Origin of the sequence: Pseudomonas fluorescens, from assembly GCF_001307275.1 — a bacterium.
GTDB lineage: Bacteria > Pseudomonadota > Gammaproteobacteria > Pseudomonadales > Pseudomonadaceae > Aquipseudomonas > Aquipseudomonas fluorescens_AA.
Map to the genome: position 1 here is coordinate 2,072,654 of NZ_CP012831.1, position 230,686 is coordinate 2,303,339.

The 230,686-nt window shown below is 61.6% G+C and carries 208 protein-coding genes, 2 tRNA genes and 4 pseudogenes (2 of these 214 cut by a window edge); 103 read left to right on the forward strand and 111 right to left on the reverse strand.

Features of this window, described 5'->3' with window-relative positions:
* The 15 genes from AO356_RS09175 to AO356_RS09245 all read left to right on the forward strand — a co-directional run.
* Positions 1-88, forward strand: partial view of an AMP-binding protein gene (locus AO356_RS09175; RefSeq protein WP_060739513.1) — the final stretch only. The gene continues 1,592 nt to the left of window position 1, outside the view; the window shows 88 of its 1,680 coding nt (coding positions 1,593-1,680); its start codon lies off the left edge, out of view; its stop codon occupies positions 86-88.
* A gap of 170 nt (positions 89-258) precedes the next feature.
* Positions 259-993 (forward strand): glycosyltransferase family 2 protein, encoded by a 735-nt coding sequence (locus AO356_RS09180; protein WP_060739514.1) that lies wholly within the window; start codon positions 259-261, stop codon positions 991-993.
* Positions 990-1,934: a glycosyl transferase gene (locus tag AO356_RS09185; RefSeq protein WP_060739515.1), complete on the forward strand. Its 945-nt coding sequence runs from the start codon at positions 990-992 to the stop codon at positions 1,932-1,934. Before AO356_RS09180 ends, AO356_RS09185 begins: the two co-directional genes overlap by 4 nt.
* Positions 1,915-3,459 (forward strand): HAL/PAL/TAL family ammonia-lyase, encoded by a 1,545-nt coding sequence (locus AO356_RS09190; RefSeq protein WP_060739516.1) that lies wholly within the window; start codon positions 1,915-1,917, stop codon positions 3,457-3,459. The genes AO356_RS09185 and AO356_RS09190 overlap by 20 nt, the downstream gene beginning before the upstream one ends.
* Positions 3,452-3,877 (forward strand): acyl-CoA thioesterase, encoded by a 426-nt coding sequence (locus tag AO356_RS09195; RefSeq protein ID WP_060739517.1) that lies wholly within the window; start codon positions 3,452-3,454, stop codon positions 3,875-3,877. Before AO356_RS09190 ends, AO356_RS09195 begins: the two co-directional genes overlap by 8 nt.
* Entirely contained in the window at positions 3,874-4,467 is a 594-nt protein-coding gene (locus AO356_RS09200) for an outer membrane lipoprotein carrier protein LolA (RefSeq protein WP_060739518.1), read from the forward strand. Before AO356_RS09195 ends, AO356_RS09200 begins: the two co-directional genes overlap by 4 nt.
* Positions 4,451-6,790, forward strand: a complete 2,340-nt coding sequence (locus tag AO356_RS09205) for an MMPL family transporter (protein ID WP_060739519.1) — start codon at positions 4,451-4,453, stop codon at positions 6,788-6,790. Before AO356_RS09200 ends, AO356_RS09205 begins: the two co-directional genes overlap by 17 nt.
* Before the next feature lie 23 nt (positions 6,791-6,813).
* Positions 6,814-8,073, forward strand: a complete 1,260-nt coding sequence (locus tag AO356_RS09210) for an NAD(P)/FAD-dependent oxidoreductase (RefSeq protein WP_060739520.1) — start codon at positions 6,814-6,816, stop codon at positions 8,071-8,073.
* Positions 8,070-8,798 (forward strand): class I SAM-dependent methyltransferase, encoded by a 729-nt coding sequence (locus AO356_RS09215; RefSeq protein ID WP_060739521.1) that lies wholly within the window; start codon positions 8,070-8,072, stop codon positions 8,796-8,798. Before AO356_RS09210 ends, AO356_RS09215 begins: the two co-directional genes overlap by 4 nt.
* A complete protein-coding gene (locus AO356_RS09220; protein ID WP_060739522.1) occupies positions 8,795-9,277 on the forward strand; it encodes a DUF3261 domain-containing protein in 483 nt (160 codons plus the stop codon). Before AO356_RS09215 ends, AO356_RS09220 begins: the two co-directional genes overlap by 4 nt.
* Positions 9,274-10,470, forward strand: coding sequence for a beta-ketoacyl-[acyl-carrier-protein] synthase family protein (locus tag AO356_RS09225; RefSeq protein WP_060739523.1), 1,197 nt, complete (start codon positions 9,274-9,276; stop codon positions 10,468-10,470). Before AO356_RS09220 ends, AO356_RS09225 begins: the two co-directional genes overlap by 4 nt.
* The gene (locus tag AO356_RS09230) at positions 10,467-10,934 is read left to right on the forward strand and encodes a hotdog family protein (protein WP_060739524.1); all 468 of its coding nucleotides are present in this window, start codon (positions 10,467-10,469) and stop codon (positions 10,932-10,934) included. Before AO356_RS09225 ends, AO356_RS09230 begins: the two co-directional genes overlap by 4 nt.
* A complete protein-coding gene (fabG, locus tag AO356_RS09235; protein WP_060739525.1) occupies positions 10,931-11,659 on the forward strand; it encodes a 3-oxoacyl-ACP reductase FabG in 729 nt (242 codons plus the stop codon). Before AO356_RS09230 ends, fabG begins: the two co-directional genes overlap by 4 nt.
* Positions 11,659-12,885, forward strand: a complete 1,227-nt coding sequence (locus AO356_RS09240) for a beta-ketoacyl-ACP synthase (protein ID WP_060739526.1) — start codon at positions 11,659-11,661, stop codon at positions 12,883-12,885. Before fabG ends, AO356_RS09240 begins: the two co-directional genes overlap by 1 nt.
* A 42-nt stretch (positions 12,886-12,927) precedes the next feature.
* On the forward strand, positions 12,928-13,374 hold the full coding sequence (locus AO356_RS09245; protein WP_003197008.1) for a hypothetical protein: 447 nt from the start codon (positions 12,928-12,930) through the stop codon (positions 13,372-13,374).
* An 804-nt stretch (positions 13,375-14,178) separates the two neighbouring features.
* On the opposite strand, the gene AO356_RS09250 is transcribed toward AO356_RS09245, so the two are convergent.
* The 10 genes from AO356_RS09250 to AO356_RS09295 all read right to left on the reverse strand — a co-directional run bounded on the left by AO356_RS09250 (position 14,179) and on the right by AO356_RS09295 (position 25,127).
* Positions 14,179-14,700, reverse strand: a complete 522-nt coding sequence (locus tag AO356_RS09250; RefSeq protein ID WP_237140807.1) for a hypothetical protein — start codon at positions 14,698-14,700, stop codon at positions 14,179-14,181.
* Between the two features lie 263 nt (positions 14,701-14,963).
* A complete protein-coding gene (locus tag AO356_RS09255) occupies positions 14,964-15,962 on the reverse strand; it encodes a 4-hydroxyproline epimerase (RefSeq protein WP_060739528.1) in 999 nt (332 codons plus the stop codon).
* A 12-nt stretch (positions 15,963-15,974) separates the two neighbouring features.
* Positions 15,975-16,826, reverse strand: a complete 852-nt coding sequence (locus AO356_RS09260) for an ABC transporter permease (RefSeq protein ID WP_060739529.1) — start codon at positions 16,824-16,826, stop codon at positions 15,975-15,977.
* On the reverse strand, positions 16,823-17,671 hold the full coding sequence (locus tag AO356_RS09265) for an ABC transporter permease (RefSeq protein ID WP_060739530.1): 849 nt from the start codon (positions 17,669-17,671) through the stop codon (positions 16,823-16,825). Before AO356_RS09265 ends, AO356_RS09260 begins: the two co-directional genes overlap by 4 nt.
* On the reverse strand, positions 17,668-18,786 hold the full coding sequence (locus tag AO356_RS09270; RefSeq protein WP_060739531.1) for a quaternary amine ABC transporter ATP-binding protein: 1,119 nt from the start codon (positions 18,784-18,786) through the stop codon (positions 17,668-17,670). The genes AO356_RS09265 and AO356_RS09270 overlap by 4 nt, the downstream gene beginning before the upstream one ends.
* 78 nt (positions 18,787-18,864) lie before the next feature.
* A complete protein-coding gene (locus AO356_RS09275) occupies positions 18,865-19,713 on the reverse strand; it encodes a glycine betaine ABC transporter substrate-binding protein (RefSeq protein ID WP_060739532.1) in 849 nt (282 codons plus the stop codon).
* Positions 19,714-19,783: 70 nt separating this feature from the next.
* Positions 19,784-21,130: an NAD(P)/FAD-dependent oxidoreductase gene (locus AO356_RS09280; protein ID WP_060739533.1), complete on the reverse strand. Its 1,347-nt coding sequence runs from the start codon at positions 21,128-21,130 to the stop codon at positions 19,784-19,786.
* Complete coding sequence (locus AO356_RS09285) at positions 21,127-22,644, reverse strand: aldehyde dehydrogenase (RefSeq protein WP_060739534.1); 1,518 nt, start codon at positions 22,642-22,644, stop codon at positions 21,127-21,129. The genes AO356_RS09280 and AO356_RS09285 overlap by 4 nt, the downstream gene beginning before the upstream one ends.
* Positions 22,637-23,548 carry a dihydrodipicolinate synthase family protein gene (locus AO356_RS09290; RefSeq protein ID WP_060739535.1) on the reverse strand — a complete coding sequence of 304 codons (912 nt, stop codon included), beginning with the start codon at positions 23,546-23,548 and terminating at the stop codon, positions 22,637-22,639. The genes AO356_RS09285 and AO356_RS09290 overlap by 8 nt, the downstream gene beginning before the upstream one ends.
* A 625-nt stretch (positions 23,549-24,173) precedes the next feature.
* A complete protein-coding gene (locus AO356_RS09295) occupies positions 24,174-25,127 on the reverse strand; it encodes a LysR family transcriptional regulator (protein WP_060739536.1) in 954 nt (317 codons plus the stop codon).
* 268 nt (positions 25,128-25,395) lie between these two features.
* Between AO356_RS09295 and AO356_RS09300 the strand changes: the two genes are divergently transcribed.
* The gene (locus AO356_RS09300; protein ID WP_237140808.1) at positions 25,396-29,379 is read left to right on the forward strand and encodes a dermonecrotic toxin domain-containing protein; all 3,984 of its coding nucleotides are present in this window, start codon (positions 25,396-25,398) and stop codon (positions 29,377-29,379) included.
* Between the two features lie 31 nt (positions 29,380-29,410).
* Here AO356_RS09300 and AO356_RS09305 read toward each other — a convergent pair whose 3' ends face one another.
* Positions 29,411-30,304 (reverse strand): LysR family transcriptional regulator, encoded by an 894-nt coding sequence (locus AO356_RS09305; RefSeq protein ID WP_060739538.1) that lies wholly within the window; start codon positions 30,302-30,304, stop codon positions 29,411-29,413.
* Positions 30,305-30,444: 140 nt separating this feature from the next.
* Here AO356_RS09305 and AO356_RS09310 point away from each other — a divergent pair, with 140 nt between their 5' ends.
* Positions 30,445-31,701 (forward strand): MFS transporter, encoded by a 1,257-nt coding sequence (locus tag AO356_RS09310; RefSeq protein WP_420480620.1) that lies wholly within the window; start codon positions 30,445-30,447, stop codon positions 31,699-31,701.
* A gap of 203 nt (positions 31,702-31,904) precedes the next feature.
* Here the strand turns inward: AO356_RS09310 and gspM are convergent, their stop codons facing one another.
* The 24 genes from gspM to AO356_RS09430 all read right to left on the reverse strand — a co-directional run bounded on the left by gspM (position 31,905) and on the right by AO356_RS09430 (position 59,543).
* The gene (gene gspM, locus AO356_RS09315) at positions 31,905-32,360 is read right to left on the reverse strand and encodes a type II secretion system protein GspM (RefSeq protein ID WP_060739540.1); all 456 of its coding nucleotides are present in this window, start codon (positions 32,358-32,360) and stop codon (positions 31,905-31,907) included.
* On the reverse strand, positions 32,360-33,463 hold the full coding sequence (gspL, locus tag AO356_RS09320; protein ID WP_060739541.1) for a type II secretion system protein GspL: 1,104 nt from the start codon (positions 33,461-33,463) through the stop codon (positions 32,360-32,362). The genes gspM and gspL overlap by 1 nt, the downstream gene beginning before the upstream one ends.
* Entirely contained in the window at positions 33,463-34,308 is an 846-nt protein-coding gene (locus AO356_RS09325; RefSeq protein WP_060739542.1) for a type II secretion system protein GspK, read from the reverse strand. Before AO356_RS09325 ends, gspL begins: the two co-directional genes overlap by 1 nt.
* Positions 34,305-34,838, reverse strand: coding sequence for a type II secretion system protein GspJ (locus tag AO356_RS09330; protein WP_060739543.1), 534 nt, complete (start codon positions 34,836-34,838; stop codon positions 34,305-34,307). Before AO356_RS09330 ends, AO356_RS09325 begins: the two co-directional genes overlap by 4 nt.
* The gene (gene gspI / locus AO356_RS09335) at positions 34,831-35,217 is read right to left on the reverse strand and encodes a type II secretion system minor pseudopilin GspI (protein ID WP_060739544.1); all 387 of its coding nucleotides are present in this window, start codon (positions 35,215-35,217) and stop codon (positions 34,831-34,833) included. The genes AO356_RS09330 and gspI overlap by 8 nt, the downstream gene beginning before the upstream one ends.
* Positions 35,210-35,677 (reverse strand): type II secretion system minor pseudopilin GspH, encoded by a 468-nt coding sequence (gspH, locus tag AO356_RS09340; RefSeq protein WP_060739545.1) that lies wholly within the window; start codon positions 35,675-35,677, stop codon positions 35,210-35,212. The genes gspI and gspH overlap by 8 nt, the downstream gene beginning before the upstream one ends.
* A gap of 2 nt (positions 35,678-35,679) precedes the next feature.
* Complete coding sequence (gene gspG / locus AO356_RS09345) at positions 35,680-36,138, reverse strand: type II secretion system major pseudopilin GspG (protein ID WP_060739546.1); 459 nt, start codon at positions 36,136-36,138, stop codon at positions 35,680-35,682.
* A 3-nt stretch (positions 36,139-36,141) separates the two neighbouring features.
* Positions 36,142-37,350, reverse strand: a complete 1,209-nt coding sequence (gspF, locus tag AO356_RS09350; protein ID WP_060739547.1) for a type II secretion system inner membrane protein GspF — start codon at positions 37,348-37,350, stop codon at positions 36,142-36,144.
* A 4-nt stretch (positions 37,351-37,354) separates the two neighbouring features.
* A complete protein-coding gene (gspE, locus tag AO356_RS09355; protein ID WP_060739548.1) occupies positions 37,355-38,818 on the reverse strand; it encodes a type II secretion system ATPase GspE in 1,464 nt (487 codons plus the stop codon).
* On the reverse strand, positions 38,815-40,740 hold the full coding sequence (gspD, locus tag AO356_RS09360; RefSeq protein WP_060743088.1) for a type II secretion system secretin GspD: 1,926 nt from the start codon (positions 40,738-40,740) through the stop codon (positions 38,815-38,817). Before gspD ends, gspE begins: the two co-directional genes overlap by 4 nt.
* An 8-nt stretch (positions 40,741-40,748) precedes the next feature.
* Positions 40,749-41,276 carry a type II secretion system protein N gene (locus AO356_RS09365; RefSeq protein ID WP_060739549.1) on the reverse strand — a complete coding sequence of 176 codons (528 nt, stop codon included), beginning with the start codon at positions 41,274-41,276 and terminating at the stop codon, positions 40,749-40,751.
* Positions 41,273-41,815 carry a cytochrome b gene (locus AO356_RS09370; protein WP_060739550.1) on the reverse strand — a complete coding sequence of 181 codons (543 nt, stop codon included), beginning with the start codon at positions 41,813-41,815 and terminating at the stop codon, positions 41,273-41,275. The genes AO356_RS09365 and AO356_RS09370 overlap by 4 nt, the downstream gene beginning before the upstream one ends.
* A 66-nt stretch (positions 41,816-41,881) precedes the next feature.
* Positions 41,882-43,348: an N-acetylglucosamine-binding protein GbpA gene (gene gbpA / locus AO356_RS09375; protein ID WP_060739551.1), complete on the reverse strand. Its 1,467-nt coding sequence runs from the start codon at positions 43,346-43,348 to the stop codon at positions 41,882-41,884.
* Positions 43,349-43,703: 355 nt separating this feature from the next.
* Positions 43,704-44,771: a uroporphyrinogen decarboxylase gene (hemE, locus tag AO356_RS09380; RefSeq protein WP_060739552.1), complete on the reverse strand. Its 1,068-nt coding sequence runs from the start codon at positions 44,769-44,771 to the stop codon at positions 43,704-43,706.
* Between the two features lie 253 nt (positions 44,772-45,024).
* On the reverse strand, positions 45,025-46,443 hold the full coding sequence (locus AO356_RS09385; protein WP_039592434.1) for an FAD-dependent oxidoreductase: 1,419 nt from the start codon (positions 46,441-46,443) through the stop codon (positions 45,025-45,027).
* 33 nt (positions 46,444-46,476) lie between these two features.
* Positions 46,477-50,925, reverse strand: a complete 4,449-nt coding sequence (gltB, locus tag AO356_RS09390; protein WP_060739553.1) for a glutamate synthase large subunit — start codon at positions 50,923-50,925, stop codon at positions 46,477-46,479.
* A 350-nt stretch (positions 50,926-51,275) separates the two neighbouring features.
* Positions 51,276-52,850: an AAA family ATPase gene (locus AO356_RS09395; protein ID WP_060739554.1), complete on the reverse strand. Its 1,575-nt coding sequence runs from the start codon at positions 52,848-52,850 to the stop codon at positions 51,276-51,278.
* Positions 52,851-52,860: 10 nt separating this feature from the next.
* Positions 52,861-53,961, reverse strand: a complete 1,101-nt coding sequence (gene aroB, locus AO356_RS09400; RefSeq protein ID WP_060739555.1) for a 3-dehydroquinate synthase — start codon at positions 53,959-53,961, stop codon at positions 52,861-52,863.
* 179 nt (positions 53,962-54,140) lie between these two features.
* Complete coding sequence (gene aroK, locus AO356_RS09405; RefSeq protein WP_060739556.1) at positions 54,141-54,659, reverse strand: shikimate kinase AroK; 519 nt, start codon at positions 54,657-54,659, stop codon at positions 54,141-54,143.
* Positions 54,660-54,663: 4 nt separating this feature from the next.
* Positions 54,664-56,751, reverse strand: a complete 2,088-nt coding sequence (gene pilQ / locus AO356_RS09410; RefSeq protein WP_060739557.1) for a type IV pilus secretin PilQ — start codon at positions 56,749-56,751, stop codon at positions 54,664-54,666.
* The gene (locus tag AO356_RS09415) at positions 56,748-57,296 is read right to left on the reverse strand and encodes a pilus assembly protein PilP (RefSeq protein WP_060739558.1); all 549 of its coding nucleotides are present in this window, start codon (positions 57,294-57,296) and stop codon (positions 56,748-56,750) included. The genes pilQ and AO356_RS09415 overlap by 4 nt, the downstream gene beginning before the upstream one ends.
* Positions 57,293-57,916, reverse strand: a complete 624-nt coding sequence (pilO, locus tag AO356_RS09420; protein WP_060739559.1) for a type 4a pilus biogenesis protein PilO — start codon at positions 57,914-57,916, stop codon at positions 57,293-57,295. Before pilO ends, AO356_RS09415 begins: the two co-directional genes overlap by 4 nt.
* Positions 57,913-58,479 carry a PilN domain-containing protein gene (locus tag AO356_RS09425; RefSeq protein WP_060739560.1) on the reverse strand — a complete coding sequence of 189 codons (567 nt, stop codon included), beginning with the start codon at positions 58,477-58,479 and terminating at the stop codon, positions 57,913-57,915. The genes pilO and AO356_RS09425 overlap by 4 nt, the downstream gene beginning before the upstream one ends.
* The gene (locus AO356_RS09430; protein WP_060739561.1) at positions 58,479-59,543 is read right to left on the reverse strand and encodes a pilus assembly protein PilM; all 1,065 of its coding nucleotides are present in this window, start codon (positions 59,541-59,543) and stop codon (positions 58,479-58,481) included. The genes AO356_RS09425 and AO356_RS09430 overlap by 1 nt, the downstream gene beginning before the upstream one ends.
* A gap of 208 nt (positions 59,544-59,751) precedes the next feature.
* Here AO356_RS09430 and AO356_RS09435 point away from each other — a divergent pair, with 208 nt between their 5' ends.
* Positions 59,752-62,196: a penicillin-binding protein 1A gene (locus AO356_RS09435; RefSeq protein ID WP_203225789.1), complete on the forward strand. Its 2,445-nt coding sequence runs from the start codon at positions 59,752-59,754 to the stop codon at positions 62,194-62,196.
* A gap of 247 nt (positions 62,197-62,443) precedes the next feature.
* Here AO356_RS09435 and AO356_RS09440 read toward each other — a convergent pair whose 3' ends face one another.
* The 3 genes from AO356_RS09440 to rpmE form a co-directional block, all read right to left on the reverse strand.
* Positions 62,444-63,712 (reverse strand): malic enzyme-like NAD(P)-binding protein, encoded by a 1,269-nt coding sequence (locus AO356_RS09440; protein WP_053117649.1) that lies wholly within the window; start codon positions 63,710-63,712, stop codon positions 62,444-62,446.
* Positions 63,713-63,897: 185 nt separating this feature from the next.
* Positions 63,898-64,680, reverse strand: a complete 783-nt coding sequence (locus AO356_RS09445) for a thermonuclease family protein (RefSeq protein WP_060739563.1) — start codon at positions 64,678-64,680, stop codon at positions 63,898-63,900.
* Positions 64,681-64,721: 41 nt separating this feature from the next.
* Positions 64,722-64,946 carry a 50S ribosomal protein L31 gene (gene rpmE / locus AO356_RS09450; protein ID WP_014336159.1) on the reverse strand — a complete coding sequence of 75 codons (225 nt, stop codon included), beginning with the start codon at positions 64,944-64,946 and terminating at the stop codon, positions 64,722-64,724.
* Positions 64,947-65,235: 289 nt separating this feature from the next.
* On the opposite strand from rpmE, the gene AO356_RS09455 reads away from it, so the two are divergent.
* The 10 genes from AO356_RS09455 to AO356_RS09500 all read left to right on the forward strand — a co-directional run bounded on the left by AO356_RS09455 (position 65,236) and on the right by AO356_RS09500 (position 78,422).
* On the forward strand, positions 65,236-67,455 hold the full coding sequence (locus AO356_RS09455) for a primosomal protein N' (RefSeq protein WP_060739564.1): 2,220 nt from the start codon (positions 65,236-65,238) through the stop codon (positions 67,453-67,455).
* Positions 67,456-67,717: 262 nt separating this feature from the next.
* Positions 67,718-69,454 (forward strand): arginine--tRNA ligase, encoded by a 1,737-nt coding sequence (gene argS, locus AO356_RS09460; protein WP_060739565.1) that lies wholly within the window; start codon positions 67,718-67,720, stop codon positions 69,452-69,454.
* Between the two features lies 1 nt (position 69,455).
* Positions 69,456-70,151 (forward strand): SPOR domain-containing protein, encoded by a 696-nt coding sequence (locus tag AO356_RS09465; RefSeq protein WP_003196959.1) that lies wholly within the window; start codon positions 69,456-69,458, stop codon positions 70,149-70,151.
* 256 nt (positions 70,152-70,407) lie between these two features.
* Positions 70,408-70,938: an ATP-dependent protease subunit HslV gene (gene hslV / locus AO356_RS09470; protein WP_003196958.1), complete on the forward strand. Its 531-nt coding sequence runs from the start codon at positions 70,408-70,410 to the stop codon at positions 70,936-70,938.
* A 50-nt stretch (positions 70,939-70,988) separates the two neighbouring features.
* Complete coding sequence (gene hslU, locus AO356_RS09475) at positions 70,989-72,326, forward strand: ATP-dependent protease ATPase subunit HslU (RefSeq protein ID WP_060739566.1); 1,338 nt, start codon at positions 70,989-70,991, stop codon at positions 72,324-72,326.
* Between the two features lie 165 nt (positions 72,327-72,491).
* Positions 72,492-72,869 carry a gamma-butyrobetaine hydroxylase-like domain-containing protein gene (locus tag AO356_RS09480; protein WP_060739567.1) on the forward strand — a complete coding sequence of 126 codons (378 nt, stop codon included), beginning with the start codon at positions 72,492-72,494 and terminating at the stop codon, positions 72,867-72,869.
* Between the two features lie 278 nt (positions 72,870-73,147).
* Positions 73,148-74,827 (forward strand): class II poly(R)-hydroxyalkanoic acid synthase, encoded by a 1,680-nt coding sequence (phaC, locus tag AO356_RS09485; RefSeq protein WP_060739568.1) that lies wholly within the window; start codon positions 73,148-73,150, stop codon positions 74,825-74,827.
* A gap of 261 nt (positions 74,828-75,088) precedes the next feature.
* A complete protein-coding gene (gene phaZ, locus AO356_RS09490; RefSeq protein WP_003186648.1) occupies positions 75,089-75,946 on the forward strand; it encodes a poly(3-hydroxyalkanoate) depolymerase in 858 nt (285 codons plus the stop codon).
* Between the two features lie 112 nt (positions 75,947-76,058).
* Complete coding sequence (phaC, locus tag AO356_RS09495) at positions 76,059-77,741, forward strand: class II poly(R)-hydroxyalkanoic acid synthase (RefSeq protein ID WP_060739569.1); 1,683 nt, start codon at positions 76,059-76,061, stop codon at positions 77,739-77,741.
* A gap of 60 nt (positions 77,742-77,801) precedes the next feature.
* On the forward strand, positions 77,802-78,422 hold the full coding sequence (locus tag AO356_RS09500) for a TetR/AcrR family transcriptional regulator (protein ID WP_060739570.1): 621 nt from the start codon (positions 77,802-77,804) through the stop codon (positions 78,420-78,422).
* A 207-nt stretch (positions 78,423-78,629) separates the two neighbouring features.
* On the opposite strand, the gene AO356_RS09505 is transcribed toward AO356_RS09500, so the two are convergent.
* The 3 genes from AO356_RS09505 to AO356_RS09515 form a co-directional block, all read right to left on the reverse strand.
* Positions 78,630-79,541: a phasin family protein gene (locus AO356_RS09505; protein ID WP_060739571.1), complete on the reverse strand. Its 912-nt coding sequence runs from the start codon at positions 79,539-79,541 to the stop codon at positions 78,630-78,632.
* 10 nt (positions 79,542-79,551) lie between these two features.
* The gene (locus AO356_RS09510) at positions 79,552-79,974 is read right to left on the reverse strand and encodes a phasin family protein (protein WP_060739572.1); all 423 of its coding nucleotides are present in this window, start codon (positions 79,972-79,974) and stop codon (positions 79,552-79,554) included.
* A gap of 266 nt (positions 79,975-80,240) precedes the next feature.
* Positions 80,241-80,516, reverse strand: coding sequence for a polyhydroxyalkanoic acid system family protein (locus tag AO356_RS09515; RefSeq protein WP_060739573.1), 276 nt, complete (start codon positions 80,514-80,516; stop codon positions 80,241-80,243).
* A gap of 155 nt (positions 80,517-80,671) precedes the next feature.
* Between AO356_RS09515 and ubiE the strand changes: the two genes are divergently transcribed.
* From ubiE to AO356_RS09570, 11 genes and pseudogenes are all read left to right on the forward strand, one after another.
* The gene (gene ubiE, locus AO356_RS09520; RefSeq protein ID WP_003196937.1) at positions 80,672-81,442 is read left to right on the forward strand and encodes a bifunctional demethylmenaquinone methyltransferase/2-methoxy-6-polyprenyl-1,4-benzoquinol methylase UbiE; all 771 of its coding nucleotides are present in this window, start codon (positions 80,672-80,674) and stop codon (positions 81,440-81,442) included.
* A pseudogene (locus AO356_RS09525) lies at positions 81,442-82,066 on the forward strand (ubiquinone biosynthesis accessory factor UbiJ). The gene ubiE and the pseudogene AO356_RS09525 overlap by 1 nt, the downstream one beginning before the upstream one ends.
* Positions 82,063-83,667, forward strand: a complete 1,605-nt coding sequence (gene ubiB / locus AO356_RS09530; RefSeq protein ID WP_060739574.1) for a ubiquinone biosynthesis regulatory protein kinase UbiB — start codon at positions 82,063-82,065, stop codon at positions 83,665-83,667. The pseudogene AO356_RS09525 and the gene ubiB overlap by 4 nt, the downstream one beginning before the upstream one ends.
* 81 nt (positions 83,668-83,748) lie before the next feature.
* The gene (gene hisI / locus AO356_RS09535; RefSeq protein ID WP_003196931.1) at positions 83,749-84,147 is read left to right on the forward strand and encodes a phosphoribosyl-AMP cyclohydrolase; all 399 of its coding nucleotides are present in this window, start codon (positions 83,749-83,751) and stop codon (positions 84,145-84,147) included.
* Entirely contained in the window at positions 84,140-84,472 is a 333-nt protein-coding gene (locus AO356_RS09540; protein WP_003186671.1) for a phosphoribosyl-ATP diphosphatase, read from the forward strand. The genes hisI and AO356_RS09540 overlap by 8 nt, the downstream gene beginning before the upstream one ends.
* Positions 84,473-84,496: 24 nt before the next feature.
* Complete coding sequence (locus AO356_RS09545; protein ID WP_060739575.1) at positions 84,497-84,784, forward strand: twin-arginine translocase TatA/TatE family subunit; 288 nt, start codon at positions 84,497-84,499, stop codon at positions 84,782-84,784.
* Between the two features lie 10 nt (positions 84,785-84,794).
* Entirely contained in the window at positions 84,795-85,214 is a 420-nt protein-coding gene (gene tatB / locus AO356_RS09550; RefSeq protein WP_060739576.1) for a Sec-independent protein translocase protein TatB, read from the forward strand.
* Positions 85,211-86,008: a twin-arginine translocase subunit TatC gene (tatC, locus tag AO356_RS09555; protein WP_060739577.1), complete on the forward strand. Its 798-nt coding sequence runs from the start codon at positions 85,211-85,213 to the stop codon at positions 86,006-86,008. The genes tatB and tatC overlap by 4 nt, the downstream gene beginning before the upstream one ends.
* The gene (locus AO356_RS09560) at positions 86,005-86,712 is read left to right on the forward strand and encodes a 16S rRNA (uracil(1498)-N(3))-methyltransferase (protein ID WP_060739578.1); all 708 of its coding nucleotides are present in this window, start codon (positions 86,005-86,007) and stop codon (positions 86,710-86,712) included. The genes tatC and AO356_RS09560 overlap by 4 nt, the downstream gene beginning before the upstream one ends.
* Positions 86,713-86,842: 130 nt before the next feature.
* Positions 86,843-88,759 carry a methyl-accepting chemotaxis protein gene (locus AO356_RS09565; protein ID WP_060739579.1) on the forward strand — a complete coding sequence of 639 codons (1,917 nt, stop codon included), beginning with the start codon at positions 86,843-86,845 and terminating at the stop codon, positions 88,757-88,759.
* Positions 88,760-89,841: 1,082 nt separating this feature from the next.
* Positions 89,842-90,150, forward strand: coding sequence for a DUF6124 family protein (locus tag AO356_RS09570; RefSeq protein WP_060739580.1), 309 nt, complete (start codon positions 89,842-89,844; stop codon positions 90,148-90,150).
* Between the two features lie 83 nt (positions 90,151-90,233).
* On the opposite strand, the gene mdoH is transcribed toward AO356_RS09570, so the two are convergent.
* From mdoH to hutC, 17 genes are all read right to left on the reverse strand, one after another.
* A complete protein-coding gene (gene mdoH, locus AO356_RS09575) occupies positions 90,234-92,804 on the reverse strand; it encodes a glucans biosynthesis glucosyltransferase MdoH (protein WP_060739581.1) in 2,571 nt (856 codons plus the stop codon).
* Positions 92,797-94,569: a glucan biosynthesis protein G gene (locus AO356_RS09580; protein WP_060743089.1), complete on the reverse strand. Its 1,773-nt coding sequence runs from the start codon at positions 94,567-94,569 to the stop codon at positions 92,797-92,799. The genes mdoH and AO356_RS09580 overlap by 8 nt, the downstream gene beginning before the upstream one ends.
* Before the next feature lie 320 nt (positions 94,570-94,889).
* Complete coding sequence (gene dtd, locus AO356_RS09585; protein ID WP_060739582.1) at positions 94,890-95,327, reverse strand: D-aminoacyl-tRNA deacylase; 438 nt, start codon at positions 95,325-95,327, stop codon at positions 94,890-94,892.
* Positions 95,324-96,295, reverse strand: coding sequence for a prolyl aminopeptidase (gene pip, locus AO356_RS09590; RefSeq protein WP_003196909.1), 972 nt, complete (start codon positions 96,293-96,295; stop codon positions 95,324-95,326). The genes dtd and pip overlap by 4 nt, the downstream gene beginning before the upstream one ends.
* Positions 96,296-96,400: 105 nt before the next feature.
* Entirely contained in the window at positions 96,401-97,312 is a 912-nt protein-coding gene (locus tag AO356_RS09595) for an alpha/beta hydrolase (RefSeq protein WP_237140809.1), read from the reverse strand.
* Positions 97,313-97,466: 154 nt separating this feature from the next.
* A complete protein-coding gene (locus tag AO356_RS09600) occupies positions 97,467-98,414 on the reverse strand; it encodes a choline ABC transporter substrate-binding protein (protein WP_060739583.1) in 948 nt (315 codons plus the stop codon).
* Between the two features lie 261 nt (positions 98,415-98,675).
* Positions 98,676-99,479: an N-formylglutamate deformylase gene (gene hutG, locus AO356_RS09605; protein ID WP_060739584.1), complete on the reverse strand. Its 804-nt coding sequence runs from the start codon at positions 99,477-99,479 to the stop codon at positions 98,676-98,678.
* Between the two features lie 11 nt (positions 99,480-99,490).
* Positions 99,491-100,693 carry an imidazolonepropionase gene (gene hutI / locus AO356_RS09610; RefSeq protein WP_060739585.1) on the reverse strand — a complete coding sequence of 401 codons (1,203 nt, stop codon included), beginning with the start codon at positions 100,691-100,693 and terminating at the stop codon, positions 99,491-99,493.
* A 110-nt stretch (positions 100,694-100,803) separates the two neighbouring features.
* Positions 100,804-102,336 carry a histidine ammonia-lyase gene (gene hutH, locus AO356_RS09615; protein WP_060739586.1) on the reverse strand — a complete coding sequence of 511 codons (1,533 nt, stop codon included), beginning with the start codon at positions 102,334-102,336 and terminating at the stop codon, positions 100,804-100,806.
* A 129-nt stretch (positions 102,337-102,465) separates the two neighbouring features.
* Positions 102,466-103,989: a histidine ammonia-lyase gene (gene hutH, locus AO356_RS09620; protein ID WP_060739587.1), complete on the reverse strand. Its 1,524-nt coding sequence runs from the start codon at positions 103,987-103,989 to the stop codon at positions 102,466-102,468.
* 171 nt (positions 103,990-104,160) lie between these two features.
* Complete coding sequence (locus tag AO356_RS09625; protein WP_050586211.1) at positions 104,161-104,991, reverse strand: quaternary amine ABC transporter ATP-binding protein; 831 nt, start codon at positions 104,989-104,991, stop codon at positions 104,161-104,163.
* A complete protein-coding gene (locus AO356_RS09630; RefSeq protein WP_060739588.1) occupies positions 104,988-105,839 on the reverse strand; it encodes an ABC transporter permease in 852 nt (283 codons plus the stop codon). The genes AO356_RS09625 and AO356_RS09630 overlap by 4 nt, the downstream gene beginning before the upstream one ends.
* A gap of 71 nt (positions 105,840-105,910) precedes the next feature.
* Positions 105,911-106,879, reverse strand: coding sequence for an ABC transporter substrate-binding protein (locus tag AO356_RS09635; RefSeq protein ID WP_014336129.1), 969 nt, complete (start codon positions 106,877-106,879; stop codon positions 105,911-105,913).
* 69 nt (positions 106,880-106,948) lie between these two features.
* On the reverse strand, positions 106,949-108,415 hold the full coding sequence (locus AO356_RS09640) for a purine-cytosine permease family protein (RefSeq protein WP_060739589.1): 1,467 nt from the start codon (positions 108,413-108,415) through the stop codon (positions 106,949-106,951).
* Positions 108,416-108,565: 150 nt separating this feature from the next.
* Complete coding sequence (gene hutU / locus AO356_RS09645; protein WP_039592729.1) at positions 108,566-110,254, reverse strand: urocanate hydratase; 1,689 nt, start codon at positions 110,252-110,254, stop codon at positions 108,566-108,568.
* Between the two features lie 459 nt (positions 110,255-110,713).
* The gene (locus AO356_RS09650) at positions 110,714-111,283 is read right to left on the reverse strand and encodes a HutD family protein (protein WP_060739590.1); all 570 of its coding nucleotides are present in this window, start codon (positions 111,281-111,283) and stop codon (positions 110,714-110,716) included.
* On the reverse strand, positions 111,280-111,990 hold the full coding sequence (gene hutC, locus AO356_RS09655; RefSeq protein WP_170842365.1) for a histidine utilization repressor: 711 nt from the start codon (positions 111,988-111,990) through the stop codon (positions 111,280-111,282). Before hutC ends, AO356_RS09650 begins: the two co-directional genes overlap by 4 nt.
* Positions 111,991-112,133: 143 nt before the next feature.
* Here hutC and AO356_RS09660 point away from each other — a divergent pair, with 143 nt between their 5' ends.
* Positions 112,134-113,498, forward strand: coding sequence for a formimidoylglutamate deiminase (locus AO356_RS09660; RefSeq protein WP_060739592.1), 1,365 nt, complete (start codon positions 112,134-112,136; stop codon positions 113,496-113,498).
* Positions 113,499-113,620: 122 nt separating this feature from the next.
* Here the strand turns inward: AO356_RS09660 and AO356_RS09665 are convergent, their stop codons facing one another.
* Together AO356_RS09665 and AO356_RS09670 are read right to left on the reverse strand one after the other, a co-directional pair.
* Positions 113,621-114,190, reverse strand: a complete 570-nt coding sequence (locus AO356_RS09665; protein WP_060739593.1) for a lipocalin family protein — start codon at positions 114,188-114,190, stop codon at positions 113,621-113,623.
* 31 nt (positions 114,191-114,221) lie between these two features.
* The gene (locus tag AO356_RS09670; protein WP_003186715.1) at positions 114,222-114,476 is read right to left on the reverse strand and encodes a hypothetical protein; all 255 of its coding nucleotides are present in this window, start codon (positions 114,474-114,476) and stop codon (positions 114,222-114,224) included.
* A gap of 284 nt (positions 114,477-114,760) precedes the next feature.
* On the opposite strand from AO356_RS09670, the gene AO356_RS09675 reads away from it, so the two are divergent.
* Positions 114,761-116,653: a methyl-accepting chemotaxis protein gene (locus tag AO356_RS09675; protein ID WP_203225778.1), complete on the forward strand. Its 1,893-nt coding sequence runs from the start codon at positions 114,761-114,763 to the stop codon at positions 116,651-116,653.
* 113 nt (positions 116,654-116,766) lie between these two features.
* Here the strand turns inward: AO356_RS09675 and AO356_RS09680 are convergent, their stop codons facing one another.
* From AO356_RS09680 to AO356_RS09700, 5 genes are all read right to left on the reverse strand, one after another.
* A complete protein-coding gene (locus AO356_RS09680; RefSeq protein WP_060739595.1) occupies positions 116,767-117,363 on the reverse strand; it encodes a DUF924 family protein in 597 nt (198 codons plus the stop codon).
* Positions 117,364-117,366: 3 nt separating this feature from the next.
* Positions 117,367-118,377, reverse strand: coding sequence for a class 1 fructose-bisphosphatase (locus AO356_RS09685; RefSeq protein WP_018607993.1), 1,011 nt, complete (start codon positions 118,375-118,377; stop codon positions 117,367-117,369).
* 235 nt (positions 118,378-118,612) lie between these two features.
* Complete coding sequence (locus tag AO356_RS09690; RefSeq protein WP_060739596.1) at positions 118,613-119,995, reverse strand: DUF3999 domain-containing protein; 1,383 nt, start codon at positions 119,993-119,995, stop codon at positions 118,613-118,615.
* Positions 119,992-123,615, reverse strand: a complete 3,624-nt coding sequence (locus AO356_RS09695; RefSeq protein ID WP_060739597.1) for a DUF2339 domain-containing protein — start codon at positions 123,613-123,615, stop codon at positions 119,992-119,994. The genes AO356_RS09690 and AO356_RS09695 overlap by 4 nt, the downstream gene beginning before the upstream one ends.
* 289 nt (positions 123,616-123,904) lie before the next feature.
* Positions 123,905-126,355: a glycogen/starch/alpha-glucan phosphorylase gene (locus AO356_RS09700; RefSeq protein WP_060739598.1), complete on the reverse strand. Its 2,451-nt coding sequence runs from the start codon at positions 126,353-126,355 to the stop codon at positions 123,905-123,907.
* A gap of 252 nt (positions 126,356-126,607) precedes the next feature.
* Between AO356_RS09700 and AO356_RS09705 the strand changes: the two genes are divergently transcribed.
* A complete protein-coding gene (locus tag AO356_RS09705; protein WP_025211360.1) occupies positions 126,608-127,045 on the forward strand; it encodes a YkgJ family cysteine cluster protein in 438 nt (145 codons plus the stop codon).
* Between the two features lie 226 nt (positions 127,046-127,271).
* Here AO356_RS09705 and typA read toward each other — a convergent pair whose 3' ends face one another.
* Positions 127,272-129,092 carry a translational GTPase TypA gene (gene typA, locus AO356_RS09710; RefSeq protein WP_003186725.1) on the reverse strand — a complete coding sequence of 607 codons (1,821 nt, stop codon included), beginning with the start codon at positions 129,090-129,092 and terminating at the stop codon, positions 127,272-127,274.
* A gap of 138 nt (positions 129,093-129,230) precedes the next feature.
* Complete coding sequence (gene thiI / locus AO356_RS09715) at positions 129,231-130,685, reverse strand: tRNA uracil 4-sulfurtransferase ThiI (RefSeq protein ID WP_060739599.1); 1,455 nt, start codon at positions 130,683-130,685, stop codon at positions 129,231-129,233.
* Between the two features lie 328 nt (positions 130,686-131,013).
* On the opposite strand from thiI, the gene glnA reads away from it, so the two are divergent.
* The 6 genes from glnA (at position 131,014) to ntrC (ending at position 137,205) form a co-directional block, all read left to right on the forward strand.
* Positions 131,014-132,420 carry a type I glutamate--ammonia ligase gene (glnA, locus tag AO356_RS09720; RefSeq protein ID WP_014336114.1) on the forward strand — a complete coding sequence of 469 codons (1,407 nt, stop codon included), beginning with the start codon at positions 131,014-131,016 and terminating at the stop codon, positions 132,418-132,420.
* 120 nt (positions 132,421-132,540) lie between these two features.
* Entirely contained in the window at positions 132,541-133,104 is a 564-nt protein-coding gene (locus tag AO356_RS09725) for a chorismate mutase (protein WP_060739600.1), read from the forward strand.
* Positions 133,105-133,294: 190 nt separating this feature from the next.
* Positions 133,295-133,813, forward strand: coding sequence for a DUF4124 domain-containing protein (locus AO356_RS09730; RefSeq protein ID WP_060739601.1), 519 nt, complete (start codon positions 133,295-133,297; stop codon positions 133,811-133,813).
* On the forward strand, positions 133,810-134,433 hold the full coding sequence (locus AO356_RS09735) for a DUF4124 domain-containing protein (RefSeq protein WP_060739602.1): 624 nt from the start codon (positions 133,810-133,812) through the stop codon (positions 134,431-134,433). The genes AO356_RS09730 and AO356_RS09735 overlap by 4 nt, the downstream gene beginning before the upstream one ends.
* 253 nt (positions 134,434-134,686) lie before the next feature.
* Positions 134,687-135,772, forward strand: coding sequence for a nitrogen regulation protein NR(II) (gene glnL, locus AO356_RS09740; RefSeq protein ID WP_053117539.1), 1,086 nt, complete (start codon positions 134,687-134,689; stop codon positions 135,770-135,772).
* A complete protein-coding gene (gene ntrC, locus AO356_RS09745; protein ID WP_060739603.1) occupies positions 135,769-137,205 on the forward strand; it encodes a nitrogen regulation protein NR(I) in 1,437 nt (478 codons plus the stop codon). Before glnL ends, ntrC begins: the two co-directional genes overlap by 4 nt.
* Positions 137,206-137,290: 85 nt before the next feature.
* Here the strand turns inward: ntrC and AO356_RS09750 are convergent, their stop codons facing one another.
* The 3 genes from AO356_RS09750 to AO356_RS09760 form a co-directional block, all read right to left on the reverse strand.
* On the reverse strand, positions 137,291-138,127 hold the full coding sequence (locus tag AO356_RS09750) for an IS3 family transposase (protein WP_060739330.1): 837 nt from the start codon (positions 138,125-138,127) through the stop codon (positions 137,291-137,293).
* On the reverse strand, positions 138,124-138,381 hold the full coding sequence (locus AO356_RS33015; protein ID WP_237140769.1) for a transposase: 258 nt from the start codon (positions 138,379-138,381) through the stop codon (positions 138,124-138,126). The genes AO356_RS09750 and AO356_RS33015 overlap by 4 nt, the downstream gene beginning before the upstream one ends.
* 622 nt (positions 138,382-139,003) lie before the next feature.
* A complete protein-coding gene (locus AO356_RS09760) occupies positions 139,004-139,444 on the reverse strand; it encodes a hypothetical protein (protein WP_081015338.1) in 441 nt (146 codons plus the stop codon).
* Between AO356_RS09760 and trmL the strand changes: the two genes are divergently transcribed.
* On the forward strand, positions 139,443-139,898 hold the full coding sequence (gene trmL / locus AO356_RS09765) for a tRNA (uridine(34)/cytosine(34)/5-carboxymethylaminomethyluridine(34)-2'-O)-methyltransferase TrmL (protein ID WP_053117534.1): 456 nt from the start codon (positions 139,443-139,445) through the stop codon (positions 139,896-139,898). The two genes, AO356_RS09760 and trmL, sit on opposite strands and share 2 nt — an antisense overlap.
* Positions 139,899-140,101: 203 nt before the next feature.
* On the opposite strand, the gene secB is transcribed toward trmL, so the two are convergent.
* The 3 genes from secB to AO356_RS09780 are packed head-to-tail and all read right to left on the reverse strand — an operon-like array spanning position 140,102 to position 141,293.
* On the reverse strand, positions 140,102-140,584 hold the full coding sequence (gene secB / locus AO356_RS09770; protein WP_060739605.1) for a protein-export chaperone SecB: 483 nt from the start codon (positions 140,582-140,584) through the stop codon (positions 140,102-140,104).
* A 39-nt stretch (positions 140,585-140,623) separates the two neighbouring features.
* Positions 140,624-140,878, reverse strand: a complete 255-nt coding sequence (gene grxC / locus AO356_RS09775; RefSeq protein WP_060739606.1) for a glutaredoxin 3 — start codon at positions 140,876-140,878, stop codon at positions 140,624-140,626.
* A 1-nt stretch (position 140,879) separates the two neighbouring features.
* Positions 140,880-141,293 (reverse strand): rhodanese-like domain-containing protein, encoded by a 414-nt coding sequence (locus AO356_RS09780; RefSeq protein WP_060739607.1) that lies wholly within the window; start codon positions 141,291-141,293, stop codon positions 140,880-140,882.
* Positions 141,294-141,445: 152 nt separating this feature from the next.
* On the opposite strand from AO356_RS09780, the gene gpmI reads away from it, so the two are divergent.
* The 4 genes from gpmI (at position 141,446) to AO356_RS09800 (ending at position 146,612) form a co-directional block, all read left to right on the forward strand.
* A complete protein-coding gene (gpmI, locus tag AO356_RS09785; protein WP_060739608.1) occupies positions 141,446-142,975 on the forward strand; it encodes a 2,3-bisphosphoglycerate-independent phosphoglycerate mutase in 1,530 nt (509 codons plus the stop codon).
* A 214-nt stretch (positions 142,976-143,189) separates the two neighbouring features.
* Complete coding sequence (locus AO356_RS09790) at positions 143,190-144,482, forward strand: murein hydrolase activator EnvC family protein (RefSeq protein WP_060739609.1); 1,293 nt, start codon at positions 143,190-143,192, stop codon at positions 144,480-144,482.
* 32 nt (positions 144,483-144,514) lie between these two features.
* Positions 144,515-145,831, forward strand: a complete 1,317-nt coding sequence (locus AO356_RS09795) for a S41 family peptidase (protein WP_060739610.1) — start codon at positions 144,515-144,517, stop codon at positions 145,829-145,831.
* Position 145,832: 1 nt separating this feature from the next.
* The gene (locus tag AO356_RS09800; RefSeq protein ID WP_060739611.1) at positions 145,833-146,612 is read left to right on the forward strand and encodes a divergent polysaccharide deacetylase family protein; all 780 of its coding nucleotides are present in this window, start codon (positions 145,833-145,835) and stop codon (positions 146,610-146,612) included.
* 735 nt (positions 146,613-147,347) lie between these two features.
* Here the strand turns inward: AO356_RS09800 and AO356_RS09805 are convergent.
* The 7 genes from AO356_RS09805 to AO356_RS09835 form a co-directional block, all read right to left on the reverse strand.
* Complete coding sequence (locus AO356_RS09805; protein ID WP_060739612.1) at positions 147,348-148,094, reverse strand: substrate-binding periplasmic protein; 747 nt, start codon at positions 148,092-148,094, stop codon at positions 147,348-147,350.
* Between the two features lie 63 nt (positions 148,095-148,157).
* Entirely contained in the window at positions 148,158-148,928 is a 771-nt protein-coding gene (gene hisF, locus AO356_RS09810; protein ID WP_003196830.1) for an imidazole glycerol phosphate synthase subunit HisF, read from the reverse strand.
* A gap of 9 nt (positions 148,929-148,937) precedes the next feature.
* Positions 148,938-149,675, reverse strand: coding sequence for a 1-(5-phosphoribosyl)-5-[(5-phosphoribosylamino)methylideneamino]imidazole-4-carboxamide isomerase (gene hisA, locus AO356_RS09815; RefSeq protein WP_060739613.1), 738 nt, complete (start codon positions 149,673-149,675; stop codon positions 148,938-148,940).
* A gap of 42 nt (positions 149,676-149,717) precedes the next feature.
* Positions 149,718-149,972, reverse strand: coding sequence for a DUF2164 domain-containing protein (locus AO356_RS09820; RefSeq protein ID WP_003186749.1), 255 nt, complete (start codon positions 149,970-149,972; stop codon positions 149,718-149,720).
* On the reverse strand, positions 149,972-150,610 hold the full coding sequence (gene hisH / locus AO356_RS09825; RefSeq protein ID WP_024619262.1) for an imidazole glycerol phosphate synthase subunit HisH: 639 nt from the start codon (positions 150,608-150,610) through the stop codon (positions 149,972-149,974). Before hisH ends, AO356_RS09820 begins: the two co-directional genes overlap by 1 nt.
* The gene (gene hisB / locus AO356_RS09830) at positions 150,610-151,203 is read right to left on the reverse strand and encodes an imidazoleglycerol-phosphate dehydratase HisB (protein WP_003186751.1); all 594 of its coding nucleotides are present in this window, start codon (positions 151,201-151,203) and stop codon (positions 150,610-150,612) included. The genes hisH and hisB overlap by 1 nt, the downstream gene beginning before the upstream one ends.
* 280 nt (positions 151,204-151,483) lie before the next feature.
* Positions 151,484-153,145 carry an OFA family MFS transporter gene (locus tag AO356_RS09835; RefSeq protein ID WP_060739614.1) on the reverse strand — a complete coding sequence of 554 codons (1,662 nt, stop codon included), beginning with the start codon at positions 153,143-153,145 and terminating at the stop codon, positions 151,484-151,486.
* 506 nt (positions 153,146-153,651) lie between these two features.
* On the opposite strand from AO356_RS09835, the gene AO356_RS09840 reads away from it, so the two are divergent.
* From AO356_RS09840 to AO356_RS09885, 10 genes and pseudogenes are all read left to right on the forward strand, one after another.
* Positions 153,652-155,877, forward strand: a complete 2,226-nt coding sequence (locus AO356_RS09840; protein ID WP_060739615.1) for an AsmA family protein — start codon at positions 153,652-153,654, stop codon at positions 155,875-155,877.
* Positions 155,874-156,941: an A/G-specific adenine glycosylase gene (gene mutY / locus AO356_RS09845; RefSeq protein ID WP_060739616.1), complete on the forward strand. Its 1,068-nt coding sequence runs from the start codon at positions 155,874-155,876 to the stop codon at positions 156,939-156,941. Before AO356_RS09840 ends, mutY begins: the two co-directional genes overlap by 4 nt.
* Positions 156,938-157,210 (forward strand): oxidative damage protection protein, encoded by a 273-nt coding sequence (locus tag AO356_RS09850; protein WP_060739617.1) that lies wholly within the window; start codon positions 156,938-156,940, stop codon positions 157,208-157,210. The genes mutY and AO356_RS09850 overlap by 4 nt, the downstream gene beginning before the upstream one ends.
* A 102-nt stretch (positions 157,211-157,312) precedes the next feature.
* Positions 157,313-157,388: transfer RNA gene (locus AO356_RS09855), tRNA-Phe, on the forward strand.
* Positions 157,389-157,504: 116 nt separating this feature from the next.
* Entirely contained in the window at positions 157,505-157,834 is a 330-nt protein-coding gene (locus tag AO356_RS09860; RefSeq protein WP_060739618.1) for a DHCW motif cupin fold protein, read from the forward strand.
* A 61-nt stretch (positions 157,835-157,895) separates the two neighbouring features.
* On the forward strand, positions 157,896-158,303 hold the full coding sequence (locus AO356_RS09865) for a hypothetical protein (RefSeq protein ID WP_060739619.1): 408 nt from the start codon (positions 157,896-157,898) through the stop codon (positions 158,301-158,303).
* Between the two features lie 257 nt (positions 158,304-158,560).
* Positions 158,561-158,833: pseudogene (locus AO356_RS09870) on the forward strand (PDDEXK nuclease domain-containing protein); the annotation flags it as partial.
* A gap of 99 nt (positions 158,834-158,932) precedes the next feature.
* Positions 158,933-159,538, forward strand: coding sequence for a biliverdin-producing heme oxygenase (locus tag AO356_RS09875; protein ID WP_060739621.1), 606 nt, complete (start codon positions 158,933-158,935; stop codon positions 159,536-159,538).
* A complete protein-coding gene (locus AO356_RS09880; RefSeq protein WP_060739622.1) occupies positions 159,535-161,769 on the forward strand; it encodes an ATP-binding protein in 2,235 nt (744 codons plus the stop codon). Before AO356_RS09875 ends, AO356_RS09880 begins: the two co-directional genes overlap by 4 nt.
* A 40-nt stretch (positions 161,770-161,809) precedes the next feature.
* Complete coding sequence (locus tag AO356_RS09885; RefSeq protein WP_060739623.1) at positions 161,810-162,256, forward strand: hypothetical protein; 447 nt, start codon at positions 161,810-161,812, stop codon at positions 162,254-162,256.
* A gap of 9 nt (positions 162,257-162,265) precedes the next feature.
* Here the strand turns inward: AO356_RS09885 and AO356_RS09890 are convergent, their stop codons facing one another.
* Positions 162,266-162,715, reverse strand: coding sequence for a hypothetical protein (locus tag AO356_RS09890; protein ID WP_060739624.1), 450 nt, complete (start codon positions 162,713-162,715; stop codon positions 162,266-162,268).
* Between the two features lie 182 nt (positions 162,716-162,897).
* On the opposite strand from AO356_RS09890, the gene vapB reads away from it, so the two are divergent.
* The 10 genes from vapB to AO356_RS09940 all read left to right on the forward strand — a co-directional run bounded on the left by vapB (position 162,898) and on the right by AO356_RS09940 (position 170,039).
* Complete coding sequence (gene vapB, locus AO356_RS09895) at positions 162,898-163,128, forward strand: type II toxin-antitoxin system VapB family antitoxin (protein ID WP_060743091.1); 231 nt, start codon at positions 162,898-162,900, stop codon at positions 163,126-163,128.
* Positions 163,128-163,547 carry a type II toxin-antitoxin system tRNA(fMet)-specific endonuclease VapC gene (vapC, locus tag AO356_RS09900; RefSeq protein ID WP_060739625.1) on the forward strand — a complete coding sequence of 140 codons (420 nt, stop codon included), beginning with the start codon at positions 163,128-163,130 and terminating at the stop codon, positions 163,545-163,547. The genes vapB and vapC overlap by 1 nt, the downstream gene beginning before the upstream one ends.
* Before the next feature lie 168 nt (positions 163,548-163,715).
* A complete protein-coding gene (locus AO356_RS09905; RefSeq protein ID WP_060739626.1) occupies positions 163,716-164,216 on the forward strand; it encodes a hypothetical protein in 501 nt (166 codons plus the stop codon).
* A 300-nt stretch (positions 164,217-164,516) separates the two neighbouring features.
* On the forward strand, positions 164,517-165,290 hold the full coding sequence (locus AO356_RS09910; RefSeq protein ID WP_014336086.1) for an ABC transporter ATP-binding protein: 774 nt from the start codon (positions 164,517-164,519) through the stop codon (positions 165,288-165,290).
* A gap of 13 nt (positions 165,291-165,303) precedes the next feature.
* Positions 165,304-166,059, forward strand: coding sequence for an ABC transporter substrate-binding protein (locus tag AO356_RS09915; protein ID WP_060739627.1), 756 nt, complete (start codon positions 165,304-165,306; stop codon positions 166,057-166,059).
* A 78-nt stretch (positions 166,060-166,137) separates the two neighbouring features.
* The gene (locus tag AO356_RS09920; protein ID WP_060739628.1) at positions 166,138-166,833 is read left to right on the forward strand and encodes an ABC transporter permease; all 696 of its coding nucleotides are present in this window, start codon (positions 166,138-166,140) and stop codon (positions 166,831-166,833) included.
* The gene (locus AO356_RS09925; protein WP_060739629.1) at positions 166,830-167,519 is read left to right on the forward strand and encodes an ABC transporter permease; all 690 of its coding nucleotides are present in this window, start codon (positions 166,830-166,832) and stop codon (positions 167,517-167,519) included. The genes AO356_RS09920 and AO356_RS09925 overlap by 4 nt, the downstream gene beginning before the upstream one ends.
* Positions 167,500-168,732 (forward strand): methyltransferase, encoded by a 1,233-nt coding sequence (locus AO356_RS09930; protein WP_060739630.1) that lies wholly within the window; start codon positions 167,500-167,502, stop codon positions 168,730-168,732. The genes AO356_RS09925 and AO356_RS09930 overlap by 20 nt, the downstream gene beginning before the upstream one ends.
* A 331-nt stretch (positions 168,733-169,063) precedes the next feature.
* Positions 169,064-169,888, forward strand: a complete 825-nt coding sequence (locus AO356_RS09935) for an FkbM family methyltransferase (RefSeq protein ID WP_060739631.1) — start codon at positions 169,064-169,066, stop codon at positions 169,886-169,888.
* Between the two features lie 75 nt (positions 169,889-169,963).
* Positions 169,964-170,039: transfer RNA gene (locus AO356_RS09940), tRNA-Thr, on the forward strand.
* Positions 170,040-170,196: 157 nt separating this feature from the next.
* On the opposite strand, the gene AO356_RS09945 is transcribed toward AO356_RS09940, so the two are convergent.
* Entirely contained in the window at positions 170,197-170,838 is a 642-nt protein-coding gene (locus AO356_RS09945; protein WP_060739632.1) for a BRCT domain-containing protein, read from the reverse strand.
* A 139-nt stretch (positions 170,839-170,977) separates the two neighbouring features.
* Between AO356_RS09945 and AO356_RS33020 the strand changes: the two are divergent.
* Both AO356_RS33020 and AO356_RS30790 read left to right on the forward strand, forming a co-directional pair.
* Positions 170,978-171,229, forward strand: a pseudogene (locus AO356_RS33020) (integrase); the annotation flags it as partial.
* Positions 171,226-171,501 carry a hypothetical protein gene (locus tag AO356_RS30790; protein ID WP_081015339.1) on the forward strand — a complete coding sequence of 92 codons (276 nt, stop codon included), beginning with the start codon at positions 171,226-171,228 and terminating at the stop codon, positions 171,499-171,501. The pseudogene AO356_RS33020 and the gene AO356_RS30790, both read left to right, overlap by 4 nt.
* A gap of 281 nt (positions 171,502-171,782) precedes the next feature.
* On the opposite strand, the gene AO356_RS30795 is transcribed toward AO356_RS30790, so the two are convergent.
* The 6 genes from AO356_RS30795 to AO356_RS09970 form a co-directional block, all read right to left on the reverse strand.
* Positions 171,783-172,283: a histidine phosphatase family protein gene (locus AO356_RS30795; protein WP_081015340.1), complete on the reverse strand. Its 501-nt coding sequence runs from the start codon at positions 172,281-172,283 to the stop codon at positions 171,783-171,785.
* A gap of 18 nt (positions 172,284-172,301) precedes the next feature.
* The gene (locus AO356_RS09950) at positions 172,302-173,297 is read right to left on the reverse strand and encodes a nucleotidyltransferase domain-containing protein (RefSeq protein WP_060739633.1); all 996 of its coding nucleotides are present in this window, start codon (positions 173,295-173,297) and stop codon (positions 172,302-172,304) included.
* Positions 173,287-174,258, reverse strand: a complete 972-nt coding sequence (locus AO356_RS30800; protein ID WP_160320214.1) for an HD domain-containing protein — start codon at positions 174,256-174,258, stop codon at positions 173,287-173,289. Before AO356_RS30800 ends, AO356_RS09950 begins: the two co-directional genes overlap by 11 nt.
* A gap of 927 nt (positions 174,259-175,185) precedes the next feature.
* Positions 175,186-175,659 (reverse strand): MaoC family dehydratase, encoded by a 474-nt coding sequence (locus tag AO356_RS09960; RefSeq protein ID WP_060739635.1) that lies wholly within the window; start codon positions 175,657-175,659, stop codon positions 175,186-175,188.
* 30 nt (positions 175,660-175,689) lie between these two features.
* A complete protein-coding gene (gene panB / locus AO356_RS09965) occupies positions 175,690-176,532 on the reverse strand; it encodes a 3-methyl-2-oxobutanoate hydroxymethyltransferase (protein WP_060739636.1) in 843 nt (280 codons plus the stop codon).
* 25 nt (positions 176,533-176,557) lie between these two features.
* Positions 176,558-177,175, reverse strand: a complete 618-nt coding sequence (locus AO356_RS09970; RefSeq protein WP_060743092.1) for a LysE family translocator — start codon at positions 177,173-177,175, stop codon at positions 176,558-176,560.
* Between the two features lie 181 nt (positions 177,176-177,356).
* On the opposite strand from AO356_RS09970, the gene AO356_RS09975 reads away from it, so the two are divergent.
* On the forward strand, positions 177,357-177,809 hold the full coding sequence (locus AO356_RS09975; RefSeq protein ID WP_060739637.1) for an Lrp/AsnC family transcriptional regulator: 453 nt from the start codon (positions 177,357-177,359) through the stop codon (positions 177,807-177,809).
* A gap of 277 nt (positions 177,810-178,086) precedes the next feature.
* On the opposite strand, the pseudogene AO356_RS09980 reads toward AO356_RS09975, so the two are convergent.
* Together AO356_RS09980 and AO356_RS09985 are read right to left on the reverse strand one after the other, a co-directional pair.
* Positions 178,087-178,364, reverse strand: a pseudogene (locus AO356_RS09980) (type II toxin-antitoxin system RelE family toxin).
* 37 nt (positions 178,365-178,401) lie between these two features.
* Complete coding sequence (locus AO356_RS09985) at positions 178,402-179,403, reverse strand: alpha/beta fold hydrolase (protein ID WP_237140810.1); 1,002 nt, start codon at positions 179,401-179,403, stop codon at positions 178,402-178,404.
* 578 nt (positions 179,404-179,981) lie between these two features.
* Between AO356_RS09985 and AO356_RS09990 the strand changes: the two genes are divergently transcribed.
* Complete coding sequence (locus tag AO356_RS09990) at positions 179,982-180,260, forward strand: DUF3077 domain-containing protein (RefSeq protein ID WP_060739638.1); 279 nt, start codon at positions 179,982-179,984, stop codon at positions 180,258-180,260.
* 336 nt (positions 180,261-180,596) lie between these two features.
* The gene (locus AO356_RS09995) at positions 180,597-182,204 is read left to right on the forward strand and encodes a methyl-accepting chemotaxis protein (protein WP_060739639.1); all 1,608 of its coding nucleotides are present in this window, start codon (positions 180,597-180,599) and stop codon (positions 182,202-182,204) included.
* A 54-nt stretch (positions 182,205-182,258) separates the two neighbouring features.
* On the opposite strand, the gene AO356_RS10000 is transcribed toward AO356_RS09995, so the two are convergent.
* Both AO356_RS10000 and AO356_RS10005 read right to left on the reverse strand, forming a co-directional pair.
* On the reverse strand, positions 182,259-182,936 hold the full coding sequence (locus tag AO356_RS10000) for an RES family NAD+ phosphorylase (RefSeq protein WP_060739640.1): 678 nt from the start codon (positions 182,934-182,936) through the stop codon (positions 182,259-182,261).
* Positions 182,936-183,346, reverse strand: coding sequence for an MbcA/ParS/Xre antitoxin family protein (locus AO356_RS10005; RefSeq protein WP_060739641.1), 411 nt, complete (start codon positions 183,344-183,346; stop codon positions 182,936-182,938). The genes AO356_RS10000 and AO356_RS10005 overlap by 1 nt, the downstream gene beginning before the upstream one ends.
* Positions 183,347-183,690: 344 nt before the next feature.
* Here AO356_RS10005 and AO356_RS10010 point away from each other — a divergent pair, with 344 nt between their 5' ends.
* On the forward strand, positions 183,691-184,617 hold the full coding sequence (locus AO356_RS10010) for a LysR family transcriptional regulator (RefSeq protein WP_060739642.1): 927 nt from the start codon (positions 183,691-183,693) through the stop codon (positions 184,615-184,617).
* Here AO356_RS10010 and AO356_RS10015 read toward each other — a convergent pair.
* The 8 genes from AO356_RS10015 to AO356_RS10050 all read right to left on the reverse strand — a co-directional run bounded on the left by AO356_RS10015 (position 184,534) and on the right by AO356_RS10050 (position 193,567).
* Complete coding sequence (locus AO356_RS10015) at positions 184,534-184,851, reverse strand: AzlD domain-containing protein (RefSeq protein WP_060739643.1); 318 nt, start codon at positions 184,849-184,851, stop codon at positions 184,534-184,536. The genes AO356_RS10010 and AO356_RS10015 overlap by 84 nt on opposite strands.
* Complete coding sequence (locus AO356_RS10020; RefSeq protein WP_053117411.1) at positions 184,830-185,543, reverse strand: AzlC family ABC transporter permease; 714 nt, start codon at positions 185,541-185,543, stop codon at positions 184,830-184,832. Before AO356_RS10020 ends, AO356_RS10015 begins: the two co-directional genes overlap by 22 nt.
* The gene (locus tag AO356_RS10025) at positions 185,540-185,977 is read right to left on the reverse strand and encodes a GNAT family N-acetyltransferase (protein ID WP_170842317.1); all 438 of its coding nucleotides are present in this window, start codon (positions 185,975-185,977) and stop codon (positions 185,540-185,542) included. Before AO356_RS10025 ends, AO356_RS10020 begins: the two co-directional genes overlap by 4 nt.
* 13 nt (positions 185,978-185,990) lie before the next feature.
* Positions 185,991-186,737: a 2OG-Fe dioxygenase family protein gene (locus tag AO356_RS10030; RefSeq protein WP_060739644.1), complete on the reverse strand. Its 747-nt coding sequence runs from the start codon at positions 186,735-186,737 to the stop codon at positions 185,991-185,993.
* A 292-nt stretch (positions 186,738-187,029) separates the two neighbouring features.
* On the reverse strand, positions 187,030-188,316 hold the full coding sequence (locus tag AO356_RS10035; protein WP_060739645.1) for an OprD family porin: 1,287 nt from the start codon (positions 188,314-188,316) through the stop codon (positions 187,030-187,032).
* A 533-nt stretch (positions 188,317-188,849) separates the two neighbouring features.
* On the reverse strand, positions 188,850-189,050 hold the full coding sequence (locus AO356_RS10040) for a hypothetical protein (protein ID WP_057449186.1): 201 nt from the start codon (positions 189,048-189,050) through the stop codon (positions 188,850-188,852).
* Between the two features lie 244 nt (positions 189,051-189,294).
* A complete protein-coding gene (gene aguA, locus AO356_RS10045) occupies positions 189,295-190,401 on the reverse strand; it encodes an agmatine deiminase (RefSeq protein WP_060739646.1) in 1,107 nt (368 codons plus the stop codon).
* Between the two features lie 253 nt (positions 190,402-190,654).
* The gene (locus AO356_RS10050) at positions 190,655-193,567 is read right to left on the reverse strand and encodes an aminotransferase (RefSeq protein WP_060739647.1); all 2,913 of its coding nucleotides are present in this window, start codon (positions 193,565-193,567) and stop codon (positions 190,655-190,657) included.
* A 209-nt stretch (positions 193,568-193,776) separates the two neighbouring features.
* Here AO356_RS10050 and rfbB point away from each other — a divergent pair, with 209 nt between their 5' ends.
* The 7 genes from rfbB (at position 193,777) to AO356_RS10085 (ending at position 200,912) form a co-directional block, all read left to right on the forward strand.
* Positions 193,777-194,859 carry a dTDP-glucose 4,6-dehydratase gene (rfbB, locus tag AO356_RS10055; RefSeq protein WP_060739648.1) on the forward strand — a complete coding sequence of 361 codons (1,083 nt, stop codon included), beginning with the start codon at positions 193,777-193,779 and terminating at the stop codon, positions 194,857-194,859.
* Entirely contained in the window at positions 194,856-195,731 is an 876-nt protein-coding gene (rfbA, locus tag AO356_RS10060; RefSeq protein ID WP_060739649.1) for a glucose-1-phosphate thymidylyltransferase RfbA, read from the forward strand. The genes rfbB and rfbA overlap by 4 nt, the downstream gene beginning before the upstream one ends.
* The gene (gene rfbC, locus AO356_RS10065) at positions 195,728-196,273 is read left to right on the forward strand and encodes a dTDP-4-dehydrorhamnose 3,5-epimerase (protein WP_060739650.1); all 546 of its coding nucleotides are present in this window, start codon (positions 195,728-195,730) and stop codon (positions 196,271-196,273) included. The genes rfbA and rfbC overlap by 4 nt, the downstream gene beginning before the upstream one ends.
* On the forward strand, positions 196,270-197,154 hold the full coding sequence (rfbD, locus tag AO356_RS10070; protein ID WP_060739651.1) for a dTDP-4-dehydrorhamnose reductase: 885 nt from the start codon (positions 196,270-196,272) through the stop codon (positions 197,152-197,154). The genes rfbC and rfbD overlap by 4 nt, the downstream gene beginning before the upstream one ends.
* Positions 197,155-197,222: 68 nt before the next feature.
* Positions 197,223-199,031 carry a sensor histidine kinase gene (locus AO356_RS10075; RefSeq protein WP_060739652.1) on the forward strand — a complete coding sequence of 603 codons (1,809 nt, stop codon included), beginning with the start codon at positions 197,223-197,225 and terminating at the stop codon, positions 199,029-199,031.
* Positions 199,028-200,419, forward strand: a complete 1,392-nt coding sequence (locus AO356_RS10080; RefSeq protein ID WP_060739653.1) for a sigma-54-dependent transcriptional regulator — start codon at positions 199,028-199,030, stop codon at positions 200,417-200,419. The genes AO356_RS10075 and AO356_RS10080 overlap by 4 nt, the downstream gene beginning before the upstream one ends.
* A gap of 37 nt (positions 200,420-200,456) precedes the next feature.
* Positions 200,457-200,912: a YiiD C-terminal domain-containing protein gene (locus tag AO356_RS10085; RefSeq protein WP_060739654.1), complete on the forward strand. Its 456-nt coding sequence runs from the start codon at positions 200,457-200,459 to the stop codon at positions 200,910-200,912.
* A 150-nt stretch (positions 200,913-201,062) separates the two neighbouring features.
* Here AO356_RS10085 and cysQ read toward each other — a convergent pair whose 3' ends face one another.
* Positions 201,063-201,890 (reverse strand): 3'(2'),5'-bisphosphate nucleotidase CysQ, encoded by an 828-nt coding sequence (gene cysQ, locus AO356_RS10090; protein ID WP_060739655.1) that lies wholly within the window; start codon positions 201,888-201,890, stop codon positions 201,063-201,065.
* Positions 201,887-202,453, reverse strand: a complete 567-nt coding sequence (gene nudE / locus AO356_RS10095; RefSeq protein ID WP_060739656.1) for an ADP compounds hydrolase NudE — start codon at positions 202,451-202,453, stop codon at positions 201,887-201,889. Before nudE ends, cysQ begins: the two co-directional genes overlap by 4 nt.
* Positions 202,454-202,541: 88 nt before the next feature.
* On the opposite strand from nudE, the gene yrfG reads away from it, so the two are divergent.
* A complete protein-coding gene (yrfG, locus tag AO356_RS10100; RefSeq protein WP_060739657.1) occupies positions 202,542-203,204 on the forward strand; it encodes a GMP/IMP nucleotidase in 663 nt (220 codons plus the stop codon).
* Positions 203,205-203,315: 111 nt separating this feature from the next.
* Here the strand turns inward: yrfG and lysM are convergent, their stop codons facing one another.
* Positions 203,316-203,756, reverse strand: a complete 441-nt coding sequence (gene lysM / locus AO356_RS10105; RefSeq protein ID WP_060739658.1) for a peptidoglycan-binding protein LysM — start codon at positions 203,754-203,756, stop codon at positions 203,316-203,318.
* 133 nt (positions 203,757-203,889) lie between these two features.
* Between lysM and AO356_RS10110 the strand changes: the two genes are divergently transcribed.
* The 4 genes from AO356_RS10110 (at position 203,890) to AO356_RS10125 (ending at position 208,866) form a co-directional block, all read left to right on the forward strand.
* Positions 203,890-204,777, forward strand: coding sequence for a LysR family transcriptional regulator (locus tag AO356_RS10110; RefSeq protein ID WP_060739659.1), 888 nt, complete (start codon positions 203,890-203,892; stop codon positions 204,775-204,777).
* Between the two features lie 93 nt (positions 204,778-204,870).
* Positions 204,871-205,710 (forward strand): formate dehydrogenase accessory sulfurtransferase FdhD, encoded by an 840-nt coding sequence (gene fdhD / locus AO356_RS10115; protein WP_060739660.1) that lies wholly within the window; start codon positions 204,871-204,873, stop codon positions 205,708-205,710.
* Positions 205,707-208,055, forward strand: a complete 2,349-nt coding sequence (locus tag AO356_RS10120; RefSeq protein ID WP_060739661.1) for an FdhF/YdeP family oxidoreductase — start codon at positions 205,707-205,709, stop codon at positions 208,053-208,055. The genes fdhD and AO356_RS10120 overlap by 4 nt, the downstream gene beginning before the upstream one ends.
* Before the next feature lie 331 nt (positions 208,056-208,386).
* Positions 208,387-208,866 (forward strand): glycine zipper domain-containing protein, encoded by a 480-nt coding sequence (locus AO356_RS10125; protein WP_060739662.1) that lies wholly within the window; start codon positions 208,387-208,389, stop codon positions 208,864-208,866.
* A gap of 78 nt (positions 208,867-208,944) precedes the next feature.
* Here AO356_RS10125 and AO356_RS10130 read toward each other — a convergent pair whose 3' ends face one another.
* From AO356_RS10130 to AO356_RS10140, 3 genes are all read right to left on the reverse strand, one after another.
* Entirely contained in the window at positions 208,945-209,364 is a 420-nt protein-coding gene (locus AO356_RS10130) for an acyl-CoA thioesterase (RefSeq protein WP_060739663.1), read from the reverse strand.
* Between the two features lie 46 nt (positions 209,365-209,410).
* Complete coding sequence (locus AO356_RS10135; protein ID WP_060739664.1) at positions 209,411-210,637, reverse strand: 3-hydroxyacyl-CoA dehydrogenase; 1,227 nt, start codon at positions 210,635-210,637, stop codon at positions 209,411-209,413.
* Between the two features lie 107 nt (positions 210,638-210,744).
* Positions 210,745-212,673: a RecQ family ATP-dependent DNA helicase gene (locus AO356_RS10140; protein WP_060739665.1), complete on the reverse strand. Its 1,929-nt coding sequence runs from the start codon at positions 212,671-212,673 to the stop codon at positions 210,745-210,747.
* 257 nt (positions 212,674-212,930) lie between these two features.
* On the opposite strand from AO356_RS10140, the gene AO356_RS10145 reads away from it, so the two are divergent.
* From AO356_RS10145 to AO356_RS10150, 3 genes are all read left to right on the forward strand, one after another.
* Positions 212,931-213,995: a S8 family peptidase gene (locus AO356_RS10145; protein WP_060739666.1), complete on the forward strand. Its 1,065-nt coding sequence runs from the start codon at positions 212,931-212,933 to the stop codon at positions 213,993-213,995.
* Between the two features lie 121 nt (positions 213,996-214,116).
* Positions 214,117-214,248 carry a hypothetical protein gene (locus AO356_RS33200; protein WP_257720543.1) on the forward strand — a complete coding sequence of 44 codons (132 nt, stop codon included), beginning with the start codon at positions 214,117-214,119 and terminating at the stop codon, positions 214,246-214,248.
* 91 nt (positions 214,249-214,339) lie between these two features.
* Positions 214,340-214,693, forward strand: a complete 354-nt coding sequence (locus tag AO356_RS10150) for a DUF1493 family protein (RefSeq protein ID WP_060739667.1) — start codon at positions 214,340-214,342, stop codon at positions 214,691-214,693.
* A 77-nt stretch (positions 214,694-214,770) separates the two neighbouring features.
* Here the strand turns inward: AO356_RS10150 and AO356_RS10155 are convergent, their stop codons facing one another.
* From AO356_RS10155 to AO356_RS10165, 3 genes are all read right to left on the reverse strand, one after another.
* Positions 214,771-216,315, reverse strand: coding sequence for a phosphoenolpyruvate carboxykinase (locus AO356_RS10155; RefSeq protein WP_060739668.1), 1,545 nt, complete (start codon positions 216,313-216,315; stop codon positions 214,771-214,773).
* A 178-nt stretch (positions 216,316-216,493) separates the two neighbouring features.
* Entirely contained in the window at positions 216,494-217,396 is a 903-nt protein-coding gene (gene hslO, locus AO356_RS10160) for an Hsp33 family molecular chaperone HslO (protein WP_060739669.1), read from the reverse strand.
* A 236-nt stretch (positions 217,397-217,632) separates the two neighbouring features.
* On the reverse strand, positions 217,633-218,037 hold the full coding sequence (locus tag AO356_RS10165; RefSeq protein WP_060739670.1) for an RNA-binding S4 domain-containing protein: 405 nt from the start codon (positions 218,035-218,037) through the stop codon (positions 217,633-217,635).
* A 295-nt stretch (positions 218,038-218,332) separates the two neighbouring features.
* Here AO356_RS10165 and AO356_RS10170 point away from each other — a divergent pair, with 295 nt between their 5' ends.
* Together AO356_RS10170 and rimK are read left to right on the forward strand one after the other, a co-directional pair.
* Positions 218,333-218,755, forward strand: a complete 423-nt coding sequence (locus AO356_RS10170; protein ID WP_237140823.1) for an ATP-dependent zinc protease — start codon at positions 218,333-218,335, stop codon at positions 218,753-218,755.
* Positions 218,752-219,657, forward strand: coding sequence for a 30S ribosomal protein S6--L-glutamate ligase (rimK, locus tag AO356_RS10175; protein WP_003196697.1), 906 nt, complete (start codon positions 218,752-218,754; stop codon positions 219,655-219,657). Before AO356_RS10170 ends, rimK begins: the two co-directional genes overlap by 4 nt.
* 185 nt (positions 219,658-219,842) lie before the next feature.
* Here the strand turns inward: rimK and AO356_RS10180 are convergent, their stop codons facing one another.
* Both AO356_RS10180 and ompR read right to left on the reverse strand, forming a co-directional pair.
* Entirely contained in the window at positions 219,843-221,156 is a 1,314-nt protein-coding gene (locus AO356_RS10180) for an ATP-binding protein (protein ID WP_060739672.1), read from the reverse strand.
* A gap of 114 nt (positions 221,157-221,270) precedes the next feature.
* Complete coding sequence (ompR, locus tag AO356_RS10185; RefSeq protein WP_003196691.1) at positions 221,271-222,011, reverse strand: two-component system response regulator OmpR; 741 nt, start codon at positions 222,009-222,011, stop codon at positions 221,271-221,273.
* A gap of 356 nt (positions 222,012-222,367) precedes the next feature.
* On the opposite strand from ompR, the gene AO356_RS10190 reads away from it, so the two are divergent.
* From AO356_RS10190 to tauD, 7 genes are all read left to right on the forward strand, one after another.
* A complete protein-coding gene (locus AO356_RS10190) occupies positions 222,368-224,692 on the forward strand; it encodes a Tex family protein (RefSeq protein WP_060739673.1) in 2,325 nt (774 codons plus the stop codon).
* A complete protein-coding gene (locus AO356_RS10195; protein ID WP_060739674.1) occupies positions 224,692-225,075 on the forward strand; it encodes a PaaI family thioesterase in 384 nt (127 codons plus the stop codon). Before AO356_RS10190 ends, AO356_RS10195 begins: the two co-directional genes overlap by 1 nt.
* A gap of 269 nt (positions 225,076-225,344) precedes the next feature.
* On the forward strand, positions 225,345-226,928 hold the full coding sequence (gene gshA, locus AO356_RS10200) for a glutamate--cysteine ligase (protein WP_060739675.1): 1,584 nt from the start codon (positions 225,345-225,347) through the stop codon (positions 226,926-226,928).
* Between the two features lie 249 nt (positions 226,929-227,177).
* Positions 227,178-228,155: a taurine ABC transporter substrate-binding protein gene (tauA, locus tag AO356_RS10205; RefSeq protein ID WP_060739676.1), complete on the forward strand. Its 978-nt coding sequence runs from the start codon at positions 227,178-227,180 to the stop codon at positions 228,153-228,155.
* A gap of 20 nt (positions 228,156-228,175) precedes the next feature.
* The gene (tauB, locus tag AO356_RS10210) at positions 228,176-228,970 is read left to right on the forward strand and encodes a taurine ABC transporter ATP-binding subunit (protein WP_060739677.1); all 795 of its coding nucleotides are present in this window, start codon (positions 228,176-228,178) and stop codon (positions 228,968-228,970) included.
* The gene (gene tauC, locus AO356_RS10215) at positions 228,967-229,806 is read left to right on the forward strand and encodes a taurine ABC transporter permease TauC (RefSeq protein ID WP_060739678.1); all 840 of its coding nucleotides are present in this window, start codon (positions 228,967-228,969) and stop codon (positions 229,804-229,806) included. Before tauB ends, tauC begins: the two co-directional genes overlap by 4 nt.
* A gap of 49 nt (positions 229,807-229,855) precedes the next feature.
* A protein-coding gene (gene tauD / locus AO356_RS10220) for a taurine dioxygenase (protein ID WP_060739679.1) crosses the window boundary here: on the forward strand, positions 229,856-230,686 show its 5' portion. It continues 12 nt past the right edge of the window; the window shows 831 of its 843 coding nt (coding positions 1-831); the start codon lies at positions 229,856-229,858; its stop codon lies off the right edge, out of view.

Below are 230,686 nucleotides of genomic sequence, written 5' to 3' on the forward strand. Positions count from 1 at the left end.
CGAGCGCGGCAAGCTGTACTTTGCCTACCGCAATGCCACGGCCGCCTGTTCCAGTGGGCGGATTGTGTTGGGGATGACGAATGATTAATGCTCACACTGCCCTCCTGTGGCGAGGGGATTTATCCCCGCTCGAGTGCGAAGCGCTCGCCATCAGTCTGTGTCGTTACACAGAATTTGGGGTCGCTGCGCAACCCAGCGGGGATAAATCCCCTCGCCACAGGGAGGCGGTGCACAGTGGCTCGTTGGAAGGCGGAAAATATGCATAACCCCTGCGCCGTCATCCCGGTCTACAACCACGAAACCGCCATCCCGGCGGTGGTCCAGGCGTTGCTTGCCAACGGCCTGCCCTGCGTGCTGGTGGATGACGCCAGCAACCCGGCATGTGCCGCCGTACTGGAACGGCTGGCCGAGGGCGAGCAGGTGCATCTGGTCAGGCTGGCCGTCAACCAGGGCAAGGGCGGCGCAGTGATGACCGGCTTGCGCGAAGCGTCGCGCCTGGGTTTCAGCCACGCCTTGCAGGTGGACGCCGACGGGCAGCACGACCTGGGCGACGTGAAGACTTTCATCGAGCAATCCCGCGCCCACCCGGACGCAGTGATCTGCGGCTATCCGCACTACGACGCCAGCGTGCCGAAAGGTCGCCTGTACGCGCGCTACCTGACCCACGTCATGGTCTGGATCAACAGCCTGTCCCTGCAAATCCGCGACTCGATGTGCGGCTTTCGGGTCTACCCCTTGGCACCGACCCTGGCGCTGATCGACTCGGCCAATATCGGCAAGCGCATGGATTTCGACTCGGACATCCTGGTGCGCCTGGCCTGGCGCAATCAGCCGATGCACTGGCTGCACACCCGGGTCCATTACCCTCAGGACGGCGTTTCGCATTTTCGCCTGTTCCACGACAACGTGCTGATTTCCAGCATGCACACCCGGCTGTTCTTCGGCATGCTGGTGCGCGCGCCCCTGATCCTCTGGCGACGGTGGCGGACATGAGCCTTCAGGCAGACAAGCAACATTGGGCCGACCGCCAGGAGCGCGGCAGTTTCTGGCTGATGAAACTCACCGCGCTCGCCGCCAAGGTGCTCGGCCGACGCTTGCTGACCCCGGTGCTGTACGGCATCGTCCTGTACTTTTTCATTTTCGGCCGCAGCGCGCGCCAGGCGGCCTGGCAATACCAGCAACGCCTGGCCGACTGGAGCGCACGCGCCGAACTGCGCCCGACCCGCTGGCGGGTGTTCGGGCAGTTCATGGCGTTCGCCGATTCCTTGCTCGACAAGCTCGACGTCTGGAACGGCAAGCTGAGCATCGACCAGATCGAAATCGTCGACCCGGCGCTACTGCGCAATCACCTGCGCGATGCCCGCGGGCAAATGCTGGTGGGCGCGCACCTGGGCAACCTGGAGATGTGCCGGGCCCTGGCCGAGCTGGGCGAGAAAGTGACCATGAACGTGCTGGTGCACACCAAGCACGCCGAGCAGTTCAACCGTTTGCTGGGCGAGGCCGGTGCCACGCACTTGCGGCTGATCCAGGTCAGTGAGCTGAACCCGGTGATCATGTTGCAACTGAGCGAGCGCCTGGAGCGCGGCGAGTGGCTGGCGATTGCCGGCGACCGCGTGCCACTGCATGGCGGACGCAGCGTGACCGTGGACTTCATGGGCCACCCAGCGGCATTCCCCCAGGGGCCCTGGCTGCTGGCCGGCCTGCTGAAATGCCCGGTCAACCTGCTGATGTGCCTCAAGCACGAGGGGCGCTATCGCGTCACGCTCGAACCCTTCGCCGATGCCGTGGTGTGGAAACGCAACGAGCGCGAACAAGTGATCGCCCATTGGGCCGGCCACTATGCCGAGCGCCTGGCGCAGTACTGCCTCCAGGGCCCCCAACAGTGGTTCAACTTTTACCCTTTCTGGAAGACCGATGACGATGCCCACTCTTGAGCCGGTAACCTTCGGCGAACGCCCCCTGCGCATCGAAGATGTGCTGGCCCTGGCCAACCGTCAGGCCCCGACGCAGTTGCAGGATGACCCGGCGTTCCGCCAGCGCATCGCCAAGGGTGCGCAATTCCTCGACTCCTTGCTGGACAAGGAAGGCGTGATCTACGGCGTGACCACCGGCTACGGTGACTCTTGCGTGGTCGCGGTACCACTGCACCACGTCGAGGCCCTGCCGCGTCACCTGTACACGTTCCACGGCTGTGGCCTGGGCAAACTGCTGGACGCCCAGGCCACCCGCGCGGTGCTGGCGGCGCGCTTGCAGTCGCTGTGCCACGGCGTATCCGGGGTGCGGGTGGAACTGCTGGAGCGGCTCCAGGCCTTTCTCGAACACGACATCCTGCCGCTGATTCCGGAAGAAGGCTCAGTGGGCGCCAGCGGCGACCTGACGCCGCTGTCCTACGTCGCCGCCACGCTGTCCGGTGAACGGGAAGTGATGTTCCGTGGCGAGCGGCGCCTGGCCGCCGATGTGCACCGTGAGTTGGGCTGGACCCCACTGGTGCTGCGGCCCAAGGAAGCCCTGGCGCTGATGAACGGTACCGCTGTGATGACCGGCCTGGCCTGCCTGGCCTTCGCCCGGGCCGACTACCTGCTGCAACTGGCGACCCGTATCACCGCGTTGAACGTCGTCGCCCTGCAAGGCAACCCGGAACATTTCGACGAGCGCCTGTTCGCCGCCAAGCCACACCCAGGGCAGATGCAAGTCGCCGCGTGGCTGCGCAAGGACCTGGCGATCGATGCGCCGACAGCGCCGCTGCATCGCCTGCAGGATCGCTATTCCCTACGCTGCGCGCCCCATGTACTCGGCGTGCTGGCCGACAGCCTGGGCTGGCTGCGTTCGTTCATCGAGACCGAACTCAACAGCGCCAACGACAATCCGATCATCGACGCCGAAGCCGAGCGCGTGCTCCACGGCGGGCATTTCTACGGCGGGCATATCGCCTTCGCCATGGACAGCCTGAAGAACCTGGTGGCCAACGTCGCCGACCTGCTCGACCGGCAACTTGCCTTGCTGGTGGACGAGCGCTACAACCACGGCCTGCCGAGCAACCTGTCCGGCGCCAGCGCCGAGCGGGCGATGCTCAACCACGGGTTCAAGGCCGTGCAGATCGGCACCAGCGCCTGGACCGCCGAGGCGTTGAAAAACACCATGCCGGCCAGCGTGTTCTCGCGTTCCACCGAATGTCACAACCAGGACAAGGTGAGCATGGGCACCATCGCCGCCCGGGACGCGATCCGCGTGCTGGAACTGACCGAACAGGTCGCCGCCGCCACGTTGCTGGCGGCCAACCAGGGCGTATGGCTGCGCAGTCGTGCCGAAGACGCGCGGCCGCTGCCGCCGGCCCTGGCCGCCATGCACCAGCAATTGGCCGAGGATTTCGCCCCGGTCATCGAAGACCGCGCCCTGGAAGGCGAATTGCGCCTGTGCCTGCAACGCATTGCCGAACAACATTGGAGGCTGCATGCGTAGCCAAGGCGTTCTGCACGTCGACACCCACATCGTGGTGCCGTTTTTCGACGTCGATTCGATGAACGTGGTCTGGCACGGCCACTACGTCAAATACCTGGAAGTGGCCCGCTGTGCGCTGCTCGACCTGATCGGCCACAACTACAACGACATGCTCGAATCCGGCCATGCCTGGCCGGTCATCGACCTGCAACTGCGCTACGTGCGCAGCGCCGTGTTCGGCCAGGCCCTGACCGTGCGTGCCAGCCTGGTTGAGTGGGAAAACCGGCTGAAGATCAATTACCTGATCAGCGACGCAGCCACCGGCGAGCGCCTGACCCGCGCCAGTTCGGTACAAGTGGCCGTGGACATCGCCAGCCGCGAAATGCTGCTGGCCTCGCCCCGGGTCTTTGTCGAAGCCGTCGAAAGGAAACTGCCATGAAACGTTTGTCGATCTGGTTGCTGCTGTGTTGCCTGGCGCCGTTGGCCCAGGCCTTCGACCTGCAGCAGTTGAGCGACCAACTGGCCCGCCCGGAGGTGATCCACGGCCAGTTCATCCAGGAAAAACACCTGCGTGCGCTGCCCCAGCCGCTCACCAGCAAGGGCCGCTTCGTGCTGGCGAAAAACCACGGCCTGCTGTGGCTGCTGCAAACCCCACTGCAACAGGACTACCGCATCACCGCCCATGGAATTGCCCGACGGGACGGCAATGCCTGGCAGATGCTGCCGAACAAGAGCGCCGGCGCCGAGCAGAACCGCCTGTTCCTGGCGGTATTGCAGGGCGACAGCAGTGGCTTGCAACGGGATTTCGAACTGAGCCTGTCGGGCGAGCCACAGCAGTGGAAACTCACCCTGACCCCGCGTTCGGTGCTGCTCAAGCAGGTCTTCAACCAGATCAACATCGACGGCGGCGAACTGGTCCAGCGCATCGAACTGCTGGAAACCCAGGGCGACAGCACCGTGCTGCGCATGCAGGACGCCACCAGCGCGCAACCTTTGAGCGAAGCGGAGCAACATGACTTTGCCGAGTGAACGGATGCTGCCCCGGCTGTTCCTGATCCTGCTGCTGGCCGTGCTCGCGCTCGCCGGCTGGCAGTGGCGCAACGGCGCGCCGCTGTCGGCCAATCTCATGGAACTGGTGCCGGGCACGTCGCCCGATGCCCTGGAACTGATCGCCGAACAGCGCATGCAGGAACCGTTGAATCGCGAGGTGCTGGTGCTGGTCGGTCATGCCGATCGCCAGCAAGCCATCGCCCTGGCGCAAACCCTGGGCGAGCAATGGCAGGCCAGCGGCCTGTTCGACAAGGTGCAGTGGACGTTGCAGGCCGACTTGCCGGCGCTGCGTACGCAACTGCTCAACGGGCGCTTGGCGATGCTCTCGGCGGCGGACCGGCAGCAACTGATCGAACAGCCCCAGGCGTTCATCCAGCAACGAGTACAGGCCCTGTTCGACCCGTTCAGCGGCTTCAGCCTGGTGCCGAACCAGGACGATTGGCTGGGCCTGACCGGGCGTATCCAGAACAGCCAGCCCCAACGCGGAGCGATCAAATTCGACATCGGCAGCGGGGCCTTGGTCGCCGATGCCGACGGTAAAAGCTGGGTGATGTTGCGGGCCCGCGCCCAGGGCACCGCCTTCGACATGAACCTGCCGCTGCAAGTGGCCGAGCTGCTGCAACGCAGCCGCGACCAGGCGGGCCAGGCCCAAGGGCAACTGCTGGCGGCCAGCGGCCTGCTGTACGCCGCCAGCGGCCAGCAACAGGCGTCACGGGAAATCACCTGGGTCGGCGGTGGCGCGACGGTCGGCATTTTGCTGCTGCTGTTGCTGGCCTTCCGACGCTTGCGCGTGTGGCTGGCGTTCGTGCCGGTGCTGGTGGGCATGCTGTTCGGTGCCGTAGCGTGCGTGGCCTTGTTCGGACGCATGCATGTGATGACCCTGGTATTGGGTTCCAGCCTGATCGGCGTCGCGGTGGATTACCCCCTGCACTACCTGTCCAAGAGCTGGAGCCTCAAGCCATGGCGCAGCTGGCCGGCCTTGCGCCTGACCCTGCCGGGGCTGAGCCTGAGCCTGGCGACCACCTGCATCGGCTACCTGGCCCTGGCCTGGACGCCGTTCCCGGCCCTGACCCAGATCGCGATATTTTCCGCCGCCGGGCTGGTGGGTGCCTACTTGACCGCGGTGTGCCTGTTGCCGGCGCTGCTCAACGGCGCGGATTTGCGTCCGGCCCAATGGCCGCTGCGGCTATGCGAATGCCTGCTCCAGATCCGCCAGGCGTTGTTGGCACGGGTGCCGACGCCCGTGCTGCTGGTGTTGCTGCTGAGTTTCTGCGCGGGCGGCCTCTGGCACCTGACCACGAAAAACGACATCCGCCAGTGGATCGGCACGCCTCAGCACCTCACCGACGAAGCCCGCGAGATCGCGCGCATCACCGGTTTCCAGCCCACCAGCCAGTTCTTCCTGATCCGCGCCGACAATCAGTCTCAACTGCTGGAGCGCCAGACCGCCCTCAACGAGCGGCTGGATCAGTTGATCGCCCTGGAAAAACTCCAGGGCTACCTATCGCTGAACCAACTGGTGAGCCCGCCCGCCGACCAGCAGAAGGTGCGTGAGGCCCTGGCCCGCTTGCCGGCTGTCTGGCAGCCGTTGCTGGACCTGGGCGTGCCGGTCGCCGCGCTGCAAGCGGAACTGGCGCAATTGCAGGCCTTGCCGGTAACCGACATCGATGCCGCGCTGGCCGGGCCCCTGGCCGAGCCGTACCGCACGCTCTGGCTCGGCCCCACCGCGCAAGGCGTGGCCGCCATGATCAGCCTGCAAGGCTTGAACGATGCCGCGCTGCTGCGGGTGCAAGCCGTGGACCTGCCGGGGGTACAACTGGTGGATCGCCTGGGCGACCTGAACCGGGTCTTCGCCGCCACGCAGGTCAGCGCCGCCGAGTTGAAACTGGCCTCCTGCGTGCTGATCGTGCTGGTGCTGATCTGGCCGTTCGGGGTCGGTGCGGCCTTGCGCATCGTCGCCCTGCCATTGCTGGCCGCGCTGTGCAGCCTGGCGAGCCTCGGCTGGCTGGGGCAGCCACTGACCCTGTTCAGCCTGTTCGGCCTGCTGCTGGTGACGGCCATCGGCGTCGATTACGCGATCCTGATGCGCGAGCAGATTGGTGGCGCGGCGGTGAGCCTGCTGGGCACTTTCCTGGCAGCGATCACTACTTGGCTGTCGTTCGGCCTGCTGGCGCTTTCCAGCACACCGGCAGTGAGTAATTTCGGCCTGGCGGTGAGCCTGGGGCTGGCTTTCAGTTTCATGCTGGCGCCGTGGGCCGGGCATCACGAACACCCCGCATCCGCTCAAGAAGACCAACGATGATTACGGATATTCAAGGAATCCCAATGCCTGTCACTGAAACGGAACATCGCCAGGTCGTCATCATCGGTGCCGGTCCCTCCGGGGCCATCGCCGCCGCGCTGCTCAAGCGCAAGGGCCACGATGTGCTGGTCATCGAACGCCAGCATTTCCCACGGTTCTCCATCGGTGAGAGCCTGTTGTCCCACTGCCTGGATTTCGTTGAAGAAGCCGGCATGCTCGACGCGGTGAATGCCGCCGGGTTCCAGCGCAAGAACGGCGCCGCGTTTGCCTGGGGCGAGCGCTACAGCGCCTTCGACTTCGGCGATACCTTCAGCAACGGCAAGCCCACCACTTTCCAGGTACAACGCGCCGACTTCGACAAATTGCTGGCCGACCAGGCCGCCCTGCAAGGCGTGGAGATCCGCTACGGCCAAGCGATTGCCAGTGCCGATTTCACCCTCGCCAAACCACGACTGGGCGTGCAGCGTGAAAACGGCAGCCAGTACTGCGTCGAAGCTGACTTCGTGCTCGATGCCAGCGGCTACGGTCGCGTCCTGCCGCGCCTGCTGGACCTTGAGGCACCGTCGAACTTCCCGCTGCGCCAGGCGGTGTTCACGCACATCGAGGATCGTATCGACACTCCGGCGTTCGATCGGGAAAAGATCCTCATCACCACCCACCCGAGCAAACGTGACGTGTGGTTCTGGACCATTCCGTTCAGCGGCGGGCGCTGCTCGGTGGGCGTGGTCGCGGCGGCGGAACATTTCGCCGGTCGCACCGACGACCTCGATGCCTGCCTGCGTGGTTTCATCGACGAAACCCCGAGCCTGGCCGGCGTGCTGAAAAATGCGCTGTGGGACACCCCGGCACGCACCATCGGCGGCTACTCGGCCAACGTCAAGACCCTGCACGGCCCGGGCTTTGCCCTGTTGGGCAACGCCGCGGAATTCCTCGACCCGGTGTTCTCCTCCGGCGTGACCATTGCCATGCGTTCGGCGAGCATGGCCGCCGATGTACTCCACCGCCAGCTCCAAGGTGAAAGCGTCGATTGGCAAAGCGAGTTTGCCGAGCCGCTCAAGCGCGGCGTCGACACCTTCCGCTGCTATGTCGAGGGCTGGTACGCCGGTACCTTCCAGGACGTGATTTTCTACACCGAAGGCTCGGACGACATCCGGCGCATGATCAGTTCGATCCTGGCTGGCTACGCCTGGGATCAACGCAACCCGTTTGTCAGTGAACCCAAGCGGCGCCTGCGCATGCTCTCGGAAATCTGCGCAAGCCCGGCGCCGAGTCAGCAACCATGAGCTACCTGAGCGACAACTACGTCGAAGAAACCCGCTTCGGCTTCTGGTTCCTGCGCAGCCACACCTGGCAGCACCACGTGTTGCGCGTGGCGATCAACGACCTGCGCAGCCTGTTCAGCACCGCGCTTCCGGCCAACCCGGTGCTGCTGGACGCCGGCTGCGGCCAGGGTAAATCATTCCAGTACCTGCGCCAGGTGTTCGCGCCACAACGCCTGATCGGCGTGGATGCCGACCCTCACAGCCTGGACCTGAGCCGGGAGGAAGCCGCGCGCCAAGGCATGAGCGTGGAACTGATCGGCAGCGACTGCGCGACCTTGGCGGTGCCCGACGCCAGCGTCGACCTGCTGTTCTGCCACCAGACGTTCCATCACCTGGTGGAGCAGGAAAAAGCCCTCGCCGAGTTCTACCGCGTACTCAAGCCCGGCGGCTATTTGATGTTCGCCGAATCCACCGAAGCCTACATCGATACCTGGGTGATCCGCTGGCTGTTCCGCCACCCCATGCACGTGCAGAAAAGTGCCGCGCAGTACCTGCAGATGATCCGCGATCAAGGGTTCCGGTTCGAAGACCGCAACGTCTCCTACCCGTACCTGTGGTGGAGCCGTGCCAAGGATTTCGGCCTGCTGGAGCGCTTTGGCCTGCGCCGGCCCAAGCCATTTGGCGAGCGTGAGGAAACCCTGGTCAATGTGGTGGCGCGCAAGCCTGGCGAAGGGGCTGCCGGATGATCCGTGGCCTGCTGATCGCCTGTGTGTTGCTGCTCAGCGCCTGCGCCAGCCAGGCGCCGCTGCCCGCCCGCACGCCGACCCTGGCGTTGCCGATGCAACTGCACATCGAGCGGACCCTGGCCGGCCAACGCCAGGACTGGCTACTGGTGATCCAGCGCGAAGACACCGGCATCCGTTGGTCGATGATGGACCCGCTGGGCATTCCCGTGGCCCGCCAGCGCCTGGTCGACGGCCAGTGGCAGGCCGACGGTCTGCTGCCACCCAATGCCGAGGCCCGGGAGTTGTTCGCCGCGCTGTTGTTCGCCCTGACCCCCGACGCCGAGCTGTCCGGCAACTATCCGGCGGCCCGGCGACAGGCGTCGCAACGGACTCTCGATAATCGCTGGCAGGTGCGCTACACGCAGCCGCTGGATTTCGAAATGAGCCTGCCCCAAGGCCCCCGCTACCGCATCACACCGTTGACCGAGAACGCCCCATGACCGCCTACCTGAATGCCCTCGGGGTGATCTGCGCCCTGGGCCGCGACAAGCACACTGTCGCGCGCAACCTGTTTGCCGGCGACTGCTCGGGCGTGCGCTGCGAGGATGGCTGGGTGGCCGAACGGGCCTTGCCGGTCGCCGCGGTACCGGGTGAACTCGCGCCCATCCCCCCTGCCCTGGCGGCGCAACGCAGCCGCAATAATCAACTGCTGTTGGAAGCGGGGCTGCAGATTCGCGCGGAGATCGACCAGGCCATCCAGGCCTACGGGCGCGCTCGCATCGGCATCGTCCTGGGCACCAGCACGTCGGGCATCGATGAGGCCAGCCAGGGCATTGCCCACTACCTGCGCGAGCAGCGCTTCCCCGACGGCTACGACTACCAGCAACAGGAACTCAGCGCGCCGGCCAACTTTCTTTCCGACTGGCTCGGCCTGAGCGGCCCGTCCTACGTGATTTCCACGGCCTGTACCTCCAGCGCCCGCGCCTTGATGAGCGCCCGGCGCCTGTTGGACCTGGGCCTGTGCGATGCGGTGCTGTGCGGTGGCGTGGACAGCCTGTGCAAACTGACCCTCAACGGTTTTTCCGCGTTGGAAGCGGTGTCGAACGAACGCTGCAATCCGTTCTCGGTGAACCGCAGCGGCATCAACATCGGCGAAGCGGCGGTGCTGTTTCTCATGAGCAAGACGCCAGGCGAGGGCACACCGATTGCCTTGCTCGGCGACGGCGCCAGTTCCGATGCCCACCATATCTCCGCGCCCGAACCCAGCGGTCGCGGCGCGCGCCAGGCCATGGAAAAAGCCCTGCGCTGCGCCGGCCTCGACGCCCGCCAGATCGACTACCTGAACCTGCATGGCACCGCCACGCAACACAACGACGCCATGGAAAGCCAGGCCGTGGCCGGGCTGTTCCCGGCCGGTGTGCCCTGCTCGTCCACCAAGCCCATGACCGGCCATACCCTCGGCGCGGCCGGGGCGCTGGAAGCGGCGTTCTGCTGGCTGGCCCTGAGCACACAAAACACCGCCCAGGCCCTGCCGCCGCACATCTGGGACGGCCAGGCCGATCCGGCCCTGCCAGCGCTCGACTGGGTCACCGCCGACACCCGCCTGAAACCCGCCACCGCGCGCCGCCTGATGAGCAATTCATTTGCCTTCGGCGGCAACAACGTCAGCCTGATTATCGGAGACGCCCCATGACTGACTGGCCGCTCGCCGAACTGCTGCCCCATGCCGGCGACATGATCCTCATCGACCGGATCCTGTCGTTCGATGACGAACAGATCCACACCCACGCCACCGTCAAGCCCGGCGGTTTGTTCAACCGCGACGACGGCGCACTGCCGGCCTGGGTCGGCATCGAGCTGATGGCCCAGAGTGTCGCGGCGTTTGCCGGTTGCCACGCGCGCCGACGCGGCGATACCGTGGAGTTGGGCTTTTTGCTCGGCACCCGCAAGTTCGAATGCAACGTCGACTGCTTTCCCGTCGGCACCGAGCTGAGCATCCATGGCGTGCGCTCCCTGGAAGACGACAACGGCATGGGCGTGTTCGAATGCCACATCCACGCCCCCGGCATCCATGCCACGGCCCGGCTCAATGTATTCCGTCCGCCCCAGGCTGCCCATTACCTTCATGAACCGTCCGCAACAGGAACCCCGCCATGACTGAATCCGTACTGGTCACCGGCTCCAGCCGTGGCATCGGCCGCGCCATCGCCCTGCGCCTGGCCCAGGCCGGGCACGACATCGTGCTGCACTGCCGCAGCGGCCGCGCCGAGGCCGAGGCGGTCCAGGCACAAATCCAGGCCCTGGGCCGCAACGTCCGGGTGCTGCAGTTCGACGTGGCCGACCGCGCCGCTTGCAAGGCCATTCTCGAAGCCGATGTCGAAGCCCACGGCGCCTATTACGGCGTGGTGCTCAATGCCGGCCTGACCCGCGATGGCGCCTTCCCGGCCCTGAGCGAAGACGACTGGGATGTGGTGATGCGCACCAACCTCGACGGTTTCTACAACGTACTGCACCCGGTGATGATGCCGATGATCCGTCGTCGCGCCGCCGGAAGGATCGTCTGCATCACTTCGGTTTCCGGGCTGATCGGCAATCGCGGCCAGGTCAACTACAGTGCTTCGAAGGCCGGTTTGATCGGCGCGGCCAAGGCGTTGGCAATCGAGCTGGGCAAGCGCAAGATCACCGTCAATTGCGTCGCGCCGGGGTTGATCGACACCGCCATGCTCGATGAAAACGTACCCGTGGAAGAACTGATGAAAATGATCCCCGCCCAGCGCATGGGCACCCCGGAAGAAGTGGCCGGCGCGGTGAACTTCCTGATGTCCGCCGAAGCCGGCTACATCACCCGGCAGATCCTGGCCGTCAACGGAGGCTTGTGCTGATGAAGCGCGTCGTCGTCACCGGCATGGCCGGCATCACCTCCGTGGGCAGCGACTGGGAAACCATCGCCAGCAACTTCGCCGCCAACCGCAGCGGCATCCGGCGCATGGATGAGTGGGACCGTTTCACCGAACTGAACACGCGCCTGGCCGGCCCCATCGACGACTTCCAGGTCCCGGCCCACTGGACCCGCAAGCAATTGCGCAGCATGGGGCGGGTCTCGCGCCTGGCAGTCGCGTCGGCGGAACAGGCCCTGGCCGACGCCGGCCTGCTGGGCGACGAATCGATCAAGGACGGGCGCATGGGCGTGTCCTGCGGTTCATCCACCGGCAGCACCGATGAGATCAAGGCGTTCGGCAACATGCTGCTCAACAGCGTGGCCGAAGGCCTGAACGCCAACTCCTATGTGCGCATGATGCCCCACACCACGGCGGCCAACATCAGCATCTTCTTCGGGCTGACCGGACGCCTGATCCCCACTTCCAGTGCCTGCACCAGCGGCAGCCACGGCATCGGCTATGCCTACGAGGCCATCAAGTTCGGGCGCCTGCCGTTGATGCTGGCCGGCGGTGCGGAAGAACTGTGCCCGACCGAAGCGATGGTCTTCGATGCGCTCTACGCTACCAGCCTGAAAAACGATGCGCCGCAAACCAGCCCGCGTCCCTACGACAAAGGCCGCGATGGCCTGGTGATCGGCGAAGGTGCCGGCATGCTCGTGCTTGAGGAACTGGAACACGCCCTGGCCCGTGGCGCACGGATTCATGCCGAGATCGTGGGCTTCGGCAGCAACGCCGACGGCCAGCACGCCACCCGCCCCGAACTGGTCACCATGCGCCGGGCCATGGAACTGGCCCTGGAAGATGCCGGCCTCGAACCCTCGGCCATCGGCTACGTCAATGGCCATGGCACCGCCACCGAACAGGGCGACATCGCCGAAACCCTGGCCACCAGCAGCCTGTTTGGCGAGCACATGCCCATCAGCTCGCAGAAGAGTTTCCTCGGCCACACCCTGGGTGCCTGCGGGGCGCTGGAATCCTGGTTCAGCATCGAAATGCTGAACAGCGACCTGTACGTGCACACCTTCAACCTCGATGAGGTCGATCCCCAATGCGGCCAGCTCGACTACCTGCGCAGCGAGTTCAGGTCGATGAGCAACGAATACGTGATGAACAACAACTTCGCCTTCGGTGGGGTCAACACCTCGTTGATCTTCCGCCGCTGGCGCTGAATCGGATTCAAAACCCGTTACCCCTACGTCAAGGAGACCATGATGTCGTTGAAGAAAATCGCCGTGACCGCCGCCCTGTTGCTCAGCACCCTGCCAAGCCTCAGCCAGGCCCGTGATACCGCGCTGTTCCTGCCGTTCGACAAGGTCGTCGCCGAAGCCATCCGCACCGGCAAGATCGACGGCAGCGTGAAGTTCTACCTGGCCGGCAACAAACCGGCTGGCAACGTCACCGTGGTCAGCCCCGGCGCCGTGACCAACAAGAAAACCAACGCCTTCAACAAGTCCGATGAAGTGGCCTGCGAATGGGTGCTGCAATCAGCCCTGATCAGCCTGCACCAGGCCGCCAAGAACGCCGGCGCCAACGCCGTCACCAACATTGTCAGCTTCTACAAGAGCAACGAACGCAAAGACCCCACCACCTACGAATGCCACGCCGGCGCGATCATGGCCGGTGTTGCGTTGAAAGGGGATTTGGCGAAGGTGCAATAAAAAGCGCCGTTTGGGCCATTAGAGAGGCCTGGCAATTGATGCCAGGCCATCCCGCAACCCTCATGTGGGAGCGAGCTTGCTCGCGATAGCGCTGGGTCAGTACCTGAGATGCTGGCTGTGCTGCCGTCATCGCGAGCAAGCTCGCTCCCACAGGGTTGGGTGCCGTACCCGGATATTGCGTACACGCAGTCCATTGTGGGAGCGAGCTTGCTCGCGATAGCGCTGGGTCAGTACCGGCGATGCGAGCTGTGCTGCCGTCATCGCGAGCAAGCTCGCTCCCACAGGGTTGGGTGCCGTACCCGGATATTGCGTACACGCAGTCCATTGTGGGAGCGAGCTTGCTCGCGATAGCGCTGGGTCAGTACCGGCGATGCGGGCTGTACTGCCGTCATCGCGAGCAAGCCCTCTCCCACAGGGTTGGGTGGCGTACCCGGATATTGCGAACACCACAGTTCCACTGTGGGAGCGAGCTTGCTCGCGATAGCGCTGGGTCAGTACCTGAGATGCGGGCTGTACTGCCGTCATCGCGAGCAAGCCCTCTCCCACAGGGTTGGGTGGCGTACCCGGATATTGCGAACACCACAGTTCCACTGTGGGAGCGAGCTTGCTCGCGATAGCGCTGGGTCAGTACCGGCGATGCTGGCTGTGCTGCCGTCATCGCGAGCAAGCTCGCTCCCACTGGGTTGGGTGGCGTACCTGGATATTGCCGGCACGCTGTTTGGAGCCCACCAGCCGTCCGAGTGTCCAGCACGGACCTTGTGGCGAGGGAGCTTGCTCCCGCAGGGCTGCGCAGCAGACCCTCGTTCATTGGATGTCTTCCTTCATCCCATTCGAGTGCAGGCGATGAACATCCGCCCGTTTAAGAGCAGGCAGGAAATCCTCCGCCATCGGCACGCCTTCACGCACGATGATCAGGAAACGTTTCTGAAGCGTATTGATGATTTCGTCGCCATTGCTCAAACGACTGCCGACCAGCGCGATATTGCTATTGGCTTCCCCCGCGCCGGTGATGATCCGTGCCGTGCTGCCATCGGCATACACCACCTGGTCGCCTTTCTGCGCGGCCCGCACTTTCCAGCCATTATCCAAGGTGAACGTCAATGACGATGACACCTGCTGGATCGTTCCGCCGTACCGCGTCTGGCTGCCCTCGGTGGCCACTCGATAAATAGCGATTGGCGGATGCGCTTGGACGAATGCTTTTTGTCGATTGACGAATGCCGCGACTTCTTCGCCGTAACCCTCCAGGTGGCGTTGCTCCAAGTACAAGTCATCCAAATGACAGAGCGCTTCACGGGAAATTTCGTTGGTGTAGAGGGCATCCAAAGGTGAGTGCATTTCCAGGGGCCTTATTCATGGGCTTCAGGCTGCGCCCCTTGCCGCTGGGAAGGAGCACCGAGCCGGAGGATTCGGAATGATGAATAAGACGTCGCAGCACAGGTGAGTGGCAATCCCAACGGCGTGGTACCTGGAACGAATAGGAAGTGTCTCAACTAGAAATGCGCGTTTTCCTACAGCCCAGAATGTTTATCTGGCGATTCGTTACGCTTGGCTTCAATCGCCCGAAGCGATGCCCCCTGGAGAAGCGCTTACGCGAGCTGGAACCCGTGGGCGAGCGGGTCTCTGTCATCGACAAAAAGGGTGTTGTAGCCTGTCACCTGGGCCCAACCGGTGATGCTCGGGCGTATGCCGTCGAATTCGCCAACCTTTATCGCCGCCTCGACCTTGCCTTCGTAAAGCGTGCCAATCGGACTCTCGTGTCGATAGGTGTCGCCGACTTTCAGTCGCCCCTTGCCAAACAACTGCGCCATCCTGGCGGAAGTTCCGGTGCCACCAGGAGAACGATCAATGGCCTTGTCACCGTAAAACACCGCGCAACGACCATCCGCCGTGCTGTTCTGCGGTTTGTCGCACCAGATGACGTGATGCACGCCAGTGATCCGCTCATTTTCCGGGTGCAACGGATTACAGATTCCGGCCAGCGCCGCGCGCAGTTTCACACTCAGACCGACGATATCGGCGGTGCTGTGTCCATCAAGGCCTGGCCAGCATTGCTGCGGTTCGACCACCGCGTAAAAGTTACCGCCGTAGGCGATGTCGACAGTCAGTTGCCCGACGCCAGGCACCTGCACCACAACATCCGCGCTGTGCAGGTAGCTGGCGACGTTGAACAGTTTGATCGACTCGACGTATTCACCGTCCAGGGTGTACTCGACATCGACACGGCCGGCCGGGGTTTCGATCGCCAGCTTGCCCGGTTCTTTCGGCGTCACCAGCCCCTCTTCGATGACCACCGTCGAAAGCCCGATGGTCCCCGCGCCGCACATCGGCAAGCAGCCGCTGACTTCGATGAACAACGCGCCAAAGTCGCAATCTTCGCGAGTCGAGGGGTAGATGATCACGCCGGACATGATGTCGTGGCCGCGAGGCTCGAACATCAGCGCGGTGCGTACCCAGTCGTGATCGCGGACGAATATCTCCCGCCGCTCGGCCATGGAAACCGATGGCAACAACGGACCGCCACCTGCGACAACGCGAACCGGATTGCCGCAGGCGTGGGAATCGATACAGAAAAAACTGCGTCTCATGGTGCCATCCTGTTAAACCATTTTGCTTGGCGAATGGCGCTGCAGCGCGCCGCGAGACAGGCGATCGAGCAGCAACGCGATGGCGACGATGGCAAGACCGGCGCGCAGGCCCAGGCCCATTTCCATCCGCGACAGCCCCCTGGTGACTTCAGCCCCCAGGCCACCCGCCCCCACCAGACCGGCGAGTACCACCATGGCCAGCGACATCAGGATGCACTGGTTCAGGCCCACCAGCAGCGTCGGTGCGGCGGTCGGCAATTCGATCTTGAACAGAATGTCCTTCGGCGACGCACCGGACGCTTGCCCCAGTTCCAGCAGGTCTTTGGGCAGTTGTTTGAACGCCAGCGTGGTCAGGCGCAGCATCGGCGGAATGCCGTAGACGATGGTGGCGATGATCGCCGGAACACGCCCCAGGCTGAACAGGATCACCGCCGGAATCAGATACACCCAAGGCGGCACGGTCTGCATGATGTTGAGGATTGGCAGAAACGCATCGTCTACGCGCTTGACCCGAGCGGCCAGAACACCCAGCGGGAAGGCAATCGCCACCGAAATCAGCACCGACACGGACACCAGCGCGATGGTCTGCATCGACGCGACCCACAGGCCAGAGAACAGGCAGAACGCCAACATCAACGCCGCGAACACCGCCACACGTTTGGTGGCGAAGATGAACGCGGCAACAAAGACGATGGCGATCATCATGTAGGGATGAGGCGCCAGCAACAGGTGCTCGACCAGCCCCAGCACAGCCTCTACCACTTGGCTGATGACGACGAACAAGCCATGCAGATTGGCGTTGAGCCAGTCCACGACGGGGGCTAGAAACTCACCGGGGGAAAAACGCAGGTCGGCGATGCTCATTGGCTTTCTCCCATACGAGGCCGCGCTGCACTCTGCGCCAGGCGGTCGAGGATCATGGTCAGGATGACGATGGCGATGGCCGCGTTGATCGACTTGGCGATGTCCAACGTGCGCACCGCGCCGTAGATCGACTCACCCAGGCCGCCGGAACCGACGATCCCGGCGATCACGACCATGCCGAACGCCATCATCAGGCTCTGGTTGACGCCGGCCATGATGCTGGGCATCGCGAATGGCAGGCGGATCTTGAAGAACATCTGCATCCCGGTCACACCGCTGGCGTCACCCAGTTCGATGAACTCCTTGGGGGTCATGCGAATGCCCAGCGAAGTCAGGCGCAAGGCCGGTGGCAGCGCGACAATGAAAGTCGCCAACAACGCCGTGGCAGGGCCGTATCCCAACAGCGCAATGGCAGGCAGCAGATAAATGTAGGGCGGCATGGTCTGCACCAGGTCCAGGCACGGATCGACCACCTGGTCGAATGCAGGCGCGAGCCCCGCGACCACGCCCAACGGGATTGCAACCAACAGCGCCAGAAAGGTCGCGGTGAGGACAAGAGCCAGGGTGCTCACGGTCTCCGGCCACAGCCCGATAAAGGCGCAAAACATCAGTGCCAGCCCCGACAGAATCGCGAAACGAAGGCCGATCAAGCGCCAGCCGATCAACGCGAACAGCAGCGCAATGACGTAAAACGGCGGCAAGGCGATGCACCAGAGCACGCCTTTGTAGACCGCTGTCAGCGCGTCGTTGGCGGCGCTGAACAGGAACTCGCCGTGATCGGCCAGCCACTCCAGGCTGGAATCGATGGCCGAATCGAACTGACTGGAAAAGTCGGGGGTGCTCATGCCGAAGCCTCCAGCGCAGCGGTTGCTGACGAGGCTGAGAATTCATTCGCAATTCCCTGCACACCGCGCAGCAGATCACGAGGCGTGATGATCCCTACGACCACGTCGTTATCGACCACCGCCAACGCATCGCGCTCGGATTTCACGGTCAGGCCAATCAGCTCGTTGATGTCCGCATCGAGCCTGGTCTTGATCAGTCGCGCAATATCACAGCCGGGGTTGGCCGCCTTGAACGGCGCGACCGGGGTCATCACCGAGTGGGCCTTGACCAGATGCAGGCGCGAGATGCCCGCGACGAACTCGGCCACGTAATCATCGGCAGGCTTGAGGACGATTTCTTCGGCGGTACCCACCTGGATGATCACCCCGTCCTTCATGATCGCGATGCGGTCGCCGATGCGGATGGCTTCGTCCAGGTCGTGGGTAATGAACACCGCAGACTTGCCGAGCTCTTTCGTCAACTGGCGGAACTCGTCCTGTAGCTGGCGGCGGATCAACGGGTCGAGGGCGCTGAACGGCTCGTCCATCAGAATCACTTCCGGGTCGGCAGTGATCGCCCGGGCCAAGCCGACACGTTGCTGCATGCCCCCGGACAACTCGCTGGGGTAACGCTGCGACCATTCGCTCAGGCCCACTTTCGCCAGCGCACGCTCAGCCACCTTGTAGCGCTCGGCCTTGCCGATGCCCTGCACTTCCAGACCGAACGCGGTGTTTTCCAGCACCGTGCGGTTGGGCAGCAGGGCCACGCTCTGGAAGACCATGCCGATGTGCCGGGCGCGTACTTCGCGCAATTGTGCCGCTGAAAGCGTAGAAAGATCCTTGCCCTTGACCAGGACCTTTCCGGAACTTGGAGTGATCAGCTTGTTGAGCAACCTGATCAGGGTGGATTTGCCACTGCCGGACAATCCCATGATGCAAAAGATCTCTCCACGGCGGACCTGGAGACTGACGTTCGAGACCCCGACCACGCAGCTGTAATCTTGCAGAATCCGGGTCTTGGTAAGCCCCTGCTGAACGACAGCTTGCATCGCGGCAGGTGCGCTTTCCCCAAAGATTTTCCAGACATTCTGGCAATCTACCAGCACTTCGTTAGTGTCAATTTTAGCCGTTGTCATGTCGTAACCCGTCGAGTCAGTTTTGGCTGACTTCTCTCATTGATCAAAAGGCGGCAGTGGCAAAAAAGGCGTCGCGTTTCACTTCTTGACGTTTTCCCAGCGCTTCAACAAATCGGCGTGACTGTCGGTCCAGCCCTTGACGGCCTCATCCATGGTCTTGCCGTCCTTGACCTCGGCGTTCATGGCGGTGATGTCGGCGATAGGCACGTAAACACTGGCCATCAGCTCACGGGCACGTGGATTGCCCTCGGCGAAACCTTTATGGCCGATCCAGTAATAGCCTTGCAGCGGCGGGAAGATGCCTTTGGGGTCTTTCAGAAACTTCAGGTCGAATTTCTTGGTCATCCAGGACGGATCCCACACCGTGACCGCCACCCACTCTTTGCGGTCCACAGCAGACTTCAGCGCGGCGGTCATCGCAGCGGTACTGCCTTCGACCAGTTTCAGCTTGAGGTCATAGGCCTTGACCACGTTGTTGGCATCGCTCATCAAGCCTGACCCTGGCTCGATGCCGATGATCTTGCCGCCGAGCTTGTCTGCGTTGGCATTGAGTTGATCGATCGAATCGATGTCGACATAGCTGGGCACCGCCAGCCCCTGGTACAGACCGAACGAGACCGGCGACAGTTTTTCGAGCCTGTTTTTATTCTTGTTCCAGTAATCGGAGGCGGCGTAATCGGTCTGGGAGGCCAGAACCTGAACATCACCCTTGGTCAGGGCTGCATAGGCAATGCCCCACTCCGAAAACTCCACCACTTTGACCGTGTAGCCAGAGTCCTCGAGCACCTTCTTGGTGATGCCGGTGATGGGGGTCAAGTCCTCCCAGTTCATGGTGCCCATGGTGATGGTTTTCTCTTCGGCGTGAACCGGCAGACTCATCATGCCTGCTACCGCAACCGCACAGACTGCCTTCCAGATTTTCTTCATGGCGTTCCCCGATCTACGTTTATAAAACTGGTTATGGATGTTTAACGAACCTCGGTCTTGCGACTCGACCTCAACCTTCCCGACCGGCCCTAAGTGCCTGCCAGCGAATGACTGAACTGACGCCCAACTGAGTCAACAACTTCGGTGGCAACTTGCTCGGCCCTGGAGCCTGGCTGTAGCGCTGCAAAAACTCCGACTGCGTACCGCTTGCCAACTCGGCGGCCATGACCCCGGCCAGGGTGCTCTTCACCGTGCCCAGACCGTTCTCGCAGCATGCGGCGTAGAGGTTTTCTTCCACTTCGCCAAAGGCTGGCGCGCTGTTGCGGCTCAGGCACAGGCGCCCTGCCCAGCTGAATTCGATGGGTGTCGATTTCAACTCCGGGAAGCGTGCGTCGAGCGAATGCCGTTGTTCTTCGGCCACCGCCGCAACACGCATCGGCGTCACGGTGATGGTCGGGTCGTAGGTGAACTTGGTGCGAATGACGATGCGCGATTGCCCGTTCGAGGTGATCTTGCGCACCGTTGCGCCCATCGGATCGGCGGGCAGCAGCGCCCAGCGGTCGTGACCGGTCACGTTGCGTTTGAATTCGTCGTGGCTGAATCCGGCGGTCATCGAGGCGTAGGTGAAGACGTGCAGCAGCCGCCCCTTGAAATGCCCGAAGTCTTCGATGTGGCCATTGACCGCAAGGATGACTTTCGGCGCCGAGACTCGGCCCTTGTGGGATTTCGCCACCCAGCCGGCCCCGGACTTCGACAGCTCGACAATCGGCGAGCGCTCGTAGAGGCTGATCTTCTGCCCCAGCCCCTGCGCCAGGTCGCGGATGTACTGCGCCGGCTGAATCATCACCGCGCCGGGGGTATACAACCCACCGTGGTAGTAATTCGAGCCGGTGATTTCCAGCATCTGTTTGGCGTCGTACAACTCATGCCGCTCGCCGATCCTCGCCAGGGATTTCGCGTACTTGAGGTTCAGCTTCAAGCCGCGCTCGGTGGCTGCCGCGTTGATCTTCCCGGAGGGGTCGAAGGTCTGCCGCGACATGCCGTACTCAACCGCAGCCTGAGCCGCAAAGTCGATGGCAAAGCGATTCTGTGCGATCTCCTGCGCAGTGGCGGACTCACCGGCCACCGAGTATTCGCCGGAGGACAGGCTGTGGGGCACATCGATCATGAAACCGGAGTTGCGCCCCGCAGGGCCCTTGGCGATTTCATGGGCGTCGACCACCACGATGGTGTCGTCGGGACGTAGCTGGGACAGCCGACGCGCCGCCGACAGACCCGCGAATCCCGCACCGATGATCAGCCAGTCCGCCGACACGTTCCCATCAAGCATTCGCACAGGGGCGGAACGCGTGGAGATCGCCTCCCAGCCTGAAACACCGGTGTCTACCGGCAGCCGCTTGATGGTGTGATCGCTCATTTTACGGTCTCGTCAACCGACCGATCAGACACATCGATCCAGATGGTTTTGATTTCGGTGTACTGGTCGTGGGCGAACACTGACTTGTCGCGACCACCGAAACCGGACTCCTTGTAACCGCCGAACGGCGTCGATGCATCGCCCTCGCCGAAGCAGTTGACAGTGACGATCCCGGCACGGATTTCGCGAGCCAGCTTGATCGCCCGGCGCAGGTTGCCGGTGTACACCGAAGCGGCCAACCCGTAGTGGGTGTCGTTTGCCAGGGCAATGGCTTCGCAGATCGAGTTGAAGGTCGTGACCGACAGCACCGGGCCGAAAATCTCTTCCTGGAACAGGCGGCTGTCGCGATCCACACCGTCGATTACGGTGGGCTGAATAAAGGCACCGTCATGAGTATCGCCGCCATACACGGCTTCCAGATTGCTCGCGCTGGCGTAATCCAGGTAGGACTTCACTTTCTCGAAATGGTCGCTGCTGACCAGTGCGCCCACGCGATTCTGCGGGTCCAGCGGGTCGCCCATTTTCCACTCGCGGATATAGGCGCCCATGCGCTTGAGCAGTTCGTCTTTGACCGATGCGTGAACCAGCAGGCGCGAAGTCGCCGAGCAGTTCTCGCCCATGTTCCAGAACGCGCCGTTGACCACCTGCTCGGCGACCAGGTCGAGATCCTCGGCGTCGTCCATGACCACGGCCGGGTTCTTGCCGCCACACTCGAGCACTACACGCTTGAGATTGGAATCGGCGGCGTAATGCAGGAAGCGCCGACCGGTTGCGGTTGAGCCGGTAAAGCTCACCATGTCGACATCTTTGTGCAGGCCGAGGGGTTCGCCCACGTCCTTGCCGGTACCCGTGACGATGTTCAGCACGCCAGCGGGCACACCCGCGTCGAAGGCCAGCTCGGCGACACGCAGTGTGGTCAAGGTGGTTTGTTCAGCGGGTTTGACGATCACCGAACAACCGGCGGCCAGCGCAGGGCCGATCTTCCAGGCGAGCATCAACAGCGGGAAGTTCCACGGCAGCACACAGCCCACAACGCCAATCGGCTCGCGCACCACCATGGTCAAGGCATCGTTGCCCACCGGCGCGGTGTGGTCGTAAAGCTTGTCGATCACCTCGGCATGCCAGCGCAGGGTGTGAATGGTGTCGGGCACGTCGACCAGTTGGCATTCACGCACCGGTTTTCCGCTGTCCAGGCTTTCCAGCACCGCCAGTTCATGACGATTCTTTTCCAGCAGCTTGGCGAACTTCAGGAGCACGGCCTTGCGCTCGCCAGGGGGCAGCAGCCTCCAGCGGCCATCTTCGAAGGCTTCCCTGGCTTTGCTGACGGCATAGTCCACGTCTTCGGCAGCACAGGCCGAAACCTCGGTCAAAAGCTCGCCGGTAGCCGGATTGACGGTGGCAAAGGTATTGCCGGAAATCGCAGGCTTGAAGGCGCCATTGATGAAGGCGGTGTTCGGAAACGACATCGACTTTGCGATGGCGGCATATTCGGCCGCAGTCAGAAGATCACGCATTGTTGGCTCCCGAGGTGATGTGGGCGACGGTACGTTTCACGTTGGCGATGACGGTCTGCAGGCTGCGTTTGTCGTCCGAATTGAGCGGACGCAATGGCGCACGTACGTCACCGACTGCGAGCCCGTTCAATTCACAACCGAACTTGATGCACTGCACGAACTTGCCGCCGTCCAGCGCATTCATCAGCGGCATCATCGCGGACATGATCTGGCGGCCCTTATCGAAGTTCTTCTCGACGACACAGGCTTCATATAACGCAACATGCTCTTTTGGCAGAAAGTTGGAACCGGCACACACCCAACTCCTGGCGCCCCAGGCAAAGAACTCAAGTGCCTGGTCATCCCAACCACAAGACAAGGCGATATGGGGAAATTCACGGGCCAATAAATGAACGCGGCCCATATCGCCGGAACTTTCTTTAATGGCTTTTACGTTTTTGGACTTGCCGACCCGAGCGAGGTATTCCTCGTTCATTTGCACACACATGCGACCCGGATAGTTGTACAACATGATCGGCATATTGGCCGCGCGGTCGATGGTCAGCGCGTGGATGGCGTTTTCCTGATCGGTCGGCAGCGCGTAGGGCGGTGTGGTCACCAGGATCGCGTCGGCCTTGATCCGCTTGGCATCCTCGGCAAACAACACCGCGTCTTCGGTGCGAATGGCGCCGGTGCCGATGATCAACTGTACGCGACTGCCGATGACTTCCCTGGCATGTGCGGCGAGCTTGAGGCGCTCCTCGGCAGTCTGCGCATAATATTCGCCGGTGGAACCGCCAATGATGATCCCGTGCACTTTCGCTTCGATCAGAGATTCGAGAACCTCGGAAAAGACGCGCCAGTCGATTTCACCATCAGGCGTATGCGGCGTGACCGCCGGTGTATAAATGCCTTCGAATTTCAAGACGATATTCTCCGAATAGGAATGGCCGTGGCGTTTAAAAAGAAACGGCCAATTAACAACAGCAAAACGTACGCGGCCGAAGCCCTGGAACACGAAATAAAGTCCATCTGATTTCCGGGACGTGCCCCGATGTAAAAACAAATAACGCAAGTGTGAGGATGACGTTGACTCAGGATTTAATCCTGAACCTTTATCAACGCAAGAACTTCAATGTTCTTTCGCAATCGCCCAGCGAGACACATTTCCAGACCCACTCAAGTACATCGAGCAGGCAGCAGAAAAAACGCTGAAACTTTAGAATACGTTCGGTCGAGACACGGCCTTTACCTCAGGCAGACACTGTTCGACACAGGGCAGATGAGCAATCGCTTTAATCAACATAGTCAGACCGTATCTATCCCAATTGGCAGTGACGACGGTTTCTTATTTTCAGCACGTATGGAAGGTCTCCATCGGCTTTTGCACGCCTCGAATCCTCTTGCATCGACCCGAGGATTACTGGCGGCTTGTGTGAAGATTACGTGTCGAACGCGCTTGCCAACAAGAAACCTTTTCACTGGGCAATGCATAAAAAAATGTTATCGATTGGACGCTCAGGATGTCGTTCGCGTCGCGGATGGCCGGTTCATTCGAACTGCGACAGCACCCAGTCCCTGAACCGACAACAGGCCTCGTCGTGCTCGCGGTCTTCCCTGAACGTCAGGTAGTGCTGGCTTTCCTTGAGCACAACTTCTTCAGCGACCGGCCGCACCAGCAACCCGTCGTCAATCAGCTTTGTCACCAAGTGGTTCCAGCCAAGAGACACGCCCTGATGGGTCAGCACCATGCTGATGATGAGGTTGTAGTCGTTGGCATTGAGCACGTGAGGGCTGTCGTGCGGGCGCTCGTCAAGATTGACGTTATGGAAGGCGAACCACACATTCCAGTCCACATGCTCCGCCACCTGCGAACGGCCGTAGGGGCTGAGATTGAGCAGCACGCCGTTGCGCAGCCCTTCCAGGCTCGACAACTCCGGGTGGGCGTCTCGGTATTGCGGGGTACAGACCGGATAGATCACGTCGTGAAACAGCGGATAGCTGCGGTAACCATCCTGAATCCGGGCCATCTTGGTGATGAAAATGTCCGGGCGAATGCCAGGCTCCATCGACAGAAAGTTCTGGGTGGTGATCAGGTTGAGATCAATATCGGGATTCTGGCTGAAAAAGGCAGGCAGTTTCGCCGCCAGCCATAGCGCCGAAAATGCGGGAGAGCAGCACAGGGTCAGCACGCGCTTCCCGGCGTTATGGGTGCGGATGCGCTCAGCCGCCTGGGAGATATTTACGAATGACATTTGCGCTGCGTCGAAGAAAATGGCGCCTGCTTCGGTCAACTCGACCGCACGACCTACTCGCCTGAACAGCTCTACGCCAAGATACGTTTCAAGCTCGCGAATTTGCCGACTGATCGCTGCCTGGGTCACGCACAGCGCCTCTGCGGCACGGGTGAAGCTCTGGTATTTGGCGGCGGCCACGAAGGACTTGACGGCCTTGAGAGAAGGCATCTTCAACAACGTCAAATCTGGATCGATGTGCTTGACCATAGCTTTAACGAGTCATCCATTTTGAGAAATAGGCAGATACTGGGAACTGAGATAGAGATCTTCTTACGCTATCGCCCCTCCCCGCATGCGGTACCTATATACCACCCACCCGAACTTTTCCTGAATAGGTTGTACTGCCAACATTCCTCCAGGAAGAAAAGCAGTGCAACACACCTCCCTTACAACGTCCCATGACTTACCGTTCGCCGACAGCGCAGCGCTGCCGGATGCCCCGCTGATCAGCCAGCTCAAGGCGTCACAGCAACACATGATCCGCCTGAACGACGCCATCCCAAGGCCTTCCAATGTGATGAGGCAACACCTGGATTATTGGTTCAGGAGAACCTTCCCTGCCTTGGCGGGCAGCATGACGGTGCACGAGCTGTCCGTGCGCACGCTGCGAGAAGAGATGATCGCGCCTGCGCAGCGCACAGCCGATGACCCGGCAACCGGTAAGACGGTGACGGACACCCGCTTGCTCGAGACGCTTTTGCTGCAAGTCGTCGCTGGCAGGATCGATCCGAGGGCGTTCTTCCGTGACCTGGACGACATCGAGATTGTCACCCATCGGGACGGCACCACCGCAGCGCCCGTCGCCCTGAACGAGCGCGCCGCAAAAGATGAAATCAAGCGGCTGATCAGCGCCACGCCGGCGCTTTATGAACGACTGCTCACCCGTGCATTGGATGAGTTCTGGAACAAACCGGCCGACTTCAGCCAGGACCGCAAGGTCGGCGACTGGCTGGCGGACGAACTCGCCAGGCAACTCAAGGCCCAGGCCGATCTGCATCGGCTGGACACGACATTGAGCCCGCAAATGCACCAGGCGCTGACCGACTATGCGTTGTCGGCGCCGGACGCAGCGTCTCGCGCACAGTTGGCGGAACGGGTCCGACCCGGGGTGTTCAGCCTGGGGATCACACCCCGCCGGTGGGGCTTCAGCGTACCGGTGTCGGGCGCCGTGGCCTTGTCGCGGTATGACAACGCCAGCGATTCGGGACATGCCGTGCTGTACCGCCCGGGCCAGCCGTTGCAACTGTACGACACCCTGGTGGCGCTCACGGCCGGCCTGGCACAAGACGGCAACGCTGGGGATGAAGTCGACATCGCGCCTGTCACCGAGCACTTCCTCGCGCGCCTGGTCACGGAACTGCGGACAGGGCAAAAAACCGCCGTGCGCGATGCCGTGCTGGACGGTCCCGCGACATCGGAAGAAATCACCGCCTGGATGAACAGGGTCGATGCGGCGGCGGACATCGGCCACAAGCTGGACCTGGCGAACGCCATGGAGGAGCGCGAACTGCGGCTAAACCTCAAGAGACTCAATGACTGGCTGCACGGCAACCCGCACGTTACCGCCAGCGATCGCCTGGCATGGTGGGCGGCGACGCGAGCCCTGCACAACGCCCTGACGGATCAGCCCCCGCCGCCGGACCCGGTGACGCTGGCCACCATGGACGCTCTTCGTGACCGGACCCGTCAGTTGCTCGCCGATGTCATCAAGGCGAAATACCCGCCGGTCGACCCTGAGGACGTGTCCCTGAGCATCAGAAGAACCGTGGTCGATCCCCACGCACCGACGGGTAGCTCGCCGTTTGGCTCCGGGGTCTCGCAAGGCAGCGTGAGGGGAATCGTCGATGACCGTCGCTCCCTGACGCAGTGGGCGATGTCCAACCTGACCCAGGACGAACGCCATGCCTCTCACCCAACCGTGGAAGGGCCGCTGAGCTTCGCGCAAATTGTGGACGTCATTGAGAGGGCGAACATCGGCGCCCGGCTCCCGGTCGAGCTGCAACGCGTGGCCCGGGAACAACAGGCGCAGTGGATGGCCCTGAAAGCGCAACAGATGCGCGCCCAAGTGTGGGCCGCGCATATTTCGGGAGACTTGCGGCACGACCGGGACAATATCGGCTTGAAGCTGGTGCTGGCCGCACTGGACGGCCCGACCGCAGCGGCGCGCGACAAGGTCAACGGGCACGAGGTGGTGGTCCGCCAACTGCAATGGGGCGACAGCGTGCTGAGGGAAGTGCTGGCGTTTGGGGTGAAGGCGACGGCCAGCCGCCCTTCGTTGACGCTTTACACACCAGGCGCCCCCGACGGCAAGACGTTCAGGGACGTGGATGCACCAAGCGCGCGGGCGTTGGAAACAACCTTGGTGCAAACACTCACTGCCACGTCGGAGATGACCCGTTGGCTCATTTCGCACCTGCCGCTGCTCGAACAGGCCAAGCAACTTGCCAGCATGGCACCGACCTCGGAGGACCTGGCGCTCGAGGAAAAAATCAAGAAAGTCACACAGTCTGTCTTCGCGTGGGCCCAGGACAGGGCACAGGACGATTTCGCGAAGACCATCGCTTCGCCCATCGTCGAGGGGGATGTGTTCAAAGCGTTGCATGAGACGCAAATCGCCCATGGGCTCAAGACGGCAGACATGTTGACGGTGACCCATGCCGAGCGCGACAGCACCTACGCCCAAGAGGGACGCCGCAGCGCCGTCATGCTGCTGACGGGGGCGATGTCGATGTTCCCGGCAGGCCGGCTGGGGGGCCTGCTGGGACGCGCGATCCTGCCGACCATGGCCGGCGGTGCCGCGGTGTCGGCGATAGACGATGAGAACGGCAGCCTGCAGCAGTGGACCCTTGATTTTATCGGCGGGCTGGGAGAGGTCATCGCCGAGGCGGGGCAGGACTTGATCATGGCCCGCTCCGGACGCCGTCGCAGACAAGCACGCCCGGCGCTATCGGCGCTCCCCCCCATGACGGCCCCGGAGCTGGAGCCGTACCGGCTCAAAGGGTTCGACGGCCACGGATTGATCCACGAGGGTCGCCACCGGTACCGGGATGCAAGCGGGCAAGGCTACTTGATGCTGGAGAACGGCTATTACAAGACGGCGGTCCAGGCAGGCGAGCAAATCATCTACGCGCCCGACAACCGCTCCAACCAACGGACTGTCATTTGGGAAAATGATCGTTGGCAGGTTGAAGAACGACAGCGCCTACGCGGAGGCGGCGCGCTCCAGAGCCTGCTCAGACGAGCCCCGCAGACGCCGCGAGAGCGAACGTTCAATGCATTGGTGGAAGGGGTGCTGGTCAACAATCGCTACCCCACCCTCGAAGCCGTCAACACGGCAAAGGAGATTTTCCACACCATGCCTGACGCGCTGCTCGAACGCATACTCGACGAAAGCATGGCCGACATAGACGCGCTCGACCTCAACGCCTATCTCTCGAAAATAAGGGACCTGACCCAGGGCCGGGGCAATCTGTCCCGGCATCAGGCCGCCCACGACGATCTGCTGGACAAGATGAACACTTGGCGAATCGTGACCCTTAGCTATAAGGACATCGAAGCCAACGCGCCTGACGTCGAACTGAGCGAAACACAAAAGATAAAAATATATGACACGATCATTTCGCACAAAAACGTGTTCTTTACCGAAGATCGAATCCAGGTGCACACCACCATCATCACGGACAACCTGACCGGCGCAGTCTTCATGACCTTCACGCCTCATAAAGGCCGGAAAAGAGTGGCCATGGACAAGATATCCAAAGACACCGGGGCCATGTTGCACGCCGTGGAAGCCAAATTGAATGCCAAGGCCCAGGCGTTATATCCGGGGGATGGCCCGCAAGCGCAGGCCGCCCGAGGAAACTACATGGTTTCGGAGGATTACTACAACGAGATGATCGCTGCGCTTCGGGAAGAGAAGCAGCGCATGCACAAGCCTGGCCTGTTGACGGAAATCAGGAACAATCGCGTGCCTTATCTCATTGTCAACAAAGGCAAGACCCAGCGAAATACCATGCTGCTCACCAGCGAAGACATTACAAACTTCACCAGTTCGCTCGCAAACTATGAACCCTTCGACATCGAAATCGTTACACAGGCCAAGTCCAACAAAGTGACAGGGCCCCCCCCACCCACCGCCCCCATGGTTTTACCCGCCCCGGAACCTGTGCCGGACAAATTCCAGACCCGCACCAGCCCATTGGCCGAAACACAGATGGCATACGCCAGCTTTCCCAAGGAGGCTGAAGCCAAGGTCGGGGAAATCCTGGCAGATATCCGCGCCGGCAGGATAACCACCAAGCGAATCTATCGGTACTACTGGTACACCATGGCCCAACTGTCCCCCGGCGGTGGCAAAGGCGCATGGCGCGCCGCGTTCGAACGCAAGGGCGACACGTGGACACTCCAGGGCTTTTATGATTACCACGGCAATAAGCCCGCGACGGTCTGGGAAGGCTAGGCCGATCCAATCGAGGTCGAGTGGTTGGGGATCAACAGCCAGTGCCTTGCGTCAATAAATCCACAAACGCCTTCGCCATCGGCGAACGCTGTTCCTTGCGCTGCACCAGCCACACGGCCGAGACCGCCGCCGGGTCGAGCAGCGGTCGATAGACCACGCCATCGATGCGCATGCGTTGGTAGGACGCCGGCAATACCGAGACACCGAGCCCTGCCGCGACCAGGCCGATGATGGTCATGGCTTCACCGGCTTCCTGGGCGAAGTGCGGGCTGAAGCCGGCGTCGCGGGCCAGGCTCAGCAATTGCGCGTAGAGGCCGCTGCCGTAGCTGCGCGGGAAAAACACGAACGGTTCCTGAGCCAACGCCGAGAGGAACAGGCCCTTTTCATCGCCCTGGGCCAGGGGATGCTTGGCGCTGAGCACGGCCACCAGGGGTTCGCGGCTGAGTTCGATTTCCCTCAGGGCGTCGGGCAGCGGCAAGGGCCGCATGATGCCCACTTCGATCGCCTCATCCAGCAGTGCGTCGGCCACTTGGGTGCTGCTCATTTCCCGCAGGTTCAGGTGCACCGCCGGGAAGCGCTGACGGAACGAGAAGATCGCCTGGGGAATGGTGGAGTTGAACGGTGCCGAGGAGGTAAAGCCGATTTTCAGCTCGCCCAGTTCCCCCAGTTGGGCACGGCGGGCCACGTCGGCGGCCTTGTCGACCTGGACCAACACCCGTCGTGCTTCTTCAAGGAACAGCCGCCCGGCCTCGCTCAGTTCGACTCGACGATTGGTGCGCTCGAACAACCGTGCGCCAATCTCCTGTTCCAGTGCCTGGATCTGCTGGCTCAACGGCGGCTGGGAGATGCCCAGGGCCAGCGCGGCGCGGCCGAAATGCAGCTCTTCGGCCACGGCGATGAAGTAACGCAAGTGACGCAGTTCCATGGGCCATCCAATAGGTCGTCAAACATCTTAAACAGGTCGAATAATATATTGGATAGAAACATTAGCCAGCTATATGCTTTTTTCATTGCCTGCCTGATCGTGTCCTTGCGAGGTCCACCGTGAAAACTGCTGTCGCTCCATTGGCCCATGAAATCCCGCCGCGTGCGCAGGACGATGTCGTCGCCGAACTCAAGGACATCTACATCGAGAAGGGCACGCCGATGTTCATGCGCACGGTGCTGGCGCTGTTCTGCGGTGGCTTTGCGACCTTTGCCCTGCTGTATTGCGTGCAACCGATGATGCCGCTGCTGTCCAAGGAGTTTTCCATCAACGCGGCGCAGAGCAGCCTGATCCTGTCGGTGGCGACCGGCATGCTTGCCATCGGCCTGTTGATCACCGGCCCGATTTCCGACCGCATCGGCCGCAAACCGGTGATGGTCACGGCACTGTTCGCCGCGTCAGTGTGCACGATCGCCAGCGCCATGATGCCGACCTGGCAAGGCGTCCTGCTGCTGCGCGCCTTGGTCGGGCTGTCGTTGAGCGGGTTGGCGGCGGTCGCGATGACGTATCTGAGCGAAGAGATTCATCCCAAGCACATCGGCCTGGCGATGGGGCTGTATATCGCTGGCAACGCCATCGGCGGCATGTGCGGGCGCCTGATCACCGGGGTCTTGATCGACTTCGTCAGTTGGCACACCGCGATGCTGGTGATTGGCGGCCTGGCGTTGATCGCGGCGGCGGTGTTCTGGCGAATTCTTCCCGAGTCACGCAACTTCCGTCCCCGTTCGCTGCACCCGCGCAGTCTGCTGGACGGTTTCACCCTGCACTTTCGCGACGCCGGGTTGCCGCTGCTGTTTCTCGAAGCCTTCGTGCTGATGGGCGCGTTCGTGACGCTGTTCAACTACATCGGCTACCGCCTGCTGGCCGAGCCTTATCATCTGGACCAGGCCTTCGTCGGGTTGCTGTCGGTGGTGTACCTGTCGGGCATCTACAGCTCGGCCAAAGTCGGCGCACTGGCGGACAGACTCGGTCGCCGCAAAATGCTCTGGGCGACCATCGCGCTGATGCTGTCCGGCCTCGTGCTGACCATGGCCACCCCGCTGTGGCTGGTGGTCCTGGGCATGTTGGTGTTCACCTTCGGTTTCTTCGGCGCCCATTCGGTCGCCAGCAGTTGGATCGGCCGCCGCGCCCTCAGGGCCAAGGGCCAGGCTTCGTCACTTTATCTGTTCAGCTACTACGCCGGATCCAGCGTGGCGGGTACGGCCGGCGGCGTGGCCTGGCACCTGGGCGGCTGGAACGGGATCGGCCTGTTCATCGGTGGCTTGCTGGTGATTGCGTTGTGGGTGGCGGTGAAGCTGGCGAAATTGCCGTTGTTGCCGGGGAATGTGCAGGTCTAGCCATCGCTATCCACATTGGAAACAAAGTGGACACTTTGTGGCGAGGGAGCTTGCTCCCGCTGGGTGGCGCAGCCGCCCCAAAACCAGCCACCGCGGTGCAACAGGTAAACCCTGTAAACCCGTTTACGACTGCTGCGCAGCCGAGCGGGAGCAAGCTCCCTCGCCACAAAGGCCACTCGTGCCCTGATCAAAACTGCCGTGTGTCATTGGCGCAAAACCACTCGCGCGCCCAACACACCATTCTCCACTTCCAACGTCAGCGACTGCAGCACCGCGCCCTCTCGTTCCTGTTGATCCAACCAATGCAGCAACGCACTCGCCTCACCACTGACGGCGAGTCGCAACGAGTCGCCGTCGACCTCCATTTGCGCCATGCCCAACCCCGCCGCTGTCGCACTTTCATTGACGCGCACCGACAAGGGCCGCGTGGCGACAGTCATGTCCCGGGTGGGTTCGGCACGCTGGATCCGGGCGTTCAGCTCGGCCTGTTGTTGATACTGGCGTTCGGCAACTTCCCGTCGTTGCCAGGTCGGTTGCCAAATCGCGGTGTAGGCCAGCGCCACCGACAACGCCCCGGCAAGCCCCAGCAACAGCCCTTGTTCTCGGCGCGACAGGCTTCCCCACGTCTGTTTCAAGACCCGCCATCGATCGACATTCATCAACTGTTCTCCAGTGTGAGGATGGCCTGCACCCGATTGTTCTGTTTGCTCGCGCTGCCCAGGGTGACGGGCAAGCCGTTTTGCTGCCCGCGTTCACGCAGTTGTTCAAGCTCGACGAAACTGTTCGCCGTCAGCTGGATCTTCCAGCCTTCGCCCTCACGAAAATCGATGCGCTGCACCTCGACGTTGCTGGCGCCAATGACCTGCTCGGTCAGACGGGTCAGGCGCGCGACCTGAGTGTCGTGGCTTTGCCCGCGCCGATTCTGCAATGCCTGGAACTGCGCCGCCAGGTCGACGATCCGCTCCTGCCCGGGGTACAGCGACCTGAACCGCTGCTCACTTTGGGCATACAAAAGCCGGGTTTCGCGTTCAAGAAAACGTATGCGGGCGTCGCCGAAGGCCCAGGTGAGCACCAACATGCCCAGTGCCACCGCCGAAACACCACGCCATGGCAGCGGTCGACCACGTCGACGGAACTCACCTTGCAACAGGTCGATGGGGCGTCCACCCGCGCTCAGCAGCCATTCATCGATGCCAGGGCAATCGCGCTCTTCGTCCAGCCAGTGAATGTCCTCGGGCAGGCCGGGCTTGAGCGCCGCCAGGGCCCGTGCCGACAACGCCAGCCGTGCCGGCAGCCCTGCGCCCAACAACCAGCGCCCGAACCAACGCACGCCCAATGCCTGGTCCTCGGCAAGCAGGTCGGCATCGACATGCACCGCCCGCGTATCGATGCCTTGCTCGACGAGCAGCGCCAGCAGCGCCTGGAACCGGGCGCGTTCCGTCACCATCAGCGGATAGCGGTGCTGACGGTCCCGCGGGCCGACGCTGATGTGCAGCGCCTCCAGGTTTTCACTCAGTTGTTCTTCGATGGCGAATGCCAGGGCCTGGGGCCGGGGCTGGCGTCGAGAGGGCCACGGATCGCTGCGCAACCAACTGCACATTTCCATCGGCAACAGCACATCGACGGGCCGGCCGCTCAACTCGCCGGCCGCCTCGTGCAACGGCAGGCGACGACGCTCGCCGCTGGGCGACCACACGCAGCACGGCCAGTTGGCACAAGGTGCGGACAGGCCCTCGGCGGTCAGGTAAAGCCAGGTTTTCATCAAGGAAGCTCACTGGGACTGAAGGGTAAGAAACGTCGCTGACGAACCGTCCAGCGCCCGCTGACAGCATCACGCTCGATATCCGAGGCCAGGCGCAGACGGCTGTCGGCATGGATCACGCTCACGGTGATTCGAAACCAGCGACTGCCCACCCCCAACCCATGGCTGCTGAGGCCCACGCCGGACAGCAACGGGTCGTTGGTAAACGCCTGCACGCTGGGGTATGGCGCGTGGCGACGCTGGTTGACCAACGCCTGGGCAGCCCCGGCCTCCATGCCATCGAGGGTCATCAGCACGCGCTGCGGCGCGGTATTGATGTTCATCCGCGCGTCCTTGGGCAGCAACGCCACCCAGGGTTCCAGGCGCTGTAGCGTCGGGCCGTCGATGCCCGGCAACAGGCGCAGTTGACTCAACTCCTGTATCGGTCCGACCTGGGGCAACGACAGCGACGGCAGATCCAGCGAGGCCAGCAAGCGGGTCCAGCGACCGAGGCTGACCTGATCGATTTGCCCCTGGGCCAGCAGCCCATTGAGATTCAGGCGCCCGGACAAATCCTCGATACCGATGTGCAGCGCGGCGCCGTCCATTTCCATGGCAGGCCCGAGCCGGGCCCAATCCTGGCTCAGGTCAACGGGCCCGGAGGGCGTTATCCCACTGTTTTCCAACACCACCCGCGCCCAGTCTTCCCCAGCCAATCCCAATTGCCGCAACTGGACCTGTTGCAGTTGCTGCGCGCTGCTGTGCAACAGCAGGCGATGGCTGCGCAACAGCCCACCGACCAGCAGCAATGCCAGGCTCAACACCAGCAGCACGCTGATCAGCGCCACGCCGCGTTGGCGCTTCATGGCGACGCCTCCGGCAACAGCAGCACCCGGCGGACCTGTTCGAAACGCCCCGCAGACACGCTCAACTCCAACGCCAACGGCGCGGTGCCGCTCGCGGTTTCACTGCGCCAGCCCCGTTGCCGGTCGAACACGCGCCAGCTCAGGCTGCGGACGTCGTCGAGCAATATCTGCCGCTGCACAAGCGTCATGCCTTCGCCGACACTCTCGCGCCATAACGTGCCGCCCTTGAGCTGATAGCTCACTGTCTGCCGTTCGCTGCGAGGCTGGTCCAGTGGGTTGCGCCAATGGCTGCGCTGCAACTGCAAATGCCCGGGCGCGAGTACGACCGAGTCGGCAACCGCCTGCCACACATCCCGTTCGATCACGCCGACAGCGCGCTGCAAGGCCCTGATTTCGCGCTCATGTTGAGCGACTCCCTGCTGGGTCCGCACGACCCCATCGAACAACCGCCAACTGGCCAGGCCGAGCAAGGCAAAAATGGCGATGGCGATGACCAGCTCCAGCAAGGTGAAACCCGCTTGCCTATTCATGATGGCTGCGGATCCAGCCGATGGTGCGGTGCGCGACGGCCGCGCTGTCGTCGCGGCTGACCTGGATCTCGACCTGCAACAGTCGTCCATCACGGGCCGGGGCGATACGCTGTTGCAAGACCCAAGCGCGGCGATCCAGGTGCCGGTTCAGTCGCTGTTGTCCGGGCGACGTGATGACTTCCAGGCGCAGTTCGCTCAGTTGATTGTCCGCCAGCCAGGCGCCGAACAGACGCTCCTCAAGTGTGACGCTTTGCTTGAGCACGAACTGGCTGGCCGAGAGTACGGCCGCCGCCAACGTCGCGAAAATCGCCAGGGCGATCATGACTTCCAACAACGTGAAACCCTGGCAACCGGCGGCCTGCCTGCGCGCGTTACTCATCGATCAGCGGCTCCGCCAGGCCATCGCTCGACACCCGGGCAACCGCTTGCCCTGCGACGTTGATGAACAGCTTGAACGGACTGATCTCGTCACTGCTGAGCATCAGCAACTGGGGTGAGCCGTGAATGGCATCGAGCGATAGGACATGACCGTCCAGCTCCAGCCCGAGCGTCAAGCCCTCGGGCAATCGATGCGGCATCGACACGGCCGTCCAACCCTGGACGTCGAGTCGCAACGCCTGATAACCGCCGGGCTGCACGTGCACACCATATTCCTGCCCATCCAGTACCGCCCGCTCGCGCAACTGCTGCACCAGCGCAACGAAGTCCCGGGCTTGCTGGCGGGCTTCACGCGCCGGGCCCGGCCCGGTGGCGAAGCGGACCATGCCCCCCAGGACGCCGATCAAGACGATAACGACCATCAGCTCCAACAAGGTGAAGCCCCGGCAACGGCGCGGCATGTTCACTCGGCCCAATTGCCGATGTCGGCCGCCATCCCTTCACCACCCGACACGCCATCGGCGCCCAGGGAGTAGAGGTCATAGCCGCCATCGAGGGATTTGTGCCCAGGATTGAGGTACTGGTAGGGCGTGCCCCAAGGGTCGACCGGCAAGCTTTTCAGATAACCCTGGGGATTCCAGTTCCTGGCCGCGGGGGTACCGGACGGGCGTTTGCTCAACGCCTCCAGGCCTTGTTGGGTCGAGGGGTACTGGAAGTTGTCGAGGCGGTACATTTCCAGGGCCGTGGCGATCGCCTGGATATCGGTGCGGGCGGCCGTGACCTTGGCCTGGTCGGGTCGGCTCATGAACTGCGGCACGACGATGGCGCCCAGTACGCCAATGATGACCACCACCACCATGATTTCGATCAGGGTAAAACCACGTTGTTGCTGGCGTGCGGGTCGCTTGCTTTGGAGTTTCATCGTTCAGTTCACCAATTGGTTGAGGCTCAGGATGGGGAGGAGGATGGCCATGACGATCAGCAGCACGACGCCACCCATCAGCACCAACATGGCCGGTTCGAAAAGGCTCACCACCAACGCGATGCGCGCCGCGAGGCTGGCCTCCTGTTGTTCGGCGGCCCGGGCCAGCATGTTGTCGAGTTCGCCGGCCCGTTCGCCGCTGGCGATCATGTGCAGCATCAGCGGCGGAATATCACCGCCCTGCTCCAGGCCACGGGTCAGGGTCCCGCCCTCACGTACCGAGCGTGCAACGTCCGCCATGCGGGCGCGGATCGTCAGGTTGCCGATCACCTGGGCGGCGATGTGCAAGGCCTCCACCAGCGGCACCGCGCTTTTGCTCAGGATCGCCAAGGTGCTGGCGAATCGCGCCGCCTCCATCGCCCGCAGCACCTCGCCCAGCAGCGGCAGCCGCAGCAACAAGCGATGCCAGCGCAGGCGCCACGCCGGTTGGCGCAGGCTCCAGCGCCACAACCCGAACAGCCCGGCCAGGGCACCGAGCAGCACCAGGCCATGGCGGCGCAAGCCATCGCTCACGGCGATCAGCGCTTGGGTCAGCCAGGGCAACGGCTGACCGCTGTCGATGAAAATCTTCACCACATCCGGCACCACATAACCCAGCAGGAACGCGACAATCGCGACACAGGCCAGCATCAGGATCAGCGGGTACACCAACGCCAGTTGAATACGCTGGCGCGAGGCCTGGCGCGCCTGGGTGTAGCTCGCCAGTTGCTCCAACACCTGGCCCAGGTGACCCGACTGCTCGCCCGCCGCGACCGTGGCGCAGAACAGTTCGGGGAACGCTTGAGGGAAGGCCCTCAGTGCCGTCGCCAGCGCGTGGCCTTCCATCACCCGGCTGCGCACCGCCGCCAGCAGGTGGGCAACGCGGCGTTTCTGGCTCTGTTGCGCCACCGCCCCCAGGGACTCCTCAAGGGGCAGGCCGGCCTGGATCAAGGTGGACAGCTGCAACGTCAGTAACGCCAGATCCGCCGGCCCCAAACGCCCCCCGGCATGGCGCCCGCCCAGGACTCGCTGGTCCTTGGCTTGCGCCAGTTCGCTGGGCAGCAAGCCACGCTCGCGCAACAATTGGCGAGCATGGCGGGGGCTGTCGGCTTCCACGCGGCCCTTGCAGCGTCGGCCCTGGGGGTTTTCGGCCCGATAATCGAAGGTCGGCATGGCGCTAATCCTCCTGGGTAATGCGCAGCAGTTCGTCGACACTGGTCAGGCCTTCCAGCACGCGCTGGCGACCGTCCTGGAACAGGCTGCGGGAGGTTTTGCGGGCCTCGGCGGCTAGCGCCTGCTCGGTGGCGCCCTGGTGAATCAACTGCGACAGGGCGGCGTTGACATGCACCAGCTCATAGATGCCGAAGCGCCCGCGATAGCCTTTCTGGCATCGCTCGCAGCCCTGGGCCTTGAACAACTTGGGCGCGGCATCGGCGTCGAGGCCCAGGCGCCGACACGTGGCGGCGTCGGCCACATAAGGGGCTTTGCAGGAGGGGCACAGACAGCGCAACAAACGCTGGGCGACGATGCCGGCCAGGGACGACGCCAGCAGATACGCATCCACGCCCATGTCCACCAGCCGCGTGACCGCGCCGACGGCGGTGTTGGTGTGCAGGGTCGAGAGCACCAGGTGCCCGGTCAGCGACGCCTGGACGGCGATTTCGGCGGTCTCGCGGTCGCGTATTTCGCCGACCATCACCACGTCCGGATCCTGGCGCAAAATGGCCCGCAAGCCGCGGGCGAAGGTCATGTCGACTTTCGGGTTGACCGGCATCTGGCCGATACCCGGCAGGTGATATTCGATGGGGTCTTCGACCGTGAGGATGTTGCGGCTCTGGTCGTTGATGCTGCTCAGCGCCGCGTACAGGCTGGTGGTCTTCCCCGACCCCGTGGGCCCGGTGACCAACACGATGCCATGGGGCTTGCCGAGCAACTGGCGCAGGCTCGCCAGGGTGTCGTCGGGCAGGCCCAGGCGTTGCAGATCCAGACGCCCGGCCTGCTTGTCGAGCAAGCGCAACACCACCCGCTCGCCATGGGCCGAAGGCAGGGTCGAGACCCGCACATCGACCTCGTGCCCGGCCAGGCGCAACGCCATCCGGCCGTCCTGGGGCACGCGTTTTTCGGCGATGTCCAGGCGCGCCATGACCTTGATCCGCGACACCAGCAGGTTCGCCAGTTCCCGGCGCGGGCGCAGCATTTCCTGTAACTGCCCATCGATGCGCATGCGCACCGACAGGTATTGCTCGAACGTTTCCAGGTGCACATCCGAGGCATGCTCGCGGACCGCCTCGCTGAGCAGCGCATTGATCAGGCGAATGATCGGCGCATCACCCTGCTGCTCCAACAGGTCGGTGGTCTGCGGCATCTGGTCGGCCAGGCTGAGCAGGTCCAGTTCCTCGTCCAGGCCTTGGGCCACCTGCTCGGCGGCGCTTTGGCCCTGGCGATAGACGCTGGCCAGGCGTGCGGCGAACTGCGCCGGCGCCAGGACCTGTACAGGTAGATCCCGCCCACACAGACGCCGGACTTCAGCCACGGCAGTCAGGGGCGTGTCGCTGCGCATCGCCAGGCTCAAGGTCGGCCCCGCGCCTTCCAGCAGCACGCCCAGGCGCCTGGCGAAACCAAAGGGCAACGGCTCGCTCACAGGCCCTCCGGCTGCGGTGCAAGCAGGTCGACCACCGGCTCCTGCGCAGACGATTCGAACAACTGGCGGGCGTCCCGGGGCAGCAGCAGCGAATTGTTTTTCCGCGAGCCAGGTTTGCTCAACTCCCGGAGCGCGTCGTAGCGTTGCCGGCTCACATCGGCCAGGTCTTCGCTGCTGCGCACGATGGTCGGGCGCAGGAACACCATCAAGTTGCTTTTGGTCTGGGTGTCGCGGTTCCAGCGAAACAACGCGCCCAAGTAGGGAATACTGCGCAGCAGCGGCACACCGCTTTGCTGGCTGCGGACACTGTCGCGGATCAGGCCGCCGATCACGATGATCTCGCCATCGTCCGCCAGGATCGTGCTCTTCAAGGCGCGCTTGTTGGTGATCAGGTCCGAGGAGTCCACACCGGAGACCGACGGCGCGATGTCCGACACCTCCTGCTCGACTTCAAGGCGCAAGGTCGAGCCTTCGTTGATGTAAGGCTTGACCTTGAGGCTGATACCCACGTCCTTGCGCTCCACAGTGGTGAACGGATTGTCCGCGCCGTTGCCGCTGGTGGCGTAGGAACCCGTCTTGAACGGAACGTTCTGGCCCACGATGATTTCCGCTTCCTGGTTATCCAGGGTCAGCAGGCTGGGGGTGGACAGCAGGTTGCTGTGGGCATTGCTCGCCAGCGCCGAGACCAGTGCACTGAAGCGATCGCCACCGAGGCGCAGGAATGCGCTTTCCTTGGTTTTATCCAGCTTGTTGAAGTCCAGGCCGATGATCGGGATGTCGGTTCCCGGGAAGTTGATGCTCCCTGTCGCGCTGCCGCTCTTGAGTCCCCACTGCACCCCCAGCGCTTCGGAGATATCTCCGCTCACCTCGACGATGGCTGCATGAATGAGCACCTGGGCCCGGGGTTGGTCCAGCTCCCGGACGATGTTCTCGATGATGCGGACCTGGGCCGGCTCGGCGATCAAGACCAAGGCATTCTGGCTTTCATCGGCCTTGATCCTGAAGGGGCTGGCCCCCGCGGTTTCCCGTTGGCCAGCGAGGGCCGGCGTGGTTTTCCTATCCTGGCCGACACCTTCCAATACCTCGGCCAACTGTTTGGCATCGCTGTGACGCAGACGGATGACCCGCGCGTTGTCCTGGGAGGCGGCTGCCGGCACGTCCAGGGTCCGGGCCAGGTCGACCAGGCGTTGACGCACCGCTGGCGCGCCGATGATCACCAGCCGATTGCTGCGGCCGTCGGCGATCACCACGCCCGCCGTATCCCCCTCGCGCTTGCCGCCGGAGGCTTCCACGAGTGGGGCGATGTCCCCGGCCTGGGCGTGCTTCAAGCGCACCACCACGTGATTGCGGTTGCGTCCTGAATCCAACCGTTGCACCACGCCGGCGATGCGCTGGACGTTGGCGGCGGTGTCGGTGACTACCAGGGCGTTGGACGATACCGAAGGACCGACGTAACCATTGGCCGATACCAAGGGGCGGATCAGCCCGGCGACATCGGCGGCGATGCTCGATTGCAGGTCGAGGACCCGGGTGACGAACTGCGACGGTGTGGCGCTGTGTTCATCGGCGACACCGGCACGCGTCTTGGCATCGCTGACCGGCGTGATCAGGATCCGCTCGCCTTCGTCAATCACGGTGAAGTTATGGGCATCGAGTACCGAATAGAACAACCGCCGCACCCCTTCGCGGTCCAGCGCCTCACGGGACATGACCGTGATGCGCCCCGACACTCGGGGGTCGAGCACCACGGTCTTGCCCAGGATCGCGGAGAACTCTTCGACCACATCGCGCAGTTCCGCGTTGTTCATCGCCAGTTGCCACTGAACCTCTTCGGCCTGCAACAAACCGGCGGGCGTCAGCAGGCAAGACGCGGCGAGGCAGAACAGGACACGCGAAACACGGCCCCGGATAAAGCTGTTCATGAATTCGATCACTCTGATTGCCCGGCCACCGGGCGTAGGTATTGCGAGGAATGCGGCGCGGCATGGCCCCCGTCTTCGAGGCTCAGCCGGCGCAGCAGGGGTTTGGCTGCGGGTTGCAGGGCCAAGCGCTCTTCACGTCCGTTACGCCACAACGTCACATGGCTGGCCTCGACCCGGCGCAGCACGCTGCCACCCGGCAAACGCTCGCCCACCTGGTAAATGCGCGGGCCGGCGGCGTCCGCCAGCAAGGCCCGCGACAAACCTTGGCCAGCGACAAAACTGGCTTGCAACGTGATCGGTTCGGCGCTTGGCGCCTGGGCACCTTCAGGCGCCAGGCCGAGCACAGTCGCCACCGCTTGGACATTGGGCAAGTCACGATGCGGCGCCACCGGCGAGTCGCTCACCACCGGTACGTCACGGCCCAATGCCTGGCGAAAACGCCACTCCTGCCCGGCCAGCAATGCCCCATAGAGCAGCGGCACGAGCACCAGCGCCAGCGTCGGCAAACGGCTGCCGACCCGCACCGGCAGGCTCAACTTTGCACTCGCGGGAGGGTGACCACCGGCTTGGCGAAGGACATCCGGCGCACCACCCTACGCCCGGAAAACTCATGCCAGAGCACCGCGCACAGGTGCAACGCGACAAGCATCGAAAGCACCATGCAAGACTGCACGTGGATCGTGTTGGCCAGTTCGATCAACACCGGATCAGCCAATGGCTGAGGAAATCGAACGAGGCCGAAGACACTGATGGCGCTTTTCATCATCAGCACGCCGGTCACCAGCACGACGCCGATCACCAGGTAGATCAGCGCGTGCACCGCCAAGGCCAGCCTCTTGTTCAAGGAAAGCGCCGTCCCCTGGGGCTCCCGTTCGCACACGAACAGCCAGGTCCGCCATACGAAAAACGGAATGAACAGCGTGGTCAGCGACACATTGAATGACCCGACCCATTGTTGGGTCGAAGCGGACACCGGGTTGAACGCCACATAAAAACCGGACGCCAACGCCCACAGGATAATGACCGCCGACAGCCAGTGCAGCAGCACCCGCCGCCTTGAGTAATTGATAGACATCACTGCGTTCTCGTCTGAAGGCCCCAGGCAACCTTGCGAGTCGCCCGGGGCCGTGCCTGTCAGGACTTACAGCTTGTCCCAGGCGCTTTGCCACGACGCACCGACACCTGGCTCGAAACCGTTCGACGTCGGGGTGTATTGCTTGCAGTAGCCGGACGCTGGGAACGGCTTGCATTCGAAGACTTCGTCAGTCGCGCGCTGCAGCACTTTCGTGCCGGCGGTGTACTCGCTGATGCCATTAGGGAATTCGAAGTCGTACTCGATGCCTACGCCCTCGCCGGTCAGGGTGACCGCTTGGGTCTCCTGGCGAGTGGTACGGCCGTCTACGGTAGTCCCCACCAGCGTCAGGGTGTGCGCGCCTGGGGCGCTGCGCACGTCCAGGTTCAGGCCGGTGCTGCCTGCGCCCACGGTCTGGCTCACGACACCCACCTGCTTGTTCTTTTCATCGAACAGAGTGGCTTCGAGATTCATGCTGCGGTTTGTCTGCGCAGTGAACGCCATGCTGACCCGCCCTTTGTCGAGGACGTACTCGGGCTGCAGGGAGGAAATCTCCATGCTGGCGCTGGCGTCTTCGCGCATGTCCAGTTGCACTTCGTAGCGCGTCACAGCGCTTTCTTTCTGGGCATACAGACTGTTGGCGCCCTTGGCCGGCGCGATGTTGCCGTCCTCGTCCCGAACACCGGCACGAATGAGCGGATAAGCCTTGTTGAGGGCCTCGGCCAGTTTGAACGACCAGTTTTCCGCCTTGCCTTCCTCAGCGTTGTCGATGCTGATTTCCAGGCTGTACTCGGCATTTTCGCCGCTGGCGGAGAATGCCCGGGCCTTGACCTTGTCGCCCACCAGCAACGGGGTCGATGGCGCAATGCTGCCCACCGCCGACCAGCCGCCCGGCAACGCGGCTTCGGCGAGGATGTTCACATCAATCGGGTTGTAGAACGCGTTGTCGGTATCGCCCACCGTCCAGACCGCCAGGACGACGTGATGACCTGTCTTGCTGTCGGGAATGACGCAGTTGTGCGGGGCACCTGCTACCGGAACTTGATTACCGCCATCCACCGTACAGAACGGCGTGGTGTCGAACGAGGCACGCTTGAGCACTTCGTTCGGGTTCCAACCGTCGCGGGTAATGAAATACTCATGTTTGGTCGCCGGGTGCGCTGCGGAGTATTGCCATTGGAAGACAATGTTGCGGTCCTTGATTTCAGTCAGGTGCCAGCGCGAAGCCGATTGCGCATCAAGGGCAGAAAACAGGGCACTGCCGCCGCTGGCGATCTTGCCATCGACAGGGCCTTGCAGTGGTCCGCCACCGGCTCCATTCGGGAAACCCTTGAAGGTTTCGCCGGTACTCTGCGGCTCGTATTGCGCGTCGCCGCAGTGCTGGTTGACACCTCTCTGGCACAACAATGCACGAGAAGGCGGTACTTCGACGAAACCGTGGGCCAGCACACTTTGGGATGCCGCCATGGCCGACAACAGAACTAGCGAGGACGCACACCCCGTTAACACATTGCTCTTGTTGAAGTTGTTCTTCATATAAAATTCCAGACTAGTCATCAAAAATGAAAGACGTATCACCGTCCTCTTGAAAGGTGCGCCAGACCGCTCAGCGCCTGCCCTTGCAAGTGCCAGGAACCTTATAGAAAGTTGAATATTTCATGTGTAGGACAAATCTCTCAACTTAGAAGGAATGATCTCTGAATCAATTTCCCCTACATAACTTGAGAAACTTCTTACGAATAGAAATAACTATCGAAAAAAAAGATAAATAAACACAAACAAACACATCAGGCATAACTACCGGCTGGGTTTATGGCGGATCGTTAAACACGCGAGCAATAAAAAGCCTGTCCGGCACAGGTCCGGACAGGCTGGGTGACAGGGGCAGCAATCAGACGTGATATTGCGCCGACAACTCATGCACCGCCCGCAGGAAGGCGCCGGCGTGTTCGGGGTCGACTTCCGGGGTGATGCCATGGCCGAGGTTGAACACATGACCGCTGCCACTGCCGTAGCTGGCCAGGATGCGTCCGACTTCAGCGCGGATGGCTTCAGGCTTGGCGTAGAGCACGGTCGGGTCCATGTTGCCTTGCAGGGCGACCTTGTGACCGACACGTTCGCGGGCGTTGCCAATGTCGCAGGTCCAGTCCAGGCCCAAGGCGTCGGCGCCGGCCTCGGCGATGCTTTCCAGCCACAGGCCGCCGTTCTTGGTGAACAGGATCACCGGGACTGTGCGACCTTCGTGCTCGCGGATCAGGCCGCTGACGATCTTGCGCATGTAGGCCAGGGAAAACTCCTGGTATGCCGCCGCCGACAGGTTGCCGCCCCAGGTATCGAAGATCTGCACCGCTTGCGCGCCGGCCAGGATCTGGCCGTTGAGGTAGGACGTGACCGACTGGGCCAGCTTGTCCAGCAACAGGTGCATGGCTTGGGGGTTGTCGTAGAGCATCGCCTTGGTCTTGCGGAAGTCCTTCGACGAACCGCCTTCGACCATGTAGGTCGCCAGGGTCCAGGGGCTGCCGGAGAAACCGATCAGCGGCACGCGCCCGTTGAGTTCACGGCGAATGGTGCTGACCGCGTCCATGACGTAGCCCAGGTCCTTCTGCGGATCGGGAATCGGCAGGGCCTCGATGTCGGCCAGGGTGCTGACGACTTTCTTGAAGCGCGGGCCTTCGCCGGTCTCGAAGTACAAGCCCTGCCCCATGGCGTCGGGAATGGTGAGGATGTCGGAGAACAGGATCGCCGCGTCCAACTGCGGATAACGGTCCAGCGGCTGCATCGTGACTTCGCAGGCGAACTGGGGGTTCATGCACAGGCTCATGAAGTCACCGGCCTTGGCGCGGCTGGCGCGGTACTCCGGCAGATAGCGACCGGCCTGGCGCATCATCCATACAGGGGTGACGTCCACGGGTTGCTTGAGCAGGGCGCGAAGGAAACGGTCGTTCTTCAGGGCAGTCATGTCGGCATCCGGAAAAAAAGTGCGGGCATTTTCTCAGAGCGCGACGCAAAAGGCACGGCAAGAGCCGTGCCTTTTATCTATCGGGGCAATTTGTCGCGGTGCCATGCAATATTCAGCAACACCACAAAGCAATTGTGGGAGCGAGCTTGCTCGCGATGAGGGCGTCACATTCAACACGCTCGTCGACTGATCCACCGCTATCGCGAGCAAGCTCGCTCCCACATTTTGATCGCATTCCAGCGTTAGGAAGTGATCAGACCCCCAGGTAATCCAGGATCCCTTCCGCCGCATTGCGGCCTTCGAAGATCGCCGTCACCACCAGGTCGGAACCCCGGACCATGTCGCCACCGGCGAAGATCTTCGGGTTGCTGGTCTGGTGCTTGTACTGGCCCTGCTCCGGCGCTACGACGCGGCCCTGGCTGTCGGTCTGGATGCTGAACTGCTCGAACCACGGCGCCGGGCTCGGGCGGAAGCCGAAAGCGATGACCACGGCGTCGGCCGGGATGATCTCTTCGGAACCGGGGATCGGCTCGGGGCTGCGACGGCCACGGGCGTCCGGTTCGCCGAGACGGGTCTCGACCACCTTCACGCCTTCGACCTTGTCTTCACCGACAATGGCGATCGGCTGGCGGTTGTAGAGGAATTTCACGCCTTCTTCCTTGGCGTTCTTCACCTCTTTGCGCGAGCCGGGCATGTTCGCTTCGTCACGACGATAGGCGCAGGTCACCGACTTGGCGCCCTGGCGAATCGACGTGCGGTTGCAGTCCATCGCCGTGTCGCCACCGCCAAGCACCACGACCTTCTTGCCTTTCATGTCGACGAAATCTTCCGGCGACTTTTCAAAGCCCAGGTTGCGGTTGACGTTGGCGATCAGGAAATCCAGGGCGTCGTAGACGCCCGGCAGGTCCTCACCGGCAAAGCCACCCTTCATGTAGGTGTAGGTGCCCATGCCCATGAAGACCGCATCGTATTCCTCGAGCAGTTGCTCCATGGTCACGTCCTTGCCCACCTCGGTGTTCAGGCGGAACTCGATGCCCATGCCGGTGAAGACTTCGCGACGATTGCTCAGCACGGTCTTTTCCAGCTTGAACTCGGGGATGCCAAAGGTCAGCAGGCCACCGATTTCCGGGTTCTTGTCGAACACCACCGGGGTCACGCCACCGCGTACCAGCACGTCGGCACAGCCCAGGCCCGCCGGGCCGGCACCGATGATCGCCACGCGCTTGCCGGTCGGCTTGACCTTGGACATGTCCGGGCGCCAGCCCATGGCGAACGCGGTGTCGGTGATGTACTTCTCCACCGAACCGATGGTCACCGCGCCAAAACCGTCGTTGAGGGTGCAGGCACCTTCACACAGGCGATCCTGCGGGCACACCCGGCCGCAGACTTCCGGCAGGGTGTTGGTCTGGTGGGACAGCTCGGCGGCCTGGAGGATGTTGCCCTCGGCCACCAGTTTCAGCCAGTTGGGAATGAAGTTGTGCACCGGGCACTTCCATTCGCAGTACGGGTTACCGCAACCCAGGCAGCGGTGGGCCTGGTCGGCCGACTGCTGGGGTTTGAAAGGCTCGTAGATTTCCACGAACTCTTTCTTGCGTTGACGCAACAGTTTCTTCTTCGGATCCTTGCGCCCGACATCGATGAACTGGAAGTCGTTATTCAGACGTTCAGCCATTGTTAAAACCTCATCAAACTCTTCAGGCGCATATCACTGCGGGTTGGCACGAGTGCTGGAAAGCAACGATTTCAGGTTGGCAGCCTTGGGCTTGACCAGCCAGAAACGGCGCAAGTAGTCATCGAGGTTTTCGGCGAGTTCACGCCCCCACTCGCTGTCGGTTTCCGCGACGTACTCGTTCAGCACGTTTTGCAGGTGGCTGCGATAGGCTTCCATCGCCTCGCCGCTGATCCGCTGGATTTCCACCAGTTCGTGGTTGACCCGGTCAACGAAGGTGTTGTCCTGGTCGAGCACGTAGGCGAAACCGCCGGTCATGCCAGAGCCGAAGTTATAACCGGTCTTACCCAGCACGCAGACAAAACCACCGGTCATGTACTCGCAGCAGTGATCGCCGGTGCCTTCCACCACAGTGTGGGCCCCGGAGTTACGCACGGCAAAACGCTCGCCCGCAGTGCCGGCGGCGAACAGCTTGCCGCCCGTGGCGCCATAAAGGCAGGTGTTGCCGATGATGGCACTGTCCTGTGTCTTGTAGACGCTGCCCTTGGGCGGAACGATGACCAGCTTGCCGCCGGTCATGCCCTTGCCCACGTAGTCGTTGGCATCGCCTTCCAGGTACATGTTCAGGCCACCGGCGTTCCAGACGCCGAAGCTCTGGCCTGCGGTGCCCTTGAAGCGGAAGGTCACCGGCGCCTTGGCCATGCCCTGGTTGCCGTGCTTGCGGGCGATTTCGCCGGAGATCCGCGCGCCGATGGAACGGTCGCAGTTGCAGATATCCAGGTCGAACTCGGCGCCGCTCAGGTCGTTGATCGCCGCAGCGGCCATGTCGACCATCTTCTCGGCCAGCTCGCCCTTGTCGAATGGCGGGTTGCGGTCGACCTGGCAGAACTGTGGCTTGTCCGCCGGGATCAGATCGCTGCCCAGCAATGGAGTCAGGTCCAAGTGCTGCTGCTTGGCGGTCTGGCCCTCGATCACGTCCAGCAGATCGGTACGGCCGATCAGCTCTTCAAGGGAACGCACGCCCAGCTTGGCCAGCCACTCACGGGTCTCTTCGGCCACGTAGGTGAAGAAATTCACCACCATGTCGACGGTACCGATGTAGTGGTCCTTGCGCAGCTTGTCGTTCTGGGTCGCCACGCCGGTGGCGCAGTTGTTCAGGTGGCAGATGCGCAGGTATTTGCAGCCCAGGGCGATCATCGGCGCGGTGCCGAAGCCGAAGCTCTCGGCGCCGAGGATGGCCGCCTTGATCACGTCCAGGCCGGTTTTCAGGCCACCGTCGGTCTGCACGCGGACCTTGCCGCGCAAATCGTTGCCGCGCAGGGTCTGGTGGGTTTCGGCCAGGCCCAGTTCCCACGGCGCGCCAGCGTACTTGATCGAGGTCAGCGGCGATGCGCCGGTGCCACCGTCGTAGCCGGAGATGGTGATCAGGTCGGCATAGGCCTTGGCCACGCCGGCCGCAATGGTGCCGACGCCGGCTTCCGCCACCAGCTTCACCGAGACCAGAGCCTTGGGGTTCACCTGCTTGAGGTCGAAGATCAGTTGCGACAAGTCTTCGATCGAGTAGATGTCGTGGTGCGGCGGCGGCGAGATCAGGGTCACGCCGGGGACCGCATAACGCAGCTTGGCGATCAGGCCGTTGACCTTACCGCCGGGCAACTGGCCGCCTTCGCCGGGCTTGGCGCCTTGGGCAACCTTGATCTGCAGTACTTCAGCGTTGACCAGGTATTCCGGCGTCACACCGAAGCGACCGGTGGCCACCTGCTTGATTTTCGAACTCTTGATGGTGCCGTAGCGCGCCGGGTCTTCGCCGCCTTCGCCGGAGTTGGAACGCGCACCGAGGCGGTTCATGGCTTCGGCCAGGGCTTCGTGGGCTTCCGGGGACAAGGCGCCCAGGGAAATACCGGCCGAATCGAAGCGCTTGAGCACCGATTCCAGCGGTTCCACTTCACTGATGTCCAGCGGCGTGTCGAGGGTCTTGACCTTGAGCAGGTCGCGGATCATCGACACCGGACGGTTGTCCACCAGCGAGGTGTATTCCTTGAACTTGCTGTAGTCGCCCTGCTGCACGGCCGCTTGCAAGGTGTTGACCACGTCCGGGTTGTAGGCGTGGTATTCGCCACCGTGGACGAACTTCAGCAGGCCGCCCTGCTGGATCGGCTTGCGCGGGCTCCAGGCTTCGGCGGCCAGGGCTTTCTGCTCGGCTTCGATGTCGACGAAACGCGCACCCTTAATGCGGCTCGGCACGCCACGGAAGCTCAGCTCGCAGACTTCCTCGGACAGGCCGATGGCCTCGAACAGTTGCGCGCCACGGTACGAGGCGATGGTCGAGATGCCCATCTTCGACAGGATCTTGAGCAGGCCCTTGGTGATGCCCTTGCGGTAGTTCTTGAACACCTCGTAGAGGTCGCCCAGTACTTCACCGGTGCGGATCAGGTCGCCCAGCACTTCATAGGCCAGGAACGGATACACCGCCGAGGCACCGAAACCGATCAGCACCGCGAAGTGATGCGGATCGCGGGCGGTGGCGGTTTCCACCAGGATGTTGGAATCGCAGCGCAGGCCTTTTTCGGTCAGGCGATGGTGCACCGCACCGGTGGCCAGCGAGGCGTGGATCGGCAGCTTGCCCGGAGCGATGTGACGGTCGCTGAGGACGATCTGGGTACGCCCGGCGCGCGCGGCTTCTTCAGCCTGATCGGCGACGTTGCGGATCGCCGCTTCCAGGCCGACGCTTTCGTCGTAGTTCAGGTCGATGACCTGGCGCGCGAAGCCAGGACGGTCGAGGTTGGTCAGCGAGCGCCACTTGGCCGGGGAAATGACCGGCGAGCTGAGGATCACCCGCGAGGCGTGTTCCGGCGACTCCTGGAAAATGTTGCGCTCGGCGCCCAGGCAGATTTCCAGGGACATCACGATCGCTTCACGCAGCGGGTCGATCGGTGGGTTGGTCACCTGGGCGAACTGCTGGCGGAAATAGTCGTACGGCGTGCGCACGCGCTGCGACAGCACGGCCATCGGCGTGTCGTCGCCCATGGAGCCGACCGCCTCGTAGCCCTGCTCGCCCAGCGGACGCAGCACTTGGTCACGTTCTTCGAACGTCACCTGGTACATCTTCATGTACTGCTTGAGCTGGTCGACGTCATAGAAAGCCGAGCCGTGGTCGTTGTCTTCCATGGTCGCCTGGATGCGCAGGGCATTCTTGCGCAGCCATTGCTTGTACGGATGACGGGACTTGAGGCGGTTGTCGATGGCGTCGGTGTCGAGGATCTGGCCGGTCTCGGTGTCCACGGCAAAGATCTGGCCCGGGCCTACGCGGCCCTTGGCGATGACGTCTTCGGGCTGGTAGTTCCAGACGCCGATTTCCGACGCCAGGGTGATGAACCCGTTGGTGGTGGTGACCCAGCGCGCCGGACGCAGACCGTTACGGTCCAGCAGGCACACGGCGTAGCGACCGTCGGTCATGACGATACCGGCCGGGCCGTCCCACGGTTCCATGTGCATGGAGTTGTATTCGTAGAAGGCACGCAGGTCCGGGTCCATGGTCTCGACGTTCTGCCACGCCGGCGGCACCAGCATGCGCACGCCGCGGAACAGGTCGATGCCACCGGTCACCATCAGTTCCAGCATGTTGTCCATGCTCGAGGAGTCCGAACCCACGCGGTTGACCAGCGGGCCGAGTTCTTCGAGGTCCGGCATCAGGTCGTTGGCGAACTTGGTGCGACGGGCCACGGCCCAGTTGCGGTTGCCGGTGATGGTGTTGATCTCGCCGTTGTGGGCGAGGAAGCGGAATGGCTGGGCCAGCGGCCATTTCGGCAGGGTGTTGGTGGAGAAGCGCTGGTGGAACACGCAGATCGCGGTTTTCAGGCGCTCGTCGCTCAGGTCCGGATAGAAGGCGGTGAGGTCCGCCGGCATCATCAGGCCTTTGTAGATAATGGTCTTGTGGGAAAAGCTGCAGATGTAGTGATCGGTGTCGGCGGCGTTGGCCACGGACGAACGACGACGGGAACTGAACAGCTTGATCGACATGTCCTGGTCGCTCAGGCCTTCGCCGGCGATGAACACCTGTTCGATCTGCGGCAGGCGCTCGAGCGCCAGGCGGCCAAGGACGCTGGTGTCGATCGGCACTTTGCGCCAGCCAACCAGTTGCAGGCCGGCGGCCAGGATCTCGCGATTCATGTTTTCGCGAGCCGCCTCAGCCTTCACCGGGTCCTGGTTGAAGAACACCATGCCCACGGCGTACTGCTTGGGCAGGGTCACGCCGAACGTTTCCTGGGCTACGGCACGCAGGAACTCGTCGGGCTTTTGAATCAGCAAGCCACAACCGTCGCCGGTCTTGCCGTCGGCGTTGATCCCACCGCGGTGGGTCATGCAGGTCAGGGCCTCAATGGCCGTTTGCAAAAGGGTATGGCTGGGCTCGCCCTGCATATGAGCTATCAGGCCGAAACCGCAGTTATCCTTGAATTCATCTGGTTGGTACAGACCTGCTTTCATAGACACTTTCTCACCAGGCTGCCTCTAATCGAGGCAAATTTCTTTTCAATTCAACCAGTTGCATGCCGCGCCGAACGTACGCCAGCTTTGCGGGGGCAAAAGGGAGGTCATTGTACACACCGACACAGAGGCTCACAAATTTGACGACGAACTGTCGCAAATCCATGTCGCATTTGTGAAAGGTTTAAAGCTATATGCTGTGCTAGTCAAAACTTTTTTGGGTTTGACCGCTACGACTCAAACGCTACTGTGACGCAGACACCACAAGGCGCGCGGCCTGAAAGGTCGCCCGCCCTTGCGGAAATTTTGAGGTTGCCGGGAGAGGCGGCCTGGGTAAGGCCGCCGAATCTTCAGCGAGTTGCTGCCAGTTCCTGTTGGACGCTGGCGACAGTGCGAGGCCAAGGTTTACCAGCCTGAACCTTCGCTGGCAAGGCCTTGATGGCGGAAACAGCCGCATCACGGTTGGCAAAGCTGCCGTAGGTGATGACATACAGCGGCTTGCCGTTGAGCACTTTCTTGAAATAACGGTACTCGCCGCCCTGCTCCTTGACGAAGTTCTGCGCCGCGGCTTCGGAACTGGTGCCGAGGATCTGCACCACGTAGTTGCCCGGCGCCTGGCCGGCGTACCAGCTACCGCCCGCGGCCTTGGCCGGGGCAGCAGCAGGCTTGGCCGCCGGTGCTGCTGGCTTGGCCGCAGGCGCCGGAACCGGTGCAGGCTTGGCGGTGGCCACCTGGGTCGGCGCCGGGGTCGGCTTGGCAGTCGGGGCAGGCGTTGGCGCCGGGCCGGCCGGCACGCCCGCAGGCGGTGCGGTGGTGGTCACGGTCGGCGGCGTGTCGCTGCTGTCGTCGATCGGTGGCGCTGCGCCGTCGTCGCCTTCGGTGATACCGCCGGCCGCTTCGGCCAGCGGGCCGCGCATGACCGGCTGCGACTGGCCGACCAGCGGCAGCGGCATCGGTTGGGTGTTACCGGCGAATTCCACGGCCGGCGCGCCACCGTTGGGTTGCGGCGTACCTTGGCCGAGGGGCAGTTGCGCCTGTTCGTTGGCAGGGGCACCCGTGGCAGGTGCCTTGGTGCGACCCGGCATCAGCCAGGCGGCGGCAACCGCGACCACGACGACGGCGGAAATTGCCAATACGTGTTTCTTCGGCATGTTGAACCCCATACTTGGACGCTTCACCGCTGAGCGGCTGGCAATCATGACTTCGATCAGAGCATCGCGGGCAACCTGGTTGATGTTGCCAGGCCAACCCTCGGAGCTTTCGTGAATCTCAGAGATCTGATCGGCGGTGAAAAGTTCGATACCCCGGCCCGCGCCTTCAAGACGCTGGGCCAGGTATTCACGCGTTTCTTCCTCGGTGTAGGGCGCCAGCTCGATGACGTGGAAGCGCTCTTCCTCGAGGTTCAGCTGGTCCAGGTCGGCGATCAGCGACGACTCGCCGAACAGGAACACGTGGGGCCGGCCCTCCGGCGCACCGGCCGCCAAGGCCAGCAGGGCTTCGAGGGCCGATTCGTCGAGTTGCTCGGCATCGTCCACCAGCAGATAGACTTCCTGCCCGGTCAGCGCCAGTTGCACGATCTGATCGAGGATTGCACCGATTTCGGCCTGGGCGACGTTCAGCGCCTGGGCCACCTGGCGCAACACACCGGCGGCATCGCCGGCGCCACGGGCCGAGACCACCACACTTTGCACAGACTGTTTGTTGGTACTGGCCACCAGGGCCTGGCGCAGCAAGGTCTTGCCGCTGCCCTGGGGACCGGTGACCACCAACAGCAACTGGCTGTAGCGCGCCAGGTGATGCAACTGGCCCAGCACCGGCTTGCGCTGGGCGGGGAAGAACTTGAAGCCCGGGACCCGTGGGGCAAAAGGGTCATGACTCAATTGGAAATGGCCGAGGAAAGCCTCGTCGGCATGCAAACTAGTCATCGGAATCTTATTAACCTTTAAGCTGAGCCAGGGCGCGGTAGTCCGCTCCCAGCGTGGCCTGTAGAACTTCTTTCGGATAATCGTCGGTCACCACCGCTTCGCCCATGTGGCGCAGCAGCACCAGGCGCAGACGACCGTCGATCACTTTTTTGTCGATTGCCATGTGTTCAAGAAAATCCGCCTCGCTCATTTCCTCGGGCGGAACCACCGGCAGCCCGGCGCGCTGGAACAGACGAATACCGCGATCGCGTTCCTGTTCGCTGATCCAGCCCAGGCGCGCGGACATCTCCAGGGCCATGACCGTACCGGCCGCAACCGCTTCACCGTGCAGCCAGACACCATAGCCCATGTGCGTTTCGATGGCATGGCCGAAGGTATGACCCAGGTTGAGCGTGGCGCGCACCCCCGACTCACGCTCATCGGCACCGACCACCGCGGCCTTGGCGGCGCAGGAGCGCTCGATGGCGTAGGTCAGGGCCGCTTGATCCAGCGCACGCAGGCGGTCGACGTGCTCTTCGAGCCAGCCCAGGAACGGTTCGTCGCAGATCAGCCCGTACTTGATGACTTCCGCCAGCCCCGCAGACAGTTCGCGGGCCGGCAGGGTATTGAGGGTGGCGGTGTCGATCAGCACCACGTTGGGCTGATAAAACGCACCGACCATATTCTTGCCCAGCGGATGGTTGATCCCGGTCTTGCCGCCCACCGACGAGTCGACCTGCGACAGCAGCGTGGTGGGGATCTGGATGAAGTCGACGCCGCGCTGATAACAAGCGGCGGCAAAACCGGCCATGTCGCCGATCACGCCACCGCCCAGGGCAACCACCGTGGTGCGGCGATCATGCCGTGCGGTCAGCAGGCCGTCGAAAATGAGTTGCAGGGTTTCCCAGTTCTTGAAGGCTTCGCCGTCGGGCAACACCACGGAAATGACCGAGAAAGCCGACAGGCTGCGGGTCAGACGTTCCAGATACAGAGGCGCGACGGTTTCATTGGAAATGATCGCCACTTGCCGCCCGGCGATATGCGGCGCCAGGAGTTCGGGCTGGTCCAGCAAGCCTTCGCCAATATGAATCGGGTAGCTGCGCTCGCCCAGGTCGACCTTAAGTGTCTGCATGTGTCCCCACAGTGAAGATGGAATCAGGCGTCCTGCCTGCAATTAACGAAAGAGCCCAACGGGGATAAATCCCCTCGCCACAGGTCCCGGTGCTTGCCATGACACCACGGGATGGCCATCCGCCACGCCCCAGGCGGGCCATGACGGGACGTCGAGGATAGCGCATTTCGCCAGGCGCATTAACGGGGCGGCAGTTGCTGCAGGCGATCGAGAATGTCCAGCACCACCATCCGCGGCGGCCGCTCGTCGGTTTCCACCACCAGGTCGGCGATCTCCCGATACAGCGGATCACGCAGCTCCAGCAGGTCCCGCAGGGTCTTGGCGGGGTCGGCGGTGCGCAACAGTGGCCGGTTGCGATCCCGGGCGGTGCGGCCGACCTGCTGTTCGACAGAGGCGTGCAGATAGACCACTCGTCCGCCGGCATGCAGCGCCCGACGATTGGCCTCGCGCATCACCGCGCCGCCACCGGTAGCCAACACCACGCCCTCGAACGCGCACAGCTCGGCGATCATCGCCTGCTCACGGTCACGAAAGCCCGGCTCGCCTTCCTTATCGAAGATCCATGGGATATTGGCACCCGTGCGCAATTCAATTTCCTTGTCGGAATCTTTGAACGGCAGGCGCAGCTCTTTGGCCAGCAAACGGCCGATGGTGCTTTTTCCAGCGCCCATCGGCCCAACAAGAATCAAATTTCGCACAGAATCAACGACTCACAGCAATCGCCTGGTTATTCATGATACGCGGAGTGAGGAACACCAGCAGCTCGGATTTTTTCTCCGAAACCACATCACGCCGGAAAAGGCGGCCAAGATACGGCACATCGCCAAGAAATGGCACCTTATCTACGACCTTGCTCTGAGTATTTGAGAAAACTCCGCCAATCACAATGGTCTCGCCATCATTGACCAGGACCTTGGCGTTGACTTCGTTTTTCTTGATCGGCGGCACGTCCTGCACCTTGTTCAGGTAGTCCGGCTCATCCTTGGTGACCTTGACCTCCATGATGATGCGGTTGTCCGGGGTGATCTGCGGGGTCACCTCCAGCGACAGCGAGGCCTCCTTGAACGACACCGAGGTGGCGCCGCTGGAACTGGCTTCCTGGTAGGGGATTTCCGTGCCCTTGAGGATCTTTGCCGTCTCCTTGTCGGACGTCACCACCTTGGGCTGGGAGACGATTTCGCCGTTGCCGGTTTTTTCCATGGCCGTCAGCTCAAGGTCCAGCAAGACGTTGTCGGTGATGAACGCAATGCCGATCCCCGACGTATTGCCCGAGGCACCCAGGTCGACGAACGGCTGGTTGGTGCCGGTACTGCCCGGCGTGCCGATGGTGGTGGAGGTGCCAGTGGTCACCCCCGAGGAGTTCCAGTTGCCCTTGTTCTGGATCGACCCTCCCCAGCGCACGCCCAGGCTTTTGTCGTAGTCGACGTTGGCTTCGACAATCCGTGCCTCGATCATCACCTGGCGCACCGGAATATCCAGCTGCGCCACGATCCGGCGCAGTTCGTCGAGCCGGTCCTGGGTCTGGTAGGCAATGATGTTGTTGGTTCGCTCATCCACCGTGATCGTGCCGCGCTCGTCGGCTTTGGCCTCGGCACTGGTCACTGACTGGAACAGCTTGGCGATGTCCGCCGCCTTCGCATAGTTGACCTGCAGCAGCTCACGCCGCAGCGGTGCCAGGTCGGCGATCTGCTTCTGCGACTCCAGTTCCTGGCGTTCACGCGCGGCGATTTCATCGGCCGGGGCCACCAGCAGCACGTTACCGACCTTGCGCTTGTCCAAACCCTTGGTCTTGAGCACCAGGTCCAGCGCCTGGTCCCAAGGCACATTCTGCAAGCGCAGGGTAATGCCGCCCTGCACCGTGTCGCTGGCCACCAGGTTCAGGTTGGTGAAATCGGCAATCAGTTGCAGGACCGAACGCACTTCGATGTCCTGGAAGTTGAGCGAGAGCTTCTCGCCGCTGTAGGCCGCGCGGTCAGCATTGCGTTTTTGCAGGTCGTCGACAGTCATGGGCCGGACGCTGACGGTGAGTTTGTTGTCGGTCTGGTAGGTCGAGTAGTCGAAGGTGCCACTGGGCTCGATGCTGATGGTCGCCCGGTCGCTGCCGGCGCTGGCATTGACGAATTGCACCGGGGTGGCGAAGTCCTTGACGTCCAGGCGCACCCGCAATGGTTCGGGCAATTGGGTCCTGGCGAAATTGAGGATGATCTTGCCTTCGCGTTCCTGGATGTCCGGGGCGATGGACGGATCGGACAAATCGATCACCACATTGCCTTCGCCCTGGGTTCCCCGCTGGAAATCCACCCCACGAATCGCCTTGCCCACCGGCCTACCGGCCCTCGCGGGCACCGCGTTGGCCACCGCCGGGCGCGGGGCCTGGGCGACGCTCTTCCCAGCAGTGTTCTTCGCCGCGGCGCCCTTGCCAACCACCACGAACAGGCTATTGCCTTCGACCCGAGTGTCGTACGGCGCCAGCTGGGTCAGACCGATGATCAACCGGGTGCGATCGCCTGCCTCGACCACGGTGGCGCTGCGCGCATTGCCCCCGCCCAGGTCGCGGTGCTTGCTGGCCAGTTGATTGGTCACGCCTGGCAGGTCCAGGGCAATCCGGGCCGGTTGTTCGGTGGTGTAGCCCCGAGGGGGCGGCGGCGGCCCGTCGAAGGTGAGCTTCAACTCGACGCGGTCGCCCGGCAACGCCGCGACATCCAGCGTCTTCAGACTGGCCGCGTGAACCATCGGCGACAACAGCGCTATCCATAGCGAAATACCGAAGGCTGACAAAAACCTGTTCATTGTTGGGGTTCCACTATTGAGTGCTCTTTCAAAGGAATGGTCCGAGGTCGCTCCAGCCAGGCACCCTCGCCATCGGGAACGATTTCGATCACATCGACCTGGGTGGCGCCGATGGCGAAGATTCGCCCGTCGTTGCGCCCCAGATAGTCACCGACCTTGAGCCGATGCACCCCGCCCGCGCCCCGCAGGAGTGCGAAGGAGCCACTGGCGTTGGAGATCGTACCGACCATTTCAAACTGCTCGATGTTGAAGCCTTCCAGGTACTGCTTGACCCGGTTGGGGTCGGGCCGGACGTTGTGCGAGCCGCGCTGCCGGTCGGCCTGGTCCACGCGGACCTGCCGGGAAAACGGGCTGCGCAGGTTCGCAGCGCTGTAGGTAAAGGTCTCGTAGGGCCTGAACGTCGGGGTCGGCTCGATCTTGCCGGGCGGACGCAGGCGCACTTCGTTCATGTAAGCGTCCAGGTCGCTGAAACCGTTGTCGTCGTTGCAACCCGCCAGCGCGACCAGGCCCGCCAGCAGGCAGAGGCGACACACCAGCGGCCTCATGGCTGCGCCTCCTGCTCGTTGTAGCGGTAGGTCTTGGCCTGGATGCTCATGCGCAGCTTCGTGCCGGCCTCGGGCTCCATCGGGGCGATTTCGAAATCGTGCAGCGTGACGATCCGGGGCAGTCCGGCCACTCCACTGACGAATGTCGCCAGGTCGTGGTAGCCGCCGGTCACGGTGATCTGGATCGGCAGCTCGATGTAGAACGGTTGGGTGACTTCCGGCAGCAGCTTGATTTCCTCGAACTCCAGGCCGCTGCCCAGGCCGGTGCGGGTAATGTCTTCCAGCAGGCCCGGCACCTCGGTATCACTGGGCAATTGCCGCAACAGTACACCGAAAGACGTTTCCATCTGCTTCATCTGCTCGGTGTAGCGTTCCAGGTTCGCGGCCATGTGGGCCTTGCCCGCGAATTGTGCCTTGAGGGTACTTTCTTCCTCGCGCACCTGCTGCAACTGGTTTTCCAGGTCGCTCAAGGCAAAGTTATAGCCCAGCCCCAGCACCAGGGCCACCAGCAGAATGCCCGCCAGCCATTTGATGGGCGCCGGCCAGGAACCGATGTTGTTGGTGTCCAGGTCACTGACGTCGATCTTGCGCAACGCGTCGAGCCATTCCCCCGGCCTCATTGGGCGTCCCCCTCATCGGCCGACCGGGTCTGGCGAACCGTCAGCTGGAAAACGTTGGCCTGGTCGAGCTGACCGGCGGTGGTGGCCTTGACCTCCGTCAGGCTGGGCGCATCGAACAGGTCCGACGAGTCCAGGTTGCGCATCAGGTCCGAGACCCGGTTGTTCGATTCCGCGGCCCCTTTGATGAAGAGCGTCCGATCCTCCATCTTCACTTCGGTGAAATACACCCCGTCCGGCAAAGTCCTCACCAACTGGTCGAAGATGCGCCCGCTGACCGGTCGATTCCCTTGCAAGTCCTGGATAATGCGCATGCGCTCCAGCAATTGCTGGCGACGGGCTTTCAATTCGCTGATCTGCTTGATGCGCTCGTCCAGCACGGCGATCTGCTCGGAGAGGTGGCTATTGCGGGCGACCTGGTGGTCGATGGCACTGTCGATGTAGCGGACGGCGACCAGGACCACGCCGACCGCCCCGACCAGCGCCGCCACCAAGGCCAGCAGAAAGCGCTTGCGCCGCTCTTCGCGCAGCTCTTCGCGCCAGGGAAGCAGGTTGATCCGCGCCATCAGTCGAAACTCCTGAGGGCCAGCCCACAGGCAATCATCAGTGCCGGGGCATCACTGGCCAGGGCACCGGCATTGACCTTGCTGCTCAGGGCCATGTTGGTAAACGGGTTGGCCACCTGGGTCGGCGTGCCCAGGCGCTGCTCGATCAGCCGATCCAGGCCAGCGACGGAAGCCGTGCCCCCGGCCAGCAGAATGTGGTCCACCGCGCTGTACTGGCCCGAGGCGAAGAAGAATTGCAGGGAGCGCGAGACCTGCTGCACCAGGGCCTCGCGAAAAGGTTGCAGCACTTCGCTGAGATAATCGTCCGGCAACCCACCCTGCTTCTTTGCCAGGCCGGCCTGCTCGGGTGTCAGGCCGTAGCGGCGCTGGATCTCCTCGGTCAACTGGCGACCGCCGAACAATTGTTCGCGGGTATAGATGATGCGCCCGTTGTGCAACACGCTGAGGGTGGTCATGGTGGCGCCGATGTCGATGACCGCCACCGTCAGCCGCTCCTGGGACGCGGCCAATTGCGTGGCGAGCAGGCCAAACGCTCGCTCCAGCGCATAAGCCTCCACATCGACCACCCGGGCCGTCAGCCCGGCGAGCGCCAACGCGGCCTCGCGAACCTCGACGTTTTCCTTGCGACAGGCCGCCAGCAGCACTTCGACGCGCTCGGCGCTGCGTGGCGAAACGCCCACCACCTCGAAATCAATGGCCACCTCATCCAGCGGATAGGGAATGTACTGATCGGCTTCGATCTTGAGCTGGTTCTCCATGTCGTCGTCGGACAGGCCCGCATCCATCTCGATGATCTTGGTGATCACCGCCGAACCCGCCACGGCCACCGCCACGCTGCGCAAGGGCGTCTTGGCCTTGGCCAACAGCCGCGACAACGCCTGGCCCACCCCTTCGAGCTCGGCGATGTTCTTCTCGATCACGGCGTTGGCCGGCAACGGTTCGACCGCGTAGGACTCGACGCGGTATCGCTCGCCCTGGCGACTCAACTCGAGCAGCTTCACCGACGTCGAACTGATGTCGATCCCCAGAAGCGCATGGGCTTTTTTATTGAAGAGTCGTAGCACTACCAATTCCCTATGACTATCCGTGAGTTACGGACTCTCTAATATGCATTGCGTTCAATCACGGCCGTCCGACGGACGTCCGGATGGCATTCCCGACGAAAAAAAATGCTTATAATGCCCAGCGTTTTTTTTCGCTTTGTTGCAAGCACGGGTCCTTCCCTGCACCTGGCGCCTTTTTCATTCTTTGCCTGGATATCCAAAAGCCTTGATTCGTCTGCTGAAATTTTTCGGATGGTCCATCGTCGCCGTTTTCTGCGGACTGCTCTTGGGCCTGAGCGGTGCCTTTCTTTACCTTAGTCCGGGATTGCCGTCCGTGGAGGCACTGAGAAGTATTCAGTTGCAGATTCCTTTGCGGGTGTACAGCAGCGACAACAAGCTGATCGCCGAATTTGGCGAAATGCGCCGCACACCGATCCGTTTCGCCGACATTCCCCCTAATTTCATCAATGCGTTACTAAGTGCTGAAGACGATAACTTCGCCAACCACTATGGCGTCGATCCCGGCAGCCTGATGCGCGCCGCCAGCCAGTTGGTCAAGAGCGGGCACATCCAGTCCGGCGGCAGCACCATCACCATGCAGGTGGCCAAGAACTTCTTCCTGACCAGCGAGCGCAGCTTCTCGCGCAAGACCACCGAGATCCTCCTGGCCCTGCAGATCGAACGACAGCTGACCAAGGATGAAATCCTCGAGCTGTACGTGAACAAGATTTACCTGGGCAACCGCGCCTACGGCATCGAGGCGGCGGCACAGGTGTATTACGGCAAGTCGATCCGCGACGTGAGCCTGGCGCAGATGGCGATGATCGCCGGCCTGCCCAAGGCACCGTCGCGCTTCAACCCGCTGGCCAACCCGGCGCGCAGCAAGGAGCGTCGCGACTGGATCCTGGGGCGCATGTACAAGCTCGGCAAGATCAGCGAGGCCGACTACACCGCCGCGATCAATGAGCCGCTGAACGCCAGCTATCACGTCCCGACCCCGGAAGTGAACGCCCCGTACATCGCCGAGATGGCCCGTGCCGAGATGGTCGGACGCTATGGCAGCGACGCCTACACCGAAGGTTTCCGCGTGACCACCACGGTGCCGAGCAACTTGCAGGAAATGGCCAACACCGCGCTGCACGAGGGCCTGATGACCTACGACCAGCGCCACGGCTACCGTGGCCCTGAATCGCGCCTGCCGGGCAAGACCAAGGAAGCCTGGGCCCTGGAGCTGACCAAGCAGCGCACCATCAGCAGCCTGGAGCCGGCGATCGTCACCTCGGTGGACAAGGACGGCATCAAGGTGTTGACCCGCAACGGCGAGCAGGAAGAACACGTGGCCTGGGACACCATGAAATGGGCCCGTCCGTTCCTCAATACCAACAGCATGGGCGCCGCCCCACGGCAGCCGTCGGACGTTGCCCAGGTCGGTGACCTGATCCGCGTCCAGCGCCAGGCGGACAACACACTCAAGTTCAGCCAGATCCCGGCGGCCCAGGGCGCCCTGGTGTCCCTCGACCCACAGGACGGCGCCATTCGTTCGTTGGTGGGTGGCTTCGCCTTCGAGCAGAGCAATTACAACCGTGCACTGCAGGCCAAGCGCCAGCCGGGCTCGAGCTTCAAGCCATTCGTCTACAGCGCCGCCCTGGATAACGGCTACACCGCCGCCAGCCTGGTGAACGATGCGCCGATCGTGTTCGTCGATGAGTACCTGGACAAGGTCTGGCGGCCGAAGAACGACACCAATACGTTCCTCGGCCCGATTCGCCTGCGCGAGGCGCTGTACAAATCCCGCAACCTGGTATCGATCCGCCTGTTGCAGGCGCTGGGCGTGGATCGCACCATCGACTACATCAGCAAGTTCGGCTTCAACAAGCAGGACCTGCCGCGCAACCTGTCCCTGGCCCTGGGCACCGCGACCCTGACGCCGATGGAAATCGCCACGGGCTGGAGCACGTTCGCCAACGGCGGCTACAAGATCACCCCGTACATCATCGACAAGATCGAAAGCCGCAACGGCGAGACATTGTTCGTGGCCAACCCGCCACGGGTCCCCACAGGCGAGCAGGCCAGCGATGGCGTCGCCGCACCGTCCACCGACACGTTCACGGTCAATGCGACGCCAGGCGAAGCCACCACGGCCCCAGGCTTGCCGCAAGCGCCCGCCGTCGCGGAACGCATTGTCGATGGCCGCACCACCTTCATTCTCAACAGCATGCTGCAGGACGTGATCAAGCTCGGCACCGGCCGTCGCGCCCTGGCCCTGGGCCGTACCGACCTGGCGGGCAAGACCGGTACCACCAACGAGTCCAAGGACGCCTGGTTCTCCGGCTACAACGCCGATTACGTGACCACGGTCTGGACCGGTTTCGACCAGCCTGAAAGCCTGGGTCGCCGTGAGTTCGGCGGCACCGTGGCGCTGCCGATCTGGATGACCTACATGGGCGCCGCCCTCAAGGACAAGCCGCCGCACACCCAGCCGGAACCGGAAGGCATCCTCAGCCTGCGGGTCGACCCGGTCAGCGGCCGCGCGGCCACGCCAGGCACCCCGGGTGCGTACTTCGAGCTGTTCAAGAGCGAAGACACTCCGCCCTCCGTCAACGAGCTGGGCAACGGTGTCGCACCGGGCAGCCCGCTGCCAGCGGACGAAGCGGCGCCGATCGATCTGTTCTGACCGGTCTCATCCAAAAGCCCCGCCTTCGAAAGAAGTGCGGGGCTTTTGTTCTCAATGACACCACTACCTGTGGGAGCGAGCTTGCTCGCGATAGCGTCGGATCAGCTTGCATCGATGTTGAATGCCAGGCCGTCATCGCGAGCAAGCTCGCTCCCACAGGGGTCTGTGACGGTCATACAAAAGCGGCGACCAACAAAAAGCCCCGACTCTCAGGAGCCGGGGCTTTTTGTTGAAGCGCTACAACGGCTTAGCCGTTGAACACGTCATCCACGCTCTTGAGCGGGTAGTTCTTCGGGTACGGCAGGGTGGCCACGCCCGTCTCGATGGCGGCCTTGGCCACGGCGTCGGAGATCAGGGTGATCAGGCGGGCGTCCATTGGTTTCGGGATGATGTACTCACGACCGAATTCCAGCTTGATGCCGCCGTAGGCGTCGCACACTTCCTGAGGCACCGGCAGCTTGGCCAGTTCGCGCAGGGCGTTGGCGGCCGCGACTTTCATCTCTTCGTTGATGCGCTTGGCGCGAACGTCCAGGGCACCACGGAAGATGAACGGGAAGCCCAAGACGTTGTTGACCTGGTTCGGGTAGTCCGAACGGCCAGTGGCCATGATCACGTCGTTGCGAGTCGCGTGAGCCAGTTCCGGGGAGATTTCCGGGTCCGGGTTCGAGCAGGCGAACACGATCGGGTTCGGCGCCATGCGCAGCAGGTTTTCCGGGCTCAGCAGGTTCGGACCCGACAGGCCGACGAACACGTCGGCACCGTCCAGGGCGTCCGCCAGGGAGCGCTTGTCGGTCGCGTGGGCGAAGACGGCCTTGTACTGGTTCAGGTCGTCACGGCCGGAGTGGATCACGCCGGTACGGTCGACCATGAAGATGTTTTCGATCTTGGCGCCCATGCTCACCAGCAACTTCATGCAGGAGATGGCCGCAGCGCCGGCACCCAGGCAGACGATCTTGGCTTCCGGCAGGGTCTTGCCGGCGATTTCCAGGGCGTTGATCATGCCGGCCGCGGTGACGATGGCGGTGCCGTGCTGGTCATCGTGGAACACCGGGATGTCGCACTGTTCGATCAGGGCGCGCTCGATCTCGAAGCACTCAGGTGCCTTGATGTCTTCCAGGTTGATGCCACCGAAGGTGATGGAGATGCGCTTGACGGTGTCGATAAAGGCTTGCGGGCTCTCGGAATCGACTTCGATGTCGAATACGTCGATACCGGCGAAGCGCTTGAACAGTACGCCCTTGCCTTCCATGACTGGCTTGGAAGCCAATGGGCCGAGGTTACCCAGGCCGAGAATCGCGGTGCCATCGGAAATGACTGCAACCAGGTTGCCTTTACCGGTGTATTTGTAGGCCAGTTCAGGGTCGCGAGCGATTTCGCGGACTGGTTCGGCTACGCCGGGGCTGTAGGCCAGCGACAAGTCGCGAGCAGTAGCGGTGGCCTTGGTGAGCTCGACACTCAGCTTTCCTGGACGAGGATGCGCGTGATATTCGAGAGCGGCAGTTTTCAGATCAGACATGTGGGCATTCCGCTTTTTACTGTGTTGGACAGACGGACCGCCGAGGATACGCGCCTCGCAAAGTCCCTACAAGACTGACCAGTCACTGCTGTCAAGCGCCCTACTCTACGACTTTGGACCAAGAGCCGCGAAACATAAGGGCTACATGCATACAATCCGACCAAATAATGTCTACAATTATTTTCTTACAGGACCGCTTCCAACATGGCCGGATCGGTCAGCGGCAGCATCCATCGCGCCTGGCCAGCCTTGTTGCCACCACGCCGGGCGCGGTCGACGACCCAGCCCCGGGCCTCGATTTTCCGCCCCTTGAGCCGCTCCAGGGCCGAGGCGTCGAAGCGCCTCTGCAAACCCGGCGCAATGTGCAGGACAACCGGCCCCTGCAATTCAATCCAGATGCCACCGCGATTGCGCCGCACACTTTCCACACGCCCGCTCATCAGCACGAAACCTGGGGCATCGATCTGTTCCGCCCGGACGACAGGGGATTTCTTCCAGAGGCCTGCCCCGGCTTGCCGCGCCTGACGCTCAGCCACTTGCTGGCAACTGACCAGGTCGACGTTCGGCGCAACCGCCACCAGAAACCCCAGCCCCTCGGCAATCAACCGCTCCTCGAGGTTCTCGCCCCGGGCGCTGTAGACGTGGGCCAGGGTACGACCGTAATCATCACGGTCGTCCTTGCCAGGCAATACGCCCACCCGGCCATCGTTGGCGGCCACCAGGGCTTCGAGTCGCTGGCGCGCCGCCACGGCGAAGGGTTCGTCGGCGCGGCCGCGCTTGCCCAGCTCAGGGCTGTTGAGACCGATCATCCGAATGCGGCGCCCATCCTCCAGGTACAAGGTGTCGCCGTCCACCACGCGCTGCACCGCCACCTGGGGCAGGCTGCCCGGCGAAGGACAGGCCCCCTGGGCACCACAGAGCCAAATCGCAGACACAAAAAAGGCGCCCGCAAGGGACGCCTTCTTCATCAATCTGGAGCAGTCGAGACGACCATCCAAAATGATCAGCCTCAGGCTTTTGGAGTAACTTTGCCGAAAGCACCGAAACGATCGGCGAACTTCTGAACGCGGCCGCCGGTATCCAGAGTCTTTTGCTTACCGGTGTAGAACGGGTGGCACTCGTTGCAAACGTCGATCGCCAGGGCTTTGCCGTAGGTCGAACGCGTTTCGAACTTGTTGCCGCAGCTGCAGGTTACGGCAATTGCTGGGTATTCCGGATGGATATCGGTTTTCATGCTGTTTTCCTCAGGCTAGCGTGCCGCCACCCAACACTATTGTTGAATACCGCACGTAATTAGGCCGCGGATTCTACCAGACATCGTCATTCGCGCAAGCTGTCGCTTATACCAACCGTCTGCTAGGCTCGCGCCCTCAAGCACAATCCCTGTGGGAGCGAGCTTGCTCGCGATAGCGATGGGTCAGTTGCGGTGATGTTGGCTGTGCCACCGCTTTCGCGAGCAAGCTCGCTCCCACATTGAATCGCGCTCAGCCTTGCGAACTTGTCCGCTTATCGAGATTCCCCGCGTGCCCAACGCCATCCTGCGCCTCGCCCTGCCTTCACCCCTGCGCCGCCTGTTCGACTACCGCGCCCCCGCCGGGGTCCTGCGCGCCCAGTTGCAGCCGGGCATGCGCCTGCGGGTGCCGTTCGGCCGGCGGGAAATGATCGGCATCCTGGTGGAGGTCACCGATCACAGCGAGGTCCCGGTCGACAAGCTCAAACCAGCCCTGGCCCTGCTCGATGCCACGCCGCCGCTGCCCGCCGCGCTGTTCAAGTTGTGCCTGTGGACGTCCCAGTATTACCAGCACAGCCTCGGCGACACCCTGAGCTGGGCGCTGCCGGTGCTGCTGCGCCAGGGCGAGCTGGCCGAGGCGCGCCAGGAGCGGTTCTGGTCGGTGGCCCCGGGGGCCTCGCTGGACGATCCGCGCATCGCCCGCGCGCCGCGCCAGCGCGAGGCCTTGGCGACCCTCGCCCAACACCCCCATGGCGTGGCCCACCAACTGCTGAGCAAACTGATGCTCAGCAAGGACAGCCTCGACCTGTTGCTGGCCAAGGACCTGGTCCAGGTGGAGATCCGCCGGCACGCCCCCGGCGCCCGCCACGAACATTGGCTGGCCCAGCCGGAACTGCCGCTCAACGCCGAACAGCGCGCCGCTTGCGAAGCGATTCGCGCAGGTTTCGACAGTTATCACGCCTTTCTGCTGGCGGGCGTCACCGGCAGCGGCAAGACCGAGGTCTACCTGCAACTGATCCGCCAGACCCTGGAGGCCGGCAAGCAGGCCCTGGTGCTGATTCCGGAAATCAACCTCGGCCCCCAGACCCTGGCGCGTTTCGAGCAACGCTTCAATGCGCGGATCGCCCTGGTGCACTCGGCAGTCAACGACCGCGAACGCCTGGAAGCCTGGCTCGCCGCCCGCGACGGCGAGGCCGATATCATCATCGGCACCCGCTCGGCCCTGTTCACGCCGATGAAAAACCCCGGCCTGATCATCATCGACGAAGAACACGACGGCTCTTATAAACAGCAGGAAGGCCTGCGCTATCACGCCCGCGACCTGGCGCTGGTACGCGCCCGCCAGGAAAACATCCCGATCGTCCTCGGCTCGGCCACGCCCTCGCTGGAAAGCCTGCACAACGCCTACACCGGCCGCTACGGCCTGCTGCGCCTCAACGAGCGGGCCGGCGGCGCCAAGCAACCGCGGTTCCTGCGCCTGGACGTGAAAAGTCGTCCACTGGACAGCGGTATTTCCGGGCCGATGCAGCAAGCCATCGGCCAGACCCTCGCCGCCGGGCAACAGGTCCTGGTGTTCCTCAATCGCCGCGGTTTTGCCCCGACCCTGCTGTGCCACGACTGCGGCTGGATGTCTGGCTGCGAACGCTGCGACGCGCGGATGACCGTGCATCAACGCCATGGCGAACTGCGTTGCCACCATTGCGGCCACGTCGAACGCGTGCCAAGGCATTGCCCGCAGTGCGGCAAAGTGGACTTGCGCCCGGTCGGCGCCGGCACCGAACGCGCCGAGGAACGGCTGGGCATCCTGTTTCCGGACTACCCGGTCTTGCGGGTGGATCGCGACAGCACCTCGCGCAAGGACGCGATGAACCAGTTGTTCGCAACGATCCAGAAGGGCCAGCCGTGCATATTGGTGGGCACGCAGATGCTCGCCAAGGGGCATCACTTCCCGCGGGTCACGCTGGTGTCGATCCTCGATGCCGATGGTGGGCTGTTCTCCGGCGACTTCCGCGCCAGCGAGCGCATGGCGCAGCTGATCGTCCAGGTCGCCGGCCGGGCCGGGCGGGCCGAGGAACCGGGCAAAGTGATTATCCAGACGCACCTGGCCGATCACCCGCTGTTGATCCAACTGACCGAGCAGGGTTACTTCGCCTTCGCCGAACAGGCTTTGAGTGAACGCCGCAGCGCCGGCCTGCCGCCCTTTTCCCACCTGGCGCTGCTACGGGCCGAAGCCCACAAGCCCGGGCAGGCCGAAGGTTTCCTCGATGAGGCCTGCAGCGAGGCGGAGCGTTTGCTGACAGAGCAGAGCCTCACCGGCATCGAACTCCTGGGGCCGGTGCCGGCACCGATGGAGCGCCGGGCCGGGCGCTATCGCGCGCAGCTTTTATTGCAGGCCAACGCCCGGGCGCCGCTGCATCGGCTATTGAGTGCCTGGCTGCTGGCGCTGGAGCAGATGCCCAGCGGACGGGCGGTACGTTGGTCGCTGGATGTGGATCCGGTGGATTTGTATTGAATGGACCACAAACCTGCCCCTGTGGGAGCGAGCTTGCTCGCGATTGCGACGGTACAGTCGACACTACCGTCACTGACCCACTGCTATCGCGAGCAAGCTCGCTCCCACAGGGGATCGCGTGCATCCAGGCCAGCAAGAATAGTCACCACACATCCCCAACCGACCCGCTACAGTTGGCAAGCTCGTCCGGGCCACGGATAATGCCCAGTTTTTCCACCAGCGCATCGAAGCGCCGCCGCGCCTGCGGTTGAAAGAGAAGACCATGAAAGACACCATTCGCCAGCTCATCCAGCAAGCCATCGCCCAACTCGTCGCTGAAGGTGTGCTGCCAGAAGGCCTGTCGCCGGCGATTCAGGTCGAGAACACCCGCGACAAGACCCACGGCGACTTCGCCAGCAACATCGCGATGATGCTCGCCAAGCCGGCCGGCATGAAACCTCGCGACCTGGCGGAAAAAATCATCGCCGCGCTGCCGGCCGACGAAAACGTCAGCAAGGCTGACATCGCCGGCCCCGGGTTCATCAATTTCTTCCAGAACACCCAGGCCCTGGCTTCGCGCCTGGATGCGGCCCTGGCCGACGAACGCATCGGCGTGCGCAAGGCCGGCCCGTTGCAGCGCACCGTGGTCGACCTCTCGGCCCCCAACCTCGCCAAGGAAATGCACGTCGGCCACCTGCGCTCGACCATCATCGGCGACGGCGTGGCCCGGGTCCTGGAGTTTCTTGGCGACACCGTGATCCGCCAGAACCATGTTGGCGACTGGGGCACCCAGTTCGGCATGCTGATGGCCTACCTGCAGGAAAATCCGATCACCAGCGACGAACTGTCGGACCTGGAGAATTTCTACCGCGCCGCCAAGCAACGCTTCGACGAGTCGCCCGAGTTCGCCGACCGTGCCCGTGGCCTGGTGGTCAAACTGCAGGCCGGCGATGCCGAGTGCCTGGCGCTGTGGAGCAAGTTCAAGGACATCTCCCTGTCCCACTGCCAGAAAATCTACGAGCTGCTGAACGTCAAGTTGACCATGGCCGACGTGATGGGTGAAAGCGCCTACAACGACGACCTGGTCAACGTGGTCAACGACCTCAGGGCCAAGGGCATGCTGGTGGAAAGCAACGGCGCCCAGTGCGTGTTCCTCGACCAGTTCAAGACCGCCGACGGCGAGCCACTGCCGGTGATCATCGTCAAGGCCGACGGCGGCTACCTCTACGCCACCACCGACCTGGCGGCCGTGCGCTACCGCAACAGCGTGCTCAAGGCCGATCGAGTGTTGTACTTCGTCGACCAGCGCCAGGCCCTGCACTTCCAGCAAGTGTTCGAAGTGGCGCGCCTGGCCGGCTTCGTGACCCGCCCGATGGAAATGGAACACATGGGTTTCGGCACCATGAACGGCGCCGACGGCCGCCCGTTCAAGACCCGCGATGGCGGCACGGTGAAGCTGATCGACCTGCTGACCGAGGCCCAGGACCGCGCCTACACCCTGGTCAAGGGCAAGAACCCGGACCTGGCCGAGGACGAACTGCGCAAGATCGCCAAGGTGGTGGGCATCGACGCGGTGAAATACGCCGACCTGTCCAAGCACCGCACCAGCGACTACAGCTTCAACTTCGACCTGATGCTCAACTTCGAAGGCAACACCGCGCCGTACCTGCTGTACGCGTACACCCGCGTGGCGGGGGTGTTCCGCAAGCTCGGCAAGGGCTTTAACGAAGTGGACGGCCAGATTGTGCTCGAGGCCCCTCAGGAACAGGAGCTGGCGGCGAAGCTGGCGCAGTTCGGCGAGGTCCTGAACAACGTCGCCGACAAGGGCACGCCGCACACCCTGTGCGCCTACCTGTACGATGTGGCCGGCCTGTTCTCCAGCTTCTACGAGAACTGCCCGATCCTCAATGCGCAAACCCCGGAGCAAATGCAGAGCCGCCTGCGCCTCGCCGCGCTGACCGGGCGCACGCTCAAGCAAGGCCTGGAACTGCTGGGCCTGGAAACCCTGGAGCGCATGTAAGTTGGCCGCCAAGAAAAAACCTGCACCCAAGCGCGGCGCCAGTCGTTACCAGCCTCCAGCCAAAAAACCGATTCCAGGTTGGTTGTGGATGGCCATCGGCCTGACCGTCGGCGCGTTCATTGTGTTCTTGATGAAGCTGGAGCCGGGCCAGGGTGATGACGTCAAGCGCGTCCGGCAAGAGCAGCAGAAAGCCACCCGCATCGCCGAGGCCAACAAGACCCCGCCGAGCCCGACACAACCGGTGAAGCCGAAGTACGACTTCTACACGTTGCTGCCGGAGTCGGAAGTCATCGTGCCGCCCGATGCCGTGCCGGAGAAAACCCTGCCGACGCCGCAAGTGCCCACCACGCCGGTGACCCCGGCCGAAGCGGCGAAGATCGACACCGCTCGCGCCCAGGCGGCCCTGGCCGGCATCACGCCGCCACCGGCCCCTCCGGTGCAGAAAGCCGCGCCGGTGACGAAGTTCTTCCTGCAGGCCGGCTCGTTCCGCAAGGAAGCCGACGCCGACAAGGTCCGCGCGCAGATCATTCTGCTGGGCCAATCCGTGTCCGTGGAATCCGGGACGGTGAAGGACGAAACCTGGTACCGGGTACTGGTCGGCCCGTTCAGCAACCGCGAGGAACTGACCAAGGCCCAGAAACAACTGGCGGGCAGTGGTTTCAGCAACCTGTTGTTACAACAACGCCAGAGCCGCTGATTACCACCGAGAACGCCTGTGGCTATGGCTTTTGTGGCGAGGGAGCTTGCTCCCGCTGGGCTGCGCAGCAGCCCCCAAAAGCCTGGGACCGCTACGCGGTCCAGCGGGAGCAAGCTCCCTCGCCACAGAGCATTTCTTTGACACAAACGGCCAGATGCCGCTCGTCCCCTCCCCCACCCCGCAGTTGAAAAAAACCACGCCACCCCCATATGAGTTCCATCCGGGCATTTTCGCCCCGCTGCGTGGAGACTCTCCCTTGACCACCATCGTTTCAGTCCGCCGTCATGGCAAAGTCGTCATGGGCGGCGACGGCCAGGTTTCACTGGGCAACACCGTGATGAAAGGCAACGCGAAAAAAGTCCGTCGCCTGTATCACGGCGAGGTCATCGCCGGGTTCGCCGGCGCCACCGCCGACGCTTTCACCCTGTTCGAACGCTTCGAAGGCCAGCTTGAAAAACACCAGGGCCATCTGGTCCGCGCCGCTGTGGAGCTGGCCAAGGAATGGCGGACCGACCGCTCCCTGAGCCGCCTCGAAGCGATGCTCGCGGTCGCCAACAAGGACGCCTCGCTGATCATCACCGGCAACGGCGACGTCGTTGAGCCCGAGGATGGCTTGATCGCCATGGGTTCCGGCGGTGCCTACGCCCAGGCCGCGGCCAGCGCCCTGCTGAAAAAAACCGACCTGTCGGCCCGCGAGATCGTCGAGACCGCCTTGGGCATCGCCGGCGACATCTGTGTCTTCACCAACCACACCCAGACCATTGAGGAGCAGGACCTCGCCGAATAAGCCTGCCACCCGTGCACCGGCTCATTCTTGCTTGAGGACCGCCAATTATTATGTCCATGACTCCCCGCGAAATCGTCCACGAACTCAATCGCCATATCATCGGCCAGGACGATGCCAAGCGCGCCGTCGCCATCGCCCTGCGTAACCGCTGGCGCCGGATGCAGTTGCCCGAAGAGCTGCGCGTCGAAGTGACCCCCAAGAACATCCTGATGATCGGCCCGACCGGTGTCGGCAAGACCGAAATCGCCCGGCGCCTGGCCAAGCTCGCCAATGCACCGTTCATCAAGGTCGAAGCCACCAAGTTCACCGAAGTCGGCTATGTCGGCCGCGACGTCGAGTCGATCATCCGTGACCTGGCCGATGCCGCGATCAAGCTGCTGCGCGAACAGGAAATCACCAAGGTCCGCCACCGCGCCGAAGACGCCGCCGAAGAGCGCATCCTCGACGCCCTGCTGCCACCGGCGCGCATGGGCTTCAACGCCGACGCCGCCGCGACCCAGGATTCCAACACCCGCCAGCTGTTCCGCAAGCGCCTGCGCGAAGGCCAGCTGGACGACAAGGAAATCGAGATCGAAGTGGCCGAGATGGCCGGCGTCGACATTTCCGCGCCGCCGGGCATGGAAGAAATGACCAACCAGTTGCAAAGCCTGTTCGCCAACATGGGCAAGGGCAAGAAGAAAAGCCGCAAGCTCAAGGTCAAGGACGCGCTGAAGCTGGTGCGCGACGAAGAAGCCGGTCGCCTGGTCAACGAAGAGGAATTGAAGGCCAAGGCCCTGGAAGCGGTCGAGCAGCATGGCATCGTGTTCATCGACGAAATCGACAAGGTCGCCAAGCGTGGCAATGTCGGCGGCGCCGATGTGTCCCGCGAAGGTGTACAACGCGACCTGCTGCCGCTGATCGAAGGTTGCACGGTCAACACCAAGCTGGGCATGGTCAAGACCGACCACATCCTGTTCATCGCTTCCGGTGCGTTCCACCTGAGCAAACCGAGCGACCTGGTGCCGGAGCTGCAAGGCCGCCTGCCGATCCGCGTCGAACTCAAGGCGCTGACGCCGGAAGACTTCGAGCGCATCCTGAGCGAGCCCCACGCGTCCCTGACCGAACAGTACTGCGCGCTGCTCAAGACCGAAGGCCTGAGCATCGAGTTCACGCCAGAAGGCATCAAGCGCCTGGCCCAGATCGCCTGGCAGGTCAACGAGAAGACCGAGAACATCGGTGCCCGTCGCCTGCACACGCTGCTCGAGCGCTTGCTCGAGGAAGTGTCGTTCAGCGCCGGCGACCTGGCCAGCGCCCACAACGAAGCGCCGATCCTCATCGACGCCGAGTACGTCAACAGCCACCTGGGTGAATTGGCGCAGAACGAAGACCTGTCGCGGTATATCCTGTAACCCACCGACAGATTTCCCGGGACCTGTGGGAGCGAGCTTGCTCGCGATGGCGGCATCACATTCAACCCATGAGTTGACTGTCAAACCGCTATCGCGAGCAAGCTCGCTCCCACATGGACCGTGTCGCTTTTGCAGAAGGCATCCTTCCGAGACGGATCACAGGCCATGACCAAACTCCCCACCGCCATCAACCTGCACAAAGCCTCCAAGACCCTGACGCTCAAATACGCGCCGGACGAGGAGTACCACCTGCCCGCCGAATTCCTGCGGGTGCACTCGCCTTCCGCCGAGGTCCAGGGCCATGGCAAACCCATTCTGCAATACGGCAAGCTCAACGTTGCCCTGACCAAGGTCGAACCGGCCGGCCAGTACGCACTGAAACTGACCTTCGACGACGGCCACGACAGCGGATTGTTCACCTGGGACTATCTCTACCAGTTGGCGGTGCGCCAGCAGGATCTGTGGAACGATTATCTTGGCGAACTCAAGGCCGCCGGAAAAACCCGCGATCCGAACGCGTCCGTCGTCAAGCTGATGCTCTAGCTCAAGGGCTGGCGCTTTAGGGCGATTTTTCTAGACTCATCTGCTTGAATGCCCGCGCAGCAACGTCAATGACTGGCCTGCTTGCGAAAAAAATTAAACTCGGGTAACCAATGGAGCTGGCAAGTTCCCTGCAAAGGAACCGGCGAGTTCCTGGCATACGTTTCCTCATTGGCCCTCGATGCGGAATTAATGGTCACCCGAGCAGCGTACCTGGTATCGGATGTGTGGCTTCATGGCACCAACCGGGTACTCGTCTGAAGGACAATGGAGCGTCGTAGATGAGCAACAAGAACAACGATGACCTGAAGTACCAGGCCTCGGAAAATACCCTGGGGTTGAATCCCGTCGTCGGCTTGCGCAGGAAAGACCTGCTGGCCTCTGCCCGCATGGTGCTGAAGCAGGCCATCAGGCAACCGCTGCACAGCGTCAAGCATGTCGCCCATTTCAGCGTCGAACTCAAGAATGTCCTGTTCGGCAAATCCGAACTGCAACCGGCCGGCGACGACCGTCGCTTCGCCGACCCGGCGTGGAGCCAGAACCCGCTCTACAAACGCTACCTGCAAACCTACCTGGCGTGGCGCAAGGAGCTGCACGCCTGGATCGACGACAGCAGCCTCTCGCCCGCGGACATCAGCCGCGGGCATTTCGTGATCAACCTGATGACCGAAGCCATGGCCCCGACCAATTCGGCGGCCAACCCGGCGGCGGTCAAGCGCTTCTTCGAAACCGGTGGCAAGAGCCTGCTGGACGGCCTGTCCCACCTGGCCAAGGACCTGGTGCACAACGGCGGAATGCCGAGCCAGGTGAACATGGGCGCGTTCGAGGTCGGCAAGAGCCTGGGCGTGACCGAAGGCGCCGTGGTGTTTCGCAACGACGTGCTGGAGCTGATCCAGTACCGGCCCATCACCGAGCAGGTCCACGAGCGCCCCCTGCTGGTTGTACCGCCACAGATCAACAAGTTCTACGTATTCGATCTGAGCCCGGACAAGAGCCTGGCGCGCTTCTGCCTGCGCAGCAACGTGCAGACCTTCATCGTCAGCTGGCGCAACCCCACCAAGGAGCAACGCGAGTGGGGCCTGTCGACCTACATCGAGGCGCTCAAGGAAGCGGTGGATGTGGTCACGGCCATCACCGGCAGCAAGGACGTGAACATGCTCGGCGCCTGCTCGGGCGGCATCACCTGCACCGCGCTGCTGGGCCACTACGCCGCCCTCGGCGAGAAAAAGGTCAATGCCCTGACCTTGCTGGTGAGCGTGCTCGACACCACCCTGGACACCGACGTGGCGCTGTTCGTCGACGAACAGACCCTCGAAGCGGCCAAGCGCCACTCCTACCAGGCCGGCGTACTCGAAGGCCGCGACATGGCCAAGGTCTTCGCCTGGATGCGCCCCAACGACCTGATCTGGAACTACTGGGTCAACAACTACCTGTTGGGCAACGAACCGCCCGTGTTCGACATCCTGTTCTGGAACAACGACACCACGCGGCTGCCGGCGGCGTTCCACGGCGACCTCATCGAAATGTTCAAGAACAATCCACTGATCCGCCCCAACGCACTGGAAGTGTGCGGCACCCCCATCGATCTCAAGCAGGTCACCGCCGACATCTTCTCCCTGGCCGGCACCAACGACCACATCACGCCGTGGAAATCCTGCTACAAGTCGGCGCAGTTGTTTGGCGGCAAGGTGGAGTTCGTGCTGTCGAGCAGCGGCCATATCCAGAGCATCCTCAACCCGCCAGGCAACCCCAAGTCGCGCTACATGACCAGTGATGACATGCCGGCCAAGGCCGAAGACTGGCAGGAGAATTCAACCAAGCACACCGACTCCTGGTGGCTGCACTGGCAAGCCTGGCAGGCCGAGCGCTCGGGCAAACTGAAAAAAGCCCCGACCGTGCTGGGCAACAAGGCCTACCCGGCCGGTGAAGCGGCGCCCGGCACCTATGTGCACGAGCGGTAAGGGATGCAACTCGTCTGCTGCGGGGGTGGGCTTGCTCACGAATACATCCCGCCAGCCGACACTGAATGCAAGGCCCACAGCGCTGGCGAACATAAAATCCATGTTCACAGCAGATCCCCCTGTGGGAGCGAGCTTGCTCGCGATGACGGCGGTACATCCAACATCAATGTAGGCTGACACACCGTTATCGCGAGCAAGCTCGCTCCCACAGGGGATCGGGGAAAAATGAAAGACAGCGACCCAACCCACAGGGCTTGAAGCATGCCGCAACCGTACATCTTCCGTACCGTCGATCTGGATGGCCAGACCTTGCGCACCGCGGTACGTCCCGGCAAGCCTCACTTGACGCCCTTGCTGATTTTCAACGGCATCGGCGCCAACCTCGAGCTGGTGTTCCCGTTCATCCAGGCCCTGGACCCGGACCTGGAAGTCATCGCCTTTGACGTGCCCGGTGTCGGCGGTTCATCGACGCCCAACCGGCCGTATCGCTTTCCGGGCCTGGCCAAGCTCACCGCGCGGATGCTCGACTACCTCGACTACGGGCAGGTCAACGTGATCGGCGTGTCCTGGGGGGGCGCCCTGGCCCAGCAGTTTGCCTACGACTACCCGGAGCGCTGCAAGAAGCTGGTGCTGGCGGCCACGGCGGCCGGGGCGGTGATGGTGCCGGGCAAACCGAAGGTGCTGTGGATGATGGCCAGCCCCCGGCGCTACGTTCAGCCTTCCCATGTGATGCGTATCGCACCGTTGATCTATGGCGGTTCGTTTCGCCGTGACCCGAGCCTGGCGGCCAGCCACGCGGCCAAGGTTCGTTCGGCGGGCAAGCTCGGTTATTACTGGCAACTGTTCGCCGGCCTCGGCTGGACCAGCATCCATTGGCTGCACAAGATCCACCAGCCCACGCTGGTGCTGGCCGGCGATGACGACCCGCTGATTCCTTTGATCAACATGCGCATGCTGGCCTGGCGCATTCCCAACGCCCAATTGCATATCATCGATGACGGCCATCTGTTCCTGATCACCCGGGCCGAGGCGGTGGCGCCGATCATCATGAAGTTCCTGGAGGAAGAACGTCAGCGTGCCGTGATGCATCCGCATCCCTCGCCGCTGGGGGGCGGCTGAAACCGCCCATTTGCGCCTGGCAGGACGCCGGATCGCGCAGCGACCCGAAACAGCGACTATGTTGTCTGGTTCGGTGTGTTTGTTTTTAGCCTGATGACGAAGGAGTTGACTCATGCGCGACAGACCGGCGAAGGGTTCCATGCCCGCCCCTGCCAGTTTCATCAACGCACAAAGTGCGGTCACCGGCCTGCGTGGCAGGGACCTGCTGTCCACTTTGCGCAGCGTGGCCGCACACGGCTTGCGCAACCCGGTGCACAGTGCCCGGCATGCGTTGAAACTGGGCAGTCAATTGGGCCGTGTGTTGCTGGGCGAAACCCTGCACCCCACCAACCCCAACGACCCGCGTTTCGCCGACCCCACCTGGCAGCTCAATCCATTCTACCGCCGCAGCCTGCAGGCCTACCTGAGCTGGCAAAAACAGGTCAAGAGCTGGATTGACGAAAGCGACATGAGCCAGGATGACCGCGCCCGCGCCCACTTCGCCTTCGCCCTGCTCAACGACGCCGTATCGCCGTCCAATACCTTGCTCAACCCACTGGCGGTCAAGGAGCTGTTCAACTCCGGCGGGGCCAGCCTGGTTCGAGGCATCAGCCATCTGGTGGACGACCTGCTGCACAACGACGGCTTGCCGCGCCAGACCACGCCCCATGCCTTTGAAGTCGGCAAGACCCTGGCGACCACACCCGGCGCAGTGGTGTTTCGCAATGAATTGCTCGAACTGATCCAGTACCGGCCCATGAGCGAAAAGCAGTACGCCAAGCCATTGCTGATCGTGCCGCCACAGATCAACAAGTTCTACATTTTCGACCTCAGCCCCTCCAACAGTTTCGTCCAGTACGCCCTGAAAAACGGTTTGCAGGTGTTCATCATCAGTTGGCGCAACCCTGACGTACGCCACCGTGAATGGGGCTTGTCCAGCTATGTCGAGGCCACGGAAGAGGCCATGAACGTCTGCCGGGCGATCACCGGCGCCCGAGAGGTCAACCTGATGGGGGCCTGTGCCGGTGGCATGACCATCGCCGCCCTGCAAGGCCACCTGCAAGCCAAGCGCCAGCTGCGGCGGGTCGCCAGTGCGACGTACCTGGTGAGCCTGCTGGACAGCCAGATAGACAGCCAGGCCACGCTGTTCATCGACGAGCAGACCCTCGAGGCCGCCAAGCGCCGCTCCTACCAGAAGGGCATTCTCGATGGTCGCGACATGGCCCGGGTGTTCGCCTGGATGCGTCCCAACGACCTGATCTGGACCTACTTCATCAACAACTACCTGCTGGGCAAAGAGCCGCCGGCTTTCGACATTCTCTACTGGAACAACGACTGCACCCGGCTGCCGGCGGCTTACCACGGCGATCTGTTGGACTTCTTCAAGCACAACCCACTGACCCACCCCGGCGGCCTGGAAGTGTGCGGCACGCCCATCGACCTGCAGAAAGTGACGGTGGACAGCTTCAGCGTGGCCGGTATCAACGACCACATCACGCCCTGGGACGCCGTCTATCGCTCGACGCTGTTGCTCGGTGGCGACAAACGCTTCGTGCTTTCCAACAGTGGCCATGTCCAGAGCATTCTCAACCCGCCGGGCAACCCCAAGGCCAACTACATCGAAAGCGCAAAAATGAGCAGCGACCCACGGGCCTGGTACTACGACGCCGCCCACGTCGAAGGGAGTTGGTGGACGCAATGGCTGGGCTGGATCCAGGAGCGCTCCGGCGCCCAGCACGAAACCCAGATGACCTTGGGCAACGCGAACTACCCGCCTCTGGACGCCGCCCCCGGCACCTATGTTCGCGTGCGCTGAAGGCCCTACCCCACGGCCAGGCGATTGGCCGTGGCATGACTCGATCATTAAGAAGACCGGATGAAAACCCGCGACCGCATCCTTGAATGCGCCCTGCAATTATTCAACGAAAAGGGCGAACCGAACGTATCCACGATGGAAGTTGCCAACGAAATGGGCATCAGCCCAGGCAACCTCTACTACCACTTCCATGGCAAGGAACCGCTGATCCTCGGGTTGTTCGAGCGCTTCCAGAGCGAACTGGCACCGCTGCTGGACCCACCGGCGGATGCGCAGTTGGCGCCGGAAGACTACTGGCTGTTCCTGCACTTGATCGTCGAGCGCCTGGCCCAGTACCGGTTTCTGTTCCAGGACCTGTCGAACCTGGCCGGGCGCCTGCCGAAGCTGGCCAAGGGCATCCGTCAATTGCTCAACGCCCTGAAGCGAACCCTCGCCTCACTGCTGGCGCAGCTCAAGGCCCAGGATCTGCTGGTCAGCGATACCCAGGCCCTGGGGCAACTGGTGGAGCAGATCACCATGACGTTGCTGTTCTCCCTGGACTACCAGCGGATCCTGGACCGCGAGGGCGAGGTTCGACTGGTGGTCTACCAGATCATGATGCTGGTGGCACCACACCTGCCGCCCGCGACCAAGGTGGCGACGGAGCGACTGGCGTTGCGGTACCTGGAAGAGCACGACTGACGACCAGCAGTGGAAGATCCATTGTGGGAGCGAGCTTGCTCGCGATAGCGGTGTATCAGTCAAGATCAATACTGCTGACCCACCGCTATCGCGAGCAAGCTCGCTCCCACATTGTTTTCCGGGTGATTTCAAGGTTCGAGATTGACCCGCGTACAAACAAAAACGCCCGACCTTCACAGGCCGGGCGTTTTTGCATGTCCCGCAGAATCAGGACTGGGTGGAAGGCGTCGTTGGAGCCGCCGCTGGTGCTGGAGTGGCGACCGGAGTCGGAGCGGCGGCGGAGTTCGCCGTGCTCGTCGGGGTTGCCGGTTTGGCGGCCGCGGTTGGCGCCTTGGGTGCGGCAGCTTTTGGCGCGGCCGGTTTTTTCACGGCAGGCTTTTTCGCCGCAGCGGGTTTGGCCGCCGCTTTTGCCGCCGGCTTGGCTGCAGGCTTAGCCGCTGGCTTGGCCGCTGCGGGTTTAGCTGCAGCCGTCTTGGTCGCTGGCTTGGCCGCTGGTTTGGCGGCGGGCTTGGCTGCCGCTTTCGCCGCTACCGGTTTGGCCGCAGCCTTGGCAGCAGGTTTGGCCGCTGCGGTTTTAGCCGCAGGCTTGGCCGCTGCTTTCGCCGCGGGTTTGGCGGCGGGTTTTGCCGCAGCCTTGACCAGTGGTTTGGCTGCCGTTTTAGCGGCCGGTTTGGCCGCCGCCGTCTTGGTCGCCACGGGTGCGACTTTGGCGCCGGTGAGTTTTTCGATCTGCTTGGTCAGGGTGTCGACCTTGCTGTGCAGCGCCTTGACTTCATTACGGCTCGGCACGCCCAGGCGCGAGATCGCGCTGTTCAGGCGCTTGTCGAAAGCCCCTTCCAGTTCGTCCCATTTACCCAGTGCCCGATCCTTCACGCCGCCGATGCGCGACTTGGCGGACTCGGCAGAGTCCTTGGCGGCATCGACCTGTTTGCCGACCGCCGTCTTGGTGAGTTTTTCGGCCTTTTCGCCGTCCTTAACCAGGGACTCGAAGAGCTTGCTGCCGTCAGTGTCGATCTTCGAGTACACGCCTAAACCAGCAAGCCAGATTTTGCGGGAATATTTTTCAATCTTCCCGGCCCACGAGCTGCCCTCTTTTTCTGTGATTTTTTTGCCAGCCATCCCGTTCTCCTTAATGTTTACGCGCGACACGTTCGAGCAATGCTGTCAGCTCATCGAGCTTAGCAGAGAGTGTCTCAACGTCATGTTTAGACGGAATGCCGATACGATTCAAGGCACTTGCAACACGAGCATCGAATACCTTCTCGACTTTATCGAGTTGTACTTCAACCCGGGCCTTGAAAGTATTGACGTCACTCTTGGCTTCAATCAATTCGCTGTTGGCCGCTTCAAGTTTCCCGGCAATTTTCTTTTTGCCTTTGGTTTCAATAACTTCGCCAGCCTTTACCAACTCCTGGAAGTACCCGCTGCCTTCCTGGCCGACCTTCGTGTAGGCGCCCAGGCCAGCCAGCCAGATCTTGCGCGCGTACGTTTTCACGTCGCTGAGCGTGGAAGATTCAACGTCGGTTTTTTTCTTCAGAATAACTTTGGCCATGGTGCACCTCACTCGAAAAAAGGTTTGAGGAACTGCCCGCACATCGACGGGCTCAGGCACAAAGTAGTGACAATAATTAGAAACGGCACCCTAACAACTGACACAAAACCGGAGGGCGATGACTACCCCTGTGGGAGCGAGCTTGCTCGCGATGGCGGAGTGTCAGCCAACCTTGATGTGACTGAAACAATGCAATCGCGAGCAAGCTCGCTCCCACAGGGTGGGGTGGTGAATTTCAACTTTGCGTTCACCTCCCTTTCGGTCGATCAAGCCAACGCCTTGTCCAACGCCTTTTCAATTTCCGTCTTGATCGTGCCGCTCATGGCCGACATCAACATGCCCAGTTCCACGTCGACGCGGATCGAATCCTCGCCCACATGCACTTCGCCCTTGACCCCGGAACGCTTGAGTTTCAGGGTGTCGCCCACCCACTGCGGCTCCAGGCCATAGCTGTCGGACAACTTCTGCGCCAGCTTGTCGGCTTTCTCTCGCGCCGCTTCCTTGCCCAGGCCATGGGCACGCTCAACAGTTATACGGGCCATCGGGTGACTCCTGTTTTATCGGGACTTGCCTGAACGTTTCAGACCCTGGCTGCGTCAAAACGTCCCGGCGGTCGCCCATCTTACCTTCAGCCTTGCCAAGACAAAGCCCTCCACCGGGATTAGAATGTCCCGCATTCTTTTTTGGTGACCGCGATATGACTGATCAGCGCAAAGGCAGCGATGCCGAACCCACCACTCACTTCGGCTTCAAGAACGTGCCGGAAAGCCAGAAAGCGGAAAAAGTCGCTGAGGTTTTCCACTCCGTAGCCGCCAAGTACGACTTGATGAACGACCTGCTCTCGGGCGGCATGCACCGCCTGTGGAAGCGTTTCGCGATCGAGCTGTCGGGCGTGCGCAGCGGCAATCGCGTGCTGGACATCGCTGGCGGCACGGGTGACCTGACGAAGAAGTTTTCCCATATCGTCGGGCCGACCGGCCAGGTGGTGCTGGCCGACATCAACGAATCCATGCTCAAGGTCGGCCGCGACCGCCTGCTGGACCTGGGGGTGGCCGGCAATGTCGAGTTCGTCCAGGCCGACGCCGAAAAGCTGCCGTTCCCCGACAACCATTTCGACTGCGTGACCATCGCCTTCGGCCTGCGCAACGTCACCCACAAGGAAGATGCCCTGCGCTCGATGCTGCGCGTGCTCAAGCCCGGCGGCCGCCTGCTGGTGCTGGAGTTTTCCAAGCCGACCAACGCGCTGATGTCCAAGGCCTATGACGCCTACTCGTTCGCCTTCATGCCGCTGATGGGCAAGCTGATCACCAATGACTCGGAAAGCTATCGCTACCTGGCCGAATCGATCCGCATGCACCCGAACCAGGAAACCCTGAAGTCGATGATGGTCGAGGCCGGTTTCGACCGCGTGACCTACCACAACATGACCGCCGGTATCGTCGCCCTGCACCGCGGTATCAAGCCCTGATGTTGCTCACCGGCCTGCTCGCCAGTGTCGAACTCGGCATCAACCGGGTACTGCGCCTGGACAGCACGGCGCTCGCGCGCCTGGCGCACTTGAGCGGCAAGGTGATCGCCGTCGACTGCCGCAGCCCGGCGTTGCAGTTGTTCATCCTGCCCAGCGACGAAGGCCTGATGCTCGCCGCCCACTGGGAAGCCGAAGCGGATTGCACCCTGCGCGCCCCTGCCGCGAGCCTGCTGAACCTGGCCCTGGGCAAGGACAAGACCGCGGTGCTGCACAGCCCCGAAGTCGAACTCGACGGCGACAGTGGCGTGCTGCTGGAGCTGGCGGCGATTCTCCAGGACCTCGAGCTGGACTGGGAGTACGAAGTGTCCCGCTGGATCGGCCCGGTGGCGACCCAGTTGCTCAGCGGCCATTTGCACAGCCGCCGTCGCTGGTATCGCCAGGGCTTCGCCAGCCTGGGACAGAATCTGAGTGAATACCTGGCCGAAGAATCGCGTACCCTCGTAGGCCAACGCGAGGCCCAGGCCCGTTTTGATGAACTGGACCAGGTCAAGCTTGACCTGGAACGTCTCGAGGCGCGTTTCGAGCGCCTTTCCCGATCCCTTGAAACCAAGCGATAACGCATGAAGCTGCTTGCCGTCCGCCGTTTGTTGCGCATCCAGCGCGTCGTGATCCGCTACCGCCTCGATGACCTGCTGTTCGCCCTGCCGCTGCCCTGGTTTCTCCTGGCGCTGCGCTTCGTGCTGCCGTGGCGCTGGTTCCCCCGACGAACCCTGGACCTGACGCGTGGCGCACGCCTGCGCCTGGCCTTGCAGGACCTGGGACCGATCTTCATCAAGTTCGGGCAGATCCTCTCGACCCGTCGCGACCTGCTGCCCGAAGACATCGCCGATGAACTGATGCTGTTGCAAGACCGCGTGCCGCCGTTCGATTCCAAGCTGTCGGTGGCGCTGATCGAGGAACAACTGGGCAAGAAGATCAGCGAAGTGTTCAGCCGTTTCGACGTCGAGCCCCTGGCCTCGGCCTCCGTGGCCCAGGTTCACGCCGCCCAGCTCAAGAGCGGCGAAGAGGTGGTGGTCAAGGTCATCCGCCCAGGCCTCAAGCCCATCATCGCCCAGGACCTGGCGTGGCTGTTCATCCTCGCCCGCGCCGCCGAACGGTTGTCGGCCGATGCCCGCCTGCTGCACCCGGTGGACGTGGTCCAGGACTACGAAAAAACCATCTACGACGAACTCGACCTGCTACGCGAGGCTGCCAACGCCAGCCAGCTGCGCCGCAACTTCGAAGGCTCGCCGCTGCTCTATGTGCCGCAGGTCTATTGGGACTGGTGCCGGCCGAAAGTACTGGTGATGGAGCGCATCTACGGCATCCAGGTGACAGACCTGGCGACCCTGGCCGACCAGCGCACCGACATGAAACTGCTGGCCGAGCGCGGCGTGGAAATCTTCTTCACCCAGGTGTTCCGCGACAGTTTCTTCCACGCCGACATGCACCCGGGCAACATCTTCGTCAGCACCGTGCAACCGTGGAGCCCGCAATACATCGCCATCGACTGCGGCATCGTCGGCAGCCTGACTCCCGAGGACCAGGACTACCTGGCCCGCAACCTGTTCGCCTTCTTCAAGCGTGATTACCGCCGTGTCGCCCAACTGCACATCGATTCGGGCTGGGTGCCGGCCGAGACCAAGCTCAACGAATTCGAAGCGGCGATCCGTACCGTGTGCGAACCGATCTTCGAAAAACCGTTAAAAGATATTTCCTTCGGCCAGGTACTGATGCGCCTGTTCCAGACCGCGCGACGCTTCAACATGGAGGTCCAGCCCCAGTTGGTGCTGTTGCAGAAAACCCTGTTGAACATCGAAGGCCTCGGTCGCCAGCTGTACCCGGACCTCGACCTGTGGAACACCGCCCAACCGTTCCTCGAACGCTGGATGCGCGAGCGTGTCAGCCCGCGCGCCTTGCTGGGCAACGTGCAGAGCCAGTTCGAGCAGATCCCGCACCTGGCCAATATGACCCGCGACCTGCTCGAACGCATGTCCCAACCCCACGCCCACGACCCGGCGCCACCGTGGCACCGACGCAAGGACGATTGGCTGTTGCGCCTGCTTGGCGCGGCTCACCTGGGCGGCGGCGCAGTGCTGGCGACCGGCGGGCCGTTGAGCCAACTGGGTCACTGGCCGGCCGGTATCATGATGGCGGTCGGTCTGTATCTGGTCGTTCGCCGATAGCCAGCACCGGTTCGCGCTGGCACACTGTTTCAACGCTGGGCCCGCCGACGTCAGGTGCGCGGCCCATGGTCGGAGTCAACGATGAAAAACTGGCAGGACGAGATCAAGTGGGACGCTGACGGCCTGGTGCCGGCCATCGCCCAGGACCACAAGACCGGGCGCGTATTGATGATGGCCTGGATGAACCGTGAAGCACTGGCCCTGACCGCCGCCGAGAACCGAGCCATCTATTGGTCACGTTCCCGTGGCAAGCTGTGGCGCAAGGGTGAAGAGTCCGGGCATGTGCAACATCTGCATGAGATGCGCCTGGACTGCGACGGCGACGTCATCATCCTGATGGTCGAGCAGGTCGGTGAGATTGCCTGCCACACCGGCCGTCAAAGCTGCTTCTATCGCGTCTTCGAGAACGGCGACTGGAAAACCGTCGACCCGGTGCTCAAGGACCCGCATGCCATTTATTCAGGACATACCCATGAGTGACACCCTGACCCGCCTGGCCCAGGTGCTGGAAGAGCGCAAGGGCGCCGCGGCCGACAGTTCCTATGTCGCCAGCCTGTACCACAAGGGCTTGAACAAGATTCTGGAAAAAGTCGGCGAAGAATCCGTCGAGACCATCATCGCCGCCAAGGACGCCGCCATCAGCGGCGACTGCAGCGACGTGATCTACGAGACCGCCGACCTGTGGTTCCACAGCCTGGTCATGCTGGCCCAACTGGGGCAGCATCCGCAGGCCGTACTGGATGAACTGGACCGTCGCTTCGGTCTGTCCGGGCACGTCGAGAAAGCCTCGCGCCCGTCCGCCTGATCCATTTTTGAGAGGAGTAGCCACATGGGTATCTTTGACTGGAAACACTGGGTCGTCATCCTGGTCGTCGTGGTGCTGGTGTTCGGCACCAAGAAACTGAAGAACCTCGGCACCGATGTCGGCGAGTCGATCAAGGGTTTTCGCAAGGCCATGAACGATGACGAGAAACCGGCCGATCCGACGACAAACCAGGCTCAGCCCGCACAACCGACCCAACCGGTACACCCACAGGCCACCCAGCCTGTGAATGCGCCGAATACCATCGACGTGCAGGCCCAAAAAGTCGAAGAGCCCATCCGCAAAGACTCGTGAGCACTGACTAATGTTTGGTATCAGCTTCACTGAACTGCTGCTCGTCGGCCTCGTCGCCCTGCTGGTACTGGGCCCCGAGCGCCTGCCGGGGGCCGCGCGCACCGCCGGTCTCTGGATCGGGCGCCTGAAGCGCAGCTTCAATGCGATCAAACAGGAAGTTGAACGTGAAATCGGTGCCGACGACATCCGTCGGCAACTGCACAACGAACACATTCTGTCCCTGGAGCAGGAGGCGCGGAAAATCTTCACGCCCACCCAGCAGGAACCGACGCCAGTTCAGCCTGAGGCCGAGCCGACGGTGGCTCCCCAAGTGCCAGAAGGTGGCGCGCCGGTGACTGAACCGGCGCCAGTGACACCGACGGTCGCGGATACAGCGCCCCCCGCTGCCCCTGCGCCTAACGATCCTACTTTGCCGCCGCGAGCCCCATGAGCGATATCCCTGAAAACGACCAGCCGATGCCGCTGGTATCGCACCTCACCGAGTTGCGCACCCGCCTGCTGCGTTGCGTCGCGGCGGTGTTCATCATCTTCGCCGGGCTGTTTTCCTTCACCCAGCAGATCTACACCTTCGTCTCCACGCCACTGCGCCAGTACCTGCCGGTAGGCGCGACAATGATCGCCACCGACGTGTCGTCGCCGTTCCTGACGCCATTGAAGCTGACGATGATGGTCTCGCTGTTCCTGGCGATCCCGGTGATCCTGCACCAGATCTGGGGCTTCATCGCACCGGGCCTGTACAAGCATGAAAAGCGCATCGCCGTGCCGCTGCTGGTGTCCAGCATCCTGCTGTTCTACACCGGCATGGCCTTCGCCTATTACCTGGTGTTCCCGCTGATCTTCAAGTTCTTCGCCGCCGCCACCCCGGCGGGCGTGGAGATGATGACCGACATCAGCAGCTACCTGGATTTCGTCATGACGCTGTTCTTCGCCTTCGGCGTGGCGTTCGAAATCCCCGTGGCCGTGGTACTGCTGGTGTGGATCGGCGTGGTCGACGTGGCCTACCTGAAGAAGATCCGCCCCTACGTGATCATCGGCTGCTTCGTGGTCGGCATGATCCTGACCCCGCCGGACATTTTCTCCCAGACCCTGCTGGCGGTGCCGATGTGGCTGCTGTTCGAGATCGGCATCCTGTTCGGTGGACTGGTGCGCAAGCGCCGGGAAGAAGAACCCGAGGACCAGCCGGTCGATGACCACAACGACCAGCCGCCAGCGACCCAAGCGTGAACCTGCTGCTGCTCGAAGAGGCCGACTTCATCGGGCCTGACCGCGTCATCCTCAGCGATCGCCGGTTGACCCACATGCAGGAAGTCCATCGCAGTGCCGTCGGTGACAGCCTGCGGGTCGGGCGCATCGGTGGGTTGATGGGCTCGGCCCAGGTGCTGCGCCTGGAAGCTCGCGAGGCCGAACTGCAAGTGACCCTCGACCAGCCGCCGCCGGCCAAGTTGCCGTTGACCCTGGTGCTGGCGCTGCCGCGTCCGAAAATGCTCAGGCGAGTGTTCCAGACGGTCGCCACCATGGGCGTGCCGCGGGTAGTGCTGGTCAACAGCTATCGCGTGGAAAAGAGCTTTTGGCAGACGCCGTTCCTGGAGCCCGAGGCCATCCGCGAGCAACTGATCCTGGGCCTGGAACAAGCCCGGGACAGCGTGCTGCCAGAGATCATCATCGAAAAACGCTTCAAACCCTTCGTCGAGGACCGCCTGCCGGCCATCGCGAATGGCACCCTCGGCCTGGTCGGCCACCCTGGCAACCACCCGCCCTGCCCGCGAGCGCTGACAGAACCGGTGACCTTGGCCATCGGCCCCGAAGGCGGTTGGATTCCCTACGAGATCGACCTGCTGGGCAAGGCCGGCCTGCAACCGGTTCAACTGGGCGAACGAATCCTGCGGGTCGAGACTGCGGTTACGGCGCTGCTTGCCCGGTTGTTCTGACCCGGCAACACTCACACAGGCACATGATCCTTGTGGCGAGGGAGCACCCAGCGCCTATTTTCTACAGATCCCTCCAAAGCCGCCGATACAGATCCCATAAAACCAATTCAACGCTCCAGGGAGTATCAGCATGTTCCGGTGGCTTGCCCAGGGTCTGGGAAATGTAAGCGTCAATCGCAAACTCGGCGCAGGCTTCGGCTTGGTGTTGTTCCTCACCTTGATGATCGCATTCACCGGCTGGTCCAGCCTGGGCAATGTCATCAGCCGGGGCGATAAATTGGGGTTCATTGCCAGTCTCAACGACTTGAGCAAAGACTTGAACCTGGCCAGCATCGACTACAACACCACGCGGGGCGAGAAAGGACCGCAGGCGGTCAACGATCTGCTTGGCAAGCTCGAGGCCGGGCTGAAAACCGCTCGCGAGTTGATCGAACAGCCGGCCGACGTCGCGCTGATCGACAAGCAATTGGCCGCCGTCGCCGAATACAAAGGCGCCTTCGCCCAGATGACCCGCGCTACCGTCAGCCGCGAAGATGCACGCAGTAAACTCGGTGCCAGCGCCGACAACGCCGTGGCCCGCGTCGCCGAAGTTGAAAAGTTGATGCTGCAAGCCGGCGACGTCACGTCGTTCAACAGCGTGGTCACCCTGAGCAAGGCCATCCAGCAAGCCCGCTACCAGGTCCGCGGCTACACCTACAGCGGCAAGAGCGACGCCCAGCAACCCGCCCTCGATGCCATCGACGCCGTCCTCAAACTGCTTGCGCGCCTGCCAGACCAGTTGCCCCAGGAACACGCCGCCAACCTGCAGCAGGCCAGCGACTCGTTCAACCTCTATCGCGCGGCGGTCGCCCAGTTCCGCGACTCGCAAATCGACAACGCCGCTGCCCTCCAGCGCATGAGCGAGCAGGGTCAGATACTGATGGATGCCAGCCAGAAGCTGACCGTATCCCAGACAGCCGTGCGTGACCGCGACGCCGCCCAAGCCAAGATGGTCCTGATCGTAGCGGCCGCCCTGGCGCTGCTGTTTGGCGTGATCGCCGCGCTGTTCATCACCCGGCAGATCGTGGGCCCGCTCGGCGAGACCTTGAAGGTTGCCGAGCGTGTGGCTGCTGGCGACCTGACCCACAACCTCACCTCTGACCGTCGCGACGAACTGGGCCAACTGCAACGCGCCATGCAAAGCATGACCGTGGGCCTGCGGCAATTGATCGGCGGCATCAGCGAAGGCGTTACCCAGATCGCCAGTGCCGCCGAACAGCTTTCAGCCGTGACCGAGCAGACCAGCGCCGGGGTCAACAGCCAAAAAGTGGAAACCGATCAGGTCGCCACCGCCATGCACGAAATGACCGCCACGGTGCAGGAAGTCGCGCGCAACGCCGAGGAAGCCTCCGAAGCGGCCGTCGCAGCCGATCAGCAGGCTCGTGAAGGCGACAAGGTCGTCGGCGAAGCCATCGCTCAGATCGAACGGCTGGCCAAGGAAGTGGGCAACTCCACCGCAGCCATGGGCGATTTGAAACGTGAAAGCGACAAGATCGGCAGCGTCCTGGACGTGATCAAGTCCGTGGCCCAGCAAACCAACCTGCTGGCCCTCAACGCGGCCATCGAAGCGGCCCGCGCCGGCGAAGCCGGGCGTGGTTTCGCGGTGGTGGCCGACGAAGTCCGCAGCCTGGCCCAGCGCACCCAGAAGTCCACGGAAGAGATCGAAGAACTGATCGTGGGCCTGCAAGCCGGTACTGAACAGGTCGCGACCATCATGGACAACAGCCGCAGCCTGACCGACAGCAGCGTCGAACTGACCCGTCGCGCGGGAGGCTCGTTGGAGAACATCACTCGCACGGTTTCGGCGATCCAATCGATGAACCAGCAGATCGCGGCTGCGGCCGAGCAACAGAGTGCGGTGGCTGAGGAGATCAACCGTAGCGTACTGAATGTGCGTGATGTGTCGGAGCAGACGGCGTCGTCCAGTGAAGAGACTGCGGCCTCCAGTGCCGAGCTGGCGCGGTTGGGGGTTCATTTGCAGACGTTGGTTGGGCGGTTCCGGGTTTAACTTGGGTGTGGGGATACCCGTGCTCTTCAGTGGACACAGTATTCATGCCCACCGCCGAGCCCTGTGGGAGCCGAGCTTGCTCGCGATAGCGGTGGGTCTGCTTGCATCGATGCTGAATGTAGCGCCGCCTTCGCGAGCAGGCTCGCTCCCACAATTGGATTGGGTACACCCGTAAGAGCAGGTCGTCTATCCGGCCGCCTCGCGAGCAAGCTTTGCTCCCACACAGATTTTTGGTCGTTTACAGGATCAGTGTCCACCGCCGAGCCCTGTGGGAGCCGAGCTTGCTCGCGATAGCGGTGGGCCTGCTTGCATCGATGCTGAATGTAGCGCCGCCTTCGCGAGCAGGCTCGCTCCCACAATTGGATTGGGTACACCCGTAAGAGCAGGTCGTCTATCCGGCCGCCTCGCGAGCAAGCTTTGCTCCCACACAGATTTTTGGTCGCTCATAGGATCAGTGTCCACCGCCGAGCCCTGTGGGAGCCGAGCTTGCTCGCGATGGCGGTGGGTCTGCTTGCATCGATGCTGAATGTAGCGCCGCCTTCGCGAGCAGGCTCGCTCCCACATTGGACCGGAGTAAGACTGGGAGAGCCAGGTCGGCTATCAGGCCGCCTCGCGAGCAAGCTTTGCTCCCACACAGGTTTTTGGTCGTTTATAGAATCAGTGTTCACCGCCAAGTCCTGTGGGAGCCGAGCTTGCTCGCGATGGCGGTGGGTCTGCTTGCATCAACGCTGAATGTGCCGCCGTCTTCGCGAGCAAGCCCGCTCCCACAGAGGAAACGCGGTCCCCATCAAGAACCAGGTCGGCTATAAGGCCGCCTCGCCCTGGCTTTTGATCTGGGGGCCCCGTTAACCACGCTGGCCGAACGCAGGCATTGTGGAGTGGGCATCCCGGCATGGATGCCGGGAGAGCCGCGCTGGGCCATGGATGGCCCTTCGCGGCGGGCCCACGGAGCAATGCCTGCGTTCGGGCACACCGAGCCTAGGCGAGGTGCCGAGTGGTGGGGCATGAAGCGCTTTGGTTACTTTCGCGCTTTTCGAAAGTGACCCGCCGTAAGGGCGGAACCCTAAGCAGCCGTTACCCAAATAACGGATATACACACAAAATCCCCACTCCCAAGATCCGTCATCCCAAGGCTACTGAACCCCAAACAGGCCAAATCCGAGAATAAACCGTCGCCAGGCCAGCTCTTCACCATCGTCGACGGCATCGACACCGAAAGCCTCCTGGCCAACCTCAGCGAAACCCTGGCCTCAGCCGATGCCATGGTCAGCGACCTGGCGTTCGACCTGAAAGGCTCACGACGCCATGTTGCCCTTGGCATCCAGCAACTGATCGAACTGAGTGGCTTGCTGGCAAATCGGGCACTGGACAACGTCAACACACAACCCTGACCTCACCACGAGCGGTGTTCACCTACTGAAACAGCGCCCAACAAAAAGCCCCGCTTCCTTTCAGAAGCGGGGCTTTTTGTGTATCAGGCCACTTGAGGCTGCACGCTCACCGGCTGTAGCGGTAGCAGCGGTGCATGAGGGTCGGCCTTGACCGACTCACGCCATGCCGCCAGCCACTCGGGATGCGCCTCGCTCCAGACCTGCTCGTGCAGGCGAGACAAGGCCACCGGGTCGCTCAGCAGGGCCAGCCGCTCGGCATTGCTGAGACCGGCAGGACCGACCTTCAGGGCGTGACGAACGCGTTCGACACGCAGCCATTCGATCGGCTCGGCCTTGCCGTGACGGGAGGTCGCCAGCGCATACGCCAAGGCGTTCTGTTGTGGATCGACCACCGCCCGGATGAAACCGTCGTTCAGTGCATGCCAACGGTTCTCATGGGTGTACTGGTCCGTCGACAGCAGCTCCTGCGGCGGTGCGTATTCCTCAGGAATCAGGAACAGGCTTTCATCACGGGACTTCAAGCCCAGACCCACGCGGCTGGAGATCACCGACACCGGAATCGACAGCATCAGCGAACCCACGATCGGCACCAGCCACCAGAGGAAGCTCGGGTTCAGCCAGATCACCAGCAAGGCCCAGAAGAAGCCCAGCAAAGTCTGCGGGCCGTGGCGCTTGACCGCTTCGCTCCATGGCGTGGAGTCGTCGTCACGTTGCGGCGAGTTCCAGGTCGCGGCCCAGCCCAGGAACGCGGCGAGCACGAAACGGGTGTGGAAGATCATTCGCACCGGCGCCAGCAGCATGGAGAACAGCATCTCCAGCAGCATGGACAACGTCACCTTGAACTTGCCACCGAACGCCTTCGCGCCCTTGGCCCAGATCAGCACGATACTCAACAACTTGGGCAGGAACAGCAGCACGATGGTCGTCGAGAACAGCGCGATAGCTTTTTCCGGGTGCCATTGTGGCCACAACGGATAAAGCTGGCGTGGCTCGAGGAAGTACTGCGGCTCCATCAATGTGTTCACCGCCAGCAGCGCGGTGGACAGCACCAGGAAGAAGAACCACAGCGGCGCCGACAGGTAGGACATCACGCCGGTCAGGAACACCGCACGGTGCACCGGGTGCATGCCCTTGACCAGGAACAGCCGGAAGTTCATCAGGTTGCCGTGGCACCAGCGACGGTCACGCTTGAGTTCGTCCAGCAGGTTCGGTGGCAGCTCTTCGTAGCTGCCCGGCAGGTCATAGGCAATCCACACGCCCCAGCCGGCACGGCGCATCAGCGCGGCTTCGACGAAGTCGTGGGACAGGATGGCACCGGCGAACGCGCCTTTACCGGGCAACGGCGCCAGGGCGCAGTGCTCGATGAACGGTTTCATGCGGATGATCGCGTTGTGGCCCCAGTAGTGGGATTCGCCCAACTGCCAGAAGTGCAAACCGGCGGTGAACAACGGACCGTACACCCGCGTGGCGAACTGCTGCATGCGCGCATACAGCGTGTCCATGCCCGAGGCCCGCGGCGCGGTCTGGATGATGCCGGCGTCCGGCGTGGCTTCCATCAGGCGCACCAGGCTGGTCAGGCATTCGCCGCTCATCACCGAGTCCGCGTCGAGCACGACCATGTACTTGTAGTCACTGCCCCAACGACGGCAGAAGTCGTCGAGGTTGCCGCTCTTGCGTTTCACACGACGGCGACGACGGCGGTAGAAGATCTTGCCGAAGCCCCCGGCTTCACGGCAGACATCCAGCCAGGCCTGCTGTTCGGCCACGCAGATATCGGTCTCGTTACTGTCGCTGAGCACGAAGAAGTCGAAGCGATCCAGGTCACCGGTGGCGGCCACCGACTCGAAGGTCGCGCGCAAACCGGCGAATACCCGCGGCACGTCTTCGTTGCAGATCGGCATCACCAGCGCAGTGCGGGCGTCCTTGGGAATGGGCTCGTTGCCGGCGCTGGCGCCGGAGATGCGGTATTTGTCATGGCCGGTGAGCAATTCGAGAAAGCCCATCAGCGCGGTCCAGAAACCCGCCGACACCCAGCAGAACAGGATCCCGAACAGAATCAGGATGCTGGTCTGCAACGCATACGGCAGCACTTGCGTGGCCGTCTGCAGCAGCGGTTGGTGCAAGACTTCGTCCAGATCCACCAGCGACCAGCCCTGGTACGGCATGATGCCTTTCATGTACCAACCGGCAACGATGGTCTGGCCGAGCATCAGGATCAGCAGGATGTAACGGCGGATCGAACCCACGGTACGCCAGCGTGCATGGGGCAGCACGCGCTCATCCTTGGGCGGCTTCGGCGGGTTGGTACGCCCGGTCAGGCGCCGCCAGCCGCGCACCAGGATATTGGTGCGCCACGGTTCCGGCACGACCTTGGTCCGGCGAATCGGCGGCGTCGCCTTCAAGCACACCCGGCCGTTGGCATCGAGGGCCAGCATTTCGGCGTCCTCGAGTTCCTCGGCAGTGCTCAGCGTCAGGCGACGGCCCACCGAGGCTTGCGCCGCCTCGTTGGGTGCGTCGAATGTCGAAGAAGCCAGGCGCTTGTGCAATTCGCTGAATGACGTGCAGCCCGCCAGCTCGGCGCGCTGCTCGTCGGTCATCGGCAAATGGGCCAGATACTCACTGAGAGATTCTGGTTGTACGGACGTATTACTCATCGGCAGGCAACTGGTAGCTCCAGGTCTCGGTCAGGACTTGTTCAGTCTGCTCCGGTTCCTGTGGGGTTGGGGTCGGCTCGGCGGCAGCGGTGGACGACTTGACGGCCTTGGCCTCTTTCTGCTCGCCGGCCTGCTCGTTGGCTTGCTCTTTTTCGCTCTGCTGCTTGGCGACCTTGTCAGCCTTGGCCAGCGTGGTCACGGAATGCGCGGTGGCTGGCAGCTCGACAGGAACAAGCGGCCTGACCAATGCGGCACGCATCTCGGTCGCTTTGCTCGGGTCCTTGATCTTCATGCGCAGCGTCAGGCGCCAGCCCTTGGTTTCAGGGTTGTAGCGCACGCTGTTCTCGACGATCTCGGCGTTGTCGCCAACGCTCACCTGGCTACGCACCTCGGCCTCTTCAGGCAGCGCTTGCAGGGACGGCCCTTCGAAATCCACCAGGTAGGCCACGCTGCCGTCCGGTTGACGGATCAGGTTGGATTGCTTCACGTCACCGGTCGAACGCAGGGTCTGCTTGACCCAGGCGCTGTCTGGCGAGTGCAGGTTGGCTTCGTCGAGGGTCCAGTGCAGACGGTAGGCGAAGTCCAGTGGCTGGCCTGGCTCAGGCAGTTTTTCCGGGCTCCAGAACGCAACGATGTTGTCGTTGGTTTCGTCGGCGGTCGGGATTTCCACCAGATCGACAGTCCCTTTGCCCCAATCGCCTTTCGGTTCGATCCAGGCGCTTGGACGTTTTTCGTAACGGTCGTCCAGGTCTTCGTAGTGGCTGAAGTCACGACCACGCTGCAGCAGGCCGAAACCACGCGGGTTTTCTACCGAGAAGTTGCTCACGGCCAGGTGTTTCGGGTTGTTCAGCGGACGCCAGATCCACTCGCCGTTGCCGGCATGGATGGACAGGCCACTGGAATCGTGGAGTTCACGACGGTAGTTCAGCACCTTGGACGGCTGGTTGGCGCCGAACAGGAACATGCTGGTCAACGGGGCGATACCCAGCTTGTTGACACGATCACGCAGGAACACCCGTGATTTCACGTCGACAACGGTGTCGGTGCCCGGACGCACGGTCAGGCGATAGGCGCCAGTGGCCCGTGGCGAATCCAGCAGGGCGAAGATCACCAGGTGCTTGTCGGTCGGTTTCGGACGCTGGATCCAGAATTCGCGAAAGCGCGGGAACTCTTCACCGGATGGCAGCGCAGTGTCGATGGCCATGCCACGAGCGGACAAGCCATAGACTTGGCCCTTGCCGATGACGCGGAAATAACTCGCGCCCAGCATGGTCATGATTTCGTCTTGCTTGTCGGCCTTGTTGATCGGGTACAACACGCGGAAACCGGCGTAGCCCAGCTGTTCGGTGGCCTTGGGATCGAACTTCACGTCGCCGAAATCGAAACGTGTCGGGTCGTACTTGATCTCGTCGACGGTGGTCGCGGTGATTTCGTTGATCTTCACCGGCGTGTCGAAATGCATGCCCTGGTGATAGAAGGACAGCCGGAACGGGGTCTTCTGGTCGGCCCATTCTGCTTTTTCGGTGCGGAAACGAATTTTCTGATAATCGGCGAATTTCATTTCGCGGAATTCGTTCGGCAAATTGCTGCGCGGGGCTTCGAACTTCTGCCCGGCCAATTCTTGTGCCTTCGCCGATACATCATCCAGGCTGAATGCCCACAGTTGGCCCGCGCCGAGCAGGCACAACAGGGCCGAGCCCGTTACCAGGGCGCTTCTCAACCGTTTGGCCGTCATTTTTGGTGCATTACAGGGACTAACAATCACGAGCAACCCTCGCCGAAAACTGATCAAAAAACCAACGGCCAGATAAAGTATCTGCACGGTAACGGTGCTGAAAAACCGCTCCTGCTGACCACTCTTGCCAAGTTGGCGAGCATTGTTCCGACTCCGACGGGGCAAAATGATTCCCCAAACGGTCCAGGACAACTCTCTACCTAAGTCAAATGGACCAGCGAACGCTGATCCCCCGTAGCGCGCGATTATCTAGTAGCCCGCGTGACAACGCATCAGGGGTAGCAAAGTATTTATCGAGAAAACTCACCGTTTTACCTCGAAACAGAACCGAAAAGATGTTTCTAACGCTTTCAGGACTGTAACAGGAAGGTTACCGGGCCATCATTGACCAGATGAACCTGCATGTCGGCGCCGAATCTACCTGATGCCACAGTGCCATGCACCTGTTTCGCCTGACTCAGCAAATAGTTGAACAATTCTTCGCCCAGGGCCGGAGGCGCAGCCGTGGAAAAACTCGGGCGCAGACCGCTCTTGGTGTCCGCCGCCAGGGTGAATTGCGACACCAGCAGCAATCCACCACCGACATCCGCCAAGGACAGGTTCATCTTGCCCTCGGTATCACTGAACACTCGATAGTTAAGCAGCTTGTGCAGGAGTTTGTCGGCATTGGCCCGGGTATCCCCGGGCTCGACGGCCACCAGCACCAGCAAGCCCTGGTCCACAGCCCCGACGATCTCGCCCGCCACCTCGACCCGGGCGCCGCGCACCCGTTGCAGCAGCCCCTTCATGCTTCTTCGGGCGGCAGGTCGAGCAGGCGCCGGGCCATTTGCGCGGCGGCGCGCACCAACGCGTCGGTAATCCCCGGCTCCGAGGCGGCGTGGCCGGCGTCGCGGATCACCTGCAATTCACTGTTGGGCCAGTTCTGATGCAGTTCCCAGGCATTGTCCAACGGGCAGATCACATCGTAGCGGCCGTGCACGATGACGCCTGGCAAATGGGCGATCTTGCCCATGTCGCGAATCAACTGGTTGGGCTCGAGGAAAGCGTTGTTGGTGAAGTAGTGGCATTCGATCCGGGCGATCGACAGCGCCCGCTGCGGCTCGGAGAAGCGATCGACCACCAGCGGGTTCGGACGCAGGGTGGCGGTACGACCTTCCCAGGTGGACCAGGCCTTGGCCGCGTGCATCTGGGCGATCTGGTCGTTGCCGGTCAGGCGCTTGTGGAAAGCGCTGAGCAGGTCGTCGCGCTCGTCCAACGGGATCGGTGCGATGTAGTCCTGCCAGTAGTCGGGAAACAGGCGACTGGCACCCGCCTGATAAAACCACTCGATTTCCTGCGGACGGCAGAGAAAGATCCCACGCAAGATCAGGCCATGCACCCGCTCTGGATGGGTCTGGGCGTAGGCCAGGGCCAGGGTCGAGCCCCAGGAACCGCCGAACAGCACCCATTTCTCGATACCCAGGTGCTTGCGGATACGCTCCAGGTCTTCGACCAGATCCCAGGTGGTGTTGTTTTCCAGGCTGGCGTGGGGGGTGGATCGACCGCAACCGCGCTGGTCGAAGGTGACGATGCGGTACAGGTTCGGATCGAAGTAGCGACGGCTCTGCGCATCGCAGCCGGCACCCGGGCCGCCGTGAATGAACACCACTGGCAGGCCTTCTGGGGAACCGCTTTCATCGACATAGAGCGTGTGGGTGTCATCGACAGCCAGATCGTGCCGGGCATGGGGTTTGATCTGCGGGTACAAAGTCTGCATTGCGCGCTCCGTAAGGGGTCGAGTCATCCCTGTAGGGACTTCTATTTAGTCTGCCGTCCGGCATCATAAACCCGAATGACCTTAATGAGCATGTCCCCTGCGCAGTCAAAGCATGTCAGCCAGGTACGCCAGCAGCGTGCGATACATCTGATCGACCTCCGGCACCTGGCCCCGGCCACGCAGGCAACCGTGGACCAGCCCATTGCCGACATACAGCACGGCGTCTCCCCCTGCGGCGTTCAGCCGCTCGCAATAAAGGACGCCGTCGTCGCGCAGTGGATCCCATTGCGCGACAGCAACCAGCGCTGGCGGCAAGCCGTCCAGGTTGTCGGCGAGTAACGGCATGGCATAAGGCGAAGGACGAGCGCCACCCAGGTACAGCGCCTCATAGCGCTCCAGATCGCGACTGCTCAGGAGCGGGGCATCGAAGCACTCGTGACGCGACGGCAGATCCGCAGGGCCACCGAGCGCCGGATAAATCAAGACCTGGGCCCGGGGCAACGGTTGCCCGGCATCGCGCAAGGCCAGGCATAACGCGGCAGCGAGATTGCCGCCGGCGCTGTCACCGACCACCAGCCGGCGACGAGGGTCTATGGCGAACGGGGCGTCCGCCAAGTGGCGCCAAACCGCGAGGCAATCTTCGAAGCCGGCCGGAAACGGATGCTCCGGGGCCAGCCGGTAATCCACCGCCACCACCCACGCGCCCAGCTCAGCGGCTAGCTCCATGCAGATGAAGTCATGGGAATCCAGATCCCCCACGACCCAACCGCCACCGTGCAGGTAAAGCACGCATGGCCAGCCGGCGAGCGGTGCCGCACGTTGCGGGTAATAGGCCCGCACCGCCACGCCGGCCAGTTCGAAATCCTCGATGGCCAGCGTCGGCGGGCAAGGTGGAGTGAACGCCCGGCACATCTGGCTGTAGGCCTGGCGCGAACCGACGAGGCTATCGTCCGGGCTGGTGAAGCTCTGGGTTTTGTCGATGAAAGCTGACATTGCCTGGGAGAGTGGGTAGGTCATCGTGGTTTGCCGTGGTGTGGCTCGGAGGCTTTTGTGGCGAGGGAGCTTGCTCCCGCTGGGTGGCGCAGCCGCCCCAAGAATCTTGTGAGCGCTGCGCACTCAAGCGGGAGCAAGTTCCCTCGCCACAGGGGTTATCAGTGCCCGGAAAATCGCCTCAGTTCTTGAGACTGGCCTGCACCGCCGCCACGCCATCCTTGCCATCGAAACTCGTGACACCCGCCAGCCAGCGCTGAAGATCCTCAGGATGCTCGCGCAGCCATTGCCGGGCGACGTCCTGGGGTGTCTTGCGCTCCATGATCGGCACCATCAACTGGCTTTCTTGGGCGGCGGTGAAGGTGAGGTTTTCCAACAGCCGGCTCACGTTCGGGCAACGCTGGGCGTAGTCCGGCGCGGTCACGATGGAGACGGTCGCGGCGCCTTCGTTCGGACCATAGACGTCCTCGCTGCCGGTCAGGTACGTGATGTTCATGTTGATGTTCATCGGGTGCGGGGTCCAGCCGACGAAGACCACGAACTCCTTGCGGTTCACCGCCCGCTGCACCGCCGCCAGCATGCCTGCTTCACCGGACTCGATCAGCTTGAAATCCTTGAGGCCGAAGTGGTTGGTCTCGATCATGGTCTTGATGGTGGTGTTGGCACCGCTGCCCGGCTCGATGCCGTAGATCTTGCCGCCAAGCTGATCCTTGAACCGGGCGATGTCGGCAAAGGTCTTGAGCCCCGCCGCCGCCACGTAATCCGGTACGGCCAATGTGGCCTGGGCGTCGGCCAGGCTTGGCTTGTCCAGTACCTTCACCTGGTTGGCCGCCAGGAACGGGGCGATGTTCTTGTCCATCGCCGGCTTCCAATACCCCAGGAAGATGTCGAGCCGCTTGTCGCGGATGCCGGCGAAGATGATCTGTTGCACGGCGCTGGTCTGCTTGCTGTCGTAGCCCAGACCGGTGAGCAGCACATCGGCCATGCCGCTGGTGGCGATCACATCGGTCCAGTTGACCACGCCCATGCGGACGGTCTGGCAGGACGCAGGCTCGGCGGCCATCGCCCCGGTGCTGAGTAGAACGGTACCGCAGAGGAACGACAGACAGCGTTTGAACAGTCTTTTCATCGCGAGGGTCTCGTGCGGCAGCGGATTATTGTAGGGCGGTGTCTTGGCGCACCGTGACCGGAACATTACGCAGCGTCGAGGGGGTCAAGATGAACTGTGGCGACTCGGTTTTGCACGGTGGCGACAGGTAGGCAGGCATGAATGCTTTTGTGGCGAGGGAGCTTGCTCCCGCTGGGCTGCGCAGCGGCCCCCAGATTTCACGAGCGCTACGCACTCGAGCGGGAGCAAGCTCCCTCGCCACCCAAGCTGCCTTGCCAGGGATTAATGTTTGTAGGTCTTCTGCCCCCACGCCAGGAAACCTTCCAGCAACTCCCTGAGCACCACCTGGGTCGGCGCCGCCAGATCCGGGCGGTAGTTGAACGGTTCGAATTCTTCCATGTAAGTGCTCTGGCACAGTTCCAGTTGCACGGCGTGGATGTCTTCGGCCGGGTTGCCGTAGTGCCGCGTGATGTGTCCGCCCTTGAAACGCCCGTTGAGCACATGGGTGAACTGGCCGTGGCGGGCGCAGATGGCTTCGAGCTGGCTGGCCAGGGTCGGGTCGCAACTGGCACCGTTGAAAGTGCCGAGGTTGAAGTCCGGCAGCTTGCCGTCGAACAGGTGCGGGATCACCGAACGGATCGAGTGGGCGTCGAACAGCAAGGCGTAGCCGAACTCGGCCTTGAGCCGCGCCAGTTCCTGCCGCAGTGCTTGGTGGTACGGCATCCAGACCTGCTGCAGATACGTCGCCCGTTCCTCGGCCGACGGTTCCAGCCCTTCGCGAAACAACGGCACGCCATCGAACAGCGTCGCCGGGTACAAACCGGTGGTGGCGCCGACGTACATCGGCTTGTCATCGGAGGGGCGATTCAGGTCGACGACGAACCGTGAATACTCGGCGGCCAGGGTGCTGGCGCCCAACTCATTGGCGAACTCATAGAGCTGGGGAATGTGCCAGTCGGTGTCCGGCAGGCTCTGGGCTTCGGGAATCAACCCGGCCTTCACCGCCGGGGTCAGGCGCAGGCCGGCGTGGGGCATGCTGACCAACAGCGGCACGCGCCCTTGCTTGAAATTCAGGACCTTCTCCACAACCAATCTCCTCAATCGATTTCCACGCCGTGACGCACGACGCGTTTTTCCAGATCGCCACCGAGCCAGTACGCCAGGTCGGCCGGGCGGTCGATGTGCCAGGCGACAAAATCCGCGACCTTGCCGACTTCCAGCGAACCGTGGGTTTGCGCCATGCCCAAGGCCTGGGCCGCATGAATCGTCGCCCCTGCCAGGGCTTCTTCCGGGGTCATCCGGAAACAGGTGCAGGCCATGTTCAACATCAAGCGCAGCGACAGCGCCGGCGAAGTGCCGGGGTTGAGGTCGCTGGCCACGGCGATTTTCACCCCATGCTTGCGCAGGGCATCCATGGGCGGCAGTTGGGTTTCCCGCAGGAAATAAAACGCCCCCGGTAGCAACACCGCCACGGTGCCGGAAGCGGCCATGGCCTTGGCGTCGTCCTCGGTCATGAATTCCAGGTGATCGGCCGACAGCGCCTGGTAACGCGCCGCCAGGCTGGAACCGTGCAGAGACGACAATTGTTCGGCGTGCAACTTCACCGGCAGTCCCAGTTGTCGCGCGGTGATAAACACTCGCTCGACCTGCGCCGGGGAAAACGCCAGGTATTCGCAAAAGGCATCCACCGCATCCACCAGCCCCTCGGCCGCCAGGGCTGGCAGCATCTCGGTGCAGATGTGTTCGATGTAGTCATCGGCGCGATCCTTGTACTCCGGTGGCAAGGCGTGGGCCGCCAGGCAGGTACTGCGTACGCTGACCGGTAACTCGGCGCCAAGACGGCGAATGACGCGAAGGATCTTGCGTTCGCTGGCCAGGTCCAGGCCGTAGCCGGACTTGATCTCCACCGTGGTCACGCCGTCGTGCATCAGGCCTTTCAGGCGTTTGGCGGCGCTGGCGAACAATTCGTCTTCACTGGCGGCGCGGGTGGCGCGCACGGTACTGGCGATGCCACCGCCGGCCGCCGCGATTTCGGCGTAGCTGACGCCTTGCAGGCGCTGTTCGAACTCACCGCTGCGGTTGCCGCCAAATACCGTGTGGGTGTGGCAGTCGATCAACCCCGGCGTGACCCAGGCGCCCTTGAGGTCGTTGACCGCCGGGTAGTCCCCCATCGGCAATTCGGCACGCGGGCCGATCCAGTGAATGTGCTCGCCCTGGGTGACGATGGCGGCGTCTTCGATGATCGAGTAGACGCCCTGGGCCATGGTGGCGGCGTGGCAGTTTTGCCAGAGGGTTTTCATCCCGGTTTCCTCGTCGCGTTCAAAATCGAATCGCGAGCGAGCTCGCTCCCACAAGGATTTCTGATGCACTCAAAACCCCTGTGGGAGCGAGCTCGCTCGCGATGAGGCCCTTACAGGCTCGGCAACAACTGCGCCGTGACCAATTCGTTCAGGCACCGACTCGCCAGCAACTCACTGGCCGCATTGATGTCCGGCGCAAAGAAGCGGTCCTTCTCATAAAACGGCACTTCTGCACGCAACAGACCACGGGCCCGCTCCAGTTTGGAAGAGGTCTTCAAACCGCCGCGCAGGTCCAGCCCCTGGCAGGCCGCGAGCCATTCCACCGCCAGAATCCCACGGGTGTTCTCGGCCATTTCCCACAGGCGCTTGCCGGCGGCCGGGGCCATGGAGACGTGGTCTTCCTGGTTGGCCGAGGTCGGCAGGCTGTCCACCGAATGGGGATGGGACAGCGCCTTGTTTTCACTGGCCAGGGCCGCCGCGGTGACCTGGGCGATCATGAAGCCGGAGTTCACCCCGCCATTGGCCACCAGGAACGGCGGCAACTGCGACATGTGCTTGTCCATCATCAACGAAATCCGGCGCTCGCTCAGGGAGCCGATTTCGGCAATCGCCAAGGCCATGTTGTCGGCGGCCATCGCCACCGGTTCGGCGTGGAAGTTGCCGCCGGAAATCACGTCACCCTCGGCGGCGAACACCAGCGGGTTATCCGACACCGCGTTGGCTTCGATCACCAGCACTTCAGCGGCCTGGCGGAACTGGGTCAGGCAGGCGCCCATCACTTGCGGCTGGCAACGCAGGGAGTACGGGTCCTGGACCTTGTCGCAGTTCTGGTGCGAATCGGAGACTTCGCTGCGCTCGCCCAGCAGATCGCGGTAAGCGGCGGCGGCATCGATCTGGCCTTTCTGGCCGCGAGCGGCATGGATCCGCGCGTCGAACGGCGAGCGCGAACCGAGCACCGCTTCCACCGTCAGGCTGCCCAGAGACAGGGCCGCGGCGAACAGGTCTTCACCTTCGAACAGGCCACGCAGGGCAAACGCAGTGGAGACCTGGGTGCCGTTGAGCAGCGCCAGGCCTTCCTTGGCGGCCAGGGTCAGCGGCGCAAGACCGGCGACTTTCAGCGCCTCGACGGCCGGCAGCCATTCGCCCTTGTAGCGGGCCTTGCCTTCACCCAGCAGCACCAGGGACATGTGGGCCAGCGGCGCCAGGTCACCGGACGCACCGACCGACCCCTTGAGCGGAATGTGCGGGTAGACCTCGGCATTGACCAGCGCAATCAGCGCATCGATCACCTGCCGACGGATGCCGGAAAAGCCCCGGCTCAGGCTGTTGACCTTGAGCACCATGACCAACCGCACCAGCGCATCGCTGATCGGCTCGCCCACGCCGGCGGCATGGGACAGCACCAGGGAACGCTGCAGGTTTTCCAGGTCCTCGCTGGCGATGCGGGTCGAGGCCAGCAAGCCGAAACCGGTATTGATGCCGTAGGCGGTGCGATTCTCGGCCAGGATCTGCTCGACGCAGGCGACGCTGGCCTCGATCTGCGCCGAGGCACTGGCATCCAGGCTCAAGGTCACCGGGTGCTGATAGATGTCACGCAATTGAGCCAGGCTCAATTGGCCGGGAATCAGGTTTAAGGCAGTCATGTATTGCTCCTTTTGAGAGTTTTGTTTTCACCCGCCAGTCGCTCCGGAATGTTCCGTTATCCGTCACCTTCGCTTTTTGGGCGATGCCTTGTGGGCAAGAGGTGCCTTGGCACGCTGGCGCTTTTTTGATCAATTCAAATTCGGTAATACGTTGTGCAGCACGTTTGGGTCTTTGAGCAGGCCGGCGGCACTGGCGATGTCCGGCGCCAGCCAGCGATCCTGGTCGTAGGGCGGCACGCGCTCGCGCAGCAGTTTCCAGGCGATGTCGGTGCCGGCGCCGAAACGCTGGGCCTTGAGAAACTCAAAGGCCTGGGCCGCCAGCAGGTACTCGATGGCGAGGATCTGCGTGCAGTTTTCCAGCGCCCGGTGCAGCTTCAGGGCGGCGTTGGTGCCCATGCTCAGGTGGTCTTCCTGCAAACCGGAGGTGACGAAATTGTCCAGCACCGCCGGTTGCGCCAGTTGCTTGTTCTCCGCGCACAGCGACGCGGCGACGTATTGCACGATCATCATCCCCGAGTTCACGCCGGGATTGGCCACCAGGAAGGCTGGCAGGCCGCTGACGTGGGGGTTGATCAAGCGGTCGAGGCGACGCTCGGCGATGGAGCCGATTTCGGCCATGGCAATCGCCAGCAGGTCCGCCGCCAAGGCCACCGACTGACCGTGGGGGTTGGCCTGGGACATGACCCGGAAGTTTTCCGGCGTACCCAGCAACAGCGGGTTATCGGTAACCGCATTGAGTTCGGTTTCGATCTGTTGCCGGGCGTGGGCCAACTGATCGCGAGCCGCGCCGTGCACCTGGGGGATCGAGCGGATGCTCAAGGCATCCTGGGTGCGAATGCCCCGGCTCGCGGCGATGACCTCGCTGCCGTCGAGCAAGGCCCGCAAGTTGACCCCGACCTGCTGCATGCCCGGGTGCGGCTTGAGGGCGATGATCTCGGCATCGAACGCGGCAATCTGGCCGCGCTGGGCCTCGAAGCTCATGGCGCCGATCACATCGGCCCATTGCACCAGCCGCGTCGCATCGGCCAGGGCCAGGCAACTGAGGCCGGTCATGCACGGCGTGCCGTTGACCAGGCACAGACCGTCCTTGGCCCCCAGTTGCACCGGTTGCAAACCCTCGGCGACCAAGGCTTGTTGCGCCGGGACTATTTGTCCGCGATAGCTGACCTGACCAACCCCCAGCAACGCGATGCCGATGTGGGCCATGTGGGTCAGGTAACCCACCGAACCCTGGGACGGCACTTGCGGCGTGATGCCGCGATTGAGCAGTGCCAACAACGCCTCCACCACCCGGCGATGGATGCCGGACTTGCCCTGGCTGTAGTTGAGGATGGCGGCGCAGAGGATCGCCCGGGTCTGTTCATCCGTCAGCGGCGCGCCGACGCCACAGGCATGGCTGAGCAGGGTGTTGCGTGACAGTTGGCTGAGTTGTTCGTCCTTGAGCGAGACATTGCACAAGGCCCCCAGGCCGGTATTGACGCCGTAGGCGCGCTCGCCGCTTTCGACAATGCGCTGGACGATGGCCTGGGCATTGTCGATCCGCGCCCAGGTCTGGGTCGACAGCTCAAGCTCGGCACCGAAGCGGGCGACGGCGACGACGTCCTGCCAGCGCAACGGAGCGCCGGTGATTACGATTTTTTCAGCCTGGGACATCCTCAACCTCGTCTGTGCAACTTGAATATTGATGCAGCTTTGCCGGCCCTATCGCGAGCAAGCTCGCTCCCACAGGGATTTCCTTTTGGGCACAAAATGTGTGAGCAAAAGAGGTCCCCTTGTGGGAGCGAGCTTGCTCGCGATGGGGCCAGCCCTACCACCACAAACCCTTCAAACCACCGCAGCCCTGCGCTGCACAAACCGATCGACATACTCATCCGCCGGCGAATGCAGGATCTCCCGGGGCGTGCCGACCTGGATCAGCTTGCCGTCCTTGAGGATCGCGATGCGGTTGCCGATGCGCACGGCCTCGTCGAGGTCGTGGGTGATGAAGACGATGGTCTTGTGCAGGGTCTTCTGCAGCTCCAGTAACTGGTCCTGCATTTCCGCACGGATCAGCGGGTCGAGGGCGCTGAAGGCTTCGTCCATCAGGATGATATCGGTGTCCGCCGCCAAGGCCCGGGCCAGGCCCACACGCTGGCGCATGCCGCCGGAGAGCTGGTGTGGGTATTTGTTCTCGTAGCCTTTCAGGCCCACGGTGTTGATCCAGTGCAGCGCCCGCTCGGCGCACACCTGCTTGCTCTCGCCGCGCACTTTCAAGCCATAGGCGACGTTGTCCAGCACGCTCTTGTGGGGCAGCAGGCCGAAGCTCTGGAACACCATGCTGATCTTGTGCCGGCGAAATTCGCGCAGGGCGTCCATGTCCAGTTGCAGAATGTCTTCGCCGTCCACCAGGATCGCCCCACTCGTAGGATCGATCAGCCGATTGAAGTGGCGCACCAGGGTGGACTTGCCGGAGCCGGACAGGCCCATGATCACGAAGATCTCACCGGTGCCGATGCTCAGCGACAGGTCGTTGACGCCGACCACGCAGCCGGTTTCGGCCAACACCTGGTCCTTGGTCTTGTTCTGGCGGATCAGCTCCAGGGCTTCCTTGGAGCGATTGCCGAAAATCTTGAAGACGTTCTTGACTTCGATCTTGCTGATGGCTGCGTTGCTCATTTGCTCACCTCATGCCGAGGACGACCATAGGCCTGGGTAATGCGGTCGATGACCACGGCGAGAATCACGATGGCCAGCCCCGCTTCCAGGCCGCGCCCGACGTTGAGGGTCTGGATGCCCACCAGCACATCTTCGCCCAGGCCACGGGCACCGATCATCGAGGCGATGACCACCATCGACAGGGCCATCATGGTGGTCTGGTTGATCCCGGCCATGATGCTCGGCAGGGCCAGGGGCAGTTGCACGCCGAACAGCTGTTGCCAGCGGTTGGCGCCGAAGGCGTTGATGGCTTCCATCACTTCGCCGTCCACCTGGCGGATGCCCAGGTCGGTCAGGCGGATCAATGGCGGCGCGGCGTAGATCACCGTGGCGAAAATCGCCGGGACCTTGCCCAGGCCGAACAGCATCAACACCGGAATCAGGTACACGAAGCTCGGCATGGTCTGCATGATGTCCAGCAACGGCATCAACACCGAACGCAGGCGGTTGCTGCGCGCCGAAAGAATGCCCAGGGGAATGCCGATCAACACCGAGATCAGCGTCGCCACCAGCATCAGGGCGAGGGTCTGCATCAGTTTGTCCCACAGGCCTACCGCACCCACCAGGAACAACAGGCCGACGATGACTGCCGTAGCCAAGACCTTGCGGGTGGCGTGCCAGGCAATGCCACCGACAATGGCCAGCATCAGCCACCAGGGCGCCATGCGCAACAGGCCTTCCAGATTGACGATGGCCCACAGCAGGGTGTCGGAGATGTGCCGGAACACATCGCCATAGTTGGTCACCAGGGAATCGACCCAACCGTTGACCCAATCGGCGATGGAGAAGGTAAAGCTTTCGGGAAACATAAGAGACTCTCGATCAAGTGGATGCGGTGAACGTCCCGGCCAGCCCCACGGTTGGCCGGGAAAGATTCGACCTACAGAGCCGCGTCGATTTTCTTGGCAGCGTCTTCACTGACCCAGGCGTGCCAGACTTCAGGATGTTCCTTCAGGAAGATCTTCGCCAGTTTCGGCGACTCGATCCGCTCTTTGGCCATGCGCCCAAGGTTCTGGTTCAGGATATCGATCGGCAGGTTGACCTTCTCCAGCACCGCCACCAGTTCCGGGGCTTCGTCGTGGAACGTCTTGGACAGGCCGACCTTGATGCTCACGCTTTTATCCACGCCCGGTTTTTCTTCCAGTTTCACCAGGTCCACCTGGCCCATCAGTGGCGTTGGCGACCAGTAGTAGAACAGGATCGGCTCGCCACGCTTGTAGCTCGACAACACCGCCGCATCCAGCGCCGGGCCGGTGCCTGGACGGAAGTTGGTGTAGGTTTTTTCCAAGCCGTAGCTTTTCAGCATTTCGCTGTTGTCCAGCTCACAGGTCCAACCGGCCGGGCAGTTGTAGAAACGGCCCTTGGACGGTTCTTCCGGGTCCTTGAACACGGCAGCGTACTGGCCCAGGTCGGCAATGTTCTTCAGGCCCGGGGCCTTGGCTTCGAGCTTGCGCTTGGCGTCGCCTTCAACCACGTAGCGCGGCACATACCAGCCTTCGATGGCGCCCACCACCGGGGCACCGACGCCGACCACCTTGCCGGCCTTCTCGGCCTTGTTCCACACCTCGCTGCGGCCGACCCACTCTTCGGCGAACACCTGGATGTCGTTGCTGCTCAGGGCGTTTTCCATGGTGATGGAGTTGCCCGGCAGGCTGTCGGTCTTGCAGTCGTAGCCTTTTTCCAGCACCACTTGCAGGACGTCAGTCAGCAGCATGCCGCTTTCCCAGTTCAGGCCGGCAAACTTCACCGGTTTACCCGACTCGCACCAACCCGCCGCTTGCGTGGCGCCGGCGCTGGCCAGCAGGCCCATGGAAAGCAATGTGGTCAACAGGGTCTTGTTCGACTTCATTATGTGACGCTCCTAATCAGTTGGATTGGCTTACGGCAGTCAAGAGGCATCCAGCCCTGTCAACGTCCATCAGACCGCTTGAATGCGGCCCGCCCTGCTCGGTTGTGCGTCAACCGCGTCCTGCTCGAGCGGCAGGATCAATTGATCGGGTACTGCGCTGTGCCACTTCTTGGCGAGGACGTAATACAGCGCCGCCGGGACCACCAGGCCGATGATCCAGGAGATATCCACACCGCCCATGGCTCCCACCAGCGGACCGGTATAGAACTTGGTGGCGATGAAGGGCAATTGAACCAGTACACCGAAGACATAGACGCTGATACCCAAGGTGTTCCACCGACCGTAGCGGCCGTTCGGGTCGGCCAGGGCCGGCACGTCATAGCGCTCGCGGGTGATGCAGTAGTAGTCCACCAGGTTGATCGCGCTCCAAGGCGTAAAGAACGCCAGCAAGAACAGGATGAAAGACTTGAACGCACCGAGGAACGAGTGCTGGCCGAGCAGCGCGATCAGGGTCGCGGCGCCGACAATGAACAGCACGAAGACCAGACGCTGCACGCGCGTGACGTTCAGATGCCCCCGGAAACCGCTGATGATGGTGGCAATGCACATGAAGCTGCCGTAGGAGTTCAGCGTGGAGATGGTGACCTTGCCGAACGCGATGCTGAAGTACAGCAGCGCAGCGGTGGCGCCGGTGCCCCCCAGGCCAACGATGTAGGCCACTTCGTGACCGGCGAACTGCCCGTTGGCCGAGGCGGCGGCAAACACGCCGAGGATCATCGCCACCTGTGCGCCGATGACCGAGCCGGCGCCTGCGGCGAAAAAGGTTTTCACCGAGGACGTCTTGCTCGGCAGGTAACGCGAATAGTCAGCCACGTAGGGGCCGAAGGCGATCTGCCAGGAGGCCGCGAGCGACACCGCCAGCAGGAAACTGCTCCAGCTGAAATGGCGGATTTGCAGGAGTGCGCCGACGTCCGTCTGGCTGATCAGGCGAGCGAACAGGTAAACGAAGGCAATGACGCCAATGATGCTGGCGACACGGCCAATGAAGTGAATCACCCGATACCCGAGCACCGTGACCAGCACGATGACGCTGGCGAAAATGAGGATGCCGACGCTGTCGCTGACGCCAAACAACTGGCCCAGCGCCTGGCCGGAAAGCACGGTGCCCGTCGCGGTGAAACCCAGGTACATCAGGCACACCAGCACGATCGGGATGGCCGCGCCATACACACCGAACTGCACCCGGCTGGAGATCATCTGCGGCAGGCCAAGCTTGGGCCCTTGCGCGGCATGCAAGGCCATGACGCCACCGCCGAGCACTTGGCCGATCAGCAAACCGATCAACGACCAGAACACATCACCGCCCAGCACCACCGCCAATGCACCGGTGACAATGGCCGTGATTTGCAGGTTGGCCCCCATCCAGAGGGTGAACTGGCTCAACAGCCGACCGTGTCTCTCCGCTTCCGGGATGTAGTCGATCGAGCGCTTCTCGATCAACGGCTTGCTGCTTGCGCGTGTGCGGGTGACAGCCATGGTTCAACCTCTGTGGATTGTTCTGGAATTCATTTGCGCCACTGCTTCCCTGTGGGAGCGAGCTTGCTCGCGATAGCGGTGTATCAGCAGACAATGCTGTTGACTGACACGCCCTCATCGCGAGCAAGCTCGCTCCCACAAGGGCCGGGGTTATTTGCCGGTGATCATCGGCAAGTTCAGCCCCTGTTCCTTGGCGCAATCGATGGCGATCTGGTAACCGGCATCGGCATGGCGCATCACCCCGGTACCCGGGTCGTTGTGCAGTACGCGAGCAATGCGCTCGGCCGCTTCGTCGGTACCGTCGCAGACGATCACCATGCCCGAATGCTGGGAGAAGCCCATGCCGACGCCACCACCGTGGTGCAGCGACACCCAGGTCGCGCCGCTGGCGGTGTTGAGCAAGGCATTGAGCAGCGGCCAGTCGGAAACGGCGTCGGAGCCATCCTGCATGGATTCGGTTTCACGGTTCGGGCTGGCCACGGAACCGGAGTCCAGGTGGTCGCGACCGATGACGATCGGTGCCGACAATTCACCGCTGCGTACCATCTCGTTGAAGGCCAGGCCCAACTTGGCGCGCTGGCCCAGGCCGACCCAGCAGATACGTGCCGGCAAGCCCTGGAAGCTGATGCGCTCGCGGGCCATGTCCAGCCAGTTGTGCAGGTGGGCGTCGTCGGGGATCAGTTCCTTGACCTTGGCGTCGGTCTTGTAGATGTCCTGGGGGTCACCGGACAGCGCAGCCCAACGGAACGGGCCGATGCCACGGCAGAACAACGGACGGATATACGCCGGGACGAAACCAGGGAAATCGAAGGCATTTTCGACGCCCTCTTCCTGGGCCATCTGGCGGATGTTGTTGCCGTAGTCGAAGGTCGGCACGCCCATTTTCTGGAAGGCGAGCATGGCTTTGACGTGGACAGCCATCGATTGCTTGGCGGCCTTCACCACGGCTGCGGGCTCGGTCTTGGCGCGGGCACGGTATTCGTCCCAGGTCCAACCGGCCGGCAGGTAACCGTTGAGGGGATCGTGGGCGCTGGTCTGGTCGGTGACCATGTCCGGGCGCACACCACGACGGACCATTTCCGGCAGGATTTCGGCAGCGTTCCCACACAGTGCGATGGAAATCGCCTTGCCTTCGGCGGTGTATTTCTCGATGCGCGCCAGGGCGTCGTCGAGGTCTTTGGCTTGCTCGTCGACGTAACGGGTTTTCAGGCGGAAATCGATACTGACCTGCTGGCACTCGATGTTCAGCGAGCACGCACCGGCCAGGGTCGCGGCCAGGGGTTGCGCGCCGCCCATGCCACCCAGGCCGGCGGTCAGGACCCAACGGCCCTTGAGGTTGGAGTCGTAGTGCTGGCGACCGGCCTCGACGAAGGTTTCATAAGTGCCTTGGACGATGCCCTGGCTGCCGATGTAGATCCAGCTGCCAGCAGTCATCTGGCCGTACATGGCCAGGCCCTTGGCGTCGAGTTCGTTGAAGTGTTCCCAACTGGCCCAGTGCGGCACCAGGTTGGAGTTGGCGATCAGTACACGAGGGGCGTTGCTGTGGGTCTTGAACACGCCCACCGGCTTGCCGGATTGCACCAGCAGGGTTTCGTCGTCATTCAGGTTGGTCAGGCTTTCGACGATCTTGTCGTAGCACTCCCAATTGCGCGCCGCGCGGCCGATGCCACCGTAGACCACCAGTTCCTTGGGGTTCTCGGCCACTTCCGGGTCGAGGTTGTTCATCAACATGCGCAGCGGCGCTTCAGTCAGCCAGCTCTTGGCGGTCAGCGTGTTACCGCGAGGGGCGCGGATTTCAACGTCACGGTATTTTTCGGGTTTGCGGGTAGCGTCGGTCACAGCAAAAACTCCTCAGCGATCAATCCAGACCAGCCCGGGCAGTGGGCAGCGATTTAGCGAACGTTGCGTAGAAGATCGGTGACTCATACGCATACGTCTTTACTTGTATGTACAAGCATATGCAATCAAGCGGCCAACTTGTCGAAGACACGTTTGCAGGATGACGTTAGGATTGGCTGAAAGCCCCGTGATTGAGCGGTTTGAGAGCCAGATGAAATTTCTGGAGGAGGGATTTATGAAGAACACAGGCAGGTTACGAAAGCGCGGTTCTGCGCCACGCTGGGGCATTCGGTAACAAGTTGGTGCGCAGAAGAAACAGCAGGTAGACACTTTGTGGCGAGGGGATTTATCTGTGGGAGCAAGGCTTGCCCGCGACGAAGGCAATGTGGCCTGCCAGAAAATCGAGTCGCCTGCGTCGCGGGCAAGCCTTGCTCCCACAGGGTACTCAAGAAGCTGAAATCAGCGGGCCGTCAGCTCGATCACACAGCATTGGCCGTGGCTGGTGATGTCCAGCAGCCCGGTGTTACCGCTCAATTGCAAGCAGTCGTAGAGGCCCAGGATAACGGCGGACTCGCCAATCCTGATGGTCAATCCCGGGGCCGCGCTGAACACCAGCAACGTCTCCGCTTCGCTGAAGAATCGCTGCTGCCCCCCCACCCACTGCAATCGCGCGCGGTAACGCTGCGGCGCATAGATCAGGTTGAAATCCCGAATGGGGCCGCCCAGCAAGGTGCAATGCACATGGCTCTCGCCGCTGAAGGCAAAGGGGTCCAGCGGGCGCAAAGGCCCCGTGGCCTGGCCATCGACGTTCAGCGTCATACCGTCTCCCTGCAAGACGCTGATGATCCGCTCGTAACCGGCAAACGTGGAAAAACCACCCGACTCACCGATATCGGCAATCGACAGACGCCAGCCGAAACCTTCCAGGCCAGTGCCGGCATCGCGAGTGATTTCCTCGGTGCTGCCACCGCCGTTTTTCCACGGCATGCGGGGGTAATCTGCTGCGCGTAAAACCTTCAACTGGCTCATTTATGAAAGCGCCCTTCCAGACTGTGACGGGAACCCGGATGGATCAGGCGCGCGGCGGTCACCGGCTGGCGCCCGGACCAGGTGCGGCGGCGGATCAACAGGCAGGGTTCGCCTCGCTCGATCTGCAGCAGTTTGCACTCGCTCGGCTCGGCCAGAATCGCCTCGACCACATGCTCACCCTCGGTCAGCGGCGCGACCTGGTTCAGATAGGCGTAGGGCGTCTGCAAGGTGAAGTCCTGCTTGAGGTAGTCCGGCGCCACCAGTGCGTTGACGAAACGGTCCTCGATTTGCACAGGGATGTCGTTCTCGAAATGCACGATCAGCGAATGGAACACCTTCTGGCCTTCACGCATGTCCAGGGCCAGGGCTCGCTCGGAACCGGCGGCTTCTTCTTCCAGGGTGATGACCTTGCAGGTGTGGCGATGACCACGGGAGGCGATTTCGTCGGCGATGTTATGCACTTCGAACAACGCGGATTGGCTCTTGGGCTCGGCCACGAACGTGCCGACCCCCTGCATGCGCACCAACAGGCCATCGGCGGTCATTTCCCGCAGGGCACGGTTGATGGTCATGCGACTGAAGCCCAATTGGCTGACCAGCTCGCTTTCCGACGGCACGCGGTAATGCGGCGGCCAGTTTCCACTGTCGATCTGCTGGGTGATCATCTGTTTGACGCGGGCGTACAAGGGCGCCGGACTGTCACCCATGTGTGCGGCCAGCGGCGGTTTGGCAGGCGGAGTCGGCACGGCGGTTCCCTGTTCTGCGAATAAGGTTGCTAGCTTGCCGGAGTTTACCGGCCAGGCAAACGTCTGTATATGTATATACAAATTACGCACGATGAGGTTGAACCATGTCCGCCTTCTTTGCCGAACGCGCGCTGCTGCCTAGTGGATGGGCCCATGATGTACGTCTTGAGGTCGATGCCAAGGGCGTCCTGACCCATATCCAGGCCGGTTCCCACGCAGACGGCGCCGAACGGCTGGGCGGTCCGCTGTTGCCGGGCATGCCGAACCTGCACTCCCATGCCTTTCAACGGGCGATGGCCGGGCTGGCGGAAGTGGCGGGCAATCCCAATGACAGTTTCTGGACCTGGCGCGACTTGATGTACCGCCTCGTCGGAAAAATCAGCCCGGATCAACTCGGCATCATCGCCCGCCAGCTGTACATCGAAATGCTCAAGGCCGGCTACACCTCGGTCGCCGAATTCCATTACGTGCACCATGACACCGACGGCGCACCCTACGCCGACCCGGCGGAGCTGGCCCTGCGCATCAGCCACGCCGCCAGCGCCGCCGGCATCGGCCTGACCCTGCTGCCAGTGCTCTACAGCCATTCCGGTTTTGGCGGCCAGGCGCCCAATGACGGGCAGCGCCGGTTCATCAACAGTACCGAAAACTACTTGAAGCTTCAGTCACGCTTGCAACCGATCCTGGCCGGGCAACCGGCCCAGGCCCTGGGCTTGTGCTTCCACTCGCTGCGCGCCGTGACACCCGGGCAGATCCAGGACGTGCTGGCCGCCAGCGACCGTGATTGCCCGGTGCACATCCACATCGCCGAGCAGCAGAAGGAGGTCGATGACTGCCTGAGCTGGAGCGGCGCCCGCCCGCTGCAATGGCTGTACGAAAACACCGAAGTCGACCAGCGCTGGTGCCTGGTTCATGCCACCCACGCCAACGCCCAGGAAGTCAGCCTCATGGCCAAGAGCCGGGCGATTGCCGGCCTGTGCCTGACCACCGAAGCCAACCTGGGGGACGGGATTTTTCCGGCCGTGGATTTCCTCGCCCAGGGCGGGCGCCTGGGTATCGGTTCCGACAGCCATGTGTCCTTGAGCGTGGTCGAAGAATTGCGCTGGCTGGAGTATGGCCAGCGCCTGCGCGACCAACGGCGCAACCGCTTGTATCGGGCGGATCAGCCGATGGTCGGCCGCACCTTGTTCGACGCGGCATTGGAAGGCGGCGCCCAGGCCCTGGGGCAACCGGTCGGTGCCCTCGACATCGGCAAGCGCGCCGACTGGCTGGTGCTCGATGGCAACGACCCGTACCTGGCCACGGCCAATGGCGACGGGATTCTCAATCGCTGGTTGTTTGCCGGCGGCGATCGTCAGGTGCGGGATGTGATGGTCGGTGGACGGTGGGTTGTGCGTGATGGGCGTCATGCCGGCGAAGAGGAAAGCGCTCGGGCGTTCACCCAGGTATTGCGCGAACTTCTAGACTGACGCGGATAAAAAGATGTGGGAGCGAGCTTGCTCGCGATGAGGCCTTCACATTCAACACTGAGGTTGGCTGGAAGTCCGTCATCGCGAGCAAGCTCGCTCCCACATGGGTTCTCAGGAGCCGATCAATTCGAAGTCTTGGCCATCTGCCGATCCGACGCGCGCCAGATCAGTCGTGTCGTGTCATAGCCCTGCTGGCGCGCCTTGCTCAGCAGTTCCTCGCGCACGACGCTATTGACGGTCGGTGTGCGGGACAGCAGCCACATGTAGCGGCGGCTCGGGTCGCCGACGATGGCGGTCTTGTAGTCATCGCTGACGTACAGCACCCAGTATTGCCCTTTCGCCACGCCCGGCACGATCCGTGAAAACCAGTTGTCGAACTCGACCCAGAGCTTGTCGGTCTTGCCCGGCACCTGCGGCGTGGCCGTGCCCCTGGCCTCCTCCCACTGCCAGTCCGAGGTCAGGCAGCGATTGAGCACACCCACGTTGCCGTCTGGCTTGAGGATGTAGTGAGCTTCCGATTGCGCGCAATTGCGCTGGAAATACATGGGCAGACGGGCCAACTCATACCAGGTCCCTTGGTAACGCTTGAGGTTGACGCTGTTGACCGTCTTGGGCGCCAACGGATCTTCGCCAGAAGTGGCACAGCCGGCCAATACCAGGCCAGCCAAAAGCACAAAAACTAACCGCATCATTATTTTTCTCCCGCAGGCCTCTGGCCTCGGTTTACTTCAGGCCTTGGCCGGAAAACATCAACACTTTGTCACCGGCGTATTGCACGCTGATAAAGCTTTTCTGGTCGCCCCAGGTGCAGCTGGACATGCCGAGTGCGCCTGAACAATCGGTCGGTTTCCCCAGCAACGTTTCGACTTCGGCCTTGGGCATGCCAGCCGACAGTTTCGAATAGTTTTCCTGGTTGACCTTGCTGCATGCGGTCAACACGACGCACATAAACAGCAGAGCGATAGATCGCAGCGACATGGTGTAACTCCTGGAACGGAAGGGAGGTGGCAGGGTGCCAACCTGATCCTTAGAAGAGAAAACCCCTATCTGGTTCCCTGACACCCCCAGTATTTATTGGCTGTGCAGAGGTGTTTCATCGATGAGTCACCCGGTTTGTGACGCCGTCGTACCTTTCGTCGGGACTGAGGCCCTGGCGCCTGATGGGTCGGGCTTTGGCGCCGATAAAAAGTCACAGCGCAAAATCCCGCGCTATGGCAAATTGACAGCCCTCCCTGACCCGCCCCTTCGCAGTAGTGTTCTTAATGACCAGAAACATGAAATTCAGCCATAAAATCCTGCTGGCTGCCGCCCTCGTGGTGGCCGTCGCATTCGCCTGTTTCATCCTGTTCAACGACTATCGTCAACGCCAGAGCCTGCATGCCAGCACCGAGACCTCCATGCAGGAGCTCGGCAACCTGACCAGCCGTAACATCCAGACGTGGGTCGACGGCCGTATCCAATTGCTGCAGTCGCTGGCCCAGCAGATCGCCGTGGACGGCAACAGTGCCGACAGCCTCAAGCGCGCCGTGGGCCTGCCGGCGTACACCGGCAACTTTCAGCTCAGCTATTTCGGCGGCACTGACGGCGTGATGTTCTCGGTACCGGCCGGCAATCGCGCCGCCGACTACGACCCGCGCGCCCGTGGCTGGTACAAGGCCGCCAACAGCGCACAGCAAACCATCGTCACCGAACCGTACATCGCCGCCTCGTCGGGCAAGCTGGTGATCACCGTCGCCACGCCGGTACAGCGCCAGGGGCAGATGATCGGCGTGGCCGGTGCGGACATCGACCTGTCCAGCATCAGCGCCATCATCAACTCGCTGAACTTCGGCGGCCACGGCCACGCGTTCATCGTCAGCGCCGACGGCAAGATCCTGATCCACCCCGACAGCAAGCGCGTGCTCAAGACCCTGGCCGAGGCCTACCCCAACGGCGCGCCGCAGATCAGCCCGGGGGTGAAGGAAGTCGACCTCGACGGCCAGACCCAATTCATCTCCTTCACCCGCGTCAACGGCGTGCCGGGCGCCGACTGGTACGTGGCGCTGGTGCTCGACAAGGACACCGCCCTGGCGATGCTCAGTGAGTTCCGCACGTCGGCGCTGATCGCCATGATCATCGCGGTGGTGTTCATCATCGCCCTGCTGGGCATGTTGATCCGCGTGCTGATGCAACCGCTGCTGACCATGGGCCGCGCCATGCATGACATCGCCGAAGGCGAAGGCGACCTGACCCGCCGCCTGGTCATTCACGGCCATGACGAATTCGGCGCACTGGGCACGTCGTTCAACCGTTTTGTCGAACGCATCCACACCTCGATCCGCGAAGTGGCCTCGGCCACCGGCCAGGTCAACGAAGTCGCCTTGCGCGTGGTCAGCGCGTCCAACTCGTCGATGTTCAACTCCGACCAGCAGGCATCGCGCACCAGCAGCGTGGCTGCGGCCATCAACCAGCTTGGCGCCGCTGCCCAGGAAATCGCCCAGAACGCCGCCCTCGCCTCGCAACATTCCAGCGAGGCCCGCAACCTGGCCGAAGACGGCCAGCAAGTCGTGGATAAAACCATCGCGGCCATGCAGCAGTTGTCGGCCAAGATCAGCGATTCGTGCGGCAACATCGAAACCCTGAACAGCAACACAGTGAACATCGGCCAGATTCTTGAGGTGATCACCAGCATTTCCCAGCAGACCAACCTGCTCGCCCTCAACGCCGCCATCGAAGCGGCCCGGGCCGGTGAAGCCGGGCGCGGCTTCGCGGTGGTGGCCGATGAAGTGCGCAACCTGGCGCACCGCACCCAGGACTCGGCGCAGCAGGTGCAGAAGATGATCGAAGAGCTGCAAGTCGGCGCACGGGAAGCGGTGCTGACCATGACCGACAGCCAGCGCCAGAGCGAAAGCAGCGTCGGCATCGCCAACCAGGCCGGCGAGCGACTGGGCAGCGTGACCCAGCGTATCGGTGAAATCGACGGCATGAACCAATCCGTGGCCACCGCCACTGAAGAACAGACCGCCGTGGTGGAATCGATCAACGTCGACATCACCGAGATCAATACGCTGAACCAGGAAGGCGTGGAAAACCTGCAAGCCACCTTGCGGGCCTGTGCCGACCTCGAACAGCAGGCGGCGCGGTTGAAGCAGTTGGTGGGTAGTTTCCGGATCTAGCGCTTTCAAGGGCCCCATCGCGAGCAAGCTCGCTCCCACATTGATGACTTCGAACGCGGTCAACTGTGGGAGCGAGCTTGCTCGCGATAGCGGCGTCAGCTAGATCGAAAGAATCAGAACCTGGACCCAGGCCTGTTCAAAAACTCGATTTCCTCAGCCGTGGACTCGCGCCCCAACACCGCATTGCGATGGGGAAACCGTCCAAACCGGGCAATGATCTTCTGGTGCCGCTCGGCATAATCCAGGTTGTCTTCAAACACCGCCCGTTCCGCTTCCGGTTGCTCTCGGACCAGGTCGATAAACCGCGACACGGCTTCGTTCTGCACCGCCAGGTTTTCGCAGTGTTCGAGTACCAGGTAGATGAAGACGCGCTGGATCGGTTTGAGTTGCCGGTCGAAACCCGCCGCCATGCCTTGAGCCACCAGCGCTTGGGCACGCAGGTCGCCGGAAAAAGCCTTGGGGGTGTCGCGAAAGATCATCCGCGGGAGTTGATCGAGTAGTAGCACCAGGGCCAGCCAACCTTCCGGGCGTTGCGCCCAGTCGGTCAATCCGCCGGCCAGTGCCTGCTCGACCCGATCACCGAAGCGCTCTTGCGCCTGGCGATCATGGCCTTTGCCGAACCACAGCTTGCCCCTGTCAGCCGATATTTCGTCCGGTGTCTTGGCTGCACCAAACCACCAATCGAGCAACGGCTGCCAGGGCTCGGCCATGCTTTACTCCTTGTGGTAAGCCGTGGCGCGAGCCACTTCTTCCTTCGAACCGAGGAACACGGCCACGCGCTGGTGCAGACCTTCAGGCTTGATATCGAGGATGCGCTGGTGACCGTCGGTGGAAGCGCCGCCCGCCTGCTCCACCAGGAACGACATCGGGTTGGCTTCGTACATCAGGCGCAGCTTGCCCGGCTTGGACGGCTCGCGGCTGTCGCGCGGGTACATGAACAAGCCGCCACGGGTCAGGATCCGGTGCACGTCGGCAACCATCGCGGCGACCCAGCGCATGTTGTAGTTCTTCTTCAACGGGCCTTCTTCGCCTGCCAGCAGCTCTTCGACATAGCGTTTCACCGGGGCTTCCCAGTGACGCTGGTTGGACATGTTGATGGCGAATTCCTGGGTGGTTTCAGGAATGGTGATGTCTTCGTGGGTCAGTACGAAACTGCCCATCTCACGGTCCAGGGTGAAGCCCTTGACGCCGTCACCCAGGGTCAGCACCAGCATGGTCTGGGGGCCGTAGATGGCATAACCGGCGGCGACCTGCTCGGTGCCCGGCTGCAGGAAGGCCTTTTCATTCAGGGCTTCGTTCTGGCTCAGGTACTCGTTCGGGCAGCGCAGTACCGAGAAGATGGTGCCGACCGGCGCGTTGATGTCGATGTTCGACGAACCGTCCAGTGGGTCGAACACCAGCAGGTAGGCACCCTTGGGGTATTTGCCCGGGATCTGGTAGGCATTGTCCATTTCCTCGGACGCCATGCCGGCCAGGTGACCGCCCCATTCGTTGGCTTCGAGGAGGATTTCGTTGGACAGCACGTCGAGCTTCTTCTGCACTTCACCCTGCACGTTTTCGGTGCCCATGCTGCCCAGGACACCACCCAACGCGCCTTTGGAGACGGCGTGGCTGATTTCCTTGCACGCACGCGCCACCACTTCGATCAAAAAGCGCAGATCGGCAGGGGTATTGTTGCTGCGGGTCTGCTCAATCAAATAGCGACTCAAGGTAACGCGGGACATGGACGGCTCCGAAGAATAGGGGGCGGAAAAACCAGCGCAGTTTAGCGCGAGTCGGGACTTAATTCCTCCTATGAGACGGGATATGGAGGATTGAGTTCACGGGGTGGCGGCTCGCTTGGATATTTCTGTCGATTGAGAGGACGCCATCGCGAGCAAGCTCGCTCCCACAGTTGACCGGGTTGTTTCGACGAACGCGGTCTATTGTGGGAGCGAGCTTGCTCGCGATGAACGCACCTCAGCTCTTGACCGGCGGCTTGCGAAGCAGGCTGAACGCCATCGCCGCGAGGAACAGCACGCTCAGCAGCAACACCGCCCACAGGCCGATTTTCTTCCAGTTGGTATCGACCGTCGCAGGCGCGGTGGCGGTTGCAGGGGTCGCAGCCGGCGTCGACATGGCCGCGCCGTTCACCGTCGCCGTCCCCAGCGTCGCCAGGCGCGACGGTTTGTAATCAGGCACCAGCGTGCTCAATGGCAAGCTGGCCGCTTTGACTGTCGCGCTGCCCAGCGCCAGGCGGTAAGGCCCTTCGCCCCGCGCCAGGAACACCACCTGGGTCGGGCGTACGGCAAAGCGCAGGGCCGGGGCTTCGGTTCCCAAGCCACCACCACGCTCGTCCACGGTCAGTTTCAACTGCTGCACGGTCTGGCCGGACAGTTGCAATTGGTTTTGCACCACATCCTGGCCGTTCTGGGTCAGGCGATAGAGCAAGCCACTGCCCATTGGCTGCCACGGATGGCTGCTTTCACGGCGACCGGCCAGGGTCACCGGCGCCAGGCTGTTGGCCTGGCTCAGTTCGACCTGCACTTGTTCGATGTTCAGCCCCATGGGCAACTGCCAGGTGTACTCACCGGCCTTCGTCGTGCTGCCGGCCAACGGTTGCGACCAGACCAGCGGCAACGGCAGGCTTTCGCGGCTGGCGCTGTGCAGTTGGGCCGAGGTCAGCACCGGCGCGGAGGACGGCGAATCCCACAGCAACCGCAGATAGCGCGCCGGCTGCCCCGGCAGGTTCACTTCATGCTGCTCGACCCGCTCATCGGCAAAGGTCAAGCGCGCCACCTGACCTTCGCCCCACGACTGCCAGTGCTGCAAGTCGTCACTGGCTTCGATGGTGAACCGCTGGAAGCCGTCGCGCTCGCTGGTCCAGTCAAGGATCAACTGCTGCAACGGCGCCTTGATCGCGCTGGCATCCAACAACCAGCCACGCAACTCCTCCTCCCCGGCTTCGAGCCGGCTGGAAGGCTGGACTTCCACCAAGGTGCCGTTGGCGTTCGATTGCACCCGCACACTGGGCGCGCGCTCGTTGTCATCGGCGGCGTTGTACAGCGGGAACCACTTCACGTCGGTGAGGGTGCGGTTTTCCCGGCTCTGGGCCGACTCGCGCACCAAGGCATAGGCCTGGGCCTGCCCGGCGGCGTTGAAGACGCGCAGGTCGCTCAGGTCGGTCTGCCGCGCCTGCAACTGCACATCCAGTGGCAACGGCAGGCGATACCACGGCCCTTCGCCGCTCAGGGCCAACGGCACTTGATGGGCGAAATCCGCCGGTTGCTCCTGGGCCGTAGCCGACAACGCCACCCACAATCCGACCACGCCCAGCCCGATCCGATTCAACTTGCGACTCAAGATGACACTCCCTCACTGACAGGCATAGGCGGCTCATCCTGGGCGACCGTCTCCGGGCGCTTGGGCGGCAGCGGCGCGAAGTAGCCCACCACCAATAGCAATACACCCACGCCGATGAACGACACGATCCGCGCCAGACCGCCACGGTTACTCAATTCGACAAAGAACAGCTTGGCCACGACCACGGCGATCAACGCCGCACCGATCAGCCACACTTCACGGCGATGGCGCAGATGCCCACCGATCATCAGGCCCAGGGCGATCAAGGTCCAGACAATGGACAACCCGGCCTGCACGAACATCGACTCGAGCAGCGCGTCCAGCTCGTATGGCACCCCCATCCACTGGTGGGCCGTGCGCATCACCAGGGCGGTGAAGAACGCGAACAGCGACACACCGGCGATCAACTGGGCGATGTGCCCGACGCGATTCCAGCCATTCGTCGATTGCTCCACGGCGTTGCGAGCCCACACATAGATACCGAACAAGGCGAACAGCAGGCCCAGCTCCAAGGGGTTGAGCAACGGCACATAAGGCAGTGGCTCTGAGTTGCCATCGCTGAAGGTGTTGGTCAGCCAGAACCAACCGAGCATCAACAGCGCCATGGGCGCCGCCGCATAGACACGATATTCCCGTGGTTGTGCCGAAACCGGCCATGGCAAGGTACGCGGCGTGGCCATCAGCACCAGATAAAGACCTGGCAGGATCGCCCAGGCCAACCAGCGCCAGGCGTTGTACTGCTCGGACAGCAACAGCAGGCCGTAACGCAACTCCAGCATCAACACCGCCATCAGCAACCAGCACCCGAGTACGTGGGCCGTACTGCGCGCCCGGGCCGGCAGCACCGGCGCCAAGCGCTTGAGCGAGAGGAAATGCACGGCGAATACCGCCAGCCAGGCCAGCCAGCCAAAGTCCGCCGCCGGGTGGTAGCGGCTATCCCACGCTGCGACAAGCACACAGCCCGCCGCCGGGATCAACAGGGTGCACAGCAGCCCCAGTGCTGGCCATTTCAACCGCAGCGACAAAACGCTCCACACCGCCACGCTGATGGCCGCGACCAACAACAGCAAGCTGCCTTGCAGGTTCGCCGGGGCAAAACGCAGCACTTCGCTGACCCACGCCAGCGCCCACCAACCCGCACCCCAGATCAGCAACAGCTCGGACAGGCGCTGCAAGCTCAAGGCGTCCAGCTCCTGCGCCGCGTGCGCCCGTTGCAGGCGCCATGCGCCCACCAGCGCTGCCAGCCCCAGGACCAGCGGCGTCCAGAACCCACTGTGGGCCAGGGGTCGCAGGTCCTCGGCATTGAGCGGCCCCAACAGTACTGGCCCCGCCATCAGGAACGACGCGCCGCCGAGCAGTTGCAACAGCAGACCGAAGACAAAGCTCACGCGCTGTTTCAGGTACAGGCTCAGCCAGATGATCAACAGCCCGCTGGCCGCCCACACACCGCTCGCGGTTTGCCAGGGCAGGACGAACAGCACCGCGAGGTTGATCAGCACCAGCCCCGCCAGCAGCACCACCGACAAGCCGCGCAGCAACCGGACATCGTTGCGCACCATGTCGTCGCGCGCCGCCAGCAACATGCCGCCGATCAACGCCAGACCGATCAGGGAAGCACTGAGCAAACCGCTCCAGCCCGCGCTGAACACCGCCGCCGAATCGCCCTCGGCGCCTTGCAGGCGCAACAGGAACAGGGCGCCGCCGAGCAATTGCACCGCGAACGCGGTGAACAGGAAACTGCGCGATTGCAGGCGCAGGCCAACAAACAACGTCGCCAATCCGGCCAGGGCCCAGGCGATGGCCGTGCCGTGGGTGAAGAAGAACAACGGTGCCAGCAGATAGAGGAAACTCAAGCCCAGCACCGCCAGCACCGGCAGGCCTTGGCGCTCCCAAGCCGCCGTGTGTTCAGGGGCTGCCTTGCGCAGTTGGTAGAACGTGAACAGTAAAGCGCCGCCGAGCATCAACGCCCCCAACGGTGAGCCGTCGAGCAGGCTGCTTTCGCCAGATCGCAATTCGCTGAGGAAGGCCAGCGCCGACCCCAATTGCAGCAGCAAAGCAAAGGCTCGTGCGAAAGGTCGTTGCTGACGCAGGCCCAGCCAGAAAATCCCCGCGCCCTCCACGGCCCAGGCCGCGGCGGTCCAACGGGCGTCGAGCCCCAAGGGAATCGCCAGGCTGGAAAAGATCACCCCCAGGGCCAGGCAGGTTTCCGCCAACAACAAGGCGCGGCCGCCCATCAATAGCCGCGCCAGGCCCATGTAGATCATGCCCAGGGCCAGGGCGCTGAAGGCAGCGGCGAACTCCAGGTGCTGCACCAACGCGAACTGCAAGCCGAAGCCCACCAGCGGCGGGGCGAACAGCATCGTGCCGTCGACGTAATCGCCCTTGCGCGCCGACCAGCGCAACAACGCGTCGCGGCTGCCCTCTTCGGGGGCGTCGTTCATTTCCAGCAGCTTGCGGCGGGTGAACAGCAAGCCGATCGCCAGGTAGATGAGGAAGAACAGAATCAGGAACGGCTCGGTGCTCCAGAGCAGTTCTGGCGTGTAGGAACGCAGGCCCCAGGCGAAACCGATGCCGAAGGTGCCGACAAAACCGATCAGGTTGAGCAGGCGCCAGGCCTTGAACCAGGCTATCGCGAGAATGCCGGCATTGAGCAGGATGAAATAGCTGAACAGCGCGACGTGGTTGCCGCTGCCGGTAGAAGTCAGGATCGGCGCGGCGAACCCGCCCAGTGCCGCCGCCGCAGCCAGGCCCAGGGCATTCTGGGTAACCGCCAGGATCGCCGAGAACACCGTCACCGCCACCAGCAAGCCCAGGGCCGCCTTGGAATCGAGCAACGGATGCAGGCGCATGGCGGCGAACACCGTCAGGTACAACACGGCGATCCCGGTGCCCTGGAGCATCAGCGCATAACTGTTGTTGCGCTGGCGCAACCACCAGCCCAGGCCCAACAGGCCCAGCGCACTGGCTGCGACGCCGGCGTAACGCAATTCGATCGGCACCACCATGCCTTCGGTGGCATAGCGCAGCAGGAACGCCAGGCCGAGGAACAACAACACCACGCCGACCCGCAGCACCGTATTGCCGCCGAACAACCAGTTGCGCGCACCGATAATGGCGCGGTCGAACAGATTCGGACCACGTGGGGCCGCCGGCTCCGCCACCATCGGCTCGAGGGGCAGGGGGGCAAAATCGCGCTCGGCACGCCGACTGGACGTCTCTGGCGCGGGTTTCCAAATGTCATCGGGCAACGGCTGGCTGGCCTGGGTGGCCATCGCGGGTGCGGGTTCGAGGTCTGACGGTAGTTCCCAGACGAGCTCCGGTTCGGTGCGCCTCGCGGGCTTCGCGGCCTGGGGCACGACAACCTCGGGCACAGGGGCCGGATCACTCGGTTCGGCCACCTTGCCGCGTTCGAGTACCGCCAGGCGGCCCTCCAATGTGAGCAAGCTCTGCTGGGCCTCTTGCAACAAGATCTGTTGCTTGGCCGCCTGGACACCCAGGCGACCCAATCGAAACGCCTGGGCGATGCCAAGCCCCACCAGTGCGCCTATCAGCGCATCGGCGAACGACTCGTCCACCACCCAGCCGAGTGCCAGGCCCAACAACGTCAAGATCCATTGCATGGTTGATATCCCTAAGCGGCCCGTTGCGGGCATGACCGGGGTGATGCGATGCCTGGATCAGTCTAGTGGAACCCCAAACCCTGTGGGAGCGAGCTTGCTCGCGATAGCGGCATGACAGACACCTTAAGGTTGACTGATACACCGCTATCGCGAGCAAGCTCGCTCCCACGTTGGAATGTTGGCGCTGCCAATTGCTGAGTCCGGCCACACAGCCCGGCGAAACTGGCGCCTAGTATATCGACGAAGCCCAACCGCCGTTGGGCTTCGCTCACATTTCTTGCAGCAAATACTACTCCAGGGCTTTCCAGATATCGGTGGCGTATTCACGGATGGTCCGGTCCGAGGAGAACCAGCCCATGCGCGCGGTGTTGAGCACCGCCGAACGCCACCATTGCTTGGAGTCATGCCAACGCTCTTCGACCTTGGCCTGGGCGTTCCAGTACGAGTCGAAGTCGGCACAGACCAGGAAGCGGTCGTAGTCCACCAGCGAGTCGACAAGCCCGGCGTAGCGCATCGGATCATCCGGCGAGAACACCCCGCCCCGTATCGCCTGCAATACATCGTTCAGGCGATGGGAGGCGGCGATGTCCGGCGCAGCGCTGAACTCACCGTTTTGCTTGCGCGCTTCCACTTGCTCAGCCGTCAGGCCGAAAATGAACATGTGCTCGCCACCGACGCGCTCATGCATCTCCACGTTGGCGCCGTCCATGGTACCGATGGTCAGTGCGCCGTTGAGGCCGAACTTCATGTTGCTAGTGCCCGACGCTTCGAAGCCGGCCGTGGAAATCTGCTCCGACAGGTCCGCCGCCGGAATGATGCTTTCGGCCAGGCTGACGTTGTAGTTGGGCAGGAACACCACTTTGAGCAGACCGCGCACGGTCGGGTCGTTGTTCACCACTCGGGCGATGTCGTTGGTCAGCTTGATGATCAGCTTGGCCTGGTGGTAACTGGCGGCGGCCTTGCCGGCGAAGATCTTCACCCGCGGCACCCAGTCCACTTCCGGCTCGGCACGGATCGCCTGGTACAGCGCCACGGTGTGCATCAGGTTGAGCAACTGGCGCTTGTATTCGTGGATCCGCTTGACCTGCACGTCGAACATCGCGGCTGGGTTGACGGCAATGCCCAGTCGCTCGTGGATCAGGTAAGCCAGGGCTTTCTTGCTGTGCAGGCGCTGCTCGGCGAACTGCTTGCGAAACGCCGGCTTGTCGGCAAACGGTTCCAGTTCGATCAGGCGCTCCTCGGGATTGTCGAGCACGCTCGGGCCGAGGGCGTCGACCATCATCGAGGTCAATTCGGCGTTGGCCTGGAACAACCAGCGGCGGAAGGTGATGCCGTTGGTCTTGTTGTTGATCCGGTCCGGATAGAGTTTGTGCAGCTCGGAGAACACCGTGCTGCGCATCAGTTGGGTGTGCAACCCGGACACGCCGTTGACGCTGTGGGAACCGAGGAACGCCAGGTTGCCCATGCGCACCCGGCGACCGTTGTCCTCTTCGATCAGCGAAACCGAGCGCAGCACGTCGAAATCGTGCACGCCTTTGGCCCGCAGCGAATCGATGTGCTGGGCGTTGATCAGGTAGATGATCTGCATGTGCCGGGGCAACATGCGCTCCATCAGCCCCACCGGCCAGGTCTCCAGGGCTTCGGGCAGCAGTGTGTGGTTGGTGTAGGACAGCGTGTCCTGGGTGATCTGCCAGGCCGCATCCCAGGCCACGTCATAGACATCCACCAGTTGCCGCATCAGTTCGGCCACGGCGATGGACGGGTGCGTGTCGTTGAGCTGGATCGCCGCATGGTCGCCCAGGGTCAGCACCGAGGTGTGCATGTTGCGATGGCGCCGCAGCAAGTCCTGCAACGAGGCGGCGACAAAGAAATACTCCTGGCGCAGGCGCAGTTCCTGGCCGGCTTCGGTGCTGTCGGCCGGATAGAGCACGCGGGAAATACTTTCGGCCCGGGCCACTTCCGCCACCGCGCCCAAGTGGTCGCCGGCATTGAAGCGTTCCAGGTGCAGGTCTTCCATGGCCCGGGCGCGCCACAGCCGCAGGGTGTTGACGCTGGCACCGCGCCAACCCACCACCGGCGTGTCGTAGGCGATGGCCCGCACGGTTTCGGCCGGGGACCAGACTTGCCGGGTCTTGCCGGCCTCATCGGTCACGGTCTCGACGCTGCCGCCAAAGCCGATCGGGTAGACCACCTCCGGCCGCTCGAACTCCCACGGGTTGCCGAAGTCCAGCCAATGCTCGGTCTGCTCCTGCTGCCAGCCATCGACAATCGCCTGGCGGAACAAGCCGTGCTCATAGCGAATGCCGTAGCCATGGCCAGCGATGCCCAGTGTGGACATGCTTTCCATGAAGCACGCCGCCAGGCGGCCAAGACCACCGTTGCCCAGCGCCGCATCGGGTTCGAGCAGGCGGATGCGCTCCAGGTCCACGCCCAGCTCGGTCAGGGCCTCGCGCGCGGTGTCCAGCAGGCCAAGGTTGCTCAGGCTGTCGTAGAGCAAGCGGCCGATGAGGAATTCCAGGGAGAGGTAATAGACGCGCTTCTGGCCCTTGCGGTAGATCTGCCGCGTGTGGTCCATCCAGTGTTCGACCATGTGGTCGCGGGCGGCCAGGGCAATGGCTTCGAACCAATCGTGATCAAACGCATGATCCGGGTCCTTGCCGACGGCGTAAGTGAGCTTGGTCAACACAGCGTCGCGAAATGCAGCGACTTCAGCTTCGCGAACAAGTGGTTCTTGAGTCATTGATGAGACCTCGAACGAGCATGGAATTGTCTGAGCCTAGTCGGTCTGACAGACGGCACAGGCTCTGGTTCGGTGGTTTTTCCCTGTGACGGAGAATCGTCGTCAGAGAATTGCCGGATAAGCGAATGAATGCAGGGGCCGTGCCGGTCCGGGAGCGGTTTGTCCCGAATGAAAAAAAACCGGCAGATGGTCGTTCAAAATTTCACCAGTCCCGGTATGATCGCGCGCCCTGATGCATGCTGGTAAACCGTGATGATGAAGCCCAACCTGATCGCCGCCGCGGAGATCGACCGACTCGATACCTGGGCCAAGTACTCCGCCCCGATGTGCGGTTCCTGCGTGTCGAGCTGCTGCACACTGCCGGTGGAAGCCAAGATCAAGGACCTGATCCGCATCGGCATCGTCGATGAGTTCGAACTGGGCGACCCGCCGAAGAACATCGCCAAGCGCCTGCAAAAGGAAGGGATCGTCGAGCGCTACAACCAGAAGTCGGAAATTTTCACGCTCCAGCGCATGAGCAACAACGATTGCCTTTATCTGGACCGCAAGAGCCGGTTGTGCACCATTTACGAGAAGCGCCCGGACACCTGCCGCAACCATCCGCGGATTGGGCCACGGCCGGGGTATTGTGCCTACAAGCCCAAGGAAGTGGAGCGCGAGCGGAATCCGCGGACGTTGGACAAATTCTGATCGACTGCGGGTTCAGCGGTGCCTGAGCCGACGCCATCGCGAGCAAGCTCGCTCCCACAGGGGATTCCTGTCGGACACAACATCTGTACCCACTGCAAATCCACTGTGGGAGCGAGCTTGCTCGCGATGGGGCCCTGACAAGCACCGCACAAATCCCAGGCATAAAAAAACGCCCCTGATCTCACAATCAGGGGCGTTTTTTTTCAGCCGCTAACTAAGTCGAAACTCAGTTGCCGCTTTTCTTGGCAGCGCGGGTACGCTCGCTTTCGCCAAGGATTTTCTTACGCAGGCGAATCGACTTCGGCGTCACTTCGCACAGTTCGTCTTCTTGTACGAACTCCAGCGCTTGCTCCAGGGTGAACTTGACCGGCGGAACCAGGGCGATGGTTTCGTCCTTGCCCGAAGCACGCATGTTGTCGAGCTTCTTGCCTTTGGTCGGGTTCACGCCCAGGTCGTTGTCGCGGCTGTTCAGGCCGACGATTTGACCTTCGTAGATATCCTGGCCGTGCTCGACGAACAGCTTGCCGCGCGCTTGCAGGGTTTCCAGCGAGTAGGTCAGGGCCTTGCCGGTCGCAACCGATACCAGCACGCCGTTCTGACGGCCGGACATGTCGCCGGACTTCATCACGTCGTAACGATCGAAGATCGAGGTCAGGATGCCGCCACCGGAGGTCAGGGTCAGGAACTCGTTACGGAAACCGATCAGGCCACGGGCCGGGATGTTGTACTCAAGGCGCACACGGCCCTTGCCATCCGGAACCATGTTGGTCAGGTCGCCTTTACGCAGGCCCATTTGCTCCATGATCGCGCCCTGGGATTCTTCCGGCAGGTCGATGGTCACGTTTTCGTACGGTTCGTGCTTGACGCCATCAACCATGCGGATGATCACTTCAGGACGACCCACGCCCATTTCGAAGCCTTCGCGACGCATGGTTTCGATCAGTACCGAGAGGTGCAGCTCACCACGGCCGGACACTTTGAACTTGTCGGCCGAGTCGCCTTCTTCAACGCGCAGGGCAACGTTGTAGAGCAGCTCTTTGTCCAGGCGTTCCTTGATGTTACGGCTGGTCACGAACTTGCCTTCTTTACCGCAGAATGGCGAGTCGTTGACCTGGAAGGTCATGGAAACGGTTGGCTCGTCGACGGTCAACGGCTTCATCGCTTCGACGTTCAGTGGGTCGCACAGGGTGTCGGAGATGAACAGTTGCTCGAAGCCGCTGATGCAGACGATGTCGCCGGCCGCAGCTTCTTCGACGTCGATGCGGTGCAGGCCGTGGTGACCCATCAGCTTGAGGATACGACCGTTGCGCTTCTTGCCGTCGGCGTCGATGGCAACCACCGGGGTGTTCGGCTTGATGCGACCACGGGCGATACGGCCAACACCGATCACACCCAGGAAGCTGTTGTAGTCCAGTGCCGAGATCTGCATCTGGAACGGACCGTCACGGTCGACTTTCGGCGCTGGTACGTCGTCGACGATCGACTGGTACAGCGGGGTCATGTCTTCAGCCATGGCAGTGTGGTCCAGACCGGCAATGCCGTTCAGGGCCGAGGCGTAGACGACTTTGAAGTCCAGCTGTTCTTCGGTGGCACCCAGGTTGTCGAACAGGTCGAAGATCTGGTCCAGAACCCAGTCCGGACGCGCGCCTGGACGGTCAACCTTGTTGATGACCACGATCGGACGCAGGCCGGCTTCGAAGGCCTTCTTGGTCACGAAACGGGTTTGCGGCATAGGGCCGTCCTGAGCGTCAACCAGCAGCAGCACGGAGTCGACCATCGACATCACGCGCTCTACTTCACCACCGAAGTCGGCGTGGCCCGGGGTGTCCACGATGTTGATGTGGTAGCCGTTCCAGTTGATGGCGGTGTTTTTCGCCAGGATGGTAATACCGCGCTCTTTTTCCTGGTCGTTGGAGTCCATCACGCGCTCGTCGTTGAGCTCGTTGCGCTCCAGGGTGCCGGATTGACGCAAGAGTTTGTCTACCAGGGTGGTCTTACCATGGTCAACGTGAGCAATGATGGCGATGTTGCGTAGATTTTCGATCACTTGTGTATCTCGATCAGAGGATTCGGTGTGCTGACAGGTCGTGGCAGCGATTTACGTTGAGTCCGACAAAGCCGTTACAGCCTGTCGGCGGCGTCGGGGGGCCGGTGACGCAGGCCACAGGCAAACAGCCCCGGGCACTTAGCTCGGTCGATAAACGCGCACATTGGCATGCCCCTCACTGAGCAAATGGTGGGCATGCAGGCGACTCATCACGCCTTTGTCGCAATACAGCAGGTACTGGCGAGTAGGGTCCAGTTCCTTGAAACGCGCGTTCACGGCATAGAACGGCATCGTTTTTACCTCGATGCCGGCGACACTCAGCGGGTCGTCTTCAGCGTCATCCGGGTGGCGGATGTCGATGATGATCTGACCGGCCAGCGCTTCGCCGACTTCTTCAATCTTGATGTCCTGGCCCAATTCGTCGATAACGCGATCGATCGGCACCAGCCTGGCGTTTTCGAGCGCTCGCTCGAGTACCGCCATGTCGAATTCTTTCTCTTCGTGCTCCACCCGCCCGCGCTTGGCCGCCGTCTTCGGATTGACCGAGATGACGCCACAGTATTCCGGCATGTGCCGGGCAAACTCGGCGGTGCCGATTTCGTTGGCCTGGTCGATGATGTCCTGCTTGTGGCTGGCGATCAGTGGACGCAAGACCAGCTTCTCGGTCACGCAGTCGATCACCGACAGGTTCGGCAACGTCTGGCTCGACACCTGGGAGATCGCCTCGCCGGTCACCAGCGCATCGATTTGCAGGCGGTCGGCAATTCGTGAAGCGGCGCGCAACATCATACGCTTCAAAATGACGCCCATATGACTGTTATCGACTTTGCCGAGAATCTCGCCCAGGACTTCCTCGAACGGCACACTCACAAATAACACGCGTTGGGAGCTGCCGTACTTCTTCCAGATGAAGTGCGCCACTTCCATCACGCCCAGTTCATGGGCACGCCCGCCGAGGTTGAAGAAGCAGAAATGGCTCATCAACCCGCGACGCATGATCTGATAGGCGGCCACCGTGGAGTCGAAGCCACCGGACATCAGCACCAGGGTCTGCTCCAGCGAACCCAGCGGATAACCGCCGATGCTGTTGTGCTGGCTGTGGATCACGAACAGCCGCTGGTCGCGAATTTCGATGCGCACTTCGATTTCCGGGTCTTTCAGCGAAATACCGGCCGCGCCACATTGCCGGCGCAACTGGCTGCCGACGAACTTCTCCACATCCATCGAACTGAATGCGTGCTTGCCGGCGCGCTTGCAACGCACCGAAAAGATCTTGCCGGCCAGTGCGTCACCATAATGAAGCATGCACTTGGCGAGGATGTCGTCGAAATCCCCCAGCGGGTATTCATCGACTTGCAAAAAATGCGCGATGCCCGGCATGCAACTCAGGCGCTCGGTCATTTCCTTCAGCAGCTTGGGTTCGCTGACACGGGTTTCCAGTTCGAGGTTGTCCCACACGCCATTCACCACCACGGCCGGATCCAGGTCTCGGAGCACGGCACGGATGTTCTTGGCCAACTGGCGGATGAAACGCATCCGTACCGGGCGGCTCTTGATGGTGATCTCGGGGAAGACTTTTACGATTAGTTTCATGAAAACAGCGCGCGAACGGCCAGCCGAAAAAGGGGGGCGCGGATTATAGCGGAAATTGCTCAAGGTTTAACCAGTTAATGTGCAGATGGTTTTGCACGCACCAAAACAGGTCATTATCGATTGACGACGCCACATTGCAGTGCGTTATTGTCGGACAATCTTTGATTTACGCCTTTAAAAGCGTGGATTTGGTGCAAAAAACCCATGCTGGGGCACTGGCATGCAATTTGCTCCCTTGTGAGGCAGGTTGCCTTGGCAGAGTATTCGCGCCGGCATCACCCATATCTAAGGGCACTCCACTACCCGCCCGAAGCCACCCGGAGGACATATGTCGAAGTCGGTTCAACTCATCAAAGATCATGACGTCAAGTGGATTGATCTGCGCTTCACTGACACCAAAGGTACTCAACATCACGTGACCATGCCGGCCCGTGATGCGCTGGACGACGAATTCTTTGAAATCGGGAAAATGTTCGACGGCTCCTCCATCTCTGGCTGGAAAGGCATCGAAGCCTCCGACATGATCCTGATGCCGGACGACGAAACCGCCGTCCTGGACCCGTTCACCGAAGAGCCGACCCTGATCCTGGTCTGCGACATCATCGAACCTTCGACCATGCAAGGCTATGACCGCGACCCACGCGCCATCGCCCACCGCGCCGAGGAATACCTGAAGTCCACCGGCATCGGCGACACCGCTTTCTTCGGTCCTGAGCCTGAGTTCTTCATCTTCGACTCGGTCAAGTTCAAGTCCGACATCTCCGGCTCCATGTTCAAGATCTTCTCCGAACAAGGTTCGTGGATGTCCGACCAGGACGTGGAAGGCGGCAACAAAGGTCACCGTCCAGGCATCAAAGGCGGTTACTTCCCGGTTCCACCGTTCGACTTCGACCACGAAATCCGTACCTCCATGTGCAACGCACTGGAAGAAATGGGCCAGACCGTCGAAGTTCACCACCACGAAGTGGCGACTGCCGGCCAGAACGAAATCGGCGTGAAATTCAACACGCTGGTCAAGAAGGCTGACGAAGTACAGACCCTCAAGTACTGCGTACACAACGTTGCTGACGCCTACGGCCGCACCGCGACCTTCATGCCGAAGCCGCTGTACGGCGACAACGGTTCGGGCATGCACGTTCACATGTCGATCTCCAAGGACGGCAAGAACACCTTCGCAGGCGAAGGCTATGCCGGCCTGTCGGACACTGCCCTGTACTTCATCGGCGGTATCATCAAGCACGGTAAGGCCCTGAACGGCTTCACCAACCCGTCGACCAACTCCTACAAGCGTCTGGTACCAGGCTTCGAAGCACCGGTCATGCTGGCCTACTCGGCTCGCAACCGTTCCGCCTCGATCCGTATTCCTTACGTGAACAGCCCTAAAGCCCGCCGTATCGAAGCACGCTTCCCGGATCCGGCTGCCAACCCGTACCTGGCCTTCGCTGCACTGATGATGGCCGGCCTGGACGGTATCCAGAACAAGATCCACCCTGGCGATGCCGCTGACAAAAACCTGTATGACCTGCCGCCTGAAGAGGCCAAGGAAATCCCACAGGTGTGTGGCAGCTTGAAAGAAGCCCTGGAAGAGCTGGACAAGGGCCGTGCGTTCCTGACCAAAGGCGGCGTATTCAGCGATGACTTCATCGACGCTTACATCGCACTGAAAAGCGAAGAAGAAATCAAGGTTCGCACCTTCGTACACCCACTGGAATATGAGCTGTACTACAGCTGCTGATCCGGTAGCGCCGCCACGCACGGCGTGAAATAAAGAAAGGCCTCCTTCGGGAGGCCTTTTTTATGGGCGCCGGTTACGTGCATGATGCCCCGTCGCTCCCCCTAGAAGACGAGACTGCCCATGACTTTGCGCTTCAAGCTCTGCCTTGCCCTGTCTGCCGCGCTGCTGGCCTCCACCGCCGCAGCCGCCTCGACTCCCGCCCCAGAAGCCCTGACCCCGTTGCTTAACGCCATTGGCGAGCGCCTGGCCATCGCCGATCAAGTGGCGCTGAGTAAATGGGACAGTGGCAAACCCGTAGAGGACCGTCAGCGCGAGCGTGAAGTCATCGCCGCCGCCGTTGCCCAGGCACCGGCCTACAAACTGAGCAACGAAACCGTGGAAGCGTTTTTTGCCGCCCAGATAGAAGCCAACAAAATGGTGCAGTACATCAACTTGTCCGACTGGGCCCTGGACGGCAAGGCCCCGGACCTCCCGCGCCCGGACCTGGTGGGGCAGATCCGCCCGCAGCTCGACCGCCTGCAGAAACGCCTGCTGCAACAACTGGCCGACTTCGCCCCCTATCGCACCGACCCGCAGTGCCCGCAATGGCTGGCCCACGCCACCCACCACGACAAGCAACACCCGGTGCACCGGCTCGCCCTGATCCGAGCAACCGCAGAGCTGTGTATCTCCACAAAAGCCTAAGCCCCCCCCTGTGGGAGCGAGCTTGCTCGCGATGAGGCCAGCACATTCAACACCTCAGTGCCTGACACTCCGCCATCGCGAGCAAGCTTGCTCCCACAGGGCAGGTCATGGCCCAACACACAACAACTTGGGCCAACCCTCCCCCCTGACCTATGCTGCAACTCAACACTTTCAGTTTTCGGTCGATTTTATGGGGCGCGGTTTTTCAATCATCCTGTTGTTGCTGCTGGCACTGCCCGCCGCCGCGCAGATCTACAAGTACATCGACGCCGAGGGCAATACCGCCTACAGCAACCAGCCGCCCCAAGGCGTCCCGGCCCAGACGGTGGAGTTGCCGCCGCTCAACAGCATCGAACGCCAGTCTCCGGCCAGCCCGGGCACACCGACGCCTCCCGCCAACAGCGAAAAGCCGCGCGATGCCTACGAAATCCTGGAACTGACCGACATCCCCACCGACGAGGCCCTGCGCGCCAACAACGGCACCTTCACCGTTGGCGTACACGCTCAACCGCGCCTGCGCAGCCCGCATCTGTTCCGGTTGCTGCTGGACGGGCAGCCCTACGGCCAACCAAGCAACGTGCCGCGCCTGCAATTGGTGAATATCGACCGAGGCGAGCACAGCCTGACGGTTCAAGTCATCGACGGCGACAACCTCGTGCAGCAAAGCGAAACCGTCACTTTCACCGTGCAACGGGTGCACCAGCCATGATCCGCTGGCTGCTCACGCTGGGCCTGGCGCTGACGGCGATGCCCGGCGTGGCGCAGGTCTATACCTACATCGATGCCCAGGGCAATCGCGTATTCACCGATCAGCCGCGCCCCGGCAACGCAAAGAAAGTCCAACTGCCACCCGGCAACCGGATGCCGGCGCCGCCCACGGGCACAGCCTCGGCGCCCGCGACCGAAGCCCGGCCCGAACCGTTGTTTCATTACGAAATGCTCAGGCTGTTGATTCCCGAGCCGGACGCGACGATACGCAGCACCGCAGGCGAATTGATCGTCAGTGTCACCAGCGAGCCGGGCCTGAAAAAAGGCCACCGCTACCGCCTGTTGCTCGACGGCAAACCAACGGGCGCGCCGGGACCGAGCCCGGTATTCGCCTTGAGCGACATCGATCGAGGCACCCATCACCTGGCGGTCGAAATCCTCGACGAGCAGGACCGTATCGTCGAACGCACCGCCAACCAGCCCTTCCACATGCAACGCATATCCCTTGCGCAGAAGCGCCGCATCAAGCCCTGTGCCACAGCCGATTACGGTCAACGCCCGGAGTGCCCCCTCGCCGAAAAACCTGAAGAAGAAAAAAGCAGCATCTTGCCGTTTTTTTAACACCGCCCAGGCTGCCGCACTATATTGGTGCAATAGCTTGCACACTACTCAGTCCAAAAACCCATTTTGGTTCGAAAGTACCCGGAAAAGCTGGCAGAACGCCACGCAAGCGAGCGAAAAACACCCTTTTGAGGCTCTAAACGCTTCTTTTCGGAGCCTTGGTTTGGTTTTTGCATTTTCCTTGTGACAGCGCATTAATCGCGCGCGCAATTTGGGACCGGTCCCGAGTTGCTACGCTCCAAAAGAGGTCCTGATGACCATTAGCGACGCACTACACCGCTTGCTGCTCGACAACCTCACCACCGCGACCATCCTGCTCGACGCCGAACTGCGCCTCGAGTACATGAACCCGGCGGCGGAGATGCTCCTGGCTGTCAGCGGCCAGCGCAGCCACGGGCAGTTCATCAGCGAGTTGTTCACCGAATCCGCCGAAGCGCTCAACTCCCTGCGCCAAGCGGTGGAGCAGGCTCACCCGTTCACCAAGCGCGAGGCGATGCTCACCGCCCTGACCGGCCAGACCCTGACCGTGGATTATGCGGTCACGCCGATCCTGAACAACGGCGCCACCTTGTTGCTGCTGGAAGTCCACCCGCGTGATCGCTTGCTGCGCATCACCAAGGAGGAAGCGCAGTTGTCCAAGCAGGAAACCAGCAAGATGCTGGTGCGGGGCCTGGCCCACGAGATCAAGAACCCTCTCGGCGGAATACGTGGCGCGGCACAGTTGCTTGCCCGTGAACTGCCGGAAGAAAGCCTCAAGGACTACACCAACGTCATCATCGAGGAAGCCGACCGCCTGCGGAACCTGGTGGACCGCATGCTCGGTTCGAACAAGCTGCCATCCCTGGCGATGTGCAACGTCCATGAAGTGCTGGAGCGCGTCAGCAGCCTGGTGGAAGCGGAAAGCCAGGGCTGCATCACTTTGGTGCGCGACTATGACCCGAGCATTCCCGACGTCTTGATCGACCGCGAGCAGATGATCCAGGCGGTGCTGAACATCGTGCGCAACGCGATGCAGGCCATCAGCAGCCAGAACGAACTGCGCCTGGGTCGCATCAGCCTGCGCACCCGCGCCATGCGCCAGTTCACCATCGGCCACGTGCGCCATCGCCTGGTGACCAAGATCGAAATCATCGACAACGGTCCGGGCATCCCTGCCGAACTGCAGGAAACCATCTTTTTTCCCATGGTCAGCGGCCGTCCGGACGGTACCGGGCTGGGCCTGGCCATTACCCAGAACATCATCAGTCAGCATCAGGGCTTGATCGAATGTGAGAGCCACCCCGGCCACACCACTTTCTCGATCTTCCTGCCACTGGAACAAGGAGCCACATCGACATGAGCCGTAGTGAAACCGTGTGGATCGTCGATGACGACCGTTCTATCCGTTGGGTCCTGGAAAAAGCCTTGCAACAGGAAGGCATGACCACCCAGAGCTTCGACAGCGCCGATGGGGTGATGAGTCGCCTGGCGCGTCAGCAACCGGACGTCATCATCTCCGACATCCGCATGCCCGGGGCCAGCGGCCTGGACCTGCTGGCGCGGATTCGCGAACAGCACCCGCGTCTGCCGGTGATCATCATGACCGCCCATTCCGACCTGGACAGCGCCGTGGCGTCCTACCAGGGCGGCGCTTTCGAATACCTGCCCAAGCCATTTGACGTCGACGAAGCCGTATCGCTGGTCAAGCGCGCCAACCAGCACGCCCAGGAACAACAAGGCATGGAAGAGGTGCCGGCCCTGGCCCGCACCCCGGAAATCATCGGCGAAGCGCCGGCGATGCAGGAAGTGTTTCGCGCCATCGGGCGCTTGAGCCACTCCAACATCACTGTGCTGATCAATGGCGAGTCGGGCACCGGCAAGGAACTGGTGGCCCACGCCCTGCACCGCCACAGCCCACGCGCGGCGTCGCCGTTCATCGCGCTGAACATGGCGGCGATTCCCAAGGACTTGATGGAGTCCGAGCTGTTCGGCCACGAAAAAGGCGCCTTCACCGGCGCGGCCAACCTGCGGCGCGGGCGCTTCGAGCAAGCCGACGGCGGCACGTTGTTCCTCGATGAAATCGGCGACATGCCGGCCGACACCCAGACCCGCTTGCTGCGCGTGCTGGCCGATGGCGAGTTCTATCGGGTCGGCGGCCATACACCGGTGAAGGTGGACGTGCGCATCATCGCCGCGACCCACCAGAACCTGGAAACCCTGGTTCACGCCGGCAAATTCCGTGAGGACTTGTTCCACCGCCTGAACGTCATCCGCATTCATATCCCGCGCCTGGCGGATCGTCGCGAAGACATCCCGACCCTGGCCCGGCACTTCCTCAGCCGCGCGGCCCAGGAACTGGCGGTCGAGCCCAAGCTGCTCAAGAGCGAAACCGAGGAATACCTCAAGAACCTGCCGTGGCCGGGCAACGTGCGCCAGTTGGAGAACACCTGCCGCTGGATCACGGTGATGGCTTCAGGTCGCGAAGTGCACATCAGCGACCTGCCGCCGGAACTGCTGAGCCTGCCGCAGGATTCGGCCCCCGTGACCAACTGGGAGCAAGCCCTGCGCCAGTGGGCCGATCAGGCCCTGGCCCGCGGTCAGTCGAGCCTGTTGGACAGCGCGGTACCGGCCTTCGAGCGGATCATGATCGAAACCGCCCTCAAGCACACCGCCGGCCGCCGCCGCGATGCCGCCGTGCTGCTGGGCTGGGGCCGCAATACCTTGACCCGCAAGATCAAGGAATTGGGGATGAAAGTCGACGGTGGGGATGATGATGACGGGGATGAGGGCTGATCGGTCTTTAGCCCTTCGCTGAATTTGAAGGCCCAATCGCGAGCAAGCTGAACTGGTCAACTAATTTTGGACACCAGTTACGGTTTCATGCTGCCAGTTTCTCCATAGCTACCGGCGACCGGTAGTCGTTGTAGCTATGGAGTCTGACGTTGTTGTAACGCATCACATAACGCTGCACATCCACGCGGGCTTCATGCTCCGAGCTGTAGCCATCTTCTGGCACCCACTCTGACTTCAGGCTCCCAAAGAAACGCTCCATCGGGGCGTTGTCCCAGCACTCACCTTTGCGACTCATGCTTTGCAGGAGTCCATGCTTGCGCATTTCATTCCTGAATTTGTGGCTGGTGTATTGGCAGCCTTGATCGGAATGAAACAGCACCTCTTTTGGGCAACCTCGCAATTGCACCGCCATTCGCAACGCTTCGCAGGTCAGCGAGGCATCGGAAATCATTGAAAACGACCAGCCCACGATCCGGCGAGCAAACAGATCCAGCACCGCCGCGAAATACATCCAGCGCTTGCCGACCTTGATGTACGTCACATCGCCACACCACACCTGGTTGATCGCCGTGACATCAAACTTGCGCTTGAGCACGTGCGGCGCCACCAACGCTTCCACGCCGGAAGATTTGTACTTGTGCCGCCGGCGCTGACGACTGGCAACACCGGCTTCGCGCATCAAGCTGCGAGCCATATGCCGCCCGACACGATGTCCCTTTGCTTGCAGCTCCTTGGAAAGGGTGCGAGACCCCGCGGATGCTCTGGACTCCTTGTGATGCTCGACCAGCACGGCTTTAAGTTTCTCCCGCTCGGGCTTCACTTTGCCTTGGCGCTGACGCCAGGCGTAAAAGCTGCTGCGGTTGACTCCAAACGCCCGACAGCAATTGTTAACGCCGTACTGCTCGTCCAGCTCATTGATCAACGAGAATGATCTTTGGAGTCCAAAAGCAGGAGAGCACTGGCCTTTTTTAGGATTTCAATGTCCAGGTCTTTTTGCCTGAGCAACGCTTTGAGCTGCTGAATTTCACGCTGATCAGCGGTAATCGCCTTGGCGCCCACCGGGGTCGAACCCAAGCGTTCCTTGCGAACCTGATCGACCCAGCGGCGAAGCGCCGTGGGCCCAATATCCAGGCTGGCGCAGACTTCGGGAACCGACTGTCCCTCGTCCAGCACCATGCTGGCCGCCTTGAGTTTGAACTCACTGGAGTAAGATTTACGCATAACCAAAACACCTCAGATTTGGGCGCCATCATAGCGCCCGATTGAAGTGTCCAAAATCATTAGGCCAGTTCAAGCTCGCTCCCACAAGGGAAACGCAATTCCTGGACTGCCCCCCAAAAGTCAGATGGGTGTCCAACTTTTTGGGGACAGTCCATCCTGTGGGAGCGAGCTTGCTCGCGATGCTTTTAAAGGCCTCATGCACCGCATCAATGCACTGCGAACCGCAATTGCACATGCACCACCCGCCAAAACCAATCGGCCCAGCTCGGAAAAACCGCACAAACAAAAGCAAAAGCCCCGGAATACGGGGCTTTTGCGTTACAGAAAGCGTTTTTGTGACAAATAATTTAAAACTGGCACGCCCCCTGCAATAGCTAGATCACTACCCAGTTTCGGGGACCTTGGTACAGGCAGGCCGGGGAATCCCCATTTTATACCGGGCTCAGTGAGCCCACTGTTTTGGGGGCCTTGATACAGGCAGGTCAAGGTTTCCCTTCTTTACACCCAGGGCCATGCGCTTAGCGCGAGCCCTCCCGTTTTGGGGACCTTGGTACAGGCAGGCCGGGGATTCCCTCTTTTATTGCTCCTGGAGACGGACCTCCAGCCGCCAGCGGTCATCGACCTCGCTGCCGGTCCACGCCCCTCGCAATGGACGCGCCGCCACCAGCGTCAGCAACAACCCCTCGTCACTCAAACGCACCCGCCAGTTCACATCCTTGCCGTTGAGCTTGAGCTGGCCCTTCTGCGGCTGGCCTTCTGCTTGGAACAGCAACGCCACTGAGCCGTCGACAATTTCGCCATGGAGCTTGGGTTCATTGTTGAACCAGGCCACCAGCGCTCCGTCTGTCACCTCGATCTGTTGCAACGCGCTCGGCTCGGGCGTGGTCAGGCGCCCGATCATCAGCCCGACCATCACGCCGAAGATCGCCAAAGAGCCCATCACCCGAGGCATTAGCTTCGAACGTCGGTCGGTTTGCGGCGTAGAATGCCGCTCATCTTTATCTGCGGAGCCGTGCATGTTTCACGTCATCCTTTTTCAACCGGAAATTCCGCCGAATACCGGCAACGTCATCAGGCTGTGCGCCAACAGCGGCTGCCACCTGCATTTGATCGAACCGCTGGGCTTCGACATGGACGACAAGCGCCTGCGCCGCGCCGGCCTCGACTACCACGAGTATGCCACCTTGCAGCGTCACGCCGACCTCGCCAGTTGTCTGGAAAGCCTCGGGCATCCGCGTCTGTTCGCCTTTACCACCAAGGGTTCGCGGCCGTTCCATGACGCCAGCTTCGTCGCCGGCGATGCGTTCCTGTTCGGCCCGGAAAGCCGTGGCCTGCCGGCCGACGTACTGGACGCCCTGCCCGCCGAACAGCGCCTGCGCCTGCCAATGCGTGAAGGCTGCCGCAGCCTGAACCTGTCCAATACCGTGGCGGTGGCGGTTTATGAGGCGTGGCGGCAGAACGGGTTCGCCTGAGCCGTTCCTGTCAGCCAGAAACACCTGTGGGAGCGAGCCTGTGGGAGCCGAGCTTGCTCGCGATGAACGATGACACGGTTTTGCAGTTGAACCGTGTCGACCTCATCGCGAGCAAGCTCGGCTCCCACAGGCTCGGCTCCCACAGGGCTCGCTCCCACAGGTTTTGTGCCTGGCCGTCGAGCGCTATGCCTGGCAGTAGACGCTTACTGAACGGTCGCGCCGCCTTCCTGCTGCATGCGCTGCAGTTCTTGCGCATACAGGGCATCGAAGTTCACCGGCGCCAGCATCAGGGCCGGGAACGAGCCGCGGGTTACCAGGCTGTCCAGGGTTTCCCGGGCGTAAGGGAACAGGATGTTCGGGCAGAACGCGCCCAGGGTGTGGCTCATCGAAGGAGCATCCAGGTTCTTGATCAGGAAGATCCCGGCCTGTTGCACTTCAGCGATGAACGCCACTTCGTCACCGTTCTTGACGGTGACCGACAGGGTCAGCACCACTTCGTGGAAGTCATCTTCCAGGGCTTTCTGACGGGTGTTCAGGTCCAGGCCTACGCTCGGCTCCCACTGCTGGCGAAAGATCGCCGGGCTTTTCGGGGCTTCGAAGGACAGGTCACGCACATAAATGCGCTGCAAGGAGAATTGCGGTGCGGCTTCTTCTTCGCTGGCAGCTGTGTTCTGTTGGTCAGTCATCGCAGATCCTTCTTACTTTCAGGTTCTTTAGTGGGAAATTCAGGCCTTGAGCAGCGCGTCGAGCTTGCCGGCGCGCTCCAGGGCGAACAGATCATCGCAACCGCCCACGTGGGTGCTGCCGATCCAGATCTGCGGCACGGAGGTGCGCCCGGCCTTCTGGGTCATTTCGGTGCGCAGTTGCGGCTTGCCGTCGACCTTGATCTCTTCGAAGGCCACGCCTTTGTTCTGGAGCAGGGACTTGGCTCTGGAGCAATAGGGGCAGTAATCGCTGGAATAGACAACAACGTGGGACATTTCACTTCACCAGGGGCAGATTGTCGGCTTTCCAGCTGGCAACGCCGCCGGACAGCTTGGCGGCGGTAAAACCGGACTTCATCAGCTCGCGGGCGTGGGTGCCGGCGTGCTGGCCTTGGGCGTCCACCAGGATCAACGTCTTGGCCTTGTGTTTCTCCAGCTCGCCGATCCGCGCCATCAGTTTGTCCTGGGGAATGTTCACCGCCCCGACAATGTGACCGGCGGCGTAATCCTTGCTCGGGCGGATGTCCACCACCAGGCCGGCATCCTTGTTGACCAGTGCGGTCAGCTCGCCAGTGCTCAGGCTGCGACCGCCGCCCTGCATCGTGTGGGCAACCAGCAACGCCAGCAGCACGACGAAGATACCGACGAGAATGTAGTGGTTAGTGGCAAATTGAATCAGGTGAGCAACCATCGAAGGAGGTTCCAGGGCGTTAAAATGTCGGCCAGTATACACAGCACGCAAGGCCGGCCAAACCCCGCCCGGCGGTGACGCCGCCGGAACTTACCTTTAAACTGCCCGTCCCTTTTCCATCGTCTTCTTTTAACCCGCCACGAGTGGATTCCATGACTACCACGCCTAAACCTTTGGTCCTGATGATTCTCGACGGCTTCGGTCACAGTGACAGCCACGAATCCAACGCCGTGTATTCGGCCAACAAGCCGGTGCTGGACCGTCTGTGGGCCAGCGTGCCCAACGGCCTGATCTCCGGCAGCGGCATGGACGTCGGCCTGCCGGACGGACAGATGGGCAACTCCGAAGTCGGCCACATGAACCTCGGCGCAGGCCGCGTGGTGTACCAGGACTTCACCCGCGTGACCAAATCGATCCGCGACGGCGAGTTCTTCGAAAACCCGACCATCTGCGCCGCCGTGGATAAAGCCGTGGCCGCCGGCAAGGCCGTGCACTTCATGGGCCTGCTGTCCGACGGTGGCGTGCACAGCCACCAGGACCACCTGATCGCCATGGCCGAACTGGCTGCCAAGCGCGGCGCCGAGAAGATCTACCTGCACGCGTTCCTCGATGGCCGCGACACCCCGCCGAAAAGCGCCACGTCGTCGATCGAGCTGCTGGACGCAACGTTCCAGGCCCTCGGCAAGGGGCGCATCGCCAGCCTCGTCGGCCGCTACTTCGCCATGGACCGTGACAACCGTTGGGATCGCGTGTCCCAGGCCTACAACCTGATCGTCGACGGCAGCGCCGAATTCAACGCCGCCACCGCCCAGGAAGGCCTGCAAGCCGCCTACGAACGCGGCGAAAGCGATGAATTCGTCAAAGCCACCACCATTGGCGAGCCGGTGAAAGTCGAAGACGGCGATGCCGTGGTGTTCATGAACTTCCGTGCCGACCGCGCCCGTGAACTGACCCGCGTGTTCGTCGAAGACGATTTCAAGGAATTCGAGCGTGCCCGCCAGCCAAAACTGGCCGGTTTCGTCATGCTGACCCAATACGCCGCCAGCATTCCCGCGCCTTCGGCCTTCGCCGCCGGCAGCCTGGAAAACGTGCTGGGCGACTACCTGGCGAAAAACGGCAAGACCCAACTGCGCATCGCCGAGACCGAAAAGTACGCCCACGTGACGTTCTTTTTCTCCGGCGGCCGTGAAGAACCGTTCCCGGGCGAAGAACGCATCCTGATCCCCTCGCCGAAAGTCGCCACCTACGACCTGCAACCGGAGATGAGCGCACCGGAAGTGACCGACCGCATCGTCGACGCCATTGAAAACCAGCGTTACGACGTGATCGTGGTCAACTACGCCAACGGCGACATGGTCGGCCACAGCGGTGTGTTCGAGGCGGCGGTCAAGGCCGTGGAATGCCTGGACACCTGCGTTGGCCGTATCGTCGAGGCCCTGGAAAAGGTCGGCGGCGAAGCACTGATCACGGCCGACCACGGCAACGTCGAGCAGATGTCCGACGAATCCACCGGCCAGGCCCACACCGCCCACACCACCGAGCCGGTGCCGTTCATCTATGTCGGCAAGCGGGACTTCAAGGTCCGCGACGGTGGCGTGCTGGCTGACGTGGCGCCGACCATGCTGATGTTGCTGGGCATGGAAAAGCCTGCGGAAATGACCGGGACGTCGATCCTGGTCTGATTCCGCAAACCCTGTGGGAGCGAGCTTGCTCGCGATAGCGCCGGATCAGCCAACCTTGATGTTGACTGATGCACCGCCATCGCGAGCAAGCTCGCTCCCACATGGGTTCTTGGTGTTTTTCGGGCCAGTTATCACACAGCCCCAAATGGGCGTTTTTTTTGCGGCGTGGGGCGGGCATACTAGGCCGTCCCTTTCCCTGGTGTCGCCCGCCTCTATGCTTCGCGTCCTGATAGCCCTCGTTCTGACCTGCTTGCTCCAACCGGCCTTTGCCGACGAGCGCGCGCAAACCCAACAGCAGTTGGAAGCCACGCGCCAGGACATTGCCGAGCTGAAAAAGCTGCTGGGCAAGTTGCAGGAAGAGAAATCCAGCGTGCAGAAAGACCTGCGCGGCACTGAAACCGAGATGGGCAAGCTGGAGAAGCAGGTCGACGCCCTGCAAAAAGAACTGAAGAAAAGCGAATCCGAGCTGCAGCGGCTCGATGGAGAGAAAAAAAAACTCCAGAGCGCGCGCACTGAACAACAAAAGCTGATCGCCATCCAGGCCCGGGCCGCCTACCAGAATGGCCGCCAGGAATACCTCAAGCTGCTGCTCAACCAGCAGAACCCCGAGAAATTCGCCCGTACCCTCACCTATTACGATTACCTGAGCCAGGCCCGCCTGGAACAACTCAAGAGCTTCAATGAAACCTTGCGCCAACTGGCCAATGTCGAAAAAGACATCGAGCTGCAGCAGGCCCAGTTGCTGGTGCAGAAAAGCAGCCTCGACACCCAGCGCGAAGAACTCGAGAAGGTTCGCAAGGAGCGCCAGGTGGCCCTGGCCAAGCTCAATGACGACGTGAAGGCCCGCGACAGCAAGCTCAAGGCCCGCGAGCAGGACCAGGCCGAACTGGCCAATGTGTTGAAAACCATCGAAGAGACCCTGGCCCGCCAGGCCCGAGAGGCGGAAGAAGCGCGCCAGAAAGCGCTGATCGCCCAGCAGGAAGCCGAAAAAAAGCGTTTGCGTGAAGCCCAGGCCGACGCAGACGCCGGCGATGCACCGCGCAAACCGGCAAAATCCAGCCCCGGCGCACTGGTTTCCAGTGACGGCGAAACCTTTGGCGGCGCTTTTGCTTCAGCCCGAGGCAAACTTCCTTGGCCGGTCAATGGTCGATTGCTTGCGCGCTTCGGTGAAACCCGCGGCGACGATACCCGCACCAAGTGGGACGGGGTGATGATCAGCGCCTCGGCCGGCAGCCAGGTACATGCCGTGCATGGCGGACGCGTGGTATTCGCCGACTGGTTGCGCGGCGCCGGCCTGCTGGTGATCCTCGATCACGGCAACGGTTACTTGAGCCTGTACGGCCACAACCAGACGCTGCTCAAGTCGGCGGGCGACGTGGTCAAGGCCGGTGAGTCCATCTCCACGGTCGGTAACAGTGGCGGGCAGGATACGCCAGCACTGTATTTCGCTATTCGTCAGCAGGGTCGCCCCAGTGACCCGGCCCAATGGTGTCGTGCGCAAGGATAAGCGCGCCCATCCTATTAAGGAGTTCGTTCGACATGCTGCATTTGTCCCGCCTTACCTCGCTGGCCCTGACGATCGCCCTCGTGATCGGTGCGCCCCTGGCTTTCGCCGCCGAACCGGCCCCGTCGGCCCCCGCCGCCACTGCCGCAACCACCAAGGCGCCGCTGCCGCTGGACGAACTGCGCACCTTTGCCGAGGTCATGGACCGGATCAAGGCCGCCTACGTGGAACCGGTGGATGACAAGATGCTGCTGGAGAACGCCATCAAAGGCATGCTCAGCAACCTTGACCCGCACTCGGCATACCTGGGCCCGGAAGATTTCGCCGAGCTGCAGGAAAGCACCAGCGGCGAATTCGGCGGCCTGGGCATCGAGGTCGGCAGCGAAGACGGCTTCGTCAAGGTGGTCTCGCCAATCGACGACACGCCAGCTTCCAAGGCCGGCATCCAGGCCGGTGACTTCATCGTCAAGATCAACGGCCAGCCGACCCGCGGCCAGAGCATGACCGAAGCCGTGGACAAGATGCGCGGCAAGATCGGCCAGAAGATCACCCTGACCCTGGTGCGCGATGGTGGCACACCGTTCGACGTGACCCTGACCCGTGCGGTCATCCAGGTCAAGAGCGTGAAGAGCCAGTTGCTGGAGTCGGGCTACGGCTACATCCGCATCACCCAGTTCCAGGTCAAGACCGGCGAAGAAGTCGCCAAGGCCCTGGCCAAGATGCGCAAGGACAACGGCAAGAAACTCAACGGCCTGGTCCTGGACCTGCGTAACAACCCCGGCGGCGTACTGCAATCGGCCGTGGAAGTGGTGGATCACTTCATCACCAAGGGCCTGATCGTCTACACCAAGGGCCGTATCGCCAATTCCGAGCTGCGCTTCTCGGCCACTGGCAACGACTTGAGCGAAGCCGTGCCATTGGTGGTGCTGATCAACGGCGGCAGCGCTTCGGCTTCGGAAATCGTCGCCGGCGCCCTGCAGGACCAGAAGCGCGGCGTGGTCATGGGCACCACCAGTTTCGGCAAGGGCTCGGTACAGACCGTGTTGCCACTGAACAACGACCGTGCCCTGAAGATCACCACCGCGCTGTACTTCACGCCCAACGGCCGTTCCATCCAGGCCCAGGGCATTGTCCCGGACATCGAAGTGCGCAAGGCCAAGATCACCAACGAGCAGGACAGCGAATACTTCAAGGAAGCCGACCTGCAAGGTCACCTGGGCAACGGCAACGGCGGCGCCGACAAACCGACCGGTTCCGGCGCCAAGGCCAAGCCGATGCCCCAGGATGACGACTATCAGTTGGCCCAGGCCTTGAGCTTGCTCAAAGGGTTGAACATCACGTCCGGCCGCTGAGATGGGCCTGCGTTTCACCTTCGTCCTGCTGTGCCTGCTGGCGGGGGCCGTTAACGCGGCGCCCGCCACGCCCTCTTCGCCGCACAAGGCGTACCTGAGCCTGATCATCGACGACCTGGGGCAAAACCTGCCCCGGGACCGTCGGGTGCTCGCCCTTCCCGGGCCGGTCACCGCCGCGATCATGCCCGACACACCCCACGCCGCCGAATTCGCCCGCGAAGCCCATCGCGCCGGCAAGCTGGTCATGCTGCATATGCCCATGGACCCGGCCACCGGGCCGTTCGCCTGGCATCCGGAACTGTCCATCGAAGAACTGGGCAAGCGCCTCGACGCCGCGTTCGCCGCCGTGCCCTACACCAGCGGGATCAACAACCACATGGGCAGCCGCATGACCGCCCAGCCCAAGGCCATGGCGTGGCTGATGGCGAACTTGCAGCAGCGCCACAAGTTTTTCGTCGACAGCCGCACCAGCGCCCAGACCGTCGCCGCCGCCGAAGCGCAAAAGATCGGCCTCGCCAGTGTGTCGCGGGATGTGTTCCTGGACGACGAGCGCACCGAAACCGCCATCGCCCAACAGCTGCAAACCGCCATCGACCTGGCCCGCCGGCAAGGCTCGGCTGTGATGATCGGCCATCCCTATCCGCAGACCCTGGCGGTACTCGAACGCGAGCTACCCAAGCTCAAGGCCCAGGGCATCGAATGGATCGACATCAAGTCGATGATCAGCCTGCGCAGCAATCGGGCGATGACTGGGCATGGGAAGGATGGGGTTTATCGGTAGCGGCGACCGCGTCGCCGCCATCGCGAGCAAGCTCGCTCCCACAGTGGTTTTGCATCAGGCACAAGATTGGCGTTCACAGCAGATCCCCTGTGGGAGCGAGCCTGCTCGCGATGACGGCGGCACATGCAACATCCCGGCAAGCTGACCCACCGCTATCGCGAGCAAGCTCGCTCCCACTGTGGTTTTGCATCAGGCACAAGATTGGCGTTCACAGCAGATCCCCTGTGGGAGCGAGCCTGCTCGCGATGACGGCGGCACATGCAACATCCCGGCAAGCTGACCCACCGCTATCGCGAGCAAGCTCGCTCCCACTGTGGTTTTGCCTTGGGCACAAGATTGGCGTTCACAGCAGATCCCTGTGGGAGCGAGCCTGAACTCGCGATGACGGCGGCACATTCAACATCTCTACAAGCTGACCCACCGCTTTCGCGAGCAAGCTCGCTCCCACAGTGGTTTTGCATCGGCCACAAGATTGGCGTTCACAGCAGATCCCCTGTGGGAGCGAGCCTGCTCGCGATGACGGCGGCACATGCAACATCCCGGCAAGCTGACCCACCGCTATCGCGAGCAAGCTCGCTCCCACTGTGGTTTTGCATCGGGCACAAGATTGGCGTTCACAGCAGATCCCTGTGGGAGCGAGCCTGAACTCGCGATGACGGCGGCACATTCAACATCCCGGCAAGCTGACCCACCGCTTTCGCGAGCAGGCTCGCTCCCACAGGTTTGTTCCAGCTATCAGAGATACCGCGCCATGATCGCGTCCACCCCCCCTTCCTTGCGGAGCTCATCCAAGGCCGCCTGAAGCCGGGCGACCACGTCGTCGGGTACGTCCTTGTTCAAGGCCAGGTACAACTCGGCACTGTTGAAGCGCAGCACGGTCTTGAGATCGGTCACCCCTTCCTGGCGCGCCAGGTAACGCCCGGCCGGATCCCCGGTGGCCCACAGGTCGATCTGGCCGTTGACCAGCTTCCTGGCGTTGTCCTGATCGCGCAACACGACAATCGGCTTGAGTCCCTGCTTGGCCAACGTCTCGGCAATTGCGTCGCCCTTGTAGGCACCGATCTTGTATTGACGCGCCTGCTCCAGCGAGTCGAGAGCGATCTTGCTGTCGGCCTTGGCGAGCATGATCCAGTCGTCCGGACCGATGGGGCCGACCCATTTGAAAAGCTTCTCACGCTCCGGCAACCGCGCCATGACAAACACACCGTAACCCGGATTTTCCAGGGCGAGTTTGTAGATGCGCTCCCAGGGGAAACGTAGCGTCAGGCTGTAGGAGATATCGGCGCGCTTGAATATCTCGCGGACGATGTCCACGGCAATGCCATGGATGTTCTCGTCCTGGGCGAAGTTCTTGCCGTTCTTGGCCATGTTGTACGGGGGGAAGTTTTCCGTCAGCAACACCAGCGATGTATCAGCGGCGCGGACAGTGCCTGCGAGCAGCAACGTGGCACCGGCAAAGGCAAGAACGAGGCGTTTGAGCATGTCGGGCTACCGCAATCCATGGTGTGCCCAAGAGTGCCTTGGGCCCGCCATGGTGTCCAGCAGTCAGCGAATGCAGATACCGCGATGAGCCATGTAGGCCTTGGCTTCCGGCACGGTGTATTCGCCAAAGTGGAAAATGCTCGCCGCCAGCACTGCACTGGCGTGGCCTTCCAGGATGCCGTCGGCCAGGTGTTGCAGGTTGCCGACGCCGCCGGACGCGATCACCGGAATGCCCAGGGCATCGCTGATGGCGCGGGTGACACCCAGGTCGAAACCGTTTTTCATGCCGTCCTGGTCCATGCTGGTCAACAGGATTTCACCGGCGCCCAGGCCTTCCATCTTCTTCGCCCACTCGACGGCGTCCAGGCCCGTGGGCTTGCGACCGCCGTGGGTGAAGATTTCCCAACGCGGGGTTTCGCCCGGGCCGGAAACTTTCTTGGCATCGATGGCCACGACGATGCACTGCGAGCCGAAGTGCTGGGCCGCTTCCCCGACGAATTCCGGGTTGAACACCGCCGCAGTGTTGATCGACACTTTGTCCGCTCCGGCATTGAGCAGGTTGCGGATGTCTTGCACGGTGCGCACGCCACCGCCCACGGTCAGCGGGATGAACACCTGGCTGGCCATGCGCTCGACGGTATGCAGCGTGGTATCGCGGCCATCGACGCTGGCCGTGATGTCGAGGAAGGTGATCTCGTCCGCACCCTGTTCGTCGTAGCGACGGGCGATTTCCACCGGGTCGCCGGCGTCACGGATGTTCTCGAACTTCACGCCCTTGACCACCCGGCCGTTGTCCACGTCCAGGCAAGGGATGATGCGTTTGGCCAGCGCCATGGTGAGTCCTCAGCCTTTGTAGGAATCGCAGAAGGCCTGGGCCTCGGCGACGTCCAGGGTGCCTTCGTAGATCGCGCGACCGGTGATCGCACCGATGATGCCCGGCGCCTTGGCGTCGAGCAGTGCCTTGATGTCACCCAGGTTGTGGATGCCACCGGAGGCGATCACCGGAATCTTGGTGGCGGCAGCCAGGGCGGCGGTGAACGGAACATTGCAGCCCTGCATCATGCCGTCTTTGGCGATGTCGGTGTAGACGATGGCAGACACGCCGTCGGCTTCGAAACGCTTGGCCAGGTCGATCACCTGTACGGTGCTGACTTCAGCCCAACCATCGGTGGCGACAAAACCGTCCTTGGCGTCGAGGCCAACGATGACCTTGCCCGGGAACGCGCGGCACGCTTCGGCAACGAACTCAGGCTCCTTCACCGCCTTGGTGCCGATGATCACGTAGCTCACGCCAGCCTTGACGTAGTGCTCGATGGTTTCCAGCGAGCGAATGCCGCCGCCGATCTGGATCGGCAGGTTCGGGTAGCGCTTGGCAATGGCCGTGACCACCTCGCCATTGACCGGCTGCCCTTCGAAGGCGCCATTGAGGTCGACCAGATGCAGGCGACGGCAGCCGCCCTCCACCCACTTGGCGGCCATGCTCACCGGGTCATCGGAAAACACCGTGGAGTCTTCCATGCGGCCCTGGCGCAGACGTACGCAAGCGCCGTCCTTGAGATCGATAGCGGGGATAATCAGCATCTGGCAAACCTTCAAATACGAATATTCAGCTTGGCTCGAAAATCAGTTTTTCTCGAGCGCCCACAAGTCGCTTTCAATGCTTTCGAACCTTTCTTTAAGGTGCGTCTGCACATCGAAAATCGCCCTGTTGTAATAGTGCGGAGCAATTTCGCGGGTAAACAGGTCAAGAATTTCCGCCGCTTCGAACGAACCCAGGTCCAGTTCGAAACGCTCCTCCATGAACCGCTGGATCTTGCGGTTCGCTTCACTCTCCTGCTCGGGCGTGAGGGTGAGGATCGGCGGTTTCTTGCGGGCCATTACCAGCGCCCGTCCCACGCCGCGAAGTTCTGCAGCAATTGCAGGCCATGGGTATGGCTCTTCTCCGGGTGGAACTGCACGGCGAAGCGCGAACCATCGGCCAGGGCCGCGGCGAAATCGACGCCATAGTGACCGCTGCCCACCACCTGCCGCGCATTGCCGGCGGCGATGTAGTAGCTGTGCACGAAGTAGAAGCGCGCCAGGTCCGGAATGTTGTGCCACAGCGGGTGATCCACCGTCTGCTTCACTTCGTTCCAGCCCATGTGCGGGACCTTCAAGTGCTCGCCGTCTTCGTGCAGGCCCTTGCCAAAGAACTTCACCTGGCCCGGGAACAGCGAGATGCAATCGACACCATCGTTCTCTTCGCTGCGGTCGAGCAAGGCCTGCATGCCCACGCAGATGCCGAGGAACGGACGGTCCTGGCTGACTTCGTGCACCAGCTTGTCGAAGCCCAGCCGACGAATCTCGGCCATGCAATCACGAATCGCGCCGACGCCGGGGAACACCACCCGGTCGGCTTCGCGAATCACGTCGGCATCGCTGGTGATCAGCACCTTGCCGGCGCCCACGTGCTCGAGGGCCTTGGCCACCGAGTGCAGGTTACCCATGCCGTAGTCGATAACCGCGACCGTCTGCATTACAGGACGCCCTTGGTGGAAGGCATCTGGCCGGCCATGCGGTCATCGAGCTCCACGGCCATGCGCAGCGCGCGGCCGAAAGCCTTGAACACGGTTTCGATCTGGTGGTGGGTGTTGTGCCCGCGCAGGTTGTCGATGTGCAGGGTCACGTTGGCGTGGTTGACAAAGCCCTGGAAGAATTCCTGGAACAGGTCGACGTCGAAGCCGCCGACGGTGGCACGGGTATACGGCACGTGCATCTGCAGGCCCGGGCGGCCGGAGAAGTCGATGACCACCCGCGACAGCGCTTCATCGAGCGGCACGTAGGCATGGCCGTAGCGACGGATGCCCTTCTTGTCGCCGATGGCTTTGGTAAAGGCCTGGCCCAGAGTGATACCCACGTCTTCCACCGTATGGTGGTCGTCGATATGCAGGTCGCCCTTGCTGACGATGTCCAGGTCGATCAGCCCGTGACGGGCGATCTGGTCCAGCATGTGCTCAAGAAAAGGTACACCGATATCAAACCGGGCCTTTCCGGTGCCATCCAGGTTGATCGAGGCTTTGATCTGGGTTTCCAGAGTGTCGCGCTCGACAGACGCCTTACGTTCGGCCATCACCAGCTCCGCAAAATCATTGGGCGAAAAAGGCAGCCATTATAGGGGCGCGAGCGGCAAACAGAAACACAAGAGGTGACATCACTGACGGGCTGAACCCCGGGCTGTCGGTGATAGACATGTCCATACAAGTCTTTGCCATCACCCAAAACGACTGTGGGAGCGAGCTTGCTCGCGATGGCGGTGGGTCAGCCGACCATGATGTCGACTGACATACCCTCATCGCGAGCAAGCTCGCTCCCACAAGGATTGCCCTGTCCTGTTGGTCAGGGCAACGGTCTTAGCGGAACAACACCGCCGTCTTCTGCAGGGTCACCCACACACCCCACGCCAACGGAATGCCCACCACCAGCCAGGCGGCGATCGCCAGGGGCTTGGTGCCCGGCGCGGCTTTCCACTCCAGCGACGTGCTGCTGTCGGCGCCTTTGTCATGACCCAGCGCTTGTTCGGCGGCCAGTTCGGCGTCGGTCATGAAGTACTTGTCGGCGACCGGACGGACCATCAGGTTGCAGAGGAAGCCCAGCACCAGCAGGCCGGCGAGGATGTACAAGGTGATGTCATAGGCCGCGGCGCGTTCAACGCCGATGCTCAGTTGATATTCACGCAGGTAGTTCACCAGCACCGGACCCAGCACGCCCGCCGCAGCCCAGGCGGTCAGCAGGCGACCGTGGATCGCACCGACCATTTGCGTACCGAACAGGTCCGCCAGGTAGGCCGGCACGGTGGCGAAACCGCCGCCGTACATCGACAGGATGATGCAGAACGCCGCCACGAACAGCGCGACGCTGCCCAGGTGACCCAGGTTCGGGATCAGCGCGTACAGGGCAAAGCCCAGGGCGAAGAACACGAAATAGGTGTTTTTACGACCCAGGTAATCCGAGAAGGAGGCCCAGAAGAACCGGCCGCCGATGTTGAACAGGCTCAACAGACCGGTGAAGCCGGCCGCGATGGCCGCGATCTGGCCCAGTTGTGTAGCGTCCAGTTGACCGAACGGCAGGTCGTTGCCGAGCAGCTTGCCACCGAACACTTCCTGCAACAGTGGCGAAGCCATGCCCAGGATGCCGATACCGGCCGATACGTTCAGGCACAGCACCAACCAGACCAGACGGAACTGCGGGGTTTTCCAGGCAACATTCACGTGAACGTGGCGATGGGTGATCATCGCGTTCGCGGCTTTCTTCGGTGCCGGGGTCCAGCCCTCAGGCTTCCAGCCGGTCGGCGGTACGCGGTACGACAAGGCGCCACCGATCATGAACACGAAGTAGATCGCGGCCATGACCAGGAAGCTCTGCCATACGCCCACGCCCGTTGGCGAAGCGAAATGGTTCATCAGCGCCGCGGCCAGTGGAGCACCGACCATCGCACCACCGCCGAAGCCCATGATCGCCATGCCGGTCGCCATGCCGCGCTTGTCCGGGAACCACTTGATCAGGGTCGACACCGGGGAGATATAGCCCAGGCCCAAGCCGATACCACCGATCACCCCGGAACCGACCCACATCAGCCAGATCTGATGGGTATAGATACCCAACGCGGAAATCAGCAGGCCACCGCACCAGCACAAGGCCGATACAACGCCGGCCTTGCGTGGCCCGGCGTGTTCCAGCCAGCCACCCCAGATGGCTGCCGAGCAACCCAGGAAGATGAAGAACAGGGTGTAGATCCAGCCGAGCATCGAGATCGGCCAGTCACATTGGGACGAAAAGACTTGCGAGATGAAGCTCATATCCGGTGCACAGGCCACAGGCTTGGTGACACCCAAGGCCTTGGACAGTGGCAGCCAGAACACCGAAAAGCCATAGGCCATGCCGATGCACAGGTGAATGGCCAATGCGGCCGGTGGAACCAGCCACCGGTTGAAACCGGGCTTGGCGATGATGCGTTCCTTGGAGAGGAACGCAGGCTGGTCGGCGACGCCGCCCGCCGTGATGCTCGTGCTCATTGTGTATCCCCCAGTTATTGGAATGGTCCGTCAGCCACGCGTCACCCTCAGCCTTCATTGCACGCAGGCATGGCTGTATTTTCTGGTGAAGCTCCATAGTGTGCGACATCAAGTCGCAGAAGGACGGACGAACGGGCAAAGGTTACCATTTGCTCGTGGCAGAAAAACCAAAGTGATATCACCTTTTTCGTGCCATCTGTCTTATCGCACGCTCGCTCGCTTTCTGTAGGGGGCTAACGGTTTATTTTTTCAGGAATTTTCATGCTCGTCGTTGTCTAGCTCATTACCGACGCCAACTGTCAGGGCCAACAGGACCTGCGGGAAATCTACCAGGATGCCCCGGACTGGCTGTTCGAACCGTTTCGCGATGCCAGGCATGGGCGGCCAAGCGCGCTCCCACACTGGATCTGCGGACGGGGCTTATAACGAGCACCTAACGCACCACCACCAATCCACAGCGTTATACTCCCGGCTAAATTTTGAACTCAACCTACAAGGATTCGCCCATGAAAGCGTTCGGCAAAATCCTGGGTCTGGTACTTCTCGGGCTGTTGCTGATCATCGTGGCCCTGGGCTTTGCCCTGACCCACCTGTTCGATCCCAACGACTACAAAGAAGAGATCCGCCAGATAGCCCGCGACAAGGCCCACATCGAGCTGACCCTCAATGGCGATATCGGCTGGAGCCTGTTCCCTTGGCTGGGTCTGGAATTGCACGATGCCAGCGTCGCGACCCTGGCCAATCCGACCCAACCTTTCGCCGACCTGCAGATGCTCGGCCTTTCGGTCCGGGTGATCCCGCTGCTGCGCCGGGAAGTGCAGATGAGCGATGTGCGCGTCGAGGGCCTGAACCTGCGGCTCAACCGCGACAAGAACGGTCACGGTAACTGGGAAGACATCGGCAAGGCACCAGCCTCGGCGACAACGGCGAACACCCCGGCGCCAGCCGAGCAACCGGCCCCACCCGCCAACACCCCGGCAGAAAAACCTGCCCAGCCGACCCGCCTGGACATCGACAGCCTGACCGTGAACAACGCCCGGGTCGAATACACCGACGAGCAGACTGGCAAGCTGTACACCGCCGAGAGCATCCAACTGAGCACCGGCCCGGTCCACGACTCCACCAACATCCCGGTCACCCTGACCGCTTTCCTGTCCAGCAACCAGCCGGCCGTACGCGTACGCACCGAAGTGACGGGTGAGCTGCGCTTCGAGCGTGCCCTGCAACGCTACAAGTTCGAAGACCTGAAACTGTCCGGCGAAGCCACCGGCGACCCCTTGCAGGGCAAGACCCTGAATTTCGCCGCCCAAGGCCAGCTGTTCCTGGACAAGGCGGCAAACGTCGCCGAATGGACCGGCATCAAGCTTTCGCTCAACCAACTGCGTGCCCTGGGTGAACTGAAGGTCAACGACCTCGACAAGACTCCGCAATTGAATGGCGGGGTGTCGATCGCCCAGTTCGATCTGGCTAAATTCGTCGACAGCGTCGGCCAGACACTTCCGGCCATGGCCGAAGGCAGCCTGAGCAAAGTCGAGCTGGCCAGCCGCATTGCCGGCACGCCGACCAGCGTCGAACTCAACGACATCAACCTGAAGCTCGACGACAGCACCTTCAGCGGTCGTATCGCCGTGGAAGATTTTGCCAAGCAGGCCCTGCGCGTGCAGCTCAAGGCCGACACGTTCAATGTCGACCGCTACCTGCCGCCAAAATCCGCCGACGCCGACAGCTCCAAGGCGGCCCGTGAGGCCGAGGTCAGCAACACCGAAGCCAGCGCCATGGCCGGTGTCGGCAACTCACCGCTGCCAAGCGCGCCGACCCAGGGCGCCTGGAGCAACGATCGGCTGTTTCCGGTAGAACGCCTGAGCAAGTTGGACCTCGATGCCGACCTGACCTTCGGGCAACTGACCCTGGATAAACTGCCGATCCAGAACGCCGCGCTCAAGGCCACCGGCCTGGGCGGCCTGCTGACCCTGGAGAACCTGCGGGGCGATCTGTACAGCGGCAACTTCGAAACCAAGGGCACCCTGGATGTGCGCCAACCGACTCCACTGTTGAGCCTGCAAACCCGTATCAACCGGGTCCCTGCCGAGAAGATCATCGAAAGCCAGGGCAAGAATCCGCCGGTCAAAGGCCTGGTCACCGTCAACAGTGCGATCACCGCCACCGGTAATAGCCAGAAGGCCCTGATCGACAGCCTCAACGGCAACGCCGGGTTCGTCATCAACGATGGCGTGCTGCTCAATGCCAACCTCGAACAGCAATTGTGCAAAGGCATCGCCACCCTCAATCGCAAGTCCCTCAGCGGCGAACCCCGGGGCAAGGACACGCCGTTCCAGCAACTCAACGGCAATCTCACTTTCAACAACGGCGTTGCCCACAACCCGGACCTGAAAGTCCGCATCCCCGGCATGACCGTCAACGGCAACGGCGATATCGACCTGCGGGTGCTGGGCATGGATTACCGCGTCGGCGTCATCGTCGAAGGCGACAAGAGCGACATGCCCGACCCGGCCTGCCAGGTCAACGAACGCTACGTCGACGTCGAATGGCCGTTGCGCTGCCGCGGCCCACTGGAGCTGGGGGCGAAGGCCTGCCGCCTGGACAACGACGGGCTGGGCAAGGTCGCGGCGAAACTGGCCGGCGACCGCCTCGGCGACAAGATCGAGGAGAAGCTCGGCGACAAGGTCAGTCCCGAGCTGAAAGACGCGCTCAAGGGGCTGTTCAAGCGATGAGAGCCGAGCAGTTTTCCTCCGCGGTACTGGACTGGTTCGACCGCCACGGGCGCCACGATTTGCCCTGGCAGCAAGACATCACCCCTTATCGGGTGTGGGTCTCGGAAATCATGTTGCAGCAGACCCAGGTCAGTACCGTGCTCAATTACTTCGACCGGTTCATGGCTTCGCTGCCCACCGTTCAAGCCCTGGCCGCCGCGCCGGAGGACGAAGTGCTGCACCTGTGGACCGGGCTGGGTTACTACACCCGTGCGCGCAACTTGCAGAAAACCGCGAAAATCGTCGTCGAGCAGTACGGCGGCGAATTCCCCCGGGACGTGGAAAAGCTCACCGAGTTGCCGGGGATCGGCCTGTCCACCGCCGGTGCCATCGCCAGCATCAGCATGGGCCTGCGAGCACCGATCCTCGATGGCAACGTCAAGCGGGTGCTGGCGCGCTTCACCGCCCAGGAAGGCTACCCGGGCGAACCCAAGGTGGCGAAACAGCTGTGGGCCACCGCCGAGCGCTTCACGCCGCAAGACCGGGTCAACGCCTACACCCAGGCGATGATGGACCTGGGCGCGACACTCTGTACCCGCAGCAAGCCCAGTTGCCTGCTCTGCCCACTGAAACAGGGCTGCGAGGCCCACATGCTGGGCCTGGAAACCCGCTACCCGATTCCCAAGCCCCGTAAAGAGGTGCCCAAAAAGCGCACTTTGATGCCGATGCTGGCCAACCACGAGGGCGCGATCCTGCTTTACCGTCGCCCTTCCACCGGACTATGGGGCGGGCTGTGGAGCCTGCCGGAACTCGACGACCTCGACGACCTGCAACACCTGGCCCTGCAACACTCGCTGGAACTGGGCAGCCAACACGAAATGCCAGGCCTGGTGCACACCTTCAGCCACTTCCAGTTGGCGATCGAACCCTGGCTGGTCCGGGTCCGGGAAACCGGCCATCACGTGGCCGAGGCCGACTGGCTCTGGTATAACCTCGCCACCCCGCCGCGCCTGGGCCTTGCCGCCCCGGTCAAAACCTTGCTCGAACGCGCGGCCGCCGTAATGAACGCAGGAGAGTTGCAATGACCCGCACCATCATGTGCCGCAAGTACAAAGAACAACTGGAAGGCCTGGAACGTGCACCGTTCCCGGGTGCCAAGGGCCAGGACATCTACGACAATGTTTCGGCCAAGGCCTGGGCCGACTGGCAGAAACACCAGACCCTGCTGATCAATGAAAAACGCCTGAACATGATGAACGCCGAAGATCGCAAATACCTTCAGGGCGAGATGGACAAGTACTTTTCCGGCGAAGATTACGCCAAGGCCGAAGGCTACGTACCGCCATCCGAATAAGCTGTTCAGCGTGGGGGCGGATCGTAAGCGACGGTAATAGTTAAATATTTTTTGAAAACTTGCTTGACGCCCCCCTGAAAAACCCGTTTAATGCGCCCCGTTGCCCAGATAGCTCAGTCGGTAGAGCAGGGGATTGAAAATCCCCGTGTCGGCGGTTCGATTCCGTCTCTGGGCACCAAATACCGAAAACCCCGATCAAGCAATTGATCGGGGTTTTTTATTGCCCGGGATTTCCTTCCTCCGCCTTGTCGACTCAGCTACATTCGTCCGCTCCCCTCTGGCAAGCGAGTCGACATGGACATCACCGGCATCCCCTTCGGTACTACCGACTGGTCAACCATCGAACCCACCGAGCACAGAGGCGTCACCGGAACCGCCTATTGGCGCACGCGGCAATTCGGGAATATTCGGGTCCGGATGGTGGAATACACCGCCGGGTATCTGGCCGACCATTGGTGCACCAAGGGCCACATCCTGTTTTGCCTCAAGGGCGAGCTCAATACTGAACTCGAAGACGGTCGGCAATTCTTGCTCAAGCCCGGCATGAGCTATCAGGTGGCCGACCAGGCCGAGCCCCATCGATCCTCCACTTCATCGGGGGCTACGCTCTTCGTCGTGGATTGAGATTCGAAGCGTCGGCGTTGAGGCTGTAGGATAGATGGCCTTATCCATCAGGAATCCGACCATGTCATCGGCGAACAAACAGCACAAGCGCAGCCAGCGCGCCAAGGCGAAAGCCAAGCAGAACCGCACTCGGCGTGCTGCTGCGCCGAACGATTTCCTGGACCCGAACGACGAGCGCATCGATCTGGAAACCGTGGACCTGACGGAACTGTTCCAAATCATGAGTGCCGCCGAAAAGGTCAGCCAGAAGGCGCTGTGCGAAGCGTTCCTGGCCCATCCCCTGCTGGCGCTGGTGCTGGAACAGGAAGGTGAGGAAGAAGCGACCGATTTCATCATTACCGCATTGATCGAATACCGCCGTCTGACCACGGGCGTGGATGAGCAGACCGCGCTGGACTGGGTGGAAAGCAAGCAATTCCAGGCCGATTATGTGGCTGCCTCCCAGGCGCTGACGCAAGGCCAGGACTGACTATCAGACCGGGGCCACGATGGATGACGCCCTGCGGGGATAGCTCCTACAAACCAAGGTCAACCAACATGGGACGGCGTCATACCCGTCCTGCGTCAATCCACTATTTTTCCTCCCAAGCAATCAGCCCCGTCCGGCATCATCGAAACATCGCTTGATGCATCCTTGCAGTCCGCCCCTCTCAATGGTTGGACACTGCGATGACGCCACTGCTGCCCCAAGATGCCCCTCAGCTCACCCCCTTGATCAACGAACTCGGCGAGCTGAGCCATCAGGACATCGGGCAGATGGACATGTATGTGCGCCTCTACGACGACCTCAAGCGCGGCCCGGATGACAAACCCACCGTCGGCATCATTCTGTGCGCCCAGAAAGACGAATCGGTGGTGCGTTACTCCGTATTGCAGGGCAATGAGCAATTGTTCGCCAGTCAATACAAGCTGGTGCTCCCCTCGGAAGAAGAGCTGTGCAATGAGCGGAATCGCGAACGAGCGCGACTCGGCGAGCAGCAAGCAGGCGCAGCGACTTGAGGAAATGAGGGCCGACACCCGATGACTGCATACCCAAAAACCCATGTAAGATTTATACGTTTCTTTCAGCAACGCTCCAGTCAAAGAACTCTATCCTGCATGTCATCGGCCGCTCCCTACCCTTCTCTGATCCAGGCATTGCGGAGCGAAACCGCTGAACTGCACGTCGCCCTGGAAAAACGCCTGCCGTTTTTCTCCGAACAGCTGGACTTCGATCTGTATCGGCGCCTGATGGCGGCCTACTACGGTTTCTATCAACCGTTGGAACAACGTCTTCATGTACTTGCATTGACGCCGACCGGGCTGGACCAATCCCTACGGATCAAACTTCCGGTGCTGCGGGCGGATCTCACGGCACTGGGTCTGGAAGCAGCTACTATCGAAGCGCTGCCCACCTGCCAGGCGTTGCCGCTGATCGACTCCCGTGCCGCCGCACTCGGCGTGTCCTATGTGCTGGAAGGTGCAACGCTCGGGGGGCAGATCCTGCGGCGCAGGGTGGCCGAGAAGCTGGGGCTTGACGCCTCTAGCGGAGCGGCCTTCCTCAATGTGTATGGCGAACTCAGTGGCCGACGCTGGAAGGATTTCCTCCAATACCTGGACGACAGGAACCTTGGCCAGGCCCAGGTGTTCGAAGTCACACGCGCCGCCAAGGCGACGTTCTCCCATTTTGAACACTGGCTGGACAGCCAAAAGGTATTGTTATGAACACGGAAAACCAGGAAGCCTTCGAAGAACTGCTGGCCAATTGCGCAGACGAACCGATTCGCTTTCCCGGGACCATCCAGCCTCATGGCGTGTTACTGATGCTGTCCGAGCCCGATTTCGTAATCCGTCAGGTCAGCGCCAACGTGTTGCAATTGATGGCGCAGGATCCCCACAGGCTGCTGGGCCAGACACTCGACGCCCTGCTGGGGCTGGAACAGGCCGAGGCGATCCTCATCGCCTGTCGCGCCGCCCCGGAAAGCGACAACGTGCCCGTGGCCATTGTGGTGAACCAGCAGCGTTTTGATGCCTTGGTGCATCGCCATCAGGGCGCCCTGATCGTCGAATTGGAACAGCACCTGAGCGACTATCGCCCCGAAGGGGTCAGCGGCGAGGCCAACATGGGCCGCATGCTGCAACGCCTGCAAAGTGCGAAAACCCTCCAGGCCCTGTACGAAATCAGCGTGCGGGAAATCCAGGCCATGACCGGTTACGACCGGGTGCTGATCTATCGCTTCGAGGAAGAAGGCCACGGCCAAGTGATTGCCGAGGCCAGCGCGCCGTCGATGGAGCTCTACAAGGGCCTGTTTTTCCCGGCGTCGGATATTCCCGAACAGGCTCGAGAGCTGTATCGCATCAACTGGCTGCGGATCATCCCCAACGCCGACTACACGCCAGTGCCGCTGGTTCCGCAATTGCGGCCCGATACCCAGGCGCCCCTGGACCTGAGTTTTGCCACGCTGCGCAGCGTCTCGCCGATCCACCGCCAGTACATGAAAAACATGGGCGTACTGTCGTCCATGAGCATCTCGTTGATGGAGGGCGAACGCTTGTGGGGGCTGATCAGTTGCGGCAATCGCCAGCCGCTGCTGGTGCCCCATGAAATGCGCATGGCCTGCCAGACCATCGGCCAGGTGCTGTCATTGCAGATCAGCGCCATGCAAGCCCTGGAGCTGACTCGGCAACGGGACGCCAAGCTGGAAGACCTCAAGGTCCTCGCCGCGGTCATGGCCGAGTCCAGCGACAACGTCTTCGATGGCCTGTCCCAAGAGCCGCAACGCCTCATGGAGTTGACCGGCGCCAGTGGCGTCGCGATTCTCGAGGACAACAAACTGCACCGCCATGGCCAGTGCCCGGAACCAGAGCAGATCCGCGAGCTGCACAAATGGATCCTGGAAACCGGCAAGCCGGTGTTCTCTCACCACAACCTGAGCAGTGTGTTCCCTGCGGCCCAGGCGTATCAGGACGTGGCGAGCGGCGTGCTGGCGATCCACTTGCCCAAGCCTGTGGAAAACGGCGTGCTGTGGTTCCGCCCCGAGGTCAAGCAAACCCTCCAATGGAGCGGCGACCCACAAAAACCCCTGGACCTGGAAAACAGCGAGACCGGTCTGCGCCTGCGGCCCCGGACGTCTTTCGAGATCTGGAAAGTCGAAATGGCCGGTATCAGTACCAAATGGAGCCATGGCGATCTGTTCGCCGCCAACGACTTGCGGCGCTCGGCCTTGGAAAACGACCTGGCCCGCCAGGTGCACAAGGAGCGCCTGGCCGTGCAGGCCCGCGATGAACTGGTGGCCGTGGTGTCTCATGACCTGCGCAGCCCGATGACGGTCATTTCCATGCTCTGCGGCATGATGCAAAAGGCCTTCAGCTCCGACGGTTCCCACAGCTCCAAGCGTATCGCCTCAGCCATCGACACCATGCAACAGGCTACCAGCCGCATGAATGCCCTGCTGGAGGACCTGCTCGATACCTCGCGCATCGACGCCGGGCGCTACACCATCAATCCCCAGCCGATGGACGTCAGCCAGATCTTCGAAGACGCCTGCTCGCTACTGACGCCGCTGGCGGCTGCCAAGGCCATCGACATCTCCTTCAATGCCGAACCGAACCTGAGGATCAATGCCGACCCCGAGCGGCTGTTCCAGGTGCTGTCCAACCTGATCGGCAACGCCATCAAGTTCACGCCGCAGCAAGGCTCCGTGGGCATCAGTGCGATGTCGGTCGGGAACGAGATCGTGTTCAGCGTCCGCGACACCGGTGAAGGGATTACGCCAGAGCAGTTGCCTCATGTTTTCGAGCGCTACTGGACGAGCAAGGAGGGCAACCCAAACGGCACCGGGCTGGGGTTGTACATTTCCAAGGGGATTGTCCAGGCCCATGGCGGTAAACTGCATGCCGAAAGCCAGCCAGGCCAGGGCAGCGAATTCCGCTTTACCGTGCCGAGAATCGACTGAGCCGGGCACCGCCCCCTAACGAATTGGAAACCGAAGCCCAATGGCCTCACTGAACAAACAGCAAAAACGCGCCAAGCGCGCCAAAGACAAAGCCAAGCAAATCCGCATGACCGGGCGCAAATCGATCCCGATGTATGGCGATCCGGCCCACGCCACCGCCCAGCCACCGGTCTACGTGCTGGAACTGTTCGCCAAGCTGCGCGAAGCCGAGGCCGTCAGCCGCAGTGAAATGCTCGATACGCTGCTTACGTCCCTGAGCGTGATGATCATCGAACGCCCAGGCCTGCTCGACCTGAAGAACGCTGAAAACGAAGGCATGGCGGCGACCAACCTGGCCGCCGACATGCTGGTGGACTACCGCATGTGGGTCGATGACATGGACCGCGAGACCGCCCAGCGCTGGCTCAGCACACCGGAGTTCATCAAGGACTTCAGCGAAGCGCTGGACCGTTATCGCCAGACCCAGGAAGAACCCACCAGCGAATAAGCCGCTCGGCTATTCATCACCGTTCCAATGAAACACCAGGTTGCGCGCGGCACCGTTGCCTACCTCAGCAGTGTCGCGTCGCGCCTCCCCGTTGCGCGTCGCCACCACGTTGTACTTGCCCGGCGGCAATTGCACATAAACCAGCGGCCCCGCATCGCTGAGCGTCAACAATGTTTGTCCCGACGCGCTCTGCACGGTCACGTCCACATCCGGGACGTATTTGTTTTCCGGGCCGATTGCGAACGTCATGTGCAGGTTGTAGCCATGGGCCTGCCCGATGGCCCGGGCTTCGTCTTCGCCGATACCGCCGGACAGATAGGTAATGCCGTTCTGTTGCTGTGGCTGGACCTGCACGCCGGCACTGTCTACCGGGGCCAGGTTCGTGGCGTTGAGCATGATGGGGAACAACAGCGCGCCGAACAGAAGGAAGGGCAGCAAAAAGTAATGGTTATGCTTCATGGCGAGGACTCCAGATACTGGAAACAGCTCATAAGTTCTCTTTTGATTTTGATTATGCGGCAAGGTTTAGATCTATTGGCGATGAATGGAATAAGAAACCATTCATCGCAGCGCCGTATATCCCATTGACATATCCCTGCATGATTCTATGCTTCAGTTTGAATTTCCTAGAGGGACTGCACATGGAACAAACCACCCTTTTCATGAGCAATCGCAGCCAGGCCGTCCGGCTACCCAAAGCAGTTGCGATGCCAAACGATGTAAAGCGTGTAGACGTGATTGCCATAGGAAGAGCACGCGTCATCACACCAGCCGGCGAAGCGTGGGATAGCTGGTTCGATGGAGACTCCGTAACAGCAGATTTTATGGCAGAGCGTGAACAGCCTGCCGATCAGGAGCGCGAGCCCTTCTAATGATCAAGTTCATGCTAGATACCAACATTTGTATATTTACTATCAAGAACAAACCGCAGGCAGTCAGAGAAGCTTTCAACCTTCATCACGGCCAGCTTTCTATTAGCGCCGTGACGCTGATGGAGCTTATTTATGGCGCGGAAAAATCCTCTGCCCCTGAGAAAAATCTTGCGGTCATAGAAGGGTTCTGTGCCCGGCTTGAAGTTTTACCTTTTGATTATGAAGGCGCAGCGCATACCGGAATGATCCGAGCCGAGTTGGCAAAAATTGGCAAGCCGATCGGTCCCTACGACCAAATGATCGCAGGCCATGCCCGTTCTCGCGGGCTGATCGTAGTGACTAACAATCGAAGGGAATTTGAAAGAGTCCCGGGCCTGCGCATCGAGGACTGGACCACAGCGACGACGCCAGGGTTATAACTTCGGGGTTTGAAGTTAAAAAACCGCTCCATCGAGGCTCCTGTGGAAGTAGCTCGCGATGAGGCCGTCCCCCCTCATCTTTGTTGGCTTCTCTACCGCCATCGCGAGCAAGCTCGCTCCCACAGATTTCACGACTACTTTTTTCAACAAAATGACGGAACCACACCCATGGCCTCCGCGAACAAACAACAAAAACGCGCCAAGCGTGCAAAAACGAAAGCCAAGCAACTACGCGTCAGTCGTACAAAGCCTGCTGCCGTCGCGTTTGATCTTCCCGAGTACGAAGATCCGTACTTCCTGGATGCCCTGCAGGACGAATTCGCAGAGCGCCCAAGAGACTTCTTGTCGCTATTCTATGAGATGCAAGACGCCGAAGAAGAGTCGGGGCGTATTGATATGATGGTCAGGATGCTCGGATTAATCCTTGTGATGACGAATGAACAGCCCGAGCTTCTGAATCGTGAAAATGCCGAAAACGAAGCCACGGCAGCCCAAAATCTGGTCGAAAATACCCTGATTGCTTATAGAAGGTGGGCTGACGATATCGATCAGGAAGCAGCGGAGCGTTGGCTTCACAGCCCTGAAGTACAGGCGGATTTCGAAATTGCACGAGCCAGCTTCAAAGAGGTTCTCAAAATACTGTGGGATCTCGAGGATGCTCCCGAGTAACCCAACAAACTTTTGATCGCGACACGCTCATCCGGTTATCCCTTCCAACCCCCGCCCAAAGCTGGCACCATCGCGCCTTTTTTCACGCGACTCCCCGGGCTTTTCACCGGTAGACAGGGTTCAAACGGCCGTTCGGTTGTTGATGGCGCGACAGACTGCTGTGCCGATGCGACAACCTGCCACACATCCCCGGTTTACCAGCCGAAGCGCTGTTGGCTGTCATTCGGACGCATGCTAGCTTGGCCGCCTCGCCAAGGAAGGCAGCCAACAGCAAGGGAGCACACACCATGAGGACCGCACATGGCCCAGGCCACGCCCGCGCTTGAAATCCGCAACCTGCACAAACGCTACGGACAGCTGGAGGTGCTCAAGGGCGTCTCGCTGACCGCCCGCGACGGCGATGTGATCTCGATCCTCGGATCCTCCGGGTCCGGCAAGTCCACGTTTCTGCGCTGCATCAACCTGCTGGAGAACCCCAACCAGGGCCAGATCCTGGTGGCCGGCGAAGAGCTCAAGCTCAAGGCCGCGAAAAACGGTGAACTGGTGGCCGCCGACGGCAAACAGATCAACCGCCTGCGCAGCGAGATCGGTTTTGTGTTTCAGAACTTTAACCTTTGGCCGCACATGAGCGTGCTCGATAACATCATCGAAGCCCCGCGCCGGGTGCTCGGCCAGAGCAAGGCCGAAGCCGTCGAAGTAGCCGAAGCACTGCTGGCCAAGGTCGGCATCGCCGACAAGCGCCACGCCTACCCGGCCGAACTGTCGGGCGGCCAGCAGCAACGCGCCGCCATCGCCCGCACCCTGGCAATGCAGCCCAAGGTGATTCTGTTCGACGAACCCACCTCCGCTCTTGACCCGGAAATGGTCCAGGAAGTACTTAGTGTGATCCGCGCCCTGGCCGAAGAAGGACGCACCATGCTGCTGGTCACCCATGAAATGGGCTTCGCCCGTCAGGTTTCCAGCGAAGTCGTGTTCCTTCATCAAGGCCTGGTCGAGGAGCAAGGATCGCCACAGCAGGTCTTCGAAAACCCGCTTTCGGCGCGCTGCAAACAATTCATGTCCAGCAACCGCTAACGGAGCAGTACAGATGCAGACCTACAAGAAATTCCTCCTGGCAGCAGCCGTCAGCCTGGTCTTCTCGGCCAACGCCATGGCGGCCGATAAACTGAAGATGGGCATCGAAGCGGCCTATCCACCGTTCAACAACAAGGACGCCAGCGGCCAGGTCGTGGGGTTCGATAAAGACATCGGCGACGCCCTGTGCGCCAAGATGAAAGTCGAGTGCGAAGTCGTCACCTCCGATTGGGACGGCATCATCCCGGCCCTGAACGCCAAGAAATTCGACTTCCTGATTTCCTCGCTGTCGATCACCGAGGAACGCAAGCAGGCGGTGGACTTCACCGACCCGTACTACTCCAACAAACTGCAGTTCATCGCGCCGAAAAGCGCCGAGTTCAAGACCGATAAGGACTCGCTCAAAGGCAAGGTCATCGGCGCACAACGGGCGACCCTGGCCGGCACCTGGCTGGAAGACGAACTGGGTAGCGACATCACCACCAAGCTCTACGACACGCAGGAAAACGCTTATCTGGACCTGACCTCTGGCCGCGTCGATGCGATCCTGGCGGACAAATACGTCAACTATGACTGGCTGAAAACCGAGGCCGGCCGCGCCTACGAATTCAAGGGCGACCCGGTGGTGGAAAGCGACAAGATCGGCATCGCCGTGCGCAAGGGCGACAACGAATTGCGCAACAAACTGAACGCCGCACTCAAGGAAATTGTCGCCGACGGCACCTACAAGAAAATCAACGACAAGTACTTTCCGTTCAACATCTATTGATGCTGACGTACCCGGCCGACGCTGCCACACCGCAGCGCCGGCCCTTAGCAAAGCCTGCCGCGATATGAACACACACCCATGATGATCGATCTCCACGGATTCGGCCCGGCGCTCGCCGCTGGCGCACTGATGACCGTCAAACTGGCACTCTCGGCCCTGTGCCTGGGGCTGGTGCTCGGCCTGCTCGGCGCCTTGGCCAAGACCTCGCCGTACAAGCCATTGCAATGGCTTGGCGGCACTTACTCGACACTGGTTCGTGGCATTCCGGAATTGCTCTGGGTGCTGTTGATCTACTTCGGTACCGTCAACCTGATGCGTGCGCTGGGCGAGTACCTGGGCATGCCTGACCTTGCCCTCAACGCCTTCGCCGCCGGTGTCATTGCCCTGGGCCTGTGCTTTGGCGCCTACGCCACGGAAGTGTTTCGCGGCGCGATCCTGGCAATTCCCAAGGGCCACCGTGAGGCCGGCGTCGCCCTGGGCCTGTCGAAGTGGCGGATCTTCACCCGACTGATCATGCCGCAGATGTGGCGCATCGCCCTGCCGGGCCTGGGTAACCTGTTCATGATCCTGATGAAGGACACCGCGCTGGTCTCGGTGATCGGCCTGGAAGAAATCATGCGCCACGCACAGATTGGCGTGACCGTGTCCAAGCAACCGTTCACCTTCTATATGGTCGCAGCGCTCATGTACCTGGGGCTGACGGTGCTCGCCATGCTCGGCATGCACCTGCTGGAACGACGCGCCGCCCGTGGATTTGCCAGGAGTACCCAATGAACTGGGACGTCATCATCAAGTGGCTGCCGAAGCTGGCCCAAGGCGCGACACTGACCCTGGAGCTGGTGGCCATCGCCGTGATCGCCGGGCTGCTGCTGGCGATTCCGCTGGGCATCGCCCGCTCTTCGCGCCTGTGGCAGGTGCGGGCATTGCCCTACGCCTACATCTTCTTTTTCCGTGGCACGCCGCTGTTGGTCCAGCTGTTTTTGGTCTACTACGGCCTGGCGCAGTTCGACGCCGTGCGCAGCAGCGCGCTGTGGCCGTACCTGCGGGACCCGTTCTGGTGCGCCACGGTCACCATGACCTTGCACACCGCCGCCTACATCGCCGAGATCCTGCGCGGCGCGATCCAGGCCATCCCAAAGGGCGAGATCGAAGCCGCACGGGCCCTGGGCATGTCTCGGCCCAAGGCATTGTTCTACATCATGCTGCCCCGCGCGGCGCGCATCGGCCTGCCGGCCTACAGCAACGAAGTGATCCTGATGCTCAAGGCCAGTGCCCTGGCGAGCACCGTGACCCTGCTGGAACTCACCGGCATGGCCCGCACCATCATTGCCCGGACCTACCTGCCAGTGGAAATCTTCTTCGCCGCCGGCATGTTCTACCTGCTGATGTCCTTCCTGTTGGTGCAAGGCTTCAAGCAGCTGGAGCGCTGGTTGCGCGTCGATGCCTGCCAAGGGCGCTGACAGCGGCGTGCTGACGGGCGAGGCATTGCTCGCCCGCTTCACGGCGCTGGACGTTTTTCTCACAGCGCACCAGGCGCTGTGGAAACCACGTCCGTTCACCCACCTGCAGCTCCCTTGGGAAACGTCCCACCCGGAATTGTCCCGATGGCTACGTCAGCGTTCACTGGAAGCGGCGGAAAATGATCATCATCAGCCATGGTTGATGGAGGACGCACCCGCACCGTTTCCGGAATTGGCCGCTATCTCCCGCACATTGAGCGCTGTCGCAGAATTGCCCGCCAGCACACTCGAAGCGCCAAGCCATCGCCTGAACGTCGACGTGCCCGGGCGCAAATGGCAACAAATCGAAGCCTTCGCCAGCCGACTGCACTTCACCACCCAACCGACCCACTGGCTCGATTGGTGTGCCGGCAAAGGTCACCTCGGTCGACGTCTGCTGCACGGTGAACAGCAACTGACTTGCCTGGAATACGACCCCGCACTGGTCGCCAGCGGCCAACAACTGAGCCAGCGCCATCACCTGCCCGCCACGCACCTGCAACAAGACGTGCTAGCGGCGAACGCCGCCCAGGCGCTCCACCCCGAACACACCCCCGTAGCCCTGCACGCCTGTGGCGACCTGCATGTGCGCTTGATGCAGCTGGCCAGCGCCGTTGGCTGTGCACAACTGGCTATCGCACCGTGCTGTTACAACCGCATCAACACCGAGCGCTATCAAGCGCTGTCCGACGCCGCCAAGGGCTCTGCCCTACAGCTGTCGCTCGACGATCTCAGCCTGCCGCTGACCGAAACCGTCACCGCTGGCGCACGCGTCAGAAGACAACGGGACCACTCCATGGCCTGGCGCCTGGGCTTCGACTTGCTGCAACGACAAATCAGAGGGTGCAACGAGTACTTGCCCACACCGTCACTCCCCAGCGCATGGCTGGAAAAATCCTTCGCCCAGTACTGCACCGATCTGGCAGCCTTGAAAGCCTTATCCACAGTCGGCACGCCTGATTGGGTCGCCCTGGAAGCAGCAGGCCATCAGCGCCTGGCCGAGGTGCGCAACCTGGAGTTGCTGAGAGGTCTTTTTCGACGGCCGCTGGAGCTTTGGCTGGTACTGGACCGGGCGCTTTTCCTCACGCAAAAAGGCTACGACGTTCGCCTCGGCACCTTCTGCGAAACCCCACTGACGCCGCGCAATCTGCTGTTGCTGGCAGAGCGTTACTGAGGCGAAACAGCCTGTGGATAACTCTGTTGATGAAATAAACCCGGATCCAAGAAATCCGAGATTTCCTGACCGTATCAGCATTGGTCATTTTTTGTTCATATGGATAAAAAACCATGAAAACAGGCATTTGCGACGAAACGCGAAAGCGGTCACAAAATCGCAAGATGCCCTGCGTCTCATCCAGCCCGTTGTGCATAAGCGTCTAAGCAAAACGACATAACCGCCGAATTCAGTGCTGCCCCGCGCCAATAATTGCGTCCGCCGCGCCCGTGCTATACAACAGCCCCACGTATCGTGATTGACACAATGCCGACACACTCAAGGACTGGCCGTGACGTTCATTTCCTACGCACAAAACTTCGAAGACATACGCCTGTGGCGCGCCCTTCAATCGGTGGAAAACGGCTTTTACCTCGACGTTGGCGCCAACCATCCGACAGATGATTCAGTCACCCGAGCGTTTTACGACCGCGGCTGGCGTGGCATCAACATCGAACCCGTGCCGGCCTACTACGACGCCCTCTGTCAGCAACGCCCCCACGACACCAACCTGCAATGCGTGGCCGGCGAAAACGCCGAAAGCCTGACCTTCTACACCATCGCTGACACGGGCCTGTCCACGGTAGAAGCCAGCGTCGCCCAACAGCATCGCGACGCCGGCATGGACGTGCGCAACCAGACCGTCCAATCCCGCACCCTGGCCTCCATCTGCGAACAATACGCCCAGGACCGCCCCATCCACTTCCTGAAAATCGACGTCGAAGGCCACGAAGAAACCGTGCTGCGCGGCATGGACTTCAGCCGCTGGCGCCCCTGGATCATCCTCATCGAAACCCCATGGGCCCGCAACCAGACCTGGGAGCACCTGGTCACCGACGCCGGCTACCAGTCCATCCTGTTCGACGGCATCAACACCTACTACCTCGCCGAAGAACACCTGGCCCTCAAACCCGCCTTCGACATCCCACCGTGCAACCTCGACGGCTTCCAGCTCTGCAAAGGCCACAAATTCAGCCACCCCATCGACGACACCGACCAACAACTCAACGCCGCCCTGCGCCGCGCCGAACAGGCCGAAGCCCAACTCCACGCCATCCAAAACAGCCGCACCTGGCGCGCCCTGAACAAACTGCGCAACCTGCTTCACCGCGCCTAAGCCGGACCTGCGCAAAAATAGTCAGAATTCAGGGGTTTACAGAACGCACCCAATCGCTATAATCGTCGCCCACACGCCGGTATAGCTCAGTTGGTAGAGCAACTGACTTGTAATCAGTAGGTCCCGGGTTCGACTCCTGGTGCCGGCACCATACAAAACGAAGCCCTCGCAGAAATGCGAGGGCTTTGTTGTTTCTGGGCGTTCACTTTTCCTCCACCCCCTGAAAAACCTGTGGGAGCGAGCTTGCTCGCGATGAGGCCATCAACCCCACCGACAATCTTTCTCCCAAAACAACGGCCAGGACCGGCTCAACCAAACAGCATCTTTTGCCAGTGATCCTCACCCACAATGGCAATCGAAGCCCCCGCCTCCCGCAGCTCCACTGCCTTCATGATCTTCGTTCCGTAGGTACTGTGGCGCCACTGCTCATTACCCACGCTGCCGACCACCAGGTAATGCACCTTCTTACTCACCCCACCACCAATCAAACCGCCACGCTCCTCGACCAATGCCTGGCAATCTTTGCGTGGCCCAAAGACCATGACGCCTGTAAATACAAACATTCGGCCATCCCACACCAAGTCAGGGGCTGGGGAATTGAAGGGAAGGTCCGTTGGAGCAATGGCAACAGCTTCGCCGACCTTCGATCTCTCAATGCCCACGCCAGAAAAGCTACGCAGGATGTTAAGCAGCTCAAGAGACTCGTCCGGGTCCAAAGCATCGTCCTGAAGCATGGACGCCAGACGCGAATACAACAGATTGATCACCGGGTCATTTAAATGGGCGAGGTTGTTTTCCAACCATTGCTTTAGGAAAACCGCTTCGTTGGTGTTCACGACACCATCCGCCGTAATCCCCGCGGCCAGTCCCACCAAGGCATCGGCGGCGCGTCGATCGATACGGGCGTGGTGGAAGAATTTGCTGTTTTTGAACTCGTTGTGTAGGTCCATTACGGGGTTCCTTAGGATGGGTATCGGTTCAGCGCTGAAGCATTACCGGTCGGGGAAATGTTGTGTTCAAACCTAGCACTCCTGCGCACAGCCCCCCATTTTTTGATCGAGGAAATACTAGGAAATAAATCCGTCCCCTTTTCCCCAAGAAATCATTCGCCCTGCGCGGGACATCCTGCATGCAAACAACCTCAAAGGATTCCATGAGCTACGAACGGCGTACGCATGTGAGCGTTATGAGCAAATCACCCAACACCGCACGCCTATCAACGGCGGCCAATGTTGCCAAGTAGATAGAAACCTTGATCGTGAGGCCCGAAGGCAAATCAGCTACGAGCTTGGGCACGGTCGGATCGACGTGGTCGCTGCCTATATTGGGGGGTGGACATGAGTAAGCCATTCGATATGGAGCTGTTCCTCGCCGGCGTGTTGACCGGGTCGCACGCAACTCGGCAACGCCATTTGCAGCAAGCGAGGGTTATCCAAGTTGAAATCGCAGAGCGCTGGCAGCGGGAGACCCCTTGGGCCTGGCAGAGAAAACATGTTGTTTGGTTTCTCGATCATCGCCTAAGCAAAAATAGCGACGCTACGCGCTATTACTACTTGCCAACTGCACGACTAATTTCGCTACGGCTGAAAAAGTCATGGACATTTAAATTTTAGCCGAATGTCAATTGCTTGACATTTAAGAGTAATGATACCGGCAACTAAATCTCACAAGGTAGTAGCCCAATCATCCAGTGAACTGACAAAGCATAAAAACTCTTCATTCACTCAAGTCTTAAGATACACCCCGCGACAGTAGATCAGCTTATGAAAGATATAAATATTTACAAACAGTATTTAACCCGAGGTTAGCTATTTGAACCACTGCCAGTAGCGAATACTGTCATTATCAGAAATCAATAGAACGCACTAACACTAAGGAGTTAACTCCATCAACTTTAAATATTCAACTGCACGACCTGACAGTTCATAATTTTCTCCAGCGATGGAGTGGTCGAATAGCCAAGTTTTTCTATGAGACAGCGAAATACGGCCGAGTGAGACACAATCAAGATGAGGCCTTTTTTGTCAATAGATGACATAGAATATTCAATACGCCTAGCAAACGCCCCTTCACTCTCAACACCAGCGTAAAGAGCTAAATTTTTTCTATTCAACTCATCTTTGACTGTTCCTTCTAGCTCCCCAAAACAGCGCTCCCTCAAACCAGGCAAAATTACAATCTCAGGTGATTTTTTTTGCTTCCCAGCTACAAATTTAGCAGTTTCGCATGCTCTAATCAAAGGACTGCTATAGATCTTATCTATAGGAATATCTGAAAGCTCCGCAGCCAAATTTTCAGCTTGAATACAACCTTCTTTATTAAGAGGGGAGTCAATGCTCCCCATCCATAAATTACTACTATTGTAATCCGTTTGACCATGTCGAACGTACAACATCACAGCTGGCACTCTGTATTAAAAAATTAAAGCATTATGAATCGGGTGAGGGCCACTCTCACCATCCGGATACTGTATTTTTAGCCATTTATCCAAGACCTTAGAGAATTCTTTGCTTTTTTCTCGCATCTGTAAGAATAATTTGGAATCCGTACGATTACCCTTTGTCACCGCCTCCAAGATCTCTCTGTTTTTGGGGCATCCAATTGTCGCTAAGAAATCTTGGTATATATTAAGAATCTCAGGAGTATGAGCATTATTTGTGCCTAAATCTTGAACCCGCTCAAGTACAGCTTTATCCAAAATATCTGCGATCAATTGATTTTTATTTGCCTGCTCAACAAAAGCTGTCTCGGCCACGGAGATCACACCACCGAAATATAGAAGCTTGCGAGAAAAACGAAGCTTAACGTTCCGAAGCCCCCACGACTTACTATTCTCAGAAACTTTAAATTCGAAATCAGTAGCAATCGTTCTATAATAACGAATTATATCATTGAGGAGAAAACGGGATATTTGCTTTTCCGGGTCTCCCGCCTTGATATACTTATTTAATAGATCTGTTCGGTACGATTTAAATCGCTCTTCCCCGTACAACCACTTACCTTCAAGCAAGAACAACATTCGCCGAGTCAGCAAAACGTTAAGATCTTTGTCCCCACCAAGATTCTGTAACATCTCACTAAAATTCACGACTGCTTCCGAGCCGAAAGTCCCAGTATCCCCGGCAGACTTTTTTATATAGTTATCGACCACACGCTGAATGGATTGCTTTTCCTCATACAAGCTATCTTCAGACTTATCAGAATCAAAGAATATGAACAGATCAAGATCTGACTCTTCCGACGCCTCACCTCGACCAAAGGAGCCAGTTGTAACTATAGTCAACCTATCTTTGAAGTCGCTTCCTGAAAGTGCCGAATCAAGATCCTTCCTCAAAGAATTAATCACATCTGCAGAGTGCTTATACGCTGCATCTATGGACTTAAATTCCGAAAACCGTTCAATACTCATTGATAATTCCATTTAACTTCATTGAGTGCTGCCTGTTATCAGGCTCGACTTTTATATCAAAATTTTTGATCTTCTTCTCTTTCTTGCACCCATAGCGAGTATTATCATCTCGATCAGGCAACACAAAATACTTTCTATGAACAAAGCTTACTTGAGCGTTTGAGAACCAACTTGGCGCAGATTTATTTTTCAAGATGTTGTTCAAGCGAGCGAATAAAGGCTTATGTGTCTGCTGCCAACTTTTCTCGCTTTTATACAGGTCGCCTTCACTCAAGCAAACTGACGACTCCAGAAAGAAAATCTCGCTCGTCTTGTCGGATACAAGGCCAATTTCATCATTAATCAAGCCTGAGTAAACCCGTTCTTTCATCATCCAGAAGTCGTCTAGAATTCTGTGATCTTTCGACGGAGTACTGATAAACGAAGCACGCGCAATAGCTAGCGTTGAATGAGCTGAAGAAAACCCAGTAAAATAAGTATGCGAACGAGTAATCCCGTCAATAGTATCTATATTTATAGGACTATAAAAAAGATCACCACCATCTTCACGGGAAGCTTTCATATTCAACAATGAATGAATAAAGCTCAAGTCGCAGTATTTTTTAAGGTTCAGGCTAAGATCTTTGCCAAGCTGTTGCTTGCCATCGATTATCTGCTCGCCCGCTTCGTGGTGCCCGTATCCTATTTTCTTTTTTATTAGTGGCTCAGCGCTATGTGAGAGTGGCGCGTGTCCTACATCGTGTAAAAGCGCTGCAATTATTAAATGTCTCTTTAATTCAGGTGCATAATTGCGCTTTTCTGCAACATAGGCAGCAAGTGCCGCCACATGCAAAGAGTGTTCAGCACGACTTCTATTTTTTTTCGAAATTTTTTCAGTGCCTGGATATGTGTAATCTAGCGCACCAAGAAAAGATATGTCGTACAGCCTTTTAAAAGCTTTGGATTGTAAAATAAGAGACATGACCTCATCATTTACTACTGAGTTAATCCAGTAGTAGATGGTATCAGGGTCGTCTGTGGCTGCCGGCCACATTGCGATACTGTCAAACAATTTATGTGTCATACTTCAACAGTCGAAGCAAGCGATGGACGGTAATCATAATTCACCTCGGAAAGAGACTCCTTTGAGTATATGTCATGATTTGTCATTAGCCTCTCAGCCCCGATGCTAGATTGAGCAGCCAACCCTTGCCTGCAAAGCTTACCAGCATCTACAAAGCCCTCTATCATCACACATATCCCCTGCTCATCCCCCTAAATTATCAGTTCTTCACGTACCGTCTGTCAAAAAAATACGCACCAAAGCCACGATGGAGAGCTCCTACCGTAAGCAGTCTAGGCTCTCCCGAACCGCCCCTAAGAATTTGAATAAAATCCATAAAAATTAATGAGTTGTATTGCTTATGCAGCTAAATGAGATGTTGTTTCTATAGATCGAAATGGCTGAAAGTGGCTGGCCTATTGGCAGGATTCAGCGTCACAAGGTCGTAGGAGACCGGCGCAATGCGATGCAACCAGCCCCACACCTACGTTTGGATGTCCGAATGGGCGGTGGTATCAGGATAGTTTTAGGGATAGCGCCACATACACAAATTATAAATTACCAATAAATATAGTTAGTTATGCTACCGTTCGACTCTTGGTGCCGCACCATACAAAACAAAGCCCTCGCAGAAATGCGAGGGCTTTGTTGTTTCTAGGTGCTCACTTTTCCTCCACCCCCTAAAAACCTGTAGGAGCGACTCACTCATCGCTTAGGAAAACCCTGGCCGTTCAACCACCAAACAAAGATCAGAAAACAGCCGTCGCCGTTAACCAGCAGCGATTGAGTGCCGGTATCGGGATCAATGAGAATCATCGTGCCGGGATGGATGTTTGACTCTCATCCTCACCGCGCACCGTTGGTAGGATCTCCCTCAGCAAGCATACGCTTCAAGCATTCACGCTCCTGGGCACCGGGTAGCACGCCCGTTGTTATCGCCTGCAGCACAGTGACGCCCTCTTCGTTGAGTACCCTGACCTCGGCTTTCGCATGACCGCGTTCATCGATGTCAACGATGAGCCAATGGCAGGTCATCTGTTCCTCTGGGTACACGGGACGCTTGAACTCCAAACTCATGCCGGTGGCCAACCAACCGATCTGCCCGCCGATCTCGGTAATCAGACTTGCCGTTAGCAGGCCATGAGCAATCGGTGCCTTGAACCGGCGCAACTGTGCGTAATGCGCATCGCAGTGGACCGGGTTGTAGTCCCGAGAGATCTGCGCGAATTGATGGATATCGTCTCGCGAAAAACAGCGGACAATGGTGAAGCGGTCTCCTACGTTGAGTCCTTCGGCGGCACGTTCTCTCGGGCTTTTCATAAAGGCTTCCTGGTAGCGGCGGGGCGCTCGTTAAAAAGTGTGCTCGGGACCAGGAAATGTCCCGGCTTCCACATCCAGTGCAAAATCTCTTGCCGCTGTTTGAAGTACGGAACGGAGGTCGGCGTACTGTTTGACGAATCGCGGCAGACGCCCCTGACGCAAACCGGCCATGTCCTGCCAAACCAGTACCTGAGCATCACATTGGTTTCCGGCACCGATCCCGACGGTAGGTATGGAAATAGCGTGGGTGATCGCGGCTCCAACTTCACCGGGTACCATCTCGATCAAAACCGCGAAGGCACCGGCGGCTTCCAATGCTTTGGCGCTGTCTATCAAGCGCTGTGCATCGTCACCTCGGCCCTGCACACGATAGCCGCCCAGTTGATGTTCCATCTGTGGTGTGAAGCCGATGTGCGCCATGACGGGGATGCCCGAGCGAGTGAGCTTTTCGATGTGTGGCAGCAACTCGATCCCGCCTTCCAGTTTGACGGCATGGGCACCGGCTTCCTTCATGAATCGAACGGCGGTATGCAGGCACTGTTCCGGTGAGGCCTGATAAGAGCCGAAAGGCAGGTCGGCAATCACCAGTGCCCGCTGTGTCGAGCGGTTGACTGCTCGCACCAGAGGGATAAGTTCGTCGACGGTGACCGAAAGCGTTGATTCGTTGCCGTAGACATTGTTAGAGGCGGAGTCGCCCACCAGCAGGACAGGTATGCCGGCATCCTCGAAGATGGCGGCGCTGTACATGTCATACGCCGTCAACATCGCCCACTTGCGACCTTCCACTTTCATCTGTTTGAGGTGCGGGATCCGGATTCGTGTCGCAGGTTTTGTCTGGGGGGAACGGTCGTAGGGTGAAGTTTGCTCGCTCATCGGGACGTCTCGCTGACAGGATGGGTTAGGCATGTAACTGCTCGATCAAAAGCACTAGCGCGATGATGATCATGATCACTCCGGACAAACGGCTGACCAGATGCGCAGCGGCAGGGCGTGCTCGAAGTACGACTTGTGAGCCAAATCCGACCAGCAGATAGATCACTCCACAGCTGATGGTGTGGATCAGCCCGAGTGCAATCATCTGCATGGGCACAGGCCACGGCGCGGTGGTGTCGGTGAATTGCGGCAGGAGCGCCAGAAACAGCAGAAACACTTTCGGATTCAGCCCGCTCACGCAAAGTCCCTTTAGCGCCCATCGCGCCCATGAGTCGGTCGTTTGGCTTGCATCGGCGTGCGGTGTGGAAGGGCGAGCAAGCATATTGGCCCCCAACCAAAGCAGGTAACCCGCGCCGGCCACCGTCAGCACGGACAATGCCAGCGGGTGATTGGCTATCAACGTGCCAACACCGGCCGCGACGATCATCGTGGCGATCAAGTGGCCGGATAACAGTCCACCCACGGCAGGAATAACAACGCGATGCTTCAAGCCTGCGGATATCGCGTAGGCCCAATCTGCACCCGGGGTGATGACGAACAGAATCGACACGGCCCAGAACGCGGCGAACACACTGAAGGTCATGGCGTCACCCACGCCGGTTGATACAACGTTGTTCTTGTCATCATCGCTTCCCATCAATCCAGGATCGCGCCTCTTTGGAAGGGCTCGGTCGTTTATGGCTGAAGGAAGAATAATGAAAGTCGGCTAGAATATTCTTTCAAAGATTGTCGTGACGACACTACGTATTGGAAGGTTTTACTGCGTGGACAGAATTGATCGAAATATTCTTGCCGAATTGCAAAAGGATGGTCGCCTTTCGGTCACTGAACTGGCTGAACGGGTCGGCCTGAGCCTTTCACCTTGTCATCGTCGAGTGCGAGCATTGGAAGAGTCCGGTGTATTGCTCGGCTATCGGGCGCAACTGGACCCCGCCGCGCTCGGCCTGAACTTTTCCGCCATGGTATTCGCCACCCTGCGAGAGGGCGACAGGCAAGCGGTAGAGGCGTTCGAAGCGGCGCTCATTGAGATCCCCCAGGTGGTTGATGCGCAAAGATTGTTTGGCGAGCCGGATTATTTGCTGCACGTCATCGCCCAGGACCTGCCGGCCTTTCAGCGACTGTATGACGAGAGCCTTTCAACATTGCCCAATGTTCAGCGGCTGACCTCGACGCTGGTGATGAAACGGGTTGTCCAGGATCGGCCGCTGCCGCTGTGAGCTTGCGTAGTCGCCGTGCAGTTGAAGGGCCGCTTTTAGCCGACTCTGTTGAAAAAGTCGCTCAGCCCAAACGGCCTGATCATTGACTGTTAAAACGCTTTTTGCACGCTGCTACATGAAACCCGAGTCTGGAAGCCTCTGCCAAAAGAAAAAACTCAATCTCGGATGCGTGCTTTTCTGATGCGCAAACCATGGCCGACTTTTTCAACAGAATCAGCCCTCTGCTGCCTGTCGCCACGGCAGCTTTTGGGTTTTTCACTTATACGTTGCGTACTCGCTAACTTAACCGCTCAGCCGCTTTGCGATAAACCGGCTCACGCTCGCGCTTATCGACGGCCACCACAAACACCATGACCTCCTGGTCAATCACTTGATAAACCAGCCGATAACCGCTGCTGCGCAGTTTAATCTTGTAGCAGTCGGGCAAGGCATCAGACGGTTGGCCTCAATACGCGGCTTGAGCAGAATCGTGGCTAGCTTCTTCTTGAGCTGCTGGCGCACGGTATCCCCCAATTTATGCCATTCCTTTAACGCCCGCGCATCGAATTCGAACACCCCAAAACTGAGTAACTCGCCAAGACCTATGCATTCCTTAATTTCGCAAGAAATCCAGGATCGCTTGACTGGTAGCCTCCGCTTTTTCCTCAAGCACCCAATGCCCAGTATTTTGCAAGATCAAGGAATGGGGTTGCGAGGTAATGTGCTGCACTTGCTCGGCCAACGTCTTGCCTCTTGAGTGATCCCCGCCAATGGTGAGCACCGGGAGGGTCAGTTTATTTTCAGCGAACGCTTGGTTGTCATTTGCGTCATGCTCTATCCAGGCCGAATAAAGCTTGAAAGCTGCGCCCATGCGCCCTGACCGGGAATAGTCGTTCAACAAGGCCTCACGCACCTCTTGCGTTACCTTGGGATTTCCTGGGTAAACGAACTCATCGAAAAACATGTCCAGGTAAATCTTTTCTTTACCCTTGATCATTTTTTCGGCGGTGCTTCCAAAGAAGCGAAAATGCCACTTGCTCGAGATACCGGTTGCGGGATTGCCATTAAAAGGAATCTCCCACCCTGGAATGCCCGGGATAAAGCCGTCCATCAAGACGATGCGTTTGGTTTCGTATGGATAAAGTGCGCCGTAGGCATAGGCGACAATCAAACCCATGTCGTGCCCCACAACATCAACCCGATTCATCTGCAGTTTTTTAATCAGCTCATGCAGATCCAGCGCCATGTTCTTCTTGTCATAACCACTGGCTGAAATATCCGTTTCTCCGGCGCCACGATAATCAGGAACGACAGGGGTGTAGCCAGCGCGCACCAAGCGCCCCATCACAGCCTCCCAGTTCCTCCAGCTTCCCGGAAAGCCATGGATCAGAAGCACCGGTCTTTCACCGTTACCGCTCACCAGATAGTGCATGCGAATGCCGTTCACATCCGCGTATTCACTTCTAAATACTTCACCATCAATGACCATGCCAGGCCCTTCCATCAATGGAATCGTTGCATGCGACTGAGCGGAAGAGGCTGGAAAAGCCAAGATGTCGGAAAGAATAAATTGCCTCATCCTGAAGACCACCTTGAGCCAGATGACTTCTTCCACACTGCGTCCAGACTGGACAAACCTAGCTTGGATGTATCCACAATAAATTCGCCACTGTCAGGACTGACAGTGGCGACGAGTGGATATCGACGATTTTCTGTAATCGCTTTGCCAGTGCCCCATGAAAAGAAGGTTTCAGACCACTGGACTCCAGCCAGTTAGAAGCTACCAGCCAGGTAAAATCTGGATACGCAATTTTGGATTCGCCAGCATCGCGCCACGATTGCCCCTCCTCCAATCGCTGACTACTCTTCAACAGTCGCTGCCAATTCAGCGACCGGGCCTGAGAACCCGAGTAAGATGCAGGCGCTACAGCGCCCGAACCACGTTTTGCGGCGTTTTTTTATGTCCGCATTCCGTGCAATGGCGGCTGTGCGTGGGAGACCTTCGGGTCTGCCGGGTTCCTGTATCTCCGGTTTCTCAGCCTGCGCACAGCTGCCACCCATTCGCCTGAGAACGAACGTGGCAGCTCTCATCTGATATGGGAGTTTATCGATGCATGCCATGGATCTGCTGCAGTCTCGCTTTATCGCTTTGCTAGTCATCGTCCGCCGCCAATTGGCAAATGGAGGTGCGCAATGACCCATCCCAAAGACCTCAAAACCCCAGGCCTAACCCCCTTCTGCTACCACTCCGACCGCCCTTTATTCCGCGTCAACAGCGGCATACCCATTGGCGAAGCCCTGTCCCACGCTTCCGATCTGCTCCACGTTGCCAAGGTCCTGGCCGAGGACGCGGCGATGATTCGCGGTACGGATCGGTATGCCTGGGCGTCGTGTTATTTGCAGGATATGAGCAAGGCCGTCATCGACGACGTGGTAAAGGTGCTGGAGGCGCCGGGGAGTAATCCTGCTTAAGGGCCGCAGGCCCAATGCTACCCGCTGGGTCGAGCAGCATTGGGTTTCTTCCGTATGACAGGAAAGGTTGAAGAAGGGCTGCTTCGCAGCCCAGCGGGAGCAAGCTCCCTCGCCACGGATTTGGGGGCAGAACACAATGACTGACTGCAATGAGTTTGTGGGATTTCTGAATGGGCTGTGTTCCCGCCACCCTGCCCCTGTCCAAACAGTTTGCAACGTATTCATCTAATCAAATCCCCCGCCGATAGCCTCGGATAAGCGCATGGAATACCGCAAGGCTCTGCTCGCGCTCGACTACACTTTTCCAGAATTCCCCCGCTCCAGGAGCAGTAAGCGATGAAGATCCGCACCAAGGTCATAGGCTCGGGGTTGGTCAGTCTTTCCTTTGCGCTGCTGCTCGGCGGGATCGGGCTGTGGGGCTATCACTCCATGACCGAGGCCCTGGTGCAGAACGAGACCAGCATTTCCGCCATGCGCAAGCACATGGAGGCGGACATGATGCACGACGCCATTCGTGCCGACGTGCTCGCCGCTCTGCTGGTCAAGCCGGGGGATGCCCAGGGGACGAAGGAGGTGCTGGAGGCGTTCGATGAGCATACGCAGCGCATGCGCAAGGTCATTGCCGAAAATGCCGAGGCGAAGTTGCCGGGGGATGTCGCCAAGGCGATTGTCGAGCTCAAGCCACAGGTGGAGACCTACATTGATAAAGCCAAGCAAATAATCAGCAAGGCACTGAGCGGTGCCCAGGATGGCCAGGCGTTGCGGGCGGAGTTCGACGGGGCGTTTTCGGCGTTGGAGGAGCGCAACGAGGCAGTGAGCGAACTGATCGAGAACCAGGCGCAGTCATCCCGCGAGCATCAGGACGGCAGCATTCAGAGCTCGGAGCGATGGCTGATCGCGACACTACTGGCCACTTGCGTGGCGCTGGCGCTGTTGTCGTGGAGCCTGCTCAAGGCGGTGCTTACACCGCTGAACAAGATCATCCTCAATACCCAGGCGATTTCCCAAGGGGATCTGCAGCGCTCCATGGGCACGCAAAGCAAGGATGAGCTGGGCCAGCTGCAAGGCGTGATCGAGCAGATGCAGACCAATCTGCGGCAGATGATCGCCACGATCCGCGGCCAGAGCGATGAGTTGCATGGCACGTCCCGGAACCTGGGCGATACGGCGCGGCAGATTGTCTCCAGTGCCGACCAGCAGGCCCAGAGCGCGACCAGCATGGCGGCGAGCATGGAGCAGATGATGGCGAACATCAGCCAGATCCATCAGCACGCCGACAGCGCCCGGACGATTTCGGCGCAGTCCGAACAATTGGCGAGCAGCGGCGGTCAGGTGATTCTCGGGGTGGTAGAAGGCATGAACCGGATCGCCGAGGTGGTCAACCAGTCTTCCAGCAAGATCACCGCGCTGGACGCCTCGTCCGAAGACATTCATTCCATCATCCAGGTGATCAAGAGCATCGCCGAACAGACCAATTTGCTGGCGCTCAACGCCGCCATCGAAGCCGCCCGCGCCGGCGAGGCGGGCCGTGGTTTTGCGGTGGTGGCCGACGAAGTGCGCAACCTGGCGGCGCGCACCACCCAGTCCACCCAGGAAATCACCGCGATGATCGAGCGCATCCAGTCCAGCGCACGGGATGCGGTGGCGAACATGCAGGCGTGTGTCAGCCGCGTGGACGAAGGCGTCAACCTGGCCCAGCAGGCCGGGGTGTCCATCAGCGAAATCCGCACCGGCGCCCGGCATGCGGCCGAAGTGGTGGAGGAAATTTCCCAGACCATTGCCGAGCAATCCAAAGCCAGTGATGAAATGGCCCAGCGGGTGGAGTCGATTGCCGAGCAGTCCCGCGAGAACACCCGTTCGATTCACAACCTGACGCAAACGGCGGATCAATTGAACGATGCGGCGGGATCGATGCAGGCTTCGGTGCAGCAGTTCAAGATTTGATCGGATACCCGTGGCGAGGGAGCTTGCTCCCGCTGGGCTGCCTGGCAGCCCTTTTCAAACCTCGCTCACCTCGAACACAAACGAAATCTCCCGCTTCTGGGCACTCCAGACGTACCGAATATGCTTGCCTTGCACCGGAATCGAAACCGCCGGCGGGCGAAACGCGGCCACGCATTCGTGGCCGGGCAGGCGGACGCTGTTGTACAGCAGCCCCCAGGACAAGGTTTCACGCAGTTGCCGGGCGAACACCTGGGATGGGCCGTAGGCCGTAGGGTCTGGGTTGTGGAGGTGAGGGTAGTCGTGGCGAATGTCGTGCAGGGGTTTGACGACCTTGTTGACGTAGGTGCGCATGGTCAACTCCAGGTCTGGCTCATTGGTCGCCCCGAGGAATCGCGCCTGGTGGTAGCAGGTCTCGGCGATGGCGGCTTCCTGGCTGCTGGCGGCGTAGTAGACACCGAAGGTGCCGTCGCTGAAGCGGCTGCTTTTGCCAATGTGGGTAAACGCCGCCATCACCGGCGAGGAGCCGGGCCCGGAAACACGGTCCTCGGGACGGACCCGGGACAGCACGCCGGCCTGTTCCATCAGCCGATCGTTGGTCAGCGCTTCCAGGGCGTAGGCCGTGGGCAGGTCTTCCGGGTCGAGTACGTCTTCAAACAGCGAAATCGGAGGGAAGCTGCTGTTGACGATCCGATAGGCCCGTTTCCATTGCGGGTCCGCCAGTGGTGGCATCATTAACCGCGCACTCCGTCGAGGTATCGCCGCACATCGGCGATATCCACCACCCGCCCGGTCAACATGTAGGACAGCGCCGACTGGCCGTTGAACGGTGCCGCGGTATTCGGGCTGCTGACCCACTGATAGGCACGGTCCCGGCTATTGCTGAAGATAATGCTCAGCGCCTTGTGGATACCCATGAGGTAGGAAATGCGCTCCAGCGTATCGCGAGGCAGCCTCACGTTCTCCGGCAACTGTTTGTATTTGTAGAAGGTCGTGTTGCCCACCTTGCCCAACAAGGTGCGCTGCTGCTCGACGCTGCAACCCCAGAGCGCCATGAGGTTGAAGAAAAACTTCAACGCGACTCGACCCGCATCCGGGGAGTCCAATTGTTGCTGCGCGTTGAGGGTGATGGAGGAAGTCGCCATGGCTTTGGCTCCTTTTTAGCGGGGTGGTGCTTAGAGGATAGTACACATATGGATTATTTTTAAGTTTTTATTCGCAAGTGGACTCCAGCGACACTCTATATGAACCCATTCGGCATGGCTTTCCAGGCCAACAAACGCAACCAGGTTCTCACTAATGGGTCTTGGCCAGCATCCACTGGGCAAAATCCGCAAATCCCGCATAAGCTCCAACCATCGCCTCCCGGCGCTTTTCGGCACAAAATCGCGACAAGCGTGGCAAGGTGCATGATGATAGCCGGCATGACCACTTGGCCGGCCCAGGTGCACAACAATAGCGAGCCCACTTAAGCAGAGGGCATTACCTCATGGATAGCAGAACCCTACGCAACCTCATGCGTATCGTGCAGACCGGCTCGTTGTCGGCAGCGGCCGAGCATTCGTGCCTCACGGTGCAGGCGTTGGCGGCGCAGTTGAACAAGGTCGAGGAACAGTTCGGTTTCCGGTTGTTCCGGCGCTCGAACAAGGGCCTGACGTTGACGAGCCAGGGCTCGGAACTGACCCCCTTCATGGATCAAGTGCTGATTGCCACCCGGCAATTGGAAGAAAAAGTCGCGGCACTCAAGACACCGCGACAGCGCACGCTCAAGGTGGCGCTCAATACCACCCTGCCGGCGGAGTTCAACCGACGGATGATCGATCGATTGATCGCCGTGTTCCCCCAGTATCAATTGGAGTTCAGCTACGCCGAGTCGATGGAGAACCTGAGCAAGCTCAGGAACGAAGATTTTGACCTGGCGATCCTGATTGGGCAGCAACAGAGCGGTTTTACCAGCATTGCCATGCCGGATGTGCAGGTGCGGGTGGTTGGCGCCCATTGTGGCGACGAAGACGACTCCCTTGGCCTGCTCGGGGACAAGTTTCAGGTGCGTCCGGCAGAAGAGTGTCCGTATTCCCGCAGCTTCCTGCGCTTTCTCGACGCAGGCCTGGGTGAATACGGGTCGAGCCAACGCATGGTGTATTCCTGCAGTGAGACGCTGACATTGTCGTTGATCACACAACTCGATGGCCTGGGGCTGGTGTCCCGGGAGGCGGCGCTGCGCAACGGCCTGGCGATTTTCCCGGACTTCGAGGATTTCCTCGAGGTCCGCCTGGCGGTGAATAATCCGGAGTTGTCTGGCCAGGCGCTGCACGATGTGGTGGACCTGACGCTACAGGAACGAACCGAGCGCGATGTACGCCGCCGTGCCCAGCGCCACACTGAGAAACAGGTTGCGGCTGAAATACGCACATAACAGCGTCGGAATCGCGGCATAAAACTCAGGGCGGTCGAGTTGTATCTGCTGGTCCTTGATCAATAACGGGGTCAGGCTGATGGCAGCGACGATCGCCACTGGCAGGTATTCCAGGGCACGGGCGACGAAGGGCGGCCAGTGGTCGGTATTGACCTGCAACGGCAGGGCACGTGGCAGGAAGGTCACGGCCATCATCAGGACCACGACCAGGATCAGGAACGTTTGGTCAGGCATACGCCCACCCCGCAGCCAACGAACGTGGCAATGAAGACATTGAACGGCGAGCTGCCCAGCAGGCTCAGCCCGCCCATGCAGACGACAGCGGCCAGGGCCGCGATCAGTTTGTTGCGGGTGTCGCACAACGAAACCAGCACATAGAGCATCATCGCGGTCAGCGCATAGTCGAGCTGGTATTTGATGAGGTGCGCCGCGTATTGCGCGCACACCGCGCCCAGCAAGCCACCGAGCACCCAGGACGTATGGCAGAACAGGTTGAAACCGACCAGGTAGCGCACGCTCACCGGCGCCCCGCTGCCGAGCTTGACGCTGTGGAAAGCGAATGACTCGTCCGTCAAACCTGCCGCGTAGCACCAGCGTTCGAAACGACTGAGACCCAGCGCACGCAGGGCCTTGGCCATGTAGACCGACATCAGCATGTGCCGGGCATTGATCAGGAACGTGGTGAGCACGATGGTGGTCAGTGACGCACCGCTGGAAATCAACGCCAGCGCCGCGAATTGCGAAGCACCCGCGTAGACGAACAGGCACATCGCCACCGGCAACCACAGGGGCAGCCCGGCGTTGACCGCCATCAGACCGAACACAAACGAAACCGTGAAATAACCCGCTACCACCGGACTGGCTTCAGCAAAGGTACGCGAGGCTTGTGGTTCGACCGCCAGCGGCTGGCTGGAAGTCTTGTTCATAAATCCCTCTCGAAGGTGATTTCACCCCGGGGCTCACAGAACCCCTGGGCGGCCCAGAAACGCTTGCCGGCCAGATTAGCATCGTCGACGAAAAGGAACATGCGCAGCACGCCTACCCGCTTCATGTCAGCCGATGCGGCCTCGACCAGGCGCTGGCCCAGGCCTTTGGTGCGATGCTGCGGGCTGACCGCCAAGTGATTGATCGTGCCACGGGTACCGAGCATGCCACCGATCACCGCGCCCACCACGTCACCGCTCGCATCGATGGCCAGGTATGCGGTGGTGGTGTCCTGCAACAACACACCGCGCAAGAATCGGGCGTCCTGCCATTCGCAGAACGACACTTCGTCGAAACCGCGAAAGAACCGCTCCAGTCGCTCGGCGTCCCGGACCATGGCCCGGCGCAACAGGACTTGCTGCACCGGGTCGTCCATGGGTTCGAGCCGTTCAGCGAACAATGTCGAAAGCGGTCCCGGGCCGCGAGAAGGAAATGGCCAGGATCTGCCGGTAGGCCATGTCATGGCTATGGGTGTTGCGCGCCGGGGTCACGTAATGGCGCATGTCGCGGTCCAGGAAGAACGTGGTGTCGAGGATGTCCTCGTAGGTCGTCGCCGCCAGTTGTTCTTCCTGGGCGCTGTACAAACGGCTCTCCGCACCCGCCACATTCTGGCGGCCCCAGAAGTGCACGCCGCTGAACGGATAGCCGTCGCAGTGAATCCCTTCGGGGGTGATTTCCAGTTGTTTGCCCGGCTTGATCTCGATGCGGATCTGATGGATCTGGCACTGCCAGATTTCATCGTGCAAGTCCTGGGGCAGGACGTTCTTGTACACCTCGAAGTCCGTGTCGATCAGGCTGCGCATCACCGGCGAATTGATCACTTCGTTGGAGAAGTCCTGGAAGTGACGCTCCAGTCCGCCGACATAGCTGTTGTTGGCCTTGGACTGAACGTAGGCCCGGTGTTCGAGCTGCTTGAGCTCTCGGGTCGTAGGGTTGTATTCGAAGTCGCTGTAGCGGCGAAAACGCATGCCTGACTCGGCCTGGCCGTAGTAACTGTCGGGCTCCATGTTTTCCCAGCTTTTGGTCAGCCGGACAAAATCGCCGAAATGACCGTAGAGGTTGAAGTCCCCACCGCGAACGTTGACGTATTTGTCACGTCTCAGCGCTTCGCCCACTTCCCTGTTCAGAACGATCATTTTTCATAGGTCTCCACTGCATTGAGCGGCCTAATCTAGTAGGTGCAGGATTTACGTCCATGAGAAAGTATTTGAGGCATTTCAAGCGACGCTTGAAACGGAGGGCAACGTTGCATTAGTACGACTTTTTCTCGGGAAAACAGGCTGTTTCAGTGGCTTTTCTTGCGCAAAAAGCCAAAAGAATCCGAGTTTGGCATCGCAACGCTATTCACTTCAGGCAGGCATGAATCAGTTGTGGCGAGGGAGCTCGCTCCCTCGCCACGGTTTTACAAGCTCGTGACCCGTTCAGGCATCAGAAGACGTTGATCGGGTAATCCACGAACACCCGCAGCTCATTGCCGCTGACGTTGTACTCGCTGGACTTCTGCGACACCCGCAACACGGAGCTGCGCAACCTGACGCTCAGGTCCTTGGCCGGGCCGCCCTGGACCACGTACTTGAACTGGTTGAAGATCTCGCGCTCGGTACCGCCTTCGCTGGTGGACGTGGTGATGTTATCGCCACGCACATAAGCGACGTTGTAGGTCAGGCCCGGAACGCCGAAGGTGGTGAAGTCCAGGCCGTAGCCCAACTGCCAGCTGCGCTCATCCTCGGCGTTGAAGTCGGACCAGTAGGAGTTGGCCAGGTAGATCGTGTTGCCGCCGTCACCCACCCGATTCTGCCCGCGCTGATAGCCGCCGTAGGCGTAGCCCAGGTTGCTGTCGCCGGTGCTGCGCTGGTGAGCGAGCGTGAAGCTGTGCGGGCCGGTGGCGAAGGTGGCGGCCAGGCTCCAGATCTTGTTGTCGTCGCCGGTGACGTTGTTTTCGCGAACGTAGCTGTTGTCCAGCTTGGTGCGATAACCGTTGAAGTCCAGGGTCAGGGACTGATCCTTGGCCAGCGGGAACACGTAGTTGGCGTTCACGTATTGCTTCTTCAATACGTCCTCGACATCCGAGGCGTAGAGCGAAGCCTTGAACTGCTCGGTGAACTGGTAGCTGCCGCCCAATACGTTGATCGACTTCAGGCCACCGCTGTCGCGGCCTTCGGCGCTCTTGCGCGATTCGGCGGTGAAGCGGCCGGCATTCAGTTCCAGGCCCTTGATCTCCTTGGAGGTAATCAGCGTGCCGGTGTAGCTTTCCGGCAGCAGGCGCGAGTTGTCATAGCTCAGCACCGGCAGGGCCGGCATCTGGTCACCGTAGGCCAGTACGGTGTTGGAAACGCGGAACTTGACCGCGGCACCGAACTTGGACAGGTCATCGGCCGCGTTGCCGCTGTCACCTTGCTTGAAGAAATCGATGCCTTGCGCACCGCTACGACCTTTGCCGCCGTCCAGACGCAATGCGTACAGGCCGAAGGCATCTACACCCACGCCCACCGTGCCTTGGGTGAAACCGGACGAGAACGTACCGATGGCCGCCTGGCCCCATTCGGCCTTGTCCTTGTTGCCGTCTTTGTAGTCGCGGTTGATATAAGCGTTGCGCAACAGCACTTTCAAGCTGCTGTCTTCAACGAACCCCTTTGACTCCGCCTGGTCGTTGGCCATGGCGTGTGTCGTGCTCAAGATCCCCAGTGCGATCAAACTAATGCGCTTGTTCAACATGATTATTTTCCTTGTACGGGTTGATACGCACCGCGGCGAGCAGCCGAAATGGCGCTTTCTGCGCTCTTTTTCGGACTCTTGCTCCTGAAAATAATGAAAAGGCCCGCCCACGTCTGATCGTGTCGGGCCTTTTTATTATTTAAGAGTCATGGCTGTCAGCCACAGGCGTAGGGCGAATCCTAGTCGCGCCCTCAACAGTGTGTCAATTTCGTGAATCGTCTGTAATTAGGCGAAAAACATCTAAGATTCGATCAAAACGAACAGCCGTCCAAACCGCAAGTCGCCGAGGGCGCGCAGGCCTGCTCCGGCGGGGTTTGCTTGAGCCATTGGGCGAAGGCCTCGGGCTTGCCCAGCCCCCCTGTGGGAGCGAGCTTGCTCGCGATGGCAGTGTGTCAGTCAACAGTCGTGTTATCGATCCACCGCTATCGCGAGCAAGCTCGCTCCCACAGGGATTTTTGTGTGAACTCGAAAACCCGCGGGCACAAAAAAAGCGCTGCCATCCCGGCCAGCGCTTTTTATCAATCCGTCGAATTCTATCCTTGCATCACATCCCACAACGCTTCCAACTCAGCCTCGCTGAACAGGCCAGCGGGGTAACGCTCAACGATCATCCGGCGCGGATCAGGTTCTCTGATCTGACGCGTTCCGTTGGACTTCAACCACTGCGCCAAGGCTTGAAGCGACTCACCATTGACGGCCAAGGGATGGCATGTGCGCTCGCTTGTCATATTCATTCCAGCGCCCTCTCCTGGTTGATGAGCGGCTAATTTATCCAAGGTTTATGACAAAACAACTCAGCTCCATTCCCCGGAACTGCCGCGGATCCGATACAAGAGCTATGCCAATGTATCCACGCCCACCCATGAACAGATACAAAAAAACCCACGGCCCAATCGGGCCGCGGGCTTGCCGGGATGGATCCAAAATCGCCGCCCCGGGGCCGGCGCAGGCGCTATCAGCAGCCTGTTACATCGCCACTCATTTTACGTACGGCGCGGGTTGCTGTTGGGTAAGGCAATGAATGTTCCCGCCGCCCAGTAACAGTTCGCGCCCGGGCACCATGACCACTTCGTGCTGCGGGAACAGGTTCTGCAGGATGTCCCTGGCCGGCGCGTCCAGCGGGTCGTCAAAGCTGGGCGCGATGATGCCGCCGTTGACGATCAGGAAGTTCACATAGGAGCCGGCCAGTCGCACGGTTGGGTTGCGCTCCTGGGAACCTTCCACCGCATCCACGCCCGCGCATTCCTCTTCGGTGGCATACATCGGCCCCGGAATCGGCATTTTGTGCACTGTGAACGGGCGCCCCTTGGCGTCAGTGCTGTTTTGCAGCACATCCATCGCCGCATGGCAGCGGGTGTAGTTCGGGTTTTGCGGGTCGTCGGTCCAGGCAAGCAGGACTTCGCCCGGACGCACGTAGCAGCAGAAGTTATCCACATGGCCGTCGGTTTCGTCATTGAACAGACCGTCCGGCAGCCAGATGACCTTGTCCACCGCCAATTGCGCGCTGAGCACCGCCTCGATCTGCTCACGACTCATGTGCGGGTTGCGATTGCGGTTGAGCAGGCATTCCTCGGTGGTGATCACGGTGCCTTCGCCATCCACATGGATCGACCCGCCCTCGAGCACAAAACCTTCGGTGCGATAACGCGGGCTGCGTTCGATCTCGAGGACCTTGCTGGCCACTTGCGAATCACGGTTCCAGGGCGCATACAGGCCGCCGTCAAAACCGCCCCAGGCGTTGAAATCCCAATCGACACCGCGCACTTCCCCGCTGTCATTGATCACGAACGTAGGGCCGGTATCGCGGACCCAGGCATCGTCGCTGGACATTTCCACCAGGCGGATATTCGGCACGTCGAGGCGCGCCCGGGCATTTTCGTACTGGGCCGCGGACACCGCCACGGTCACCGGTTCAAAACGGGCGATGGCCTTGGCGACCGCCACGTGGGCGGCCTGCGCGGGCTTGCCGCCCAGGCGCCAGTTGTCCGGACGCTCGGGCCAGATCATCCAGACCTGGGTCTGGGTCGCCCATTCGGCAGGCATGTGGAAACCATCCGCGCGCGGAGTGCTGTGCAACGTTGTCATGGGTCATCTCCTGGGCGATGGGCAGTGGCAACTTTATAAACGATAAATATCGACTAATAAAGCCACAAAAACTTAGCACCATCAAAAAAAAGCTGAAAACACCGACAAAAATCGATTTAAAAAGGTGCGCCAAACCCTGTGGGAGCGAGCTCGCTCGCGATAGCGGTCGTTCAGCCACATTAATATTGGCTTGGACACCGTCATCGCGAGCAAGCTCGCTCCCACAGGAGAACAGCGTGGCGTTCCAGATCGATTACAGCCCCTCGTCCAATACCTTCGCCAGCATATCGACAAAGAAATCCACACTCTGACGCGTGGTCACCATCGGCGGCTTGATCTTGAGGATGTTCAGATAATCGCCAGTCGGTTGCATGAAGATCCCCAACTCCCGCAGGCGATTGCACAGCGCCATGGTTTCTTCAGTGGCCGGCTCCAGGGTCTCGCGATCACGGATCAGTTCCACGCCCAGGTAGAACCCGGAACCATGCACCGCACCGACCAATGGATACTGGTCGATCAAAGCCTCCAGTCGAGCCTTGAAGTGCCCGCCAACCACCCGTGCGTTTTCCCAGAGGTTGTCTTCTTCCATGACATCCAGCACCGCCATGCCGATCTGGCAACTGACCGGGCTGCCACCGGCCGAGGAGAAGAAGTACCCCTCGGCTTCCAGCGCCTCGGCGATTTCCCGGCGGGTGATGACCGCACCCAGCGGCTGGCCGTTGCCCATGCCCTTGGCCATGGTGATGATGTCCGGCACCACGCCTTGCTCTTCGAAGCCCCAGAAAAACTCGCCCATGCGCCCGTAACCGACCTGCACCTCGTCGGCGATACAGACCCCACCGCGCTCGCGCACCATCGCATAGACCTGCTTCAGGTAACCGGGCGGCAGTGCGATCCCACCGGCGTTGCCGTACACCGGTTCGCAGATGAAGCCGGCGAGCTGACGCTTGCTCTCGGCAATTTTCGCCAGGTTGTGCTCGACACTGCGCACGTAGTCCGGCGCACTGTCGGGACCGCGGAACTCGCCACGGTAGGTGTTCGGGGCGGTCACCGGGTGCACCCAGTCCGGGCGGCTGCTCAGGGCCTGGGGGTTATCGGCGATGGACGTCGACACCGCATCGGCGGCCACCGACCAGCCGTGATAGGCCTCCAGCACACTGAGCATGTCCCGTCCGCCGCTGTAGGCCCAGGCCAGGCGGATCGCCAGGTCATTGGCCTCGGTGCCGCTGTTGACCAGGAACACCCGGTCCATGTTCGACGGCGACAGCGCCAGCAGACGCTCGGAGAATTCGGCGATCGCCGCGTAGTGGAAACGCGAGTTGGTATTGAGCAGCGACCATTGCCGGGCAGCCACCGCCGCCATGCGGGGATGGCCGTGGCCCAGCACGGCGACGTTGTTGAGCATGTCCAGATACGAGCGGCCCTGCATGTCGATCAGGTGGTTGCGCCAGCCACGCTCGATGCGCGGCGGATCGACGTAATAATGTTTCTGCGAACGGGCGAAGCTCGCATCGCGGCGGGCCAGCAGTGCCTCGGGATCAACCTCCGGCTCGGCATCGCAGGCCAGCCCCAGTAGCACCGCCGGCGAAGGGCAAAGCGCCTGCCAGGCCGCGGCCCTGGAGGGCGTGCAGAACAGCGGCGGATTCACCTGGGCGCCCCGGCACAACTGGACCTGCAACGGCCCCGTCACTTCACCCAGCACCTGCCCCTTGACCAGCGCCGCCCCGGAATGCAACGGCGACGTCACGCCCCACACGCGCACGCTCAGCTGCGCGCTGTCCAGTTGCAACATGCCGTCGGCGGCCTTGTGCACAACCCCGGCGAACGGCGATTCGAGCGGCGTGCCCTGGGGCACACTCAACGCCACGTGCAACGGATAAGTGTCGGGTTCCACGGCGCTGTCCGGCCGGGTGCGCGACAAACGGTACTGCCCGTAGCGGCTGGCGGCCAGGCCGTGAAGCCCGGCGGCTTCGTCCAGCAGGCGCTGGTCGATCCCCGGCTGCTCCCAATTGCCGGCCTCGAAATGCGGGCTCAGCACACCCAGGTCGATCAGGGCGAACTCACGCCCCACCAGGGTCGGCAACAGCGGCGCAAAGCCCTCGCTGGCAATGGCCGGCAGGCTGTGGCCGACGGCGGTGAGAATCGCCGCTTCCATCAGTTCGAAAGGCACCGAGTGAGCCACTCGGAAAATCTCCCACTCATGGGCCAGGTTGTCGCGGCTGTACTGGTTGTCCGGGTCGATGGAAACCTGCTGTTCACCGCTGAGCACCAGCACCGCGGCGCGCGCCACGATCAGTGGCCATAGCGCCAACAGCTCCTGGTGCTGCAAGGGGTTGACCGCGTGGTAGGCCTTGATCGCCGGCAAGATGAAGAACGGATCGCCGTCGGCGTGATGCAGCAGGGCCGCGCACGTCACCGACAAGTCAGTGATGCGCCAGGTACGGACCAGGTCGCCGAAATCGATGACGCCCTGCAATTGCCACTGGCGCTGGGCATCGCGCTGCCAGACCACGTTGTCATCGGTGATGTCCATGTGGATCGCCTGCACCGGCAAGCTGGCCTTGAGCGGTTGCAAGCGCCGCTCGGCCTGTTGCGCGACCTCGGCGACCAGATGGCGCCGTTGTTCATCTTCGATGACCGGCAACAGGTACTCAACCAAGGCCGGGGCATAGCGCGCGTCCCATTGCAGGGTGCGCTCCAGGCCCGGGTGGTCGAATGTCGCCAGGGCCAGGTCCATTTCCGCGCACAGGCGGCCCAGACCCGTTACAAGCTCGGGTGTCAGGTGCTTGAGTTGCGTAAGGGACTGGCCGTCGATGTACTCCAGCAGGCGCATGTGAATCGCTTGGCCGTCGACGTCCAATGTCAGCAGGTCCTGCCCGTTGCTGGCACAAATCACCCGCGGGACTTTCACCGCGTCGTGTCCGGCCAACTGTTTGAGGGCTGCGTGTTGGGCCTGTATTTCCGGGACAGCGTAGTCGCCGTGGCAAATTTTCAACACAAAGCGCCCGCGCTCGCTGTCAACGCGGTAGTTGAGGTCCTGGTTGCTGCCAAGGGGTCGCAGGTCGCCACTGAGTCCGTAATTCAAGCGCAACAGCACCAGCGCTTGCTCGGCGCTGATCTGTGGACTTGGCAAACTGGCACGGTGAACCAACGTAGCGAGTGGCATACAAGGACCCCTGAAGTGGTTTTGTTTGGATGCCTATCTCGCCACTGAGCCGGAGGATAAGCAACCCCTCTGTTCAAAAATATGCACAGCCCTCCTGAGACGCTGTAGGGGGAGAGTGTGTCCAGGGGATATTCGCTTGCGCCGCTCCCGCCATGCCGACAAGCTATGCTCCCTATGCTTTGTCGTCCCACGGAAAAAGGCTTAACCGGATGCGCATTCTCATCACTGGCGGTGCTGGCTTCATCGGCTCGGCGCTCATACGGCACTTGATTCTCGATACCGAGCACCAAGTCCTGAACCTCGACAAGCTGACGTACGCCGGCAATCTCGAATCGCTGAGCAGCATCGATCACGACAGCCGCTACGAATTCGTCCAGGCCGACATTGTCGATCAAGCGACCGTCAGTGCGCTGCTCGCGCGATTCAAGCCTGAGGCCATCATGCACCTGGCGGCCGAGTCCCATGTAGACCGCTCCATCGATGGCCCGGCAGACTTCATCCAGACCAACATCGTCGGCACCTACAGCCTGCTGGAAGCCACCCGCGCTTATTGGCAGGCCCTGGCCGAGCCGCAGAAACGCGCGTTTCGCTTCCACCACATCTCCACCGACGAAGTGTATGGCGACTTGCACGGCGTGGATGACCTGTTCACCGAAACCACCGCCTATGCCCCAAGTTCACCGTATTCGGCGAGCAAGGCGGCGTCCGACCACCTGGTCCGCGCCTGGCAACGCACCTACGGCTTGCCCGTGCTGTTGACCAACTGCTCGAACAACTACGGGCCGTTTCACTTCCCCGAGAAGTTGATTCCCCTGGTGATTCTCAATGCGTTGGCCGGTAAACCGCTGCCGGTCTACGGCAACGGCCAGCAAGTGCGCGACTGGCTGTTCGTCGAAGACCATGCCCGGGCACTGCTCAAGGTCGTCACCCAGGGCGCGGTCGGCGAGACGTACAACATTGGCGGGCACAACGAGCAGAAAAACATCGACGTGGTGCGCAGCATCTGCGCGCTGCTCGAAGAATTGGCGCCACGCAAACCCGAAGGCGTCGAGCACTATGCCGACCTGATCAGCTTCGTCCAGGATCGCCCCGGCCACGACCTGCGCTACGCCATCGACGCCAGCAAGATCGAACGGGAACTGGGCTGGACACCTCGGGAAACCTTCGAGACCGGGCTGCGCAAGACCGTGCAGTGGTACCTCGAGAACCTGCTGTGGTGCCAACGTGTCCAGGACGGCAGTTATCAAGGCGAGCGCCTGGGCTCGCTCGACAACAAGGATGCAATTGCATGATGAAAGGCATTGTCCTGGCCGGCGGTTCCGGCACCCGCCTGCACCCGATTACCCTCGGGGTGTCCAAGCAGCTCTTGCCGATTTATGACAAACCGATGATTTATTACCCGATCTCGGTGCTGATGCTCGCGGGCATCAAGGACATCCTGATCATTTCCACCCCTCAGGATCTGCCGCAATACCGCAACCTGTTGGGCGACGGCCAGCAGTTTGGCGTGCACTTCAGCTATGCGGAGCAGCCATCGCCCGATGGCTTGGCCCAGGCATTCCTGATCGGCGAACAGTTCATTGGCAGCGACTCGGTGTGCCTGATCCTGGGCGACAACATTTTCCACGGTCAGTATTTCGGCGAGCAATTGCAGACGGCTATCAACCGGCCAAGTGGCGCGACGGTGTTCGGCTACTGGGTCAAGGACCCCGAGCGATTTGGCGTGATCGACTTCGACTCGGAAGGGCGGGCGATGTCCATCGAAGAAAAACCCACTGCGCCTAAATCCAGCTACGCGGTGACCGGTCTGTACTTCTACGACAACGACGTGATCGAGATCGCCAAGGCCATCAAGCCATCCAAACGCGGCGAACTGGAAATCACCGACGTCAACAACGCCTACCTGCAGCGCGGCGACCTGCACGTCGAGCGCTTCGGCCGCGGTTTCGCCTGGCTGGACACCGGCACCCACGACAGCCTGCTGGAAGCCTCGCAGTACGTGCAGACCATCGAACATCGCCAAGGCCTGAAAGTGGCGTGCCTGGAAGAAATTGCCTACCAGCAAGGTTGGGTCAGCCGCGAGCACATCCTTGAGCGCGCCCAGTATTTCGGCAAGACCGGCTACGGCCAGTACCTGTTCAAGATCGCCGGAGAAACACGTTGAACGTCATCGCCACCCGTCTGCCGGATGTCCTGATCATCGAACCGAAAGTCTTTGGTGACGATCGGGGTTTTTTCTACGAAAGCTTCAATGCCCGGGCGTTTGCCGAGGCGACCGGCTGCACCCTGCAGTTCGTCCAGGACAACCACTCACGCTCCACCCGGGGTGTGTTGCGGGGCCTGCACTATCAGATCGAACAGGCCCAGGGGAAACTCGTACGCGTCACTGCCGGGGAGGTGCTGGATATCGCGGTGGACATTCGTCGCAGCTCGCCGACCTTCGGCCAATGGGCAAGCGTTCGCCTGTCGGCGCAGAACCATCGGCAGCTGTGGGTGCCACCAGGGTTTGCCCACGGCTTTGTCGTACTGAGCGAATCGGCAGACTTTCTCTACAAGACCACCGATTACTACTCCCCCTCGGCCGAGCGCTGCATTCGCTGGGACGATCCGCAACTGGCCATCGATTGGGCGCTGGAAGGCGCGCCGATCCTCTCGGCCAAGGACCAGAACGGCAAGGCCTTGCACGAGGCAGACCTGTTCCCATGAATTCCAACCTGCGCATCCTGATCATCGGCCGCAATGGCCAGGTTTCCCAGGCACTCCAGTCGCGCCTGAGCGGCATGGGCGAGTTGCTGGTACGCGGCAGCGACCAGCTCGATCTGGCGCAACCGGACACCCTGCACGCGCCCATCGAGGCCCTGAGGCCCGACCTGATCATCAATGCCGCCGCTCACACGGCCGTCGACCAGGCCGAGAGCGAACCGGAACGGGCGTTTGCCATCAATGCCACGGCACCGGGCATCCTGGCCCAAGCAGCGCTCGCCCTGGGCATCCCGTTGATTCACTACTCCACCGACTACGTCTTCGATGGCCTCAAGCCCGCCCCCTACACCGAGGACGACACGCCCAACCCGCTGAGTGTCTACGGGCGCAGCAAACTGGCTGGCGAACATGCCATCGGCCAGGCAGGCGGCCAGCACCTGATCCTGCGCACCAGTTGGGTGTACTCCACCGAGGGACGCAATTTCCTGCTGACCATGCAACGCCTGTTGCAGGAAAAACCGCAGCTGCGGGTGGTGGCCGATCAGATTGGCGCACCGACCTGGGCGGGCACCATTGCCGACAGCACCGCCCAACTGATCGAACGCTGGCAGGCCGGTCAACCCGGAGCCTGGGGCACCTATCACCTGACGGCCCGGGGCGAGACGTCCTGGTTCGGTTTCGCCCAGGCCATCGGCGAAAACCTGCTGGAGCGACACAAGCCATGTGCACTGCTGGAGCCCATTGCGTCCAGCGCTTACCCGACGCCGGCCCCTCGACCACTGAACTCGCGCCTGGACTGCAGCCGCCTGCTCAAGGAGTGGTCGGTGAGCCAACCCGACTGGCGAGACGCGTTGCAGCAGTGTCTTGCCGGACAAGCCTGGTAAGGCCTTACAAATAGTATTTGCGGGGCAACTAGGCATAATACGCCTGTCACCACAGGCGCCCGATGCTCATGAATTCCACCCTTCCCCGCAGACCCCGTTGGCGCAGCCTGGCCTTGCTCGCGCTGTGCCTGGCACCGTTGCTGTGGCCGTTGGAGCATCTGGCCGAACGTTATTACCGCAGTGAACTGGCTGGGCAGAACCGCCAGACCCTGGACCTTTACGTCGCCAACTTGTTGGGCACGCTGCACCGCTATGAGGTGCTGCCACAGATTCTCGGCGACCTGCCGGCCCTGCGTGCCGCCTTGTCGGCCCCGGACGACGGCGTGACCCAAGGCAACGCCAACCGGCTGCTGAAAAACATCAGCGCCCAGACCGGCGCGGAAGTCATGTACCTGATGGACCCCACCGGCAAGACCCTGGCGGCGTCGAACTGGGACAAGCACGACAGTTTCGTCGGACGCAACTTCGCCTTCCGTCCGTACTTCATCGAAGCCATGGCCGGGCGCCTGGGGCGCTTCTTCGGCCTGGGCACCACCTCGGCCAAGCGTGGTTACTTCTTCGCCGCCGCCGTGCGCGACCGCGAGAAAGTCATCGGCGTGCTGGTGGTCAAGGTCGACCTCGACCACACCGAAAGCCTGTGGGGCAAGACCCCGGAGCAGTTGCTGGTAACCGACCACAATGGCGTGGTCATCCTCACGTCGCGCCAGGAATGGCGGTTTCGCGCGACCCGGCCGTTGGGTGACGACGAGCGCAAGGCCATCAGCGCGGTACAGCCTTATCCGACCCGCGACCCCAAGCCGCTGAACCTGGATGCCAACGCCTGGCTGACCCAGACTCAATCCATCGAAGAAACCGGCTGGAGCGTGAGCATTCTCGCCCCGCGCACGTTGATCGACCGTCCTGTGCGCACCGTGGTCGCCATCGGCGGTGCGGCATTGCTGGTCTTGATGCTGTTGCTCGGCTTGATGATGCAACGCCGGCGCCATTATCTGGATCGGATCGCCTTCGAAGCCAAGGCCCGCCACCAGCTGGAAGGGCGGGTGGCGGAACGGACCAGCGACCTGGAAGGGCTGAACCGACGTTTGAAGCAGGAAGTGCTGGAGCGCGAGCAAGCCCAGCAGGAGTTGGTCCGTGCCCAGGATGACCTGGTGCAAGCCGGCAAGCTGTCGGCCCTGGGCACCATGTCGGCGAGCATCAGCCACGAACTCAACCAGCCGCTGGCGGCGATTCGCAGCTACGCGGAAAACGCCGAGATATTGCTCGACCACCAACGCACCGAGGATGCCCGCGGCAACCTCAAGCTGATCAGCGAACTGACCGGGCGCATGGCCTCGATCATTGCCCACCTGCGCGCCTTTGCCCGCCGCGATCGCCATGCCCCGGAAAGCGTCGCCCTGCAACCGGCGCTGGACGACGCCCTGGCGCTGCTCGCCAAACGCCGGCGCAGCATGGAAGTGGAACTGATCCGCGACTTGCCGGCCGCCACGCTGTGGGTCGAGGCCGGCGAAACCCGCCTGCGCCAGGTACTCGGCAACCTGCTGGCCAACGCCCTCGATGCGCTCACCGAGAAAGGCCCGCCACGCAAACTCTGGCTCAGCGCCCAGGCCACCGACACCGGCGTCAACCTGTACATCCGCGATAACGGCCCGGGGTTTTGCATGGAAGCCCTGGGCCGCGCCGGCGAGCCCTTCTACACCACCAAGACGCGCACCCAGGGCCTTGGCCTGGGGCTGGCGATCTGCGACACCCTGATGCGCGCCTTCGGCGGCGAACTGTCGTTCGCCAACCACAAGGAAGGCGGCGCCCTGATCACCCTGAAGCTGCGCGCCGGCGCACCCGGGGTGAGCCTGCAACCGTCCGAGGACCGAAGTGTATGACCATCGATAACCGGATTGAGGTGGTGCTGATCGATGACGATCCCCATCTGCGTCAGGCCTTGAGCCAGACCCTCGACCTGGCCGGCCTGAAAATCCTGCCCCTGGCCGAAGCCAAGGGCGTGGCCGGGCAACTGCCCCGTGACTGGCCGGGGGTGGTGGTCAGTGATATTCGCATGCCGGGCATGGACGGCCTCGAACTGCTGGGCGAACTCCACGCCCAGGACCCGGAACTGCCGGTGCTGCTGATCACCGGCCACGGCGACGTGCCGCTGGCGGTGCAGGCGATGCGCGCCGGGGCCTACGACTTCCTGGAAAAACCTTTCGCCAGCGATCATCTGCTCGACAGCGTACGCCGCGCCCTGGCCTTGCGCCGCCTGGTGCTGGACAACCGCAGCCTGCGCCTGGCCCTGAGCGACCGCCACGAACTCAGCGCCCGCCTGGTCGGCCAATCGACTCCGATGCTGCGCCTGCGCGAGCAGATCGGGGCACTGGCCGCCACCCGCGCCGACGTGCTGATCCTCGGTGAAACCGGTGCCGGCAAGGAAGTGGTCGCCCGTGCCTTGCACGACCTCTCGAGCCGACGCAATGGCCCCTTCGTGGCGATCAACGCCGGGGCCCTGGCCGAGTCGGTGGTGGAAAGCGAGCTGTTCGGCCACGAGCCCGGTGCGTTTACCGGCGCGCAGAAACGCCGTATCGGCAAGTTCGAATTCGCCAACGGTGGCACGCTGTTTCTGGATGAAATCGAAAGCATGAGCCTGGATGTCCAGGTCAAGCTGCTGCGCCTGCTGCAAGAGCGCATGGTGGAACGACTGGGGGGCAATCAACAGATCCCGCTGGATATCCGCGTCATCGCCGCGACCAAGGAAGACCTGCGCCAGGCCGCCGACCAGGGACGTTTCCGCGCCGACCTGTATTACCGCCTGAACGTCGCGCCGCTGCGCATACCGCCGTTGCGCGAACGGGGCGAGGATGCGCTCATGCTATTCCAGCACTTCGCCAACGAAGCCAGTGCTCGCCATGGCCTGCCACCCCACGAATTGCAGCCGGCGCAACGGGCGTTGCTGCTGCGCCACAGCTGGCCGGGCAATGTCCGGGAACTGCAGAACGCCGCCGAGCGCTTTGCCCTGGGACTGGAACTGGCCCTGGATAACAGCGTGCCAGACGGCAACCCCGGCGCACCGGTGGAACTGGTCAGTGGCGGCTTGAGCGAGCAGGTGGAAAACTTCGAGAAAACCCTGATCGCCGCCGAACTGGCGCGTCCCCACAGCTCGGTGCGCAGCCTGGCCGAAGCCCTGGGCATCCCCCGCAAGACCCTGCACGACAAGTTGCGCAAGCATGGCCTGACCTTCGGCGACAGCAGCCAGGGTTCGGCCGATGAGTCCGATTGAAATATCGTCATTTCCCCGTCAAGCAAGAGGCCCCGCAATGAACCGCGACAGCCGTTACCTGGAATCGATCCTGCACCACGACATCCCCTTGACCCGGGACATGGGCCTCAAGGTGCTCGATTGGCAGGCTCGGCAACTGCGCCTGTCCTTGCCGCTGGCGGCCAACGTCAACCACAAGAGCACCATGTTCGGTGGCAGCCTGTATTGCGGCGCCGTACTGGGTGGCTGGGGCTGGCTGCACCTGGCCCTGCGCGAGGAAGGCATCGAAGACGGGCATATCGTGATTCAGGAAGGGCAGATCAGCTATCCGCTACCAGTGACCCGCGATGCGACTGTCGTCTGCGATGCGCCCGAGGAAAAGCTGTGGAAACGCTTCCTGGCCACGTATCGGCGCTATGGCCGGGCGCGGCTGGCGTTGCAGACACAGGTGATGAACGTGGGAAGCGATGAAATCGCGGTGCAATTCGAGGGGCAATACGTGTTGCACCGCTGAAACACCGCCGGCCCCTGTGGCGAGGTATCGCTGTGTGGGAGCAAGGCTTGCCCGCGATGGAGGCGCTGCGGTCTTTCAGAAATCGAGGCGCCTGTATCGCGAGCAAGCTTTGCTCCCACAATCCCCTCGCCACAAGGGATCGAGCCAGACTTAAGCGCGAGCCAGCTCCAACAGCTTCCCACGCCACGGCGCTTTGGCCGGCAACGCCAGGAATGACGTATTCAACAGCGACTCCCGCGGTGGATAACAGAACGGTTCGCCGCTCAAGTCCAACACTTCGCCACCCGCGCCTTCCAGCACACCCTGGGCGGCGGCGGTGTCCCACTGGGAGGTCGGCGCCAGCCGGGGATAACAATCCGCAGCGCCTTCGGCCACCAGGCAGAACTTCAACGAACTGCCAATGCTGGTCAGTTGCAGCTCGCCCAGGCTCCCGCTCAAGCCCTCCAGCAGGCGTTCCTGCGCCGGGCTGGTGTGCCGGCGACTGGCGACCACGGTGAACGCTTCGCCCGGCGCCAATACATCACGAACCGCAATAGGCAAAGGCACACCACCCTTGTCGCCACGCCAGGCACCCAACCCGGCGCCGCCGACGTAAAAGCGTCCATTGGTCGGCATCGACACCACACCGAACACCACACGGCCCTGTTCCACCAAGGCGATATTGACGGTGAACTCCTCGCTGCCGGAGATGAATTCCTTGGTGCCATCCAACGGGTCCACCAGCCACCAGCGCTGCCAGCCGGCACGCACGCCTTGGGCAATATCGGCGTCCTCTTCGGAGAGAATCGGAATATCCGGGGCCAGCGCCGTCAACCCGGCCACGATCACATCATGAGCCGCCATGTCCGCGGCAGTCACCGGCGACTCGTCGGCCTTGTGGTTGACCTGCACGTTGGCGCGCCAGAACGGCAGGATCGCTTCACCGGCCTGGAGCGCCAGCTCGACTACGGGAGCCATCAACGGATGAGGGAAAGTCATGACAGGAACGCTCCACGCTGGGCCAGCAGGTCACGGGCCAGGTACAGCGCCGCCAAGGCCCGGCCCTCGGTGAATTGCGGGTTCTGCGCCAAGGCCGAGAGCTCACGCAGGTTGACCTTGTCCACCCCCATCGGCTCGGGTTCGTCGCCCTCCAGCCGTTCTTCATACAGATCGGTGGCCAGCACCACCTGGATCTTCTGGCTCATGTAGCCAGGGGACAGCGACAACTCGGTCAGGTGTTCCAACTGTCGCGCGCCGAACCCGGCTTCTTCCTTGAGCTCCCGCTCGGCCGCCGCCAACACGTCTTCCCCTGGCTCGATCAAGCCCTTGGGCAGGGACAGTTCGTAGGCATCGGTGCCACCGCAATACTCTTCCACCAGCACCGCGTGGTCGGCGTCGAGCATCGCCACGATCATCACCGCGCCGTAGCCCGCACCGTTACTCGCCAGACGTTCATAGGTACGCTCCACACCGTTGGAAAACCGCAATTTCAGTTCTTCCACACAGAACAGGCGGCTGGTAGCGACGATCCGGCGATCGAGTATGGTGGGTTTCTGGCGCATAAACGGCTCCCTGGGCGATAGCGGGCTACTATACCCGGCCTATTCTGATTGTTTGTGTCGGATATCCGATTACCGCTGGAGAAGTTTTATGGCCTTGCTGCCCTGGCATGAGATCGATACGGTTCTACTGGACATGGACGGCACCCTGCTGGACCTGCATTACGACAACCATTTCTGGCTCGAACACCTGCCCCAGCGCTACGCCGAACTGCATGGCGTGAGCCGGGCGATGGCCGAGATGGAACTGCAACCCCTGTTCGAGCGCAACGCCGGCCAGTTGCAGTGGTATTGCCTGGATTTCTGGAGCACTGAACTGAAGTTGCCGGTGCGCGAACTGAAGTTGGAAACCGCCCACCTGATCGCCTTGCGCCCGGACGCCGATACGTTCCTGGCGGCCATCCAGCGGGCCGGCAAACGCGTGGTAATGATCACCAATGCCCACCGCGATTCGTTGTCCTTGAAGCTGGAACGCATCGAACTGGCCCCCTACTTCGAACGCTTGATCAGTTCCCACGACTACGGCTTTCCCAAGGAAAACCCGCAATTCTGGGACGCGCTGCAAGCCGACCTGAATTTCGACCCGGCCCGCAGCCTGTTCATCGACGACACCCTGCCGGTGCTGCGCAGCGCCCGGGATTTCGGCGTGGCGCACCTGTTGGCGGTCAGCGAGCCGGACAGTCGCAAGGGACCGAAGAATACGGGGGAGTTCGAGGCGTTGGGGGATTATCGGGACTTGATTGCCGGGCTTTGAACCGCGCCGTCTTCATCGCGAGCAAGCTCGCTCCCACATTGGTTTCGCGGCGAACCAGGAAACCCTGTGGGAGCGAGCTTGCTCGCGATGAAGACAACACAGGCCTGCAAGTTACTCGGGAATACGCAGCACCTGCCCCGGGTAGATCTTGTCCGGGTGCGACAGCATCGGCTTGTTGGCCTCGAAGATCTTGTTGTACTTGTTCGCGTCGCCGTATTCGGCCTTGGAGATGGCGCTGAGGGTGTCGCCCTTCTTCACCGTCACGAAACGCGCCGCCTTGGCCACCGGGCCCGTCACGGTGATCTGGTCGTCGACACTGCCGACGCCGGCGATGTTGCCCACCGCCAACAGGATCTTTTCCTTCTCTTCCTGGCTCCCGACTTCACCGGTCACGATGACTTTGTCGCCCTCGACGGTCGCCTGCACGTTCGGATTGCCCAGGCCGACCTTTTCAATGTGCTCTTTCAGTTGTTCGCTGGCATTGGCATTGCCGGGGGTCAGCAGGTCGATCAGCTTTTCACCGGCTTCCTTCACAAAGCTAAAGATACTCATGGCACACGCTCCTTGATTTAAATGTCCAGACGCAAAGACTAGACCAGGCGAGACGAACCCGGTTCCCAGCCGACCAATGACCCCGCCACGCGCAAGCGCTAGAATCCGGATCTTCCCGCGCCCTGGAGCGAAGATGGACATCAAGCAGCTGAAATTTCTCATCGCGCTGGACGAAACCCGTCACTTCGGCCAGGCCGCCGCACGCTGCCATATCACCCAGCCGACCCTGTCGATGCGCCTGCGCAGCCTTGAAGAAGAACTCGACCTGCCGCTGGTCAACCGCGGCCAGCGCTTTGAAGGTTTCACCGCGCCAGGAGAACGGGTGCTGGCCTGGGCGCGCACGGTGCTGGCGGCCTATGACGGGCTGCAGGCCGAAGCGGCGGCTTGTCGGGGCAACCTGGTGGGTACGCTGCGCCTGGGCGTGGTGCCGTTGTCGGACTTCGACCCGCTGGCGATGATGCAGCGCTTGCACACCGAGCACCCCAGCCTGCGTTTCGAATTGTCGTCCCTGAGCTCCGAACGCATCCTCGAACAGTTGGCGAACAACCGCATCGACCTGGGCGTTTCCTACCTGGAACGCCTGGACAACGAACGTTTCGAGGCCCTGCCCTTCAGCCCCACCCGCATGGGCTTGCTTTACGACCAGCGTTATTTCTTTTTCGGTGAACAACCGCTGAGTTGGGAAGCCTTGATCGAACTGCCCCTGGGCATGCTCACCAGCGGCATGCATTTTCGTCAGTCCATCGACCACAACTTTCACAGCCGGGGCCTGACCCCACAACCGCTGTTGCAAACCGACGCGGTGCACCAATTGTTACAAGCTGTGCACGGCGGGCTGTGTTGCGCGGTGATGCCCCTGGACAGCGGCCTGGACGTCCTGACCGAGGACTTGCGCATCCAACCCATTGAAAACGCCCAGACGCTAGTCCCGCTGGGCCTGATCATGCGGCGCGGTGCCCCCCGCTCGGCGTTGGCAGAGGCCTGTTTTGCCCTCTACCAGAAATCAGCGACGACTTCTTGATCGACGTCATCTATTGGAAGATCAGTAATAGCGATTAGACGTGGCAGATTGCCGCATTTAGTCTTAACACTATTCCTACTTTCAGTGATGCCCATGAACGACAAGCCTCCGGTCAGTCCAGCGCCAGCGGTGGAAACATCCACGCCGGTCGCCAGCCAGAGCTATCGCTACTGCAATCTGGACCACTCTCAATCGGACAGCACCGCGCTGGCCGAGGAAGTGGCGCTGGCGATTGCCTATAACGGCATCAGCCAGGCAGTCATGCTGGTCACCCCCACCGACCTGGAAGACTTCATCGTCGGTTTCAGCCTCGGCAGCGGCATCATCGAAGATTCATCGGACATCTATGACCTGCAACTGAGCGGCACGGGTGCCGCGCACTATGCCCAGGTGACCATCGCCAACCGCGCCTTCTGGAACCTCAAGCAGCAACGCCGGCAGCTGGCGGGCACCAGTGGCTGCGGATTGTGCGGCGTGGAAGCGGTGGAACAGGCCTTGCCAAACCTCAAGGTGCTGCCCGGCGCCCCCCTGCCCGCGGCGCAATGGCTCGATGGCCTGCGTGACCGTATCAGCCAGTTCCAGCCCCTGGGCCAACATTGCGGCGCGGTCCATGCGGCGTTGTTCATGAACGCCCGGGGTGAATTGCTGCTGGGCCGCGAAGACATTGGCCGGCACAACGCCCTCGACAAGCTGATCGGCGCATTGATCCGGCAACAGATTCCGGTGGCCGGTGGCATGGCGATCGTCACCAGCCGTTGCAGCCTCGAACTGATCCAGAAAGTACTGCGCGCCGGCATCCAGACCCTGGTCAGCCTGTCGTCGCCCACGGGCCTCGCCGTGCAGTGGGCCCGCCAACACAATCTCAACCTCATCCACCTGCCGCAAAAAAGTGCGCCGCGGGTCTACAGCCCTGCGATGGAGAAACAAGCGTGAGCAATCATCAACAAGCCGACCAGAAACCCGTACCGCGCTACAAGCCCTACAAGGGCCCGGCCGGTGGTTGGGGTGCGCTGATCAGTGTCGCTCAGGCCTGGTTGACCAGCGACAACGCGCTGAAAAATATCCGCATGATGCTCAAGACCAACCAGAATGGCGGTTTTGACTGCCCTGGCTGCGCCTGGGGCGACTCTCCCGAAAGCGGTATGGTCAAGTTCTGCGAGAACGGCGCCAAGGCCGTGAACTGGGAAGCCACCAAGCGCCGCGTCGACGGTGCATTTTTCGCCAAGCACAGCGTGACCTCGCTGCTGGAGCAGAGCGACTACTGGCTCGAGTACCAGGGTCGCCTGACCGAGCCAATGCGCTACGACGCCGAAACCGACCGCTACAAGCCCATCAGTTGGGAAGCGGCGTTCGCCCTGATCGGCAAGCACCTGCAAGGGCTATCCAGCCCCAACCAGGCCGAGTTCTATACGTCGGGCCGGGCCAGCAACGAAGCGGCCTACCTGTATCAACTGTTCGTGCGCGCCTACGGCACCAACAACTTCCCCGACTGCTCGAACATGTGCCACGAAGCCAGCGGCGTAGCGCTGGCCCAGAGCGTGGGCGTGGGCAAGGGCACGGTGACGTTCAATGACTTCGAGCACGCCGACGCGATTTTCGTCTGGGGCCAGAACCCTGGCACCAATCACCCACGGATGCTCGAACCACTGCGCGAGGCGGTGAAACGTGGTGCCCAGGTGGTGTGCATCAACCCGCTCAAGGAGCGGGGCCTGGAGCGCTTCCAGCACCCGCAGAGCCCGATCGAAATGCTCACCAACGGCAACAAGCCGACCAACACCGCGTATTTCCGCCCGGCCCTGGGTGGCGACATGGCGATCTTGCGCGGCATGGCCAAGTTCCTGCTGCAATGGGAGCGTGAGGCGCAGAACAGTGGCGCGGCGGCGGTGTTCGACCATGCGTTCCTCAATGAACACAGCACCAACGTGCTGGATTACCTGGCGGCGGTCGACGATACGCCGTGGGAACAGATCGTCGAGCAGTCGGGCTTGACCCTGGTCGAAATCGAGCAGGCGGCGCGCATGTACGCCACCAGCGAGAACGTGGTCATGTGCTGGGCGATGGGCATCACCCAGCACCGTCACTCGGTGGCGACCATCCAGGAAATCGCCAACGTGATGATGTTGCGCGGCAACATTGGCCGGCCAGGCGCAGGCTTGTGCCCGGTCCGCGGCCACAGCAACGTGCAGGGCGACCGGACCATGGGCATCAACGAGCGTCCGCCGGTGGCATTCCTCGACGCCCTGGAGCGGCGCTTCCAGTTCAAGGTACCGCGGGAAAACGGCCACAACGTGGTCGAGGCGATCCACGCCATGGCCGACGGCCAGGCGAAGGTGTTCATCGCCCTGGGCGGCAACTTCGCCCAAGCCACGCCGGACAGCCATCGGACCTTCCAGGCCCTGGCCAATTGCGAGCTGACGGTGCAGATCAGCACCAAGCTCAACCGCAGCCACCTGGCTCACGGCAAGGACGCGTTGATCCTGCCGTGCCTGGGCCGCACCGACATCGATTTGCAGACCGAAGGCGCGCAAGCGGTGACCGTGGAAGACTCCTTCAGCATGGTGCATGCCTCATTCGGCCAGTTGCAGCCGCTGTCGAACCAGATGCGCTCCGAACCGTGGATCATCGCCGGCATTGCCGCCGCCACGCTGGGTAGCCGTCCGGTGGACTGGAATTGGCTGGTGGCCGACTACAGCCGCATCCGCGACCTGATCGCCGATACCATACCCGGCTTCAAGGACTTCAACGAAAAGCTGAAAAACCCTGGTGGATTCTATCTGGGCAACAGCGCTGGTGCGCGTCGCTGGAACACCCCGTCGGGCCGCGCCAACTTCAAGCCCAACCGGTTGCCGAGCGACCTGGTGCATGAACGTACCCGCGCCACCGGCCAGTTGCCCGACCTGATCATGCAGTCCATGCGCTCCCACGATCAGTACAACACCACCATCTATGGCCTCGATGACCGCTATCGCGGCGTCAAGGGCCAGCGTGACGTGCTGTTCGCCAACGAAGCGGACATCATTCGCCTGGGCTTCAAGCCAGGGCAGAAAGCCGACATCGTCTCGCTCTGGGATGACGGTCGCGAACGTCGGGTCAAGGGTTTTACCCTGCTGGCGTTCGACATTCCGGCCGGGCAGGCTGCGGCCTACTACCCTGAAGTGAACCCGCTGGTGCCGCTGGAAAGCACGGGCGACGGCAGCCACACGCCGACGTCGAAATTCGTCGCGATCCGCCTGGAAGCGGCGAGCGAGAATGGACTGATCCTGGCCAAGTCGGCCTGACACAGTTCATTGGCGAGGCGATTGGATTGTGTGGGAGCAAGGCTTGCCCGCGATGCGGTCTTACAGGAATAGGGACGCTGTGTCGCGAGCAAGCTTTGCTCCCACACAGCTCGCTCCCATGATCGTACTTTTCGAGCGCCCACAAAAAAGGCCGTTTTCCCTAGAAAACGGCCTGTCCGAAGTAGCTAAAGACCGGCCAATTCGCGTTAAGTTCCGACCGTAAAACAATAACTTAGAGAATTGTGCACAAGTCGTGTTACTCGTCGGATTTCGATTGTAAGCAAGCGAAGCGAGCCTCAGGATCGCGCCGTCATCCCTTTGAGGCTCCTCTATGAAGTTCTCCTCCATTCTCTTGTTGTCCCTTAGCCTGGCCAGTGGCATCGCTAGCGCCGGTGGTACTGCCGAAGCAGGTGTGGGCGGCGCATTGGGCGGGGTTTTGGGTTCGGTCGTCGGCCAGTCCCTGGGCGGCAACACCGGTTCCACTATCGGCGCGGCGCTGGGCGGTGCGGGCGGCAGTGCGGTCGGCGCAGATAAACACAGCCGTGGCGAAGCGGCGATCGGCGGCGCGCTGGGCGCGGCCGGCGGTAACGTGGTCGGCCGTAGCGTCGGTGGCAGCACCGGCAGCCTGATCGGTGCGGCGGCGGGCGGTGGCGCGGGTGGCGCCCTGGGTAACTACATGGGCAAGGACGATGACGATGACCGTCGTTATGACGATCGCCGTGGTGATCGCCGCTACTACCGTGACGGCCATCCAGGTCGCGGCCATGCCTACGGGCACCGCAAAAAACATCATCGTCACTACCGCGACTAACGGCTGATCGATACCAGCCGTTGAAGATCGCAGCCTCCGACAGCGCCCAGCGCTGACAGGAGGCTGCGATTTTTTGTTTCAGACCACCAACCGCTCCAACGCCCCACGTAGACGATCCGCAATTGCCACCGGCCGATTCGACGCCCGATCCACGAATACGTGAACAAAACGCCCCGCCGCACAAGCCTCCTCCTCGCCCGCCTTGAACACCGCCAGCTCATACTGCACCGAACTGCTGCCCAACTTGCCAACCCGCAGGCCGATTTCAATCCGGTCTGGAAAGGCGATCGAGGCGAAGTAGTCGCAGGCCGAACTCACCACGAACCCCACCACGTCTCCGTCATGGATATCCAGGCCGCCGACTTCGATCAGGTAGGTATTCACAGCGGTATCGAAAAAGCTGTAGTAGGTGACGTTGTTGACGTGACCGTACGCATCGTTGTCGTGCCAGCGCGTGGTGATGGGCTGCAAGTGTGGGTATTCGTTGCGTTGGGGCATCAGCTGTCCTTTACGGTTGTTCAATGGTCTTGACGTGGCACGGGGCTCAGGCCTGCGCGAATCCCTTGCCCTGCGCCGCCAGCTCGCCAATCACACGCGCGGGCTTCCACTGGTCGCCCTGCTTCGTTTCGAGTTCCAGCAGGCGTGCGTGGATGGCTTCCAGCCCTTGCTCGTCAGCCCAGGCCATCGGCCCGCCCTTGTCCGCAGGGAAGCCGTAGCCGTTGAGGTAGACCAGGTCGATAGCGTGGGCCGACTCGGCAATGCCTTCCTGCAGGATCTTCGCCCCCTCGTTGACCAGCGCCAGCAGGCAACGCTCGAGGATTTCCTCCGGGCCGATCTCGCGACGCTGGAACCCCAGCGCCTCACTGACTTGCAACACCAACGCATCGACCTCGACATCATGCTCGGCCTGTCGACTGCCCGGCTCGTAGTGATAATACCCATTGCCGCTTTTCTGGCCGAACCGCCCCAGCTCGCACAGACGATTGTCCACCTGCACCTCGGGAGCATCCTGGCCCTTGCCCGCCAACTCACGGGCGCGCCACTCCAGGTCGATGCCAACGACGTCGTACATGCGAAACGGTCCCATGGCGAAACCGAAGCCTTGCAACGCCGCATCCACCTGATGGGGGAACGCCCCCTCCAGCAACATCTTGCGCGCTTCCAGCACATACGGATGAAGCATCCGGTTGCCGATGAAGCCATGGCAGTTGCCCGATATCACGCTGACCTTGCCCATGCGCTGGCCCAGCACCAGGGCCGCATCCAGCACCGCTTTGGAGGTTTGTGCGCCGCGAACGATCTCCAGCAGCTTCATGATGTGTGCCGGACTGAAGAAATGCAGGCCCAGGACCTGGGCTGGCCTGCGGGTGACGGCGGCGATGGCATCGATGTCCAGCGCCGACGTGTTGCTCGCCAGGATGGCCTCGGGTTTGAGCAGGCCGTCCAGCTCGCGAAAGATGCTCTGTTTGAGCTCCAGGTTTTCGTAGACCGCTTCGATCACCAGGTCCACCTCACGGATCGCCGCGTAATCATCCGCCCGTGTCACCCGGGCGATCCGTGCATCTGCCTCATCCTGGTCGATACGGCCCTGGCGCACACCATGGGCATAGGTCTCGGCCACGGCAACCAGTGCCTGCTCGAGCATCTGCGGATTGTTGTCGACCCACTGCACCGCCACGCCGGCGTTGGCCAGGCACATCACGATGCCCCGCCCCATGGTGCCGGCACCGACTACCGCGGCGCGCTGAATATCGAAAGGTGTCTGGCTCATGTTGGCTCTCTTGTTGGCGATCCGAAGACAGCCCTCACCTTAGTCAGCCGCCGAGTGTTTTTGAAATTTATTCGTGTGATGAAGGGCATTCAGCGGATGGATACAGCTCACAGGTGCGCTTGAGTCCACTGGCGAACTTCCGCGTATGGATACGCTTCCAGCGCGGCATACCCAGGGATCTTCCGCGCCTTCAATCGGGTGAACAGCGGCACGCTGATCCCGCACAGGAAGCGGGTGAGGCGCTCGGCAGACGGCACGCTGCCGCTGTGCTGCTCATGCTTGTGGATAAAATCGCCACACAGCGCCTCGAAGCTTTTATCCACAAGCGCCGGCAGCGCAGGCGGCTCCGGCAGGCGAGCGATCTGCCCATGGCACACCGAACAGTGGCCACACGGGTGGGGTGCACTGTCGTCGCCGAAATACTGCGCCAAGCGATGACCCAGGCAACGGTCGGTGGCGAACAATTCGAGCATGGCGTGGATCCGCGCGATTTCACCGTGTTCGTGCCGGGTGAAATAGGCATGCAGCTCGGCACTCAAGACCTGCACATCCAGGCCCGCTTCCAGCACGCTGTACACCTCGGTCATCTGCTTGCTTTCCAACTCGATCCAGCCCTTTTCCTGGAAATAATCCAGCGCCTTGACCACACGATTACGTTCAGCGTGGTACTGCTGGTACATCCCGTCGAAATCCACCGTGGCCCAGGTCCGGGCGCGACTGGAAGTCTGGATGATGGCCGCGACGAAGTCCCTTCGCTCACCTTCGAAGCGCTCCAGCAGCTCCTGGGGCTCGGTCAGGAACTTGAAGCGATACTCCGCGAAATAGGCATAGCGCGGCGCGATCAGCCGGCGCAGCTCCAACTGGACCAACAACGTCTTGAGCGGCAGTTGCCGGATATTGCTCTGGTCCGCCAGCGGGCCCAGCAAGAACTCCCATTGCCCATCGGGGGCCGCGGCCTTCAGTTCGTCGAGTACGCAACGAATGCCTGCGAGCTCCGGCGTATCGCCGTACACAAAGTTCTCCAGCACGTTGAGGCTGTCGCGGTTGGCCAGCACCAGGCAATCCGATGGCTGCCCGTCGCGCCCGGCCCGGCCGATTTCCTGGCTATAGTTTTCGATGGACTTGGGCAGGTCGAAATGCACGACGTTGCGAATATCGCTCTTGTCGATGCCCATGCCGAAAGCGATGGTGGCGACGATGCAATTGGATTGCCCGCCCATGAATCGCCGCTGGATGGCTTCGCGCTGCTCATGGGGCAAACCGGCGTGATAGGCCTCGGCCTCGATACCGTGCTGGCTCAGGTGCTCGGCGATCTGCTCGGCGGTTCGCTGCAAGGTGACATAGACGATGCTCGGCTGCCCGACGCGCGCGCCCAACCACTGCACCAGCCGTGCGCGCTTGGCGACACCCGGTACGGGCTCGACCAACAGATTGAGGTTAGGTCGGTAGAAACCGGTCGTCACCACATCGGCGGCGGCAATGGCGAATTTCGCCTGCATGTCGGCGATGACCTTGGGTGTGGCGGTGGCCGTCAGCAGCAATACCTGGGGAATATTGAACTGGTGCTGGTAATCGGGAAGCTTGAGGTAGTCAGGTCGGAAGTTATGCCCCCACTCCGAAATACAGTGGGCCTCGTCCACCACCAGCAACGAAATCGGCACCTGCTGCAGGAAATTGCGAAAGCGCTCGTTCTTCAGGCGCTCCACGGAAATCATCAGGATCTTCAACTCGCCCGAACGGGCCCGCGCCATAGCATCGTTGGCTTCGTCACGGCTCTGGGCCGAATCGATACTGGCCGCCGCGATGCCGTGGCGCTTGAGGAACACCAACTGGTCCTGCATCAACGCCAGCAGTGGCGAAACCACCAGGGTCAGGTGCGGCAAGAGCAGGGCCGGCAATTGATAACACAGGGACTTGCCCGAGCCGGTGGGGAAGATGGCCGCCGCCGACCGACCGGCCAGCACGGCGCCGATGGCCGCCTCCTGACCGGGACGAAACTGTGGATAACCGAAAACCTGTTCCAGGGTGCTGTGCATGCGCGGTCGCTCCTTTGACTGCTGCGAGACCCAAAGACTAGCGGGACAACGCAGCGCGTCGAGAAAAGGTCGGGGGTAAAAACGATACTGGATGATACAGCGTCGAGCGCCTTTGCCTTGCCACGAGCAGATACAAATCCGGGCAATTTGATGTCTCGTCCCGACTTCGCCACCACGGTAAGGTGCGCCGAAAACTCATGCTGTACGTCAAGGCCAGGAAGCCTGACGCTCGATTTCAATTCTTCAAGGAACGAACCATGCCACACCCATTTTCCGCTCTACGCGCGCTGACGATCACATCGGCCTCATTACTCGCCGGTTGCTTGACCATCCCCGATCCACCCGGCGTGGATCCCACCCAGTTCGAAACCCCGGAGTATCACGCTCAACAAGGCTTGGCCGTCGTCAAGGCATCAGCGCTCTACGCTCGTGGCGGGACTGGCCAGGATGTTGTCGTGGCGTTGATCGACTCGGGGCTCAACGCCAGCCTCGAGGAGTTCGAGGGCAGACTGGGTGATCCTGGATTCGACCATGTCGAAGGCCGTCCCGGCACCGTTGACCGCATCGGTCATGGCACGCAGATGGCCGGTATTCTCGCCGCCAACAAGGACGACCGGGGCATGCACGGCATCGCGTTCAATGCGCGGTTGATCCCCTTTCGCTTTGGCGACGACAACGAGCCGTTTTTCTTCGACAGCGAAATCGCCCGGTCCTGGCAAAGTGGTTTTGACAAGGGTGCCCGGCTGTTCAACAACTCGTGGGCCAACGCCATTCCCGCCACCGAGATCAATGAGGCGCGCTACAACCAGGTGATGCCCGACTCCCTGGCCGTCGCTCGAAAACTGGTCGCGGACGGCGCCGTGTTGGTCTTCCCCACCGGTAACGAACTCAAGCGCGAGCCCCTGGCCGAGCCAGGGCTGCCGGTCGCATTGCCAGAACTGGAAAAAGGCTGGATCGCAGTGGTGGCGTTGAAGAACGACGGCAGCGCCATCAATGGCAAATCCAACTATTGCGGCGTCGCAGCCGCCTGGTGCATCGCCGTTCCCGGCGGCGACGCCGGTGCACAGGCCGGCCTGCTCACCGTTGGCAAGGACGGCCGCTACGTGCAGACCGCTGGCACATCTCCCGCCGCCGCGTTGGTCAGTGGCGCACTGGCGGCGCTACAAAGCCTTCACCCGCAACTCAGCCCGCAGCAGATACGCGAACATCTGCTGGCGACAGCCAACCGCACAGGTATCTACGCCAACAGCGAAGCCTATGGCAGAGGATTGATGGACCTTGAGGCCGCCGTACTACGCATGCCTGAACAGATGGCTGACTGAACCCAAACCCCTATCGCTCGCGAGCCTGGCAGCAATCGACTCGCGATACCCATGAACACTTTGCGCCTGGCCCACCAACGGCAGGACGCCCGCGGTTCGCAGCTTGAAAAAGGAAGTAACCATGTCGCACAAACTGAACCTACCTACCGTCCTGATGCTGTCCCTACTACTGGGCGGATGCATGAAATTCCCCGACGACCCGCCAATCCTCGCGACGGTCAAAACCGCAATCGCGACGCCTGCGATTTCTTGATTGCAGCGTTCTTCTTTTTCCAACGGGCAACGATTTCCCCCTAAACTTTCCACCGGTACAGACGCACCTCTTTTATTCTGGACATTTCATCATGCACCTTGCGCCAGACTTCCCCGATGACCATGCCATGCGCCAACTCATGGAGCTGCTCCACGAAGAAATCGGCCTGCCTGAACGCAAGACGATTCGCCTGGGCACTGCGATCAATCTCGACTTGGGTTGCGATGGCGCGGACGCCCGGCACCTGATGGAGGCACTGGAGGAGCGGTTCGCCATCGAGCTCATCGACTACGACGCCTACCGCTATTTCCAGCCTGAAGGGTTCGATGTATTTCAAAAGCGCAGGGCCAAGGGCCGGGGGAACAAGCTGCCACTGACCATCGGCATGCTTTACAAGGCGATCAAGGCACAGCGATGGGATACGCGGGAAGTGGAAGAGGCCTAGCTGATCGGCGCGCCTCAAATAGCCGTCCACAAAAAACCGCCCATGATGGGCGGTTTTTTTCATTCACCAACCAAGCCTTACAGCTGCGGCCCAGCAGCCTTGATCGCGTCGCTCACGTCGAACTTCTTGAAGTTCTCGGTGAACAGACCGGCCAATGCCTTGGCTGCTTCGTCGTAGGCGGCTTTGTCGGCCCAGGTGTTGCGTGGGTTCAACAGGCCAGTCTCGACGCCTGGAACAGCCAGCGGCACGTCCAGGTTGATGATGTCCAGGTGTTCGGTTTCAGCACCGATCAGCGCGCCGCTCTGGATCGCCGCGATCACCGCGCGGGTGGTCGGGATGTTGAAGCGCTTGCCGACGCCATAGCCGCCACCGGTCCAGCCGGTGTTGACCAGGTAGACCTTGGAGCCGAAACCACGAATGCGCTTGATCAGCAGCTCAGCGTACTCACCGGCCGGACGCGGGAAGAACGGGGCGCCGAAGCAGGTGGAGAAGGTCGACTTGATGCCGCTGCCCGAACCCATTTCGGTCGAGCCCACCAGTGCGGTGTAGCCGGACAGGAAGTGGTAGGCGGCTTGTTCTTCGCTGAGGATCGACACCGGCGGCAGTACGCCGGTCAGGTCGCAGGTCAGGAAGATCACGGCGTTTGGCTCGCCACCGAGGTTTTTCGGTGCGCGTTTTTCGATCAGCTCACGGGGGTACGCAGCGCGGCTGTTCTGGGTCAGGCTGTCGTCGGCGTAGTCGGCTTTCTTGGTGACCGGGTCCAGGACGACGTTTTCCAGTACGGCGCCGTGCTGGATGGCTTTCCAGATCACCGGCTCGTTCTTCTCGGACAGGTCGATGCACTTGGCGTAGCAGCCGCCTTCGATGTTGAAGACCACGCCCACGCCCCAGCCGTGTTCGTCGTCACCGATCAGGTAACGGCTTTCATCGGCGGACAGGGTGGTCTTGCCGGTGCCCGACAGGCCGAAGAACAGGGTCACATCGCCCTCTTCGCCCATGTTCGCGGCGCAGTGCATCGGCAGCACGTCAACGGCTGGCAGCAGGAAGTTCTGCACGGAGAACAGGGCTTTCTTCATTTCACCGGCGTAGCGCATGCCGGCGATCAGCACTTTCTTGGCCGCGAAATTGATGATCACGGTGCCGTCGGAGTTGGTGCCGTCGCGCTCAGGCTCGCAGACGAAGTTCGGCGCGTTGAGGATCTGCCACTCGTCCTTGCCGCCAGCGTTGTACTGCTCGGGGTTGATGAACAGGCAACGGCCGAACAGGTTGTGCCACGCCGTCTCGGTGGTCATCTTGACCGGCAGGTAGTGCGCAGGATCGGAACCTACATGCACATGGGAGACAAAACGCTCGCGCTCGCCCAGGTAGGCTTCGACGCGGTTCCACAGGGCATCGAACTTGTCGGCCGGGAACTTGCGGTTGATCGGGCCCCAGGCGATGGCGTCCTGGGTGGTTGGCTCTTCCACGATGAAACGGTCGACTGGCGAGCGACCGGTACGATGACCGGTACGAACAACCAGCGCGCCAGTATCGGCAAGCTCGCCTTCACCGCGATTCAGGGCTTCTTTGACCAGATCATCGACACTCAGATCGGTGTACACGGCGTTATTGGCTTGCGTCATGAGATTCCCCGTCGGCCCGTGGCCGAGTGCTCCAAACGTTTTGTAGTAGGAAGTCGCGCACTACTACCCGAAAAAAGTGGGCCGGATTATGCCAGAAAAGCCCAAAAAAAGTAGGGCCCTCCCGTCAGTACGGCGTAAATCCGGCGTTTGCCAGGAGATTTACCTGCGCTGAACCGTTTTAGTGTCGAGTATCTGACGGTGTGTCGACACCCGCACCGGCGAACAATTGAGCGATGTCCGCCGCGTCGAACAGGTAGCGCTCGTTGCAGAACTGGCAGTCGATCTCGATGGCACCGCCATGCTCGATCACCAGTTGCTGCGCATCTTCCAGACCCAGACTGACCAGCGCATTGCCGGAACGTTCACGAGAGCAGCTGCATTGGAAGCGCAACGGCTGGCCGTCGAACAAGCGTACCTGCTCCTCGTGATAGAGGCGATGCAGCACGGTTTCGTTGTCCAGGCTCAGCAGTTCATCGGCGCTCAGGGTGCTGGCCAGAGCGGTGATGTGCTGCCAACTGGCGTCGCGTTCCTCGGTGTCGCGAAGGCGATCGGCGGGCAGTTGTTGCAGCAGCAGACCCCGCGCGCGCCGCCCGTCGGCGTAGAGCCAGAAACGGGTATTGGTCTGCTGGGACATGACGAAGTAGTTGGTGAAGCACTCGGCCAGGGTCGCGCCGTCGAGATCGACGATGCCCTGGTAGCGCTTGCCGTGGGTAGGGTCCACCGTCAGGGCCAGCACGCCGTCGGGCATCATGTCGGCCAGGGTCGCGTCGGGCGCGATCTGCTCGGCGTGATAACGGGCCAGGCCACGGATCTCGCGCTCGCTGGAGCACTCGATCATCAGCAGCGGGACCGGACCTTCGGAACGCGCCTGGAGAATCAGCAAGCCATCGAACTTCAAGGTGCCCACCAGCAACGCCGCAGCCGCCATCAGCTCGCCGAGCAGTTGTGCGACCGGCTCCGGATAGGGGTGCTTGGCGAGGACTTCGGCGTAGCTACGCTCCAACGCCACCAGCTCGCCACGGGCGTCGCTGTCATCGAAGATGAAACGTTGGGTGTAGTCGGTATCCGGTAAATCAGTCATAGGATCTGGTATCTGAGGTGATGACAAATGATGGCGGGCATTTTATGGGCATTCAGGGTGGGTTCCAAGCAAGGCTTGGGTTTGCCTGACGGGAAGAGACCGATGCCTCAATCCGAATGGTCATTGTGGCGAGGGAGCTTGCTCCCGCTCGGTTGCGCAGCGACCGTCAGATTTTGGGGCCGCTACGCAGCCCAGCGGGAGCAAGCTCCCTCGCCACGGGCCTTGCGCCAGCCTTTTTATTCGTTATTGCTGCCGTGAAACTTGAACAGGTCCCGGCGCTGCTTCTTGCTCGGCTTGCCATCGGTACTGACCCCCAATGCGCCGGCCTTGCGTTGCGCGGCGGCGGCTTCGCGCTTGGCGATGCTGGCTTCGGTTTCGCGATACAACGCCTGCGCTTCAGGTGCGCCGCGACGCACGATCGACAGGGCCTCGACCACCACGGTCTTTTCATCGAACCCGGTGCGGATGACAAACTCATCGCCGATGCGGGGCTCCTTGCCCGGCTTGCAGCGCTCTCCCCGGTGATGGACCTTGCCGCTTTCGATGGCGGTCTTGGCCAGGGCCCGCGTCTTGTAGAAGCGCGCCGCCCACAACCATTTATCGAGACGGACCTTGTCGTCTTCTTCCTTTTTTTGTGCCACTGCAATTCCTCTTTCTGCCATTAGCCGGAACTGTACTACCGTTTTTGTCGAGCGCACGAATCAGGCCCGACGGATAGAATGCCCGCCAAACCGACGCCATACCCATCGCTTCGGCCGGAATCGGTTACAAGCACACACAAGTGCGTAGATAACTGTCGCCATTTTGTGATTATTCTGCGTGAATACCGCGATTCGCGGAGTCCACGATCCGATGCACTGATCGCAGGTTTTTTTATTGAAGACTTTTGACCATTTGACCGTTGTCGGCCTGCGCGAGTGGGTGGCGCTCCCGGATCTGGGAGTCGTGGGCCTGCGGGCAAAAATCGACACCGGGGCCAGCACCTCCAGCCTGCATGCCACTGACATCGAGCCGTTCGAGCGCGATGGCGAAAAGTGGGTGCGCTTCACGGCGCACCTTGGCACGGTGGTGCAATTGCGCCATCGCCGCTGCGAAGCCCCGCTGGTGGCGCGCAAGACCATAAAGAGTTCCAACGGCCACGCTCAGGTCCGCTACGTGATCAGCACCACGTTGGCGCTGGGTGACCGGGTCTGGCGGGTCGAGTTCACCCTCGCCTGCCGCAAATCCATGCGATATCGCCTGTTACTGGGTTCCAAAGCCTTGATCGACGGCCAACTGGTGGTCAATCCGGGCACCAAATATGTTCAAGAAAAGCCGGCATTCCCGGTGTCCACTACCTCTGCCACAGGTGTTGCATGAAGATCGCTGTGCTGTCGCGTAATCCGCGTCTGTATTCCACTCGTCGCCTGGTTGAAGCCGGGACCGAACGTGGCCATGAAATGGTGGTGATCGATACCCTGCGCGCCTACATGAACATCGCCAGCCACAAGCCGCAGATCCACTACCGTGGCAAGCCGCTGGAAGGGTTCGACGCGGTGATCCCGCGCATCGGCGCATCGGTGACGTTCTATGGTTGCGCGGTGTTGCGCCAGTTCGAAATGATGGGGGTGTTTCCCCTCAACGAGTCCGTGGCCATCGCCCGTTCCCGGGACAAGCTGCGCTCGCTGCAATTGCTGTCACGGCGCGGGATCGGCCTGCCGGTCACCGGTTTTGCCCACTCGCCCGACGACATTCCCGACCTGATCGCGATGGTCAACGGCGCACCGCTGGTGATCAAGGTGCTGGAAGGCACCCAGGGCATCGGGGTGGTCCTGTGTGAAACCGCGACGGCGGCGGAGTCGGTGATCGAGGCATTCATGGGCCTGAAGCAGAACATCATGGTCCAGGAATACATCAAGGAAGCCGGTGGCGCCGACATTCGCTGCTTCGTGGTCGGCGACAAAGTGATTGCCTCGATGAAACGCCAGGCCAAGCCCGGTGAGTTCCGCTCCAACCTGCATCGCGGTGGTAGCGCCAGCCTGATCAAAATCACCCCGGAAGAGCGCATGACCGCCCTGCGGGCCGCAAAGGTCATGGGCCTGGCCGTGGCGGGCGTGGACATCCTGCGCTCCAACCACGGGCCACTGGTGATGGAGGTCAACTCCTCGCCGGGCCTGGAAGGCATCGAGACCACCACCAGCAAGAACGTGGCGGGGATCATCATCGAGCACCTGGAAAAAAATGGCGGGCCGAACATGACCCGGACCAAAGGAAAGGGCTGAGCCAACACAAAACCCTATGGGAGCGAGCCTTTGTGGGAGCCGAGCTTGTGTGGGAGCCGAGCTTGCTCGCGATAGTGGTGCGCCAGTCGAGATCAACTTTACTGATCCACCGCCATCGCGAGCAAGCTCGGCTCCCACAGGTCCTCTGGTTCCCACAGGTTCTCTGCCTTACTTGAGAGAGATGGCTACACCGCATCCCTTGGCAGCATCAACCCCAACGGCAACCGCACCCGAGCCTCCAGCCCGCCACCGGCGCGGTTGCGCAGCTCGACGTTGCCGCCGTGCATCGAGGCGATACGCTTGACGATGGCCAGGCCCAGCCCCGTGCCTTTCCCACCCCGGGCGCGATCGCCCCGGGTGAAGGGGTTGAAAATGGCTTCCAGCTCCGAGGGATCGATGCCGGCGCCACGGTCCATGACGCTCAGCACCACGTAAGGCGCGCTGGTGTCGCCGGAGACATAGGCCGCCACTTCGACGCCGGCGCCGGCATGGTTCAGGGCATTGCCGATCAGGTTGTTCAACAAACGCTTCATCGACACCCGGCGCAACGGGAACGGCTGAATCGGCTCCAGGCGCAGGTGCACTTTCTCGTCGTTCTGGTTATAGGGCGCGACCACTTCCCGCACCAACTCGCTGAGGTCCACCTCTTCCACGGACTCATCACGCCCGTCGCGTATGAACGCCAGGAACTGGTCGAGAATCGCGTCCATGTCCTCGATGTCGCGGACCATCTCATCGGTCAGGTCGGTGTGCTCGCCCATCAATTCCAGCGACAACCGCAGCCGGGTCAAGGGCGTGCGCAGGTCGTGGGAGACGCCCGCCAGCATCAGCTCGCGTTCGCGCCCGGCCTGTTCCACATCCTCGGCCATCTGGTTGAAGGCGCGGTAGACCTCGGTCATCTCGCTGGGCGTATCGCTGATGGGCAGCCGCACGCTGCGACCCTGGCCCAGTTGGCGGGCGGCGTAGACCAGGCGCTTCAACGGTTGGTTGAGCTGGCTGACGAAGATCCACGCCGATGCCGTCGATAGCAGGCCGATGGCGAGGAACCAGCCGAGCACGTTCCAGATTTTCTGGCCGCGCAACGGATGCGGATACAACGGCACTTTCAGCCAGCCATCCCCCAGGCTTGGAGCCCGCACCCAAAGCGCCGGCGGCGAATGCATGCGCAATCGCACCTCGGTATCGGCGCCCAGTTCGGCTTGCATCTGGCGTTGATAGATCTCGCTGTAGGGCCAATGCTGCTCGCCCTCCGGCACGCCGGCACCGACGACACGGATCAGCGTCGCCGCCTCGGCAATTTTCGCCCGGTTGGTTTCGTCCGCCGCCCAATAGGCCCGCAGGGTCAAGGCAACGCCGTGGCTGTACTGTCGGTCCACGAGCACGTCTTCGTTCATCAGCAGGTACACCAACGTCAGTGCCTTGGAAAAGAGCACGACGATCAGCACCAGCCAGAGGGTGCGGGAGAAGAAACTCTGGGGGAACCAAACGGGGGTTTTCATGAATAACCGCTACACACTTGCAGGAGCGAGCGATGCTCGCACAATGACAGACCGCGAGTCGCCTGGAAGAAGACATTTCAACCGGCCAGGCCACCCGCTCCTACAAATCGCCGATCACTTGCTGGCGGCGCCATCCGGCACGAACACATAACCCACGCCCCAGACGGTCTGGATATACCGCGGCTTGGAAGGATCAGGCTCGATCATCCGGCGCAGGCGGGAAATCTGTACGTCGATGGAGCGCTCCAGCGCATCCCATTCACGACCGCGGGCCAGGTTCATCAGCTTGTCGCGGGTCAGCGGCTGGCGAGCGTTCATCACCAGGGCCTTGAGCACGGCGAACTCACCGGTGGTGAGCATGTGGACCTCATCACCGCGCTTGAGCTCACGGGTGGCCAGGGACAGTTCATAGTCGCCGAAGGTCACGCTTTCATCTTCGCTGCCCGGCGCGCCAGGCACCGGCGCCGACTGGCGACGCAGTACCGCCTTGACGCGGGCCATCAACTCGTCGGGATTGAACGGCTTGGCCAGGTAATCGTCGGCGCCCAGTTCCAGGCCCTTGATACGGCTCAACTCGTCGCCCTTGGCGGTGAGCATGATGATCGGGATCTGGTTGTTGGCGCCGCGCAGGCGGCGGCAGGCGGTCAGGCCGTCTTCACCGGGCAGCATCAGGTCGAGTACGACCAGGTTGAACACTTCACGGGCCAGCAACCGATCCATTTGCTCGGTGTTCGGTACGGTGCGGGCACGGTAGCCCTTGCTGACGAAAAAGCGTTCCAGCAGGCTGCTCAGCCCTGGATCGTCGTCAACAATAAGAATTTTTTCGCCTTCAGCAGTTTGTGCAGTGCTGCTCATAGGAAGCTCCTTTGATCTCGGCGCGCATTATGGCCTAGCTGCCGTTATACGCACCGTGTGCATTGTTAGCAGATTTTTCCTCTATCTCCACAAATCCGGGTATCAAGCCTACAGACCATGTCCCCCCCTCAGGACGGAACGCTGGTTATAATGCGCGGCCTTTTGTGCCAGGGAATGCCGGATCGTGATCCCGGCGTGCCATTTTTTCAGCCTTGGCAAGGCAACTTTTTGAATTTCGCGGGTCAACAGGCAGCCTTTTGACCCAGGCAGCGGCGCATGCCAGGCCGCTCAACCAGTCTCGCCGAGCCCGGTTTCTGTGGTGGCGAGCCTGATTTCACAATTTGTCAGGTGGTTTTATGGACAGCATCAACAGCCGCATCGCCGAGGAACTCGGTGTACGCCCACAACAGGTCGAAGCGGCCGTCGCGCTACTCGATGAAGGTTCCACGGTGCCGTTCATCGCCCGTTACCGGAAAGAAGTGACCGGCAGCCTCGATGACACCCAACTCCGGCATCTGGAAGAGCGCCTGCGCTACCTGCGAGAACTCGACGAACGGCGCATCAGCATCCTGGCCAGCATCCAGGAGCAGGGCAAGCTGACCCCGCAACTCGAGCGCGACATCAAGCTGGCCGACACCAAGACTCGTCTCGAAGACTTGTACCTGCCCTACAAGCAAAAGCGCCGCACCAAGGGCCAGATCGCCCTGGAAGCCGGCCTCGGCGAGCTGGCCGACGGCCTGTTCAACGACCCGACCCTGGCCCCGGAAACCGAAGCTGCGCGCTTCGTCGATGCCGAAAAAGGCGTGGCGGACGTGAAAGCCGCGCTGGAAGGCGCCAAGTACATCCTCATGGAGCGTTTCGCCGAAGACGCCAATCTGTTGGAAAAACTGCGCAACTTCCTCAAACAGGAAGCCATCCTCAGCGCCCGGGTCATCGTGGGCAAGGAAGAGGAAGGCGCGAAGTTCCGCGATTACTTCGAACACGACGAACCGCTCAAGAGCATGCCGTCCCACCGCGCCCTGGCGATTTTCCGGGGTCGCAACGAAGGCATCCTCAGCTCCGCCCTGAAGGTCGGTGAAGAATTGCCGGGCACCATGCACCCGTGCGAAGGCATGATCGGCCAGCAGTTCGGCATCCAGAACCAGAACCGCGCCGCCGACAAATGGCTGGCCGAAGTGGTGCGCTGGACCTGGAAGGTCAAGCTCTACACCCACCTGGAAACCGACCTGCTGGGCGAGTTGCGCGACAACGCCGAGACCGAGGCGATCAACGTGTTCGCCCACAACCTGCACGACCTGCTGCTGGCCGCACCGGCCGGCCCCCGTGCCACCCTGGGCCTGGACCCGGGCCTGCGCACCGGTTGCAAGGTGGCGGTGGTGGACTCCACCGGCAAGCTGCTGGATCACGCCACGGTCTACCCGCACGTGCCGCACAACAAGTGGGACCAGACCCTCGCCGTGCTCGCCGCCCTGTGCGCCAAGCATTCGGTGGACCTGATCGCCATCGGCAACGGCACCGCCAGCCGCGAGACCGACAAACTGGCCGCCGAACTGATCAAGAAATACCCAGCCATGAAAATGACCAAGGTCATGGTCTCCGAGGCCGGCGCTTCGGTTTACTCGGCGTCGGAACTGGCTTCCAAGGAATTCCCCGACCTGGATGTGTCGATCCGTGGCGCGGTGTCCATCGCCCGTCGCCTGCAGGATCCACTGGCGGAGCTGGTGAAGATCGACCCCAAATCCATCGGTGTCGGCCAGTACCAGCACGACGTTTCCCAACTGAAACTGGCCCGTGGCCTGGACGCCGTGGTGGAAGATTGCGTGAACGCCGTGGGTGTGGACGTGAACACCGCTTCGGTGGCGCTGCTGGCGCGGATCTCCGGCCTGAACGCCACGCTGGCGCAGAACATCGTCACCCACCGTGACGAACATGGCGCGTTCAAGACCCGCGCCGCGTTGAAGAAAGTCCCACGCCTGGGTGAAAAAACCTTCGAACAGGCCGCCGGCTTCCTGCGGGTCATGAACGGCGACAACCCGCTGGATTCGTCGGCCGTCCACCCCGAAGCCTACCCGCTGGTGCAACGCATTGCCGCCCAGACTGACCGCGACATTCGTTCGCTGATCGGTGATGCCGCATTCCTCAAGCGCCTGGACCCGAAGAAATTCACCGACGAAACCTTCGGCCTGCCCACCGTCACCGACATCCTCCAGGAACTGGAAAAACCGGGCCGCGACCCGCGTCCCGAGTTCAAGACCGCCGAGTTCCAGGACGGCGTCGAAGACCTCAAGGACCTGCAACCGGGCATGATCCTCGAAGGCGTGGTGACCAACGTCACCAACTTCGGTGCCTTTGTCGACATCGGCGTGCACCAGGACGGCCTGGTGCACATTTCGGCGTTGTCCGAGAAGTTCATCAAGGACCCGCGCGAAGCGGTGAAGGCTGGCGATGTGGTGAAAGTGAAGGTCATGGAAGTCGACATCCCGCGCAAACGCGTCGGCCTGTCGATGCGCATGAGCGACACACCGGGCGAGAAAGTCGACGGTGCCCGTGGTGCTCGCCCTGGCTCGACCCCGCGTCAGTCGCAGAACACCGCGCCGCGCAAGGAAACCGCCACCGCGGCCCCGGCGAACAACGCCATGGCCTCGCTGTTCGCCAACGCCAAGCAGTTGAAGAAGCGCTGATGGACGTGCCGGCCGGGTTGGTGGAAAGCGCCTTTTTCAAGCTGCTCGGCTGCCGCTTGCAGAGCCTGGGGGACGGGGTGGCGCAAGTCGCCCTGGGCCTTGAGCCGCCGTTGCGCAACCGCGGCGGCAAGCTGCACGGCGGCGCACTGTTCAGCCTGGTGGACATCGCCATGGGCCTGGCCTGCTCCAGTGTCCATGGCTTTGACCAGCAAAGCGCGACCATCGAATGCAAGATCAACTACATTCGCGCTGTGTCCGACGGCGAAGTGCTGTGCACTGCCCGGGTCATCCACCCGGGCCGGCGCACGCTGGTGGTCGAGGCCGAGGTGATGCAAGGCGACAAACTGGTCGCAAAAGCGCAAGGCACGTTCGCTGTCCTATAGCTCCCTGTTATCGATTTGAGTTAATTTCGACGCCATGAATGCAGTGTCGGGCTTTCCTGTGGGAGCGAGCTTGCTCGCGATAACGGAGGGTCAGTCAAGATCAACGTTGCTGATCCACCGCCATCGCGAGCAAGCTCGCTCCCACAGTGGGGTTGCGGTGGCTAGCTTTTGGCACGAAAACCAGGCGAAAACGCCAGTTTTAACTTCACCCTTGTAGACCGTCTTGCCCACCCCCATATTGGGGCGACTGACGCGTGAAGGAATTCAACTTGAGCGACCTTTTAAACCGCCGCCTGGCCTTGCTCGGCGAGCGCGCCAACCTCTCCCTGCTCGAACAGTGCCTGCACGGCATCGAGCGTGAATGCCTGCGTGTCACGGACGATGGGCGCCTGGCGCAGACTCCGCACCCCAAGGCCCTGGGTTCGGCGCTGACCAACGAACAGATCACTACCGACTATTCCGAGTCGCTGCTGGAGTTCATCACGCCGGCCCTGGCCAACCCGGCCGATACCTTGCGCAGCCTCGACAAGATCCACCGGTTTGCCTACAGCAAACTGGGTGACGAGTACTTGTGGAGCCCGTCGATGCCGTGCCCACTGCCGGCCGAAGAAGAGATTCCGATCGCCTACTACGGCACCTCGAATATCGGCCAGCTCAAGTACGTCTATCGCAAGGGCCTGGCCCTGCGCTACGGCAAGACCATGCAATGCATCGCCGGGATCCACTACAACTTTTCCCTGCCGGAAAAGCTCTGGCCGCTGCTCCGTCAGAACGAAGCCGCCGAGGTGAGCGACCGGGACTTCCAATCGTCAGCCTACATCGCGCTGATCCGTAATTTCCGCCGCTACAGCTGGTTGCTGATGTACCTGTTCGGTGCCTCGCCGGCCCTGGACGTCGGTTTCCTGCGGGGCCGTCCGCACCAGTTGGAACAACTGGACCCGGACACCTTGTACCTGCCCTACGCCACCAGCCTGCGCATGAGCGACCTGGGTTACCAGAGCAACGCCCAGGCCGGCCTCACGCCATGCTACAACGACCTGGCGAGCTACACCGACAGCCTGCGCAAAGCGGTGGCGACGCCCTACGCGCCGTACGTCGAAGTCGGCACTCACCAGAACGGCGAGTGGGTGCAGCTCAATACCAACATCTTGCAGATCGAAAACGAGTACTACTCCAACATCCGTCCCAAGCGCGTGACCTACACCGGCGAGCGACCGATCCAGGCCTTGATGGCCCGGGGGATCCAGTACGTCGAAGTGCGCTGCCTGGACATCAACCCGTTCCTGCCGATGGGCATCGACCTCACCGAAGCGCGGTTCCTCGATGCGTTCCTGCTGTATTGCGGCCTCAATGACAGCCCGCAGCTGGAAAACAACGAATGCGGCAACGCCACGAGCAACTTCCTGACCGTGGTCAAGGAAGGTCGCAAGCCAGGCCTGCAATTGCAGCGCCAGGGTCAAGCGGTGGACATGCAGGCCTGGGCCGTGGAATTGCTGGAAAAAATCGCTCCGCTGGCCGCGCTGCTCGACCAGAGCCAGGGTGGCGATGCCCATCGCCAGGCACTGGACGCGCAATTGGCGAAAGTCCGTGATCCGTCCCTGACGCCTTCCGCCCAGGTGCTGGCCGCCATGGCCGAACACCAGGAAAGCTTCGCCCAATTCTCCCTGCGCCAAAGCAAGGCCCACGCCGAATTCTTCCGCGCCGAGCCGTTGCCTGCCCAGGAACAAGCGACATTCGAAGAGACCGCACGCGAGTCGCTGGTCCAGCAAGCTGAGCTGGAACAGAACGAGGTGGGGGATTTCGATGTGTTCGTGGGTTCTTACCAGGCAAGCATCCTGGCGATCAGTAACTGATCAGCCCGCCTTGGCGGGGATACTCTTGTGGCGAGGGAGCTTGCTCCCGCTCGGCTGCGCAGCAGTCGTGAAATGGGGCCTGCTGCGCAGTCCAGCGGGAGCAAGCTCCCTCGCCACGGAGGCCTCAGTCATTTCCGGATGTTTTTTTCGCAAATAAGCTAATTCGAAAAAGTTATTTATTTTTGAATTCTTAGATCATTTAGTCTCCTCGAACGCCGAACGTCCGGCGGCCTGTTGAGGAGATTTTCCATGTCTTTGCGTTTCCCCCTTCGCCTTCTCGCGGCCGCCTCCCTGGCAGCCACGAGTCTTTTTGCCCAGGCAGCCGACCTGACCGTCGCTTACCAGACCACCGTCGACCCGGCCAAAGTCGCCCAGGCCGATGGCGCCTACGAAAAAGCCACCCAAGCCAAGATCGACTGGCGCAAGTTCGACAACGGTGCCGACGTCATCACCGCCATCGCTTCGGGCGATGTGCAGATCGGCTACCTCGGGTCCAGCCCGTTGACCGCGGCCATCACCCGCAAGGTCCCGGTGGAAACCTTCCTCATCGCCACCCAGATCGGCGCCGCCGAGGCCTTGGTGGTTCGTGACGGCTCCGGCATTAATTCCCCGCAAGACCTGATCGGCAAGAAGATCGCCGTGCCGTTCGTGTCCACCGGTCACTACAGCCTGCTCGCCGCGTTGAAGCACTGGAACATCGACCCGTCGAAAGTCACCGTGCTCAACCTGGCGCCACCGGCCATCATCGCCGCCTGGAAGCGTGGCGACATCGACGCCACCTACGTCTGGGACCCGGCCCTGGGTGTGGCCAAGGAAAACGGCAAGGTGCTGATCACCTCCGCGGAGCTGGCCAAGTTCGGCGCACCGACGTTCGACGCCTGGATCGTGCGCAAGGACTTCGCCCAGAAGCACCCTGAAATCGTCACCGCCTTCGCCAAAGTGACCCTGGACGCCTACGCCCAGTACCGCAAGGACCCACAAGCCTGGCTGGCCGATGCGTCCAACGTCGACAAACTGGTGAAGCTCTCCGGTGCCAAGGCCAGCGATATCCCGTTGTTACTGCAAGGCAACGTCTTTCCCCTGGCGGCCGATCAGGTCGTGAGCCTCGGCGCACCGACCACCCGAGCCATCACCGATACCGCGGCGTTCCTCAAGGAGCAAGGCAAAGTCGAAGCCGTGCTGCCGGACTACGCGCCTTACGTCAGCGCCAAATACATCACTCGCTGATCAAAAAAAGGAGACATGCGATGGCCTTGCTACAGCTGGAGCGCATCAGCGCACAGTACCCCGGCGCAGCGGAACCGGTGCTGGCGGATATTTCCCTGACCCTGGGGCCGAAGCAGTTGCTGGTTGCCCTCGGTCCATCCGGCAGTGGCAAGACATCGCTGTTGAACCTGATTGCCGGGTTCGTCGAGCCCAGCGCCGGGCAGATCACCCTCGACGGCACGCCGGTCAAGGGCCCGAGCGCCGAACGCGGCGTGGTGTTCCAGGACGATGCGCTGCTGCCGTGGCAAGACGTGCTGGCAAACGTTGGGTTCGGCCTGGAACTGGCCGGCGTCCCCAAGGAAAAACGCGAGGCTCGCGCCCGGGAAATGCTTGCCCTGGTGGACCTGGCCGGTTTCGAGCAACGCCGCGTCTGGCAGCTCTCCGGCGGCCAGAAACAACGCGTCGGCCTGGCCCGGGCGTTGGCGGCCGACCCGCGTGTGCTGTTGATGGACGAACCGTTCGGCGCGCTGGACGCCTTCACCCGCGAGCAGATGCAGGAACTGTTGCTGCAGGTCTGGCAGCGCACCGCCAAGCCGGTGTTCCTGATCACCCATGACATTGAAGAAGCCGTCTTCCTCGCCACGGACTTGATTCTGCTGGCACCGAACCCGGGGCAGATCGTCGAACGCCTGAGCCTGGATTTCGGCCAGCGCTACGGGGCCGGGGAATCGGCACGGTCGATCAAGTCCGACCCGCGCTTCATCGAAACCCGCGAGCATGTGCTCGCCAAAGTGTTTTCCCAACGCAGCGCCACTCGACCCCAGGAGCGCGCATGAGCAGCTACGAAATTCCCGCCGGGGTCCGTGACGCGACGACCCGGCCCGCGGCCAGCGGTTTGAGGCCCCACCTGAGTACGCGTTGGATCAGCGGCTTGACCCTGATCGCGTTGCTGGCAGCCTGGTGGGCCGTCACCGCCAGCGGCCTGATCGAACCGCTGTTCCTGCCCCCGCCCTCGGCCGTACTGCAAAAAGGCTGGCTGCTGGCGACCCACGGCTACATGGACTCCACCCTCTGGCAACACTTGGCCGCCAGCCTTGAACGCATCGGCCTGGGCCTGTTGTTCGCGGTGCTGACGGCGGTGCCGGTGGGCATCGCCATCGGCGCCAACCGCATCGCGCGCGGTGTGCTCGATCCGTTGATCGAGTTCTACCGGCCGATTCCACCGTTGGCGTACCTGCCATTGATCGTGATCTGGTGCGGCATTGGCGAGCTGTCGAAGGTGCTGCTGATCTACCTGGCGATCTTCGCCCCGATTGCCATTGCCACCGCCACCGGCGTGCGCACCGTCGACCGGGCCAAGCTGCGCGCGGCGCAATCGTTGGGCGCCACGCGGGCACAGTTGATTCGCCATGTAATCGTGCCCAGTGCCCTGCCGGACATTCTCACCGGCATCCGCATTGGCCTGGGCGTGGGCTGGTCGACACTGGTGGCCGCCGAACTGATCGCCGCCACCAGCGGCCTGGGGTTCATGGTGCAGTCAGCGGCGCAGTTCCTGGTCACCGATGTGGTGGTGCTGGGAATCCTGGTGATCGCGCTGATTGCCTTCGCCATGGAAATGGGCCTGCGCGCCCTGCAACGCAAACTGGTGCCGTGGCACGGCCAGACCCATTGATACCCAATGACCACGCCGACCATTCGGCGCCCAGACCGAGAACACAGCGATGAACCGCCCGACCATTACGCCTTTGAGCACCGCCCTCGGCGCGCAGATCGAAGGAATCGATATCCGCCAGCCGCTGAGCCTGGCCGACCGCGACACCCTCGAGCAGGCGCTGCTCGAACACCAGGTGCTGTTTTTCCGCGACCAGCCCATCGAACCGCCACAGCAGGCGCGTTTCGCCGGGTATTTTGGCGACCTGCACATTCATCCGATCTACCCCAACGTGCCGGAGCAGCCTGAAGTATTGGTGCTCGACACCGCCGTCACCGATGTCCGCGACAACGCCGTGTGGCACACCGACGTGACCTTTCTGCCGACACCAGCCCTCGGCGCGGTGCTCAGCGCCAAGCTGTTGCCGGCTGTGGGTGGCGATACATTGTGGGCCAGTGGTATCGCCGCCTATGAAGCCTTGTCGACACCGTTGAAACGCTTGCTGGAAGGCCTGACGGCGACCCACGATTTCACCCGGTCCTTTCCCTTGGAGCGCTTTGGCAACACCGCCGAAGACCTGGCGCGCTGGGAAGAGGCACGGCGGAAAAACCCGCCGCTGTCCCATCCGGTGATCCGCACCCATCCGGTGAGCGGGCGTCGTTCACTGTTCGTCAATGAAGGCTTCACGACACGGATCAACGAGCTGTCGGAAAGCGAAAGCGAGGCGATCCTGAAACTGCTGTTCGCCCACGCCACCCGCCCGGAGTTCACCCTGCGCTGGCGCTGGCAGGTCAACGACGTGGCGTTTTGGGATAACCGTGTGACCCAGCATTTCGCCGTGGACGACTACCGCCCGGCCCGGCGGGTGATGCACCGGGCGACGGTGTTGGGGGATGTGCCG

Bases quoted from the DNA above. Each gene is read 5' to 3' on its own strand.
- AO356_RS09180 (WP_060739514.1), top strand. From the start codon at position 259: ATGCATAACCCCTGCGCCGTCATCCCGGTCTACAACCACGAAACCGCC.
- AO356_RS09185 (WP_060739515.1), top strand. From the start codon at position 990: ATGAGCCTTCAGGCAGACAAGCAACATTGGGCCGACCGCCAGGAGCGC.
- AO356_RS09190 (WP_060739516.1), top strand. From the start codon at position 1,915: ATGACGATGCCCACTCTTGAGCCGGTAACCTTCGGCGAACGCCCCCTG.
- AO356_RS09195 (WP_060739517.1), top strand. From the start codon at position 3,452: ATGCGTAGCCAAGGCGTTCTGCACGTCGACACCCACATCGTGGTGCCG.
- AO356_RS09200 (WP_060739518.1), top strand. From the start codon at position 3,874: ATGAAACGTTTGTCGATCTGGTTGCTGCTGTGTTGCCTGGCGCCGTTG.
- AO356_RS09205 (WP_060739519.1), top strand. From the start codon at position 4,451: ATGACTTTGCCGAGTGAACGGATGCTGCCCCGGCTGTTCCTGATCCTG.
- AO356_RS09210 (WP_060739520.1), top strand. From the start codon at position 6,814: ATGCCTGTCACTGAAACGGAACATCGCCAGGTCGTCATCATCGGTGCC.
- AO356_RS09215 (WP_060739521.1), top strand. From the start codon at position 8,070: ATGAGCTACCTGAGCGACAACTACGTCGAAGAAACCCGCTTCGGCTTC.
- AO356_RS09220 (WP_060739522.1), top strand. From the start codon at position 8,795: ATGATCCGTGGCCTGCTGATCGCCTGTGTGTTGCTGCTCAGCGCCTGC.
- AO356_RS09225 (WP_060739523.1), top strand. From the start codon at position 9,274: ATGACCGCCTACCTGAATGCCCTCGGGGTGATCTGCGCCCTGGGCCGC.
- AO356_RS09230 (WP_060739524.1), top strand. From the start codon at position 10,467: ATGACTGACTGGCCGCTCGCCGAACTGCTGCCCCATGCCGGCGACATG.
- fabG (WP_060739525.1), top strand. From the start codon at position 10,931: ATGACTGAATCCGTACTGGTCACCGGCTCCAGCCGTGGCATCGGCCGC.
- AO356_RS09240 (WP_060739526.1), top strand. From the start codon at position 11,659: ATGAAGCGCGTCGTCGTCACCGGCATGGCCGGCATCACCTCCGTGGGC.
- AO356_RS09245 (WP_003197008.1), top strand. From the start codon at position 12,928: ATGTCGTTGAAGAAAATCGCCGTGACCGCCGCCCTGTTGCTCAGCACC.
- AO356_RS09255 (WP_060739528.1), bottom strand. From the start codon at position 15,962: ATGAGACGCAGTTTTTTCTGTATCGATTCCCACGCCTGCGGCAATCCG.
- AO356_RS09260 (WP_060739529.1), bottom strand. From the start codon at position 16,826: ATGAGCATCGCCGACCTGCGTTTTTCCCCCGGTGAGTTTCTAGCCCCC.
- AO356_RS09265 (WP_060739530.1), bottom strand. From the start codon at position 17,671: ATGAGCACCCCCGACTTTTCCAGTCAGTTCGATTCGGCCATCGATTCC.
- AO356_RS09270 (WP_060739531.1), bottom strand. From the start codon at position 18,786: ATGACAACGGCTAAAATTGACACTAACGAAGTGCTGGTAGATTGCCAG.
- AO356_RS09275 (WP_060739532.1), bottom strand. From the start codon at position 19,713: ATGAAGAAAATCTGGAAGGCAGTCTGTGCGGTTGCGGTAGCAGGCATG.
- AO356_RS09280 (WP_060739533.1), bottom strand. From the start codon at position 21,130: ATGAGCGATCACACCATCAAGCGGCTGCCGGTAGACACCGGTGTTTCA.
- AO356_RS09285 (WP_060739534.1), bottom strand. From the start codon at position 22,644: ATGCGTGATCTTCTGACTGCGGCCGAATATGCCGCCATCGCAAAGTCG.
- AO356_RS09295 (WP_060739536.1), bottom strand. From the start codon at position 25,127: ATGGTCAAGCACATCGATCCAGATTTGACGTTGTTGAAGATGCCTTCT.
- AO356_RS09300 (WP_237140808.1), top strand. From the start codon at position 25,396: ATGATCCGCCTGAACGACGCCATCCCAAGGCCTTCCAATGTGATGAGG.
- AO356_RS09305 (WP_060739538.1), bottom strand. From the start codon at position 30,304: ATGGAACTGCGTCACTTGCGTTACTTCATCGCCGTGGCCGAAGAGCTG.
- gspM (WP_060739540.1), bottom strand. From the start codon at position 32,360: ATGAATGTCGATCGATGGCGGGTCTTGAAACAGACGTGGGGAAGCCTG.
- gspL (WP_060739541.1), bottom strand. From the start codon at position 33,463: ATGAAAACCTGGCTTTACCTGACCGCCGAGGGCCTGTCCGCACCTTGT.
- AO356_RS09325 (WP_060739542.1), bottom strand. From the start codon at position 34,308: ATGAAGCGCCAACGCGGCGTGGCGCTGATCAGCGTGCTGCTGGTGTTG.
- AO356_RS09330 (WP_060739543.1), bottom strand. From the start codon at position 34,838: ATGAATAGGCAAGCGGGTTTCACCTTGCTGGAGCTGGTCATCGCCATC.
- gspI (WP_060739544.1), bottom strand. From the start codon at position 35,217: ATGAGTAACGCGCGCAGGCAGGCCGCCGGTTGCCAGGGTTTCACGTTG.
- gspH (WP_060739545.1), bottom strand. From the start codon at position 35,677: ATGCCGCGCCGTTGCCGGGGCTTCACCTTGTTGGAGCTGATGGTCGTT.
- gspG (WP_060739546.1), bottom strand. From the start codon at position 36,138: ATGAAACTCCAAAGCAAGCGACCCGCACGCCAGCAACAACGTGGTTTT.
- gspF (WP_060739547.1), bottom strand. From the start codon at position 37,350: ATGCCGACCTTCGATTATCGGGCCGAAAACCCCCAGGGCCGACGCTGC.
- gspD (WP_060743088.1), bottom strand. From the start codon at position 40,740: ATGAACAGCTTTATCCGGGGCCGTGTTTCGCGTGTCCTGTTCTGCCTC.
- AO356_RS09370 (WP_060739550.1), bottom strand. From the start codon at position 41,815: ATGTCTATCAATTACTCAAGGCGGCGGGTGCTGCTGCACTGGCTGTCG.
- gbpA (WP_060739551.1), bottom strand. From the start codon at position 43,348: ATGAAGAACAACTTCAACAAGAGCAATGTGTTAACGGGGTGTGCGTCC.
- hemE (WP_060739552.1), bottom strand. From the start codon at position 44,771: ATGACTGCCCTGAAGAACGACCGTTTCCTTCGCGCCCTGCTCAAGCAA.
- AO356_RS09385 (WP_039592434.1), bottom strand. From the start codon at position 46,443: ATGGCTGAACGTCTGAATAACGACTTCCAGTTCATCGATGTCGGGCGC.
- gltB (WP_060739553.1), bottom strand. From the start codon at position 50,925: ATGAAAGCAGGTCTGTACCAACCAGATGAATTCAAGGATAACTGCGGT.
- AO356_RS09395 (WP_060739554.1), bottom strand. From the start codon at position 52,850: ATGACTAGTTTGCATGCCGACGAGGCTTTCCTCGGCCATTTCCAATTG.
- aroB (WP_060739555.1), bottom strand. From the start codon at position 53,961: ATGCAGACACTTAAGGTCGACCTGGGCGAGCGCAGCTACCCGATTCAT.
- pilQ (WP_060739557.1), bottom strand. From the start codon at position 56,751: ATGAACAGGTTTTTGTCAGCCTTCGGTATTTCGCTATGGATAGCGCTG.
- AO356_RS09415 (WP_060739558.1), bottom strand. From the start codon at position 57,296: ATGAGGCCGCTGGTGTGTCGCCTCTGCCTGCTGGCGGGCCTGGTCGCG.
- pilO (WP_060739559.1), bottom strand. From the start codon at position 57,916: ATGAGGCCGGGGGAATGGCTCGACGCGTTGCGCAAGATCGACGTCAGT.
- AO356_RS09425 (WP_060739560.1), bottom strand. From the start codon at position 58,479: ATGGCGCGGATCAACCTGCTTCCCTGGCGCGAAGAGCTGCGCGAAGAG.
- AO356_RS09440 (WP_053117649.1), bottom strand. From the start codon at position 63,712: ATGTCTGATCTGAAAACTGCCGCTCTCGAATATCACGCGCATCCTCGT.
- AO356_RS09445 (WP_060739563.1), bottom strand. From the start codon at position 64,680: ATGAAGAAGGCGTCCCTTGCGGGCGCCTTTTTTGTGTCTGCGATTTGG.
- rpmE (WP_014336159.1), bottom strand. From the start codon at position 64,946: ATGAAAACCGATATCCATCCGGAATACCCAGCAATTGCCGTAACCTGC.
- argS (WP_060739565.1), top strand. From the start codon at position 67,718: ATGAAAGACACCATTCGCCAGCTCATCCAGCAAGCCATCGCCCAACTC.
- hslU (WP_060739566.1), top strand. From the start codon at position 70,989: ATGTCCATGACTCCCCGCGAAATCGTCCACGAACTCAATCGCCATATC.
- AO356_RS09480 (WP_060739567.1), top strand. From the start codon at position 72,492: ATGACCAAACTCCCCACCGCCATCAACCTGCACAAAGCCTCCAAGACC.
- phaC (WP_060739568.1), top strand. From the start codon at position 73,148: ATGAGCAACAAGAACAACGATGACCTGAAGTACCAGGCCTCGGAAAAT.
- phaZ (WP_003186648.1), top strand. From the start codon at position 75,089: ATGCCGCAACCGTACATCTTCCGTACCGTCGATCTGGATGGCCAGACC.
- phaC (WP_060739569.1), top strand. From the start codon at position 76,059: ATGCGCGACAGACCGGCGAAGGGTTCCATGCCCGCCCCTGCCAGTTTC.
- AO356_RS09500 (WP_060739570.1), top strand. From the start codon at position 77,802: ATGAAAACCCGCGACCGCATCCTTGAATGCGCCCTGCAATTATTCAAC.
- AO356_RS09505 (WP_060739571.1), bottom strand. From the start codon at position 79,541: ATGGCTGGCAAAAAAATCACAGAAAAAGAGGGCAGCTCGTGGGCCGGG.
- AO356_RS09510 (WP_060739572.1), bottom strand. From the start codon at position 79,974: ATGGCCAAAGTTATTCTGAAGAAAAAAACCGACGTTGAATCTTCCACG.
- AO356_RS09515 (WP_060739573.1), bottom strand. From the start codon at position 80,516: ATGGCCCGTATAACTGTTGAGCGTGCCCATGGCCTGGGCAAGGAAGCG.
- ubiE (WP_003196937.1), top strand. From the start codon at position 80,672: ATGACTGATCAGCGCAAAGGCAGCGATGCCGAACCCACCACTCACTTC.
- ubiB (WP_060739574.1), top strand. From the start codon at position 82,063: ATGAAGCTGCTTGCCGTCCGCCGTTTGTTGCGCATCCAGCGCGTCGTG.
- hisI (WP_003196931.1), top strand. From the start codon at position 83,749: ATGAAAAACTGGCAGGACGAGATCAAGTGGGACGCTGACGGCCTGGTG.
- AO356_RS09540 (WP_003186671.1), top strand. From the start codon at position 84,140: ATGAGTGACACCCTGACCCGCCTGGCCCAGGTGCTGGAAGAGCGCAAG.
- AO356_RS09545 (WP_060739575.1), top strand. From the start codon at position 84,497: ATGGGTATCTTTGACTGGAAACACTGGGTCGTCATCCTGGTCGTCGTG.
- tatB (WP_060739576.1), top strand. From the start codon at position 84,795: ATGTTTGGTATCAGCTTCACTGAACTGCTGCTCGTCGGCCTCGTCGCC.
- tatC (WP_060739577.1), top strand. From the start codon at position 85,211: ATGAGCGATATCCCTGAAAACGACCAGCCGATGCCGCTGGTATCGCAC.
- AO356_RS09565 (WP_060739579.1), top strand. From the start codon at position 86,843: ATGTTCCGGTGGCTTGCCCAGGGTCTGGGAAATGTAAGCGTCAATCGC.
- mdoH (WP_060739581.1), bottom strand. From the start codon at position 92,804: ATGAGTAATACGTCCGTACAACCAGAATCTCTCAGTGAGTATCTGGCC.
- dtd (WP_060739582.1), bottom strand. From the start codon at position 95,327: ATGAAGGGGCTGCTGCAACGGGTGCGCGGCGCCCGGGTCGAGGTGGCG.
- pip (WP_003196909.1), bottom strand. From the start codon at position 96,295: ATGCAGACTTTGTACCCGCAGATCAAACCCCATGCCCGGCACGATCTG.
- AO356_RS09595 (WP_237140809.1), bottom strand. From the start codon at position 97,312: ATGACCTACCCACTCTCCCAGGCAATGTCAGCTTTCATCGACAAAACC.
- AO356_RS09600 (WP_060739583.1), bottom strand. From the start codon at position 98,414: ATGAAAAGACTGTTCAAACGCTGTCTGTCGTTCCTCTGCGGTACCGTT.
- hutI (WP_060739585.1), bottom strand. From the start codon at position 100,693: ATGAAAACCCTCTGGCAAAACTGCCACGCCGCCACCATGGCCCAGGGC.
- hutH (WP_060739586.1), bottom strand. From the start codon at position 102,336: ATGACTGCCTTAAACCTGATTCCCGGCCAATTGAGCCTGGCTCAATTG.
- hutH (WP_060739587.1), bottom strand. From the start codon at position 103,989: ATGTCCCAGGCTGAAAAAATCGTAATCACCGGCGCTCCGTTGCGCTGG.
- AO356_RS09625 (WP_050586211.1), bottom strand. From the start codon at position 104,991: ATGAGCAACGCAGCCATCAGCAAGATCGAAGTCAAGAACGTCTTCAAG.
- AO356_RS09630 (WP_060739588.1), bottom strand. From the start codon at position 105,839: ATGTTTCCCGAAAGCTTTACCTTCTCCATCGCCGATTGGGTCAACGGT.
- AO356_RS09635 (WP_014336129.1), bottom strand. From the start codon at position 106,879: ATGAAGTCGAACAAGACCCTGTTGACCACATTGCTTTCCATGGGCCTG.
- AO356_RS09640 (WP_060739589.1), bottom strand. From the start codon at position 108,415: ATGGCTGTCACCCGCACACGCGCAAGCAGCAAGCCGTTGATCGAGAAG.
- AO356_RS09650 (WP_060739590.1), bottom strand. From the start codon at position 111,283: ATGAGCCAGTTGAAGGTTTTACGCGCAGCAGATTACCCCCGCATGCCG.
- hutC (WP_170842365.1), bottom strand. From the start codon at position 111,990: ATGGGTGACAGTCCGGCGCCCTTGTACGCCCGCGTCAAACAGATGATC.
- AO356_RS09660 (WP_060739592.1), top strand. From the start codon at position 112,134: ATGTCCGCCTTCTTTGCCGAACGCGCGCTGCTGCCTAGTGGATGGGCC.
- AO356_RS09665 (WP_060739593.1), bottom strand. From the start codon at position 114,190: ATGATGCGGTTAGTTTTTGTGCTTTTGGCTGGCCTGGTATTGGCCGGC.
- AO356_RS09670 (WP_003186715.1), bottom strand. From the start codon at position 114,476: ATGTCGCTGCGATCTATCGCTCTGCTGTTTATGTGCGTCGTGTTGACC.
- AO356_RS09675 (WP_203225778.1), top strand. From the start codon at position 114,761: ATGACCAGAAACATGAAATTCAGCCATAAAATCCTGCTGGCTGCCGCC.
- AO356_RS09680 (WP_060739595.1), bottom strand. From the start codon at position 117,363: ATGGCCGAGCCCTGGCAGCCGTTGCTCGATTGGTGGTTTGGTGCAGCC.
- AO356_RS09685 (WP_018607993.1), bottom strand. From the start codon at position 118,377: ATGTCCCGCGTTACCTTGAGTCGCTATTTGATTGAGCAGACCCGCAGC.
- AO356_RS09695 (WP_060739597.1), bottom strand. From the start codon at position 123,615: ATGCAATGGATCTTGACGTTGTTGGGCCTGGCACTCGGCTGGGTGGTG.
- AO356_RS09700 (WP_060739598.1), bottom strand. From the start codon at position 126,355: ATGACTCAAGAACCACTTGTTCGCGAAGCTGAAGTCGCTGCATTTCGC.
- AO356_RS09705 (WP_025211360.1), top strand. From the start codon at position 126,608: ATGATGAAGCCCAACCTGATCGCCGCCGCGGAGATCGACCGACTCGAT.
- thiI (WP_060739599.1), bottom strand. From the start codon at position 130,685: ATGAAACTAATCGTAAAAGTCTTCCCCGAGATCACCATCAAGAGCCGC.
- glnA (WP_014336114.1), top strand. From the start codon at position 131,014: ATGTCGAAGTCGGTTCAACTCATCAAAGATCATGACGTCAAGTGGATT.
- AO356_RS09725 (WP_060739600.1), top strand. From the start codon at position 132,541: ATGACTTTGCGCTTCAAGCTCTGCCTTGCCCTGTCTGCCGCGCTGCTG.
- AO356_RS09730 (WP_060739601.1), top strand. From the start codon at position 133,295: ATGGGGCGCGGTTTTTCAATCATCCTGTTGTTGCTGCTGGCACTGCCC.
- AO356_RS09735 (WP_060739602.1), top strand. From the start codon at position 133,810: ATGATCCGCTGGCTGCTCACGCTGGGCCTGGCGCTGACGGCGATGCCC.
- glnL (WP_053117539.1), top strand. From the start codon at position 134,687: ATGACCATTAGCGACGCACTACACCGCTTGCTGCTCGACAACCTCACC.
- ntrC (WP_060739603.1), top strand. From the start codon at position 135,769: ATGAGCCGTAGTGAAACCGTGTGGATCGTCGATGACGACCGTTCTATC.
- AO356_RS33015 (WP_237140769.1), bottom strand. From the start codon at position 138,381: ATGGTGCTGGACGAGGGACAGTCGGTTCCCGAAGTCTGCGCCAGCCTG.
- trmL (WP_053117534.1), top strand. From the start codon at position 139,443: ATGTTTCACGTCATCCTTTTTCAACCGGAAATTCCGCCGAATACCGGC.
- AO356_RS09760 (WP_081015338.1), bottom strand. From the start codon at position 139,444: ATGCACGGCTCCGCAGATAAAGATGAGCGGCATTCTACGCCGCAAACC.
- secB (WP_060739605.1), bottom strand. From the start codon at position 140,584: ATGACTGACCAACAGAACACAGCTGCCAGCGAAGAAGAAGCCGCACCG.
- grxC (WP_060739606.1), bottom strand. From the start codon at position 140,878: ATGTCCCACGTTGTTGTCTATTCCAGCGATTACTGCCCCTATTGCTCC.
- AO356_RS09780 (WP_060739607.1), bottom strand. From the start codon at position 141,293: ATGGTTGCTCACCTGATTCAATTTGCCACTAACCACTACATTCTCGTC.
- gpmI (WP_060739608.1), top strand. From the start codon at position 141,446: ATGACTACCACGCCTAAACCTTTGGTCCTGATGATTCTCGACGGCTTC.
- AO356_RS09790 (WP_060739609.1), top strand. From the start codon at position 143,190: ATGCTTCGCGTCCTGATAGCCCTCGTTCTGACCTGCTTGCTCCAACCG.
- AO356_RS09795 (WP_060739610.1), top strand. From the start codon at position 144,515: ATGCTGCATTTGTCCCGCCTTACCTCGCTGGCCCTGACGATCGCCCTC.
- AO356_RS09800 (WP_060739611.1), top strand. From the start codon at position 145,833: ATGGGCCTGCGTTTCACCTTCGTCCTGCTGTGCCTGCTGGCGGGGGCC.
- AO356_RS09805 (WP_060739612.1), bottom strand. From the start codon at position 148,094: ATGCTCAAACGCCTCGTTCTTGCCTTTGCCGGTGCCACGTTGCTGCTC.
- hisF (WP_003196830.1), bottom strand. From the start codon at position 148,928: ATGGCGCTGGCCAAACGCATCATCCCTTGCCTGGACGTGGACAACGGC.
- hisA (WP_060739613.1), bottom strand. From the start codon at position 149,675: ATGCTGATTATCCCCGCTATCGATCTCAAGGACGGCGCTTGCGTACGT.
- AO356_RS09820 (WP_003186749.1), bottom strand. From the start codon at position 149,972: ATGGCCCGCAAGAAACCGCCGATCCTCACCCTCACGCCCGAGCAGGAG.
- hisH (WP_024619262.1), bottom strand. From the start codon at position 150,610: ATGCAGACGGTCGCGGTTATCGACTACGGCATGGGTAACCTGCACTCG.
- hisB (WP_003186751.1), bottom strand. From the start codon at position 151,203: ATGGCCGAACGTAAGGCGTCTGTCGAGCGCGACACTCTGGAAACCCAG.
- AO356_RS09835 (WP_060739614.1), bottom strand. From the start codon at position 153,145: ATGAGCACGAGCATCACGGCGGGCGGCGTCGCCGACCAGCCTGCGTTC.
- AO356_RS09840 (WP_060739615.1), top strand. From the start codon at position 153,652: ATGAAAGCGTTCGGCAAAATCCTGGGTCTGGTACTTCTCGGGCTGTTG.
- mutY (WP_060739616.1), top strand. From the start codon at position 155,874: ATGAGAGCCGAGCAGTTTTCCTCCGCGGTACTGGACTGGTTCGACCGC.
- AO356_RS09850 (WP_060739617.1), top strand. From the start codon at position 156,938: ATGACCCGCACCATCATGTGCCGCAAGTACAAAGAACAACTGGAAGGC.
- AO356_RS09860 (WP_060739618.1), top strand. From the start codon at position 157,505: ATGGACATCACCGGCATCCCCTTCGGTACTACCGACTGGTCAACCATC.
- AO356_RS09865 (WP_060739619.1), top strand. From the start codon at position 157,896: ATGTCATCGGCGAACAAACAGCACAAGCGCAGCCAGCGCGCCAAGGCG.
- AO356_RS09875 (WP_060739621.1), top strand. From the start codon at position 158,933: ATGTCATCGGCCGCTCCCTACCCTTCTCTGATCCAGGCATTGCGGAGC.
- AO356_RS09880 (WP_060739622.1), top strand. From the start codon at position 159,535: ATGAACACGGAAAACCAGGAAGCCTTCGAAGAACTGCTGGCCAATTGC.
- AO356_RS09885 (WP_060739623.1), top strand. From the start codon at position 161,810: ATGGCCTCACTGAACAAACAGCAAAAACGCGCCAAGCGCGCCAAAGAC.
- AO356_RS09890 (WP_060739624.1), bottom strand. From the start codon at position 162,715: ATGAAGCATAACCATTACTTTTTGCTGCCCTTCCTTCTGTTCGGCGCG.
- vapB (WP_060743091.1), top strand. From the start codon at position 162,898: ATGGAACAAACCACCCTTTTCATGAGCAATCGCAGCCAGGCCGTCCGG.
- vapC (WP_060739625.1), top strand. From the start codon at position 163,128: ATGATCAAGTTCATGCTAGATACCAACATTTGTATATTTACTATCAAG.
- AO356_RS09905 (WP_060739626.1), top strand. From the start codon at position 163,716: ATGGCCTCCGCGAACAAACAACAAAAACGCGCCAAGCGTGCAAAAACG.
- AO356_RS09910 (WP_014336086.1), top strand. From the start codon at position 164,517: ATGGCCCAGGCCACGCCCGCGCTTGAAATCCGCAACCTGCACAAACGC.
- AO356_RS09915 (WP_060739627.1), top strand. From the start codon at position 165,304: ATGCAGACCTACAAGAAATTCCTCCTGGCAGCAGCCGTCAGCCTGGTC.
- AO356_RS09920 (WP_060739628.1), top strand. From the start codon at position 166,138: ATGATGATCGATCTCCACGGATTCGGCCCGGCGCTCGCCGCTGGCGCA.
- AO356_RS09925 (WP_060739629.1), top strand. From the start codon at position 166,830: ATGAACTGGGACGTCATCATCAAGTGGCTGCCGAAGCTGGCCCAAGGC.
- AO356_RS09930 (WP_060739630.1), top strand. From the start codon at position 167,500: ATGCCTGCCAAGGGCGCTGACAGCGGCGTGCTGACGGGCGAGGCATTG.
- AO356_RS09945 (WP_060739632.1), bottom strand. From the start codon at position 170,838: ATGGACCTACACAACGAGTTCAAAAACAGCAAATTCTTCCACCACGCC.
- AO356_RS30790 (WP_081015339.1), top strand. From the start codon at position 171,226: ATGAGTAAGCCATTCGATATGGAGCTGTTCCTCGCCGGCGTGTTGACC.
- AO356_RS30795 (WP_081015340.1), bottom strand. From the start codon at position 172,283: ATGTTGTACGTTCGACATGGTCAAACGGATTACAATAGTAGTAATTTA.
- AO356_RS09950 (WP_060739633.1), bottom strand. From the start codon at position 173,297: ATGAGTATTGAACGGTTTTCGGAATTTAAGTCCATAGATGCAGCGTAT.
- AO356_RS30800 (WP_160320214.1), bottom strand. From the start codon at position 174,258: ATGTCTCTTATTTTACAATCCAAAGCTTTTAAAAGGCTGTACGACATA.
- AO356_RS09960 (WP_060739635.1), bottom strand. From the start codon at position 175,659: ATGAAAAGCCCGAGAGAACGTGCCGCCGAAGGACTCAACGTAGGAGAC.
- panB (WP_060739636.1), bottom strand. From the start codon at position 176,532: ATGAGCGAGCAAACTTCACCCTACGACCGTTCCCCCCAGACAAAACCT.
- AO356_RS09970 (WP_060743092.1), bottom strand. From the start codon at position 177,175: ATGACCTTCAGTGTGTTCGCCGCGTTCTGGGCCGTGTCGATTCTGTTC.
- AO356_RS09990 (WP_060739638.1), top strand. From the start codon at position 179,982: ATGACCCATCCCAAAGACCTCAAAACCCCAGGCCTAACCCCCTTCTGC.
- AO356_RS09995 (WP_060739639.1), top strand. From the start codon at position 180,597: ATGAAGATCCGCACCAAGGTCATAGGCTCGGGGTTGGTCAGTCTTTCC.
- AO356_RS10000 (WP_060739640.1), bottom strand. From the start codon at position 182,936: ATGATGCCACCACTGGCGGACCCGCAATGGAAACGGGCCTATCGGATC.
- AO356_RS10005 (WP_060739641.1), bottom strand. From the start codon at position 183,346: ATGGCGACTTCCTCCATCACCCTCAACGCGCAGCAACAATTGGACTCC.
- AO356_RS10010 (WP_060739642.1), top strand. From the start codon at position 183,691: ATGGATAGCAGAACCCTACGCAACCTCATGCGTATCGTGCAGACCGGC.
- AO356_RS10015 (WP_060739643.1), bottom strand. From the start codon at position 184,851: ATGCCTGACCAAACGTTCCTGATCCTGGTCGTGGTCCTGATGATGGCC.
- AO356_RS10020 (WP_053117411.1), bottom strand. From the start codon at position 185,543: ATGAACAAGACTTCCAGCCAGCCGCTGGCGGTCGAACCACAAGCCTCG.
- AO356_RS10025 (WP_170842317.1), bottom strand. From the start codon at position 185,977: ATGGACGACCCGGTGCAGCAAGTCCTGTTGCGCCGGGCCATGGTCCGG.
- AO356_RS10030 (WP_060739644.1), bottom strand. From the start codon at position 186,737: ATGATCGTTCTGAACAGGGAAGTGGGCGAAGCGCTGAGACGTGACAAA.
- AO356_RS10035 (WP_060739645.1), bottom strand. From the start codon at position 188,316: ATGTTGAACAAGCGCATTAGTTTGATCGCACTGGGGATCTTGAGCACG.
- AO356_RS10040 (WP_057449186.1), bottom strand. From the start codon at position 189,050: ATGAATATGACAAGCGAGCGCACATGCCATCCCTTGGCCGTCAATGGT.
- aguA (WP_060739646.1), bottom strand. From the start codon at position 190,401: ATGACAACGTTGCACAGCACTCCGCGCGCGGATGGTTTCCACATGCCT.
- AO356_RS10050 (WP_060739647.1), bottom strand. From the start codon at position 193,567: ATGCCACTCGCTACGTTGGTTCACCGTGCCAGTTTGCCAAGTCCACAG.
- rfbB (WP_060739648.1), top strand. From the start codon at position 193,777: ATGCGCATTCTCATCACTGGCGGTGCTGGCTTCATCGGCTCGGCGCTC.
- rfbA (WP_060739649.1), top strand. From the start codon at position 194,856: ATGATGAAAGGCATTGTCCTGGCCGGCGGTTCCGGCACCCGCCTGCAC.
- rfbD (WP_060739651.1), top strand. From the start codon at position 196,270: ATGAATTCCAACCTGCGCATCCTGATCATCGGCCGCAATGGCCAGGTT.
- AO356_RS10075 (WP_060739652.1), top strand. From the start codon at position 197,223: ATGAATTCCACCCTTCCCCGCAGACCCCGTTGGCGCAGCCTGGCCTTG.
- AO356_RS10080 (WP_060739653.1), top strand. From the start codon at position 199,028: ATGACCATCGATAACCGGATTGAGGTGGTGCTGATCGATGACGATCCC.
- AO356_RS10085 (WP_060739654.1), top strand. From the start codon at position 200,457: ATGAACCGCGACAGCCGTTACCTGGAATCGATCCTGCACCACGACATC.
- cysQ (WP_060739655.1), bottom strand. From the start codon at position 201,890: ATGACTTTCCCTCATCCGTTGATGGCTCCCGTAGTCGAGCTGGCGCTC.
- nudE (WP_060739656.1), bottom strand. From the start codon at position 202,453: ATGCGCCAGAAACCCACCATACTCGATCGCCGGATCGTCGCTACCAGC.
- yrfG (WP_060739657.1), top strand. From the start codon at position 202,542: ATGGCCTTGCTGCCCTGGCATGAGATCGATACGGTTCTACTGGACATG.
- lysM (WP_060739658.1), bottom strand. From the start codon at position 203,756: ATGAGTATCTTTAGCTTTGTGAAGGAAGCCGGTGAAAAGCTGATCGAC.
- AO356_RS10110 (WP_060739659.1), top strand. From the start codon at position 203,890: ATGGACATCAAGCAGCTGAAATTTCTCATCGCGCTGGACGAAACCCGT.
- fdhD (WP_060739660.1), top strand. From the start codon at position 204,871: ATGAACGACAAGCCTCCGGTCAGTCCAGCGCCAGCGGTGGAAACATCC.
- AO356_RS10125 (WP_060739662.1), top strand. From the start codon at position 208,387: ATGAAGTTCTCCTCCATTCTCTTGTTGTCCCTTAGCCTGGCCAGTGGC.
- AO356_RS10130 (WP_060739663.1), bottom strand. From the start codon at position 209,364: ATGCCCCAACGCAACGAATACCCACACTTGCAGCCCATCACCACGCGC.
- AO356_RS10135 (WP_060739664.1), bottom strand. From the start codon at position 210,637: ATGAGCCAGACACCTTTCGATATTCAGCGCGCCGCGGTAGTCGGTGCC.
- AO356_RS10140 (WP_060739665.1), bottom strand. From the start codon at position 212,673: ATGCACAGCACCCTGGAACAGGTTTTCGGTTATCCACAGTTTCGTCCC.
- AO356_RS10145 (WP_060739666.1), top strand. From the start codon at position 212,931: ATGCCACACCCATTTTCCGCTCTACGCGCGCTGACGATCACATCGGCC.
- AO356_RS33200 (WP_257720543.1), top strand. From the start codon at position 214,117: ATGTCGCACAAACTGAACCTACCTACCGTCCTGATGCTGTCCCTACTA.
- AO356_RS10150 (WP_060739667.1), top strand. From the start codon at position 214,340: ATGCACCTTGCGCCAGACTTCCCCGATGACCATGCCATGCGCCAACTC.
- AO356_RS10155 (WP_060739668.1), bottom strand. From the start codon at position 216,315: ATGACGCAAGCCAATAACGCCGTGTACACCGATCTGAGTGTCGATGAT.
- hslO (WP_060739669.1), bottom strand. From the start codon at position 217,396: ATGACTGATTTACCGGATACCGACTACACCCAACGTTTCATCTTCGAT.
- rimK (WP_003196697.1), top strand. From the start codon at position 218,752: ATGAAGATCGCTGTGCTGTCGCGTAATCCGCGTCTGTATTCCACTCGT.
- AO356_RS10180 (WP_060739672.1), bottom strand. From the start codon at position 221,156: ATGAAAACCCCCGTTTGGTTCCCCCAGAGTTTCTTCTCCCGCACCCTC.
- ompR (WP_003196691.1), bottom strand. From the start codon at position 222,011: ATGAGCAGCACTGCACAAACTGCTGAAGGCGAAAAAATTCTTATTGTT.
- AO356_RS10190 (WP_060739673.1), top strand. From the start codon at position 222,368: ATGGACAGCATCAACAGCCGCATCGCCGAGGAACTCGGTGTACGCCCA.
- AO356_RS10195 (WP_060739674.1), top strand. From the start codon at position 224,692: ATGGACGTGCCGGCCGGGTTGGTGGAAAGCGCCTTTTTCAAGCTGCTC.
- tauA (WP_060739676.1), top strand. From the start codon at position 227,178: ATGTCTTTGCGTTTCCCCCTTCGCCTTCTCGCGGCCGCCTCCCTGGCA.
- tauB (WP_060739677.1), top strand. From the start codon at position 228,176: ATGGCCTTGCTACAGCTGGAGCGCATCAGCGCACAGTACCCCGGCGCA.
- tauC (WP_060739678.1), top strand. From the start codon at position 228,967: ATGAGCAGCTACGAAATTCCCGCCGGGGTCCGTGACGCGACGACCCGG.